This window comes from Flavobacterium pectinovorum (assembly GCF_022802975.1).
Lineage (GTDB): Bacteria > Bacteroidota > Bacteroidia > Flavobacteriales > Flavobacteriaceae > Flavobacterium > Flavobacterium pectinovorum_B.
The window spans coordinates 173,015-403,700 of record NZ_JAFEVZ010000002.1 but is presented as its reverse complement, the minus strand read 5'-3'; the positions used below and the strand labels follow the sequence as shown (position 1 = coordinate 403,700).

Here is a 230,686-nt window from a genome sequence, read left to right as displayed (position 1 = left end):
TAATTTCTCCAAACATTTTTAACTAAATTTGTACATCTAAAAAAACAATTTCTTTGAAAAAGAAAATCCATATAATACTGCTTTTTATAACGCTGAGTTTCTTTTTGAATCCGGGTTATACGTACGCATGCAATATGGGACATCACAAAGAAATTGCTTCTAAAGAAGAAAACAGCTGTTCTGAAAAATGCTGCGAAAAGAAAACTTCAAAACAGGAAAAACACAATTGTAACGGAAAATGCCGTCATTCTAACTGTACAACTACTGCATTACAATTTGTTATTTTAACTTCAAATGATCTTGATTTACAAAATGATGTTTTTAATTTTTCTTTAAAAAACACTATTCCATCTTATAGTGAATCCAACATTTCTTCTGGATTTACTTCTATTTGGCTCAAGCCAAAAATATAATTATCATATTTATGACAGCCCGTATTGGGTCTTTTTTGAAACGAAACTTTTTAATTAATTTTAAAGGAAAATAAAATCCTTACCTAAATATTATATACAATGAAAAAATCAATCATAGCTTTAGCAACAGTACTTATAACATTATTTAGTGCTAATAACATTCAGGCAAATACAGCAAAATTAAAATCAGGAGCAACAGAAATCGTTGATGCGAGTCAGCTTCAATCTGTTTATGATGCTTATTTTACTGTAAAAGATGCTTTAATAAAAAGTGATACCAAATTGACTTCGGCGAAAGCCAAAGACCTACTTACTGCAATTTCAGCAGTAAAAATGGACAAACTTAAAAGCAACGAACATACCGTTTGGATGAAAGTAGTTAAAAAAATTACTGCCGACGCCAAAAGTATTTCGACAACTACAGATCTTAAAAAACAGCGCGAAACCTTCAAATCGCTTTCTAAAAGCACTTACGATCTAATAAAAGTTTCAAGTCCAGACCAGCCAATTTACAAACAATATTGTCCAATGGCTGATGCTGACTGGTTAAGCAAAGAAAAAGCAGTTAAGAATCCGTATTACGGTTCTTCAATGTTAACTTGCGGAAACGTAGTAGAAACCATCAAATAAACATGACGCTCTACATCAAAAACATGGTGTGCGCCCGCTGTAAAATGGTTGTGGAGTCTGAGTTTGAAAAACTCGGACTTCAGACTATTTCTGTCGAATTAGGCGAAGTCGAACTGCAAGATGAAATCAACGAGCATCAGAAAGAAGTTTTACTTAAAAATCTTCAAACTTTAGGTTTTGATTTATTGGATGATAAAAAAACAAAAACCATCGAGAAGATAAAAAATCTTATTATCGATTTGGTGCATCATAAAAACAACGATCTTAAAATCAACTTATCTGATTACTTGGCAGAAAACCTCAGCCAAGATTATAATTCGCTGAGTAATTTATTTTCTGAAATTGAAAACATCACGATTGAAAAGTATTTTATCAGTCAAAAAATTGAGAAAGTAAAAGAATTATTGATTTATAATGAGCTTTCGTTAAGTGAAATTGCAGATATTCTAAACTACAGCAACGTAGCGCATTTAAGTAATCAATTCAAGAAAATTACAGGCTTTACTCCTACTTCTTTCAAACAACTGAAAGATAAAAACCGTATTCAGATCGAGAATTTGTAAAGAGTTAATTTAAACATCTAGTTTGTCATTTCGAGGAACGAGAAATCTCTACGAGTAGCTCCGCAACGAGAATCCAATCTTTGTCGAGTTACTTGTGAAGATTTCTCGTTCCTCGAAATGACCAAAATGCGAGTTCCTTCGACTTCGCTCAGGATGACAAAAGAAAAAACTTTACGCTTTTGCGAGAGATTATTATAAGATTAGTTAAAAACCTTTGCGAACCTTGCGTTTTTTTTATAAAACCCAACATCAAAAATCCTTGCGCCCTTTGCGGTTCAAACAGCATTTAGTAAATCTTACAAATCATTCCCAAAATTCTACAAACCGTTGTAAATCTTACTTCGGAAATTTGCATTGTAATACCTTAAAACAAAAAACAATGACTCATCAATATATAATTTCTGGAATGTCTTGCAACGGCTGCCGAACCAAAGTTGAGAAAACGCTAAATGAAGTGGAAGGAATTCATGCCGAAGTAACGTTAGATCCGCCATTGGCAACTATAAAAATGGAAAAGCATGTTCCAACGGAAAAATTTCAGAAAGTTTTAGCTACAGCCGGAAATTACACTATTGAAATAGACTCTCCTAAAAAAAACGAATCTGTTATAAAACCATGTTGTTCTGGTCATAAAAAAGAAGACCATTCAGCTCATTCTCATAAAAAAGAAAAAACGATAATTCCTCATAATGCGACTGGAGTTTTTTACTGCCCAATGCATTGCGAAGGTGATAAAACGTATAACAAACCCGGAGATTGTCCGGTTTGCGGAATGGATTTAGTCCCCATGCAGACATCTGAGTCTGAAGAAAACAAAACGTACACCGACTTATTAAAAAAAATGAAGATTGCAACATTGTTTACGCTTCCTGTTTTCATTATTTCAATGTCGGAAATGATTCCAGATAACCCACTTTTTAAAATCATGCCGATAGAAAAATGGAACTGGGTTCAGTTTCTATTTTCAATTCCGGTTTTGTTTTATGCGGGATGGATGTTTTTTGTCCGCGCCTGGAAATCAATTATAACCTGGAATTTAAACATGTTTACTTTAATTGGTATTGGAACCAGCGTGGCATTTTTATTCAGTATTGCGGGAATGTTTTTCCCAGATCTTTTTCCGTCCGAATTTAAATCGCATCACGGAACCATTCATTTGTATTTTGAAGCGGCAACGGTCATTATAACTTTGGTTTTATTAGGACAATTATTAGAAGCCAAAGCCCACGGACAAACCAATGGCGCAATAAAAGAATTATTGAAATTAGCCCCAACCGAAGCTACTTTAGTAGAAGATGGAACTGACAGAACCATCTCAATTCACGATATTAAAAAAGGCGATTTATTACGAGTAAAACCGGGAGAAAAAATTCCGGTTGACGGAAAAATAACTTCCGGCGAAAGCAGTATTGATGAAGCTATGATTACCGGAGAACCTATTCCGGTTGATAAAAAAGCGGGCGATACTGTAATTTCAGGAACGATAAACGGAACAAAATCATTTGTTATGATTGCCGAAAAAGTAGGTTCAGAGACTTTGCTTTCACAGATTATTCAAATGGTAAATGATGCCAGCCGTTCGAGAGCGCCCATTCAAAAACTGGCCGACCGTGTTGCCAAATATTTTGTTCCAACCGTTGTTGCCATTTCAATATTGACTTTTATTATCTGGGCAAAATTTGGCCCTGAACCGTCATATATCTACGGATTAATTAATGCGATTGCCGTTTTAATTATTGCTTGTCCTTGTGCACTCGGATTAGCAACTCCAATGTCGGTTATGGTTGGCGTTGGAAAAGGCGCACAACACGGAATTTTAATTAAAAATGCCGAAGCACTTGAAAACATGAATAAAATAGATGTTTTAATTACCGATAAAACCGGAACGATTACAGAAGGAAAACCAACTGTCGAGAAAATTTATGCCATCGATAATAACGAAGATTTTCTGTTGCAAAACATTGCTTCCCTAAATCAGCATAGCGAACATCCTTTAGCGCAGGCCGTTGTTAATTTTGCAAAAGACAAAAACCAATCTTTACTTGAAGTTCCCGATTTTGAAACTATTGCAGGAAAAGGAGTTTTAGGAACGGTTAGTAATGCAAAAATTGCTTTAGGAAATAAAAAACTAATGGAACAGATAAACGCCTCGGTTTCTGCTGATTTTGAAAACAAAATTACAGCCGAACAAAATCTGGGTAAAACGGTTTCATACATCGCCGTAAATAATATTGTGTCAGGTTACGTGACCATTACAGATGCCATAAAAATAAACAGTGCCAAAGCCATTAAAGATTTAATCGATCAGGGCATTGAAGTGATTATGTTAACAGGTGACAATAAAAATACAGCCAAAGCAGTGGCAGATCAGCTTCACTTGAGTTCCTTCAAAGCCGATTGTCTTCCAGAAGATAAACTGAGAGAAATTGAACGCTTGCAAGCCGAAGGAAAAGTGGTAGCAATGGCCGGCGATGGAATCAACGATGCTCCGGCTTTGGCTCAAGCCAATATTGGAATCGCAATGGGAACCGGAACCGATGTTGCGATTGAAAGTGCCAAAATAACACTGGTTAAAGGAGATTTAAACGGAATAGTTAAAGCTAAAAAACTAAGCTTTTCGGTTATGAAAAACATTAAGCAAAACCTGTTTTTTGCTTTTATTTACAATACTTTAGGAGTTCCAATTGCAGCAGGAATTTTATATCCGGTATTCGGAATTTTGCTTTCGCCGATGTTAGCCGCTTTGGCTATGAGTTTAAGCTCTGTTTCGGTAATTGTGAATGCTTTGCGATTGCGAAATTTAAACCTTTAAAAAATCAATATGAAACTACATACTATTTTAATTGTCTTTTTGATTGCTTTGAGTGCAAAGGCTCAAAAAGTAGTTCGTTATGATTTACACGTACGGGACACGATTGTCAATTTTTCGGGAAAAGAAAAACGTGCGTTAACTGTAAACGGACAAATTCCGATGCCAACATTGACTTTTACGGAAGGTGATATTGCCGAGATTTATGTGCATAACGATTTAAAAAATGAAGATACAGCGCTGCATTGGCACGGATTATTTCTTCCAAATAAAGAAGACGGTGTTCCGTACTTAACGCAAATGCCTATTAAGCCCGGAACAACGCACAAATATACTTTTCCAATTATTCAAAACGGAACGTATTGGTATCACAGCCATTCTGGATTGCAGGAACAAATTGGTTTGTACGGACTTTTCATTATCAATAAAAAGAAAGACGATTCGACTTTTAGAAAAGGTATTGACGATCTCCCGACTGTTCCTGTTATTTTAAGCGAATGGACAGATCTTAAACCAGAGAATATTCAGCGAATGCTTCATAATGCCAATGATTGGTTTGCCATAAAAAAAGGTACAACTCAAAGTTATGCCGAAGCGATTAAAAAAAGACAATTTTCAACCAAAGTCACTAACGAATGGAAGCGTATGAATGCTATGGACGTAAGTGATGTTTATTATGAAAAGTTTTTAATTAACGGAAAAAATGAAGACCAGCTTTCGCAATTTAAAGCCGGCGATAAAGTAAGATTACGAATTGCCAACGGAGGCGCTTCCAGTTATTTCTGGCTGACGTATGGAGGCGGAAAAATAACAGTTGTGGCCAGCGATGGAAACGACGTTGAACCTGTAGAAGTTGACCGTTTAATTATTGCGGTTTCTGAAACTTATGATATCGTAGTTACGATTCCTGAAAATAAAAAATCTTTTGCTTTTTTGGCTACAGCCGAAGACAGAACCGGATCTGCTGCTATATTTTTAGGAGAAGGAAATAAACAGCCTGTTCATCATCTTTCGAAATTAAAATACTTTGAGGGAATGAAAATGATGAACGATATGATGAAAATGAACGGCGAAATGAACGATATGGGCATGAATATGTCGCTCAATAAAATGGATATGAACGCCGTAATGTATCCTGAAATTTCCGGTGAAGAAGAATCTGCAAAAACAGAAGACCATTCGATGCACAATATGGAAGGTATGGAAATGACAAATGATTCTACCGCAACTTCTGAAATTGTAACATTGAATTACGGAATGTTGAAATCGCCAACCAAAACAACATTACCAAAAGACGCACCAATAAAAGAATTACGTTTTACATTATCCGGAAACATGAATCGTTATGTTTGGAGTTTAGACAATAAAGTGGTCTCTGAAACGGATAAAATTTTAATTAAAAAAGGAGAAAACGTTCGGATTGTTTTATATAATGGATCGATGATGCGTCACCCAATGCATTTGCACGGACATGATTTTAGGATTTTAAACGAGCATGGCGATTATGCTCCGCTAAAAAATGTAATTGATATTATGCCAATGGAAACCGACGTCATCGAATTTCAGGCCAATGCAGATGGAGACTGGTTTTTCCACTGTCATATTTTGTATCACATGATGGCAGGAATGGGAAGAATTTTTACTTATGAAAATTCAGCGCCAAATCCGTTGATTCATCATCCTGAAATGGCTTACAAAATGCTGAAAATGGACGACAGAATGTTTCATTTTATGGCCGAAAATGATTTTGCAACCAACGGAAATGATGGGGAAGCGATGTACAGCAACACACGCTGGAGCATCGGAACCGAATGGAGACTGGGTTATAATAACGAACATGGCTACGAAACCGAAACACATATTGGCCGATACATTGGTAAAAATCAATGGTTGATGCCTTTTATTGGTTTTGACTGGCGTTACCGAAAAATGGGAATGGACGAACAGGAACAAAATCTTTTTGGACAGAAAAACACCAAAGACAATCGTTCGGTTTTTAGCATCGGAGCCGAATATACTTTGCCAATGCTCGTAAAAGCTCAGCTTGAAATGTACACCGATGGAAATTTGAGAATACAGTTTGAGCGAAAAGACATTCCGCTTTCGAGACGTTTACGAATGAATTTAATGTGGAATACGGATAAAGAATATATGGCGGGATTAAAATATATCGTTGCCAGAAACTTCGGAATCACGACGCATTATGACAGCGATATGGGAATTGGGTTTGGGGTTAATTTAAATTATTGATTTATTTTTTTAACCATATAAGTGATATAAGTTTATTTTAAAAAGTTCCATTTTTATTCGTGTATAAAAGTAAAATGTTTGAATTATTTAATGGCATTGATTTTGAAAAGGCAAATAATTAACCAAAATCACTTTAAACTAAATTTATGTACGGAATCCTCTTGATTTTATTACTTACCTTGCCCTTACTATTTCAAATTATATTGAGAAGAAAAGCAATTTCAGAAAGCATTAAACTAAATTTATCGGAAGTTTGCCTGATTAGTTTTTTTTCGCAAATTCTGTTTTATTATTTTGCTTTCAAATTACTCGATTACAAACTGAGAATTCAATCTAATGGTCAATTTCATTGCGGAATGCCTTTTATAGGACTTGTAATAGTAGAATTCTTTTTTATAGTTGTTTTAATTATCATAATGGCAGTTCAGTTCTTCATCAGAAAATCATATCGCAATACTGAAAACAAAAATAAGAGTTATGAGTGATTCTTTAATAAATACCTGTTACGAATGCTAAAGTGAATTCTTTAAAAATCAATCTTTAATGCAAAATCTTTGTCCAGAATGTCCTTCAATTTTGTATAGATCCCCAAAATGTCAACATAATTTCAAAAACAACAGTTGTGAAAAATGTTATTGATTACAAAACTAAATCGTATTATATTTGAATCAAATCTTCAATCAAAAAAAAGAAAAATAATTAACAATTAAATGAAACAAAAATGAAAAAATTATTTACTGTTTTAGCCATCGCTTTATTCACAATTGGATTACAAGCACAAGACACAAAACCAGCTCCTAAAAAAGAAAAAGCTAAAAAAGAATCTTGCTGCAAAAAAACAGCTGATAAAAAAGACAAAAAATGTTGCGCTAAAAAATAATCGCAATCTAATTTTTACCAAAAAGGCTTCGAATATTCGAAGCCTTTTTTTATATTTTTTTTCGCCACAGATTAAAAGAATTAAAAAGAATTTCTTTTAAACGATCTCTATTTAACTTTGACAAAGTTCTTCGTCATTTTGTTCCTAAGCAACTCCAAAGAAAAAATCTTTTTAATCTGTGGCAAAAAACTTTAAAACTATTTAATTCTTACACTCCACTCAAAATCCATTTCAGAAACCTGAACACCTTCTTCATTTGTTCCTATAGATTTCATCCAGAACGTCTGCCCTTCGCCTGTTTCTATTGTTCTTTTAATAGCTTCTGCAATTAAATGTCCGTCGTTGCAGACAAATGTAATTCGTCCTGTAGCCTTTTTTGTGAAGTTCCCTTTGTTGTTGGCAACCAGCATCGAAATTTTCTTTCCGCTTTCCTGGATTTGTGAAATTACCAATGCCCCGGTTGTTAGTTCAGCCGCCATGGCCTGAACTGCAAAATACATCGAATTAAAAGGGTTTTGATTGATCCAGCGGTGTTTTACCGTTACCGTACAACTATTTTCATCAATAGCTTTAACACGTACCCCGCAAAAGTAAGCCGATGGTAATTTGAACAACACAAATTTATTGAGTTTAGAAACTGAAACTGCCATTTGATATATTTTTTATGTAAAAATACAAAAAAACTATGCGTGCACAATAAATTCATTAATCTTTCATAAGACCTCAACAAAACAAGGCATTACGAATGATTTTCAATTGACTATAGCTCAAATTCAAAATTCAAAATTGTTAAAATTTTGTTAACATTTGGTACTATGCAAAACAAGATACTGTCTTTTAGATATATATTTGCATAAGAAATTACTATATACTTTTAATCATGGAAACATCAACACCACTCATCATGGAAAAAACACCAGAAAAGAACACAGCAGCATTTACTCATTTGAGTACATTAAGTCAGTACATCATTCCGTTTGGAAATTATATTTTTCCACTTATCATCTGGACAAATTACAAAGACAAATCTGAATTTGCAGATCACCACGGAAAACAGGCTTTGAACTTTCAGTTAAGCTTATTGCTTTACACTTTGATTTTAGCACTTATTGCAATTCCGATTTTTATTACGGTTTTCTTGCAGAATCTTCCAATCGAAGCCATTATTAATGACGACGATTTTGTAATCAGAAATTTTAATTTTCAAGGAAATATTGGTCTTTTGAGTGTTGGAATTACGGCAGTCGTTCTTTTTGGATTGTTAAAATTTGTTGAATTCTTTTTAGTGATTTATGCTTCGATAAAAGCTTCAAACGGAGAATTATACAAATATCCGCTAACGATTCCTTTTATAAAGTAACACTTCGACTCCGCTCAGTGTGACTAAGAAGGTTAAAAAGTTATAGATTCCCGAGAGCCCTAGCCCTGATAGAAGCGGCATCCTTTTGTGGCGGGGTTCGCCACAAAAGATAAAGCGGATAGCAGGAAACAGCTCCTAAAAATCAATCAATCATCATCAATCAATCATCATCAATCATCAATCAAAAAACGAATTGTTCAATCTAAAAAAAATGAAATGAAATTATGAACATTGAAAACACAAAAGCACAGATGCGCAAAGGTGTTCTTGAGTTTTGCATCTTATCAGTACTAAAAGAAAAAGACGCATATACATCTGAAATACTAGACACTTTAAAAAACGCAAAATTATTAGTTGTGGAGGGAACTGTTTACCCTCTTTTAACCAGACTAAAAAACGACGGTTTACTCAATTACAGATGGGAAGAATCGACATCGGGGCCCCCAAGAAAATACTATGGATTAACCGAGATAGGACAAACATTTTTAAACGAATTAAGCGGCACCTGGACAGAATTGTCTGACGCCGTAAAACTAATCACCAATCAAAATCAATAAGTCATGAACAAAACAGTAAATATTAACTTAGGCGGTATGTTTTTTCACATCGATGAAGATGCATATTTAAAATTGACACGCTATTTTGACGCTATAAAAAGATCCTTAAACAACTCATCCGGACAAGATGAAATTATTAAAGATATTGAAATGCGTGTTTCTGAACTTTTAACAGAAAAACAAAAAAGCGAAAAACATGTTGTGGGACTGAAAGACGTTGACGAAGTGATCGCAGTTATGGGACAGCCGGAAGATTACAGAATTGAAGACGAAGAAACTACTAATCAGTCTTTTAATTATGCAACCAAAAAACACAAAAAATTATACCGTGACAAAGAAAAAGGAATGATTGGCGGTGTAGCAACAGGTTTAGGACATTATTTTGGAGTAGACGCTGTATGGGTTAAAATCGTATTCTTAATATTTGTTTTTGCAGGTTTTGGAACCGGAATCTTAGCCTATTTTGTATTATGGATTGTAACTCCTGAGGCAGTAACAACCTCAGAAAAACTGGAAATGACAGGAGAACCGGTTACGATTTCAAACATCGAAAAAAAAGTTCGTGAAGAAATTGACACATTATCTGATAAATTTAAAAATGCAGATTATGACAAAATGGGAAACCACGTAAAGTCAGGAGCTGAAAGAATAAGTAGTTCCTTTGGAGACTTTGTTATGACGGTTTTTAAAATCTTCGCTAAGTTTTTAGGAGTCATTTTGATTATGTCCGGAATCACTGTCTTAATATTATTATTGATTGGAGTATTTACATTAGGAACAAATGTTTTTCTTGATTTCCCTTGGGACAACTTTATTGAAGCCGGAAACTTTACTGAATATCCTATCTGGTCATTTGGCTTGTTAATGTTCTTTGCGGTTGGAATTCCGTTTTTCTTTATGACACTTTTGGGTTTCAAATTGTTGTCTCCAAACACAAAAACAATCGGAAACATTGCCAAATATACTTTATTGGCAATTTGGATTATTGCAGTTGCCATTGCGATCAGTATTGGAATCAAACAGGCTACTGAAATTTCATACGACAACAAAGCGGTAGAGAAAAAAGCAATCAACATTACTCCTACCGATACATTATATGTAAAGTTTAGATACAATGATTATTATGCTAAAGACTTAGATCACCATAGAGAATTTGAGTTTGTTCAGGATTCTGCAAACAATGCTTTAATATACTCCAATGATGTTCGTTTGCATGTATTACATACTGATGAAACGGCTCCTTATTTGCAAATAGAAAAAAGCGCCAGAGGAAACTCATTTACAAGTGCTAAAAAAAGAGCAGAAAAAATCAATTACAACATTGAGATTAAAGGAAATTATTTAATTTTGGATAATTATTTTCTTACAGACGTTAAAAATAAATTCAGAGGACAGGAAGTCGATGTGTATTTGTATTTACCAGAAGGCCAATTATTTAAACCAGATGCTTCCATACAGGATTATGATGACTCAGAAGATGATTTTTTCAACCTACACTTTAGCGGTAATTATAACTATAAAGTAGAGGGTTCAAAAATTAAATGCCTTAATTGTCCTCTAGATGAAAATAGCTATGAAGATGTAGAAGTAGGATATGGCATTGAAAATGATACAGTAAGTGGAGTTTCGGTTAAAATAAACGAAAAAGAAGTTTTGAACGCCAAAAAAAGTACCGGACGATTAACCACAGATCAAAACGGAGTTATAATAAAAATTAACTAAACCATGATAAAAATAATCATTCATATTACGAAATTCATTATTGCAGCTATTACTGCATTATTGTTTGCCTCATGTAACTTTAATTTGAATACTATTGAAGGCAGCGGAAATGTTACTACCGAAAAAAGGATAATTCAGGGTGATTTTAAAAATGTATCTGTAAGCAATGCTATCGATGTGGTAATCATACAGGCTGTTTCAACAGAAATTACAGTTGAGGCCGATGACAATCTGCAAAAAGACATTATTACAAAAGTAGAAGACGGAACATTGTACATTAAATGTAAATACAGTTCGTTTGGAGATGTTACTAAAAGAGTTATTGTAAAAATGCCGGTTATCAACAAACTGGAAGCATCAAGTGCATCTACTATACAAACCGAAAAAGTAATTCTGGGAGAAAATATAGAGCTGGAAGCATTCAGTGCTTCTACAATAGATGCGAATATAGAATTTGATAATATTATTTGTGATTCAGGAAGCGGAAGTACTATAAACATACAAGGCAAAGCATTAAAAATAAAAGCATCAGCATCGAGCGGATCCAGTATTAATGCTGAAAAACTTCTGGCTAATGAAGTTCATGCAGAAGCTTCAAGCGGAGCCAGTGTTGATGTACATCCAATCGTAAATTTAAAAGCGGAAGCTTCAAGCGGTGGAAGCGTTAATTATGACTCATCACCTAAAACAATCGAAAAAACTGAAAATTCAGGTGGAAGCGTTAGCAAAGGATAACCATATTATGTGTTAAATATAAAAGAAATCATTCATCAAAAGTGGATGATTTTTTTATATTTGTCAAAATCAAAATCTAGAATTAATGAAAAAAAATACAGCCCTACTCTTATTGTTATTAGTTACAACATTCACTTTTGCCCAAAAGAGAGAGAAAATAAAAGGTTCTAAAATTGTTACCACATCCATAAAAGAAGTTGGTGATTTTGATGCCCTGGAAGTTGATGATAATATTGAAGTCTATTTGGAAAGAGGAGAAAAAAATGAAATAAAAATTGAAGCCGATGATAATTTACACGATATTATCGGAATGGATTTAAGAGAAAAAACACTCCGTTTATATACTTCAAAAGAATCTTCTATTTTTAAAAAACTTACTGTTCGCGTTACTTATACAAAGTCATTAACAAAGATCATTACTAAAAACGAAGCAATAATTTATGCTATTCAGGAACTTCAACTGGATGATATTTCATTTAATAGTTTTGATTATTCTAAATTATTTTTGAATGTAAATGCAAAGAAATTCAGTTTAACAGCTGATGATAAATCTAAAACCGAACTGAATCTAAAATCTGATGACGGGTCTTTACAGTTAAGCAAAAATTCGAGTATAAAATCTTTAGTATCTGCAATTAAATTCAAATGTGATTTATACCAAAAAGCAAATGCCGCAATTGAAGGTGTGGCTGAAAAAGGGAATATTCGCATAGATAATAATTCAGTTTTTACAGGAACAAAATTCAATATAAAAGAAGCTAATTTTACTGCTGAAAACAATGCAACAGGCAGTGTACTGGCCGAAATTTCGATATCTCTGGCTATAGGAGACAAAGCAGAAGTTTCACTTTTAGGAAAACCAAAAATTGAACTTACCCGTTTTAGTGAAGAAGCTAAATTAATCAAGAGGGTTAAATAAAAGTTTCAGGTTTCAGGTTTCAGGTTTCAGGTTTCAGGTTTCAGGTTTCAGGTTTCAGGTTTCAGGTTTCAGGTTTCAGGTTTCAGGTTTCAGGTTTCAGGTTTCAGGTTTCAGGTTTCAGGTTTCAGGTTTCAGTATAAAAAAAATCCATTCGCGTTCACGAATGGATTTTTTTATGGCTTTCAAAACTTGAAACTTTTAAACTTGAAACCTGAAACCTGAAACTTGAAACCAAATCTTTACTCTTTAGCAGCTAAATAACGTTCTGCATCTAAGGCAGCCATACATCCTGTACCTGCAGCCGTAATTGCCTGACGATATACATGATCTGCTGCATCTCCTGCTACAAAAACACCTTCAACATTTGTTTTAGATGTCCCGGGAGTATTTACAATATAACCTGTTTCATCAAGAGTGATGTAATCTTTAAAGATATCTGTATTGGGTTTATGACCAATGGCTACGAAGAAACCTGTTGCAGGAATTTCAATTTCTTCATTACTGGTTTTATTTAAAGCTTTGATAGCATGAACTACATTTCCGTCACCTAAAACTTCAACCGTATCATGATTCAATAAAATCTCAATGTTTTCAGTTTTACGAACACGCTCTTCCATGATTTTTGAAGCTCTGAATTTTTCGCTTCTTACCAGCATCGTAACTTTTTTACACAATTTTGACAGATAGTGTGCTTCTTCACAAGCAGAATCTCCTGCTCCAACAATTACAACTTCCTGATTACGGTAGAAAAAACCGTCGCAAACTGCACAGGCAGAAACTCCACCACCCATTTGCAGATAATGCTGTTCTGATGGTAAACCTAAATATTTAGCTGAAGCTCCTGTAGAAATAATTACCGTTTCACAGTGCAGTTCTATTTTGTCATTAATCCAAACTTTATGAATATCTCCCGAAAAATCAACTTTTGTAGCCCAGCCGTCACGGATGTCTGCTCCAAAACGCTTAGATTGTTCCTGTAACTGAATCATCATTTCAGGACCTGTAACACCATCAACATAACCCGGAAAATTTTCTACTTCATTTGTTGTTGTCAACTGACCACCCGGTTGCATTCCCTGATATAAAACCGGATTCATATTTGCTCTGGCTGCATAAATAGCAGCAGTATAACCCGCCGGACCAGAACCTATAATTAGGCATTTAATTTTTTCGATTGTATCTGACATAATATTTATAGTTTTTTAAACAGCACAAAAATAAGTTTTTATTATTGGAAAACTAAATAAGAATAATCAGTTTTTATTATCATAAAATAGATAACTAAAAAACTTTCTTTTACACAAGAATGTGTATTGATTTATGGGATAATTTTATCTCATCCGATTCTTAAAACCCAACAACAGCTTTAATCACAAATTAAAGATTCCTTTTTTTGAAATATTTTAAAAAAATAAATTCCCCATAAAAACTGACTATAGCCATAAACAGCATCTTCAATAGGAATGGTAAGCATCCGAATTCCTAAAAATTCATTAGGATTATAATTGACAATTGGTGAATCTAATCCTGTTCCTGTCAATATTCCATTTACAGGAAAAAAACCGAACATGAGTACAAAAAACAATAAGGAAGCCTGACTAATCCAGGAAGCCCGGACAAAAAAATGAAGATAAACTAAAGTAAAAACGGTGACAATAGCAGTAACAAAGGTGTAAACTTTGTCTGGATTCAATAACGCTACTAGACAACAAACAATAACACTTGCAAATACGATGATATTATTAAACCCATCCGTCCAGGTCAGATTAAAAAATTTATCGCAACAGAAGTAGGTAAACAAACACGAAAAAGGAATGCAAATAAAAAAAAGCCATTCTTCAATAGGCAAACCGGCAATCATAATTCCTACAGTATAATCAAAATTGAACCACCAAACGCCATGCTTCGTAAACCATACATCCCACAAAATAAAAGGAATACCTACCACAACTGCTGCTTTTAGAAAAGCTCCAAAATGTTTGTGAAAAGCCAGCCTTTTATCAAAAGAAGCAATAAAACAGACAATAACTGTAAAAAAAAGAATCAATAAATACGTGTATGGTTTCATTGTTTTTTCTTTTTAAAATACTGCTTCGGAACATATAAAAAACCAAAACACTCACCAAAATGTTTTCCCAAATGCTTATGATGCTGTTTATGAGCCCTCCGCAACGCTAAAAAATAAGTATTATTAGTATTTCGCAATACTTTTAATCGTTGATGAATAAAAATATCATGCACAAAAAAATAAGCCATTCCATATAAAGAGACCGCTAAACCAATATAAAAAACATAATTAAAATCTGCAAGTGAACCAAAATACATTAACGCAATAGCGGGCGTTGCAAAAATCACAAAGAAATAATCATTTTTCTCCAACAATCCTTCGCTGCTATGATCGTGGTGATCTTTATGTAAAACCCATAAAAAACCGTGCATAATGTACTTATGAATACACCACGTTGCCCCTTCCATACAAATAAAAACAATTATGATAATTAAAAAATTCAACATTCAATTTACTTTTGATTAAACTTCTTTTCTAAAAATTGAAAACGATAATTAAAAATTTCATTTAGTTTATTTTTGACTAGTAAAACATGAGCAAAAGTTCCTAAAAAACCAAATGGTAATTCATAATCTACAGTGTCTTTCATCAATACTCCATCAGCATTTGGAATAAACTCATGATAATGGTTCCAAAGTTTATAAGGTCCTTTTTCCTGAAAATCAGTAAAACTTTTTTCAAAATTAACCTTTAGAATACGGGTCTTCCATTTTATAGGAATTCCTAATAAAGGGGAAACGGTATAATCAATTTCCATTCCTTCATAAATATTTCCGTCTGTATTTTTGGTAAGCACGACAAACCCCATGTTTTTTGGTGTAATTTTTGAAAGATTGTCAGGATTGGAAAAAAACTGCCAAGCGGTTGCTACATCACAACGAAGCTGCTGTTCTCTGTATAATTGGTATTTCATTTTATGTATTTAAAACCGTGTCTAACAATTTCATTAAAGGTAAAGAATTAATCTGTCCCTTATGCTTCTTCAGGAATTCCTCATCATCCTTTATATTTTTATTATATCCCAAAAAAGCAGGACATTTTTTTTGTACAGATAATCTAATCAATCGGATTTCGATATTATTACTATCTAATGCTACAGCCTGCGCAATAGTTGCTTTTCCTTTATTGAAAGTCCTTAATTTCGAAAATGGATTCACAACATGATTCGCCCGTATAGTCTGTAACGCACCCAAATAAACCAAATGAACATTTGTCGACAGCTCTTTCTCCAACTCATTTATCATTTCCAGACATAATTTTTTATCAGAAGCGGCTTGTACATAATGATTTCTAATATAATCTAAATCCACTGGCATACCAAAACTTTTGATAGTAAAAATGAAGAAAACAAAGTATAAGATAATCCCTTTCATTCTAAAACAGCAATTTTATAACGTACATAACTACGCATCATTAGGTTGATTTTTTGAGCGTTAGGAATACGAATTCGTTCTTGTAAAATATTTTCCGCAGCGGTATTTTTTATTTTACGGAATAACGAAAGATAATAACGATATGCTAAATAAACTCCAAATTTTGAAGTTGGAGGCAGCATTTTTATTCCTAATAAAGCTTCTTTAAATTCAATTTCAATTTCTTTTTCAATCATTTTTTTTACACGGTTATCAAAAACATTCATATCAATATTAGGAAAATACGTTCTTCCCAAAACCTTATAATCTTCGTTTAAATCCCGTAGAAAATTAACCTTCTGAAAAGCAGATCCCAACTTCATGGCAAATGGTTTCAGCTCTTGGTATTTTTCTTTATCACCATTTGTAAAAACCTGAAGACACATCAAACCTACTACTTCGGCCGAGCCATAAATATATTCTTTATATAAATCCGAATTGTAATCTACTTTTTCCAAGTCCATTTCCATACTATGCAAAAATTGATCAATTAAGATTTTATCAATCTGATATTTACAAACAGTATCCTGAAATGATTGTAAAATAGGATTGAGCGATATTCCCTCTTTCAAAGCAACATCTGTTTCATTTTTTAACCTATATAATAATGTTTTCTTATCAAAATCATGAAAACTATCTACTATTTCATCCGCTAACCTTACAAATCCATATATCGCATAAATTGCTGGCCGAATAGACGGCTTCAAAGCTAAAATCCCTAAAGAAAAGCTAGTACTATACTTTACAGTAGTCTTTTTACTTACCTCGTAAGACAAATCATCAAATAGTTTTTTCATTGGTATAGCATTTATAGTTAATCACCTCTTTGGCTACAATTTTTCCTGATATAATGGAGGGAGGTACTCCTGGCCCAGGAACTGTTAACTGTCCCGTATAAAATAAATTTTTGTTTTTTTTGTTTTTGATTTTAGGCTTCAAAACTGCTGTTTGCGAAAGCGTATTGGCCAGTCCGTAGGCATTTCCTCCATAGGCATTATAATCTTTAATAAAATCAGATACACAATAGCTTTTTTGAAACACTATTTTTGACTGCAGATTCTGAACCCCTGTATGTTTTTCAATGCGTTTAATCATTACTTTAAGATATTCCTCTCTTTTTGATTCCTCATCGTCAATTCCGATAGCCAAAGGCATTAACAAAAAAAGGTTTTCCCCTTCTGGTGGCGCCACATTTGGATCTGTTTTAGAAGGACAACAAGTATAAAATAATGGTTTTTCAGGCCATTTTTTATTACCATAAATGGCATCAATGTGTTCATCCAAATCATTCTCAAAAAACAAAGTATGATGTTTAAGATTAGGAATCTTTTCATTTAAACCTAAATAATAAATCAAACAGGAAGGTGCAAAAGTTCTGCTTTTCCAATAGGATTCAGAATAATTACGCTGTTCTTCTTTCAGGAGCGTTTCAGTATGATGATAGTCTGACGAAGCCACCACTGCATCAAATTGATATTTTTTTCCATTAATACATAACGAACTCACTTTCCCTTTTTCAGTATTTATTTTTTCTACTGAATGATTAAAATGAAAAACAACTCCCTGTGATTCTGCTATTTTTTGCATAGCTAAAACCAACTGATAAAAACCTCCCATCGGGTACCAGGTCCCCATTTTATAGCCGCCATAATTCATAAGGCTATACAAAGCTGGAATGTTTTTTGGTGAAGCACCCAAAAAAATAACAGGAAACTCCATTAAAATTCTTAATTTGGGATGTTTAAAATAGTTAGATACATACGTTCTGAAATTAGTCAGCAGATCCAATTTCAATGCACTTGAAGCAATTTTAGGCGACACGAATTCCATCCAGTTATGACAGGGCTTTTGAACAAAATCTTGCATTCCCACCTCATATTTATATTGAGCAGCATTCATAAAAAGATCTAATTTTTTACCAGCACCTTTTTCAAGACTTTCAAACAACACTTTCATTTCCTGAAAAGATTCCGGAACAGCCATCTTCATATCCGAAAAAATCATTTCGAACTGAGGATTTAGCCCCACTAACTCAAAAAAATCAGAAGTTTTACAATCAAAATCTCCAAAAAAACCTTCTATGATATCCGGCATCCAATACCAGCTAGGCCCCATATCGAAAACAAAACCATTATTAGTAGCAAATTGCCTGGCTCTACCCCCTGACTGATTGTGTTTCTCAAAAACATGAACTTCATTTCCTGCTTTGGCAAGATAAGCGGCAGCCGAAAGCCCCGAAATTCCCGCACCTATAACAGCTATAGTTTTTTTTGTTTCTGATTTTTGCATAATTTAATTAAAATATATAATTCTCCTACAAAGTGCGATTTACAATATATACGCCTACAATTATTTTTTTACTTCAAATAATTTTAATAGAAATTAAATCACCTGTAAATAAGCATTATAAGCAACTTCTAAAAACTTTGATGGATCTGAATTTTTATCATATAATGGCTTATGAAAGTGATCTAATTTTTGCAATAAGTAAATCAACTGCATCTTTTCATTTTTGTCCAAATCTCCTGTAACCACATTAGTAGCCTTTCTAATTTTGCCCATTTGTCGCTCCAAAACCATCAAACCTTTATCTACAATTGTAATTACTTTACTTCTTTTATCTATTTTAGAATCATCTTGTTTTACCCAGCCATTGTATATCAATCGATCTATAATTTTCATCCCTGTGGGTTTGTCCTGAATATTCTTTTTGATTAATTCCATTTTAGACATTGATCCAAAAGCCTTAAGATTAATTAAATAAATAAAATCTTCCTGAGTCGAAAAATCAGAACCAAAAATAGCCGCCTTAGAATAGGATTTTGCATACCTGTTCATGTGAACAATCAAAGTATTTATGACGCTTTCAGGACTCCTTCCAAAGTCTTTACCTTCCCATTCTGGTTCACTTTTTAATAAATCATTTTTTGCACATCGATTTATCCACTGTACAAAACCCTCCAAATCGTTAGTATATAATTGATTCATAAGATTTTCTCCCTCAAAATCCTGAACTAAGTCAACCACATCTTTCAGTAACTTATAATTCATAATAAAAATGTATTATTTTAATTTTTGGAAACCTTAGTACAAGATTCTTTTCATTACAAAATTTTCAAATACAATAATAGTGTAAAAATACACTAAAAATATATTTAAATGATATTTATTCCACAAATAAAGTATAAAAAGAAACCTTTGTGAATTTTCTAAAATTATTTTACAAAATCACTTTGAAAAGCAGAAATAAACCTTATATTTGCATCCGCTTACGGGGTGTAGCGTAGCCCGGTTATCGCGCCTGCTTTGGGAGCAGGAGGCCGCAGGTTCGAATCCTGCCACCCCGACAAAAGTCTTTTCAAAAAATGAAAGGACTTTTTTTTTGTTCTAGACTTAACTGAACTGCTGCTATCGCTTTCCAATTGAAATCGGAAGACCTCTGGTTCACACGAAAAAGTTTCAGGACTACACCCGACAAAATCTTTTCACGCACTTGAAATTTTTTTTTATTTAAAATAGCATTTCAATTTTTACAGAAAATTTTCCAAACATCGTCAAAGTCTTATCAAAATCTATATTAAACAGCATAATCTTCATTAATAATTACCTATTCAAAGCGAAATCAATTCTTTCCAACACCCACCAAATAAAGGTTAGAGAGCGTTTCATAAATGTTAACAAAATAGATTTTCAAAAACCATAAATAATTGTATTTTTACGGTTCAAAATTCAGAAAATAAATGGGCAAAATCATTGCTATTGCTAATCAAAAAGGAGGCGTTGGAAAGACTACTACATCAGTAAATCTTGCTGCCTCATTAGGTGTTTTAGAGAAAAAAGTATTATTAATCGACGCTGATCCTCAGGCTAATGCAACATCCGGCCTTGGAATTGACGTAGAATCTGTAGAATTAGGAACTTACCAAATTCTTGAACATACTGCAACTCCAAAGGAAGCCATTTTAAAATGTACTGCTCCAAACGTTGACGTGATACCTGCTCACATTGACCTTGTGGCTATCGAAATTGAACTGGTTGACAAAGAAAACCGTGAGTATATGCTTAAAAAAGCATTAGAAGAGGCAAAAGAAGAATATGATTTTATCATTATCGACTGCGCACCATCTCTGGGCTTGTTGACCTTAAATGCTTTAACGGCTGCAGATTCTGTAGTTATTCCAATTCAATGCGAATATTTTGCACTTGAGGGATTAGGAAAACTATTGAACACTATCAAAAGTATTCAAAAAATCCACAATCCTGATTTAGACATTGAAGGGTTATTACTAACCATGTACGATTCAAGGCTACGTTTATCAAATCAGGTTGTCGAAGAGGTTCAAAAACACTTTAACGATATGGTTTTTGAAACCGTTATTCAGCGAAATGTAAAATTAAGCGAAGCTCCAAGTTTTGGCGAAAGCATCATTAATTATGACGCAACCAGCAAAGGAGCTGTGAATTACATTAATTTAGCTCAGGAAATTATAAAGAAAAACAGCAAATAGTTTTTATGACAAAAGCAATTAAAAAACAAGCCTTAGGAAGAGGATTATCAGCATTATTAAAAGATCCGGAAAACGATATTACATCAGTTGAAGACAAAAATGCTGACAAGGTTGTTGGAAACATTATTGAGCTTGAAATAAGTGCTATCGAAATAAATCCATTTCAGCCCAGAAGTAATTTCAATGAGGAATCTTTACGTGAGTTAGCCACTTCTATCAAAGAACTTGGTGTAATTCAACCTATTACTGTTCGAAAATTAGACTTCAACAAATACCAGTTAATTTCAGGAGAGCGTCGTTTACGTGCTTCTACTTTGGTTGGTTTAACACATGTGCCGGCCTACATCCGTATTGCTAATGATAACGAATCATTGGTAATGGCTTTGGTTGAAAACATTCAGCGTCATGACTTAGACCCTATTGAGATTGCCCTTTCCTACCAGCGTTTGATGGATGAAATTCAGTTAACTCAGGAACAAATGAGCGAACGTGTTGGAAAAAAACGCTCTACTATTGCCAATTATTTGCGTCTTTTAAAATTAGACCCGATTATTCAAACCGGTATCCGTGATGGTTTTATCAGCATGGGACACGGCAGAGCCATAATCAATATTGAAGATTTAGACATTCAGACTGATATTTACCAAAAAATAGTAAGCCAAAACTTATCTGTTCGTGAAACAGAAACTTTGGTAAAAAACTATCATGAAAGTCTAAAACCAAAAGCTGAAGGAAAAGCAAAAGCTGATTCTTCATTTGTAGTTAAAGAAACGCAAAAGAATACTTTTAATGATTATTTTGGTGCAAAAGTTGATGTAAAAGTGGCGGGTAACGGAAAAGGGAAAATCACAATTCCGTTTAACTCAGAAGCCGACTTTAACAGAATTATAAAATTAATAAACGGATAGTGAATAAAATTGTCCCCATAAGTCTATTGTTCTTACTCTTAGGAACCGTCTCTCTTTTTGCCCAGGTAAAAGAAGAAACGGTTTTGGTCGCTAAAGACACTACTAAGTTGCAAGAAATAGATCCGCTTACACCAGCAAAAGCAGCCTTTTATTCGGCAATTTTACCCGGTTTAGGACAGGCATACAATAAAAGATACTGGAAAATTCCTTTAGTTTACGGTGCAATTGGCACCAGCTTGTATTTCTATATTGACAATAACAAAAAATACCATCAATATCGTGACGAATACAAACGAAGACTCGAAGGCTACAGCCCTGAATCCGGAGATTTCGATTTCCTGAGTGATGACAGACTTATTGCCGGCCAAAAATTTTATCAGCGTAATCGTGATTTGTCTGCTTTATTCGTCGTTGGATTCTATGTTTTAAACATTATTGATGCCAATGTTGATGCCGCTTTAATTCAGTTTAATGTCAATGAAAGATTATCGCTTCGTCCGGAAATTTACCCTTCGGATGTAACTTTTAAACCAAATGTTGGACTAACTTTTAATTACAACTTTTAAATAGCTTTTTACTTCTATTTAAATTAAAAATACAAAAAAATGAAAATTGCACTTTTAGGATACGGAAAAATGGGCCAGGTAATCGAAAGAATTGCTTTGGAAAGAGGTCATGAAATTGTCTTAAAAAAAGATGAATTCAATACTTATGACGGACTTTCAACAGCCGATGTTGCGATAGACTTCAGTGTTCCTACAGCAGCCGTAGCCAATATTTCAAGCTGTTTTCACGCCAATGTTCCCGTAGTTTCAGGAACAACAGGATGGTTGGAGCACTATGCCGAAATGGAAGCACTTTGCAACGAAAAACAAGGTGGTTTTATTTCGAGTTCAAACTTTAGCTTAGGTGTAAATATATTCTTTGAACTGAATGAATATTTAGCCAAAATCATGGCTCAGTTTGATTCATATAAAGTATCAATGGAAGAAATTCACCATACTCAAAAATTAGATGCACCAAGCGGAACCGCAATTTCTTTAGCAAAAGGAGTAATTGAAAATAGTGCTTACGCAAAATGGACAATGGACACCCCAAAGCCTAAAGAAATTTATATAGAAGCCAAAAGAATTGGTGATGTTCCGGGCACCCATACGGTAACTTATGATTCAACCGTTGACAGTATCGAATTAAAACACACTGCACATAATCGTGAAGGTTTTGCTTTAGGAGCCGTTATTGCCGCAGAATGGTTAGCCGGTAAAAAAGGAATCTACACAATGAAAGACGTTTTAAACCTGGAATCTTAAAAATCAAAAAAATAATATTCTGAAATTTCAGCACTAAAATATAATACTATGACACTTTATCTTTGGTTTGTTTTTTTCTTAGCCGTACAAATAATCCATTTTTTAGGAACCTGGAAATTATATCAGGCGGCAGGACGAAAATCCTGGGAAGCAGCAATTCCGGTTTACAATTCGATTGTTTTAATGAAAATGATCAGCCGCCCAACGTGGTGGACGATACTACTTTTCATTCCGATTATCAACCTGATTATGTTTCCTGTTGTCTGGGTTGAAACCTTGAGAACGTTTGGAAAAAAATCAACTTTAGATACCGTTTTAGGAATTTTCACTTTAGGTTTTTATGTTTATTATGTAAACTATACTCAAAAATTAGAGTACAATGCCGAAAGAAAATTAACACCGGAAAACAGAACAGCCGACACCGTAAGCTCGTTACTATTTGCCGTAATTGTGGCAACATTGGTACATACCTATATCATACAGCCATTTACGATTCCAACTTCATCTCTAGAAAAATCATTATTAATTGGTGATTTTCTTTTTGTAAGCAAAGTAAACTACGGCCCTCGTGTTCCTATGACTACTGTTGCATTACCAATGGTTCATGATTCTATCCCTTTAACAAAAAAGAAATCTTACTTAAGCTGGCCTCAATTACCTTATTTTAGGCTTCCTGCTTTAGAAAAGATCAAAAATAATGATATTGTTGTTTTTAACTGGCCGGTTGATACCGTACATTACTTTTTTGAACCAAAAGGAAGACCGGGAGTTATAAAACCAATCGATAAAAAATCGAATTATGTAAAACGTTGCGTAGGTATCCCTGGAAATTTATTAAGCATAAAAAACGGAATTGTTTTTATCAACAATAAAGAGCTTATTTTGCCTGAAAGAGCAAAACCGCAATACGAACACACTATTTACGCTGCAAAAGGTGTATCAAATGAACTTTTAAAAGCCGCAGGCTCTACTGAATTTTCAAGAACATACATCATAAAACCAAATAGCGATATGCAGCTTGAAGCGGTAAGGCCTTATATCACATATGCCAACCATAATCCTGATAATTCATACACCATCCAAACTGGTTTTAACGGGATCCCTTCAGATGTTATAACAAAAACAGGATTATATGCTCAGGAACAATATTTAGCTCAGACAAACGCTAATTTAACACTAAAAGCCGCTGCTGAATTAAGAAAAAATTCAACAATAGATTCAATCGTCAGATACATCGACAAAGAAAAAGGAGATCCTTTAATTTTTCCGCACGATGAAAAATGGACAATGGATGAATTTGGACCAATATTGATTCCTAAAGCTGGAGAAACCGTACAACTAAACAGCAACAACATAGCTTTATACAAAAGAATAATAAAGGTATATGAAGGAAACAAATTAGAAATCACCGGCAATGAAATTAAAATCAACGACCAGATAACTAATACTTATACCTTCAAACAAGATTATTACTGGATGATGGGAGACAATCGTCATCATTCAGAAGATAGCCGCTACTGGGGATTTGTTCCGGGAGACCATATTGTAGGTAAACCGGTTTTTATCTGGATGAGCTGGGACACCAACGGAAAAGGAATCAATAAAATCCGTTGGGACAGGGTTTTCACAACCGTTGATGGCGAAGGCCAGCCCCAATCGTATTTTAAATATTTCCTAATTGTTCTCGCCCTTTATTTTGTTGGCGAATTCTTTTGGAAAAAAAGAAAAGAAAACAAAGCATAAATAAAATAAGTTATTTTTGTTTCAGGTTTCAAGTTTCAAGTTCTTTGCGAACCTGAAACTTGAAACCTGAAACTTTTAACCTAAAATTAAAGAAATGAACTCCTTATTACTTCCTACCTATTTTCCGTCAATTAGCCATTTTGCAGTTATGGTTCAATCTGAAAATATCACTTTTGAAATGGAAGATAATTTTCAGAAACAGACTAACAGAAACCGCACATACATCTACAGTCCAAACGGAATCCAACTTTTAAATATTCCTGTAAAACACTCTAAAACGGCACATCAAAAAACAAAAGACGTTTTGATTGAAAATGAATTTGACTGGCAGAAACAACATTTTAAATCACTGGAAGCCGCTTACAGAAGCTCTCCTTTCTTTGAGTTTTTTGAAGATGATATTCTACCTCTATTTGAAAAAAAACACACCTATTTAATGGATTTAAATATGGAAGTGCTTGATATTGTTACCAAGTGTTTACGCATGAAATTAGAGTTTGGTAAAACAACTGAATATTTTCATGAAGCAGAAAACAGCTCTGATTTCAGATTTTTGGCAAACGGAAAAAAAGACACTAATTCATTCGAAAAATACCCTCAGGTTTTTGATGACAAACATGGCTTTATTAATAACCTAAGCGTTTTGGATTTGCTTTTCAACGAAGGAAAATTTGCAATGGATTATTTAAAAACTCAGAAGTTAGAATTAAGATAAAAGATTTTCTTTTTCAGAATTGGAATTTGGACCCGAGCGTTCAATATCATTAAGCTAAAGGACATATCGTCAGTTCGAGGTTTAATTTTTTTTTACAAAAAAGCAATATAAGATGACGTTTGTTTTGTCAGGCTGAGCGGAGTCGAAGCCCTAGTTAAACAAAAACGTCATAGGCAGTGTTTTGTTAAAAAATGCGATAGCTTTTTTTAAAACAAAATGTATCGAGAACCTTAGTATTAAAAAAGCTTCTCGATACAATTTTTAATCATAAAGCTATTGCATTATGATTAAAAATCACTCGAAGTGACGACTGAAAATTTCTTAACTTAATAACATTGACCGAGTGTTAGCGAACAGGCGAAGCAATTTAAAAATTGAAATTTATTTTTTATTCCATCGAAAGCCTTGTCATTATTGGATAATGGTCTGAGTTTTCAAAATCAGAAAAGCTTTCAAACTGCTTGACTTTCATTTTAGGATCAGTAAAAATATAATCAATTCTTGCCGGATAGTAGCGAAATTTATAGGTAGCACCAAAACCTTCTCCCGCTTCTTCAAAAGTATCCTTAAGCTTTCCTTTTATGTTTCGATAAACATACGAAAACGGACTATTATTCATATCTCCACAAATAATAATCGGATTTTTAGATTGTTTGATATGCTCTTTAAAAATCTCCGCCTGTTCCTGCTGCTGCCTAAATCCTTTACTGATTCTGCTATAAATCTGCTGTGATTTTCGTTGGTTTACATTATCAATATCATTAGAAATCTTATCAACGTCTGGTGATATTTTAATAGACTGCAAATGCATATTGTAAACCCTGATTACGTCTTTACCACGTTTTATATCCGCATAGACAACATTATTATCCGAATTAGGAAAAACAATATTTCCTTCATTTATAATAGGGAATTTTGAAAAAATAGCCTGTCCGGTTTTGATTTTCTTTCCATCAATAAAAATATAACGATGCGGATATACTTTTAAATCAAGATGGGCCGAATTTGAATATTCCTGAATACACAAAATATCAGGATCTTTTTCATCGATAAAAGCTTTTATATTTGATGGAATATCATCACGATCCAACCATTTAAAAACATTGAAAAGACGTACATTATAACTCATTACTGAGAAATCTTTTTCGCCTTTAATATATTCTTTACCGGAGAATTTATAAAATTTATTAATAAACGTAATTCCGGTTAACAACACTAAACCAGACAAAATAAGGCGTTTTTTAAACTGAATTGCCCAATACACAAAGAAGAATCCATTCATTACAAAAAAAGCCGGCATGAACAGTGTGAGCACCGATAAAAGCGGAAAACTTTTAGGAGCCAAAAAAGGCAAAACATAGACACTAAATGTTAGAACAGTTAGTACTATATTTAAAAAGAACATTATTTTATTAAACCACGAAAGGTTTTTCATGTTATTTTGCTAAAAGGATTATTTTCCAGCTTTAAATAGAAACTCTTTTTCTTCTTTTGTCAGGCAATCATAACCGGACTGGCTGATCTTGTCTAGAATTTCATCAATTTGCTGTTGCGTTTTGTCTTTCGTAACAATTCTTGACGTCACTTTTTCTGTAGGCTTTTGATAGTTTTTATGAACTTTTTTAAATGGGGTCGTTGGGGATTTTCTGAATAGATTGACAAAAAAATCTATTATTCTGGAAACAACAATACTTAAATCTGTTCCGTTTTGAAGCAGCTTTATAAATACAAACCCGAAAAAGGCTCCGGCTAAATGCGAGATATGCCCTCCGGTATTGTCCAAACGTAACTGCATCAGATCTAAAATCAGGATTACGCCGGTAATATGCCATAATTTTACATTTCCAATCAACAACAAACGAACATTCATTAATGGCTGATACGTTGTTGCTGCAACCAAAATTGCCATAATAGCACCGGAAGCCCCAACAATAGGAGCTGAAATATTGAGAAAATAAAAACTTAAACTAAAAATTAATCCTGCAAAAACAGCACCTAAAATATATAATCCCAAATATTGTTTTTGAGTAAAAAAGGTCAAAAACAACTGGCTGGCAAAATTCAGCACCATCATATTAAACAACAGATGCAAAAATGTAGAATGAAAAAATGCATACGTTAAAAATGTCCAGGGCTTAAACATAAAAACCTGCGGATCAGAAGACAATTCCAACCAATTGGGATAATCAAACCCACCTCCTGAATATTGATAAAAAAACACTAATGAAATCAAGAAACAAGCAATATTCCAATAAATTAAACGTAGCGAAATACCGCCTATTTTATATTGTAATTTCAAATCGTCCAGAATATTCATAAAAGCTTCTTTTTGGTTTTTATTATTAATTATTTAAAGTTAAAAATTAATTCCAACGATTACCATTAAACTGATTTTTTTTCCAATATAACATCATTAAAAAACCTGCAACTGCACCACCGACATGTGCAAAATGCGCAATTCCGGTACCTCCGCTGCCAAAAAGAGAACTTCCCCTTAAACCTAAGAACAAATCGACAAATAAAAGCCCCGGAACAAAATATTTTGCTTTAATAGGAATTGGAATAAACATCAGTGCCAACTCAGCATTAGGAAACATAAATGCAAAAGCAGTAAGCAAACCATAAACAGCACCAGACGCACCTAAAACGGCACCTCCATAAGCATGTATGAAATTATCAAACTGAGAAGCTGTTAATAATTCCTTCCATTTAACAGCTATATTGCCATCATTTAAAATTTGTAAAATATTTGCTTTTGGATATCCATTTTCAATCAGAATATTCAAACTCTCTTGATAATAATAGTAGTTTACAGCAAAATTAAGTAAAGCAGCACCTAAACCACATGAAATATAAAAGAATAAGAATTTTTTACCTCCCCAAAAATGTTCGAGCATAGAGCCAAAAGAATATAATGCGAACATATTAAATGCAATATGTAAAAGATTTGCATGCATAAACATGTGTGTTATTGGCTGCCAAACATTGAAATTTGGATTTTCCGGGAAAAACATTACCAGATAGTCATAAGATACTGGTACCAACTGAGAACCAATAAAAAAGATAATATTAATTATAAGCAGTTGTTTTACAACAGGAGTTATATTCATCATAAGGCAAACTTTTTATCTATATCTTCCACACGCATGGTAATGAAAGTAGGTTTTTGAAAAGGTGAAATATTTGGATCTTTACAGGCAAATAATCCGTTTACTAAATTATCCTGTTCTTTTTCGGTTAAATAAGATCCGGTTTTAACCGCTAAACTTTTGGCCATTGATTTGGCTATTGTATCATTCTGACTGTAACTGCTGGCCGGAATTCCGTCCTGCAAATCGCTTAACAGCTGATCGATTACTATAGAAACTTCACTTTCGGTAATATTTACCGGAATTCCTGAAATTACAATATGATCTTTTTTTGCCTCTTCAAATACAAACCCGGTTGTTTCCAGCGAAGGCTTTAATTCTTCTATCAATTCCATTTCTCCTGACGAGTAAAACAAATCCAACGGAAAAAGCAATTGCTGACTTGAAGCCTGATTCACCGTCATATTAAGTAAAAACTGCTCATATAAAATACGCTGATGGGCGCGCTGCTGATCCACAATAACCATTCCTGATTTTATTGGCGAAACAATATATTTTTTATGTATTTGATAGGTTTTCTGACTGGCCTGCTCTACTTCATCATCATTAAACAAAGAAGATGTCACTTCTTCGTTTTCGAATGTAAATGGCGAACTTTCAACACTTTCTACATTATCTAAATCCAATCCAACATATAAACTTTCCCAGCTTGCTGTTGGTTCTACTCTTTTAGAATATCCGGAATACGAATTTGATCCTGAACTAAAACCTGATCCCGATCCTGATCCCGAACCGGATTTTGAATAATGCTGATTGGTTTTATCATCTGTAAACGGATTAAAACTTCCATCTACCTGAATCGTTGGTGTTTCGGCTTCTACATCTTTATAATGATAAGGTGTATCTAAATTAGAATCTCTATCAAAATCTAAAACCGGAGCAACATTAAACTGCCCTAAACTGTGTTTTATCGAAGCTCTTAAAATAGCATATAAAGCGGATTCATCATCAAACTTGATTTCGGTTTTTGTTGGATGAATATTAATATCTATTGTATTTGGCGGAACCTGTAAATAAAGAAAATAACTTGGCTGTGAACCATCTTTTAAAAGTCCGTCGTAAGCAGCCATTACTGCATGATGCAAATAACCACTTTTTATAAAACGATCATTTACAAAGAAAAACTGCTCTCCTCTGCTCTTTTTTGCAAATTCTGGCTTACATACAAAACCCTGAACATTTATAATTTCGGTATCTTCATTAACCGGAACTAATTTCTCATTGGTTTTACCGGACATTATCCCCACTATACGCTGACGATAACCTGCAGCAGGCAAATTGTACATTTCGCTTCCGTTATGATAAAAAGTAAAATGAATATTGGGATGTGCCAAAGCAACACGCTGAAATTCATCCATAACATGACGAAATTCAACTGTATCAGATTTCAGGAAATTACGACGTGCGGGAATATTAAAAAATAAATTTTTAACCGCAAATGAAGTTCCTTTTGGCAAAACCGCCACTTCCTGCGAAACAAACTTACTTCCTTCAATAACAATATGTGTTCCCAGTTCATCCTGATCTTGCTTCGTTTTCATTTCCATGTGGGCAATCGCAGCAATAGACGCTAATGCTTCTCCACGAAACCCTTTAGTTGCAAGAGAAAACAAATCTTCGGCCTGACGAATTTTTGAAGTCGCATGACGTTCAAAACACAAACGGGCGTCAGTAACACTCATTCCCTTACCATTATCAATCACCTGAACCAATGATTTTCCAGCGTCTTTAATAATCAATTTAATATCTGTTGCATTTGCATCAACAGCATTTTCCAGCAATTCTTTCACGACTGAAGCTGGTCTTTGAACCACCTCTCCCGCAGCAATTTGATTGGCAACATGATCAGGAAGCAATTGAATTATACTCGACATTGAAAAATTTAAGATTGTAGATTAGTGATTTTTGATTTGAATCTAAACCAAGGTGTACAAATTTAATGAATTTATGCTTGGTTTTAGAAAATTCACAATCATAAAAAAAACAAAAACCTATACTATTTTACACAGTATAGGTTTTATTATTTTAAAACAATTGTGTTTTTATTCGTTCTCTATTTTTATAGGCGTTTCTTCAATTTGAAGAGCGCCTGAAGACAACAAAGGCTGATTAAATGGATGCGAAATAGAAGCCTGTTGGCGAATGTAAGCCATTTTTATGGCAGCAATTGCAGCTTCTGTTCCTTTGTTTCCGTGAATCCCTCCACTTCTGTCAATTGATTGCTGCATTGTATTATCTGTCAAAACACAAAAAATAACCGGAATATCTGTTTGAACATTCAAATCTTTGACACCTTGTGTAACACCTTCACATACAAAATCAAAATGTTTTGTTTGTCCCTGAATCACACATCCAATTACAATTACTGCATCGACATTTTGGGTTTGCAGCATTTTCTTTGCACCGTAAATCAACTCAAAACTGCCGGGAACGTTCCAGCGAATAATTTGCTGAGCGGGAACATCACAATCAATTAAGGCTTCAAAAGCTCCATTGTAAAGTCCTTCCGTTATGGTTTCATTCCACTCAGAAACAACAATCCCAAATCGAAAGTCTTTCGCATTTGGGATTGTGTTTTTATCGTATTCTGATAAATTTTTATTTTCAGTAGCCATTTGTACTATTTTAGATTTTTGATTTTTGATTCTTAATACAAATCTACAATCTTAAATCTAAAGTCTAAAATTTTTATTGCGCTAATCCAATCAAAGCATCAACAGAAGCAGCTTCCGGAGTTCCGTCAAAATTTTCTTTGATGTCTGTAAGATATTTTAGTGCTTCTTCTTTTTGACCTAAAGCCAAAGCCGTCTTACCAGCTTTCAACAAAAAACGTGGTGTTGTAAAATCGTTTTTATTAGATTCTGCAGCTTTTACATAATAACCAAGAGCATCTTTTTGATTGTTTTTTTGAGAATAAGCATCTCCGATAGCACCTTTTGCCAAAGCGCTTAAAATCAAATCATCAGATTTAAATTCTCCAAGATATTTAATTGCATCATCAAATTTACCAGTATTCAAATAAGCCATACCAGCATAATAGTTTGCTAAATTTCCTGCATCAGTTCCTGAATATTCATCAGCAATTTTCACAAATCCAAATTTACCTTCTGAACCATTCAAAGCTAATTTGTATAATGAATCACTTGCTACACCATCTACAGCTTTTTGAAAATTTTGCTGTGCAACAAACATTTCGTTAGCAGCTTCATCCTGTTTAGGTGCTTCAATAAATTTTTGGTAAGCCAAATATCCAATAGTTAATACAGCAATACCAGCAACTAAACCAATAATGATTTTTTGATTTTTAGCAACCCAGTCCTCAGTTTTTGAAGCAGTTTCATCTAATTTTGAAAAAACACCAGCAGTTGTACTGTCTTTTTCGTCAATTACTACCTGTGTTTCTTCAGTTACTTCTTTAACTTCCTTTTCTTTTGGTGCTTTATATCCTCTTTTATTGTAAGTAGCCATTTAAAATTAATTTAGTGAACGGCAAAAATAAAATTTTTATTGAAACTGAGGCAAAAAAAATCAAATTTATCACTATTTTAAAAAAAATATTTTCACCAACCCTAACGCCTTTCGTCTCAACACTAAAATAATTCATTCCGAAACACCTCAAAATCCTTTTATATCGATAATTTTCGATAATTTGCACCCTCAAATTTTTGCCATTCCAAAACAGCAGATTTTACCTTACAGTTCCTTAAAAATGCATTTAAACAAAATTTCTTTATTCAATTATAAAAATTTCTCCGAAGTTAATTTTGATTTCGATCACAAGATCAATTGTTTTGTCGGCAAAAACGGAATTGGCAAGACCAATGTTCTGGATGCTATTTACCATTTGGCTTATGGAAAAAGCTATTTTAATCCGCTTGCTGTACAAAATATCAAACATGGAGAAGAGTTTTTTGTAATTGATGCCGAACTGGAAAAAAACGAAAGAACAGAACAAATTGTCTGCAGTTTAAAAAAAGGACAAAAGAAAGTTTTAAAAAGAAACGGAAAGGCTTACGATAAATTCTCAGATCATATTGGGTTTATTCCGCTTGTAATTATTTCGCCTGCCGATCGCGATTTAATTGTAGAAGGGAGCGAAACGCGCCGTAAGTTTATGGACAGCGTGATTTCGCAATTAGACTCGACCTATCTGCATCAGCTTATTCAATATCAAAAAGTAATTGTGCAGCGAAATGCACTTTTAAAATATTTTGCACTGAACCATACTTTTGACAACGATACACTATCTATATATAATGAGCAACTGAACGAATTCGGAAAATCAATTTTTGAAAAACGAAAAGATTTTCTCGAAGAGTTTATACCTATATTTAATGTACACCATCAGGCCATAACGGGTTCTGAAGAATCTGTGCAATTGGTTTACGAAAGTCATTTATTCGAAAAAGACTTATTGACACTTCTTCAGGAAACTATCAATAAAGACAGAGCATTACATTATACCAGCTCTGGAACCCACAAAGATGATTTGTCTTTTGAAATTGATTCACATCCAATAAAAAAATTCGGTTCACAGGGACAACAGAAATCATTTTTGATTGCATTGAAACTGGCTCAATTTGAGTTTTTAAAGAAACAAAGCGGAGTAAAACCTATTCTGCTTTTTGATGATATTTTCGATAAACTGGATGAAAGCCGTGTTGCTAAAATCATAGAAATGGTAAACAGTGAAACTTTTGGCCAGCTTTTTATTTCTGATACACATCCGGAACGTACCGAAGCAATTGTAAAATCGACACATCAGAGTTATAAAATATTTAATTTGTAATTTTATAAAGAATTCAACAGTTAAAAAACAACTGCAATAAAAAACGGATTATGCTAACAAAAGAATCATTGCAATTTTTAGACGATTTAAAAAAGAACAATAACAGAGACTGGTTTCAGGACAATAAAAAACGTTACGAAATCTTCAAAAAAGATTACCATCAGCTGGTAAGTGATTTTCTGGATGCTATGAAACCGCTTGATTCATCATTGGAATTACTAGAAGTTAAAAACTGTACTTTTAGAATCAATCGTGATATTCGGTTTTCTAAAGACAAATCTCCATACAAAGCCCATTTAGGCGTTTGGCTTTCAGCAGGTGCAAAAGGCGCAAATCGTTCCGGTTATTATGTACATATCGAAAAGGGCGCCAGTTTTATTGCCGGAGGATTTTACTCACCAGAAGCGGAAGATTTAAAAAAAGTACGTAACGAAATTGCTTTTTTTCATGATGATCTGGAAGCTATTTTAGCCGATAAAAACTTCAAAAAAGAATTTGGAAGCTTAGACGTTAACGAAACCAATTCACTTAAAAATCCACCAAGAGGTTACGAAAAAGACCATCCTGCAATTGATTTTTTAAAATTGAAAAGCTTTACAGCAACTCAAAAATATGACATTTCTGAAGTGACACAGAAAGATTTCGTTTCTAAAATGAGTAAAAAACTCATCGCTCTGAAACCATTAAACGAATTCATAAACCGTGCTTTAGAAACTGAAGAATTTTAGTTTTATTTGCCACAGATTTCACAGATTCTCACAGATTAATTTTTCACAAAAGCAAAAATCCTTTTAATCTTTTTAATCTGTGGCAAAAAACAATACTTAAATGAAAAGGAAAATACTTTTTCTTGGAGAATCTTACCGTGCCGACGCCATCACTTGGATGAAAGGCCTAAAAGAATTTGGCGATTTTGAAATTATCACCTGGGAACTTCAAACTCCAAATAATTTAAGATTCAAACGTATTTTAGAATATCTCTTCGCTCCTCTTTCTATTCGAAAAACAATCCGAAAAGAGAAACCGGATATGGTGATTGCCGAAAGAACCACGAGTTATGGTTTTCTTGCGGCGTTATCCGGATCTAAAACCATCGCTATTGCCCAGCAAGGCAGAACCGATTTATGGCCTGAAACTTCTGTTTTATATCCTTTTAAGAAATTCATTCAGAAATATGCTTTCAAAAAAGCGCATCTAATTCATGCCTGGGGACCGGTTATGACCATTTCGATGAGAGAAATTGGCGTGGATATGAATAAAGTTTTGGTTCTTCCAAAAGGAATTGATTTATCGCTTTTTACGCCTTCAACCAGTAATTCAAATAAAATTGAAGCGATTGTAACACGTTCACTTCAGCCGGAGTACAGACATGATTCTATTTTAAAAGCATTTGGAATTTTACATCAAAAAGGAATTGATTTTTCATTGACTATTGTTGGTGACGGAACAAGACTGCAATTTCTGAAAGATTTAGCAAAAGAACTTCTGATTGAAAATAAAGTAATTTTTACAGGAAGAATTCCAAACACTGAACTTCCAAAATTATTACAACAATCAAACATCTACATCAGCATGCCTATTACCGAAGGCGTTTCGGCATCCTTATTTGAAGCGATGGCTAGTAATTGCTTTCCTGTAGTCTCTGACATTCCGGGAAATCAAAGCTGGATCACACATCGCGAAAATGGTCAATTAATTGAAATTGATAATATCGAAATGCTGGCGGAAGAATTAATCTGGTCTTTTGAAAATTTAGAATTAAGAAATCAGACTATCATTCGAAATAGAAAATTCGTAGAGGAAAATGCAAATTATGACATCAATATGAAGATTATTGCAGACAAATATTATGAATTACTGAATAGTACCCTGCAAAAAAGCATTTATAAAATTTAATAAGATATTACAGTGTTTTACTTTAGATTTGCTATCATTAAAATTTAATGAATGGAGGATTTAATAAATGAATCTTACGAATTTGAGCAAGTAGACAATAATCCTTTACATGCTAAATACGATTTCGTAAGCAAAGGCAAAAAGCAAATTCCTAAAAGAATAGCAATAGTAAAGTATCCACAACCAGGTTTAGAACAATATTACAACTTAGGTTTTGGCAATATTTCTATTGATGAAAACGGCATCGAGTCAATTTCCGCTATGTCGAGAGATAACAATAAGGATGATAAAGATAAAGTTTTGAAAACGGTTTTTACTTGTGCTTTAGATTTTTTGTCAACTTCTCCTGATTCAATTTTAACTTTTTTCGGCAACACTTCTGCAAAACACAGGTTATACAAAATGGGTTTAAACAACAATCTCACTTCCATCGAAAAGTATTTTATTATAAAAGGCGGCATTATTAACAATTTAAAAATTATCGAAACTTTAGAAAACGGAAAGCACCCAAATTCAATTATTAATATAGAAAAAATTGATTATCAAATATATGATCCAAAAAAAAGCGTACTTTATAATTTTATAACATTTCAAATTAAAGACAACTTTAAATAAATTCGCCTATCTTTGTATTATTAAAATGATGTTATTATGCAAAACATAATTAAAAATATTTTAGAAAAATCTGGAAAAAAAAGTACTGTATCTTATAAAAATAAGGAAAACAGAAAATCTTTTGATGAAACTTTTGGAAAAGAAAAAATGGAAATTGCCTCTAAATTTATCGGTAACAATTCAGTTGATTTTTCTAAAAAACTAGCTACAAAATAAAACTAAAATAATATTTATACAGAAAGCCTTCAAATTTGAAGGCTTTTTTATTTAAAACCAAACTGTAAATAACATACGACAACAAATCTGATTTTATAACAAAATCCTACCCAAATAAATTATAATCCTTACTTTTGAATTCAGAATTTTTCCGAAATTTCGGAACTTAAAAAGCTTTTTTATTTATGGAAGTCCAATCCAATTTTTCTTTAAAAAAACACAACACTTTTGGTATTGAAGTCAAAGCCAGACAATTTGTTGCAGTTCATTCTGTTGCTGAATTAAAAATGATTCTGGAAGAAAACAAAAACGAGAAAAAATTCATTTTAGGAGGCGGAAGCAATATGCTTTTAACTAAAGATATCGATGCTCTGGTTATTCATATTGATTTAAAAGGCAAAGAAATAATTAAAGAAGATGATGATTTTGTCTGGGTTGAAAGTCAGGCAGGCGAAGCATGGCACGATTTCGTACTTTGGACAATTGATAACAATTTTGGAGGATTAGAAAACATGTCACTGATTCCTGGAAATGTAGGCACAACTCCGGTTCAGAATATTGGTGCTTACGGAACCGAGATTAAAGATACTTTTGTTTCCTGCAAAGCCATGAATATTACTACTAAGGAAATAAAGATTTTTACCAATGTCGAATGCAGTTTTGGGTATCGCGAAAGCATTTTCAAGAATGAAGTAAAAGACCAGTTTATCATTACTTCGGTTGTTTATAAATTGACGAAACGCAATCATAAAATCAATACTTCTTACGGTGATATTTTGGCCGAACTGGCAAAAAACAACATTACAGACCCCACCTTAAAAGATGTAAGTAATGCGGTAATCACTATCAGACAAAGCAAATTACCTGACCCAAAAGAATTAGGAAACAGCGGAAGTTTCTTTAAAAATCCAATTTTATTGAAATCTGATTTCGAAAAAATTCATCAGAAATTTCCAGAAATGAAATATTACGAAGTTTCAGCAACCGAAGTAAAAGTTCCTGCTGGCTGGCTGATTGAACAGGCAGGTTTTAAAGGAAAACGTTTTGGTGATGCAGGCGTTCATAAAAATCAGGCCTTAGTTCTGGTGAATTACGGAAATGCTACCGGGCAGGAAATTTTGGCTGTTTCAAAGGAAGTCCAGAAAACGGTTTTTGAAATTTTTGGCATTCATATCGAAGCGGAAGTAAATGTTATTTAAACTGTAATCATTTTATCCTAAATGAAAAAACTCGACATCAGAGTAATCTTATTTCAATTAGCAGGAATGGTTTTCCTGATGCATGGCGTATTACAATTAAGATTTTACACTGTGGCTGAAGAGATTATTTGTGTGGTTACTTTTTTTCAGGATAAAAAATCAGAATGCTGGAACAGATTATTTCCAGGCATGAAAAACAATGTCAGTTTTTGGCCTGATGTCTATATCTGGATATTTATAGGTTTGTTAATTGGAATTTTACTTATTTCTTTCCTGAATTGGAAAAACAAACTATGTCCCTTAAATACAATTTTAGTTTCAACTATAATATACATTCTTTTAAGGCTGAAATTTTTCATAAAAAGTACCCTGTCACACTTACTATCTTCATTCGGCGATTTATTTTCTAATGATTTTAAAACGCAATGCTTAATTAATGGAGTTACTTTTACTTTTATCGGAATTATTATTTTATACACCAGTGTGAATCAAAATTTATTTAATTTTAGAAAAATACTCGTTACAAATTAATTTATCAAAATGTACACACCAGCCATTTATAAAAATGAAAATCCGGAATCGATCAGAACTTTTTTGAAAGAAAACAGTTTTGGGATTTTAATTAATCAAACTAACGGAAAATTATGCGCAACTCATATTCCGATAGAACTTGAAATGAATGCGGACGGAAAAGAAATCTTGCAGGGACATATTTCAAAACTAAATCCGCAAGCAGAAGGATTTGCAGAAAACGATCAGGTTCTGGCGGTATTTACCGGCCCTCATTCTTATATTTCTTCTTCCTGGTACGATCATGAAAATGTGCCAACATGGAATTACATAGCCGTACATGTTTACGGAAGAATTAAAATTGTGGATGAAGCCACTTCAATAGAACAGCTTAAAAAGCTGGTCGATAAATATGAAGCAAACTCAGAAAAACCTGTTCGTGTAGAAAATTTATCAGCAAAAACAATGCGGGAAGCTAGAGGGATTTTTGGCTTTGAAATAGAAATTGATGAAATTCAGGCAACTAAAAAACTATCACAAAACCGTGATGATTACAATTATAAAAACATAATTTCGGAGTTGGAGAAAACCGAAAACCCTCAGTCTATTGCTGTTGCAAAAGAAATGTCAAAATGCCAAAAGTAAATCGGTTTTAACCATTGAAAATTAGGAATTCATAAGTACATTTGCACTCGCAAGATTCAAAAATTAAAAGACATTAAAATCAGATGCTTATACTTTTACTTTACTTCTTTATTGCCGTTGTATTCATACAAATTTTTTACTACTTAGGAATTTTTGGAAAGTTCGCTTTCAGTAAACCTCAAACTATTACACCAAAAAAACTCCCAGTTTCAGTAATTGTTTGTGCAAAAAACGAAGAAGAAAATGTAAAAAAATACATTCCATTATTAGCAGAGCAAAATTATCCTGATTTTGAAATTGTTTTAATTGATGATGCGTCAAGTGATGAAACGTTAGAAGTTTTTGAACAATTTGAAAGCCAATATCCAAACGTTCGTCTTGTAAAAGTAAAAAACAACGAAGCTTTTTGGGGAAATAAAAAATATGCTTTAACATTAGGAATCAAAGCTTCAACAAAAGACTATTTATTATTTACAGACGCAGATTGTTATCCAACTTCAAAAGAATGGATTACTGCTATGACTTCGCAATTTACAATGAATAAAACAATTGTTTTAGGATACGGAGGTTATGAAAAAATTGAGCGTTCTTTACTAAATAAAATCATTCGTTTCGAAACAGTCCTTACGGCTGTACAATATTTTTCATGGGCAAAAACAGGGCTTCCGTACATGGGAGTCGGCAGAAACTTAGCCTATAAAAAAGAAGAGTTTTTTAATGTAAATGGCTTTATCGAACATATACAGGTACGTTCGGGGGATGATGATTTGTTTGTAAACCAGGCGGCAAACAAAACAAACACTGCAATTGCATACACACCGGAAAGCTTTACTTATTCAAAACCAAAAGAAACTTACAGAGACTGGTTTAGCCAAAAAAGAAGGCATGTTGCTACAGCCAATTATTATAAGTTTTTTGACAAAATTCAATTAAGTATTTTTTACAGCTCACAATTATTATTCTTTATTTTAGTTATCCTTTTATTGGCATTTCAATTTCAATGGATCGCTGTTTTGGCATTATTAGCTACACGATATACAGTTACCTGGATTGTAATTGGGTTCTCAGCCGGAAAATTAAAAGAAAACGATCTAAAAATCTGGTTTCCTGTTATTGAAATCGTGCTTATATTCACGCAAATCAATATCTTTATAACTAATATTTTTTCAAAACCGGTAAATTGGAAATAAATTCTAAAATAGAAAAAGCAAAAGAAGGCGACCAAATCGCCTTTACTTTTTTATTAGATTTTTATTGGAACGAAGTGTACGGTTTTATGCTAAAACGTACAGAAAATGAAACTACGGCTGAAGATATTACTATTGAAACGTTCTCAAAAGCTTTCGATAAAATTGCCACTTACAACCCGGAATTTAAATTCAATACCTGGTTAATCAGTATTGCAAAAAACGTATATATTGATTTATTGCGTAAAAAGAAAACGAATCTTTTTATTGAAATCACCGATAACGAAGATCAGCAGGCTTACAATATTGCCGATCCTACACCATCCGCAGAAGATGCATTAATTAAAGAGCAAAATTTATCCCGTTTGCTTTCGTGCATCAAAGAATTAAAACCACATTATCAGGAAGTCATCCAGTTACGTTACTTTCAGGAAATGACGTATCAGGAAATTGCGCTCAAAATAAATGAGCCTTTAAGCAATGTAAAAGTAAAACTGCTTCGCGCTAAAAAATTATTAGCAGAAATTATCGAACGCAACAGATAATTCACTATCTTTAAGTAAAGAATAAAACATCTATATCTTTATTCTTAAAAAAATAATTATTTCACATACCAAAAGTTCTTTGTTTTCGTTATTAGTCAAAACTAAAAACCTGTCATGCTTATGATTTAATGTTACTTAACCTTTTAAATCTAATTACTATGTCTAAATTAAGCCTTTACGAAACCAAATGGACTGATCTTGTTTTTGAAAACAAAAACAAAGAGTACGGCGCGTACCAATTACGTCAGGAAAGTTCCAAAAACTCAATTACCGCACTTTTTACAGCATTGCTATTGATTGCTACATTAGGAACCATGTCTATTGTGATCAACAAATTTAGAACTGTCGATACCATAATTGAACCACCCACAATTTTTGATGATCCAATAGTCCCAGTAAATATGGATCCAACTATTATACAACCAAAAACAGAAGAAGCAATAGCACCACCTTTACAAGAAAGTGCTCCGGCATCAACTGAAGTACAATTAGTAAATCCTGTTGTCGTTCCAACTCATGATGCCACACCAGAAGTTATTGCACCTAATACACACAATACCCCTACTGCAGACAACACTTCTACCGGAAACGGAACTGCAGTTAATGCATTACCAACAACCGGGGGCAGCGGAACCGGAACCGGAGATGGAGCTAATACAGCAGGAGATGGAAATTCACTTGTAAGCACAGCCATATTAGACAAAATGCCTGAATTTCCGGGCGGAATGGCTAAGTTCTACACTTATGTTGGAAACAACTTCAACAAACCAGAACTGGATGCAGAAAAAACGCTTAGAGTATATGTTTCTTTTGTTATCGAAAAAGACGGCTCAATGACTGATATTACAGTAAAAAATGATCCCGGTTACGGATTAGGCAAAGAAGCTATACGTGTTTTAAAATCATTAAAAACAAAATGGACTCCGGGAATATTAGACGGAAAAGCTGTTCGAACCGCATATAATCTTCCGATAACGATAAAAACAGAAATAGAATAACAAGACAAAAAAGCAGAATTTAGATTCTGCTTTTTTTATGAATCAAACTTTAATTATAAAAAATAATTCGACATCTTTTCTTAATATCTGAAAAAACAGATTCCTATATTTTTAATTACTTTTACAGCTGTTTAAAAACAATCAATTATAATAATATTAAAAACTAAAAAATGGGAATATTTTCAGCTATTCTTGGTAACGCAGGTTCTGTAAGCCAGGAAGATTTACTTAAAAAATACGGACAGCTTTTAACCGATAGCGAACAAATCGAAATGGGTTTTAAATTAATTCGTGACACCTTTATCTTTACTAACAAAAGATTGATTTTAGTTGACGTACAAGGCTTAACAGGCAGTAAGACCGAATACAAATCAATTTCATATAAAAGCATTACCCGATTTAGTGTTGAAACTGCAGGAACTTTTGAACTTGATGCCGAATTAAAAATCTGGGTTTCAAGCGAGCTGCAACCAAGCATTGTAAAACAATTCAACAAATCAGTAAATGTATATGAAGTGCAAAAAGTATTAGCACATCACGTTTTAGGATAATTTTGAAATAATAAACCCCGACAAATTCTAAAAACTTGTCGGGGTTTATTGCTAATCTAAAAATAATTATTTCTTTTTAGTAGTAGTTGTTTTTTTTGCGGTCGTTTTTTTTGTAGTTGTTGTTTTCTTCACTACCGGTGCTGTATTGTCTATTTTTTGCTGAACATACGCTTTATACACCCCATCTTTCTCAGCTCTCTTTTTTGCATCTTCAGCTCTTTGTTTTGAATCCGGATGCGAACTCATCATTCTTTCTAAAAATGACGCTTCTTTACCCTCGCTCATTTTGGCTAAGATTCTGAATGCAGATTCTTCAGCATTAACATTATAACCATTTTTTTTCATAAAATTATAAGCAAACAAATCAGCTTCAGCTTCTTGTTTTCGGCTGTGCTTGCTGTCAATCATAGCGCTCCCTATTTTTCCTAACTGACTATCCGTAACACTCGAAATTGTTGCAGACTGAGAAGAAACGCCATCAATTAAAGCTTCTTTTTGATAAGCCGCCCGCATAGCATCTCTTGAATCATTATTGGCAACGTGACCAATTTCATGACCAATTACAGCCAGCAATTCATTATCATCCATAATATCCATTAAGCCAGAATATACACGTACACTTCCATCAGCAGTCGCAAATGCATTTACTTCTTTTATTTTATAAACTTTATAGTTTAAAGTAAAGCCATCCCCAGAAGTATGTTTCCCAAAAACCCTGTTCAATCTTAAAGTGTACGGATCATTTGGACCAGCCACTTCATGTTCAGCATCTAATTTATCAACAGCTTCTTTAGATAATTTTGCCGCATCAGCGTTTGTTAAGGTAAAACTTGTAACTCCTTTTTGAAGTGCTCCCATAGCCTTTTCTCCTAAATTAATCTGTGCCTTCATTTGAGTCACATTAAAAGATGCAAACAGAATTCCTAAAAGTATAAATTTATTTTTCATTCTTATTTTAGATTTAAATTAACAGCACAAATATACTTATAACCAAAAATATAAATCCCTTAAATATTCATTTCTTTTTTAACCATTTAAATAGCAACTTCATCGTATTATTCAAATTAGCACATGATTTATCACACAAAATTAACAAATCATCGATAATTAACCAATAAAATCGACAAGATAGTAATTAGACAGTATCCTAACTTATACAACTTTACGTATATTTGTAGTTCAATTTTAATGTATGGAAACCGCAATAGAAAATATACCAACCGGAAAGCCTAAATGGTTAAAAGTTAAGCTTCCTATTGGACAAAAATATACCGAACTTCGTGGTTTGGTAGACAAATACAGCCTTAATACCATCTGTACTTCAGGAAGTTGCCCTAATATGGGCGAATGCTGGGGAGAAGGAACGGCTACTTTTATGATTTTAGGAAATGTATGCACACGTTCATGCGGTTTTTGTGGTGTAAAAACCGGAAGACCTGAAACTGTAGACTGGGACGAACCTGAAAAAGTGGCCCGCTCTATCAAAATAATGAATATTAAACACGCTGTAATTACAAGTGTTGACAGGGATGACTTAAAAGATGGCGGTTCTATTATCTGGATTGAAACCGTAAAGGCAATTCGCAGAATGAACCCAAATACCACGCTTGAAACATTAATTCCTGATTTTCAGGGAATCGAAAGAAACCTTGACCGAATTGTAGAAGCAAACCCGGAAGTCGTTTCTCACAATATGGAAACTGTTCGAAGACTGACCCGTGAAGTACGTATTCAGGCAAAATACGATCGTAGTTTAGAAGTTTTACGCTATTTAAAAGAAAAAGGAATCAACAGAACCAAATCCGGAATCATGTTAGGACTTGGCGAACAAGAAGAAGAAGTTTTTCAAACCATGAGAGACCTCCGTAATGCAAATGTTGATGTGGTAACCATTGGGCAATATTTACAGCCAAGTAAAAAACATTTACCGGTAAAAGAGTTTATTACTCCGGATCAATTTGCCAGGTATGAAAAATTTGGGGTTGAACTGGGATTCCGTCATGTAGAGAGCGGTCCTCTTGTTCGTTCGTCTTACAAAGCACAAAAACATATATTGTAAAAAGTTTATTCGGTTAATCGTTAAATTGTTTGACCGATTAAACAAATCAACAGAACAAAAAATTTGAAAACTAGAATTGCTATAAACGGTTTTGGAAGAATTGGCAGAAATTTATTTCGCTTACTTTTAAACCATCCTGAAATTGAAGTTGTTGCAATTAATGATATTGCAGATAACAAAACGATGTCGCATTTGATAAAATATGACAGTATTCATGGGGTTTTGCCTTTTGCAGTATCACATGATGAAAAAAGTATAATAGTTGATGAAAAACATTATTTGTTTTTTCATGAAAATAAGATTTCAAATTTAGACTGGAAAAGTCATAATATAGATTTTGTAATTGAATCAACGGGGAAATACAAAACCCACGAAGAATTAAATACACATATTGAAGCAGGGGCAAAAAAAGTGATTCTTTCTGCTCCGTCTGAAGTAGACACTATAAAAACCGTTGTTTTAGGTGTAAACGAAAGCATTTTAGACGGAAGCGAAAAGATTGTTTCGAACGCAAGCTGCACAACAAACAATGCTGCTCCGATGATTAAAATAATTGATGAATTGTGTGGTATTGAACAGGCTTACATTACCACAATTCACTCTTACACAACTGATCAGAGTTTACACGATCAACCGCATAAAGATTTAAGAAGAGCCAGAGGAGCCAGCCAGTCAATTGTTCCTACGACAACGGGAGCAGCTAAGGCGCTCACCAAAATCTTCCCTAATCTGCACCAAAAAATTGGAGGCTGTGGTATTCGTGTTCCGGTTCCGGATGGCTCTTTAACAGATATTACGTTTAATGTAAAACGTGCCGTAACTATTGAAGAAATCAATGATGCCTTTCAAAATGCATCAAAAACATATTTAAATAAAATACTGGATTATACAGAGGATCCAATCGTATCGGTTGACATTATAGGCAACACTCATTCATGTTTATTTGACGCCCAATTAACGTCTGTCATAGACAAAATGGTAAAAGTAGTAGGCTGGTATGATAATGAAATAGGCTACTCATCAAGATTAATTGACTTAATTCTGCTGATGAGAAAAACATAAGATTCATTATAAAAAGTATTACAATATGAAATACCTTTTTATTTTTATCAGTTTTTTTTACACCTCTTTATATTCGCAAACTAAAACGAATATAGACCGTAATTTGTATGGCAACAAATTAGCCGGCTCTGACAAAGCTGTTAGCATTATTGACAAATCCGCTTTTAGAAATTCTTATGAATATTTGAATTTTCAAAAAGCAATGTCTTTTAAAGCGCTAAAGAAATATGATTTAGCATCCAAAACACTAAAAAAAATAATTCAGCATCCGGACAATGTCAAAACATTCATAATCAAATCAGAGTGTTATTATCAACTTGGATTAATCGAAACACAATTAAAAAGAAATGATTCTGCCATTTTTTATTTTAACAAGGCCCTCGATTCAAATGCAAAAACTCAAAATTTAAAACAAAAAGCCAATATTATATTAGCCATAAGCCAGTATTATAAAAACAATAAAGAATACGAACGGGCTTACAGTTATTTGAATGAACATAATCAAATAGAACACAATATTTTAACTATAAAAAACAGCAAATCAAATTCTGATAAGTATAAAAAAATCAATCAAACGCATCTTTTACAAGAAGAAAGAAGAAAAAACGAAGAAACAGTTCAGGTTAAAACATATCGATATTCTAAATTAATCAGCATTCTAGCAATTGCACTTATTTCTATTTTATCCTTGTTGAGTCTGGCCCTTTACAAAAACAATGTTATTAGAAATCAAAACAACTTAGTTCTCAGGGAGAAAAACAAAGAGCTTATTCTGGCAAAAAACAAAGCAGAGGAGGCTTCAAGAGCCAGATCAGAGTTTTTATCTACAGTAAGCCATGAACTCCGGACCCCATTAAATGCAATTAATGGTATTACCCATTTATTACTTGAAGAAAGCCCAAAAGAATCTCAATTAAAATATTTAGATTCGTTAAAATTCTCCGGAAATTACCTCACTACATTTATTAATGAAATACTTGAAATCAACAAAATTGATTCGAGTAAAATTGAAATCGAAAGAATTAGCTTCGACTTAAAAGCTTTACTTAACAATATCCAAAATTCCTTAAAAGAATTAGCAACCGCAAATAACAATCATTTTCTATTGGAAATAGACGATGCAATTCCGGATAATCTAATTGGCGACACAACGAAGCTTTCACAAATAATTCTGAACTTAATCAACAATGCATTAAAATTCACTCAAAACGGAAAAGTCACAGTTATTGCTAAATTGCATGCTCTGGAAGATGAAATAGCAACAGTTTATTTTGAAATTACTGATACCGGAATCGGGATTCCGAAAGACAAACAGAAAAAAGTTTTTGAAAGCTTTTCGCAAGGTTCTGTAGAAGTAAATCGCAAATATGGCGGAACAGGCTTAGGGCTTACTATTGTAAAAAAACTCATTCACCTGTTAGGAGGTAAAATTCACTTAGAAAGCGAAGTTGGCAAAGGCTCTACGTTTAATTTTAAACTAAACTTTAACATCAGTAAAAAACCATCAGAAAAAATTCAGAACGTAAAACCTTACGATGATAATCAATTAAAAAACAAAGCCATTTTATTGATTGAAGATAATAAAATCAATCAAATGATTACCCGAAAAATGCTCGAAAACAAATCTATTTGCTGCGAAATCATTGACAATGGAGAAGAAGCAATCGAATTATTGAAAACAAAAAGTTTTGATTTAATTTTAATGGATGTTCATTTGCCTGGTATAAACGGCACAACAGCTACACAGTTAATTCGGGAATTCAATAAAACTACACCAATTATTGCCCTAACCGCCATTTCGCTAGACGAAAACAGAGAGCAGCTTTTATCTTTTGGAATGAATGATGTAATTACAAAACCTTTTGTCCCGGATATATTCTACAACACTATTGCTAAGTTTTTTGATTAAATTTCACTTAAAATCAACTTTTTACATACTCGAGAATAGACGCATTGAAATTTTGCTGATGATTGATAAAAGTACTTTTTATAGGAAGATAATACAATCGTGAAACCAAATCAGAGTCTTTCAGTCGCACAAAATCTTTTTCAGTAGTAATGATTTTTTTACCCTGAGCCTTATGCTGAATTTCATTTAAATCCGTTTCAGTAAAATGATGATGATCCGGAAATGTCAAACATTCATCCTTTTCATTTTTCAGAAAATCAAAAAACGGTTTAGGTTTTGCAATTCCGGCCAAAAGCACTTTTGGCTCTGATTTAATTTCGGTTACAGCTATTTTATTTTCTTTGTTGTAAATCGCATCATCATAATCTATAAAAGTAAAATAGATTTGCTGCGAACAATTTAATTTTAATTTCTCCCTAATCTTATTTTGTTCTTCATCGGATAAATTCTTCGGACATTTCGTTACCACAACAATATTCGCTCTATTTGCCCCGCTCCTGCTCTCACGCAAATTTCCGGTTGGCAGCATAAAATCATCTGCATATAAATCATCAAATGCAGTCAGTAAAATATAAAATCCTGCTTTTACTTTTCGGTGCTGATAAGCATCATCCAGTAAAATTATTTCCGGTTTTATTTTTTGAGAAAGTAATTGAGAAATTCCGTTTGTTCGATTTGCATCAACTGCGACCTGAATATTTGGAAATTTTTGGTAAAACTGAAAAGGTTCATCACCTAAAATTTCGGCATTTGAAGTTACATCAGCCAAAACAAAACCTTCGGACTTACGCTTATAACCACGACTTAAAGTAGCGACTCTGTAATTATCCGACAATAACCGTATTAAATATTCAATTTGAGGCGTTTTGCCGGTTCCGCCTACACTGAGATTTCCAACCGCAATAACAGGAATATCAAATGAAGTAGATTTTAAAATTCCTTTATCAAAAAGAAAATTACGAATTGAAGTAATAAGTCCATATAAAATGGCAAACGGGAAAAATATTTTTCGAAGTAAATTCATAAAGTTATTTATCAGAATAATGACCCATTGCGGAAATTACAAAAACGGTAACTATATCTTCTTCTACTTTATATATAATTCTGTCTTTAGAATTTATTTCTCTCGACCAAAAACCACTTAGTCCGTATTTTAATGCTTCCGGTTTCCCAACACCTTCATAAGGAGTTTCACTGAGTTCATCTAATATTTGAGTGATTTTTTTAATACTGCCTTGATTGCCTGCTTTAAAATGTTTCTTTAAATGTGCTTCAGCTAATTTTTCTATTTTAAGCCTAAACTTCCCCATACATTCTTTGGATCAACTTCTGTATACTTACCTCTTTTCTCTGAGTCCAATACCATTTTCACAAATTCAGGATCGTATGGACTTTCACTTTTTTTTGTTTTTTCAGAAGCCGTTTCAATAACTTCAATTCCTTCAACGCCTTTAAAAAAAGCGTCAAACATAGCCATGAATGCTTTGCCTGACTTGGTACGTTCGTTAATTTTTATTGTCGTCATAACTTTGGATTTAGAAATACAAATATACAAAAAAGTAATACCAGTAATATTGTGCTACTCGTATTACTTTTGTATAAAACAACATCAAAAAATTTAAAGTTTATTCGTTAATTTGTTTTGTGTTTCAAATCCAAACCTGAAACTTGAAACCTGAAACAAAATTCAAATGAAAATCAAAAATATAATAAACGTTCTAGAACAAATGGCTCCTTTGGCTTACGCCGAAGACTTTGATAACGTGGGACTTTTAGTGGGTGATGCAGAAACGGAAAGTTCCGGAGTTTTGGTCTGCCACGATGCTTTGGAAACTGTAATTGAAGAAGCGATTGCTAAAAACTGTAATCTGGTCGTTTGCTTTCATCCGATATTATTCTCCGGAATCAAAAAAATCACAGGTAAAAACTATGTCGAACGTGCCATTTTAAAAGCCATCAAAAATGACATCGCCATTTATGCCGTTCACACTGCGCTGGACAATCATTCGCAAGGAGTAAACAAAATATTTTGCGATGCTTTAGGTTTAATCAATACTAAGGTATTAATTCCGAAACAGAATTTCATTCAAAAATTAGTTACTTACACCACTCCTGATAATTCAGATAAAGTTCGAAATGCATTGTTTGAAGCCGGAGCCGGAACTATTGGAAACTATGAAAATTGCAGTTTTAATTCTGAAGGTTTTTTTACTTTTCAGGGAAATGAAGACAGCAATCCTGTAATTGGAGAAAAAGGAAAACTCCATACCGGAACCGAAATAAAAATTGAAGTTGTTTTTGAAAAACATTTACAATCCAGAGTTTTAAAAGCTCTTTTAACGAATCATATTTATGAAGAAGTAGCTTATGAAATTTATGATTTACAGAATTCACACCAAAATATCGGCCTGGGCATGATTGGCGAACTGGAATCAGAAATGGATGAGAAAGATTTTCTTCACTTTGTAAAAGACAAAATGATTGCTGATGGGATTCGTCATTCAGCCTTTACAGGAAAAAAAACAAAGAAAGTTGCTGTTCTTGGCGGCTCAGGAAGTTTTGCTATCAAAAATGCAATTCAGACCGGGGCTGATGCTTTTTTAACAGCCGATTTAAAATATCATCAATTTTATGAAGCCGAAAACAAGTTACTTTTAGCCGATATTGGTCATTTTGAGAGCGAACGCTATACAAAAAATTATATTGTTGATTATCTTAGGAAAAAAATCCTTAATTTTGCCATCATTTTATCAGAAGAAAATACAAATCCAGTTAAGTACTTATAGAATATGGCGAATACGAAAGAATTAAGTGTTGAGGACAAGTTAAGAGCAATATACGATTTACAGCTTATTGACTCGAGAATTGACGAAATCAGAAACGTAAGAGGAGAACTTCCATTAGAAGTTGAAGATTTAGAAGATGAAGTTGCAGGTTTAAGCACTCGTTCAGAAAAACTTAAAAGTGAACTTGAAGTAGTTGAGGATCTTATTAAAACTAAGAAAAATGCTATTGAAGAGCACAAAGAGGTTATCAAAAAATACACTAAACAACAAGAATCAGTTCGCAATAACAGAGAATTTAATTCTTTGACTAAAGAAGTTGAATTTCAGGAATTAGAAATTCAATTAGCTGAAAAGCAAATCAAAGAAATGAAAGCTTCTATCGAACACAAAAAAGAAGTTATCTCTAATTTAAAAGAAAAATTAGAAGCTAAAAGTTCTCATTTAAAACATAAAAAATCTGAGTTAGATGCTATCATGGCTGAAACTCAAAAAGAAGAAATCTTCTTAACTGAGAAATCTGCCGAGTATTCTGCACAAATCGAAGACAGATTATTGGCTGCTTACAACAGAATCAGAAGCAGTGTTCGTAACGGATTAGCGGTAGTATCAATCGAAAGAGGAGCTTCAGCAGGGTCTTTCTTCACAATTCCACCACAAACACAGGTAGAAATTGCTTCAAGAAAGAAAATTATCACTGATGAGCACTCTGGAAGAATCTTAGTTGACAGCTCACTTGCTGATGAAGAAAGAGAAAAAATGGAACAATTGTTCGCTAAAATCTAAATAAAATTGTCCCGATCTACATCGGGACTTTTTTTTACTATAAAATTTACTGGTTTTGGGACTTAAAAAAGGAATTCGTTTTATTACATTAAAATCGGTTGGGCAATACATTAACTTGCTGAGTTATGTTCGACCACAAAAAGCCATAGAACTTTCATACGCACTTTTCAGTCAGCCACGTGAAGGCAGATTACAAAAAGAAAAATTACCAAAAGTTTTAAAGAATACAGAAACAGAAACGTTTCACCACAACGAACACCATTTTCAAACCTATATCTGGAAAGGAAACGAAACCAAAATCCTGCTGGTTCACGGATGGGAAAGTAATGCTTCGCGTTGGAAAAAAACACTGCCGCATCTTCAAAAATCAGGAAGTACGATTATCGCCCTTGACGCTCCTGCACATGGACAAAGCAGCGGTAAGGAATTTAATGTTCCGCTTTATGCCGAGTTTATCAATAAAACGGTAGAAAAATACCAACCGGATATTATCATCGGACATTCTATTGGCGGAGCTGCCTGTGTGTATCATCAATATCTATTCCCTGATACCAGCATCAATAAAATGGTCATTTTGGGAGCACCTTCAGAACTAAAAACACTGATTGACAATTATGTATCGATGCTGAGTCTGAATACCAAAATGTTTTCACTTCTGGAAAATCGTTTTTTAACGCATTTCAATTTTAAACTCGAAGATTTCTCCGGGCAAAAATTCGCTTCTCAATTTAATATTCCCGGATTAATTGCGCACGATACAACAGATAAAATTGTCGCTTTTGAAGAAGGAAAAAAAATCGCAAGCAACTGGAAAAACAGCCAGTTTATAGAAACCAAAGGTTTAGGCCATGGCATGCACGATGATGAATTGTATGAAAAGGTAATTGAGTTTCTTTTTTCTTCAAAAGATTCAAAGTGATAAAGAAACAAAGGTTTTTTGTAGATTCTATATGAGTTTTTCCAAAAATCTAAGAAGTCTAAAATCTAAAGATCTAAGAAGTCTAAATTTTGCCTACTTTTGCAATATGGAAGAAAATCTAAAACGCCTTAACAAATTCATTGGAGAAACCGGTTATTGTTCTCGTCGAGAAGCAGACAAACTTATCGAAGAAGGACGTGTAACCATAAACGGTGCCGTACCTGAAATGGGAACCAAAGTTTCGCCTGATGACGAAGTGCGCATAGATGGAAAGTTAATCGTTGAGAAACACGAAAAAATGGTGTATCTGGCTTTCAACAAACCTACCGGAATTGAATGCACCACCAATCTTGAAGTCCGAAACAATATTGTCGATTACATCAATTATCCAAAACGTATTTTTCCGATTGGAAGGCTCGACAAAGCCAGCGAAGGACTGATTTTTATGACCAATGACGGCGATATTGTAAACAAGATTTTACGCGCCCGAAACAATCACGAAAAAGAATATACCGTAACGGTAAACAAACCTATTACGGAACGTTTTATACAACGCATGGGAAATGGTGTTCCAATTTTAGATACTGTTACCCGAAAATGTAAAGTAGAACAAATCAGTAAATACACTTTTAAGATTATTCTGACACAAGGTTTAAATCGTCAGATTAGAAGAATGTCTGAGTATTTAGGTTATGAAGTTACGGCATTAAAACGCATCCGGATCATCAATATTTCACTGGATGTTCCCGTGGGTCGTTACAGGGATTTAACCGATGCTGAAATCAAAGAATTAAATCAGTTAATCGAACCTTCCAGCAAAACCGAAGAAGCAAGTTTACCTAAAACCGAAGCTCCGAAGCGAAGAACAGAATTTATTTCAAAACACGATCCGAGGTTTAAAAAAAGAGGAGATTATTAATCCTTTTGCCATAACAATGACTTCGACATTCAAGTGATCGCTATTTTAATACTCTAAAGTTTTTCACGAAGTCTTTGTACTTATCGCTTAACGTAACTTTATGATTCCCTTTTAGAACAATCAAATTATCATTCACAATTATTTCCTGAATTTTTGAAGCGTTTACAATGTAATTTCGATGGGTCTGAAAAAATTTTGCCGGATCCAGCAGCTGAATGATTTTGGTTAAGGAGATCAAAATGACAAACTTTTCTGTTTCGGTTATAATATTACAGTAGCGGTCTTCGACTTCTATGTAGACAATATTCTTAATTTGTACTTTTTTTAAGGATTTATTTTTTTTGATAAACAGCGAATCATTACTTATTACTGCATTTTGATCTTCGCTGTGAAAAGCATTGCTTTGCCCGTAAAACTTTTCGACAGCCATCTCAAGGGCATATAAAATTTCAAGTTCATTGAATGGTTTCATCAAAAAGCTAAAAGGTTTGGTCAGTTTGGCTCTTTCAAATATCTGACGATCTTTTGAGCTGGTTAAAAAAACAAATGGTTTTACACTATTGGGAACAATATTGATTGTTTCTGCAAAGGTAATTCCGTCCGCTTTTCCATCTAAAAAAACATCGATAACCACGATGTCAATTGTGTTTTGGTAAAATAGTGTTAGCGCATCCTGGTACGTACGGGCAATTCCGGCGATGTTGTAATTGTTTTCGGTTAGTACTTTTACAAGTGCATCGCTTTCGGCCGGCGTATCTTCGACAATAAGTACATTTATATTATCCATGATTTTTAAACTTTGGTAATCCTATGATGATTTTAGTTCCAACACCTTCTTCACTTTCTATGTCGAGTGTTCCTTCGTTTTTGCGAATCAGGCTTTTGCACAACTGCATTCCTAACCCGGTTCCTATACTATCATCGTTTTGCTTTTTAGACAGCAAAATGGTTTCTTTTAATAATTCTCTTCTTGTTGCTTCGCTCATCCCTAATCCGGTGTCTTCGATGACCAGATAACAAAATTCTTCTGATGCAGGACGGCTGTAAATAGAAATCGTTCCGTTTTCTTTAGAGAATTTAATGGCATTGTCTAAAAAATTCCGAATGATGATTTTAAGCGAATCCAGATCAGCAAACACATAATCTGAAGTTGAAATACTGCTTTTAAAATCAATATTCTTGTTTAGCATCAACGGTTTGTAATTGTATTCTACATGCTTAACAATTGAAGTCAGATGCAAGGATTCCTGATAAAAATAGCTCTGCTGGGTCTGCAATAAAGCCCAATTGAGCAGGTTATCCAGCAAATTATAGGCACCACTGGCAATGGAGCTGTTTTTGTGGAGTAAAACATCGAGTTCTGTGTAGTTTTTACTTTCCAGATTATCTAAAAGCTTACTATTACTCACTTTCAGTGCATTTACAGAGGAACGCAAATCATGGCTGACAATAGAGAACAATTTATCTTTTGTAGCATTGAGTTCATCCAGTTCATTTTTCTGTGCTAAGATGATTTTATTGTTTCTGATTTTTTGTCTGTAAAAATAAACCCCGGTACCCAACAGTACAAACAATAAAACCGAAGAAATGAGAAACCCATTTCTTTCGGCTATTTTTGCTTTATTCTCTGCAGCGAGAACATTGACTTCTTTTTGTTTTTGCTTAATGGCAAATTTCTTTTCAACTTCTGCAATTTCCCAGACTTTATTTTGGTCGTTTAGGGAATCTTTCCAAGCTTCGTATTCTTTTCTGTATACCAATGCAGTCTGGAAATTTTTTCTATTTTCTTCTACTGCTGCCATATTTTTGGCTGCTGCTCTTTTTAAATCAAAGGATTTTACTTTTTTAGATAAGCTATAAGCCTTTTCAAAATAAGGTATTGCCTGATTATCTTTGTACTGAGTGTAATACAAATTCGCAATATTCATATAAGAACTTATAAGCATTAAACTGTCTTTTTCAACCTCTTGCAATTCGACACTTCTAAAAAAATACTTTTCAGCATCATCAAATTCCCTCAAGTGCAAATGGCATAATCCTATGTTAAGTAAAACTCCACTTTCTTTAAAATCATATAGGTCTTCACTAAGTTTTTCGATAGCATTAAAATGTGATAGTGCTATTTTAAATTCATTTTGCTCTAATGCAATTTCACCAAGTAAAAAATTGACTTTATAGTTAAATCTAAAGTCAGAAGAAATTAAATTAAATTCTTTTTTTGCCTCATTAAAAATTTTTTTCTCCAAGAAGCTGACTGCTCTAAAATAATGACAATAATTTTTTAACTCGGGAGCTTTTTTACTACTAAGCTGCTTTATTGAATAAACTAATGTTGAATCCCAGTTCTTTCCAAAAAAGAAAACTTGTGCTTTGTTAAAATTAATTTCTTGGTTATATTTTAAAACTTTCTTTTTTACTTCCGATTTAAGTAAATAGTCTACAGGTTTACCTTGTGAAAAAACAAAAATAGAATTCAATAAAAAAGATAAAGCAATAAAAAAACATTTTTGATTATTGTTCATTTCTATATTTATAATCTTCTAAGTTCTTACCACAGAAGTTTCAGTTCCTCTTGAAGTTTCAGGATCTATATCCCATAGAAAAGTCTGAATCGTTTTAACGCTCTTAAATGCATCTTCCCCATAAGGATCTTTTTCAGCTTTAAAACTTATCTCATAAATATCAAAGTCTTTACCTATAGCATCATCTATATCATAAGTTATAAAAAATTGTAACTGACGATTTCCTTCAAGATCTACATACCAATTTTGATAAATCATAAATTCTAATTTATCATTATTTAGTTCTGTATTGGTTGACACCAAAAAAACGGCTCTAACCTGAAGCGTTTCAGAATCTGTGAAAGTAGCCTGAACTATAGGAGAAAAAGGAATTTGTGTATTGTTTTCTGGAAAGCTTACAGGTTTTTGAGTTAGTTTATTTTTTGTTGCTTTTTTAATGCATTTACCCGGAGGGTAGATTTTTTCGATTGGAGAATTAAGAATAGTTTTTTCCATAGTAATAATTTTTTAGAGGTTAGGTTAATTAATATTTTTCATGAAACAGTACTAAATTAAGGCATATTTAACTGATATAACCAGTAAATTTCAGAATTCAAATATAACAAAGTATTTCTTAATAACTTTTTACAAATACGTTATTAAACGATGTTTTTAGTCTTTTAACGTTAAATAAATTACACAAATTCAACAAACAATCTTTTTTATAAAACAAATCCTACTCATTAGAATAGGATTTGTTTTTCTCTTTTATCTATTTTTCAAAAACTCATAATACAACGGTTTTGATAAAAAAGATTTTTCCTGATAAGAATGAATTTCGTATTCTCTTGCAGTTTCTTTTAGCTGACCGTCTAAATTGTTCTTTAAAAAATATTCTCTTCTTGATTCATCATTAAAATTCAAATCACTAAGAAACTTCGGCTCTACTCCTTTATTAACTGAAATATTATAATTGGTAATCAGATTTCCCCAATTGAAATAACTGCAAACCAAAATCGTTCCGTACAAGTACCAAATCATGTGATTAAAAAGATAAGCGTTTGTTTTTTGCCTGATAATTTTTTGAAAAGAAAACATTAAACCTACAATTGCTAAAGCTAAAAACAAATACACTCCCAGCCTTTTATAGGTTAACCCAAAAAAGGCAATATATTCGGTATTTTTTGTAAATGCACTTATAATTAAAACACAGTTTAACACAATCCAGATTTTGGCAAGTCTTTTGATCTGTGCAGCTTTTTCATCAAAATTGAATCCGCCTTTGAAATAAAATAGAATTACCCCGACAGCCATGACGATGGAGAAGATTACGGCATTTACACGTTCGTGTGTATCTGAGCTTAAATTCGTTTTTTCGACCACCTCAAAAAACTGCTCGTAATTATAGGTTCCGATGAAAATCAACAACATTAGATTTAGCAGTATGAGCGTAATTTCGCCGCTCTTTCTTTCAAAATCGACATCAAGGAAAGAAAATGTATTTCGGTTTTCGATCTCCTCAGTATTGCTAAAATCATTATCCAGTAAATGTTTTTTTTCATAACAAACTTCGGGAATCCAGTAATTCCAAAAGCTAAATGAAATGTAGAATCCTAAACCTGAAATAACGATAAGCTGCCAGATATCAATGTCTAAAGTATAATCTGTAAAGAGTGAAGAAAAATGATCGCTTCCGAAAGAATAGACAATAAAAAACAATCCTAAAAAAATGGTTGGAATAACAACAAAGGCTACCAGTTTTTTAGCAAAATTATTATGGATTTTCTTTTCGGGAAGCCATTGCGCAAACATAAAAATACGGCCTATTGATGTAATTCCGTTTAAAAAGATTAGCGGCATAACCTGAATGACTTTAAGTTCTCTTTCATGGGTTTTAAACTGTAAAAAGGTAATCGACAATGCCAAAGCCCAAAAAGAAGCAAAATCTCCATACCAGGCAAACGCCAGACAAGACAGTATAGAAGTAACAACTAATATTAAATGGGTTCTGTCTGTAAATTTGTCCTGAAAAAAATAACAGATGGCAGCGGTTAAGCCCAAACCGAAAAGCGCCAGATTAACCCCTAATGTCTCATTGTAAAAAAGCAGTGTAAAAATCAAACTGCTGGCCAGAATAAATTGATGTTTTTTCATGATTATAGAATTAATTGTTTGTTGTTTGTTGTTTGTTGTTTTAACCGAATAAATTAAAAAGTACTTTGTATTTCAAAGTTTTTAGATAAAAAATTTTAGCTTTTAGAATTTCATTAATTTTTCAAGATAATTGAGATGTTCTTTAAAGGCAGCACGCCCGAGATCTGTAACTTTATAGGAAGTTCTAGGTTTTTTACCTACAAATTCTTTTTTTACTTCAATATACTGCGCTTTTTCAAGGGCAGAGGAATGACTTGCTAAATTACCGTCTGTGATATTCAAAAGTGTTTTCATTTCTGTGAAATCAATCCACTCATTAACGATCAGAATAGACATTATACCTAATCTGACACGGCTTTCAAAATCTTTATTTAGTTTATCAATGATTCCCATTGGTCTATTTGTATTTTTTGAACATTATTAGTCCGTACAAAATGTGTAAAATACCAAAACCTATGATCCAAAAAACCAAACCATATCCTAAAAAGAACAGAGAAATAAAGCCTAAAACCAATTCGCAATATCCCAAATACTTGACATCCGAAAAGGTATATTTTTCTGCATTTACAAGAGCAAGTCCGTAAAAAATTAAAGTCGCAGGAGCAATTAAAACATATATTTGATGGTATAAAAGCGCCAGACAAAATATACCGCCTGCCACAAGTGGAATGGCTAAATTTAACAGCATCTTTTTTGTTGCCGATGTCCAAATCGGTAAATCATATTTTTTACTTTTTCTAATAGTAAAAAAGATTCCAAATGTAAGTGCAGACACCAAAATTATGAGAGCAATCCAAATTAACTCTGAAACTAAATTGACCGAGTACAATTTATGATAACCATCAAAATAGTCCAGACCATTTGCTTTAAACAATTGGTAAACGTACAATCCGCCGATAAGAGCAGACAATCCCGCAAAAACTCCTGAGAGCCCGCTTAAGGATATAAATCTTGAAGAGCGTTCCATCATAGAACGAATATGTGCTAAATCTTCCTGGTGCTTCTGATTCATAATTAAAGTACTTTGCATTACAAAGTTATTATTTATTTTGAATTGACAATATAAATACCTGATCTTTTTTTTCGATATTTAAAATTGACACATATTAAAGACAAATGACGCTTATTTAAGTGCATAAAAAAAATTAAAGTCAAATAACCCGTTGGGTGAAATTAAAAAGGAGTGTCAGACTGAGTCCGTTCGGCTTTCCTCAGGATATACTTAGTCGAAGCCCTTTCGTATTCAAAAGCCTTCGACTCCGCTCAGGATGACATCAATTTCCTAAGTTATAAATGATGTTTCACTCTCAATTTTTATACTTTTATAATCAAATCAATCTTTTTAATCAATTTCACCCAACGGGTTCAAATATCTTTTTATTAGAATTTTAAAATCTTTTAAAACCATCACTTATTACATCTGTGCTGTGTCAATTACTCTTTTACTTTTAAGGAAAGTAATTTATTCAATAGCTCACTTCCTCTTAAATTAGTTGCTATAATTATTCCATTAGGATCAATCAAATAAGTAGTTGGATAACTTTTAATATCATAACCCTGAATAACTGTTGATTTAATATTCATATTGATATTGGGCCAGATTAAATTTTTACTTTGGATAAATTCCTTGATTTTACCTCCAGTTCTATCATCAACAATTCCAATTATTTCTAATTGACTCCTATCATATTTTTCATAAGCCTCTTTTATATTAGGAAACTCTGCAATACATGGACCACAGGATGTCGACCAAAAGTCGATAAAAACATATTTCCCTTTAGTGGATTTTAAAGAAATATTTGAATCATTCAGGATGTTTAATCCTTTAATATTGGGTGCTACCATTTCTACTTGATTTGAAACAAGTAATGACTTTTCTTCCGGACGAGGTACTTTTTGCAATAATATCTTTTCTGAATTTTGAGATTTTGGAATGTATTGAAAATAATCACCTCCGAGTTCTACAAATTGAAAAGGTTTAATTTCTTTGTCTCTGCCGGGAGATGAAAAATAGGGTTTGTCTTCTAAAACATAAATAGATTGAAAATATGAGTATGATTCTCCAGAAATGAGATATGATTTGTTTTTGTATTTAAACCTGCCATATCTAAATTGAGGAAAACTAAATGATACTGCTTTTTTATCTCTAGATAATTCAACAAACATTAATTGTTTTTCTTTTTTAACAGATTCACCATTAAAAGCCTCCACATCTATTGATAATGAATTACTTACAACATCATCCTGCTTATAAACATTCGATAACAGAATTTTGAATACATCATCAGAAAAGTCATCATTATTCTGAGAATCAATAATACAAACCGAATTACCTTCTGAATTAACTCCAGTGGCAATAGAAATTGTGTTTTTTAACTCTTTTTCTGTTAATCGAATGGTGTCTTTTAAATTCCATTTTTGTCTCGCAGCTTCTTTAAAAAAATAGTCTTTAGGAAATACTCCTTTGCGATAATTTTGATAAAAGAACTGAAATCTATTTAAATGAAAACAATACTCAACAACATTACTTAAAGTATTTGGAATATTTTTCATTTTTGGAAATGCTGCCAATTCTAAACTGTCCATACTACTCTTAGGAGCAATTACGTGACTACTGTTTCCGTTTGGTCCAAATCCTTCAGCTTTCTCAAGGGATATCTCTATTGTATCTGAATTGTCAATACTTTTTTTAGCATCAATTCCAGGATTTCTCTTTAAACTTAATCCTTTTTTATTATTTGATATTTCCGCTGAATTTAAATTGTTTAATTTTTTTGTCTGAGCAAAAATTGGCAGATTAAAAATTAAAACAACAATAGAAACTGTAACTATTTTATTCATATATTGATATTTATTGTTTTTTATCGGTCATATGTAATTCGCATATCATCATTGGTTTTTGCGACCAATTTTCGGTCATGCTCATTTCATAGATATTTAGATTACTTTTTGTTTATAATGCTTTATATATGTTCTTCAATTATGGTTCTTCTCCATAATTAATGGAAAATCAATTTCCGGCAGCTACGGAATTCGCTAAATCTGCTAAATCAGCCAAATCTGCGGGAAGTAATTTAAAATTTATCCCGCAGATTTAGCAGATTTTTTTTATGTTTCACTAAGAAATTGTCTTTTTTGAAATCCATTATTTTAGGCGAAAAACCTCAATTATTAAACACTGATTATCATTTCTGGAAATATGAAATCGCCATTAACAAAGAGTTTGCTGCAAGCAAACACCAATAAGTAAAAGGCGATACCATATATGACCGCTAAAAAATAAATTTTACATATATGAAAAATTTTCTTCAGGCTTTGAATATCAGTGTTTCGTTATTTAATCGTTTATGTTTTATTCTTTTTTACACAAAAAAACAGGTTGTTTTTAATAAGTTTTTTATTATTTTAAATCTAATCATTTATAATAAACTCAATTAAATATTAAAAATTGCATTTAGATGATTTTCTATTGATTAAAATACAATCTGCCCATTTATCTAAACATAAACTACAAAAAAAGTCCTAAACTTTCGTTTAGGACTTTTAATAAGTTATCTCAAATTATTATTTTCTACTTCTAATTTTTCTCGCCAAAAGTGTATTTTGAAGTAACATCGCAATGGTCATTGGTCCTACTCCGCCCGGAACCGGTGTGATGAATGAAGCTTTTTTGCTTACACCGTCAAAATCAACGTCGCCTTTTATCACATATCCTTTTGGATTTGATGCATCATCTACACGAGTAATTCCAACGTCAATAATTACAACTCCGTCCTTAACCATATCACCCTTTAAAAATTCAGGAACCCCCAAAGCGGTAATGATAATATCGGCATTTTTAGTAAATTCTTCTAAGTTTTTAGTACGACTGTGCGTTAGGGTAACGGTCGAATCTCCAGGATTTCCTTTGCGGCTCATTAAGATACTCATCGGACGTCCTACGATATGGCTTCTTCCAATTACTACAGTATGTTTTCCTGCAGTTTCTACTTTGTAACGCTCTAACAACTGCATGATTCCGAATGGTGTTGCAGGAATAAATGTTTCCATTTCTAAAGCCATTCTTCCAAAGTTTGTCGGGTGAAACCCGTCAACATCTTTGTCAGGATCAATTGCCAAAAGAATTTTTTCTTCGTTGATATGTTTTGGCAAAGGCAACTGAACGATATATCCGTCAAGATTATCATCTTCGTTTAACTCCTTAATTTTTGCTAATAAATCTGCTTCGGTAATATCTTCAGGCAAAGCTACCAAAGTTGAATCGAAGCCAATTTGCTGACAGGATTTTACTTTACTTCCTACATAAGTTAAACTTGCCCCATTATTACCCACCAAAACAGCTGCTAAATGAGGTACTTTTCCTCCGGCTTCTTTTATGGATTGAACTTCGGCTGCAATTTCATTTTTAATGTCTTCAGATGTTTTTTTACCGTCTAGTATCTGCATTGTTTTTTGTTTCAGGTTTAAATTTATTTTGTTTCAGGTTTCAAGTTTCAGGTTTAGCGTTGAAACGAAACTCTTAAATATCTTAAGTGAAAAAGTTTCAAATTTCAGTCTCTAACTTGAAACCTGAAACTTGAAACTTTCAATTTTATTATCTCGGCATTCCGCCTGGCATTCCTTTCATGCCTCCCATCATTTTCATCAGGTTTTTTCCGCCCGGTCCCTGCATCATCTTCATCATCTTGCTCATTTGGTCAAACTGCTTCATTAGCTGATTTACCTGCTCGACTTTTGTTCCGGAACCTTTAGCGATTCTGGCTTTTCTTTTTACATCGATAATAGCCGGTTTGCTTCTTTCTCCAGGGGTCATAGAATGAATGATTGCTTCAATATGTTTGAAAGCATCGTCTTCAATCTCTACATCTTTCATGGCTTTTGAAGCTCCTGGTATCATTCCAACCAGGTCTTTCATATTACCCATTTTCTTAACCTGTTGAATCTGTGTAAGGAAATCATCAAAACCGAATTCGTTTTTAGCGATTTTCTTTTGAAGTTTTCTGGCTTCTTCTTCATCAAATTGTTCCTGAGCTCTTTCAACAAGCGACACAACGTCTCCCATTCCTAAGATACGCTCCGCCATACGTTCCGGGTAGAAAACATCTATAGCTTCCATTTTTTCTCCGGTACCAACAAACTTAATTGGCTTGTTTACAATCGATTTTATTGAAAGCGCTGCTCCACCACGAGTATCACCATCTAATTTAGTTAAGATAACTCCATCAAAATTCAAGATATCGTTGAAAGCTTTTGCAGTGTTTACAGCGTCTTGTCCTGTCATGGAGTCGACAACGAATAAGGTTTCCTGAGGCTGAATTGCTTTGTGAACACGGGCAATTTCATCCATCATTTCCTGATCTACTGCCAAACGTCCTGCTGTATCGACGATAACAACATTAAATCCGTTTGCTTTGGCATGTTTGATTGCGTTTTGAGCAATTTCTACAGGATTTTTATTTTCCGGTTCTGAGTAAACCTCAACACCTATTTGATCTCCCACAACATGCAACTGGTTAATCGCCGCAGGACGGTAGATATCACAGGCTACAAGAAGTGGTTTTTTATTTTTCTTTGTTTTTAAGAAGTTAGCTAATTTTCCTGAGAAAGTTGTTTTACCGGAACCTTGCAAACCAGACATCAAAATCACTGTTGGATTTCCGGAAAGATTTACACCCGCAACATCACCACCCATTAATTCGGTAAGTTCATCTTTAACCAGCTTTACCAATAATTGTCCTGGCTGAAGTGTAGTCAATACATCCTGTCCAATTGCTTTTTCTTTTACCCTTGCAGTAAAATCTTTGGCAATTTTAAAGTTAACATCGGCATCAAGCAATGCACGACGAACTTCTTTTAAGGTATCGGCAACGTTTACTTCTGTAATTTTACCGTGTCCCTTTAATATATGGAACGCTTTATCCAGCTTATCACTTAAATTATCAAACATAATTTTGTTTTCTTTTATTGAAGTGCAAATATAAACTAAAGTTCCAAAGTCACAAAGTTACCCACTTGTAAAATTTAGTGAATATCAATAAAAAAACCAGCCTAACTAACTGGTTTTTTGTTATACTTATTTTTTTGATCAAGCCATTTGCTGCAGTTAGTATTCATTTTTTTCAAAATAAAGATAGTTAGTCGTATTACTTACCTCCCGAAAGCGTATCAGAGAATTATTGAACTCAAACAATTTCCAGTTAAAGTCTAATTGGCGAAGTAAATTTGAACTGAAACTTATTTTAAATTCCTTTGTATCATATGTTGTTTTCACATCCCATTGTCCCGTTTCAGAAACTCCGTCTTTGATAGCAACTACAGATTTATCACTTTTAAAAACAAATGTATATCCATTGTACAGTGCTGTTTTGTCTGAAGCCTCAAAAACGAAAGGAATTTTCCAAGATCCTTTTGTTATTGTCTCAGTAAAATCGAGTGCAACAATATTATTTTCTGAACAATTATCAATTACATATTTAATTGCATTTTCGAATTCTGAATTATTCGTAATAGATTTTGTCTGATTATTATAATCGGTTACTGAAATAGGATAGTTTAGTGAAATATACTGACTGGCATTTAAATTTTTTATAAAATTAAAAAACGCCTGATCACTTGCAATAGATACAGAACTCCCTATCTGGTTGTAACTGTTGTAAATACTGATCGTTATTGGATAATTTATATTCAACCCGTTGATTTTGGATAAAAGATCAGGGTAAAGATTCCAATAGTCTATTAAGGAATCAAAATCGGATTGATTTGGAATCAGCTTTTCAATGTAATTATAGTAAACCATTGTAACCGGAAAATCTATCTTTACAATATCATCATCAGTAGTATTTGCATTGATATTATCCAATACTTTTTGATAATCTGCAGTCGTATTTATGGCAATGGCTACATTATTAACCTTAACAGTATAGGGCAGTTTTATAGTGCAATAGGTCGACCCGTCGATTATATTATCCTGTACCGTTTTTACCATCGCAACCCTTTGTAAATAAGACGTAAGAGGTGACGCATTGGTAACTGTCTGGGTATTATGACCCTGTTCATCCGTTTCGCTTTGACAAGAGAAAAAGAACAGAATAACCACAATAGATAAATATTTTTTTAAACGAAACATATTTATATTTTTACAAAGGTAATAATTTAACAATATTGTTTTCAGCAAATTGACCATCAGTTGTTACACAATTGATATATTTCTACATAAGTAATCCTTTTTTTACAAAGAAAAATTATATGTAAACAGAACAGAGATAAGGCAAAGCCAAACTTTAGAATAGTGAATAATTCACTCTGTCTATACGTTAATAAAAACAATTTACTTCGCTTTTACCCTACTTGAATTAAAAACAAATACTTTTGCAAAATCGAAATTGAAAGATATTACTGCTAATGCTAAACCTAAACCAACCAAATACTTGCGACGAAATTATCTTTTCGTCTTTTTTTAAAAGTCATATCAAAGCACTTCGGAATTTTCTTTTTTACAAATTTGGCAATAAAGATCAGGCTGAAGATATAGCTCAGGAAGCGTTTTTGAAACTTTGGCAAAACTGTGCTTCTGTACCGATTGAAAAAGCGAAATCATATATTTATACAATTGCAAATAACAGCACTTTAAATGAAATTGCGCATCAAAAAGTGATTTTGCGATATGAAAAAAACTTCGCCAATTTAGACAGAACCAATGAAAGTCCCGAGTTTATTTTAGAAGAAAAACAATTTCAGACCAAACTTTTAAAAGCTATTGAAAACCTAAATGAAAAACAGCGAGTAGCTTTTTTGATGCATCGAATTGACAAAAAAAAATATAGCGAAATTGCCGAAACTTTGAATATTAGCGTAAAAGCAGTAGAAAAACGTATTCATCTGGCTTTATTAAGCTTACGTAAAGAAATTGATCTATAAAAAGTAGGGTAAATCCAATCCCAATTGTTTAATGATATAATACCACTAATACAATGAAAAAAAATGATTTATTAGCAAGATGGCTCAATGATGATTTATCAGAAAAAGAATTAGCCGAATTTGAAGCAAGTCCGGATTTTGAAAAATACAAAAAAATAAAAGAATACACCGCTCATCTGGAAGTAGATGATTTGGACGAAAATGAAATGCTGTCGAACATACTTCAACAGAAAAAAGCAACTCCAAAAGTAGTTCCTTTATACAAAAAATGGATGTTCCGTGCTGCTGCCGTTTTTGTTTTGGCACTTGGAATTACTTTTGCGATGAAAAATCTTGTGTTACAAACCGAAACAGCAAATTTTGGAGAAAAAACTGCTTTTTCATTACCTGATAATTCTGAAGTTGTTCTGAATTCAGGTTCTGAGATTAATTTTAAGAAATTAAACTGGGACAGCAACAGAAATCTGAAACTGGATGGCGAGGCTTATTTCAAAGTATCAAAAGGCAAGCGTTTTGAAGTTGAAACCAATCTTGGAAAAGTTTCGGTTTTAGGAACTCAATTTAATGTAAAAGCCCGAAAAAACAGATTTGACGTAACCTGTTATGAAGGACGCGTAAAAGTAAATTATGCCAACAAACAAATCATATTGACACACGGACAAAGCGTGACTTTTGAAAACGGAAAACAATTCAATACCGCTATAGAATCATCAAAACCGGAATGGATTGACAACCAAATATGTTTTAATAAAGAAAATATCAAAAACCTTTTAGACGAAGTTCAAAGACAATATAACATTACAATCGAATTGAATGCGAAAGATACAACTTCGCTGTTTACAGGAAAATTACCTACTAAAGACTTAGATGTGGCCATACAAATTATTAGTACAACCTATCATTTAAAAGCAAAAAAAGTTTCAAAAAATAAAATAATTTTTGACGAAAAATAAATGTTGCTCCCCAAACAATTTCATTTTTCGCTTTTTTTGTTTTTCCTTGCCCTGAGCCTTTCTGCACAGGACAAAGGAAAAGCTATGCCATTAAAAAAAATCATAATCGAAATCGAGCAACAGCATCAGGTAAATTTTAATTATACCGAAGATACTGTTGAAGACCTGCAATTAACCCCTCCCAAGAAATCACTTTCTTTAGAACAAAAACTGCAATATCTTTCAATAAAAACCAATTTATCTTTTGAAAACCTCGGAAATAAATTCATTAATATTTATAAAAAACAAAATGAATCTGAAATAATCTGTGGATATGTTTTTTCTAATACAGATAAAAAACCTATTGAAGATGCCAATATTCATTTAAACAATAACACGGAGACTATAACTGACTCAAACGGATATTTTGAATTTAAAAAAAGTGCTAAAAATGTCTTCTCCATTAGTCATGTCGGATATATAACCAAAAAGATTTCAGCAGGTAATGCAGCTTCTAAAAACTGTCTCAGCGTCATCTTAGAATCAGAGGTTACAGAACTCGAAGAAATTAAGACCAATCCTATTCTGGCTTCGGGAATTTCTAAAAACGGCGACGGTTCTTTTGAGATTAAACCTAAAAAATTTGGTATCCTGCCCGGACTTATCGAACCTGATGCCTTGCAGACCATGCAGCAAATTCCGGGTGTAAACAGTCTGGACGAAAGTGTCTCGAGTATCAACGTACGTGGCGGTACACACGATCAGAATTTATTTTTATGGAATGGAATACGAATGTTTCAAACGGGACATTTTTTTGGTTTAATATCGGTTTTCAATCCTAATCTGGCACACACTATTTCTATCTATAAAAACGGAAGTTCTGCTTTTTACGGAGAAAGTGTTTCTAGCGTAGTGGCTATTTCTTCTACTCCTGAAACAGCAGAAAAAAACTCTTTTAGTGCCGGGATCAACATGATTAACGCCGATATTTATGCGAAATATAATCTTTCGAAAAAAAGTTATATTGAAATTTCAGCACGAAAATCAATTACTGATTTCACAGAAACCCCAACGTACAAGGAATATTTTAATAAAGTATTTCAAAACACCACCATTACTGATTTTTCTAAAAGTCAAAATATCGATTATCAAAGCGATAAAGAATTTGATTTCTATGATGCAACCTTTAAGTATGTCCAAAAAATAGGGTCTAAAGACCAGCTTATAGTTGACTTGATAACAATAAAAGATAATCTCAAAGTCTTTCAAAGCGCCTCGGTAAACAACACAAACAAATCTGAGGATAACATTTTGAGACAGCAAAACTATGGCGGAAATATATCATGGAAGAGAACCTGGAATAACTTCAATACAACTAAAATTAATGTCTATAACTCTTCTTATGAACTTTTAGGAGACCAAAAAACAACAAATGAAAACCAGATCGTTACTCAGGAAAACACGGTTGATAATAACGGAATTAATTTAGAAAACAATCATATAATCAATTCAAAAATCAACTTTAATAATGGATATCAGTTCAACGAAATTGGTGTTACTAATTTAGAGCAGGTTAGCAACCCTGATTTCTATCGTAAAACCAAAGATGTTTTAAGAACTCATTCTCTAATTTTAGAAGGAAAATATAATGATACGATTAACAGAGTAATTCTTAATGCCGGAATACGATTGAATTATATAGAAAAATTCAAAAAATATATTCCTGAACCCCGAATACAATTTAACTATGGCTTCAACAAAAATCTAACTTTAGAAGTCCTGGGAGAATTAAAAAGCCAAAATTTGCAACAGATTATTGATTTGCAAAAAGATTATTTCGGCATTGAAAAAAGACGCTGGATTATTTCGAATAATGAGTCAATTCCGATTCAGAGAAGCAGACAGATATCTTTAAATTTATTTTATAAAAAAAATGACTGGCTTTTGGATATCGAAAATTTTTATAAAAAAGTAACCGGAATTACAACTGCCAGTCAGGGTTTTCAGAACCAGTTAGAATTTGTACGCATAACCGGCGATTATGAAATTTTAGGAACAGAATTCCTGATTCAAAAAAAGATGAATCACTTTCTGACCTGGCTCAGTTACACCTACAATAACAATAATTACCACTTTACAAATTATGAATACCCAATTTTTCCAAACAACTTCGAGTTAACGCATACTATTTCGTGGGCTGCGATTTACGAAAAAAACAACTTTAAAATTGCCTTAGGAACAAAATGGTCTTCCGGCAGACCAACAACTGCTCCGGACATTTCCAAAATTGATCTTTCAGATCCAGTTCTTGTTTACAAAAAACCCAACAGTACTAATTTACAAATCTTTTCGCAGGTTAATCTTTCTTCAACTTACAAATGGGAAACTACAAGCGGTATTCAATATAAATTAGGAGTATCCATTCTTAACATTCTCAACAAAAAAAATGAAATCAGCGAATATTACAGAATAAGTTCGCTTTCGAATTCTATAGAGGAAGTTGAAACTTTCTCTTTGCAACGAACTCCAAATGTGAGTTTTAGAGTTTCTTTTTAATCCAAAACTTTTTGGGATAATAAAAGTTCCCCATTTTTTCATCTTTTTTTACAAAAACAACAATTCTTTGGTAGGGTAATCTTTATCATGGCTGTTTTATCATTAAATCTATTTAAAAACGAAAAAATGAAGAAAAAAATAATCCTGACAGTTTTAGCAATAACTGTTTTTGGAGTTTTTGGTTACTACTACACCTGGTATGGAGGTGCCAGAAATGTTTCAGCCGAAGAAGCTGCTTTTACAGTTTCCTCAAAAAGTATTATTGCTGAATTTGGTTCGAACATTGAAAAATCAAACACAAAATATCTCGAGAAAGCGATAGCTATCGCAGGAACTGTCAGCAAAATCAGCCCAAAACAGATCATTATAGACCATACAATTGTTTGTGATTTAAAAGAATCTAATCCTTCCATTAAAGAAGGCCAGCTTTTAACCCTAAAAGGAAGAGTTGTAGGATATGATGACTTAATGGGGGAATTAAAATTAGACCAGTGTTCGGTAGTAAATAATGATTAATAAAATTAAAATGAGAAATTTTTTAGGCTTTGTGCTTGTGTTTTTTTTAACGGGAAATCTATTTGCCCAGGACGATTTGCTAAGTCAGTTAGACACCATTAAATCAGATGAAAAACAAATTGAAATTGCAGCTTTTAAAGGCTTGCAGATTGCCAACATGCAATCTACAAAACTGCCAGCAAAAGGCGAATGGTACATGCTTGTTTCGCACCGTTTTGGCGATTTGTCTGAAGGATTTAACAATTTCTTTGGTTTAGATAATGCCCTGACAAAATTTGGAGGAATCTATGGTGTAACCAACTGGCTAAGTTTTGGAGCTACGCGACATACCTACAATAAAATCTATGAAATAACTGCCAAATATAAAATGGCTAATCAGGAAGTAAACGGATTTCCGGTTACGATTGTTGGGTACAATACATTAGACATCAACAGCGCTCTGGAAGAAGAAATGTATCCAAATTTACAATTTTCGGATCGTCTGGCTTTTACAACTCAATTATTGGTTTCCAGAAAGGTCAACGAAAAACTTTCTGTTGAATTGGGACTTATCAATGTCTACAAAAACTTATATGACGATGCGCTTGAACAGCAAAATGTATTTTCTGCAGCAGGAGGATTACGATACAAAATTGCCAAAAGAATGAGTGTGAACCTTGAATATGCTGCAAGAGTAATTACAGAAAAAAAGGCTATAGACCTGTATCATAATCCGCTTACGGTTGGTCTGGATATTGAAACCGGCGGACACGTTTTTCAGCTTGTATTCTCAAACAGCCAGCCTATGAACGATGTTGCTGTATTTTCTACCGCCTCAGGAGACTGGAATAAAGGGAAAGTCTATTTTGGTTTTAACATGTACAGATCTTTTTAAAAACAACAACTATTTAAGTTAAAAATATTATCTCCCTATGAAAAAGAGTATCCTAATACTACTATTTACCTGTGCAGCATTTACAGTTTCCTGCACACCGAGAACTTACGAAGATATTTCAGAAGAAACAGAAAAAAGTACTTCGCCAACTTATACGGCAAATATTGAAGCTGTAATAAAAACAAATTGCACAGGATGCCACTCCAATGGTGGACAATTTCCCACTTTAGAAACTTATGACCAGGTAAAAGATGCTACGCAAAATGGCAATTTAATCTGTAGAATTGACCAAACCCAATCTTGCGGAGGTGTTATGCCGCCAAGATCAGCCCCTTTGTCTAGAGCAACTATTGACATGATTATACTTTGGCAAAAAGAAGGATATAAAAATTAAAACTATATAAAATGAAAGAAATACTAATATCAGCATTGTTTTTATTGGCGGGAAATATGGCTTTTTCGCAAAAGATGGTAACCAGAACCGGGGAAGTGAAATTTGAAGCATCTATGCCTGCTTTTGAAGAAATAGCCGCAACAAATAAAACGACTTCCTGTATTCTTGAAAAAAGCACAGGTGACTTTGTGGCTTTGACTTTGATAAAATCATTCAAATTTAAAGCACCATTAATGGAAGAGCATTTTAATGAAAATTATATGGAATCTTCCCAATTTCCAAAAGCGACTTTTAAAGGGAAGATTTTGAATTTTGATGCCAAAAAATTATCTGCTTCAAAAACCATTTATGATTTAGAAGGCGATTTGACTATACACGGTGTTACCAAAAAGATAAAAACTAAAATCAGCCTTACTTTAAGCGGAGCAAAAATTCTGGCATCAAGTGCTATTTCAGTAAAACCACAGGATTACAAAATTGAAATTCCAAGTCTGGTAAAAGGAAAAATTGCCGAAAATGTAAAAGTTTCGATGAATTTTACTCTGGAAACGAATTAATCAAATAACTGTTTCTACCATGAAAAAACTAGTATTACTAAACCTCTTATTTTGCTTTTTTGTTGCTGCTGCACAAGAAAAAAACGTTTTTGATATTGCCAGAAGCGGAACTTTAACAGAGATTCAAAATCTGAACAAATCAAATCCTGATTTAATCAATTCTCTTAACGAAAATAAGACAAGCCCGTTGATTCTGGCCTGTTACAGAGGAAATATTGAAGTCGCCAAATTCCTGATAGAAAATGTAAAAGACATTAACTACAACTCTGATATGGGAACAGCACTGATGGCTGCAACTTACAAAAACCAACCCGAATTAGTAAAATTACTACTGGAAAAAAAAGCGAGTCCAAATACAGCTGATGCAAACGGAACTACGGCATTATCCCTTGCTGTACAATTCAAAAATGAACAGTTAGTCAAACTGCTTTTAAACTATAAAGCAGATAAAACCATTAAAGATAACAAAGGAAAAACAGCATTCGAATATGCTGTTTTTTCTCAAAATGAACCAATCATTAACCTTTTAAAATAATCAACTATGAAAAAAATTACTCTTTTAGCAATTTTAGCAATTAGTCTGAGCGGTTTTGCCCAGCAAAAATCTACCGGAAACATTACTTTGTCAACCAATACGACAGCCAATTTAACCTTAAACAATACCACCTCAAAAGCCACACTAACGCTTACCGGTCCTTCAGACAGATGGTTTGCGCTGCAATTTGGAAGTTTTGCAATTGGTGGCGGTATGGCGTCCGGACAAGATTTTGTATATTTCAACGGTACTAGTCTAGTTGATGGAAATCATGTTGGACGCCAATTTCCGAATACAGATGCCTCACAAAACTGGACAGTAACATCTAATACAGTAGCTTCCGGAATTAGAACGGTAATAGCAGAACGAAATTTATCAACCGGAGATGCAAACGATTATACCTTTAATTATGCTAACACTTCTATAGATTTTGCCTGGGCTAAAAATGGTTCTGCCGGTCAATCCTTAAACTATCATGGAGGAAATCGTGGGTATAATATAGATGTCCCTTTATCAGCTACTTTAGGAGTAGACGATTTTAGTTTAAAAGCATCTTCTATTTATCCAAATCCTTCAAACGGCAATTTTACTATTGAAACAAAAACCGGTTTAGATCAAATAACTGTATATTCTCTAATAGGAACACTAATTCAAACTATTGAAGTAAAAGATAAATCGAATACTGTTGAAGTATCATTGAAAAATTTACAAACGGGAATTTATTTAGTTGAACTGAAAAATGAAAACGATAAATCCTGGAAAAAAATAATTATTGAATAGTTGGAGAGCTGTTAAACAGCCAAAATTAATTGTTAGATAAAGCGTCAAAACTATTTACCCTCAAGAATAGTTTGGCGTTTTTTTTATGAATCTTAGAAATGTAATATTTCAATTCGAAATTATTAAGACAAAAAAAGAGGTTAGAAAAAATTCTAACCTCTATCAAAAAAAAATAAAAAAACCAAGTTATTAACTAATTGAAAAGTTAAATACTGTCTATCTGAAAATGAACCCCGAATATTAATTTATTCGAGGTTATTAAATTTTATATTATTTTAAGATTGCGTACTGGAAAGTAGGATAACCTCTTTCTCCAGCAGCATTTACACCTGCTGTAAATCTCACTTTATAAACATTTCCTGCCGAATCTTTAACAACATAGAAACGATCTGATCTCGCATTAAATGAAGAAACTGGGTTACCATTTGCATCTGTTGTTCCTGATGCTACAGTTCCTCTCCAGTTTGAACCAATATTTCTTTGATCATCTGTAAATTTAGTATTGTCAACATTTGCTAATGCGAAAGCATCATATGTAAAAGCTGTCGTAAGAACCTGATATGCTTTGGCACCACCTTTAACATTATTTAAAATGAAGTCTGCAAAATTATAAGGATTTGGACCTGCTGTATTAGTAAAACTTGTAAAAGTAATATCCCATTGTGTTTTTTGAGGCTCTACACTAACTGTTTTCTTATTTAATAAACTTAAGAAAGTAAAATTATATGCTGCATTTTTTGAAACAATGATTTCTTCGTGAGTAGTAGCTGCAATATCAGCATATTGAACTTTATAATCATTACCACTTCTTAAAATCCTAACTTTTTTCCATCCTCTGGCAGGTCCTGTACCTGTACCCTCTGATCCAACTTTAGGATCAACTGTCCCCGGATTACTTCCCATATTAATCACATATACTTTGTTATCAGCATCTGTTGCAGATATTTCTGCAATAGCCGTTTTAGTAAGATCTCCTGCAGGATCATCAATTTGAGTTAAACTTCCATAACCATCAACAAGCATAGTCGCATCTTCTGCCTGAACTTCGTCAATATTAGTACTGGTTGTTTGTTTAGCTGTCATCCTTACAGTGTGGTTTATTATCACTCTAAAATCTGTTCCAGAGTAGAATCCTAAATCCCAGGAAACTCTAGGAACAGCAGTCATTTTTCCACTGCTTAAATCAACAAAAACCTGATTCGGCTCTGTTGGCCCTCCAACTAACGGAGCTAATGCATTTCCTAAAGAAGCTGTCTCGTTAAAGTTTACCTGAATTGATTTATTGTCAGAAATTACAGAATTAATTGTTACACTTGTGATAGTGAAAACCACATTTTTAACTTCTCCTTCAATAGCTTCTTTCAATTTCTTGAAAGTAAAACTTACAGTTGAAACATTTTTTTCAAAAGGCACTACAACAGTGTTTGCTGCTACTGCCGGAGTAGTGCTAAAATCTGTACCATTTGCTACCGCAGTTTCGGAAACAGTCAAAGTTAATGATCCGGCTGATGCCGTTGGTAACGCGAACTTAATTTCGATTGGAGTTGTTTCAGCAGATAAATTTACTGAAGTAGCTGCAAAAGCAACCGCATTGACCTGCACTGCTTCATCATCACTATTACAAGCTGTGAAAGCAAGCAATACAAAAGAAATTATTAGAATAAAGTTTTTTTTCATGGTATTTGATTTATTAATTAAAATTTAGATTATACGTAAGTTTTAAGAAGTATGAACGGCCGTAACCTAACATATCGGAGGCTGTACCTCCGCCTCCGTGTACACCGCCACTTGCGTCACCTCCGCCTCCGTTTTGTACAGATTGCAGATTGGTAACATCAAAAAGGTTTCTGGCTCCGACTGTCACTTCAAATTGATTTTTAAAGAATGTTTTTCGAATAGAAGCATCCATCCAGCTAAAAGGTTTAAGTTCGTTTAAAAAGAAACCTTCTTTTCCATCACTGTCAGATCCTGCAACATATTGCTGCTGCTTTCCATTGTACTTGTAGAAGACAGCCAACAAAGTATTCCATTTTGTAATATTATAAGAGATACTTGAATTTAACCTGAACGAGTAGAAAAATTTATCATCAGATACTAAGTTTTGAGCCGCCAAATCAAGTCTTCTGGAAATTCCAACTACAGCAGCACCTAGCATTACATTCCAATTTTCATAAGTATATTGCTCTATTGTTGAAATGTTCCACATTTTATATCTGTTGATATTAACGTATTTAAAATGCCGTGGAGTTACCTGCATTGTAACCAGATCAATTCTATCATCAACATTCAGAAACGTAACTGCTAAGTTGTTCGAGAGTTGAGCACCAGAATCAAAAGTACAGGCTCTTTTTAAGCTCATTTCATAAGAAGTACTTGTTTCAGGAATTAAATCCGGATTTCCCTGCATGTTATGGTTTGAGTCTACAAAATAAGTATACAACTCATCAAAGTTTGGAGTACGGTACGATTTACCCAAAGAAGCTCTTGCCTCTAATCCTTTATCAAAAAGATATCTTAAACCCAAAGAACTTGCATATTGATTATCAAAAGCACTTTGAAATGAAAATCGAAGCCCTGGGCGAATTGAGAATTTATCATTTAGACTAATTTCTGCAACCGAATAAATATCGTAATTCTCAAGTGTCTTTCTAATATCTACACCCTGTTGATCATCATCTCTAAAAGCTCCCACTGAAGAATCATAAAAACCATTCTCGTTGGTAACTTCATAACCAAGCTGAAAGTCTACCTTTTCATTATCAAAGAAATTGCTAAGTGTACCTGTTGAATAAAACACCTCTTTTGATTGATAAGTGTCTCTTTCGTTATCTACCTCTTGTTTTGTATCTATGTGATAGACGAAATTTTCTAAATCACGCTTTTGTTTCTGTTGAGAAACCGACACATTATATTTTAACTTCGAGAAAAGATTTCCATTGGCATTCAAATGGTGGTAATAACGATTGGTTATATATCTTTTGTCTCTCGAAAAATACGTATCTGCAAATGGATAATTGTCTTGTATATTTACAACTGGATTGTAGTAATGAACATCTTCGCCATAATAGTCAAATTTGTAAAAAATTCTAAAAGCATCTTTTTGATAACCCAAAATGGCATTCCCTACCAATTGCTCCTTCGGAAGCTGTGTATATCCTCTAAGTCCATCATTTTTATCATAATCTTTTCCTTGCATATTTTCAAAATAACCCGCCATTGCATTACGATTTCCTCCAATATTTACAAACCAGTTTTCATTAAAATTATGCCCAATTTTAGCCGATTGTATATGACGTCCTTTATCAAAAAAACCAAACTCTTTACCTACTGTTTCTTCCTGAACAGTTGCACCAATCTGCCATTTATATCCACCGCCTTTTTTAGTAATAATATTTAAAATACCACTTACCGCATTGGCTCCATGAGTTACACCCATTGATCCTTCGATAATTTCGATTCGCTCAACATCATCAAGATTTACTTGAGTTAAATCGACATTTGTACCCATACCTGTATCACTTACTAAAGGTATATTATCAACCAAAATCTTAAAGTACTGGGCATCCAGTCCAAACATGGAAACCTTAGAACGTCCATCATTACCATTAGATGTCACGTTAATATTTAAATATTGATTTAATACATCAGCTAAATTATTTGCAGCCAGCTGTTTTATATTTTCTTTAGAAATCACACGTACATTAAAAACAGATTTTTTTACAGACTGTGGCCCTAATTGTCCGGTAACAACAACCTCAGATAATTTTTCTTGTGAAGCAATAGTATCTTTTTTCTGAGCAAACGAAATTTGACAAAAAACAAACAGCGTAAAAAGGGTAATTCTAATTTTCATTATTTTTATTCAGTCTTAATAATTCTGCAAATATAACATTATTTTTATTTGTTCTAAATAAAATTTATATATTTGCAAAAAAATTTAAAACAAATAAATTAAGTTATGATTACAAAAAGCCTCTATTTTTCTGCTGTTATGGCTTTAACTTGCAGCCTTGGTTTCAGTCAGGATAAAAAACAGCAAGACATCAAATCAATTAAATCCATGTGCGGATGTTATGAAGTAAAATTCAACTTTGCAGAAACTTTTCAGTATGCAAAAGATTCGGCAACTTACAAACCTTCGCAAACCAAACATGAATCTGCTTTGGAATGGGTAGAATTAGTAGAAGATACTCCAAACAAAATTGTCATGCAGCACTTATTAATTGTAAGCGACGATATGATCATCAAACACTGGAGACAGGACTGGCTGTTCGAAAACACCGATTTGTATTTGTTTGACAAAAACACTTCATGGAAGTATAAAAAACTGGATAAAAAAGACGTAAAAGGCCAATGGACTCAAAAAGTATATCAGGTAGATGATAGCCCGAGATATGAAGGAACTGCAACCTGGGTTCATGTTGACGGACAAGACTATTGGGCAAATATAACGGATGCGCCTCTGCCAAGAAGAGAGCATACAAAACGCAACGATTATAATGTTTTAAAAAGAAGAAACATCCATGAAATCACTTCTACAGGATGGAACCATGAGCAGGACAATGATAAATTGATTCGTGACGACAGCGGAAAAGATGTTTTGTTAGCACAGGAAAAAGGAATGGATGTGTACACTAAAGTTCCAGATATTAAATGTATTGCAGGTCAAAAATGGTGGAAGGAAAATAATGCACTTTGGAAAAATGTCCGTGATAAATGGCAGACACTTTTTGAAAGACACAAAGACTTAAACTTAGAAGCTAAAGTAGATAAAAAATCACTTTATTCTCTTTTGTTTGATTTGAAACCAACTGCGACAAAAGCAGAAACTGATGTAATTATCGACAAGTTCGTAAAATAATTTATTTTGTGTTAGTTAAAAAAGAGCCGATAGTTTTAGGACTATCGGCTCTTTTTATTTTTGCTTATTTCGAAAAATCATTAGAAACTTTTTACATTCTCTCCGGAACTTCAATTCCTAATAACGTAAAAGCTGATTTGATAACCTCAGCCACTTTTTTCGAAAGCTGTACTCTGAATATTTTTTTAGTCAGGTCTGTTTCTCCTAAAATATGTACCGATTGATAGAATGAATTATATTCTTTTACCAAATCATACGTATAATTTGCAATCAAAGCCGGGCTGTGGTTTTGTGCTGCATTTTGAATTACTTCAGGGAACAACTCAATTTGTTTTACCAACTCTTTTTCTTTTTCGTGAATCACTTCGACTCCGCTCAGTGTGAGATTGTAATCAAAATCAGCTTTGCGAATGATTGACTGGATTCTCGCATACGTATATTGAATAAACGGACCTGTATTACCCGCAAAATCAACCGATTCTTCAGGATTAAACAAAATACGCTTTTTTGGATCTACTTTTAAAATGTAATATTTCAAAGCGCCCAGACCAATTGTTTTGTACAATTTCGCTTTTTCTTCAGCAGAATAACTTTCAAGTTTTCCTAAATCTTCAGAAATTTGTTTGGCTGTATCGGTCATATCCTGCATCAAATCATCCGCATCTACCACAGTTCCTTCACGACTTTTCATTTTCCCGGACGGTAAATCAACCATTCCGTATGATAAATGATATAAGCTTGAAGCCCAGTCAAAACCTAACTTTTTAAGAATTAAAAATAATACTTTAAAGTGATAATCCTGCTCGTTTCCTACGGTGTAAACCATTCCGCCCACATCCGGCATATCTTTTACACGCTGAATGGCAGTTCCGATATCCTGCGTCATATAAACAGCAGTTCCGTCTGAACGCAAAACTATTTTACGATCTAAACCTTCATCTGTCAAATCGATCCATACTGAACCATCCGGATCTTTTTCAAAAACGCCTCTGTCAAGTCCTACCTGAACAACATCTTTTCCTAATAAATAGGTATTACTTTCGTAGTAATATTTATCAAAATCAACTCCAAGATTGGTGTATGTTACAGCAAAACCATCATAAACCCATTGGTTCATTTTTTTCCAAAGCGTGATTACTTTTTCGTCTCCGGCTTCCCATTTTTTCAGCATATCTTGCGCTTCGATAATAATAGGGGCTTGTTTTTTTGCTTCTTCTTCGGTTTTTCCGGTTGCTATTAATTCGTTGATTTCGGCTTTATAGGCTTTATCAAACTCCACATAATATTTACCAACCAATTTATCTCCTTTCAAATTTGAACTTTCAGGAGTTTCACCGTTTCCATACTTTTCCCAGGCCAGCATCGATTTGCAGATATGAATTCCACGGTCGTTGATGATTTGTGTTTTATATACTTTTTTACCCGAAGCTTTAATAATTTCAGCCACTGAATATCCTAACAAATTGTTACGAACATGACCTAAGTGTAAAGGTTTATTCGTGTTTGGCGAAGAATATTCTACCATTATCGCTTTATCTTCCGGGTTTGGTGTTACATAGCCAAAGTTGTTATTATCTTTTATTCCGTTAAAGAAATTCAGATAATAACCATCTGCAATCACAATATTCAAAAAGCCTGAAACTACGTTGTATCGCGACACCTCAGCAACATTATCAACCAGATAATCCCCTATTTTATTTCCTAATTCGACAGGATTACTTTTAATCACTTTCAATAAAGGAAAAATAACCATTGTAATATCGCCTTCAAACTCTTTTCGAGTAGTTTGTAATTCGATTTTATCAACAGTAACATCAAATAATGCCTGAATGGCGTTTTGTATAGAAGGAGTAAGAATTTGTGATAATGACATGTAAACTTATTTTAAAGTGAGCAAATATACTGCTTATTCATCAATTAGAGAAAACGAAAAACATATTAAATACCAGAAAACACTTCGAAATCTTCAAAAACCGACTCAGCATAATTGTTAAAATTATCAAAAAATTAAAACGTTAATCTCTTACAAAACAGAACATCCAATAAAATTTAAAATTTTTCCAATTAAAATCTTGTAACAAATCGTTGTTAAAAATGTCTTATTAGGTAATTTAAATACAATCATCATCAATCAAATCAAAATAATCATTTAACTAATTATGAAATTAAAATTTTTTCTGTTTGCATTACTGGGTGTAATTGCAACAGCTCAGGCCCAGAATACAGGAACAGTTTCCGGGAAAATTATTGAAAAATCAAATAATACCCCAATCGCTTACGCTACGGTTTCGATCAAAGACAACGGAAAAGTAGTCTCAGGAGCAAACACAGACGACAACGGAGATTTTACCATTAAAAACCTTGCCCTAAAAAGTTATACAATCGAAATTCAATACATTGGATTTAGAAAATATATTGGATCTGTAATTTTAAGTGACAATAAAAAAACGGCAACTGTTAATATTTCTCTTGAAGAAGAAGCAACACAGCTAAAAGGAGTAAACATTGTCGCTGAACGTTCTACAATTGAACAGAAAATTGACCGAAAAGTGATTAATGTTGGAAAAGATTTGACTACCGCAGGAGCTTCTGCATCTGATATCATGAACAATATTCCATCAGTAAATGTAGATCAGGACGGAAAACTTTCGCTTCGTGGAAACGAAAATGTACGTGTATTAATTGACGGACGCCCATCTAATATTGATCCGGCTCAATTATTAAAACAAATTCCATCAACTTCTATCAAAAAAATTGAATTGATTACCAATCCAAGTGCAAAATACAATCCGGAAGGAATGTCGGGAATCATCAATATTGTGTTGCACAAAAATACCAATACCGGTTTTAACGGAACTTATAGCGGCGGAATTACCTTCGGCCAAACTGCAAAATACAATCAGTCATTAGACTTGAATTACAAAACCGGGAAAGTAAATTTCTTTGGAAATGTGGGACAGAATTTTGGAACGTTTTTTAATGATGGTTTCATTAAGAGAGCAGATCAGGATATTACTCAAAACTTAGATATTTTGAATGACAATGATTCATACTTATATAAAATAGGTATGGATTATTTAATTAACGATCACAATACCATATCCTTTTATACCAACCAAAACAAATCGAATAATAAAGGTTTTGTAAATACTGATATTGATTACAATAATGTATCAAATTCTGATGTTTCGAACATTTTTCAAAAATCACGATATTGGGGACCGGATCAGGTTGGAACTTACAACCTTGCCTATAAACATATCTTTAAAAAAGAAGGTCATACTTTAGATTTTGAAGCCAATTACAGTGACAATAAAGAAACTCAATATGCTTCTTTTGATACCAAAACAACAAATCTTGATAATAGTACAAATAGTATTATTTATGATGATTTTACCAAAGGAACGCGACAATTAAGCACGCTAAACATCGATTATGTTAATCCATTCAATGAAAAAACAACATTTGAAGCGGGTGCCGAAGCAAGAATCACAAGAACAGATAATGATTACATTACTAAAAACCCCGGAGTTCCTGCAGCAGAGCGTATTTTGAATTATACGTACGACACTGATATCTATTCTGCTTATGTAACTTTTGCTCAAAAATTTACCAAATTCAGTTATCAGGTTGGGGCACGTTTTGAAAGTTATAAAGCTGCTGCCAATTCAAACTTTGGTAAAGACAAATTTGATGATGACTATATTACTTTATATCCATCGGCTTATTTAACGTACAACCTAAATGAAAAAAATGTTTTGCAATTAAGTTACAGCCGTCGTGTTGACCGCCCTAGTTTAGAGCAGACAAAACCTATTCGTGAGTTTTCTACCCCGTTGGTAACGTCATTGGGAAATTCTGATTTAAGACCTCAGTTTACCAATTCGGTTGAATTAAATTATACAAAAACCTTAGAAAAAGGAAGTTTTACTGCAGGCGTTTTTGTTAGAAGTATAAATGATCAGATCAGCAGAATCTTATATCCTGACGATGCTGATCCAAGTGGTGAAAAACAGATTATGACTTATGCGAATTACGATCATAATACTGCTTACGGTTTTGAAGTTTCGTTTAATTATAAAATCACAAAATGGTGGGATATTTCACCATCTATCGATTTCTCAAGTATTAATCAGGAAGGAATTGTGTTCAAATATGATGACACAAAAAACCCAAAAACATTCCCAGAAGAAAGAAAAGTTACGGTTGCGGCATTTAATGGCCGTATGAATTCAAACTTTAAAGTAAACAAACGTTTAAGCTTTTTAGTATTCGGTTTTTACAGAGGAGCTGTTGAAGGAATACAAAATGACAGCCATGAAATGTATAAAATAGATATGGGATCCCGCTACACATTGTTAGACAACAAAATGAATCTGAGCTTACGTTTTAACGATGTTTTCAATACTATGAAATATGCTTTTGACACCAATTACCCTTATCCACAGTCTGGACAATTCTCTTGGGAAAGCCAAACGATTTATTTAGGTTTAACGTATAATTTTGGAGGTGGAAAAATTAAAAACCTGCAACGTAAACAAAGAGAAGACAACACCAATAAAGGCGGTGGCGGAATGTTCTAATCCTTTCTTATTTAATCAGTTTTAAATAGTTTTAATAAACACTTGTAGAAAAAAGTCCTGAAGTTTGCCAACTTCAGGATTTTTTGATTATACCAATATTTTAAATTCGTTTTTAAACAAGGCTTCGGCTTCACTCAACATAACAAATACGCATAAAAAAACCTGTTTGAAGTAAACAGGTTTTATAATATTGTAAAATTCTATATTACCATTTTATAATAGCACTTGCCCAGGTAAATCCACTTCCGAAAGCGGCTAAAACAACGGTATCACCGGATTTTATTTTCCCCTGCTCCCAGGCTTCCGTCAAAGCGATTGGAATTGATGCTGCAGTTGTATTTCCGTACTTCTGAACATTATTATGTACCTGATCGTCTGATAATTTGAACTTATTCTGAATGAATTGCGAAATTCTCAAATTTGCCTGATGCGGAATCAGCATATCAATATCCGAAACCTGCAAACCATTTGCTTCTAAACCTTCATTGATAACTTCGGAGAAACGAACGACTGCGTTTTTAAATACAAATTGTCCATTCATATATGGGTAATAACTTTCGTCATTTGGATCATTATCCGCAATAATATCGGTTACCCAGCGTGCTCCCATTCCCGGTGCCTGCAAAGCCAGTTCTTCGGCATGCTGTCCTTCTGAATGTAAATGAGTTGATAAAATTCCTTTAGTCAAATCTTCTTCACGGCTTAAAACTGCCGCTCCTGCCCCGTCTCCAAAAATTACCGAAACTCCACGTCCACGTGTTGTCATATCTAATCCTGTAGAATGAACCTCAGAACCAATGACCAGAATATTTTTATACATTCCGGTTTTAATATATTGATCTGCAACAGATATTGCATACACAAAACCAGAACATTGGTTTCTGACATCTAAAGCTCCAACGGTTCTTAATCCTAAATCACGCTGTACTAAAACTCCGGGTCCTGGAAAATAATAATCAGGGCTCAATGTAGCAAAAACTACAAAATCAATATCTTCTTTGGCTACGCCGGAACGTTCAATTGCAATTTTAGCTGCTTTTACTCCCATTGAAGTGGTAGTATCTTCTCCACGAATAATATGCCTTCTCTCCTGAATTCCGGTTCGCTCCTGAATCCATTCATCATTGGTATCCATAATCTTAGACAAATCATCGTTTGTCACCACATTTGAAGGAACATAATATCCTAAGCCCGCTATTTTTGAATGATACATACTTTTTATTATTTATTAAAAAATTGGAATGCAAATTTAATATACTTTAAAACATCAGCATACAAATTACTACTTTTTTCGTAATTAACAATTTCATTTCCTTTTAAAATTCTAACAACTCTGTTGATTGTTTAAAAAAAATATTTTTGTTTAATAAATCAAATAATCGAGATGAAAACAGTAAAAATGTAACAAAATTACAATACTTTAGTCTTATCAAATACATCCACGATTGTTAACACAAAAATTAAAATTATGAAATTAAAAGTTACACTGCTTTTATTTTTAAGCTTTGGTTTTATTGCTTTTGCACAAGAAAACCTAACGTATCAAAAACCATCCAAATCAATTTTAGATCTGGCTGATTACGAAAGAGCGCCTACTGTATCAATGGATACAAAAAAGGAGTACATGCTTTTATCTTACAGAAGCACTTATAAATCTTTAGATGATTTAAATCAGGAAGAACTTCGTTTGGCTGGCTTAAGAATCAATCCACTTACCAACATTTCGAGTACTGTAACGTATATCAACAATTTCAAAATAAAAAAAATAAGCGGTAAAGAGGAAATACAGGTTTCCGGTTTACCTGAAAATCCTAAAATAAGCAATGCGCTTTGGTCTCCTAATGACAAGAAGATTTTGTTTTCGCATACCACAAACTCAGGTGTTGAACTTTGGGTATTAGATGTGGCAAATGCCAAAGCAACTAAACTTACCGATGCAACTGTAAATGCTAATCTTGGAAATCCTTTTAGCTGGTTTTTAGACAACGAAACCATTTTGACAAAAATGCTTCCTAAAAACAGACAGCCACTGCTTGACTCTAAAAAAGACTTACCAACTGGTCCGATTATTTCAAATGCTTCGGGAGAGAAATCTCAAAACAGAACGTATCCGGATATGCTGAAAAACAAAAATGATGAAGCTAATTTTGAAAATATTATTACCTCTGAATTATACAAAGTAAGCCTTAACGGAACTACTACCTTGTTTAAAGAAGCGGCAATGTACGCCGGAGAAAGAATTTCTCCTGATGGAAATTATATTATGCTAACCACTATTGAAAAGCCTTTTTCATACGTTGTCCCTTTAAACAGATTTCCGTCTAAAACAATAGTTTATGACAAAGATGGCAAAGAAATAAAAACGGTAAATGAAGTTCCGTTAAACGAAATAATCCCTAAAGGCTTTATGGCTGTCAGAAAAGGAAAAAGAGAAATGGCATGGCGAAATGACAAACCTGCCACCTTATCTTATGTTGTAGCTTTGGATGAAGGAGATCCTGCAAACAAAACAGATTTTAGAGATGAAATTTTTCTTTGGGATGCACCCTTTACAAATAATGCCGCAAGCCTTGCAAAAATACCTCAGCGTTTTGATGATATTATCTGGGGAAATGACAATACAGCCATAGTTTCTGACCAATGGTACGACACCAGAAATACAAAAACATATCTGATAAATCCCTCAGATCCTAATCAGCAGCCAAAAATAATTTCAGACAGGAATTCGCAGGATATCTATTCGGATCCCGGTGTTTTTGAAACCAGAAAAAATGCATACAACAAATATGTACTGGCCATCGAGAATGACAATGCTTACCGTATTGGTGAAGGCTATACAAAAGACGGACAATTTCCTTTTATTGATGAATTCAATCTAAAAACATTACAGACCAAACGTCTTTATACTTCAACTTATAAAGATAAAAAAGAAGACTTATTAGGAATTGAAGATTTTAAAACCGGGAAAGTTTTGGTACAGATCCAGTCAAAAAATGACTATCCAAATTATTATTTCAGAAACATTAAAAAACAAAACAGTCTGACCCCGATTACCACTTTTAAAAACCCGTTTGAAAGCATTAAAAATGTCAGTAAAGAAGTTATCAAATACAAACGTAAAGATGGTGTTGAATTATCAGGAACTTTATATTTACCTGCTGGATATGATAAAGTAAAAAAGGAAAAACTGCCTTTATTAATCTGGGCTTATCCGGCAGAATACAAAGATAAAAACAGTGCGGGGCAAACTAGTCAAAACCCAAATGAATTTACTTTTCCGTACTATGGTTCATTTGTGTATTGGGTAACAAAAGGATATGTAGTTTTGGACGATGCTGCTTTTCCTATAATTGGAGAAGGTACAACAGAACCAAATGACAATTTTATTACTCAATTAGTTGACAATGCTGAAGCCGCAATAAATGCTGTAGATGCTTTAGGATACATCAACCGCAAGAAAGTTGCAGTTGGCGGACATTCTTATGGCGCTTTTATGACAGCAAATTTATTAACACATTCCAATCTTTTTGCCTGTGGAATTGCCCGAAGCGGAGCTTATAACAGAACCTTAACTCCATTTGGTTTTCAGACAGAACAGCGTAATTACTGGGAAGTTCCGACTGTGTACAATACCATGTCTCCTTTTATGAATGCTGACAAAATGAAAACCCCTATTTTATTGGTTCATGGAGAAGCAGATAATAATCCGGGAACTTTTACTTTACAAACAGAACGTTATTTTCAGGCCTTAAAAGGACTAGGTGGTCCAGCAAGAATGGTAATTTTACCAAAGGAATCACACAGTTATGTTGCTAAAGAAAATATCCTGCATTTACTTTGGGAACAGGATCAGTTTCTGGAAAAATATTTAAAAAACTAATTAAAACATACAAGTTTTACTCATCAAAAAAGCCCCTGAAAATATTTTCAGGGGCTTTTTAACTTTTTTTCATTAACCTTTCAGCCATGCATTTTTAAGTTTTTCTTTTGAAGCATCAGTAGCTTTAAAAATTTCTGCCTCCTCATAAGGCAATTTTACAGTTCCTTTTATAGTCTGATTTGCACCAGCTCTTTTTATCTGAACCGTAATTGAATCGTTCTCTTTCCAGTTTTCACTTTCGCTAACTAAATCATAAATATTATCCAAATTATATGCTTTAGCATTTATAGACAAAATAACATCACCAGGCTTGAGATTTAAATTAGTAAAAAAAGGATTTAACTCAATATCCGGACGTACACTTATTTCTTTTGTTTTTGGATCAACTCCTACATACGGAACTTGCCCTTTTAAGAAAACGGAACCTGCTTTTTTCTCAGAAGCTTTTGACACACCCACTTTCGCTAAATACTGGTCATAAGGAATTGGAGTTGTTCCTGCAACATACGTTTTTAAAAATTCTCCAACTTCAGGATAAGTTAATTTCGTGATTTTATCAAAAAGTTCATTATCATTAAAAGGTTTTTCAACACCATATTCTTCAGACAATTTATGCATCAAATCAAGAATTCCTCTCTCTCCATTACTTTTTTCTCTGATGATAATATCGATACACATTCCAATTAAAGCTCCTTTTTCATACACATTTAAGTATTGATCTTTATAAGGCTGTTCTAAAACATTTTTACTCATTACAGTAAACGACATGGTATCGTTTAACCCTTTTGCATGTTCAATTTTATCAGAAATGCGGGTATAAAATTCAGCTTCATCAATCAATCCCTGATTAATCTGAAAAAGATTCGCAAAATACTCTGTCACACCTTCATACATCCATAAATGTTCAGACATTTTTGGTGCATTATAATCAAAATACTGAATTTCTTTGGAGTGAATCGTTAATGGCGTTACAATATGAAAAAATTCATGAGAAACTACATCCTTCATCGACTCTACCAATTGATCTTTTGGCATTGATTCCGGTAAAACAACTGTAGTTGCTGTTGGATGCTCTAAAGCTCCAAAACCATGAGCATCATCTTTTGCCATACTTGACAAATACAGTAAAACGGTATATTTTTTAGTAGCGTTTACTTTTCCTAAAAAGTTTTTTTGAGCCGTCATCATTGTTTTCATTTCCGGAGTAATGCTCTCTGCAGTAAATTTACCTGTTGGCGAATAAACAGCTATCAGGATATCCATTCCGTTAACATTAAATGTTGTATAATCCGGTTTAGAATACATAATTGGATTTTCTACTAAAACAGCATAACGGGACGTTGTAAAAACATCGCTTGTTTTACTTGCATCTTCATCAGTCATTGAAGTTGCTCCCCACAGCGTTTCAGGATGTGTAATCGTAACTTTATACGGAATATCTAATTTATCCTGAAAATACCCCACAAAACCATGGGTATTTACAAGGAAATTTACGCCGGCATTAATATTTGTTCCGGCTGGCGAAAATATATCATCATTACCAAAACCGGTTCCTTTTTCTGTATCAAAAGTATCTCCAACTAAATAAGTTACTGTTTTTAACTTTTTAGCATCCGAAATAGACCAGGAATTATCATCCAGTCTTTTTACTGTTAATGCATTTCCTTTGGCATCAAAAGCTTTAAAATTATCAGAATACTTTCCGTAATTATCCGTAGAATAAGTTCCCGGAACTGTTTTAGGAATGCTGTAAATTACTTCATCCGTTTTTATGTCTGGTGCCGTAACCGTTACCAAAACTTTGTCATCCTTTACGTCAGTAAGATTAATATTGACAGCTACATTATTTTTAGCTGCGCTTGTTGTACCCGTTTTACAGCCCCAGAATACAACGGCAAGAGCTAATGTGCAAATTATTTTTTTCATTTATTTAGCGTTTTTTTTATAAGTCTTACAAAATGCAAAACTGTTACAGCAAAGACAGAAATAAAAAAACTCCTGTAATTCAGGAGTTTTTGATTAGTCAAATTTATTTTTAATATAATATTTCCCATCCAAATCTTCATCAAAATCGTCTATTTTAACTGGTTTTGGTTTTGGTTTGTTTGCGACTGCCTTCTTTTTCCACATCTCAAATTTTTCAAGAGGCATTTTCTTTTTCATAATTTCCAGAACTTCTTTTTCTGACAATCCAAATTCTTTTTTTATAATTTCAAATGGATTCTTCTCTTCTAATGCCAACGAAACAAGTTTTTCAGTTTGTTCCCAATTCAATTCTTTGCGGTTACTCTTTTTCATCACGTGAAAATTAATTCAAATAGAGGGTTAATGATTAATAGATTGATTTTCAATTTAAGTATCAATATTAATAAAAAAAATAATTAGTTCATCAGATCGAGTATATTTTTTTTATTGATTTTAGCATTTTTTTACAGTATCTGAATTTTTAGAAACATCTTTATAAAATTTTCAATTTATCATTTATTCTTATACTATTTATGCATTCTTAAAAGCATTCCAAAAATCATTTTCGACAAGTTTCAAAAAAAAGAGAAAACAAATTTTCATCTGATTTTCTCTTTCCATTTTTTTAGACTGAAAATTATTGGTTCTTCGCCATAATTAATGGAAAATCAATTTTCGGCAGCTACAGAATTCGCTAAATCTGCCAAATCTGCGGGATAAATTTTAAATTACTTCCCGCAGATTTGGCGGATTTAGCAGATTTTTTTATGTTTCACTAAGAAATTGTCTTTTTTGAAATCCACTGTTTTAGACGAAGAGCCAAATTATTATTCGTCTCCGTGATTTTGCAATAAAGTTTTATAAATAAATCCTGCTACTATTGCACCTAAAATGGGTGCTGCCCAAAACAACCAAACCTGCGATAATGGTTCACCTCCTGCAAAAATTGCCTGAGATAAAGATCTTGCCGGATTTACTGAAGTATTTGTAATTGGAATACTGATTAAGTGAATTAATGTCAAAGCTAATCCGATGGCAACTCCGGCAAATTTTCCATTTGCAAATTTATCCGTAGCGCCTAATATTACTAGTAAAAAGAATAAAGTAAGTACAAATTCAGCTATAAAAGCAGATGCCAAAGAATATCCATCTGGTGAGAATGCTCCAAATCCATTCGATGCAAAAGCACCGGCTTTAGTATTATCTATTGCATTCCCGGCTTTTCCTGACCAGATAATAAATAAAGTACCGGCAGCAGCGAGCGCACCAATACATTGCGCTACGATATACGGAATCAAATCTTTTATTGAAAATCTTCCACCGGCCCACAACCCAAAAGATACTGCCGGGTTAAAGTGTCCTCCGGAAATATGCCCAACAGCATACGCCATTGTCAGTACAGTTAGACCAAATGCCAGTGAAACACCTGCAAATCCAATTCCTAACTCAGGTATTCCTGCCGCAAAAAGAGCACTTCCACAACCTCCAAAAACGAGCCAATACGTTCCAAAAAACTCTGCAAATAATTTTTTCATAATAAATAATTTTAATTAATGGTTAATAGTCAAAGCGTATATTGGTATGCCCATAAAATTAACAAGAGCTGTAACGGCATACGTAGCAATAAAATCCATTTTGGTAAACCAAAGCCTGCTTTTTTGTTTTGATACATGAAAATATTTGCCGGAAATACAGCAATCAATAAAGCTATAATTCCCCACGCAGCAAAAGGACTCAAAAAAGGAACAATCAGAAGAAAGCCTAAAATAATTTCGGCTGCTCCACTTAAAATATTTAATAATTTGGGGTTTGAAAAATAAGACGGAATGATTTTAAGATACATTCCCGGAGACCTGAAATGATTAATTCCGGCAACGATATAAAGAAAAGCCATTAAATACAAATGCCATGATAAATACATCATAATCAGAGTTTACCACGAATTTAATAATTTTTTAAAGACTTTTTACCAGAAAGTATGATTTCTTTTACAAATAAGTAAAATCAATTATTTCTTCTGAAATTAATATTCATGATAATGATTGCTAAAACAATCAGAACAATTCCAATCCATTGCAAAAAAATCACTTTTTCATTCAATAAAACAAATGCCATCATTACAGAAACAGGCAGTTCAAGTGCAGAAACAATGCTTCCTAAACCAATTCCTGTCAACGGAAAACCTGCATTCATAAGCATTGGAGGAATTATTGTTCCGAAAAGAGAAAGCACAATACCCCATTTTAAAAAAATTGAAAAATTAAACGGTGTATTTTGTGTAGCTAATGCAAACGAGAAAACAATAACAGCACCGCCTAAAAGCATATATAAACTTCGTTGTGCCGAAGATATTCCGACAGCCACACGATTTGCAGTAAACATAGTCGTGGTGAATGATGCCGCAGCAAGCACACCCCAGCCAATTCCCCTCCAGTCTAATGCGATATCGTTATTAAGAATATTAGTTGCCAATACAGTTCCGGCAAGAACAATAAAAACAGCTATTATTTTTTGAAGCGACGGAAGTTTCTTTTCTAAAATCATTTCAAGCAAAACACCCATCCATACAGTTTGCATCAGTAAAACAATACCAATAGAAACCGGAATATATCGTACCGCCAGGTAATAAAATAAACTGGTCATACCAAGCGAAGTTCCGGCCAGCATTAAATTAAAAATATTTCCGGAAGTAGCTTTTACGACCTTCTCTTTATGCTTTGTCTTTTGAAAAGCATTAATCAACAAAATACCTGAAATACCTAATATAAATTGAGAAGTAGTAACCTCTGCTGTAGTATAACCTTCAGTGTAAGCCATTTTTACAAAAGTAGCCAGCATACCATAACTTGCAGCACCCAAGGCAACCAGAAAAACTCCTTTCAGGACATTTTTTTGTGACATTTTTATTTTATTTTAAAAATTTTAGCCTGCAAAGATAACACTTAGTTTTTAGTTGATTGTTAAAAGCCGGAAAAGACAAAATTTTAACTTTAAGAATCTATCATATTTATTTCTGAAAAATTAAACCTTCCATCTCCTTCATTTAAAAAAATTCTTTATTTTGCACCAAAATCTAAAAAACAATGAAAAAATCAATTATTGCATTTATTGCAATTACCTTATTAACTGTCTCATGTGACAAAAAAGAAACAACTGACGGTTTACATCTTACAGGAAACATAAAAGGATTAAAAGAAGGAACTTTATACATCCAAAAATATAATGACACAGCTCTTGTAGCAATAGACAGTATCAAAATTGATGGCAATTCAGCCTTTGAAAGCAATATAAAATTAGAATCACCAGAAATGCTTTATTTATTCCTTGATCGTGGAGTAACGAATTCATTAGATAATAATATTATGTTTTTTGCTGAACCGGGTAATATAAATATCGATACAAATCTTGATAATTTTATAAATGGAGCAAAAATTACAGGTTCAAAAAATCATGAATTATATGAAGAATATCAAAAAGTAAATGTACGTTTTAGGGATGAGAACCTTTCATTAATTGAAGCAAAATTTAAGGCTTTAAAAAGGCAGGATCAAAAAGCAATTGACAGTATTATAGCAAAAGGCGATTCGAATATCAAACGAAAATATTTATTTGCTACCAACTTTGCTATTAACAACAAAGACCACGAAATAGCACCATATATAGCTTTAGCAGAGATTTACGATATCAATATCAAGTTTTTGGACACTATTCAAAAGTCTATGACACCTAAAGTAGCAACTTCATTATACGGCAAAAAGCTTACTAAGTATGTAAATACCATAAAAAAAACAGAGAAGAAATAATTTGAATCATAAAAAACAGAAAGGCCTGAAATATTTCAGGCCTTTCTGTTTTAAAAAATACCAGCGCAACCGCATTTTAATATGCTATAAAAAACAAAATCCTGTAAGCATTGAACTTACAGGATTCCTTTTTTGCCAGTTGGTCTACTAGGACTCGAACCTAGAAAGACTGCACCAAAAACAGTTGTGTTACCATTACACCATAGACCAGCAGTGCTATTGTTTAGCGGGTGCAAAATTAAAAATTTATTTAATTTATACAAATTTTTAAAAGATTTTTTTGCAATAAAAAAAGCCTCTCATTTCTGAGAGGCTTTTCTGTTGGTCTACTAGGACTCGAACCTAGAAAGACTGCACCAAAAACAGTTGTGTTACCATTACACCATAGACCAGCAGTGCTATTGTTTAGCGAGTGCAAATTTAAGCCTTTATTTAGTTTATACAAATTTTTTGATCAAAAAAAATCATTCTTTTCATTTTTTAAAACATCAAAACCTATAAAAAAATCAAAATCACTTCAAATACAACACATTACCTTCGCCAAATACTTTTGCAGAATTTTTTGTTAATGCTCGTTTCTTTACACAAAAAAACATTTTCTTTGTAAGATAGAAAACATACAAAATTTTAACACCTGAATATGGCACAATTCAATTTCAATAAATGGAATACAATTATTGGATGGTTTGCATTTGCAATCGCTTTAATTACCTATACACTAACTGTTGAACCTACCATGAGCTTCTGGGATTGTGGCGAATATATTGCCACAGCCGCCAAACTTGAAGTTGGCCACCCTCCCGGAGCACCTTTATATCAAATGATGGGAGCCTTTTTTGCCATGTTTGCAATCGACAACCAGCATGTTGCACTAATGGTAAATATGATGTCTGTTTTTTCAAGTGCTTTTACTATTTTATTCATGTTCTGGTCATCAACCATGATTTTAAAAAAAATTGTAGCCCGTTTTGCCGAAATCGATCAAAATAATTCCATTGTAATTTTAGGAAGCTCTTTTGTTGGTGCCTTAGCCTATACATTTTCTGATAGCTTTTGGTTTAATGCTGTTGAGGCCGAAGTTTATGCTATGGCTTCATTGCTAATTGCATTGCTTTTTTGGCTTGGATTGCGTTGGGAACAAGATATGGACAAACCAAAAGGAAACAAATGGCTATTGATTATTTCGCTTGTAGTAGGACTTTCGTTTGGAGTTCACTTTATGGCTCTGTTAACTATTCCTTCGATAGGCTTTTTATACTACTTTAAACATTACGAAAAAGTTACCATAAAAAACTTCATCATAGCCAATATTGTTGTTATTGGAATTTTACTATTCATTTTCAAACTGCTTCTGCCGCTAACCATGGCCTTCTTTGGTAAAACAGAAATATTCATGGTCAACAGTATGGGACTTCCTTTTAATTCAGGAACCATTTTTGTTGCTTTACTTTTTATTGCTTTCTTCTATTTCGGATTAAAATTCACCAAACAAAAAGGCTTAATTTTCTACAATACTATTATTCTTTGCATCTTATTTATTTTGATTGGTTTTTCTACCTGGATGATGCTGCCGGTTCGTGCAAATGCAAATACTGTTATCAACGAAAACAAACCATCTGATGCTACAGAAGTTTTAGCTTATTATAATCGTGAACAATATGGTGTAAATCCTTTGTTTTACGGCCCTCAATACACCGAAGTTTTTGCAGGACTGGATGAAAAAACGCCTTATCTGGACAAAGCGCCAAACTATGAAAGAGATTACAAAACCGGCAAATACGTCATTACCAATAATTATAAAAATGCACAGCAAAATTCTGATGACAATCAAAAAACGATTCTGCCTAGAATGTGGAGTCCTGAAGCCGGACATATTCAGAATTACATCAATTTCACAAATCCGCCTCAGTTCAAAATAAACCCTAATTATCCTTACGAAGATGATTTAGGAAAATACGGAATCGATGCCAATCAATTAAGTGAAGACGAATACAACAAAGCCATTGCACAATTGCGCAATGAAGTTGAAAAAACAGTTCATGAATTCAGACAGGCTTATGCTCAAAAACAAATTGACAATGAAGGCTATGTAAAATTCCTGAGAAGTTATGGAGATTATTTAATCATCGAAAAACCAACTACAGTTGATAATTTCAGTTTTATGTTTGAATATCAGTTTGGATATATGTACTGGAGATATTTAATGTGGAATTTCGTAGGCCGCCAAAGTGATGTTCAGGGAAAATACGACAATTTAGACGGTAACTGGATTAGCGGAATTAAGCCTTTAGACTCATTGCATTTGGGATCTCAGGACAATTTACCTTCAGATGTCTTAAACAACAAAGGAAGAAATGTATATTTCTTTTTACCTTTCATTTTAGGGCTCATAGGACTTATGTATCATGCTAATAAAGATCTTAAAAGTTTTTATGTTCTTTTAGTATTGTTTTTATTTACAGGAATTGCACTTAAAATTTACTTAAACGAAAGGCCTTTTGAACCTCGAGAAAGAGATTATGCCTTAGTTGGATCTTTTTATGTTTTTGCCATCTGGATAGGCTTAGGAGTCTATTCATTATACGAAACCATTCAGAAATACCTTGCTCCAAAAATTGCAGGTCCTGTTATTATTGCCGTAAGTCTATTAGCCGCACCGGTTTTAATGGCTTCTCAAAACTGGGATGATCACGACAGATCAAATAAATATACAGCCGTTGCAATGGCAAAAGCATATTTAACATCCTGTGATAAAAATGCCATCTTGTTTACTATCGGTGATAATGACACGTTCCCTTTATGGTATGCCCAGGAAATTGAAGGCATCAGAACCGATGTAAAAATAGTAAACACAAGTCTTTTCATGACCGATTGGTATATCGATCAAATGAAAGCCAAAGCTTATGAATCTGACCCATTACCAATATCATTTACCCATGATGAATATGTAGGTGACAAATTAGATTATGTGGCTCATATACCAAAAGTAGAAACCCGTTGGGATATTAATGATTTTATCAGCTTTATTAAAAACCCAAAATCAACTGTTACTTTACAAAACGGACAAATAATCCACTTTTATCCTACAAATAAAATTAGGGTTTCAATTGATAAAAATACAATCATCAAAAACAAAGTAGTTAATCCTAAATACAATGATTCTATCGTCTCATACATGGATATAGATGTCAAAGGAAATGCTATATACAAAAATCGTCTCATGATGCTGGATATCCTGGCAAATAACAACTGGAAAAGACCAATCTATTTCAGCGGAGGTGCTTTTGATGACGAAGATTATTTATGGCTTAAAGATTATCTTCAATTAGACGGAATGGTTTACAAATTGGTCCCAATCAAAAACACTCCTTCAAAAGACGGAGGACCAATGGATATGGGACAGATTGACGCTGACAAAATGTACGATATCGTAACAAAATGGGATTGGGGCAACAGCAACGGCAATATTTATCACGATCCTGAAACCAGAAGAAACAGCATCACTTATCGCACGAATCTTTCTCGTTTAATGAACGAGCTTATCGCCGAAGGCAAAATAGATAAAGCAAAAAACATCATTAATCTGGCTATTACAAAAATGCCATTAGATAAATTTGGCTATTATTCTTTAGTAGAACCTTTTACTGATGGTTATTACAAAGTTGGAGAAAAAGAAAAAGCACAGGATTTGCTTAATAAACTGGTTCAAAAATACAAAGAGAACCTTAATTATTACGCCACTTTAAGCGGAGCAGATCAGTCAGATTTAGCTATTGATATCATCACAGATATTGAACGCTACAGAAGTCTGCTTCAGGTTATGAAAACAAATAAAGACCTCGGTTTTTACGACAACCACAAAAAGACTTTCAATACTTATGTAAATGTTTTTGAACGTTTTGGAAGAGAAAAAGAATAATATACGAAAAATATAGTAATTAAAAAAATGCGGTGCTGTTAGTTAAATAGCACCGCATTTTTTAATTTTACATATTTCTAAATTGTTTCAAAATGAGCTTTTACTGGGTCAAAACAAATTCATTTATAAAAACGGTATTTTCTAAATATTGTTGGGACATCCCTAACAAGGAAAAGAAAATATACCTGACATTTGATGATGGACCAACTCCTGAAGTTACAGACTGGGTTTTATCAGAATTAAAGAAATTTGATGCAAAGGCAACTTTTTTTTGCATTGGAAAAAACATTAATGCTCATACTTCCTTATTTGAAAAATTAATCGCTGAAGGACATTCAATAGGAAACCATACCATGAACCATGCAAATGGGTGGAAAAGCCAAACAAACGATTATATCGAAAATGTAAAAAATTGTACTGCTGTATTAGCAGGAAAAAAACTGAGTAGTTTATTATTTCGTCCACCTTACGGTAAAATCAAAAAAGCACAATCAAAAATCTTACGAGGTTTGGGTTATAAAATAGTAATGTGGGATGTTTTAAGTGCCGATTTTGACCAAACTATCACTCCAGAAAAATGCCTGGAAAATGTGACCAAAAATGTAAAATCCGGAAGTGTAATTGTTTTTCATGACAGCATAAAAGCATCGCAAAATTTAAAATTTGCGTTACCAAAAACATTGAGCTTCCTAAAAGAAAATGGTTTTGTATTTGATGTTGTCAGCTAAACTGCACCTTATGAAGAAAAATCTTTATAAACCGAACTGTTCCTGAACAATTCCGATAATAGTATTAGCATCTAATTCTCCGGATTGCCTCCAGATCATTTGACCTTCTTTATAAATCATCAATGTAGGAAGCCCTTTAATTCGTAAAGCTTCTGCCAATTCCTGATTTTTATCCACATCAATTTTAATCACCTTGGCTTTATCACCAAGCGCAGCCGCAACATCCTTAATAACAGGATGCATAGAAACTGACGATTCATTCCAATCTGTGTAAAAATCAATTAACACAGGGACCTGAGCATTTATTAGTTCTCCAAATTTTGACATAAAACCAAAAATTAAATTTTTAAATCTACTAAAAAGAGATTACCATTATACAAATGTAGCATTTTTAACGAATTAAGCCACATTGTTACCCTTTTTTAGTTCGATAACTGTGATTTCCGGCATGATACCAACTCGCCCCGGATAGGCGTGAAAACCAAAGCCTCTGTTGACATAAACATACCGACCAGCGTTTTCATACAAACCGGCCCACTGCTTATAAATATATTGCGCCAGACTCCATTTAAAGTATCCTGGAATTTCAATTCCAAATTGCATTCCATGCGTATGACCGGACAAAGTCAAATGAAAGTTCTTGGGATGTTCTTTTATTTCATATTCCCAATGACTTGGATCATGGCTCATTAAAACCTTAAAATCATCCTGAGTAACATTTTGCGAAGCTTTATTCAAATCACCGGCTTTCTTGAAGTTTTTACCCCAGTTCTCTACACCTATCAAAGCAATTTTATCACTTCCTTTTTGAATATAAGTATGTTCGTTAAGCAACAACTTAAAACCCAGCTGGTGATACAGATTTTTAATCTCCTGAAAGTTTTCGTCTTTTTCTTTTTCAGATGGCCAGCTAACATATTCTCCATAATCATGATTCCCTAAAACCGAAAACTTACCGTATTTGTATTCTTTTATTCGATTAAAAGTATCGAGCCAGGGATGCATTTCTTTAGCATGTGTATTGACGATATCTCCGGTAAACAAAATCATATCTGAATCCTGCTCATTGATCAAATCTATAGCGTAATTTATTTTTTCAGGATTATCAAAACTACCACTATGCACATCAGAGATCTGCGTAATTTTAAACCCATCAAAAGCATCTGGCAAATCAGGAAAAAAAATAGTTTGTTTAATAACCTTATAATTATATTTTCCTTCAAAAATTCCGTAAATCAAAGATAAAAATGGAATTGCGGCCAGACCTAAAGCCAATTGACTGACAAATTTTCGTCTATCCGGCATCATTTCCTTTCTCGGCGCATTGTACATGCAATAATTTAAAATACTGGCTCCAATTCTAAAAATATCTTCACCAAACATTATCAAAGTAAGCACAATTTTTGGGACATAAACCATCAACATTAAGCCCATTGTAAACATGTTATATTTGGTTTGCCCAACAGAACGGTCAAATTGTGTAAAAGAATATATAATAAAAGCCAAAAGCAGTACACTTATAACCTGATAAGCAATTAAAACCCATCTTAATTTAATCAAAGTACGGAAGGCCTGATAAGAATAGAACTCAATAAATAAAAAAAGAGCACACAGAATTACAAAACGAAGAATCATTATTTACAGTTTTAAACAAAGTAACAAAGAATGAAAATTTTATCACTTTCTATTATCAAAAATTTAACTCAACAAATCACAAAAAGCTGATGAATTTCTCCATCAGCTTTTGCTACAAAATTTTTTAAAACCTTTTTATAATCCACAGCAAAGTTTGCTGAACAAACTTTTGAAGTTTATTTTTGAACTTTTGCAGCTTCCGGCTTAGCTGCATCTGTTTCTGCTTTTTTGTCTGCTTTTGCTTTTTTATGCCCTTTTTTGTCGTGTTTGACAGCTTTAACTTCTTTTGAAGCTGTTGCCTGAGCGGGAGTTGCCTGAGCATTTACCATTGCAGCTGTTCCTAAAAGAAATACCGCTAACATTACTAACTTTTTCATAATTGTAGATTTTTGATTTGTATTACTTCATTTATTTGATTCAAAGATAGAATCGCTAAATGAAGACAAAATGAAGATTAACCTTCTCAGAAAAAATTAACTTTTAATTATATTTTCACTTTTTACAAAAACAACAAAGTAAACACTGTCCCTTCATTTATAACAGAAGAAACTTTAATTTCAATATGATGAAAGACCGCTATACTTTTTGCAATTGCCAATCCTAAGCCCTGCCCTTCCTGATCAGCACTTACTCTTGCAAAGCGATTGAAGATTTGTTCGATTTGTGATTCACTTAATCCAATACCGGAATCTGCAATTGAAATAAAATATCGATCCTGTAACAAACCATCAGAAACTATAATTTCACCATCAGGCTTATTATACTTTACAGCATTTGTAACCAGGTTATAAATCAGGACATGAATTAATGTTTTATTCCCTCTAAACACAAAATCATGTTTTATTTTATTAAAAAACCGAATTCCCTTATCCTCAATCCGATCCTGAAGATCTTCCTGCAATTCACTTATTATTTCCTGAAAATTAATATTTTCGTTTGATTGGTATTGATTGTTTTCGATTCTTGAAATCAGCAACAAATTGTTTATGATTTTCTTCAGCATGTCCAAGGTTTTCAGAGAACCTGCAATTTTATCAATTGCATTATCATCCAATGAGCCGTTTTGTAAAAGATTTTCCAGCTTACTTTTCAATAAAGTAATGGGGGTTAAAAGCTCGTGCGAAACATTTGAGATAAACTGTTTTTCTTTTTTAAATACATCTGCAATCCGATCCATCATTTGATTCAATACCAAATCCAATTCTCTAAAATCTCTGGATTTTGCATTTATTGGTGTATGATCAAAAACTTCAGGCTCGTTTACCCTCTTTATTTTTGTATCAATAATTTTATAGAAAGGCTTAAGCAGATATTCAATATAAACCGTATCAGCCAAAAAAGTTACCAAAAGAATAATAACCAAAACGATTATAATAAAAAGCCTGATAATAAATGTGAGATCATTTACTTCGCTCAGACTACTTCCAATTTCCAGTTGATAGCCCTGATTTTCGTAAACAAAATGATATTGCAGAATTCTATATTCATTTTCTTCTCCTTCAATAATCCTGTATTCCTTTTTAAAAATTGTTTCTTTTTGACGAAACTTGACCGATACTTTTGAAAGAACTAAAAATTCACTGTGAAGTGTTGAAAATTGTGAATATGTTTCTGTTGAATCTCCTTTATTTTCAATAAAATCATTTATTTCCTGTTGATTTAAATGTTCAATGAATTTTTTCTTTTTTTCGATCAGTCCATTATTAATATGCCGATATACAACATTTTCAACCAAAATAGGCAGCATCAGCCATAAAATCAAAATCACCAACAATCGTGTCAGTGCATTAAAGATGGCTAATTGATGTTTTATCTTCACAAGAATTTATTTATTCGTTTATACGATAACCAACATTTCGAACCGTTTCAAACCAATCGATAGAAGTATGTTTATCAAGTTTTTTACGAAGGTTTCGAACATGAACATCTATAAAATTTGAATCCGAATTTATTTCTAATATATCTCCCCAAATATGTTCAGTCAATTGAAGCCGGGTAATAACCCGGTTTTTATTCAAAACCAAATATTGAAAAATATCAAATTCCTTTTTAGTCAGATTAATCGAAACTTCATTAAAACTAACCTTGTAATCCTGAAGCTGCAATAAAAATCCGTGAATACCTAAATTATTTAGTGTAAAACCGTGAATCCTGCGAATCACAGCAAACAGTCTGGCCGCCAATTCTGTAAGTGCAAAAGGTTTTGTCAGATAATCATCAGCACCAAGATGAAGCCCGTTGATTCGGTCATCTAATTCTCCTCGGGCCGTAAGTACAATTACTGCTATTTTTGATTTTGTTTTCCGAATGGCTTTCAAAACCTCAAAACCGTCACCATCCGGCAATCCCAAATCCAGCAGCATGGCATCATAATCGTTACTGCCAAATTCTTCCAGCGCATCTGCACAATTATTCGCAATTTTACAGATATAACCTGCACTGCAGAGAAAGTCACAAACTTCTTCGGCAATTTCTTTATTATCTTCAACAATCAAAACATTCATAGGAATAGTTTTTTAGTACAATTAAAATTAATCAATTATAAAAATCCAATCACGCATTATTAAAAAATTAACGAATAAAAAAAGCTGACAAATTTCTTTATCAGCTTTCTTCAACCGCATTCTCATAATCATTATTCCTGTTTTCCTCCTTTTACAATGTTTCGAAAAAAAACAGGAATACTGTTTATTTTTTCATTTTTGCTGTTTCAGCTTTTGGAGCTTCACTTTTTACTGATTTTGTTTTTTTATCAGATTTGTGTTTTGGATGTTTTGTTGCTTTTACTTCTTTTACAGGACCTACTTTAACGTCTTTTGCAGGAAATGCATGAACCATTGCACTTGTTCCTAAAACTGCCACTAATAACATTAATAAATTTCTCATGATTTCTAAATTTTAAATTAATTCCTTTTATTTTACAGATCAAAATTACCTTCACAAAATGAAGACCGCATGAAGATTGATTTCAAAATCATTTTATTACAAAAATTTTAACACAATTCTTTTTTAGTCCCTATTCATGAAATATTTCCAATGGTTCAAGCTTATAAAGCAGCGTTTGATATACCTTTTTCGAATAGTTCCTTTTTATTATCAAAATTCGCATCAATAAATTAAAAAAAGAGAACTATGAAAAAATTAATTATCCTTTTTGTAATCATTACCAGCTTAACTGCTTTTTCTTGCAGTAATGATAATGACGAAGCTAAACCATCCATTACCAGTACTAATCAATTGTACGGAAAATGGTATTATGTATCAGGGATATCTAAAACAAAAGCTGATGAAATCAAAACTGTAAGCCGTATTGCCGAAACAGTTAAAAGCTACAACTACGTCGAATTTAAAGATAGGGGAAGCTACGCACAAGGAACTCAAACAGGAACTATTGTTACAGAAAATTCTACTTCTACATGGGTTAAAAGTTGACAACACTATTACGCTAACCTCAGCCAAAGGAACTGTCTCCATCAGCATCACAAAACTCAGCGATACTGAATTAGTTATTGTTTATGGAAAAAACAGTGGCAGAGAAGGCGATACAGAAACCTACACAAAAGACATAAGCAAGGCAACGGATATGTCAAAAAAATAAGCTGATTCCATTATTTTAAATTAGTACAAACCGCTAACTTCAAATAAAGATGGTTAACGGTTTGTATCATTTTTTGAATCTTTATTTTGCTCTGATAAAACCTTAAATACTAATAATTTGAAATTCTTTTATATTTGTTATAAATTTAATTTTAATGAGAAACATTGTAATAATAGAAGACAACCAGGATCTAACACATGCCCTTACTTTTTCTATAGAATCTACAGGAAAATATAAAATTTTGAAATCTTACACTTCTGGAGAAGAAGCTGTAAAAGACATCGGCAATAATTTACCGGATTTTGTCATTATGGATATTGAACTGGAAGGTAAAATGAATGGCGTAACATGTACTTCGCTATTAAAAAAGAAATACCCTCAACTAGAAATTTTGATGCTCACCGTTTTTGATGACAGCGAACAGGTGTTTGATGCCTTAAGATCAGGAGCTTGCGGATACATGACCAAAAACACCAGTTTTTCGGACATAATTAACGCGCTGGACGAAGCTTCAGCCGGAGGCGCACCAATGAGTTTCAAAATAGCCCGAATGGTGCTGAATAGTTTTAAAACAAAAAATGACTCGCCACTCACCGTTCAGGAAAACAAAATATTAAATTTATTAGCCAAAGGCGCAAGTTACAAAACGGCGGCTATTCAACTCAATATTTCTACAGAAACGGTTAAGTTTCATATTAAAAATCTTTACATAAAACTGCAGGTCAACAATAAAGAAGATGCCATAGTATTGGCCAGAAAAAACAAATGGGTATAAATTGGCAGAACATTTTTAGACATTACGACACGGTTTCAAAACTTGAAAAAGTCAAAAAGAAAATTTACTTTTTTTTGACACTGGTTTTTATTATCTGCAACACTTATTATATTATTGGGGGTAAATACGCCAATACATTCGATTTATATCTTTACCTTTTTTCATTATTTTTTAACCTCGTAACTCTTGCCTGTGTTATTTATGCCAAAACCACAAAATATGCTATCATTGTTTCATCTACCAATGATATTATCAATACGTCTGTAGCAGTTTGGTTTACCGGAGGACCATATTCTTTTGATATTTATTGGTATTTCACACTTATTCTTGGCTTAATTGTTTTGGTCGAAACCAGAATGGGCATGATAGTGGCTTTTGCTGCTTTTGTAAATTTATCAGCCGTTTTTTATGCAGAAATCAAACATTTAGTTCCTTTTAAACAAGACTTTGACGCCATTGATTTCAATACCAAAATGACCAACCTCTTATTTGTCTTTATAATCCTGATTATCATCATATTTTTTGTCACCAAAAAAGATTTGTTTGAAGAAGAATTTATTCAGGAAAAGGAAGAAAACATCAATACTTTGGAATACGAGTTAGACAAAAGAATGCAGGAAATAGCCAAATTGAGAATAAATATAGCCAGAGATTTTCATGATGTGATGGGGAATAAACTGGCTTCTATATCCTCTATATCCCAAATGTTAAGTATCGGCAACAGCTTTTCGGAAGAGCAAATTAAAGCCGAAATCACAAGAATCAGCAATCTGAGCAATGAGGTTTACAGCGAAACAAAAGATTTTATATGGTCACTGAATATTGAGAAAAACAATCTTTTTGAAGTCTATATTTACATTAAAGATTTTGGCGAAAAGCTATTCAACAGTTCCGGTATTGATTTTATTAGTCATCCCATAAACGAGGAGTACGAACAAAAAACAATTTCTATGGCCGTCTGCTCCCAGCTTATTTTGATTATGAAAGAAGTAATGACCAATGCCTTAGTACACTCCAATGCACAAACGGTTTGTTTATCATTATTCTATAATAATAAAGATATCGTATTAGAATTTGAAGATAACGGTATTGGTTTTGACCCAAACACACTAACACGGGTCAATGGATTAAAAAACATCAAATCAAGAGCTACAGAATCAGGATTAGAACTCCAATTTACAAGCCAAAAAAACCAAGGAACAAAAATTTCTATCCTTTTTTAATAAAAAACACTCTTTTACAACAACCTACCCTTTTTTGGGGGTACAGTCTGAATAGTATCATTTTACTTTTGTTTTTCTAACTATTAAGAAAACAATATGCGGGAAAAATTACTATTTATTACAATTGCGTCCATAGGATTAAAGGTAAATTCTAAAACCCTATTACATCATTTTAGTTTTAATTTTCCAGACTACGGAAACGACACAAATACTTCAACTTTTGCATCCTTGAATGCGAACTATCCAAATGCAATCAACGGTTTTTACCATCCATCAAATGGTACGACCGTAAGTATAAATGCTGCCATTAGTGAAAGAAAACTATCATTTCGTGAAATTTTAAAATTCACTCAAAAGCATTTATAGACTTTTACAAAGACTTAAAACAATTATTATGAAAAAAATACTACTCTCAATTGCATTAGCCTTACCAATGTTAGGCTTCTCACAAGCTACAACAAGTGGACTCATAAGTTATTTTAACTTTGAAAACACATTGAACAGCAATTCGACCTCTCATAATTTTACTAACGGCACCAGTACAAACGTTACTTACAGCAATGGAAAATACGGACAAGGAGTTGTTTTTGGCGGTGCATCAGCATTAGTCAACGCTACTTTAACTGATGCTGCAACTTTGGGGGTAAATTCTACAATTGCATGGTGGGAATTCAGACCTATTGGAATTCCAAATAATTATTCTACCTCATTTGAGATGAGTGAAGCTTTATATTACAGAGCACAAAATGTTTCCAGCTGCAACAATGGTTCATACTCCAATAGATACGAGCTAGGAATTAACGCTGGCGGCTGGGCTTGTTTAACCTTGCAACAACAAAGCGCTATGGCAGGCTCCTGGCATCATCATGCAATTGTCAAACAGGCTGGCGTAATCAATTATTATCTTGATGGTGTACTAAACATTGGCGGATGGCTTCTGAATGACCAGGGAATAAATGGTACTACAAACAAATTCATTTTTGGTGGCGGTACAAACAATGGCGTTATTAACAATTCAAAATGTATGAACGGAACTTTAGACGAATTATACATTTACAACAGAGCTTTAACTGCATCAGAAATTTTGAATGTTAAAAATGCTACAAATGCAACGACAACAGGACCTGTAAGTAAAACCGGATTATTAGCATTTTACAACTTTGAAAATAACAATAACAACTTTGACAACACCCACAACCTAACTAACGGGACAGCAACCAACGCTACTTATGATAACGGAATGTATGGGCAAAGTGTTGCTTTTTCTGGTTCGCAAGCTTTGGTTAACACTACAATTTATTCTGCCTTAAATAGCGGAGAATATTCTGTTGCTTTTTGGGAAAAAAGGACTACACCTCCCAATATATACAGTACTTCTTTTGAGTTTTTTGGAGTCCATTATTTTAGAGCAGCAGGAAATCTGAGTTGTGGCTTCAAAAGTCCAACCAACACAGCCTGGAGCAACCTTATGATGGGAGCAACTGGAACATATTTGAATACCTGGACACACTATGCCTTTGTTTGGAGTACAGAAACAGATGGTTACAAAAGAATGAAGTGCTACATCAACGGACAACTGGTCGTTTCATCAAGTGGATATACCGCAGCTGCAACCATCGAACAATTCAACACCATATTCTCTGTTGGAGGCGGAACAAGTACAGACGGAAATCTTCATCCATCAAAATATTACACAGGCAATTTAGATGAATTTTACATTTATAACAGAGCCATCACAGATATTGAAATTATGAATATAATGGGGAACAGTTCCGGTGTTACACTCTCAAATCAGGACTTCGTATCTAAAAATTCAAACGTTTTTATCTATCCTAATCCAACATCAGATAATTTCACAATTGAAACCGAAAACGAGGTAAAATCTGTAGAAATTTTTTCATTGCCGGGACAAAAAATCGCTTCTTTTACAACAAAAAATATCAATGTTTCTAACTTAAAAAAAGGAATTTATTTAGTTCGTATTGAAGATAATGAAAACAACGTAACTACCCAAAAACTGATTATCAAATAAACTGAAATAGTTTTATGAAGAATCCGCACCTGAAGATTAATCTCTGATGCTGCGGTTTTTCGATTAAAAAACTGTTATTGTTGAAATAATTATTTGTATGGAAAAAATAAAAACCCTAATTGTTGACGATGAACCAAATGCGAGGTCTTTACTCCATAATTTTATCGAAGAATATTGCCCCGAAATTGAATTAATTGGCGAAGCCGAAAATGTAAAATCGGCAGTAAAAATCATCAACAATAACGATATTGATTTGGTATTCCTTGATGTCGAAATGCCAAATGAAAATGGATTTGCATTGTTCGAATACTTCAACAAACCCAATTTTGAAACCATTTTTTGTACCGCTTATTCACAATATGCGATCAGAGCCTTCGAAGTTTCGGCAGTCGATTATATCTTAAAACCCGTAAGTATTGCCAAGCTCAAAGAAGCTATTGAAAAAGTTGCTGAAAAACGAAATAGAAATACACAAACGAACAATATTGCCATTTTGAAAGAAAATTTATTAGAAAATCAGATCAGAAAAATTGGCATTCACATTGGGGACGGTATTGTTTTTATGGACATAAATGACATCTTTTATTTTGAAGCCGACAGTTCTTATACCACAATCCATCACAAAAAGGGCAAAGATCTGGTAGTAAAAAAAATCAAACATTTTGAAAACCTACTTTCATCCGACACTCGTTTTTTCAGGATACATCGCTCCTATTTTGTCAACATAACTTTGATTAAAAAATACAGCAAAAAAGACGGATTGTCAATTACGTATGATGATAAGATTTTATTACCTGTTTCCAGAGAAAAGAAAGAAGAATTTGAGGATTTTATGCAAATGAATAATATTGTATAAGATGAATTTCAAGAGAACAATTCTTTTGTTTTTGCTTTTAATGAGTACACTCTTTTATGCCCAAAAAACAAATGAATTAATTACTAAACTTAACAATCACACCAAAAAAGATACCCTAAGATGCTATTTTTTAGACCAGGTTATTGAGTCCGAAAGCAACCATACTATTTGGATAAAACATAACAATGAATTAAAAAAAATCACTCAGGAAAAAAGTCAATCAGAAACCAATCCGGCTTTAAAAAAAGCTTATCTAAAATATTTAAGCATTGCTTATAACAACGAAGGTGCTTTTCTTATTTATACAGAAGAATTTGAAAAAGCAATTCTGGTTTACAAAAAGTCTTTCCGTATTACAACCAAAATAAATTACACTTACGGAAGTGCTTTAGCTTTACAAAACATAGGAACTGCATTCGATTATTTAGGGAAATTAGACAGCACATTAGTCTACATGCAACAGGCATATTCCTGTGCAAAACACTCAAAAGACAAAACCAACCTTGCCTATATTTTGACCGATCTCGGATTTGTTTACAATAATTTAGGAAACAATTCACTTGCCATAAAACACAATCTTGAAGCTTTACCATTATTTGAAAAAACAAATAATTTAGAAGGATTAGAGCGTACCTATTTTGCCTTGGGAAGAATTTTTGACAGTCAAAAAGATTTCGAAACCAGCATTTCCTATTATGAAAAATGTTTAAAAATTGACAAACAAATCAAAAATCAGGAAAGATTAACTTTAGTACTTATTAATCTGGCAACGACAAATAACAATTTAGGCCGCCTCAAAAAAGCATTATACTTCAATAAACAAGCCTTTTTATTGGCTAAAAAAACAGATAATAGTGATTTAATTGCAGCAACATATAAAAATTTTGCTGACACCTACTTTAAAAAGAATGATTTGCAAAATTCCGAAATCAATTATCTAAAATCTGCCAAACTATATAAGAGTATAAATAGTCAAATAATGTTTTCTAAAATATGCATCTCCCTTTCCACAGTTTATTTAACAACAAATAAATTAGCTTTAGCTAAAGAATACGCTTCAAAAGGTTATTATTTAACAAAAAAAACGAATTCTCCCTCTGATGAAAAAAATGCTGCTGGAATTTTAAGTCAAATTTATTTCAAGCAAAATGATTTTAAAAATGCTTATCTATTCAAATCTATAGCAATTAACATCAGCGAAAAAATATATTTTGATGAAAGCAAAGACATCGCACTCAAAGCAACTTATCAATACGAAACCGAAAAAAAAGAAGCTACCATCAAAGAGTTGAACCAAAAAAAGAAAATCGCTGAACTGGAATCCAACAAAAAAAACATTCTTATCAACAGTATCATTATTTCGTTTTTGGCATTGACACTCATTGCATATTTCCTTTTTTCAAGGTATAGAGAAAATAAGAAAAACGAACTTTTGAAAACCCAGCTTATTGAGACCCAAAAACGACTGGAAGCCGAAAAAAAAGCCACCGATAGTGAACTCAAAGCCTTGAAAAGCCAAATGAACCCGCATTTTATATTCAACGCGCTCAACAGCATTCAGGAACAATTTATGTATGGTGACAAACTAAAGGCAAATGAACAGTTGAGCAATTTTACTTATTTGACCAGACAAATTCTGGAAGTTTCAGGTAAAAAACAAATCACCATTGCTGCCGAAATCGATATTTTAACCAAATATCTCGAACTCGAAAAAATGCGTTTTGCCAAAGACTTTGAATACACGATAACAACTTCCGAAATTATCGATGAAGATTATATAAAATTATCGCCAATGCTGCTTCAACCCTTTCTGGAAAACAGCATCAAACACGGATTGTTGCACAAAAAAGGACTGAAAATAATTACAATTAATTTTGATTTGAGTCTAAACGAAAAATACCTCATCTGCACCATCATCGACAACGGAATTGGTCGTCAAAAATCAACTGAAATTAAAGCAGGAAACCTCGAAAATCACAATTCTTTTTCCATAAAATCCATACAACAACGATTAGAATTACTGAATGACAATTTACAGCTACAGGAACTCATACTGTACACAGATATTAAAGAAACCGATGTTCTTGTGGGCACAAAAGTGGTGGTGAATATTCCTTTGGTTTAACTTCATAAACAAATCAAATTATACATATTCAATCCGATTATTATCAATACCGCAACCACCAATAATATTATTTTACAATTGAGTTTTTTAATAATTACTGACATAAAATTTAATTTTTGAGCAAAATAAAGATTCTTGAATCAAGAAATAATCGAAAAATATATGAAAGGGAAAATTTAGTTCACGAAATGAGGATTTGTTTGTTATTTTTACACCTTAAAATTTATTTCAATGTCACAAAAACGCCTTTACCTTCTTGATGCTTACGCCTTAATATTTCGCGGTTATTTTGCCTTTATAAAAAACCCAAGAATCAATTCGAAAGGAATGGATACTTCGGCTATTATGGGTTTCATGAATGCCTTGATGGACGTAATAAAACGTGAAAAACCCGATCATTTAGCCGTAGCTTTTGACAAAGGAGGAAGCACTTATAGATATGAAATGTATCAGGAATACAAGGCAAATCGTGACGAAACTCCCGAAGCGATTAAAATTGCAGTTCCTTACATTCAGGAATTACTGAAAGCGATGCATATTCCTATTATAGAAGTTGCCGGTTTTGAAGCCGATGATTTAATTGGAACCATTGCCAAACAAGCAGAAAAAGAAGATTTTAAAGTTTATATGGTAACTCCGGACAAGGATTTTGCCCAATTGGTTTCTGAAAATATTTTCATGTACAAACCCGCCCGAATGGGGAACGACATTGAAATTTGGGGAATTCCGGAAGTATTAGAAAGATTCGAAATCGATCGTCCTGAGCAAGTTATCGATTTCTTAGGAATGATGGGCGATGCCGCAGATAATATTCCCGGATTACCGGGTGTTGGCGAAAAAACAGCCAAAAAATTTCTGAAAGAATACGGATCAATGGAAAATCTATTGGCTAATACACACCAATTGAAAGGCGCCATAAAAGATAAAATTGAAGCCAATGCAGCACTAGGTTTGTTATCCAAAAAATTAGCAGCAATTCTATTGGATTGCCCTGTAACTTTCAATGCTGAAGACTACGAATTATCAAAACCTGATATTGAAAAAACAGACGAATTGTTTCAGGAATTAGAATTCCGTCAGATGAAAACACAGTTTGATAAACTTTACAGTGATAATACCAATGACAATAGCAATACCAATGAGGAAATAACAATTAAAAAAACTCCTGCTAAAAAATCCAATGAAGATCAATTCGATTTATTTGGTTTTTCAGATGAGGAAAGCAGCGAGGCAAAACCGAATTCATTTTATGCAACATTAGAAAACACAGAACATTTCTACCAGATTATTCAGGGAGATTTTGCCATAAAACTGCTTTTACAAAATCTGCTGAATCAAACTTCAGTTTGTTTTGATACTGAAACTACCGGAATTGATACCTTGAATGCTGAAATAGTTGGAATGTCTTTTGCTTATGAAAAAGGAAAAGCATTTTATGTTCCGTTTCCTGAAAATCAGGAAGAGGCACAAATATTAGCAGATAAATTCAAACCTTTTTTCGAGAATGAATCTATTGAAAAAATTGGTCAGAACGTTAAATATGATTTGAAAATTTTATCGAATTATGGCGTTCAAATCAAAGGAAAATTGTTTGACACGATGATTGCGCATTACTTGATTAATCCTGATATGCGCCATAATATGGATGTTTTGAGTGAAACTTATTTAAAATATTCACCAAAATCGATTGAAGATTTAATTGGTAAAAAAGGGAAGAATCAAAAATCAATGCGTGACGTAGCTTTAGAAGAAATCAAAGAATACGCCGCCGAAGATGCTGATATTACCTATCAGTTAAAACAAAATTTCAGCCCGATTCTCGATAAAGCCGAAACCAAAAAATTATTTGATGAAATTGAAATTCCGTTGATTCCTGTTTTGGCTGCAATGGAACTGGAAGGCATCAATCTGGATGTGCCCTATTTAGAATCAATGTCGGTTGAAATGGCTGCCGAAAGCAATGCTTTAGAACAAAAAATCTATGAAACTGCCGGAGAAAAATTCAATCTGGCATCTCCAAAACAATTAGGCGACATTTTATTTGATAAATTAAAAATTGGCGGAGCCAAACAAAAGAAAACCAAAACAGGCCAATACGCCACCGGAGAAGAAATATTAAGTTATTTAGCAAATGACAATCCAATCGTAAAAGACATTCTCGAATGGCGTCAAATGGTAAAATTGCAAAGTACTTATATTGATGCATTACCAAATCAGGTGGACAAAAAAACAGGGCGTGTTCACACGGATTATATGCAAACTGTTGCAGCAACCGGCCGCCTGAGTTCGAATAACCCCAACTTACAAAACATTCCAATTCGTACCGAAAGAGGACGATTGATTCGTAAGGCATTTATTGCCCGTGATGAAAATTACACCTTACTTTCTGCGGATTACTCGCAAATAGAATTAAGAATTATTGCCGCTTTATCTGGCGAGTCAACTATGATTTCTGCTTTTCAAAACAATGAAGACATTCACAAAAGCACTGCGGCAAAAGTATTCAACGTTCCTTTAGAAGAAGTAACCAAAGAACAACGCAGCAATGCTAAAACCGTGAATTTCGGAATTATCTATGGGGTTTCAGCCTTTGGTTTAAGCAATCAGACTTCACTTTCGCGAAAAGAAAGTGCTGAATTGATCGAGGCCTATTATGCCACTTATCCAAAACTAAAATCTTATATGTCTAATCAGGTAGATTTTGCCCGTGAAAATGGCTATGTACAAACAGTTTTAGGAAGAAGACGTTATCTTAAAGATATTAATTCAGCCAATATGATGGTCAAAAGCGGTGCCGAACGAAATGCTGTTAACGCTCCAATTCAGGGTTCAGCCGCCGATATCATCAAAATTGCGATGATTAACATTCATAAAAAATTGGTTTCAGAAAACTGGAAATCTAAAATGCTGCTACAGGTTCATGATGAGCTTGTATTTGATGTGCATAATGACGAATTAGAAAAAATCCAACCTATGATTAAACACGAAATGGAAAATGCCTTTAAAATGGATGTCCCGTTGGAAGTAGAAATTGGTTTGGGTAAAAATTGGCTGGAAGCACATTAAAATTAATTTATAAGAAAAACAGAAGCGTCCTGATTAATTTCAAGACGCTTTTTTTGGATCCTTTTAAAATTCAGATTTTGTATAAATCAAAAAAACCACCACATTTCTGTGATGGTTTTCGTTGAGCCGATAGAGGGACTCGAACCCACGACCTGCTGATTACAAATCAGCTGCTCTAGCCAGCTGAGCTACATCGGCCTATTTAACGGGTGCAAAGATAAAATTGTTTTTTATATTTCCAAAAATAATTTCACACCACTCTCTATAATTTAAAAAACCACCACATTTCTGTGATGGTTTTTGTTGAGCCGATAGAGGGACTCGAACCCACGACCTGCTGATTACAAATCAGCTGCTCTAGCCAGCTGAGCTACATCGGCCTCATTACGGGTGCAAATATAAAGCGGTTTTTCGTTTTCCCAAAATAAATTTGCACTTTTTTATACTTTTTTTCGCTTATAATGCGTTGATTTTTTCAATCAATTGATTTGCAGTTTGTTCTAATTCAACATTGATTTGTTTAAAGTGTGCTTTTTTATTTTCAACATTTTTTGCGTTCACTTTTGTAATCAAAGTATCAAAAGCAGTAATAGCCTCATCGATCAAAGCATTCGTTTCCGGAGTAGGATTTCCTGTTGTAGACATCTCAAACAAATAAACTGCCTCAATAATATCTCCTAATACGAAATTGATGTCTTTCTTTAAATTTTTAACGTTTGCCATTTTTATTATAATTTTAATTTGCGTCTGCAAAAGTACATATTATCTTTAGAATATCTGTTATGAAATGTAAATTTCTAAAATTGAAGCATTTCCACTCAAAACAAACACATTTACCTCAGCAGGAACCAAAATCGTATCGCCTTTTTTATACGATTGCTTAAAAGTATCGTATATGATTTCAAAACTTCCTTCAATACACATATAAACTGTAAATGTTTCTCCGGATTTTAAAACCTCTACATTATTTTCTAACGGAATAAAGTTAGTTGTAAAATAAGGACAATCTACTACGGTATTTGATGTATTAACTTTAGAGTCATATTTCTTCTGAGTATCTACTTTATTATAGTTGATTGCGTCAAGCGCAAGATCTACGTGAAGTTCTCTTGTATTTCCCTGAGCATCTTTGCGATCAAAATCATAAAGACGATAGGTAATATCTGATGTCTGCTGAATTTCGGCTATTACCAACCCTGCACCAATTGCATGAACAGTTCCGGTTTCTAAAAAGAATACATCTCCAGATTTTACTTTAACATCATCCAAAACAGAAACTAAAGATTTATCATTTAAGTGTTTCAAATATTCTTCTTTACTTGAATTTTCTTTGAAACCAACGATTATTCTCGCATCATCATCAGCCTGCATCACGTACCACATTTCGGTTTTACCAAAAGAATTATGACGTTCTTTTGCCAGTTCATCATTTGGATGAACCTGAATCGAAAGATCTTCTCTGGCATCTAAATATTTAAAAAGTAAAGGAAATTGTTTTCCAAAACGTTTATAAACTGCTGTTCCCAGAATTTCGTTTGGAGATTCTTCAATAACCTCCATTAACGATTTTCCTCTCAGCCCACCATTAGCCACAATACTAACATCACCCTCTACAGTTGATAACTCCCAGCTTTCACCGGTAATTTCCGAAATAATTGGTTTATTAAGAATCGTCTTCAGTTTTACTCCTCCCCAGATTCTCTCTTTTAAAATTGGTTCAAATTGCAAAGGATATGTCTTTTGTTTCATATTTTTTTGGGGCTAATATCTTTATTTATTCAATATGTGTGTAATACTATTTCTTTAATTTATAATACTAATTCTTTAATTGTCTCTAATGCTTTCGGAATATGACTTACAGCATTCATACTGTCAAAAATCAAGATCACGACTCCGTTTCTATCGATAACATACGTCACTCTTCCCGGTAAAAGTCCAAACAAATTATTACGGACTCCAAAAAGATGCCTCAGTTTCTTATCCTGATCTGACAATAATATAAAAGGCAGCTCATGTTTTTTAGCAAATTTGTGATGAGATTTCACACTATCACTGCTTATTCCAATTACTTCAGCTCCTAAATCCTTAAAATCCTCATATTGATCCCTAAAACTACAGGCCTCGGTAGTACAACCAGGCGTATTATCTTTAGGGTAAAAATAAATCACAAGTGGTTTTCGCCCCAAAACACTTTGGCTTTCAAAAACTTCTCCGTGACTATCTTTGGCAGTAAAATTCGGAACTATATCTCCTATTTTTAACGACATTCTTTACTCTCCTTTATAAGTTACAAAATTGCGATCCGTTTCATTCAAAACGATTTCTAAGTCAAAATCAGGCTGAACTCTTTTTCTAATTTTATTCCATATCACAACTGCAATATTTTCGGCAGTTGGATTCAAATCCTGAAATTCAGGAACGTCCAGATTCAGGTTTTTGTGATCAAACGGAATTTCTACTTCTTCGTGTATAATATCCGCTAATACTTTCACATCTAAAACAAAACCGGTTTCCGGGTCAATTTTTCCTGTAACACTTACTGTTAAACCATAATTATGACCGTGAAAATTAGGATTATTACATTTTCCAAAAACTGTATCGTTTTTTTCAAACGTCCAGTCTTTCCTATGCAATCGATGTGCAGCATTAAAATGTGCTTTCCTTGATATGGTTACTCTCATTAGGTTTTTGGTTAGTATCGTTAAATTTTATGGTCTTCTAAATAATGATAAAATTCATCAAAAATTATTTTGAACCAAACAGTATAAATTTCGGGCTGTTTTTCAATATCCTCTTTAATATCTTCAATTTTCATCCATTTCCAATCCTCAACCTCTTCCGGATTAATGACCGGTTTTTCATTATAATACCCAATCATTACGTGATCGAGCTCATGCTCTGTTAAGCCATTATCAAAAGGCGCTTTGTATATAAAATGAAACAGCTCTTTTAGTTCGGCACTGAAACCCATTTCTTCGAACAGTCTCCTGCTTCCGGCTTCTACATTTGTTTCCCCTTCACGTTGATGACTACAACAAGTATTTGTCCAGAGTAAAGGGGAATGGTATTTTTGATGAGCACGCTGCTGCAGCATAATTTCATTTTTACTATTTAAAATAAAAACTGAGAAAGCGCGGTGTAAAACTGCTTTTTCATGTGCTTCTAATTTTGGCATTAAGCCTATTTGCTCATCGTTTTGATTAACTAATATTACGTTTTCTTCTATCATAAGGCGTGTTGATATAACAAAAATACGAAAAAAGAATTGGCTGGAAAATCTCAGAAAAGATTGTGAAAAGTTTAACGGACAATAAACCTTGTATCTAACTCATCAACAACACAATATAACTCAACAAATATCAAAACTAACCTTAAAAACAAGACAATAAAACTGCATAACAATATTTTTCGTAAATAATACAAAGTTAAAACATACTTAAAAAAATCTCAATTGTAAAGTATAAGGTATTGCTATACAAAATCTAATTGTACATTTGAAATGATAAATTAAAGCACTAAAACAATGAAAACAAGAACACAATTCTTCAATCTTTGCTTTTTAATTCCACTTTTTATTCTTCAGGCATGCGGGCAATCCTCAAAAAAACAGAACACCAAAACTGCTGCTATGGAAAATAAAATTAACAAGCCCGGAAATCCTTATTATTCAAATACAGATACAACAAAACTAAAAATAACTGATGCCGAATGGAAGAAAGTACTACCGGAAGATGTTTACGCAGTAATGCGTGAGGCTGACACTGAAAGACCTTTCACAGGAAAATATTGGAATACCGATGAAAAGGGAACTTATTATTGTGCTTCCTGCGGAAATACACTCTTTAGATCGGGCGCCAAGTTTTCAAGCAATTGCGGATGGCCAAGTTTTTTTGAACAGGAAAACAAAAAAAGCATTGTTTTTGAAAATGATAATTCACTCGGAATGGAAAGAATTGAAGCACTTTGCGGGCGTTGTGGCGGACATTTGGGTCATTTATTTGATGATGGCCCGGCACCAACCGGAAAACGTTATTGTATGAATTCAATTGCCCTTGATTTTATTCCTGACTCTCAAAAATAATATCCTCAACTATGAAAAATACAATTTTAATTCTCCTCATCACATTATCATTTAATGGATTCTCACAAGGAAACAAAACCAAAAACACATCCAATCTTGAAACCATTACTCTTGGCGGTGGTTGTTACTGGTGTGTAGAAGCTGTTTATGAAAATTTAAACGGAGTCAAATCAGTAGTTTCAGGTTTTTCCGGAGGAAAAATTGCGAACCCCACTTATGAAGAAGTTTGCACAGGAACAACAGGACATGCCGAAGTGGTACAAATTACTTATGACAAAAACGTAACAGATATTAATGAAATTTTTAAAGTTTTCTTTACCGTTCATGATCCTACAACCCTGAACAGACAAGGAGCCGATGTAGGAACTCAATATCGTTCTGTCATTTTTTATAAAAACGAAGAACAAAAAAAAGCAGCACAAAACATTATAACAGAACTTAATAACGCAAAAGTTTACAATAGTCCAATTGTTACTAAAACAGAACCTTTTACCAAATTTTACAAAGCTGAAGATTATCATCAAAATTATTATGCAAAAAACAAAAATCAGCCATATTGCAAAATGGTCATTCAACCTAAATTAGAAAAATTTGAAAAAGTTTTTAAAACTAAATTAAAAAAGAAACCTTAAGCTCTTTATTATTTTCAATATTTCATCAATAAAAAAAGTCTGTACCATTTTTGATACAGACTTTTCTATTTATTTTTATGATTCTAAATTCTTAGTGAGTAACATCTAAAGAATAAAACTTCACATTTGCATACGCTCCTGTTTCATCTCCCTGAAGATTACACCCTACAGTAAAATAGTTATCAAATGAATTCCATAATTTATAATCACCACCTGAATATACTTTTTTCTCCCCATTTACACTAACTTCCATCTTTCCATCGGAAATTTCAATTTGAAAAGAAAATTTATCAAAACCTACCTTGTTTTTAAAAGTATAACCATCGTCATCAATCCATGAATCTTCTTTTAACACATCAATACCTGTAATAGATGGATCAGCAAGTCTTTTCGATCTTAATTTAACATATCCGTTATCCCAAAAAACTTTTAAGATTGACGGAGCAGATTTATCTTTTGCACCAATTTGATTAACCTGATCTTCTTTTAACCTTCCGCCTATCTGAGCAAATATAACACGTGGATTTTGATCATTTTTTTTAGAAATATCCCCCATTTTAATCGAAGCCTTTAATTTTCCTCCTTGTTTAAAAGACCAGCTTGCATCTCCACCAAACGAGTTTTGTTCTTTTAAATCTGTTTTATTAAAAGATCTTTTAGACTTAATTGAAGGATAAACATAAAAAACCAAAGACCTGTCTGACAAGTCATTAAACATAAATTTGGTAATTTCCATATTTTCAGAATAGTCCAAAAGTTTTGGTGCTTTATATGTTGTTACTGAACCTTCAGGAATGGTTAATTTCCACAAAGTTAAATCTATTTTTGGTGCTTTTTGAGCATGAATTAGAAAAGTAGTACTTGTTAATAGTAATAAAAGATAAGTTCTAATTTTTTTCATTTTTTTGCTGTTTTTGGGTTTTAATAATTGTAAAAATTGATTATCAAGAGAAATATTCACAGAAAAAATATCCTAAAAAAATAACTTTAAAATATTTTTTTATAATAAAAATCATAAGCAAACAATCATTTTGTAATCGATTGCATAAAATTAGATTTTTTTTTTAATTTCACTATATTTTTTTCTATATTTTTTTCTATTCCCTAAAAAAAACACTCTATAAATAAGAATTTATGATTAAAAATTAAAATTAAACAACCATCCCTAAGAAAAAAGAGAAAGAAACACTAAATCATTGAAGATTTAAAAAAAGAAAAAAATGTCTTTCAATAACTCAACAACTATTCTTTTGATAAAAATTCAGAATTACAAAGTAATTACATACAAAAAAAATACAGATTATATTTTTTTAATTCCTATAAAGAAAATTAAAAAAAAATAAACATAATAAATGTGTACTTTTTTTAAGATTCCCACACACTTAACCAAATATTAATTACATCAAAAAAACTACCCCAAGCAGTTAGAATCATCAAATAACTCTATTTTTTTTAGTTATTGATTTTGAATTGCAATGTTTAAAAAATCAGAAAAGATTATTTTAAAGACTCAGCGATCATCAAAGCACATTTTTCGCCATCAATTGCTGCAGAGATAATTCCTCCTGCGTAACCTGCACCCTCACCGCAAGGATACAATCCTTTGATTTGTAAATGCTCTAAAGTCTGAGGATCTCTTGGAATTCTGACCGGTGATGAAGTTCGGCTTTCCGGTGCATGCAAAATAGCTTCATTAGTTAAATAACCACGCATTGATTTTCCAAACTCTTTGAACCCCTCTCGCAAAATTTGAGATAAAAAACCAGGAAAAACCTGCCCCATTTCTACCGAAGTTGTTCCGGGAACATAAGACGTTTTTGGAATATCAGCAGAAACTTTATTCTGCGTAAAATCAATCATTCTCTGTGCCGGAACTTTTTGAGTTTGCCCAGCCAAATGCCATGCTTTTTGTTCGATACTTTTTTGAAATTCCATTCCGGCCAAAGCACCGAATTTTGCAAAAGGTTTAAAATCTTCTAATTTCAACTCAATTACAATCCCGGAATTTGCCGTTAGCTGATCTCGCTTAGAGGGCGACCAGCCATTTGTAACCACTTCGCCCGGACTTGTTGCACAAGGCGCAATTACACCTCCCGGACACATACAAAAAGAGTACATACCACGACCATTCACTTGTTTTACAATAGAATACGGCGCCGGAGGCAAATGCTCGCCGCGATAATCGCAGCTGTATTGAATACTATCTATTAATTCCTGCGAATGTTCTGCACGAACACCTAAAGCAAATGGTTTCGCTTCAATAAAAATTTTCTTCTTATCTAATAATTCAAAAATATCACGTGCTGAATGCCCCGTAGCCAAAATTAATTTATTAGTCAGAATCTTATCTCCATTTTGAGTTACGATTCCTTCAACTTCATTGTTTTTAACCAAAATATCTGTTACCCGGGTATCAAACAAAACCTGTCCTCCAAATTCAATAATTTTATTTCGGATATCTTCAATAATTTTAGGAAGTTTGTTTGTTCCGATATGCGGATGTGCTTCGACCAAAATATCTTCAGAAGCTCCAAAAGCGACTAAAAGTTCTAAGATTCTAGTGACATCGCCACGCTTTTTAGATCGGGTATATAATTTCCCATCAGAATAAGTTCCGGCTCCTCCTTCACCAAAACAATAATTAGAATCTTCGTTTACAATATGTTCTCTGTTTATTGCTTTTAAATCACGTCGTCGTCCGCGGACATCTTTCCCTCGTTCGAGTACAATTGGCTTTAAGCCTGACTCAATTAACTGCAAAGCGGCAAAAAGTCCGGCCGGACCCGCTCCAACCACAATAACTTCCTGAGCAGAAGAAACGTCTTTATATATAGGAAGATTAATTTTGGTTTCCTGAAAAGATTCTCCTTTTAAGTATATGATAACTTTCAAATTGATTTTAATTGCTTTTTGACGAGCATCAATCGAACGTTTTAAAATTGTAATATGTTGAATTTCCTGGGGAGAAACTTTAATTTGTTTAGACAAATAGTCTTTAAGCAACACTTCGTTTGCTGCAGTTTCCGGAGTCACCTGAAGTAAAAGTTCTCTTGGCATTGTATTTTTTTACGCGATTAGCTTTTCTATTTATGAAAAGAACATGCAAAAATAACATTTTAAAATGATATTTTATGTTTACTGTAAAATTGCCCTCAGATTGACAAAGACATAAACCGTTTTTGTACTGAAGCATCTTGCCCAAAATCTTCGAAATTAGTTTTTAGCCACAGATTATTTGGATTAAAAAGATTTCTTTTTTTTAAGAGCAGTTAGACACACTACAGTGCGTCTCTACGAAAAACCTAGACCCCTAACATCTCAGAACCTTGGAGCCTTTTTCAAATAGACTTTGTACCTTTGTATTTTTAAACCTTTGTATCTATAAAAAAATGTCCAGAAAAATAAAACTAATTTGGGATTTTCGTGGTCCGGCTTCGGCAAAAACTGCTGAACATCATGAAATTCATTTAAAAGAATATATCGCTATTGAAAAACTCCAGTTGAACATTACGGGTTTTAAAATCATAAACGACATGCAGGCTATTGCTTTTATGGTGGTAACTGATGAAAATATGATTCAGGTAAGAGATGCTTTGAAACCACATCGGGGAGAAGTTTATTCTGAGTAAGTTGTAAAATGAAAAATGTGAGATGAAAATATCAAAAAAATACATTTTACATCTCACATTAAACCTATAACTAGTTTGCTACTTCACTAATAAACTTAATACGCATCAGTCGCAATTCATCAATATCATAATCACCATCGAATTCTTTAAGTGCGTCTTCTATTTTATCAGATTCTGATTCCATGAAATAATCATGAATTTCCTCCTGTTGATCGTCGTCCAGCATATCATCGACCCAGTATTTGATATTTAACTTGGTTCCGGAATATACAATTTGTTCCATTTCTTTGATCAGAGCATCCATTGTTAACCCTTTTGCAGAGGCAATATCGCTTAAAGGCAGTTTTCTGTCTATATTCTGAATGATATACAATTTATTAGCAGAATTTACTCCGGTAGATTTTACAACTAAATCATCCGGGCGAATAATATCATTATCCTCTACATAACGGCTTATTAAAGTTACAAAATCGTTGCCATACTTTTTAGCCTTTCCTTCACCAACACCATGAATATTATATAACTCTGTTAAAGTAATCGGATATTTTAAAGCCATATCCTCCAGAGAAGGATCCTGAAAAACCACAAAAGGAGGAACTCCGAGTTTTTTGGCTACTTTTTTACGTAATTCACGTAACATCCCCATTAAAACTTCATCTGCCGTTCCTGATGATTTTCCAGCCGTAACAATGGCTTCATCTTCAGACTCACTGTATTCATGATCTTCAGACATCGTAAACGAAACAGGATTTTTAATAAAATCCAATCCGTTTTTGGTGATTTTAACCACCCCATAAGTTTCAATATCTTTAGATAAATACCCAGCCACTAAAACTTGTCGAAGCAAAGCCATCCAATACTTTTCGTCATGATCAGATCCTGAACCAAAAAATGACTGTGTATCTGTTTTATGTGCCTTAATGACAGCATTTATACGACCAATTAAAGTAAACACAATTTCTTTTGATTTGTAAATATGTTTGGTATCGCGAACAATTTCCAATAATTTAACAACCTGATCTTTGGCTTCAATTTTATTTTTAGGATTCCGTACATTATCATCCATGTCAGCTCCATCACCATCATCCGGAAATTCTTCACCAAAATAATGCAACAGAAACTTTCTTCTTGACATTGAAGTTTCAGCATAAGCCACAACTTCCTGCAATAATGCAAAACCAATCTCCTGTTCAGCTACCGGTTTCCCGGACATGAATTTTTCCAGCTTTTCTACATCCTTGTAAGAATAGTAAGCCAAACAATGTCCTTCTCCACCGTCACGTCCGGCACGGCCAGTTTCCTGATAATAACTCTCTAGTGATTTTGGAATATCGTGATGAATCACAAAACGAACGTCAGGTTTATCGATTCCCATTCCGAAAGCAATAGTTGCCACCACTACATCAACATCTTCCATCAAAAACATATCCTGATGTTTGGCACGGGTTTTTGCATCCAGACCTGCATGATATGGAACCGCACTGATTCCGTTTACTTGTAAAACTTCGGCAATCGATTCTACTTTTTTACGGCTTAAGCAATAAATAATTCCTGATTTGCCTTTATGCTGTTTAATAAACCGAATAATATCCGATTCTATATTTTTAGTTTTGGTACGAACTTCATAATATAAATTCGGTCTGTTGAATGATGCTTTAAAAGTATTAGCATCAGACATATCGAGATTTTTCAAAATATCTTCCTGAACTTTTGGAGTTGCAGTAGCGGTAAGTCCAATGATTGGCACTCTTCCTAATTGCTTGATGATATTTTTCAGATTTCTATATTCAGGCCTGAAATCATGCCCCCATTCTGAAATACAATGCGCTTCATCAATGGCTACAAATGAAATAGGCACACTTTGTAAAAAAGCCACATATTCTTCTTTTGTTAAAGATTCGGGAGCAACATATAAAAGTTTGGTTAAGCCGGATGTAATATCTTTTTTAACCTGCGCAATTTCTGTTTTTGTAAGAGAGGAATTCAGTACATGAGCAATTCCGTTTTCAGAAGAGAGGCTTCGAATGGCATCAACCTGATTCTTCATCAAAGCAATCAAAGGAGAAACAACAATCGCAGTTCCGTCCTTAATTAAAGCGGGCAATTGATAACAAAGAGACTTTCCACCGCCCGTAGGCATAATTACAAAAGTATTCTTCTCGTCTAAAATACTTGTAATAACTTGCTCCTGCAAGCCTTTAAATTGGCTAAAGCCGAAATACTTCTTTAATTCCTTATGTATTTCAATTTCGTTTGAATTCATTCTTTATATTAATGGTATTTTGTATAAATTTGCATCATAAAGATACGAATTTCTTTCACATTCACAAATTTTAACTTTCCTGTTTTGATTACAAAAGAAAATATTTTAGCTATAGCAAAAAAAACAATACTGTCTGAAAGTGAAGCAATTACAAAATTAATTGATTTTCTTGATGAAAATTTCTACGAAGCTACCCAACGCATATACAACACAAAAGGCAGATTGATTGTTACCGGAATTGGAAAAAGTGCCATCATTGCACAAAAAATGGTTGCAACTTTTAATTCAACAGGAACACCTTCAATGTTTCTTCATGCCTCTGAAGCCATTCACGGCGATTTAGGAATGATTCAAAATGAAGACATCATCATCTGTATTTCAAAAAGCGGAAATAGTCCTGAAATTAAGGCTTTAGTGCCTTTATTAAAACGTTTTGGAAATATTTTAATTGGAATGACAGGAAACATAACCTCCTTTTTAGCTAAAGGCTCTGATTATGTTCTAAATACTACTGTTGATATGGAAGCCTGTCCCATAAATCTTGCCCCAACCAACAGTACAACAGCTCAACTTGTAATGGGAGATGCTCTTGCAGTTTGCCTTATGGAAATGCGTGATTTTAAACCTGAAGATTTTGCAGTTTATCATCCGGGAGGAGCTCTGGGAAAAAAATTATTACTTCGTGTCAAAGATATGATTGAACATTCTTTAAAACCTACAGTTACGCCAGACACCTCTGTTAAAAAAGTAATTTTCGAAATTTCTGAAAAAAGACTGGGGGTTACAGCAGTAGTTGAAAACGACAAAATTGTTGGAATCATTACTGACGGAGACATTAGAAGAATGCTTAATGACCGGGACACAATTGCCAATTTAACTGCAAAAGATATTATGAGTAAAAACCCAAAACTGGTTTCGTCTGAAACGATGGCGGTTGATGCCTTAAATATTTTAGAAGATTTCTCCATAACTCAGTTAATCGTTACTGACAATGGAGAATACAAAGGCGTTTTACATTTACATGACATTTTAAAAGAAGGAATCGTATAATGGCAAAGAAAAACCTTGGCGAAATGTCATTTTTAGACCATCTTGAAGAATTAAGATGGCTTTTGGTAAGAAGTACAATTGCTATTCTTATTATGGCTTTTGTGACCTATTTTTTTAGTGATTATTTATTTGATGAAATAATTTTAGGCCCAACAAGACCTACATTTTTTACTTATGTATGGTTTTGCGATTTGTCACACCAATTAGGATTTGCAGACAGCATCTGCATTACTGAACTGAATTTCATTATTCAGAACACTGAAATGGAAGGTCAGGTGAATATTTTTGTATGGATGTGTATTTTGGTCGGTTTCATTTTAGGTTTCCCCTATATCTTATGGGAACTCTGGAAATTTATCAGTCCAGCTTTATACGAGAAAGAAAGAAAAAATGCGAAGGTGTTTATTTTCACTTCTTCTCTCCTGTTCTTTTTAGGTGTAATTTTTGGGTATTTTATTGTAATTCCAATGTCTGTCAATTTCGTTGCCACTTTCTCTGTGAGTGACGTAGTAAAAAACCAATTTACGCTTGACTCTTATATGGGAATGGTAAAAACCAGCGTTTTGGCAAGTGGTTTGTTCTTCGAACTGCCTATTATCATTTATTTTTTAACCAAATTAGGATTGGTAACTCCTGTTTTTTTAAGAAAATATTGGAAATATGCCGTAATTCTAATCTTGATTATTGCCGCAATCGTAACACCACCAGATGTGGTAAGCCAGACAATAGTAGCAATACCAATGTTGGTTATATACGAAGTAAGTATCCTGATTTCGAAGGTTGTTTATAAAAATAAAGAAAAAGAAAATGTCTGATATCATCCAAGAATTTAACGACTATCGTTCTAAAATGAACGAAAAATTACTCGCTGACAACAATAAAATTGTAAAGCGAATTTTTAATCTTGACACTAATGCTTATGCACCGGGTGCTTTGGATGTAAAGACAAAGGAACTTTTAGGCTTAGTAGCTTCTGCCGTTTTACGCTGTGATGATTGTGTAAAATATCATTTAGAGACAAGCTATAAAGAAGGAGTTACAAAAGAAGAAATGATGGAAGCAATGGGAATTGCAACTTTGGTTGGAGGAACAATCGTCATCCCGCATTTAAGAAGAGCTTACGAATTTTGGGAGGCTTTAGAAGAATCTAAGTAATTAGAAAATGTGTCAATTTGATAATTAGATATTTTTCTTGAAATGCTCTAATTATTTAATTCTGAAATACAAATTCTAAATTTTGAAAACGCAATAATTTGTTAATTGATTCATCAGATTGATTATTTTACATTTATTTTGCCTTTCAAACAAATTATAAAATTGATTTTGAGTTAGCCTATAATTATCTCATTTTCAAATTATCTAATTATAATTATCTAATTAAAAAATGAAGCTAAGAGCCGATAATTTAATCAAAACCTACAAAGGACGCAGTGTTGTAAAAGGAATTTCTGTTGAAGTAAATCAGGGAGAAATCGTGGGGCTTTTAGGACCAAATGGTGCCGGAAAAACAACTTCTTTTTACATGATTGTGGGATTGGTAAAACCGAACCAGGGAAATATTTATCTGGATGATTTGAATATTACCGATTATCCGATGTATAAACGTGCTCAGCAGGGAATTGGTTATCTGGCACAAGAAGCTTCTGTTTTTAGAAAATTAAGCATTGAAGATAATATCCTGAGTGTTCTGCAATTGACCAAACTTTCAAAAGAAGCTCAAATTGCTAAAATGGAAAGCTTAATTGAAGAATTCAGCTTAGAACATATTCGCACGAATAGAGGTGATTTACTTTCGGGGGGAGAACGCCGTCGGACCGAAATTGCGCGTGCATTAGCCACAGATCCAAAGTTCATTTTACTGGATGAACCTTTTGCAGGAGTTGACCCGGTTGCGGTTGAAGATATTCAGAGAATTGTAGCCCAGCTAAAAAATAAAAACATCGGAATCCTGATTACCGATCACAATGTTCAGGAAACACTGGCCATTACTGACAAAACGTATTTAATGTTTGAAGGCGGAATCCTAAAAGCAGGAGTACCGGAAGAATTAGTTGAAGATGAAATGGTTCGCCGCGTTTATCTTGGACAAAACTTCGAACTTCGCAAAAAGAAATTGGAGTTTTAAGAAAGTTATATGTGAATGGTAAAAAGTGAAATGTAAATTACTTTTTACCATTTTTTTATCTCACTTTTCACTTGCACTTTTTACATTTTACTTTTTACATTTCACTTTTTACATTTTACAAAAATTACTCAACAGTAATAAACTGCAATTGTTCTAAATCGCCATTATAAATATTGACATCCACTCTGTTTTTAATTCCTGACAAAGAAGCTTTTTCGGTAAACTGCCAAAAAAGCCAATCTTCATCAATTTTCTCTCTGTAAAAATTATAGTTGGCTATCCAAAATAAATATTCACTGAATTCTTCTTTCAGAAAGTCATCATAATAACGTTCTCCACTATAAATAATAGGCCGAACTCCATAATGCGTTTCAACTTTATTCAGCCATCTTTTCAATCCTTTTTTCAAACTGTCCAAAGGCTGATTTTTTGGCAGTTTTTCAATATCCAAAACAGGAGGTAAATCACCGCTTTTAAGTTTGACCGTTTTTATAAAAAGATTTGCCTGCTCAATTGAATTTTCATTAGGACGATAATAATGATAAGCCCCCCGCATTATTTTATGCTCTTTGGCACCTTCCCAATTTGTTTTGAATTTACTATCAACCTTATTATTTCCTGCCGTAGCACGAATAAAAACAAACTCTACCGGATATTTTTCTTCTAAAACACCTACCTCATCCCAATCGACTCTTCCCTGAAATTCAGAAACATCAATTCCAATTACTTTTCCTTTATGTTTTTCTAAAACCTGAATATTACGAACATCTGAAAGATGTTTATCAACCTCATCTTCGTCTAAAACTTTGTCCGATTTAAAGCCTAAATAATAAGATAATCCATCACGATAATGATAAATGATACCCACAAAAAGCAACACAAAAAACGAAAAAATGATGAACCGGAAACCTCTCCTGAAAATTGATTTTTTAGGTTTTGCTTTTCGGGAATAAGAAGTTCTTCTTGCCATTCGGATAAAACTACTTTTTCAAAAATTTATTATTTATGACTGATAACAATACATAAAAAATAATAATTACAGGAAGTGCACAAAATTGAAGCAACAAAAGCAAAACAAGAGAAATTACTAAAAATACAATTTGCAGTACATTATCCTTGAAAGTAAACTTTTTAATCTTTAAAGCAAATAGCGGAATTTCAGCATTCAAAATGTAAGCACTACACAAAACAATAACAAACAGAACCCAATGATTTGTCAAAATTTCGAATAGCATGAATGAATCTGAATAATCAATCACTAAAGGCAGGCTCAAAATAAAAAGCGCATTTGCCGGAGTGGGCAACCCAATAAAAGAATCCGTTTGGCGTGTATCAATATTAAAATTAGCCAATCGATAGCAAGATCCCAAGGTTACGATAAATCCTAAAAACGGAATAAAAGCCGAACCGATTACCTCATGAGGATTGGCACTTTTTACAAACAAACTGTACATTACATAACCCGGTACAACTCCACTGGTTACCATATCGGCCAAAGAATCCAACTGAAGCCCAAGCGGACTCGATACTTTAAAAAGTCTCGCAAAAAAACCATCAAAAAAATCAAAAAATATTCCTAAACAAACCATGTAAAAAGCCATTTCATAATTTTTTTCAGAAACAAAAACTAAGGCAACACAGCCACAAAAAAGATTGATTAGTGTAATTAAATTAGGAATATGTTTTTTAATGTTCATCTTTTATATTTTTGAAGATTTAAAGAGCAAATTTAGTATAATAAGTCAATCTTATCTGCGTTTTTAATAGAGTTTTTTAATCTAATGCCCGACTTTTATATTATTTATGAAAAGGAAGAAATAAGCTCGGTAAAAAATTATATTTTTGGTAAAAATTAAACAAGCTCAGGTTTGAAAAAATAAATACGTTGAAAAAAATCTTAGTATTTTTATTGTTTTGTAATTGCACTTCGCATTATGCACAAACCGTTCGGAAATATTCGAATGAGTTTATGAATATTGGTGTTGATGCAGCAGCTTTAGGAATGTCGAGTGCTGTTGTCGCTTCGACTAATGATGTCAATTCTGTTTACTGGAATCCTGCGGGATTGACACATCTTGAGGATCATCAAATTTCGCTGATGCATGCCAATTATTTTGCGAATATTGCACAATACGATTATATTGGATATGCAAGTCCAATTGACGACCGAAGTGCCTGGGGAATTTCGATGATTCGTTTTGGAGTTGATGACATCATGGACACCACACAATTAATCGACAATCAGGGCAATATTGACTACAACCGTATCAGCTTATTTTCTACTGCTGATTACGGCTTTACCTTTTCCTATGCCAGAAGATTACCTATCGAAGGATTTCAATACGGTGTAAATGCCAAAATTATTAGACGCGTAATTGGAAAATTTGCAAATTCCTGGGGTTTTGGTTTTGACTTCGGACTTCAGTTCGAAAAAAACGACTGGAAATTCGGATTGATGTTACGGGATATTACAACTACTTACAATGTATGGAATATTGACGAGGAAGAATACAAAAAAATATCAGATGCTATTCCGGGAGAAAATAATGAATTACCTGAAAGTACTGAAATTACGCTTCCAAAAGCTCAATTAGGAATTTCAAAAAAGTTTGAATTTCATAATGACACCAGCCTTTTGGTTGCCACAAATTTAAATATGCGTTTTGAACAGACGAACGATATTATCTCATCAAAAATGGTAAGCATTGATCCTGCAGTGGGATTTGAATTTGGTTATACCGAACTTGTTTTTTTAAGAGCTGGAGCAGGAAATTTTCAAAATGTAATGCAGTTAGACAATTCTGAAAAATTAAATTTCCAACCCAATATTGGTCTTGGTTTTAAGTATAAAGGAATTCAGGTCGATTACGCTCTTACTGATTTAGGGAACCAAAGTACCGCATTGTACTCGAATATTTTTTCGCTTAAAGTAGATTTAGGAATCTTTAGATAAGGATTTATTATTTAAAAAATCAAATATGAGAAGTTGTACGTTTCGAAAAATAATGTTTCTATTACTATTATACAATTTTAGTTTTGGCCAAAATTTACCATTATCAAAAGAAGCACATATAAGTATTTTAACATGTGGACTTGGTAACGAAACTTATTCTTTTTTCGGACATACTGCCATTCGTGTTGCTGATCCTGCAAACAATATTGATATTGTCTATAATTATGGGGCTTTTGATTTCAGAACACCTAATTTCGTGGCTAAATTTGCTAAAGGTGATTTACAATATTTTGTAATTGCACATTCTTATACTGATTTTTTAAATGAATATAATTACGAAAAAAGAAGCGTTTATGAACAAGAATTGCTTATTTCGCAAGAGACAAAACAAAAACTTTTTGACAACTTAAACACTACCCTGCTTTCAGAAGATCGTTACTATACTTATAAATTTATTGACAAAAACTGTACTTCAATGGTGGTTGACATCATTAATAAAACATTAAATAAAGAGGTAATCACCAAAAAAAGAGATACAGATAAAACATACAGAAGTATTTTATTCCCTTATTTTGAAGGTCATTTTTATGAAAAGTTGGGAACAAGTATCATTTTTGGAACAAAAGTAGATCAATTAGGCACTAAAATATTCCTGCCTTTTGAATTGAAAAACAGTTTAGACAAAACAACTTTTCAAAATCATGCTTTTGTAAGTAAAAGCAAAACAATATTGAGTTTTGAAAAAGAAACACCTGCTTCCTGGTGGAATAACGTTTACAGTTATCTCATTTTGCTTGGTTTTATTATCCTGGTAAACAAAAAATTTATAGATAAAATCTATTTATTTATTTTATCCTTAATGGGAATCTTTTTTGTCTCTATGGGATTTTATTCATTCCACCATGAATTGGCGATGAACTATAACGTTCTTTTATTTAGTCCGCTTTTATTGGCTTTAATTATTTTTTCAGCTATTAATAATAAAAGATGGACTTTTAAATTTGCTGTACTGCATTTGGTTTTATTACTTATTTACACACTTTTTATAATTAACAAAGCGCACTTTTTTATTATACTGCCAATGATAATTACAAGTGGAGTTATTTTAGTAAGGGTTGCTATTAGAAATAAAAAAAGAATTCCTATAATAATCTGAAAAATTATTGTCCTCTGTAGAACAAAACCGTTGTTATGGTTTTGAAAGTAATACTTAAGTCGAGAAATACACTTCTATGTTTGATATAGTATAAATCATACTGCAGTTTTATCAAACTTTCTTCTATTGATTCTCCGTATGAATAATTGACTTGTGCCCAACCCGTAAGTCCTGGTTTTATAACATGACGGGTTTCATAGAAAGGCATTACTTCTGCAATTTCTTTTACAAAAAATGGCCTTTCGGGTCTTGGTCCAATAACGGCCATATCTCCTTTTAAAACATTTATAAACTGAGGCAATTCATCAATTCTTGTTTTACGCATGAACTTTCCAAATGGCGTAATTCTCTTATCATTTGATGTTGCAAAAACAGCCCCATTAGTTTCAGAATTTTCAGTCATCGTCCTGAACTTGTAAATTTGAAATACCCTTCCGTTTTTGCCTACCCTTTCTTGTGTATAAAACAATGTTCCTTTATTCCAAAAGGTATTTGCAATAAAAATCAACGGAATAAAGAAGACACAGAAAAGCAAGCCTGTTAATGAAAAAATAAATTCAAGAAAACTTACCAGTAATAAATACAGTTTATTGTTATTACTGCGGCTAAATGGAAAAAAACGATAAAAATCCCTGGAAATATACTGAACAGGAATACGCTGTGTTTTGCTTTCGTACACCTGTGTATATTCTCTTATAATGTTTCCAGCCTCCAGCAAATGAAGTAAATGCTGGTACAAATCGGCTGTAATACCCTCCGTTTTTTGAGAGGCAATTACAATTTCTGAGATATTATTTTTACTCACAAAAGCTAACAAATTATCTTTTTCAATCTCTTTTATATACTTCAAAGAAAAATCTTCTCCGACTAAAGAATCCGAATTTACAAATCCAATAATTTTATAATGAGGATCAACATTTTCAAGTCCTAAAACAAGTTCATCAACCTGATGTTTATTACAAATCAAAATTACATTTTGTGAAAATCGTTGTGTTGCCAAAAAGTAAACATAAAAAAAACGCCAAATCAACAATGCCCCAAGAATAGTCAAATAAAAAATAAGAATAACCAACCGCTGTTTTGGAAGCTCCGGAGATAAAATTGGTGTAAACAAATACACTAATGAAGCTGTTGTTACAGTTAAAATAACACTTCTAAGTACCTGAAACTGGTTGCTGGCAATCTGAAGATTATACATTTCAAAGATCGCACCAAAACCACTCAGATACACAATGAATAAAACTGGTTTAAAATAATTTGCATTACCCAAATCGAAATACGGATAATAAAAAAGCTGGTCCATTAAATATAAAGCAAACAAAATAAAAGCAATATCAAAAAGTCTAAGCAGTACTTTTCTTTCTGAAATTTCAAAATGCATTTTTTTATTTTTTTGCATGTATCCTGTTTTTTTTTTATTTCAAGTTCTTTAATCTGAGGCAAATGTATTATAAAAAATAGAATTTAATCGCCTGAATTTTCTGCTTTTTCAGGAATTTTAACCTGTACTAAAAGAAGTGATAACGCATAAACAAAAGCAGGCGCAGCTGTTCGCATAGCAGCATGATTAATCGTCAGAAGCCAAAAAAAGTAAAACGATAAAAAATACAGATGCTGTCTATTATTAATATACAAAACAAAGGGAGTTATAAAAAGTATCAATAATCCCAAAACACCAAACAAACCGTGTTCACTTAACATACGAGATATTTCGTTATGTGAAGCAACTTCTCCCCCATTATGCTCTTTCCTTGCTTTTTTCCCCATACCAGCTCCTACGCCTGTAATGGGATTATCGATAAAAATTTTAAGTTCCTCACCCATAATTTTCTCTCTTCCTCCCAAACGATCTTTTTTTGTTCTTCCAATTGCATCCTTATTTGCATAGCGTTTATTAATCAGACCTGATGTTTGCAAAGAACTGTAAGTCCAAATTCCTCCAGCCATTAAAGCTGTAACTATAAAAACTAGAGTAAATTTACTTCTCCCTTTTGCGTTAGAAAAATAATACAATAAAAACAACAGGCAAATAATCATAACTATAGCTGTTATAACACCACCTCTAGAGAAAGTAACAATCGCCCTGTAGCTTATAAATAACAAAAGAATTCCGTTCAAAATCATCCTTTTTTTTGATTTTGAAAATAAAATCAATTGTGCAAAAAAGACAAACATTCCTAAACCCAAAATTGTAGAAACCTGATTAGGCCCAAAACCTCCTGATGTCTCAAAATTTGACTGTGTTCCGGTAACAACATCCTTAACACTTGGATTAAATAAAAATAAATAAACAGCGGTTGTTACAACCGGCAAGCCCATTGCAACGACAACATTTTGTAAATCAGAAAACAAAATTCTTCTTTTATACATGTATATCGCAGATATCGCAAGACAAACTGCCCCGGATAAATTAAAAACTAATAATTTTCGAATGTCTGAATTAAAATCAGCAGTGGATGAGGTTACTAATATACCTGGAATTAATAATAATAAAAACACCCAATATATAAATGCATTAATAGAAAAATTACTGTACACCATCCCTAAAAACATAAAAAAAATCACACTAACCTTAACAAATTCATTATTGAAGTTACCGCCTGTCATCCGCAAAAAAACCTCAACCCCCACCATATACGCTGTTACTAAAAGAACTTCATTATTTTTATTTTTAGTACTATAAACTACATAAAAACCAATTAAAGGAATTAATAGTGCATAAATTTTTGATAAAAACGGCACAACGAAAATTACCAACGCAATTACTGCATGGATTATAAGGAGATTAATATACGATAATCGAATGTTTTTCATTTGAATTCAAAATATTTTACACAAAAAATCAAAAATTCAACCACAAAATATATTGCTGAATAACGGATTCTTCACTAAAATCAGATAATATCTTTTGTTTTAAAGCCAATCCAGCTTCCTTTCTGTAATTATCGTTTTGGATAAATTCAGTAAGGGCAGTTGTAAATTGATTCACATCATTAGATTCTACAATCAAGCCTTCTTTATTAGAAATAATAATTTTTGGTATTTCACCAACATTAGTTGCCACAACCGGCATTTGACACAAACCATACTCCAATAGTGATAATGGCAATCCTTCTGATATCGAAGGCAAAACAGCAATATCGCACTGTTTTAATACAGTACTTACATCTTGTATCGTTCCGTAAAAAAAGATATTTTTTTCTAATTTTAAGTTTTTGATGCTGTTCTTAATTTGGTCCGAATAATCGTCTTCAAAGTCCTTTCCAAACAGATGAAATGTCCAGTCCGGGAATTTTTCTTTAATTATTTTTGCTGTCTCAATAAGCAATTTATGGTTTTTTTGCGGACGAAGATTGGCTACACAAATTATTCTTTTACCTGTAATCCCTTTTAATTCTATTTTTTCATTTGCCTGAAAAACATTTAAAATGAAATTTGGAAAATAAACAACTTTAGAACACCATAGATAAGATTCTGCCCATTTTTTTAATGATTCATTTACCGCGATAGTTCCGGTAAAAAAAAGAGATCCCCACTTTAGCCCCAAATTTTTTCTAGAAGTCAAATTCTGTGAAATTCCGTAATGGTCATGCCAAATAATTTTTAAACTTGGCAGAGTCAATTTTACTAAAACAGCAATAAAAAAAGAAGAACTATGGGCATGAATTATATCAACATTATTATCTTTTATAAACTTTCTTAGTTTAAAAACGGCCTTTACATCAATCCTTTTATGTTTTTCCAAAAATAAATACGGTACTTTTAAATCAATTTGATTTTTCAAAACACCTTCTTTTCTGGTTGCAACTAATGCTGAAAACTCGATTTTTTCAGCTAAAGCATTTGCATAATTCACAGCCATTCTCTCTGCTCCACCAGCTTCCAAAGAGTCTATTATTTGTACTATTCTCATTTTAGCAGCTTTTTAATTTCAGCTTCAAAATATCATTATGTGATAACTTTTTACTCTATTTTCAAATCATCCATTTATAAAGTCCAGAGATTTATTATCTACTCCACTTCTGACAAATATAAACGAAATTGTTACTTTATTTTTTACAATTTATTTGTTTTATAATAATGAAATAAAAAATATTACTTTTACCGAACAAACATCCTTTTATGCAACCTATCATTTCTTTTATAAAAACGGAAAAAGCATTTAGCTTTCTCTTTATATCTATTCTAATATTATCATTAAGAAATTTGTTTATACCTTTACAAGCAGACGAAATTACTTATTTTAAAATTTCTAGCAATATCTTATCCGGAAAATACTACCAAACGGATTATCCTTCTTCAGTAATACCAATAATTCCATTTTTAATGGCTTTTTTTAGTTTTAAAAGTGTCCCTCTTTTAGGGTTTGCTTTGCACAAAATGTTTCACATCATATTAACTGTTTTAGGCTTTCGATTTTGTTATTTAATTTTATCTAAACTTGACATAGACAAAAGAATAATTTACAGTATAATTTTATTAACAGCAATTTCTTCTAACTTTATTTCTTTTCTTCCTTCTCTATATCCTGAAGCTATTATTTTTTTTACATTCTGGGGCTTTTTATATTATTTCAATGAACCTAAAAACATCTCAAATTTCAAAAGACTTTTCTTTTTGTTCATCTTATTAGTTTTTACCCGATATGTATATGCTATTTTAGGATTACTTCTCCTTATTTATTATTATTCATTTATAAAAAAATCTAAAAAGGATTTTTGGAGACTTGTCTTAATATCTCTAATTATTGCTTCTCCATTGTTATTTTGGTTTAAATACATATACAATATAGAATCTCAAAATTTAAGTGAAATCAGTTACTTCAATCGATTTAAAGTTGGTGAAAATCCGCTTTGGTATAATATAAAATGTGGCTTAGGTTTAGAAAAACATTATGAAGTTAGTCGCATTAATGGGATACCTGCATTTATATCTTTATTTGTACCAGTCACAGGAGTAAGGAACTATCTTATTAGTTTCATATTACTTTTTGCTGTATTTTTTGGTCTTTTAAAAAAAATCAAAAACACAATCATTTTAAATTTATTTTTTGCTTTTACTTTGATCATTTTAGGTTTTATTTTGGCCGGGACAGGATTTAGCCGGTATTGGTTAGTATTATTACCTATAATTTATTTAAGTTATTATTTAATTTACAATAAGTACTTCTCAAATCCAAAGTATTTTGTTTTGGTTGCTCAAGTTATTGGCTTAGTTTTGTTTTTAAACGAAATTCGACTAACATTCTTAATCCTAAAAAAAATCCTCTAAGTATGTCGCAAAAATTAATTATTTATATGCCCGCTCTCAATGAGGAAAAAACAATTTTAAAAGTTATTAATTCTATACCAAAAACAATTGTAGGATTTGATACAATTGAAATCTTAGTAGTGAATGATGGCAGCACAGACCTAACGGTGACTGAAGCACAAAAAGGAGGTGCAACAGTTTTAAGTCATAATAAGAATAAAGGAGTTGGCGCAGCTTTTCAAACTGCTATTAATTATGCCTTACAAACAAAAACAGACGCAATTGTTAGTATAGATGCTGATGGGCAATTTGATGTTAACCAAATATCTCAAATGCTGACTCCCATTATAAATAATGAGGCTGATTTTTGCATTGGAGTGCGTTTCTCAAACGGAAAACCGGATAATATGCCTAAAATTAAATTTTGGGGAAATAAGAAAGTTAATCAAATTGTAAGTTTTGTTGGCAAAACTAAAATTCTTGATGCTTCCTGTGGCTTTAGAGCTTATTCTAATGATGCATTGTTGAGTTTAAATTTACATGGCAGTTTCACCTACACTCATGAAACTATACTTGATTTATTAGATAAAGGTTTTAAATTGAGCCAAGTACCTGTGAATGTAAAGTACTTTGAAGACCGTGTATCAAGAATTGCTAATAATTTATTTTTATATGGCTTTAAAACTTCATCCATAATTTTCAAATCCCTAAAAGATTATAAACCTTTGCAATTTTTTTTAAGCATCGCAGCTTTTATTTTGTTATTAGCACTATTTTTTGGTGGTTGGGCATTGATGCATTGGATCATGTATGACACCATTACGCCATATAAAAGTTTTGGTGTAATTGGATTATCTCTCTTAGGAATGAGCGCTATTGTTACTATTTTTGCTTTTATGGCCGATATGCTTGGTCGTATCAGGAAAAATCAGGAAAAAATATTATACCTTCTCAAAAAGACGCACTTTGAAAATCATTAGAAATAAAAAATTTAGGACTGAAATTCTACGTTATATTTATATCAGTATTTTTGGTTACTTATATATATTTCTTTCATTATATATTTTTGTAAACATAATGCATGTTAACAAATCCGTTTCGTTTATGTTAACTTATGCAATTTGGTATTCAATGCTTTATTTTGTCCAACTGAAACTCCTTTTCAAAACAAATCATAACAGAAAAAAGTTAATTAAATTTTGCATTAACCTACTTGTATTTTATATTGCTGCAAATTTCCTATACAACATTGGAATTTATTTCAACTTAGATTATCTTGTATCTACAGCTATAACTATCCTTATATTAATGCCTCTTCGATATATAGTATTAAAATATTATGTGTACAATTAAAGAAAATGTAAAATGAAAAAAATTGATTATTCTAAATTAAAGGCTAATCCTGAGAAAGAAGATTTTTCAGGTAAATACGAAGACACAAACTTTATATCAAAGTTTTTAGTAAACAATTATTTTAAATCAGTAGAAAAATTAGTAGCTAAAATTACACCCGTAAATTCAGCACACGAGATAGGTTGCGGAGAAGGAAGATCTACTATTAAGCTTAATGGAATGATCAGCAATTTAACTGCTTCAGAATTTGTCGAAAATTTAGTCCTAATTGCAAAAAAAAACAATCCAAGCTTAACTATCTTTCAAGAAAGTATTTATGAACTTCAATACGAAAATAACAGTGTCGATTTAGTTTTCTTATTAGAAGTTTTGGAACATTTAGATTACCCCAAATTAGCATTACAAGAATTAAAAAGAGTTTCTTCAAAATTTTTAATTTTAGGTGTCCCTCGTGAACCAATATGGCGTATTTTGAATATGTGCAGATTTAAATATATAAGCGATTTTGGAAATACTCCAGGACATTTAAACCATTGGTCTAAACATTCTATTATTAGATTAATTGAAAAAGAATATGGTAAGGTAATAGCCGTAGAATCACCCTTACCCTGGACAATTGTTTTAGCAAAAAAACACGATTGACAATTAAAAATAAAAACCCATTATTTCTTTAATATTTCTATCAAATTTTTCAATAGTAAACTGTTGAGACCATTTCATACTTTCTGAAGACGCTGTCCGAAAGCCTGATTCATTGTTTATAACTTTTATTATCTCGATAAAATCTATCTCTAAATTGTTTTGCAAAAAAACACCTCTATTTCCATAATCCAACATAGAAGGAACACAAGAAACTTTGGTTACAACCGGAACACAACCCCAAAACATAGCTTCAGCAATAGCTTTTGGCCAGCCTTCGCTTTTAGATGCTAAAATTACAAAATGGCATTTTTGATATGCTTTTTTTATAGTTTCTTTATTTTGGTTTCCGTGTAAAATCACATAATTCTCTAACTGATTCTTTTGAATGTAATTTTCCAAATTTTGTCTTTCAGAGCCTTCACCATATATTTCTAAAGTAATATTTTTTCCCTTTTTAATTAGTTTTTCAACCAATTTTACAGCATAGATTGGATTTTTACCTAAAACTAAACTTCCAACAAAAACAAAATGAATACCTAAATCTAAATTTGTTTTTTTAATTGTTTCCTTCTCTGATTCTGAATATGTAGCAGTAAAAAAAGGTTTAATGTTTATAGATTGATTATCCCATTCCCCATAAACCAAAACCTGCATATTTTTAGTAAAAAAAGTATTACTCAAAATGTACTTTTGCAATTTGTATGTCCAGGGCTGTTTACTTTTAGGATCCCAGTTTCCGGCATATTTTGCTGTTTTTATTTTATTTGGGAAGAATATTTGAACCAGACAACCAATTAATCCAACATTTCCCGGGCATCTCAAATGAATATGATCGGCACTTTTCATGGCCCAAAATATTCTCCAGAAAATTTTCGGCAATTTCAATAATGCCAAAACAATATTCTTAAAATCTATAAGATTGAAATTCGGAATAACTCTAAAATCAATTTTTTTATGATTATAGGGCAAATCAATTGCTGTTATCTCTTTATTTTCTAATGGTGCCACCACTACAAGCTCATCAACATATTTTAACCAAATATTCATTTCACGTACATAAGGTGCATAACCAAAATATTGATTTTCTTTTTGATTGTGAATGACGTGTGTGATAATTACGAATTTCATTAAACTAAATCTTTAATATTTTCATTTAATAGTATTAATTCACGATTTCCTTTTTCATTAAAAACGTAATTCTCATAATACATTTGATAATATTTCATAACATTTTTCGCCATTTCATTTTTTTTATCATCAGACAAAGAAAGTGCTTTATTTATTATTTCCGCAATCTCAGAAAGGTCACGATAAACCAAACAATTCAAATCATTTTCTAAAGAGGGATTAAGCCAATGAGGATAATTTAAAATTGGAATTACCCCAACAGACATCGCTTCTAAAACATTATGACACATGGGCATTGTCATTCCCGGAGCACAAAAAATAAAATCAGCAGATGAGAGATAATACCGCCATTTTTCTGTAGGAATTGCTCCTGATTGCCATTTCATTAAGGTAAATCTGTTCTTAAATTTACCTGACTCTAAGCCTTCTATTAATTCATCTCCCGTGATTTGAATTAATTTATCAGATCTTAAAACTGCTTTATAGATTTCCCATCTATTGTGTAAGCCAAAATTATCCTGAATGACATTTGTATTATAAATTTTCTCATCAAAATTACCACTCATTAAAATTCCAATTCGTTTTGGCAAAATTTCAGACTCTTTTTGCAAATAATTAGCAGGATGCATGATGTATGGCAATGCATTTTCCTGATAATCATCAGAAGAATATATTTTTCTGTAATTGTAATTAACTCTGAAATCAGCTTTTTTATGGTGACTGAAAATTTTAAGTTTTGTTGTTTTTGAAAATGGTTTTTCAAAATAAATATAATCGAGTTCATTAAACCATTTTGCCAAAAAAAACATTCTCAATAATGAAAATTTCACAACGATTGGTTCCTTATAAACTTCATGGATTCTAAAAAAAAGATTAAGATAAGTTCTAACTTTTGTGCGATGATTTAAGTTAATATAAATCACTGGTTCATTCTGATCATAAAATCGAACATACGAATAGTTTAACCTAAACTCTTTGATTTTTTTTAGAATCTTCTTTTTTAATATAAATATCATTTTTGTTTTGGCTCATTAAAAAGTAAACTACACCATCCTACAGTCCTGCCTATTGCTTCTGTAAAAGCTTGTTTTTTGTTGTTTCCTTTTATTATATTGGTAAAACGGATTAAAGTTAATAAAATCGTTATGGCATTCCACTTCAAACGATCTGTTATATTTGGATTTGAATTTTTAACACGCCAAACATACCATCCGTTTCGTACTACCATTTTTCCGTATTGATATTTATTGGGACGACCTGATTCAGCATGAAAATGAGAAAGTTTTGCAGCAGTATTTAAGTATAATTTTCCCGTTTTTGAAACTCTTATTGTAAAATCAGCATCTTCATATAAACCATATCCTTGAAAATAAACAGAAAATGAAAATTGCTCAAAAACTGATTTTCTAAACGACGAAACTCCTCCCATCAATTGTTCTACCTCATATACTTTATTTGTTGGAGGCAAAAAACCTACACTCCTGCCATGTGAAAATGAAGAAGAGAAACCAGGTGGGCAATCACTGTCCAAATTCAGTTTTTTTCTTAAAACAAACCTACTGCCATCTTTACGTTTCCATCCGTCAAAATAAAATTCATTTATTTTTGGGGAATAATTCTCTTCTACTTTTATCCATTCGATTTCATTAGAAATATATCCTCCTACACCTAAAGCTTCCGGATACAACTTATATGTACAAAGCAAATTTTTAAAATAATCTGGTTCTAAAACAGTATCGTCATCTAAAAAACAGACAATATCAATATCCTCAGCCACTTTCGAAATCCCAAAATTTCTTTGTTTGGTAAGACCTCTGTTTTCTTGATTTACCAAAGAATACTTTAAATGGTCAAATCGGTTTTCATTTAAAACAACTTCAGTCAGATTATTTGTCGAACCATCAATAATCAAAATTTCATCCGGATACAATGATTGTTTTTGAACCGAATCTAATAATTTCAATAACGGTTGCGGACGCATATAGGTACAAATAATTAACGAAAATTTCATCTCTGATTTTTTAGTTGATTTGCCCAGTATAAGCTTCTACTCCATTGCTTTTTAAAATTAAAGAAATAGCTGATTGGATTTTTTATTGGCTGCACTTTATAAAATTTAAAAAACAAAATCGTTTTATAACCCGATATTTGCTTTTCATTTAAATGTAATATCTTATACAGCATAACGGTTGGTGATGGTTTAGGCTGAATCTCATCATTTTGCCATCCCAAAACTGGCTTGGTTCTGAATCCGCCAATTGGTGCTTTTAAATGGATGATTTCCGGGTTTGGAAAATACAAAATGTCAATTCCTAAATTCCTTAATTGCATTCCAAAATCACTATCTTCTCCATAACCAAACTCAAAACCTTTTCTAAAAGAAACTAAATTTAACAAATCAGACTTCAAGAAACTATTGCCCGAACCAAAAATAGATGATTGAATCACTTCATTAACTTGTTTTTTTTCATTTAATCTCAAATAGGAATTACTGGCAACTTGGGTTCCGTATTTAATACAATTCTCTAATGTTTTAGCAATTAAATCACTGTTAAATCTATTATCATCATCATTTAAAAATACCCATTCGCTTTTTACTTCGGCTAAAGCCAAATTCCGGGCATTACATGCTCCTGCCTGATGTGTAAAAATATGTTTAATTTCAAAATTCCATGTTTCATTTGTAAGATAATCCAATTCCGAAACACTTTCAGGATTTGGGTTTTGCTCAACAATTATAACTTTTTCGGGAAAATGGGTCTGATTTGACAAATCTTTTAAAACATCATGCAAATATTGCTTTCTACCGATGGTAGGAATGATAACATCTATAGTTCCTGACTCAACTACTTTTTTTACTGACTCAACTTTAATATTATCTAATAAGTCGTTTTTTAACTTTCTTCGGGAATAAAGCAGTGAAAAAACAAAAGGCAAAATGAGAATTTTTCTTTCGTAAAAAAACAAATTCAAAAACAATAAAAATGACCAACGCGTTTTATAATGTTGTTTTACAAATCGAAATAAAATAAAATTACTGCTTTTATGAATTTTATTTAAATGAGGTATTCTCTTTAACAATTTTGGTTCTGAATAACACAAAAGACCTTTTGACATTGCGAGTTTTGCCAAAGAATGCAAAAAATAATCCAGATTGTCTGAAACACTTATGTTCTTTTTCAAAGCTAATAAAACACTAGCCTGAATTCCTCCAACGTAACTACTCATTTGCCAGGTAGGATAAGTAACTTTTTTATCGCTATTTATAAAAACAGATTCTTCTACATAGCCAATAGCATCTGATAAAAATGAATTTTTTAATGGATTATAAGAAGCCATTATCTTTTTATGATGAAAAATGGCTTCAAATTCAGAAAAATTCAAACTAGATTTTAAATCAATATAACACCAAATTACTAACTCTTCAGGAAAAGCAGTTGCAATTTCAAATAAAGTTGCTGCGATATTTTTACCCAAAAAAGGCAAATTTTTATTGTCATTACTAACGCTAATTACTTTATTGTTTTCATGATATACAATTATCATCTTTCTCTGTTTTTTTGGCTAATTACTTTTTTGTAAAATTCTATGTTCTGATTGGCTATTACATGTATATCAAAATATTTTTCTACTTTATTTCTCGCCGCTTGTGCTAATTTATGACACAAAATCTCATCCTCCAGACAATTATTAATTTTTTGCGCAAAATTCTCATGATTTGCCGGATACTCTAAAAAGCCATTTTTACCATCATCAATCATTTCCTGAGCCCATCCCACATTTGAGGCTACGATTGGTTTTTTCATTGCCATAGCTTCCAGCCACGAAACCGGAAAAGCCTCTGCAAAAGAAGGAAAAACACAAACTGTTGCCTGTTTAATTTTTTCTTTTATTTCGATATACGGAACGCTTCCCAAATACTCTGTCTGTTGCCCTGCCTTGTCTGAAAATAATTCCTGCATCATTTGCCAGGTAGAAGAATTTCCTGAAATAATATCCGGAACATCCCTCCCAATCAAAATTAATTTGGCTTCAGGATTATTTTCTATTACTTTATTGAAAATCAATGGCAATTCTAAAAGTCCTTTTTTTCGAATTAGACTTCCAAAATACAGTATCGTTTTCTGTTTCGGATGATCTTCATTATTTGCCTGAAATAAATTAATATCAATAGGGTTTGGAATGATTGTAAATTTCTTCTTCAAACCAAAAATCATATTTGTGGTATCCGCTGTAAACTGACTCACAGACAGTAATCCATCAGCATTTTGTAATGCTTTTTTTTCATGAAACTTATTAACCCTTTTTACCTTACGATTATCCAAATGACAAAAATAGGTGTCAGACCCGTTTAATCTTATAATTAACGGACATGATTTGGGTTTTATAAATGATGAAATACCGGTCCAGTCTGCTGCTTCAACCAAATCAATTTCATTATTAATATGTAGTTGATTGATTATTTTTTCGATTTTTTTTCTTGTCAAAAACCAGGATAAACCTTTAAACTTAATATTTTTTATTTGCTGAATATGAATTCCGTCATCATTAAATGCGCCATCTTCTTTTTGTCCATATACTAATATGCGCACCGAAACTCCTTTAGCTAAAAGCCCAATTGCTAAATTTTTAATACTTGTCCCGATTCCGCCTGAATTTCCTGTTTTCGAGTGTGGGTATTCCGGAGTTAAAAAAGCTATTTTCATTCTTATTTATTAAAAAAATCTTTTAAAATTTTCATTGTAAACATTTTGGCCCCCGCATCTGTCATGTGACCACAAGACGAAAAGTATTTATTTTCTACCACTACGTTTTCATAATTATGAATTTCGGGGTACGCTTTTTTCACTTTATCAAAATAGTTCATTCCCACTACATTCTCGCACATTGGCGTCATTACAGCAATAAAATTGATATTATTGTCTCTACAAATATTCTTGATTTCTTCGTAATATTTGTTACGTTTTAAAGGTTTTAGATTGAGAATATTATTTTTCATGTTACCATTTTGGTGTTTCGCTAATGGGTAATATCCTAAATTATCTAAAGCATTTGTTTTTTCTCCAGTTACAATTTTATAAGTTTCTCTAAATCCAATTTTACCATCATATTTTACATATCTGTAAAAAGGGATATAATACAATTCATTAAAATTTTCCTGAGTTTCGAAATGATTTTTTATTACAGCTGAATTGTGAATATAAGGTAAAAATTTGGCCGAAATCCCTTCTGATTCGTGGTCGTTTGAAAGATTTAAATCGGCTTCCAGAATTACATTTTTGATTGTATATTTTCTTTCAATCATCAATTTCAGCATCAGGGAAGCTTCAAACAAATGCCCTCCGCTCATTCCGTAATTAAATGTTTTTAATCCTTTATCCTCAAACATTTTTGAAACAAAATGATTATTAGCCCGGGAGGAACCCAAAATTACGACATCATAATTTTGCTGTTTTGAATTAAAAACTGTTTCAATTTTTCCTCTGTTTTTAGATTGTAAAAAAACACACGTATAAATTCCGTCTAAAACTATAGCAATTAGCAGAACTACAACAAGGATTTTGGCTATATAAATTAGAAAATGCTTCATTAAAACTGAAAATATATAAATTCTTTATAATCTGAAAAAGTACCAAAAGCCATAATAGCTATAATGGCCAAAGCTAATTTTAACAGGCTTCTTTTTCCTGAAATAGGTTCAATTTTAGTCCGGTTATTCCATTCTACCAAAACAAATAATCCAATCATAAGAAGTAATTCGTAACTGTATCGTTCGTTGTCTAAATATTGAAAACCAAAATCTTTACTGGTAAAAATTCGTTTTAAATACAAAACAGCATCTGTTATAGTTTTAGCTCTAAAAAATACCCACGCAATGCAAGTAATTAAAAAAGTCGAAAGAATACTAACCAATGTCTTCACAGAATTAAAGTTCCATGAAAGCGCTATTGTATCCATATTGTTTCGATTACTACTGCGCAAAAGTAACGGTAGAAAATAAACTGCGTTTATAAATCCCCAGGCTATGTATGTCCAATTGGCTCCATGCCAAAAACCGCTAACTACAAAAATGATAAAAGTGTTTCTAATTTTCATCCAAAGTCCGCCTTTACTTCCTCCTAAGGGAATGTACAAATAATCACGAAACCAGGATGAAAGTGAAATGTGCCAGCGACGCCAAAATTCGGCTATATCTCTTGAAAAGTAAGGATAATTGAAATTTCTCAATAAATCCAAACCAAATAATTTTGAAGTACCTAATGCAATATCCGAATATCCTGAAAAGTCACCATAGATTTGAAAAGCAAAATAAATGGCTCCCAGAATCAATGAAAAGGAATTCATAGAAGGATAATGATCGAAAATGGCATTAGCGTAAGTAGCACAAGTATCAGCAATGACTACTTTTTTAACCAATCCCCAAATAATTTGATAAATGCCTTCTTTGGCTTTTTCAAAATTAAACTCACGTTTTACTTTTACCTGAGGCAATAAATGAGTGGCTCTTTCGATTGGACCGGCTACCAGAAGCGGAAAGTAACTTACAAACAGTGAATAATCTACAAAATTATATTCGGCTTTAATTCGCTTATAATAGATATCAATTACATACGATAAACCGTGAAACGTATAAAATGAAATTCCGACTGGAAGAATTACATTCAGTAAAATTGGACTCGCCTGTAATCCAACTGAATTTAATAATTCTGAAAATGAAACGGAAAAAAAGTTATAGTATTTAAAGATTCCTAAAAACCCTAAATTGACTAAAATACTGAGCCAGAACCAAAACTTACGGCTTTTCTCAGATTTTCCTTTTTCTATCTGAATTCCGGTATAATAGTCTAAAAAAGTTGAAAACACCAATAAAAAAAGGAATCTCCAGTCCCAACATGAATAAAAATAGTAACTGGCAATAATTAATAAAGCATTTTGGCTGCTTTTTGTTTTATTGAATACAAACCAATACAAGAAAAAAACGATTGGCAAAAAAACAGCAAATGCTATGGAGTTAAAAAACATAAATTAATTTATATAAAAAAGCCAAAAGTACTAAAATCTTTGGCTTAGAATAGCTTCAATACTTTCCCAAATCCTGTTAGAAGCATTTTCCGGAGGATCCTGATTAATTATTTCGAACCAATTTTGGGCCTTGTTGACAATTTCATTTTTTTGTTCTAAACCAAATTTAATTTTGTTCGCTATTTCATCTGGAGAATTTAACCAAATAACCGCCTTTTCATCAGACATGGAACGAAAATGAACATAATTATAAATTTTAGAAACTGACCAGTTTTTGTCTATTTTATTTGGCACATCATAATTAAGAAATGCACATGGTTTTTTGAAACATGCATAATCAAACACCATTGACGAACCCAGATTAATTACCATTTCAGTATGATATATTGTATTAACCTGCAACGTATTATCTGCCTGAGTTGGCAAAATAGTATTCCATTCTTCTCCTGTTTTTTGCCATAAAGGAACTATTGGAGTAATAATGTCTTTATTTTTTTCTAAAACAAAATCATATCTATTTGAGAAATCTACAGGGCATCTTCTAAAAATAATTCCCAAAGAACTTCCCTGATTATTTAATTCACGAACCGCTTGGGCAACATTATTCAGATACTGAGGGTCGTCTGGACAAGTTGTAATATCATCACCGGAATAACAAATATATTTTTTGTTTAAATCGAGATGGTGCTGTTTGTAAAATTCCTCTTTTGGAATCAATTTGTTTTTATCAAAGTGAATTTCAAACTGTGGTGTTCCAGTAATAGAAATTTGATTTTCTTTGATATAAGGATAATAATGTAGTAATTCCCTTTTCATGTGTTCACTCCATACAAAATAAAAATCCGTTTCAACTACCATAGTAGCCTTTGGCAAATTATCCCATGAAAAAATAAATGTTGCTGTAGGAATCCCTATTTTTTTTGCTGCTAATAAAGGTGCAATTGCTAAAACCGGGCGTTGATTGGTACAAAAAACAAAATCAGGTTTTTCATCTTGAAGTATTTCTATGCAGTTATTGTAATATGGGGTACTACTTTCTAAGTTTTTAATTTTTTCACGAATTTTTTCTAATCCTTTAGGTGAAGAATGAGTCGCAATTAAAAATTTAGTTACCAGATTTTTCACGGCTGGCCTTATTTTTTTATATGTAAAAGGGAATCTATAGGTATTATAAACTGTATCTTTTTCAGTCTTAATACTCAAATTAAGTTCGATATGCTTTCTTGCATTTTTATAACTATCGGTTAATGGATTCGATTTCGCGCCTTTGATTTCGATTTCATCAAAACCCAATGTCGTCAAATCAAATGGTGTATTATTCCAATACTTAATACCAAAATTTTTGTCTAATCCAATTTTGTAAAAATTTGAAAAAGCAAAATTTCGAAGTCCGATACCATCAGGCAATAAAATAAAAATCTTATTATTGTTTTTCACTCTTATCTTAATAAAAATAAATATACTGTTTAAATGCTAGATAGCTTTTTTTGGTATAATATAATTAAATCTCTTTAATTTTCTCCTGACTCTTCTTATTTGAAATTTAACCTCAAATAAAAAATCATATATCATACCTTTTAAATAAAAAAGAATGTATCTAGATTCTAACATTACATCTTGATCATCAAAGCTTATCCATCGTTCCGGAAAATAATCAAAATCATTATGATGTTTGGCAAATGAACCTCGAAAATTTTTTATTGGTCTTACTATTTTAGTCTCTTTTTGTTCTCCTAGCCATGCTATCCACCATGAGAAAGTTGAATTACTAATAACAAAATCATCACATTTTGATCCTAAAGCCAATTGCTCAATAGCGGACAAATTTTCCAAAAAAAAACTATTTTTTAAAAATGAAAAATGATATTTACAATAATTAATATCATCGCTTGTAAAAATTAAATTTCTACTTTTCCAATCTGGAAAATTAGAAATAATGCTTTTTAAATAAAACTGGTGAGATAGTTGATAATAAAAAGGATGCTTTACAAAATCTCCCCTTCTAACAGATATTAATATTGTTTTTTTTTTAAAGAGATATTTATATTTTAAACAAAGTTCCTGATCAAATATTTTTTCAAACTGAAACAACTCTTTTACTAGATTTAATTTAAAATATTTTTCAGACTGTAGCCATCCGTCGATGTTGTAATTTTTATCCTCTAAATTCCAATCATAAAAACCATACCTTTCCTCTTTAAGTAATTCAAAATCAATATTTAAATTTTGCTTAAAAACAGGAAGTGGTTTTTCAAAATATTTTGAATAATCCCAATTAGGAAAAGAACATTCATGGCTAAATTTTTCGGCTAAACTCATTGTTGAAGCTATTTGAAATAGCTGATTTCCCAATTTTCCTTTATTACCTAATCTAGAAAATGTTATCATAATTATAAATCTTTAAACTGTTTTTGATGATTTAATTTCCATATTTTTTCTTTAAGAAGACATTCCAAAAAAAGTGTATTGCTATTTCCTTCTCCAAAATTATTATCTGAATATTGAATTTTGTGCAATTCTATTATGGAAAGTCCTTCATTTATGCCTTTTTCAGAATAATCGACATTAATAATATCTGCATGTACAGCCCTGTTTTGCTGGCGGGTTCCAATATTAATAATTGGAACTCCATAATAAGGTGCTTCGCGAATCCCGGCACTACTATTACCTATAATAAACTGACTGTTTTTCAATAATGTTAAAAAGTATTCAAATCGAATTGAGGGAAAAATTCTGAACCGGTCATTATACTTTAACTTTTTGTAGGCATCCATAATAAACTGGCTTCCTAAATCATTGTTTGGAAAAATAACCACATAATTATGATTGTCTTTCAATAAGCAATCTACAAAAGAATTTGCATGCTGCTGCATGAACTGAAATTCAGTAGTTACCGGATGAAACATTACAATGGCAAATTCCTGAAATGGAATTTCATAATACTCTTTTACGACATTTAATTCCGGTAATTGGCTGGAAAACATAATATCGATATCCGGAGATCCAATTATAAAAACCGATTCTTTTACTTCTCCCATTTGAATCAGCCTTTGTTCAGCTTCTTTATTTGATACAAAATGTATGTGGCTTAATTTACTCACACTGTGCCGAATTAACTCATCTACGGTTCCTGAAATTTCGCCACCTTCTATATGAGCAACCAAAATATTATTTAATGACCCAACAATTGCTCCTGCAAGTGTTTCTACACGATCACCATGAACCACTATCATATCAGGATTGATACTTTTACAATAACCCGACAAACCTTCAATAGTTTTAGCCAATGTTAAATCCATTGTGGTTTCGTGTGTATGATTCTCGAATGTAAATACATTTTTAAAATTACAACGTTCAATTTCTATCAATGTATAACCATAGATTTCCTGTAGATGCATCCCTGTTACAAAAACAAAAACTTCAAAATCAGGCTGTGCTTCCAGAACTTGAATTAATGATTTTATTTTTCCAAAATCTGCACGGGTTCCAGTAAGAAAAAGGATTTTTTTCATTGATTTAAAGCATTATTTTTTTAACTTTCTATAAATTTCCAGTCTCGTTTTTAAAATTAAAATATCATAGATTAATGTCTTGAAATAATTTTTTGTGTTTATGACAATAATTTTCTTGAAAAAAGATGCTACAATTACAACGACACTTTGGTATTTTTTTTTGTGTAATAAATACTCTGAAATTGTTTCATTTTTATACCTTAAGATATTTGATTTTCTACTCCTTTTTATAAAATAAAAAAAAGTTTCATTTAAATCTAAAATTTCAAACCCTTTATTAGCCACTCTTTCAGACCATTCTTTGTCTTCAATAGCAGATAGCCTTTCATCAAATTTAAATTGCTCCCATACTTTTTTATTTACAAGAGCACAGGCTGTCATTAATCCATAATGTAAAGGTTGAAAAACGATGAAATTATTTTTAACGGCCCTCTTATAATTCTCTATACTATTTATGTATCTGATTCCAGCAATTTTTTCTTTGGATTTTAAAGCAGTAATGGAATTTTTAAAAAAACTTTGACCTATTGGAATTGCATGTGAGCTAAGTAGCAAAACGTAATCTGATTTAGCTGTTTCAATACCAAGATTAGTTGCCCCGCCATAACTAAAGTCTTTTATATAAACTACTTTACATTTATATTTTTCAGCTATACTTACACTATCATCTGTTGAATAATTATCAACAATTATAATCTCTGTGTAATCCTCAGAATAAACTTTTGTAACGATAGATAAAACATTTTCAAGCGCTTTTGCCTCGTTTCTATTTCTAATTACTATCGATATCATAGATTTTTATTAAGTATTATTTAAAATCAGAAAAATCTAATTGCTCATCATTACTAATATCTCTCACTGCAATTTTATCTATCAAATCATTAAAATGCTCGGCCAGAATTTTACCTGTTCCCGGTCGTTTTACCCAGATATTTTCTTTAGATAATTTTTCTCCTTTTTTAATTGGCTTTATAGCACAAACTGTTGCAAAAGCAAAATCAATTGTAACTTGTTCTTCCAAAGCCGGTCTTTTGGTTCCGCCGCGCATCAGAGCTATTTCTGCACTTGAAACAATTAATTCCTGACAGGCTTTTTCATCCATACTACATACAATATCCGGACCTGAACGCTGCATGTGGTCTGTAAAATGTCGTTCCAAAATACTTGCACCAAGAGCTACTGCTCCTAAACAGGCATTATTATTCAAAGTGTGATCAGACAATCCAAACACTTTATCCCGAAAAGCTTCATGCATCTCTATCATGGCACCAAAACGAACCAAATGAATTGGTGTTGGATATAAATTTGTTGTATGCAATAAAGCAACAGGAATATTATGTCCATCAAAAATAGCAACCGCTTTTTTAATACTTTCAATCGTATTCATTCCTGTACTTAAAATAACAGGCTTCCCAAAAGAAGCTATATGTTCTAATAGTGGATAATTATTGCATTCACCAGAACCAATTTTATAAGCAGGTATATCAAATTCTTTCAAACGGTCTGCAGCGGCACGCGAAAATGGCGTAGAAATAAAAATCATTCCTTTACTTTCTACATAATTTTTAAGTTCAAATTCATCCGCTTCATTCAAAGAACAGCGTTCCATGATTTCGTAGATAGAAACATTAGCATTACCCGGAATCACTTTTTTTGCTGCTCCGCTCATTTCATCTTCTACAATGTGAGTTTGATGTTTGACTACCTCAACGCCAGCTCGTTTTGCTGCATCAACCATTTCTTTGGCTACTTGTAAAGAACCTTCATGATTAATTCCGATTTCGGCAATAACTAAAGGTGGGAAATCCACTCCAACTTTTCTTCCTGCAATTTCTATGAATGGGTTCATAAAATATGTTATGATTTATATTTTTATATGTTTATTGAAAAAATATTCTGCGTAATCAAAATCTTCCTGCGTGTCTATGTCAACTTTGGCAAAAATAGAATCTACCAGAAAAGGGAAGGCATTTTCAGAAATTATTTTATCTTCTAAAATCAATTTACCCTTACTAATATAAAGCAATCCGTTTTCATAAAAAAGTGGCTCTAAATCCTGACTGCGCTGACCTATTTCATAATTAAAGGGAATGAATTTTTGATTCTCTATTTTGCCAAATTTTTGATGATTCTGGCTTACAGTAAATAAACTATCATGCTTTTTTTCCTGATAATAATTGAAAGATTCTTTTAGCAAACTTTGCGGTCTTAACGGATTTGTAGGTTGCAAAAGAATAACATTTTCTATTGTATCATCGATCTGTTGCAATACATTTTTCAAAGCAGAAACTGTAGGTTCCAGATCTCCTGATAGTGATTTTGGTCTGTCAATTACTTTTGCTCCATATTGCGATGCTACATTTTTTATTTCATCATCATCAGTTGATACGTAAATTTCATTAATTATATCGCTATTTGCCTTAGCGTATAAAATACTATGAGCAATCAATGGAATTCCTCCAAGCAATTTTATATTTTTTTGAGGCAATCTTTTAGAGCCTCCACGAGCCGGAATAATAGCTATGGTTTTCATCTATTTCAATCTGTCTTTTGCATTTTCAATAATTTTATTCATACCTGAATTCCAGCTTTGAGTTGAATATAAATTATCCGGAATTACAGTTTCTTTTATTTCTTTTTGATTAAGAAATTCTAAAACAGCATCTTCCCATTCTTGCTGAAAATGCGAATTTTCTATTAACCTTCCTAACTTTCCATATTGCAAAACTTCCGGAACACCTCCTATTGCCGAAGCAATACAATAACATCCTGAATGCATCGCTTCTATTAAACTCATACCAAAACCTTCATGCCAGAGTGTGGGAAATAAATAACAATCGGACATTTGATAGTATTTAGGCAATTCATTATTTGAAATTTTTCCCAAAAAATGAACTCCTTCAATTTGTATATTTCGTGTGGCTCCAACAACCAGCAAAGCTGTATCTTTATTTTGTAAATGAATCTTTTTCCAAACTTCCAATATAAAGTCTAACCCTTTTTTTGGAAGATCTTTAGAACACCAAATAAATACTTTTTTATCTTTTAAATCTAATTCGTTTTTAAAACGCAATTTTTCCTCCAAAGAAATTTTATGAAACTTTTCAGTATCAATTCCATTATGCAGTATTGAAAATTTACAGGGCAAAATCGTATAACAATCCTTATGTACCTTATAACTGTCGTGCGTAAGTAAAATCATTTCGTCTATACTTTCAAAAAACCATCTGCCATGAAAATTTTCTAAAAAAGGTGGAAATCCATGATAAAAAAATTGAATTTGGCAATTTCCCCTCAAACCATTTTTAATCAAAAATTTCTGTAATGGCTTGATTATTCCAAAATTATCAACAATCTGGATAATATATTTTTCATTCGGCTTGACTACCCGCCTAAGTGCTTTTAAATATCCTGTATATGTTTTTTTAAAGAACTTTCTTTTTATTTTATCAACTATATTTTCAGAAACAAGTTGATATTTTACAGTATCAAAATGACGCTCTGGCTTATGGCAAATTACACAATCTATTTGGTGATTATTTTTTAAATAATTGTAATACATTGTAGTCCAACTGCCTATTTTAGAATAGGGCAGCGGAAATTGTGATATAAGGATTACTTTTTCCATTTAGTTTTTGAAAATTAACGCGTCTTTTTTATTTTAAAACTTATACTTTTTAGATCATTACTGACTTTATAGGTATAAGGAAATTGATGATAAAATGAAATAATATGTAAAAGCAGTTTATCATTAATTTCTTTTAAACTATAATATTTTGGCACTTTTTTACCTATTCTATTTTTGAATTTGTACTTTAAAGAATTTTGAAAATCATCTTCGACAAAACGAACTGATAAAATGCTGTTTTGAAATCGTGGAAGCTCAACAAACAAAAAATGTTCGATTACTTCTGTCTTATTACTCAAAACCAACTCATTATCAAACCCCTCCAATGCATTAAAGTCCGACTCTGAAATTACTTCTCCCCAAATTTCTGAATTTACATTCTCAATTTCACTTTCAGAATTATATTTTAAATGACAGTGATTTATTTCTACTATTCGGGATAATTGCAATTCTGTATTTAATTGTAAAGTTTCCCTGTTTCTGTAATTTGTATGCCATTGATGCAGCATCAGGACTTTTTGATCATAAAATACTAATTCACATCCTGTCTTTCTTATCCGATTATGAATTTCAGTATCCTCAGCTCCCCAAAAATGAAAAAATTCATCAAATCCCTGTATCTTTTTTAGCCACTGAACCGGAAAAAGTGTCATTCCTGTAGCCTCTTTAGTACTTAAAAATTTAATATTATAGTCATCATAATTGACACTCTCCTTCTTATTTTCATCATCTGACATGTAACCTACCTGAAAATAAGTGGCTTTGTCAGGATTGCATTCTTTTTCTAAAATTGATGTGAATTCTGGATGAAAAATCATATCTACATCAGCTGTAAAACAATATTCAGAATCAAGAGCTTTCAAAACATAATTAAATGCTTTGCTTTTATTCCATGGCTGATGAGCAGTATTTAAATAATAATATTGAATAAATAAATATTCTTTTGTCAAACTCAATACCTCATGAGCAATAGACAACTCAGATCCGTAATCGACAAAAACAACCCTAAAATTCTGCTTTTTTTGAGAAGCCAATGAATCGAGAGATCGCTTGATACGACTAATCTCTCTGTTTCGGTATGCATATAAAATAGTTATCATCTCAAAAATTTATAGCTTTACTTAGCTGGTATAAAAATCCTGTTATAATTAAAAATTAAACTCTCAGAAATATTTTTAATACTTTAAAAAGTACCCTTTTATTTGTTCCGTAATATTTTAAAAAATGATACAAAAACTCTAAAAACTGTACTTTTAATCTCTCTTTGTGGGAATTATATTTTGTTTCTCCCTTACTGGTCAATCCGTTTAAATCATATATGGCAAACGGAACGTTTAAATGAATAAAATTAATTTTTGCCTTAAATAAAACAAAATGCATTTTCCAGTCTGAAATATATTTTAAATTTTCATCAAAAAAATTATTCTTAAAAACCGAGCTATGATAAATTACCGCCTGTTGGCATATTGTATTTGTAAATGCAAACTTTTCATCTATTTGTAGCGGATATTCAACCTTTTTTTTAGTTTCATTATCCTGATCCAAATATATCGGCGCATAATACACCGCTTTTTGATTTAAATTTAAAACAATGTTTTTTAGTATTTCATCATTCAATAATACATCTCCACTATTCAAAAACAATAAATATTCTCCTGTCGCTTTTACTATCCCCTTGTTCATGGCATTATAGATACCGTTATCGGGTTCACTTATCCAATAATTTAAATTCTGATCCTGATTTTGTAGATATTCAGCACTGCCGTCAGTAGATCCTCCATCAATAACAATGTATTCAAATTCCCTGTAAGTTTGATTAATTACACTTTCTACAGTTTTTTTTAACCCTTGGCTATCGTTGTAATTGATTGTAACAATTGATAGTTTCAACATTTATTCTGTAATTTTAAATTCTTGTTTTATTCTGTCAAAAATTATCATAGGCGGATAACCAAACACAGATTCTTTCTTTTTATTAATTTTCAAATAAAAAAGTTTATCATACATTCTCTGCAAGAGTTTCAGATGCAATTTGTGAATGATATCATCCTGTTTTTTTATTCGTTCAACCTTTTTTCTTTCCTCATTTGATAAAACATTATTAACCTCATTTTTTATTTTATCGCTTGCCTCTTTAAAATATGCCTCTTTATAATCTAAAGACAATTGGTTTTTTGATCTCATTCTAAAACCTGCCAGTAAAGCATTTGTAACAAATAGTTTTTCATGTCTAAAAAAACGAATCCACAATTCCAGATCACTTGCATATTTCATTTCAGTATCCAATTTTGCTCCGGAGATATTCCACAAAGACCGTCTCCAAAAAACAGATTCCTGTTGAATCCAATGAAAATTTCCTAAATAATAATTCAGCTTAGACCATCTTTTGACTTTACTGACAGCTATTGTCCTTCCCATTTCATCTAAAGTAGACGGAACTCCCTGCAGCCAGTTTACACCTTTCAGGTTAAATATTTCTGCTACTGTAAAAAAAGCTTTTGGATGATACAAATCGTCTGAATTGATCCAGGCCATAATTTCACCGGTAGATTTGTCAAAGCCTTTTTGGACTGCTTCATAAAGACCGTTATCCGGTTCACTTATCCAATAGGCCAATTGGTTTTCATATTTTTTAATTATAGCAATTGAATTGTCTGTACTGCCCCCATCAATAACAATGTATTCTAAATTAGGATAATTTTGAGATAAAACCGATTGAATGGTTTGTTCTAAATATTCTCCTCCGTTAAAATTTGGTGTTACGATTGATATTTTGGGATAATTCATTTTAATTAATTCCTTTAATGATACGTATCAATTTTTGGTATTTTGAACAAAAAATACGTTTTAAAATTCAAAATCTCCAGGGGTAAATTCAAATTTTTTTATAAATATCATCCAAAAAGAAATCTATATTTAGTTTTTTTTCAAATGCCATCCGTGCATTGTTACTGTAATATTGATAATTTGTGATAATTTTCTCTATTGCAATGGGGATTTCAATTGGACTATTTACAGTTATGCCTATATTATGATCTTCAACAATTTTCTCTAAACCTTCTAATTTTGAAACTATTATTGGTAAACCATATTTTATGTATTGGTATAATTTGCCCGAAGCAGCACCAATTGAATTAAAATTCTCATCTATATTATCTGTTTTATAGATAACTAAACCAATATGGGCTGAATTAAAAATCTTATGCAATTCTGAAAATGCTACCGGATCTAATGATAAACAGAGATTATCTTTTCCTGCAACTCTAACATTTTCCAGATAGGACTGACCAATTCTATCATTCTTTATTCTATTATGAAATATAATTTTTGTCTTGCTTTTAAAATTATAATCTCCTGCTGCTTGTGCAATTTCATAACTGCATACTTCATCGCAAATCATACCTGCCGATAAAACTATTGTAGTTTCAGAATCTAAATTAAATTTTTTATAGAAAAAATCACTTTTTTGTATTTTATCATTTACTGAACTTTTTCTGGTAGAATTTGGCAATAATAAAAAACGGTCATGCTCAATATTATTAATTTTCTTATAAGCTTGCCATCTAAATGTATCTTGAATAAGAGTAAAAAGAACTTTTGATTTTAAATATTCTCTTTCATTTTTCTTAATGAGTTTATTTAGCCATTCTTTATTGCCCTTTAAATCATATAATAACTCTAATGACAGATTTATTATTTTCTCCGATTTCATTCTACTTTTTTTATGTACAAAAAGCCCCAGAGTATCAACGCAAAATGTCAAATCAAAAGATTTCTCTTGTTTCTTTTGTATTTGTTTAGAAAAGTTACTTATATCAAGGTATGATTTTAGTTGTTCTAAATTGTATAAAATCTGATCACATCTTTCTACCGAAATCAAATGCCAATTTTTAACTTTTACCAGAATCCTTGCAAAAGTGTGTATCATTTTCTTTTGTAAAAAATTACCTTTTGAAGGAATTCTACAAACCGTAACTTTTTCCTGATCGAAAGTTTCTATAATTGACAAATCGAACTCATCATCATCCCTTAGATAAACAAAAACCTCATTATTTTTTTCAGCAAAATATTCAATTATCGATATTAGTGTAGGTGCAACACCTAGCCAACCATCCCAGAATATTATTCCAATTTTTTTTGACATTAATTCTTTAGATTATTGCAGATACTACTTTATCAATATCTTCATCGCTTAACCCTAAACCACTTGGGATATAAAATCCATTTCGGGCTAATTTTTCGGCAACAGGATAAGTTTCATTTTCGAACAATCCCATTTTTTTAAAAACCGGTTGCTCGTGCATACACCAAAAAAAAGGACGTGTCCCTATTTTTGCCTCTGCCAGTTTTTTTACCATTGCTTCTTGCTGCTCTTCACTATCGGCTACCAAACCAAAAACCCAATAAATATTTTCAGCATAATCTGTTTTCTCTAATGGAAGTTGAAAGCCTGCCAGTTTTTTTAGCTTTTGACTGTAAGAGGTACCTATTTCTCTTTTTCTTTGAATATGATACTCTATTTTTTCCAATTGGGCTACTCCTAAAGCAGCTTGCAGATTAGTCATCCTGTAATTCCAGCCAAGTTCATGATGAATAAATCGTCTCCCTTTAGGTTCGAATGCTAAATTGCGGAGTTTTTTGCACTGTTCAACAAGATTTTCATCGTTACAAACCAGCATTCCTCCTTCTCCTGTTGTGATATGCTTATTTGGGTAAAAACTAAAAATACTGATATCTCCAAAACTACCACACATTTTACCTTTATAGGTTTGTCCGTGCATTTCGGCTGCATCTTCAATCAATTTTAAATTATACTTCTCACATAATGCCAAAACGGGATCCATATCGACTGGTAACCCGTAAATGTGCACGACAAGTATTGCTTTAGTTTTAGAAGTAATTTTTGCTTCGATTTGGCTTACATCCATGTTCCAGGTAACCGGGTCACTATCAACCAAAACGGGTGTTGCTCCCGCTGTTACAACAGATTGTGCCGGAGAAATAATAGTAAAAGAGGGCATTATAACCTCATCACCTGTTCCTATGCCTAACCCTTTTACCGCAATATCTAAGGCCGCAGATCCATTGGCTACAGCTATTCCGTGCCTCCTATTTACATATTGGGCAAATTGGGTTTCAAATCGGGAAATAAAAGGTCCTTCTGATGAAATCCAGCCTGTTTCAATACATTCCGAAACATATTTCAATTCATTTCCGGACAATAAAGGAGTATTTACTGGTATCATTTATTTTTTTCTTAAAATTAAGCAAACCCCCCAAGTTGTATCTGAAGGCTTACTTTTTGTTAAAAATTCTTCTGATTTAACAATTTCAAAACCAGTCAATCTTGCCAATAATTCTAATTCAGGAATAGAAAAATGACGCATTGGATGTAATTCTTTTAAAACCTGAGTCTGCAAGGTTTGCTTATCCTGAATATGAACTTCAAAATTTACATCGACCACATTAGTTTGAGTATGAATCGTAGATTCTGCTATACGTACAACCGAAATAGATTCGTCTTCCAGTCTTCGAATTCTGGTTTCAGGTTTTAAACTGTATACTGCGGGCGTGTACCAAAAATCGAACAAAAATATTCCTTTCGGTTTTAAATGTTTATGAACCAGTTGCAAACAATCAATCAAAGAGTCATTATTGGTTAAATAACTGATTACATGAAAAATAGAAATCACAGCATCAAATTGCTGATTCAATTCAAAATCTGTTATATCAGCCTGAATAGGTTCAAAATTAGGAATTTCTTTTTGCAAGGATTCCTGCACCATACTTTGGCTTCGTTCAATGCCAGTTATACTAAATCCGTTTTGGGATAAAAAATAAGCATGGGAACCACTTCCTGAACCCAATTCTAATATGTCTTTGACAGAGGGGTTCAACTCTTTTAAAGTCTGGGTAATATAATTGGTTTCCTCTTTATAGTTTTTATCTTTATAAAGCAGATCGTAATACTTACTGTAATTCAGAAAATTTGCCATTTTATTTTATTTTCAACTCGCTATCATCCACCGGAGTAAATCTAATTTTATCTCTATCTCCACAATAGGGGCCTTGTTTAACCTCAATCATTTCCGACTTCTCAAGCATCTGAAATCCATGACCGCCATCAGAAAGTAAGATTACATCTCCTTTTTCTAAAACTGCACTTTGTATATAATTTTGCTCATTGTCATAAAAATCAACCCGGACTTTGCCGCTTTTTATAAGAAGTACCTCTTGTGTCAAATGTACTTCACGAGGTACCAAATTATGACGGTGTGGCGCAATGACATAACCTTCGGGTCTGTTCATATAGCCCAGTTGTTGCGAATCATTATCATTGGTAAAAAACTCAATTCCTTCTTTTTTGTATTCCGATCGAATGATGATGGCGAGTAAAAGATTATTATGTTGAATATTTTCTATCATTTTATAATTTTTTTCCAAATAACAAAAATAATCGGTGGTATAAACAATTTTATTATTCTTTTTATTTTCTTGATTACTAATTCTTTTTTTTCTTTACCATAATAATCTCCTTTTCCAGAATATCCTAATTTAAATGCTTTAATTACTTTATCAATTTCTTCGACTTCAATCGTGAAAAAATTAGGAGCTGAAAATATCATTGGAGGAGTAATATTCATATTTGCATGTGTTGCCTCCATAGACTCGATATGATTAGTCATCGAAGGATTGGGATAAAGTGTTAACCATCCTTTTAAAACACAAACTGCCTGCCAGCGTATCGCCCACGAATCTACTTTTCCTTGTTTTTGCGAATTTAACATATTCATAAAATTATACGATCCGTAAACATTAAAAATATGCTTTTTAGCTACATCCTTCTCCAATTGTTTTACCAATTCGTCAACATTTGGATTAAAATCTTGCCATCTGTCTTTCCAAGTTGCCCATCCCCAACAATCCGGCAATGGGACAAAAAAATAATCTGGAAATTTTTTTCCACATCCAAAAAAATTGCATGCTCCAATTTGACCAACTTTCAAATTATTCTTATATCGATCTAATGAATCATTCATGTATGCCAAAAAATAAGGCGATACAATTAAATCATCCTCCAAAACAATAACCTTTCCATGATTATTTACAACTTCGGTAACCCCTTCAATAATCGAATTGGCTAAGCCTTTATTTTTTGGTTGAATTTTAATTATTACTTCCTTAAATCTGTTTTCTACAATAACTAAGTCTCTAACTTCTTCTATTTTCAACAAATCCTCATCAGCCGCATTTATTTTTGCACCGTCACAGTAAACATAAAGAATGCTATCCTTAGCCTCTTGATTTTGGGCAAGGGAATTCAATACTTGCTGAGTATGCCATGGACGATTATATGTAAAAAGGACTATTGGAGAATGGCTAGTCATTTATTTTATATATTGAAGTATTATATGTCCTATACATTAACGAATAATTATATTGACTCAAATATGAATAAATTTCGCTTTCCCTTATAATACAATCAATCGAAGTTCTTAATTCCTCTATCAAAATGTATTTAGGCTTGTATTTAACCCAATTATTTGATTTTAAAACATCTAAATCTAACCCCTCAACATCAATACTAAAAAAATCAATCTCTTGAGAACCTTCAATATGTTCTTCTAAAATTTTAGCCAATGGATATGTTCTGATTTCCTTCCTATCAATAATATAAAATTGACCTTCATTAATACCATCCTTTAGTTTTGCTTCCTCACAATTAAAAGTATTAAGAGCAGGTTCATTAAAAATATAATATGTCAAAATTTGTTCTTGTTTTGAAATTCCAATTTCTAAATTAATATCTCTGGGACGCATTTTCTCAAACTCCTTCATTATTCCAGGCATTGGATCGATATTAATACCTCTCCAACCTTTTTTATAAAACAGATAAGTATTTGAAAATCGTTTAGGATGATGTGCTCCAATATCCAAATAAAAACCATCCTTTTTGCCTTCAAAAATCCTTGTCAAAAGAATATCTTCTCCTTCTTGAGAATAAGCTTTATAAGAAAAATCACTAGTATTTGTTTTGTTTTTATTGTAGAAATATTTCTTTATAATTCTTTTGATAATTCCCATATACCTTTTATTAAAAATGGAGTATTTAATTCACTTACTCTCCCTGTACCATAAAAATCCCCATTTTCAATATCAATTATTGCTATGGGTTCTCTTAGCCAATCTGATTCAACTCCATCAACTTCAATTCTACCTTTTATAATGATATTACCATCATTTAATGGAAATTCATTTATTTTACAACTAACTCTTAATAAATCTTGTCTATTTCCGGTAAAACATATATCCTGAAAATCACTATACAAATAAGTTAATATATCTTCATACTGATTATGTAAAGAAAACCCAAGGTTAATTCTTTTAGATTCTTCATTAACCTTTAATATAAAAACCAAATTTATTGAATCCCCAGTAAGTATTTTATCAATTCGATTGCCATATTTATTTTCAATAAAAAAATCATAAAATAAAGTTTTACCATTTCCGCTTCTATCTTCTATTTCAAATATTTTTTTTGAATTAAAGCTATCAAAATTTATTAAATACGAATTCAAAGCACCTTCAATTCCTCCATCAAAAACAACCTTTCCATGTTCCATAACTATCCCCCTCGTACACAAACTCTTAACCGCCGCCATATTATGACTCACAAACAAAACAGTTCTCCCTTCACCTTTAGAAATATCCTGCATCTTTCCAATAGCTTTTTTTTGAAACTCAGCATCACCCACAGCCAAAACCTCATCTATAACCAAGATTTCAGGCTCTAAAAAAGCAGCTACAGCAAAGGCGAGACGAACAGTCATTCCTGAACTGTATCTTTTTACGGGTGTATCAATATAACGTTCACATCCTGAAAATTCTATAATCTCATCTAATTTTGAGGCGATTTCTTTTTTTGTCATTCCCAAAATAGCCCCGTTTAAGAAAATATTTTCCCGACCGGTCATTTCTCCGTTGAATCCTGTACCAACTTCTAAAAGAGAAGCTATACGTCCTCTTGATTTAATAGTTCCTGTTGTTGGAGCTGTAACTTTGGATAAAATTTTTAAGAGTGTCGATTTTCCTGCTCCGTTTTTACCAATAATACCCAATACTTCTCCACGCTCCACTTCAAAATTTATATCCTGTAAAGCCCAGACATAATCTGAATTCCCTTTCGTAGATCGGTCATTGGTATCTCCTATCTTTAAATATGGATTTTCCTTGCCCCGAATCTGATGCCACCAACGGTTCAGGTCATGGCTCAAAGTTCCGGTACCGACTTGCCCTAAACGGTATTGTTTAGAAATATTTTCGGCTTTTAATATAATATCTTTCAATTTAAACTTGGATTACAATAAAAAAATGTTAATTGGAATATATAGAAATTATTTTTTGATATTGCAATTATCTTATACAGTATCAATAAAACTCTTCTCTGTCTTATTAAAAATTAAAAGACCAATAAAAAATACAGCAATCGTAACTAATAAAGTATAGCTTAATCCTAAAACTGAAATTTCTCCGGTATTTAAAAGCATATAACGAGAAGTCTCAATGATATATGCCAACGGGTTATACTCAACCAGCCAACCAAATTTAGGCAATTTATCTTTAATCAATGCCATTGGATACATTACTGCGGAGAGATACATTAATAATTGGATACCGAAAGTAACTAAATAACTAAAATCACGGTATTTAGTTACCATAGACGAGATTAGCATTCCTAATCCTAACCCTAAAATCCCCATAACAGCGATCAAAACCGGAAAAAATAAAACATAAATATTCAAAACCAGATTATATCCTTTAAAATAATAAAAAATATAAAATACGATAAAAATCAAAAATTGAATTCCGAATTTTATCAGATTTGAAATTACCACTGACAGTGGTGTTATTATTCTGGGAAAGTAAACTTTGCCAAAAATACTGGCATTGGCCTTAAAAGTATCCGAAGTTCCATTAAGACATGCTGTAAAATAATTCCAAACTGTAATTCCGGCCAAATTAAATAAAAACGGAGGTATTGTGCCTGTATTGATTCCTGCAACATTATTAAAAATAATGGTAAAGGTAACCGATGTAAATAAAGGCTGAATTAAGTACCAAAGCGGACCTAATACGGTTTGTTTATAAACTGTAATGACGTCTCGTTTTACAAACAGAAATAACAAATCCCTGTATTGCCAGATTTCTTTAAAATTTAAAGAAAAAAAATTATTTTTTGGTGTTATTTCAAACAGCCAATCTTTATTATCAGTATTATTCATTTTTTAAATTAACAGGATTTTTACCTGTTCAGAAAAAGATTAAAAAGTAAAAAGGTGTTTTATAAAACACCTTTTTTGTATATAATTAAAATCTGACTTTTATTTGTCTAAAACTTCAAAAGTAGAATTCATACTCTTAAATTCAGGAACAATTTTTTTCATTTTACTTACTATATCATCGTTACTGTAAAAATTCGCAATTGCTATGAGCTCTTCAATTTCAGCATGCAAGTTTTCATATTCATCCTGAATTTCCTGAGCTATCATAATTTTATTATGATAAGTAGGCAACGTTTTCGAAGTATCGTTTAGTAATTCTTCATATAATTTTTCTCCTGGCCTAAGACCAACAATTTTTATTTTTATCTCTTTATCGGGAATAAATCCGGCTAACTTTATCATTTTTTTAGCTAAATCAATAATCCTTACCGGTTTTCCCATGTCAAAGATATAAATTTCGCCACCATTCCCCATAGCTCCTGCCTCCAGAACTAGCTGACAAGCTTCCGGAATGGTCATAAAGTAACGAATAATATCCTGATGGGTTATGGTAACGGGACCTCCCTCTGCAATTTGCTTTGTAAATAATGGAACAACAGAACCATTAGAGCCTAAAACATTCCCAAAACGAGTTGTTATAAATTTTGTAACACCTTCGTCCTTTTCTCTTTTATTTTTCAAAAACAAAGATTGGACATATTTCTCTGCAATACGTTTACTGGCTCCCATAACATTACTAGGATTTACTGCTTTATCAGTAGAAACCATTACAAATTTTTTCACATTATATTTACAGGACAAATCAGCTAAATTTTTTGTCCCTTTAACGTTTGTAAGGATTGCTTGTGAAGGATTCTGTTCCATTAACGGAACATGTTTGTAAGCTGCGGCATGAAAAACTACCTGTGGCCTAAAATCCGCAAATACTTTTTCTAAAGCTTTTTTGCTTTTAACATCTGCAATAACAGCTCGTATTTTAGTTTGAGAGTCTAATGCCAGTGTTTCTAAACATAAATTATGCAAAGGTGTTTCTGCATGGTCTAAAACTATTATTGTTTTGGGATTAAATCCTAAAACCTGTCTTACTATTTCACTTCCAATAGAACCTGCAGCACCTGTAATTAGTATGACTTTATCTTTTAATTGCTTCGATATAGATTTACTGTCCAAAACAATTGGTTTCCTTTCCAGTAAATCCTCAATTTGGATATTCTTTACTTTTTGAGAAATTTCCTTTTGGTTTTCCCAGTCAGAAATTAACGGTACTGTATATACTCTATAATTAAATTCTAAACATTGATCCACAATAATTAACTGTTCGTCTTTAGACAAACTCTTATCTGCGATAATTACCCCTTCAGCAGCAACAGATCGCATTAATGCCGGTAATTTTTTCTTTTGAATCAATATAGGTAAATCCAACATACGTTTAGAAGCGTTTTGGCTGTTTTTATCTACAAAACCAACAATCTTAAATCTTGAAGGAGTTTCGAATTTTAAGGCATTGGCAACTGAAATAGCGTTAGCATCAGTACCATAAATAACTGTCCTTATTAATTTAGAATCTGTCTTCTCTGAAAAATAAATTTCAAAAGTTTGTTTTACAACTACTCTATATAAAAATAATCCACAAAAAGACAGTACTACATTTATAAAAAGTCCCGTATTTAAAAATGCTTTATGTCCTGAATATAATTCAAACACCAAATTGAAAATCAGAAAGGAAATCAAAACTGACATTTGAGAAAACAGGAGCTTTATAGCATCAATATAAGATGAGTGTCTTATTATTCCTGAATAAGTTCTAAACAACCAAAAGAAAAATATATTAACAAGTATAAGACCTGATACAAAATAAAACTGATGTGATGTTACAATATACCCCAGAGCAGTACCTTCAAATAACATATAAGTAAAGGTAAACGAAAAGATAAGAACCATTATATCAATGGCAACGATAATCCACCTTGGCAAATAACTAAGATTGTTAATATTTGCTTTAAGGTTTCTTGGTGAAAAACTGTTATGCAACAAATCAGACATTTTGGTTGGTTTATCTGTATTCAAATTAGTTGTATTTAGTATTGAAAACTCTGCATACTTACAAAAGTACTAATTAAACAATTTAAAAAATTATTTCTTTAAAAATTAAAACCGGGCTCCTTTGTTCTTTTGTTTTAAAAATTCGATTAGATAAGCGCCATATCCAGATTTCACAAGAGGCAGCGCAAGTTCTTCAAGCTGTTGATCCGAAATAAAACCTTGTCTCCAGGCAATTTCTTCTATACAACCCACTTTTAATCCCTGTCTTTCTTCTAAAACCTGTACAAATTGTCCTGCCTGCATTAAGCTATTAAAAGTTCCTGTATCCAGCCAGGCTGTCCCTCTGCTTAAAATACCTACTTTTAACAACCCTTTTTCTAAATAAACTTTATTTACATCTGTAATTTCATACTCGCCCCGGGCACTTGGCTGAATATTTTTAGCTATTTCTACTACTGAATTATCATAAAAATATAATCCGGGAACTGCATAACTTGATTTTGGTTCTAAAGGTTTTTCTTCAATAGAAATAGCATTCAGGTTTTCATCAAATTCTACGACTCCATAACGTTCCGGGTCTGAAACGTGATAAGCAAACACAACACCGCCATTGGGTTTTGTATTCGACTTTAAAAGCTCCTGCATATTCGAACCGAAAAATATGTTATCCCCTAATATTAAAGCTACATCATCATTGCCAATAAATTCCTCCCCTATTACAAAAGCCTGAGCCAAACCATTAGGGACAGCTTGTTCTGCATAACTAAATCTGCATCCCAAACTAGAACCATCTCCTAATAACTTTTTAAAATTTGGCAAATCATGAGGTGTCGAAATAATCAATATTTCATTTATTCCTGACATCATCAATATCGATAATGGATAATAAATCATTGGCTTATCATAAACAGGCATCATTTGCTTACTCATAGCAAGAGTCAAAGGATGCAATCTTGTTCCTGAACCTCCGGCTAATATAATTCCTTTCATAAATATATTTTTTAGATTTTATAATTGAGATATGAAATATTCTCCTTCAATCTTAAATCATTTACACAAACATTTTTTTAAACTTTCTTTATAATCTGGAACATCTAAATTATAAATTGTTTTTATTTTTTTCTTATCTAATAATGAAAATTTCGGACGTTTGGCCGGAGTTGGATAAGATACCGAAGGAATTCCTTCAATATTACAACTATATCCTCCAAGTTCTTTTATGCTCAACGCAAATTCATACCAGCTTATTTCTCCTTCATTTGAATAATTATATATTCCGGGTATCCAATTTGAAGTTTCTAAAATACACAGCATAGCTTGTGCTAAATCTGCTGCATAAGTTGGAGATCCTGTTTGATCATTCACTACATTAATTGATTCTCTTTCCTGCATCAATCGCTGCATTGTTTTTACAAAATTATTTCCAAATTTACTATAAACCCAAGAGGTTCTGATAATAATCGAATCTGGATTTTCTTTTAAACAAGCAACTTCACCAGCAAGTTTACTGGCACCATAAATATTTATCGGATTTGTTTTTGCTTCTTCATTTAAGGCAATTGATGAAGTTCCGTCAAAAACATAATCTGTAGAAATATGGATTAATTTTACATCATTATCTTTTGCATGTTTTGCAATCAACCCTACTGCCAAATGATTTATAGTAAACGCAAGATCTTTCTCTGATTCTGCCTTATCAACAGCTGTATAAGCGCCACAATTTAAAATTATATCCGGCTGTATTTTATTTAATTGTGTTTTTAGTAAATCTAAATTATCTAAAGTAATTTGAGTTCTGTCTGCAAAATACCATTCATATTGTGAATAATCAGACGAAAGTTCTGAAAGTTCAGACCCTAATTGTCCGTTAGCTCCTGTTACTAATATTTTCTTCATTAAAACAAACTGTTACAATTTTCAATAAAAGGCAAAATCTGATCTTTTTCAGACACAATTGCATCATTTAAATCCATTCCCCAATCAATATTTAAAGATGGATCATCAAATTTAATTCCGCCTTCTGAAGCTTTATTATAAAACTGATCACATTTATACATTACCGAAGCCGTTTCGCTAATAACCGAAAAACCATGAGCAAAACCTTGTGGCACCAGCAATTGTTTTTTATTTTCTGCCGAAAGCAAAATACTAAATGATTTTCCGTAAGTTGGCGAATCTTTTCTTAAATCTACTGCAACATCTATAATTTCTCCTTCTAAAACGCGAACCAGTTTGGTTTGTGCAAAAGGAGGATTTTGATAGTGTAATCCTCTTAATGTTCCTTTTTTAGAAAAAGACTGATTATCCTGAACGAATTCAATATCTATTTCTAAATCTTCAAATTTTGTTTTACTGTACGACTCAAAAAAATAACCTCTCTCATCGCCAAAAACAGTCGGTTCAACGATAAGTAAATCTTTTATAAATGTTTCTTCAATTTTCATATTAAGTATTATAATTTTTTAAAGAAGGCATGAATAACTTCTTTAATTCTATCTTTTTCATCTTCTCCCAAGCCAGAACCGGAAGGCAGACACAACCCTTTTTCGAATAAATTTTCGGCAACATTGCTACCATAATAAGGATAATCAGAAAAAACAGGTTGCAAATGCATTGGTTTCCAAATCGGGCGGGATTCTATATTTTTACTTTCAAAAGCCAATCTTAAATTTTCCCTGCTTATGTTTTTATTTGTATTCGCTTCAACTAAAACTGTACTTAACCAATGGTTCGAAAAAAAATCATTATTTCCAGTCTGAAACAATTTTATCTCTTCAATATCTTTAAAAACCTCATTGTAAAAACGATTCATTTCTCTTCTGGAATCAATATTTTTATCTAAAATTTTCATTTGTCCAAGTCCAATTCCGGCACAAATATTACTCATTCTGTAATTATAGCCTATTTCGCTATGTTGGTAGTGCACCGCTTTTTCTTTAGCCTGAGTCGCATAAAAAATAGCTTTTTCTTTTATTTTTTTTGAATTCGAAACTAAAGCTCCCCCACTAGAGGTCGTAATAATTTTATTCCCATTAAAAGAGAAAATACCAAAAGTTCCAAAAGTCCCACATTTTTTTTCTTTGTAAGAACTTCCTAAAGCTTCTGCACTATCTTCAATAACCGGAATTTCGTATCGCTCTGCAACTGCATGAATTTCATCTACTTTATACGGATTACCATACAAATGAACAGCAATAATAGCTTTAGGTTTTTTACCTTTTTTTATTCTTTCCTCTATTGCAACCTCAAGACTTTGAGGGCATATATTCCATGTTTCAGGTTCGCTGTCTACAAAAACAGGAATTGCTCCCTGATATAAAATAGGATTTGCTGATGCCGAAAATGTTAAACTTTGACAAACAACCTCATCACCCGCTCCAATTCCTAGTAAAATTAACGCTAAGTGAATTGCAGATGTACCTGAATTTAAAGCCGTAACATGAGATTCTACTTCAAGGTAATTTTCCAGAACATTTTCAAAATCATTTACGTTAGGCCCTCCTGAAGTGATCCAATTATCATCAAGTGCTTTCTGAATGTATTCTTGTTCAAACCCGCTTTGTTGCGAAAGGGATAAAAAAATTCTTTTATTATTCATTAATTTTCCAATAATCTGAAGCATACCGTACATCATCATCGCTAACAGCTGTCAGAGGCAAAGTAGAAAATGACATCAATTTTGAGTCTGTTTCTAAAGATTCAACAGCATTTGCATAACCTGCAGGAATATGTACTATTTTACTTTCGGAAGCACTTACAATTATAGTTTCAATATGTAAATCTTTCGAAGGATTATCCCAGTTATCAATTTTTACAAAATGAATTTTAAAAGATCCGTTTATACAATAAAAGTTTTTAGCATCTAATTTGTGCCCCTGCCAGGCTCTTATTGGATTTTCATCAGAATTACTAATGATATAAAATCGCTCTATATCCTTAAAACTAAAATCATTTACATAAGAAATTCTTCCTCTGTGATCTGAAAAAATCCCGCCTTCAATTACTTTAGCTCCCATTAATTTAATTTTAAATTCTGTTTTTTCAGTAAATAAAATTTCGATAAATAAATTAAAAACAAAGGGGCGATAACTATTGCGAATATTAATCCATCCTGAATTTTTTGATATAAAAATACCACTAAAAAAGATGCTATTATTTGTGCAAAGGCATAGAATAGGGCAACTAATCTGTGCTGAATTTTATATTCGTTGCTTAAAATCTGATATAAGTGTAAACGATGAGGCTCAAAAATATTTTGTTTCAGACACAAACGATGCAAAATAGTACAAACACCATCTGTTCCATAAACGGCAAAAAGTAAAATCCATATTACTGAATTTGTTATTAAAATAAGTTTCAAAATAAAATAAATAACCCAAAAAGCAATCGCTATACTGCCAACATCTCCTGCAAAACACTTCGCCCTTTTTCTATAATTAAAGAAAAGAAAAACCAAACTGGCCATCATCGCATATTTTATAAAACTGCTATCTGTAAATAACTGAATATTATTGTTTACATACAACAATGAACCCATAATAACCAAAGTGTATAAACCTGTAATACCGTTTATACCATCCATAAAATTATAAATATTCAAGAAACCAATAGCTGCAATATAAATCACCACAATTATAAAAAAGGAAATTTCATGAAAAACTCCTAAATCATAAAGCACTAAAGTAATTGCCAGAAAATGAATTGAAACCCTTATTTTATTGGATAAACTCTGTATATCATCCCAAAAACTCACTAAACTCACTAAGGTGATTCCTGTAAAGAAAAAATAGTTATTTTGAATATGCTGCGCGAAATAGAGCAAAGCCGAAAACCAAAAAACAATACCCCCTCCACGCAAAGTAATCTCAGTATGAGAACTTCTTTCGTTGGGTTTGTCTATAATATTAAAACGATTTGCTACTTTAAAATAGAGTAGCATTAAAATCATTAAAATTATTCCAAGTATTGTGTATTGCATTTGTTTGGTACTTTTCTTTGTTTTTTAAAATAGATTCCGTTTAAACACTTCTAAAAATCTATTATCGTATTTTCTTTGTTTTAAATATTAACCTATTTTATCAAAATAATGCTTAAATGAATTGTAAACATTCTTTGGCATAACTCTTATAATAGATTTAAAAAAAACATTTATTAGTAACACAAAAAAGTTAATATATTTATTTTTAAATAATAAAAAATAAAACGTATTCTCTGCTTTAACAATGTTAAATCCTGATCTTTCAGAAAAAGACCTAATTCTATACTTTAACAATCTCTCTGCCATATTTTCAAATTCGACATCTTTAAGTCTAGTCAATTTAAACCATAAATACCAATCTTCATAAAGATAAACATCCGTATAACCCCCTACTGATTGAACAAGAGATTTTCTAAAAACCACACTCGGATGATTAAAAGGATTTTTGTACCGCATTGTTTTTCTAATATCTGCATCAAAAACAGGAACATTTCTACTTTTGGCAATTTCAACAGAATTATCATCTATTAAGCATACGTTTGTACCTAAAACAGCTAGTTTGTCATTAGAAATAAACTTTTGTAATTGCAAATAAAAACGATCTTCCAGGCATATATCATCAGAATCCATCCTAAAAATAATTTCATTACTACATTTATCTATTCCTTTATTTAATGATTTTGGCAATCCTAAATTATTCTCATTTATGACAATGACAATGTTTAATTTAGGATACTTGTAAACAATTTCGTTTAAATCAAAATTTAAAATTCCATCTTTAACAATTATTATTTCTGATGGTAATAAACTTTGATTGTCAATAGAGTTTAAACATTCTTCAAATTGCCATAATTTTGTTTTAATATAAACAGATATTAATACCGAAAAATTAGTCATATCAATAATTAGGGGTAAGCAAATAATTATAAATTAAAATCTCTATAATGAAACAGTACAATAACTAACTAAGTTTTGCACATAAAATTCTTTCAGTAATTTGAAAAAAAAGTGCAACTCTATATTTTATTTGGAATAAAACGGTATTATTACTTTTTCTACCTAAAAACGAGGTATTTAAAGAATGCCTCCTATAAAAAACTAATTTATCTTCAATAAATTTAACGTTATCTAAATTTTCTGCAAGTATTCCAATCCAAGTATCATGCAAAATTAATTTTTCAGGAAAAGGCAATGCTTTAATTAAAACATCCTTTTTGAATGCCATACAACAACCATGATAAACTGGTTTTTTTATATTTAGAAATATTCCTCGAGGCAGTTTTAATTTATTAAAAAAGGATTCCTTAACAATGTTATCATCTTCATCAATTACTTTACAATCACTCATAACTAAAGAATTTGATTTTAAATAAAACATCATTATTTCAACTTTATCATCGGCCCATATATCATCCTGATCTGCTAAAAAAATAAAATCTCCTTTTGCATTTTTTAGAGCATTTTCAAAATTTAAAGAAACTAAGTAATGAGAACGTAGTTTATTTTTTTTCTTTAGATTTCTTTCATGAGCTAAAAATAAAATTCTTGAATCATTAAGACTATTAATAATTTGCACTGTATTATCACTTGAACCATCATCTGAAATTACAATTTCGTCTTCCGGCCCTAATTGTCTTAAGATTGAAATCAATTGTCTTTCTATATACTTACCACCATTGTAAGTAGCCATACAAACTGAAATCATCAAGCAAAATTTTGGTTAATTAAACTTTTAATCTTTTGAAATGAATTTTCCCATGTAAATTTTTGAATATTTTCATAGCCATTTGTTGCAATTTCAAATCTTAATTTGTCATTTTCAATAAGTCTTATCATATTAAAGGCTAAATCTTCATAATTCTTAATAGTTGAAACCAATGCTGTCTTTTCATGTTTAGCCATAATAGAATACCCTGCATTATCCGTACAAATTACAGCACAGCCACACTGCATAGCCTCACCTACTGTTAATCCCCATCCTTCTGTATGACTTGTCCCTAAATACATTGCCGCTTCATTATAAATTTTTCTCAATGTTTCTTTATCAGGTAGTTGATAATAAACATACCAATTAGGTAAATCCGTTGGCTTTTTTGAAGTTCCAAACAAAATTACCTTTAATTCAGGTATTTTAGATTTTACTATTTCAAAAGCTTTTAAACCGTCTTTCGATCCTTTAGAAGGGAGTTTATGGTACAACATAATTGCGGTAAATTTATTTCTTAATTTAATTGGTTTATCTAAACCAAAGTAATTAAAATCGAAACCATTTTCAATCAATGTTGTATTTAATTGTAAACTATCTCCCATATCCTTTAACCATTGAGAAATAACTATACGATTAAAATCAAAATACCATGTTTTAAGAGCTTCTTCTTTACCCCAATGCCAATATTCAAAATCTTGTATCAAATAATATTTTGATTTATTTGACACTTTTTTATAGGTATTCAGTGAAACTGCGGTTTCCATACTTGTTGCAAAAACAACATCTCCCTCAACGTATTTTTCATTTAAATCCCAAGTATATTTAATCGAAATCCCTTTATGTAAATCGAACCATTTGTAAGGAAAATATTTCTTTGATAATTTAAAATAAAAATATCTTAAAATAGAATAACACTGTCCATAGAAAGACATCTTATTAAAAAGACAAGACGCTCCATAAATGATTGAAACCTCGTAACCACAGTTAAAAAACCTATTTGCATATTCATAAACAACTTTGTGTCCCCCTATCGGTTTTTTTCCATGCCCAGGTAATAAAAAAACAATCTTTTTCATTTACGACTTAATAGTAACTCTCTGATGAATATTGGTTCATATTAGAAATTCTTTTATCATAATTCATAATTCCAAAAGTCAGATTATCATAAAAATTAGGCAAAGGTGTGTTTGTCAGTATTATTTTACTGAAGAATAAAATATAAAAAATAAAATTTAATGCATAACTATGTAATTTTCTAGTTTTATATTCGGATAAAATTTGTGGAAAAAGGATACATAAACTTAGTACGAAAAGCGCACCAAATCTTGATCTAAAAACAAGTATTTCTGTAAAATATAAATTAGCAACACAATAAAGCAAAAACATATTAACAAATAATATATTGTAATTATTTTTAGATACAATTTTATCATAATTCTTATAAATTAAAATAAAAGGAACAAAAATATAAAGAAAAGCAAGTGTTATTCCGGAAGATTCAGACTCTAAATAAATTGTTGCTTTAGCTAAATAAATACCTCCAAGAATTTCACTTAATAAACCTGCGATCAATGCTATATATTTTATTTGTAGAAAATACAAAACACATCCAATAAAAAAAACCAAAAAAAAGATTTTTTTTGATGATCTATGTAGAAAAGAATATAATGGCATAAAAAAAATTGCTGTACTATGAAATGACAATCCTATTAAATTCACAAAAAAATAAGGAAAGAACTTTCTCTCTTCTAAAAATTTCAATGAAAACAAAAACAATAAAATTGACTTTATATTTCTAACAAGGTTGATTTCAAACTCGCTTCCAAATACAAAAAAAACGGCTAACGAATAAACTAAATATTCATTCGAATATCTTTTTAAAACTATTAATAATAATGTAATATCAATTATAGTATTTACAAAAACAAAAAAATGATAATTACTAGAAAATAATTTTATTATTGAAGAAAAAAAAATAAATCCTGGTTCAAAAAAAGACCAATTTAAAAAATCATTAGCCGTTAGGTTTAATATACTCGGTATGTCCTTATAAAACAAATAATAAGAAGTAAAATCACTACCAACAAAACCTCTAAAACCAAAAAACCAAAAAAATAAACAAACTGATATTACCCTAATATAGTCCTTATTTATTCTTGTTAACTTTACATCTAAGAATCCGAGAAAAAGAAATAAAAAAAGAACTACAACATATGGAATAGTGTAATAATAACTTGTATCATCCATAACTAGACAGTTTTATTGTTTTTTAATTTCTCATACCAATTCAATAAACCAGGAAAAAAAACATACAAATGTGTTACAAAAAAGGCACTAATTGCTTTAAAAAAAGAATAATGCCTATTTAAAAAATAAAATCTTTGGAAAGGATTATCTCCAAGCGGTGAATAAAAATTTTTAAATCTGGAGAATAACGCTTTTTTACTATCATAACATATTTGAATACTATCATGTAACTCACAAGTGCCTACATATCTTTTTGTAAGAACAACCATGAATTTGTTTTTAATCGCTCTAAGTCCATAATCATAATCTCCTATTGAATGATGAAACAATGGATCTAACATTCCTATTTTGTCATAAATAACTTTTGGAACTAATACTAAATTACCATTTAATAATTCTATTTTTTGTAAAGTCCCATCTGGTATTAAAGTTAAAGCCTGTCCTTTTAATTTCCCTCCATAAGTAGAAACATTATAAAATTCTGATCTAAACGCACCACTTATTATAGATTGATGATTTTTCTCTTTACTAGAACTTATGAGCTCTTCAAGTGCAAAATCAAAAATATACGAATCATTATTTAATAAAATATATGCATCGTAATCAAACTTTGAAGCTTCAGACCAAACTTTGACCATACCACGGCACCAAAAATAGCTTCCATCTCCCTCAATAACTTTAACGTTTGGAAATAATGTCTTTAAAACATTCCCTGTTCCATCAGTGGACCCATCATCCAAAATATAAATATCATAATTTATATCGGGAGTATTTTTTGCAGCTTTTTCAAAATTTTCAAGACACCTAATAGTTAAAAGTTTTCTATTAAAAACCGTCATCAAAACAGCAACCCTAATCATTTCCATTGTTTTACAGAATTAAAATAGAAAGATTTAAAATATTGTGTGACAAATAAAAAAGAAGATGTCAATTTATTTGAATAGCTCTCACCAGTTGAACCCGAAAAACCTTCGATAATGATTGGAAATTTTAAAACCGAAAAATTATTATTATCTTTTTTCCAGTCGATAATTGAATTCATCAAAATATTTTCAAAAAAAATTGTTTTAGAATCGTTAATATTTTTTTTTGAATCTAAAAATCTATTTAAAAAGAATCTGTTTGATATAAAAAAATTCGAATAACAAAATTTCATATTCCATGTTATATTAGAAAAAACAATGTTTTCTAATCTTGAGGAATTTAATTTTAAAGACTTTATGATTTTTACAATATTCTTAATCTGCAGTCTTCCTGTAATTTTTATAATGTAATCCGCATTTTTTAAAAAAGTAGATTTTTCTAAAGCATGCTCAATAATTAATGCTTCTCCATATCCTTTTCCTAAAGATTTATCATAATTATTGCCATCAAAAGTCAAATATTCAACACGCTTATCATCAACATCAAACCCTTTCTCGTACAAAGTATTTTCAACAATAACAATATTAAAATCTGTTTCTTCTAAATAAAATTTCAAAGCGTTACTATATTGTTTTATCCTTTCATCTGCATCTTGCAACTTAGTAAACGACATTCCTTTAGGATTTACGCATGCCGTCAACAAGATTATTACATTCTTACTTTTCATATTAGAAATATTATGATTTATGTGAAATCACGTTACTAATATTTTTTATTCCCAATATATTGATATCTCTTTTTCTTAATTCAAACAACAAAAGACAAAAAATTAAAATTTCAGTTCCTAATGCAGTTAATCCAGTTCCTATAACACCAAAAAAATATGTGAAAGGAAAAACAAATAATAAACTAAAAAATCCTCCAATTGCAACTATTTTCAACAACACTTTTTTTAAATCAAACGTTATCAATATATTGATAGCTATAATACCATTAATTGTAGCAAACATTGGTAAAAAACTTGTTATTCTTAAGACTTTGATTGAATCAAAATAATCTGGTAAGCCAAATAATAATTTAACAATGAATGGCGAAAGAATAAGTAAAAGAACACCCCCAATAGAAGTTGCCACCAAAACTAATTTTAAAATTTTATCAATAAATTCTAATGCTTTTTCTTTAGAATCAACAAAATAAACATTTACCCTAGGAAAAACCACCTGAGTTACAGCAGACAACAAAGAGATTATAGCTTTAATTATTTTGTCAGCTGCCGAATAAACCCCAACAATAGAGTCATTTGTCAAAAATCCTAAAACTACTAAGTTTGTTGTTGTATATAAATTTGTTGCTACTCCTGAAATAAAAATTGGCCAGCTATTTTTGATTTCTAAAACAATACCTCTAAAGTCTGGCTTTAATAAATAAACCATTTTTTTAAAAAAAACCAAACCCATACCAAATATTGCTGTTAAAAACATTCCCCCAACTTGAATCTGAAGTGCTAATAAGTAGTCGTTTTTACTATGAATCAGCAAGAACACTAATACTAATACTATTATTCTTGGAATGACATTTAAAACAGTAATAACCCCCATTTTTTCAATTCCTAAAAAAAACCAATTTGGAAAAAAAACAGATGAAAAAACACCTAAAAAAGCTGTATACAGAAGAGAGGAAATAGAGTTAAGTTTAGGTACACAGGATATAATCAAAAAAAGAACTACAAAACTAATAAAAGAGAAAAAGAATTTAGAATATATAGTGTTCCAAAATATTTTACTAATTTCAAATTTATCGTGTTGAACCTTAGCTATAGACTGAGTACTTGAAACATTAAAACCAAAATCTATTATTAGTGAAAAATAAACGATTACAGCTTGTGCAAAATTTATTTTTCCAAAATTTTCGGTCCCTAAATTATGAGCTAAATATGGCAGTAAAAATAATGGAATGATATAATTTGCATTTTGGAGCAAAAACAAATATGAAAAATTTTTTTTTAAAACATTATCCATTAAACTCTTTTATTTTTTCATATTTTCTAAATTCTTTTTTGTCAAGCATTTGTAAACTTAATGTAAAATTTGAAATCACTGCAAATTCTTAAGCAACCTGTTTATTATTAAAAATGCAACTGTTAAAAAACCTGCAAAAAAACCACCCATAACCAAACCTTTTAACTTTCCAAAATAATCTTTCGACAAAGGCAAAATTGGTTTATCAATTATTTGAATTAACGGAGTTTCTTTACGCAAAGTAACTTTAGCTAATTCAAACTGCTTAATCAATTCTGTTAAAATTGCAGTATTGGCTTGAACATCTACTTCCCTCTTAGCTGAAGGAACTCTTCGAACATTTAATGCAGGATTCAAATTAAAAGTATTGTCATTAGCAACAGCAACTCCTTTAATTGCGCCATTAAGTTCTCTTCTTATTGAATCTGTTTGTCTTTCCAAAATCGCCATATTCATACGGGCTTTTTTACTTTTAGTATCTACATAAAAATCAGACACTTCCCTTGCCAATGCTTCACAAAAGAATTTTGCAAACAGCTCATTTGTTGAAGAAACATCTATGCTAATAATCGAAATTTTTTTGTCTTTTTGAGCCACCGATAGTCCTTTTTTAGACAAATCTTCATACATTTTACCCAAAATACTATCCTGAACTCGCGTATATAATTTTCTATTGATATTAGGCAAAAACGCTAAACTTGCAAATTTTGGATTATCGTTCCATTTTTCACGCCAACGATTATTTTGAATATACATTTCAGCTAAAGAAATAACCTTCCCGTTTACTGTAACAGGAGATAATAATGTTTTCTCTACCATTGCTCTAGACTTAAACAATTCAGTTAAATTAGAACCTGTAAAAATACTTCCTCCTCCTCCTCCTAAATCAATACCAAATGTACTTGCTAATCCCAAAGCACCACCTAATCCTCCACTTTTTTCATCTTCTAAAGCAAAAGATAATGTAGCAGTATAAATTGGTTTTTTAATAAATGAATAAGTAAGCCCCAAAGAAGCTCCAATTATACCTGCCACTAAAATAATTTTCCATTGAGAAAGTAAATAACTCCACCATTCTTTCACTTTCTGAAATAATTCTTTTAATGTAATCTCTTCATTATTAACAGACTTGTTATCCATATAATATTATTTAAACGCTGTTACAATTAATAATGCTAAACTGGTAATGACACTTCCTATACTTACCCATTCTCCCGTTGACATTTTTTTAGTTTCCGGTTTTTCAGGAACAACTATTTGAGAATCCGGAGTAACTTTAGGATATGATCTGAAAAACAAAAAGGAACCTGTTACTGAAGCTTTTCCATTAGGATAAATGATATATGCTTTTTTCTTCCAGCCTTTACTATCAACCCCTCCAACTGCATTTATATAATATTTAAAGCTTTTTCCGCTTCTATAAGGAATTTCAGAATTAAGCAATACGTTTCCTGTAACTTTAACTCCTTCATTTAATGTAGAAACTTCTATTTCATCATCAGGAAATAAAGTAACATTTGAATAATGCTCTTTATCTTTTACAATTTTTTTCCAATCCAAAGGAATTGTTGCATATTTTAATTCCTCTTTAAGTTTTTTAACCAGATCTTCTTTCAATGTGTCGTTTTTAGACAAATTCAAGTCAACTCTTTTTATGTCGTCAATCTGTTCTTGTTTAATAGGCCTTTTAATTTTCATTCCCTCTAAGTTAGCAACAGATGTTAAGCCACCTGCCCTCATCACTATATTGTAAACAGACTCTTTTTTATTAGCCAATACATATTTTCCAGGATAGGCAACAGCTCCACTAATGTTTACCATTTGTGGTTTTTCATATACAGCCATTCTTCGAATATTAATAACATCAAATGGTTTTAAGACAAAGTTTTTTACCTGTTCATTATTATCAGCTGTAATTTCTAATTCTACTAATTCTATACGTTTTGGATTAGCATCATCAATTTCATCCGATTTTATCATTCTGGCAATTTCTACTCTTTTTGAAGCAGAACCTGTCAAACCTCCAACCTGAACCACTAAATCATTCAATGTCAGATTATCATAATAATCATACTCTCCCGGATTTTTCACTTCGCCATCAATAGTAACTTTATATTCTTCTCTAAAATCTAAAATAGAATATACTGTTACTTCATCTTCTCTTTTTAGTTCAATATCAGCATTTAAATCTCCTGATAAAGCGCTTGCTAAATCAATATTTACTATTTCTGTTGTCAAATCAGATTTTAAACGAATTATTCGGGCTCTTTTCGTATAAGCATCTTCTTTAAGACCTTCTGCTCTTGTAATAAGGTTTGAAATTCTCATCCCTTCATTAAAAGAATAATAATTGGGCCTAAAAACGGCTCCTTCTATTTTTATACGGTTTTCAAATCGGTTTAAAATTTTAGTAATCTTGAAAACATCACCAGATTGAGGGACATAAGTAGAAAATTCACTTTGATTAATATCATGAACTTTAAATTCTTTGCCTGTTTTTTGCAAAACATTCACTGAAGCAGTATAAGCAAAATCATTAAATCCTGAAGCAAAATTTAATAGATCTGTGAATTTTTCTCCTTTTTTCATCTCGAAAACTCCAGGTCTTTTAACTTGCCCTTCAACTGTAACCCTTTGTGAATAAACCGGAATTCGTATCACATCATTTTCTTTTAAAGACACATTATCAGACTGATCACCTTTAACTAAAAAACGATAAATATCTATGTTTTTATAAACTTTATTATTTCTAATTAATTCAATATTTCTGTAACTGCCATTTTTCCCCGGTCCCCCTGCTAAATGTAAAGCATTATATACTGTCGCCAAAGATGAAATCGAATAATTACCAGGCTGTTTTCCTCCGACAATAGTAATTTTAATAGTTCTAATTCGGCTTAAACTAACACTTACCTGAGATTGTCCGGATCTTACAGTACTGTAAACTTTTGCGATTGCCGCTTTTATTTTTTGAGTTGCTGCTTCAATTGATATTCCCGAAACTGAAATTTGTCCAACATACTGAATAGTAATTTTTCCTTCTACACTCACAGGGATGCTTGCATTATATTCCTGTACTCCGTAAACACTTACCTGAAGTTCATCGCCCGGCCCTAAAACATAATTCATTGGAGTAGCAAGATTCGAATCAGGTTCGAAATTCAATGTTGGATTATCAAACAATTCAGAACCAAATATTAAAGCATTTGCAGAATCCTTAACTTTATTATTTACAATTTTATCCTGTGCACGCCCAGACTCTTTTTTGTTTGCTATACTATTTTCACTGTTTTTTTTATTTAAAGCATTTACTGCTCCTTCATTTATTCTTCTCTTTAATTTTGCAAATTCTGCCCCACTCATCCCTTTTGATAAAGCCATAGATTCAGCTTGTTCAATAGTCATGTTATTGGTTTGCAGTTGAGTTCGTATTTTAGCAATATCATTATCAGATAAATAGTCTACTTTTAAAGTACTCAAATCACTTGATTTCATTAAATCCTGAGCATTTACTTGAAAAGAAAGTAAAAAAGTAAAAAAAAATAAAAGTACAACGGTTATATTTTTCATATTTAATGATATTTTGATTTTAATAAAAAATTCAAATCAGTATAGAATTTTTTAAGAATATTGCTTTTTATAATAATCTTTATAAGCCCCAGAAGTTACATTTTTCAACCATTCTTCATTGTTTAAATACCAATTAATGGTTTTTTCTAAACCTTCTTCAAAAGTTACTGAGGGTTTCCAACCTAATTCTTTATTAATTTTAGAAGCGTCAATCGCATAGCGCAAATCATGTCCCGGTCTGTCTTTTACATAAGTAATTAACTTCTCAGAAGTTCCAGAATCTCTTCCTAACTTTTCATCCATAATCTGGCATAATAATTTGACCAAATCAATATTTTTCCATTCATTAAAACCTCCAATATTATACGTTTCATGGTTTTTCCCTTCATGAAACACCAGATCAATTGCAATAGCATGATCTTCTACAAAAAGCCAGTCACGAGTATAATTACCATCACCATAAACAGGTAATGGCTTATTATTGATAATATTATTGATGAAAAGTGGAATTAGTTTTTCAGGAAAATGATATGATCCATAATTATTAGAACAGTTTGTTAAAACATAAGGCAGTCCGTAAGTTTCGCCATAAGCTCTTACAAAATGGTCTGAACTTGCTTTTGAAGCGGAATAAGGCGAGTTGGGATCATACGGAGTAGTTTCTGTAAAAAGGCCTTCAGTTCCTAAAGAACCATAAACTTCATCTGTACTGATATGATAAAATCTCTTTCCTTCAAAATTATCTTTCCATTGTTTTTTCGCTGCATTAAGCAAATTCATAGTTCCAATAACGTTTGTTTTTACAAATGCCAATGGATCTTCTATTGATCTGTCAACATGAGATTCTGCTGCTAAGTGCAATACACCATCAAAATTGTGGTTTAAAAAGAGTTCATTAATAAAAGTTTCATCAACAATATCTCCTTTTACAAAATTATAATTGGGTAGATTTTCAATGTCTTTAATGTTTTCCAGATTCCCTGCATAAGTTAAAGCATCCAGATTGTAAATTTGATATTCAGGATATTTATTTACAAAACGTCTTACTACATGTGAACCGATAAAACCAGCACCACCAGTTATAAGGATTTTTTTCATTTTATTAATTTAATAATTCTGAGTTTTGTTTTTCCAATGCGCTATATATGTCTTTTACGTCCTGAGAACTCTCTTTTTGCAAAATTAAATTAGCCGTAGCTGTATAAACAAAAATCGTGTTTTTTAATCCTAAAAAAGTAGTGTATTTATCACAACCGATAACCATATTGCCGTTTTTATCTATTGGATGTCCTTTTGAAACCAAATAATCATAAACTGATTCAAAGGAACCTAAATCTGACCATGAAAATGATGCAGGAACAACTTTAATTTTCTTACTGCGTTCCATAACAGCATAATCAATACTGATAGATGGAATTTCCAAAGATGCATCTAAATCTAAAAAACCCTCTTTGCTTGACTCCCAAACTATCTTAGACTTTTCATAAACTTCAGGCTGAAATTGTTTCAATTCATCGAGAAGAACACTTGCTTTAAAACAAAACATTCCGCTATTCCATAAGAAATTACCTTTTGCAATAAAATCTTTAGCCGTTGTCTCGTTTGGTTTTTCTCTAAATGAAATAACCTTATCTCCTTTTGATTCTATATAACCATAACCTGTTTCTGGTTTGGTTGGAATGATTCCAAAAGTTACAATAAAACCTTCCCTGGCTTTTGAAATTGCCAGATTTATAGCATTATTATAATCTTCCATTTTATCAATAATATGATCAGATGGTGTTATAATCAATATATCTTCCGGATCTGAAGCAAAAGCGGCAAATGCAATCGCAGCAGCCGTGTTTCTTGGGGTAGCTTCAACGATATTAATATATGAAGTTTTAGATTTCTCCATTACCACACCACTTAAATGATGGTTATCAACATTTCCAACTACCATCACATTATTTGCCAGATGACTATTTCGTTCAACAGTCATTTCAAACAAAGATTTTCCTTCAAATATCTCCAAATATTGCTTAGGCTGACTTTTACGAGAAAGCGGCCATAATCTACTACCTACACCTCCAGTTAAAATAACATGTGTAATTGAATTGTTTTCGTTCATTTTTTTCTAAATAAAAAAAGAGTTTAAAAACTATAATCTATTATCAGCTATAGTTCCTAAAACTCCTTTTACATCATATATTAAACTATTTGCTTTTTGAATTTCTACAAAATCTAACTTTAAAAATTCAGAATGCGCTACTCCTAAAACTATTGCATCAAATTTTTCTTTTGGAACAATATTTATAGTTGTTAATCCATATTCTTTTTTAACCTCTTCAATATTTGCTATAGGATCATATATTGTAACTGAAATTCCGTATTCTTTTAACGCTCTTACGACATCTACGATTTTAGTATTGCGAACATCCGGACAGTTTTCTTTAAAGGTAATTCCAAGCATCAAAAGTTCTGCATTGTTTACCGAAACACCTTTTTTTATCATTAGTTTTACTACCTGAGATGCTATATACTCGCCCATGCTATCGTTTAAACGGCGTCCGGCCAAAATTATTTCAGGATGATATCCAAATTCTTGTGCTCTTTGTGCCAGATAATAAGGATCAACACCTATACAATGCCCGCCTACTAAACCTGGTTTAAAAGGCAGGAAATTCCATTTTGTTCCAGCAGCTGCTAATACTTCCTGAGTATCTATATTCATTAAATTGAATATTTTAGCAAGCTCGTTTACAAAAGCAATATTAATATCCCGTTGTGAGTTTTCAATTACTTTAGCCGCTTCAGCAACTTTTATTGTAGGTGCTAAATATGTTCCCGCGGTAATAACCGATTTATAAAGTGCATCTACTTTTAAGCCTATTTCAGAGGTAGAGCCAGAGGTAATTTTCAGAATTTTATCTACAGTATGCTCTTTATCTCCGGGATTAATTCTTTCTGGTGAATATCCTGCAAAAAAGTCTACATTAAATTCTAATCCTGATATTTTTTCTAAAACCGGAACGCATTTCTCCTCTGTTACACCAGGATAAACTGTAGATTCATAAATTACAATGTCACCTTGTTTTAGTATCTTACCCACTGCCTCACTCGCTTTATACAACGGAGTTAAATCTGGTCTATTATTTCTGTCAACAGGGGTTGGAACAGTAATTATAAAATAATTACAATTGGCAATATTTTTTATATCTGAAGTACAATAAAGACCTTTTTTTTCATTTACTGTATCAATTAATACGTCTTGTAAAACAGCGTCTTCAACTTCTAATGTCGTATCGATTCCCTGCTTTAAACTTACAACTCTTGATTCATTAATATCAAACCCTACTACAGGATATTTTGTAGCAAATAAACGAGCCAAAGGCAAACCTACATAACCTAATCCAATAACGGCTATTTTCACGTTATTATTCATATTTTTCCTTAATTTCGTTTGTAACATTGCACGGCTTCGCAATCCAAAGTCACATTTATGACATGAATATCGAAGAATTCAATTTCAGCAAATATAGCACAATAAGTCAATTTTATCAACCCTTAAAAAATCTTATAATTAACCTAAAAAATTAACTTTAAAAACCTATAAGTCAGCAAACAAAAAAGAATCTGACCAAAAAAAAAGCTAAAAATCACTAAATTTAATGATTTTCGCTTTCTTTAATTTTATCTCAATCGTAAATCTCAATAACCTTTTTAAACAAAGAAGTGATCGTTTTTTTTTATTTAAAATTACAAAACATCTTTTTTATATTTTATTTTTAAAACACACCCTAAAGATTCTAAAACCAAAATATAATGAGTATTTGTTACCTCTTGAACAATTGCATCCTGACTATTAAAAACTCCAGTTTCTAGTTTTATCTTATCTCCTTTTTTATATGGCTCTACAGAAATATCCAAAATTTTGGTATCTGAAAGGCTTTTTTTAATCGTTGCAATTTCTTCATTTCGAACGATTGCCGCTTTTCCTAACCAAAATAAATAACGTATTGTCCCTGCAACCTGAAATACTGAATTCCTATCTTTATCTGATAATTGAACAAAAACATAAGAATTAAAAAGAGGAACTTCAACTTTTTTCTTTCTGTCAGACCATTGTTTTACCTGAGTAATTAAAGGACAATAGCATTCAATTCCTATTTCATTTAACTTTTCGGCAACTTTTTTTTCCCATTTAGGTTTCGTATAAACAACATACCAATTCATGTGATTTATTTTTTAAGAACCTATTGCATTGTAAATAAAACCAATTGATTTTAATTCTTTGGCATTTAATATATTTCTTCCATCAAAAACAAAAGCCGGCTTTTGCATACCATCATATATTTTTTGCCAATCGTATTTTGTAAATTCATCCCATTCTGTAAGTATTGCAATAGCATGTGCGTCTTTACATGCCTCATAAGGATTTTCAAATGTTAAAACAGCATCCTCATTTTCTGAAGACTTTCTCGTTTCTAAATAATCTAAATCACTTAAAATTTTATTTTTTGACACCTTTGGATCATAAACTGAGATTTTTGCCTGCTCATTAATCAAATCATCTGCTACATATATTGCCGCAGATTCACGAGTATCATTTGTATCTTTTTTAAATGCCCATCCTAAAAAAGTTATTTTTTTATCGGCTACTGTGTTATACAAAATCTGAACAATTTTATTTGAAAATCTTCTCTTTTGATAATCATTCATAATGATTACCTGCTCCCAGTAATCAGCAACTTCATTTAATCCGTAAGATTTTGCAATGTAAACCAAATTCAGAATATCCTTTTGAAAACAAGAACCTCCAAATCCTACAGAAGCCTTTAAAAACTTAGAACCAATACGACTGTCCATTCCAATAGCGCGAGCCACCTCATTTACATCTGCACCCGTTTTCTCACACAATTCAGACATTGCATTAATCGATGATATACGTTGCGCTAAAAAAGCATTTGCTGTAAGTTTAGATAATTCAGACGACCAAACATTTGTTGTTAGAATTTTATCTTTACTCACCCAATTAGCATAAACATTAACTAAAGCATTAATTGCAGCTTGTCCCTCCGGTGTTGAATCTCCTCCAATAAGAATTCTATCTGGATTTAATAAATCTGTAACCGCAGTTCCTTCAGCTAAAAATTCAGGATTAGAAAGAATCTGAAACTGAACTCCGTTTCCGGTATTATCCAAAATACTTTTTATAGCTTCGGCAGTACGTACAGGTAAAGTCGATTTTTCTACTACTATTTTATGGCTTTTAGAAACTTTTGCTATTTGTCTGGCACACAATTCTATATATTTCAGATCAGCAGCCATTCCTTTACCTTTTCCATAAGTCTTGGTTGGTGTATTCACAGAGATAAAAATAACATCTGCCTCATCAATAGCCTTATCTACATCGGTCGAAAAGAAAAGATTTCTACCTCTCGCCTCAGCTACAATTTCAGAAAGACCAGGCTCATAAATTGGAATATTATCTGTATTTGGATCATTCCAGTCTTTAATTCTTTGTTCATTCAAATCAACAACAGTTACTTGAATATGTGGACATTTTTGTGCAATTACTGCCATCGTTGGACCTCCTACATAACCTGCACCGATGCAACAAATTTTTGTGATTTTCATATTTTCTTTATATGCTTCCTTTTTATTTTAAATTATTCCAGTACCAATATACTGCCTCTTTCAACCCTTCATCAAGTGAATATTGAGGATTATATCCCAACATTGTTTTTGCTTTTTCTATACTTGCTAATGAATGTGGAATATCTCCAATTCTTGTTTCACCATAAACAATAGGCACATCTGCTATTTTTGAATCAAATTCGGTTAAATACTTTTTCAAATATTGAACTAAATCATTCAAAGTATTTCTATCTCCAAATGCTGTATTATAAACAGTATTAGTAGCTTCAGCATTATTAGACGAAATTGCCAGAGCATTCATCTGAATTACATTATCAATATAAGTAAAATCTCGTGAGTAATTTCCGTTACCATTAATCACCGGACTTTCGTAATTCATTAATTGCATTACAAATTTAGGAATTACTGCTGCGTAAGCACCTTTAGGATCTTGTCTTCTTCCAAAAACATTAAAATAACGCAAACCAATAGTTTCTAATCCATACGTTTTACTAAAAATTTCAGCATATAATTCATTTACATATTTAGTTATTGCATAAGGAGATAATGGTTTTCCTATTACTTCTTCTACCTTAGGCAAGCCTTGTGAATCACCATACGTAGAAGAGCTTGCTGCATAAATAAATCGCTTTACTTTTGCATCACGTGATGCAACCAGCATATTTAAAAATCCTGAAACATTAACCTCATTAGTTGTAATCGGATCATTTATTGATCTTGGCACAGAACCTAATGCTGCCTGATGCAATACATAATCTACTCCATTAACAGCCAAATTACAATCAGATATACTTCGAATATCACCTTCAATTAATTTGAAATTCGGATTTGTTATAAAACCGTTTAGATTGTGATGGTGACCCGTTGAAAAATTATCTAAGCAAATTACTTTTTGCCCCGAATTTAAAAAATATTCGCACAAGTTAGAACCTATAAAACCAGCTCCCCCCGTTATTAAAATAGTATTTTGAATGTTTGCTTTCATCTATTTTAAAATATTATTTTTTAAATGTTTTTAAAATATTATTTAGAAAACTTACTTTCTTTTCTTCATCATGATAACCATTTGAATACGCCCCATAACTGCCATAATACCCATAACCATATGTCGATCCGTATTTAGCCTTATTTTCAAAACCATTCAAAACAATACTAACGTTACTTAACTCACCTCTTTTGACACGATTATTCAATAATGTAATCATTTCTTTTTTCGAATAATTTTGCCTTACAACATAAAGTGTAACATCACTAAACTGAACCAATTCTAATGCATCAGCAACAAGGCCAACCGGCGGTGTATCTAGAATAATATAATCATACGTTTTTTTCAGTTCATCAATAAACTCTCCCATAACTTCGCTTATAATTAATTCTGAAGGATTAGGAGGAATAGGCCCCGAAAGAATAACATCCAGATACGGAATTTGAGTCTTATTCACAATTTCTGCCAGGCTCTTTTGTTTAATTAAATAGTTAACAACTCCATATTGGTTCACCAGATTGAATTCGTCTGCCAATCTTGGTTTTCTTAAATCCATTCCAATTATAACCGTCTTTTTTTCACTCAAAGCAAAAACTGTTGCAATATTTATAGAACAAAATGTTTTTCCTTCACCACTAATAGACGAAGTAATCATTAACGTTTTGGCACCGTCAAGCTGCTTTTTTTTGTACAAAAATTGTAATGACGAGCGAATTCCTCTAAAAGCTTCCGATAATGCAGATTTTGGTTTTTGGAAAACTGCCAAACTTGTATCTTCTCTATTTACCCCCACAATACCAATTAATGGTATTTGCGATTGTTTACTAATATCCTCAGTATTTTGAATTGTATTGTTAATAAAGAAAAGTAAAAAAACGATGATTAAAGGAATTAAAAAACCTAAAAATAATGCCAATACATAATTTACAGATGTTTTCGGACCAATAAGTCCTCCTCCAATATCTTTTGCAGTATCTATAAAATGAATATCTGACAAATTAGATGCTTTTACTATATCTGCCTCATTTCTCTTTTGAAGAAATGTACTATAGATATTATCACTTAAATCGTATTTTCTTTTAATTTTCAGTAACTCTTGCTGTTCTTCAGGAAGTCTTTTGATGGTACTCTCACTTTCGCCAATTTTATTACTGATTAAGGCTAAATCATATTGCAAAGATGATTTAGCTGTTGCTATATTTTCCAGCAAAACATTCTTTATAGCAATCATTTGATTATCAAAATCTTTAAAAATCTTATCGCTCTTTACGGCATAAGACATTTCAGATCTTTGTGTTGACAGGGCAATAAGTTTTGAAATGTTAGTAACTATATTAGGATCTTCAATTCCGGCAACGGACGGAGCAGGCAGCTTAGAATAGTCTACACTATTATTAAGATAAGCTTTTAAGGAATTATAGTAAGCTATTTTACGTGTTATTCCATCTTTTTCGACATCAAATTCTAAAATTTTATCTGAAATTTTTTCGCCGCCCTGTTCTATTGTATATATATTTTTATCTTTTCTGAAAGTCTTAAGCTCATTACCTGTTTCTTTCAGTTGAGACTCCATTGCTACAAGTGTACTGTCAATAAAATTTATCGTATTGGTTGCAAACTGATTCTTACCATCTAACTGAATCTTAATCAACATCCTAACAGTAGAATTCAAATATTCTACCATCCTTGCTTTATTTGTCCCCTGTAATGATAATGCCAAAATTGAGCCGGATTTTTGATCAGCATCTACTCCTATTCCGCGGTAACGGGAAACAGTACTGTTAAAATCATTAAATCTGACAAAATATTCTTTTCCTTTATAAATACCGGGATTATCTACTATTTCAAGTTTCCAATTTAAAAATGGCAACACAACCCTCTCTCCAACTTTGTATCTTTTAACAAACTCTACAGGCTGAACAGCTGTATTACTATAAGTATTATCCGAATAGGTAAGCAATGAAACTGAGTTATTTTCAAATGGAACTCTAATTTCATATTCATTTGGGCTTAAAAACTTAACACTAATTAATGTCCGGGCTAATTGTGGTTTTGTTTTATCGATATTAACATAAAAAGGGACAGCACCATACACATCAAGCATATTATACTTGCCTTTTTCAAGATAGTCTATATAATACTGCAACTTATCTACTACCAATTCATTATGAGACCTAGACTGCAGAATAGTCGAAATACCACTTACCTGATCTGAAATACCTCCCCAATTAAAAACCAGACTTGTATTGGAAGTAAAAAAAGGATTACTTTCTTCTTTAATTGAAATTAAAGTCTGCATTGCATAAATCTTTTCCTTACGAATATTAACCTGGTAAGCAATGGTAAAAGCAATAATCAAACTCACCAAAAATAATTTCCAATACCCAGCTATTTTCAGCAAAAAACCTTTAAAATCAAAGCTTGGATGATTTTCAAAAATGGAAAAATCTTTTATATCTAACATCTTTTGTATTTCGTTTTAATTTTTCAATAATAAATAAACGGTTGTCGCCAAAGATAATAAAGTTATAATTGTACCTACAGATTGTATTCCTGTCTGACCGGTACCCCAGGTTTTTTGTTTTAGTGGCTTTACATAAATATAATCATTAGGCTGTAAGTAATAGTAAGGAGATTTCATCACATTTACATCTGTAAGATCGATATCATTCATTTGTACTCCTGTAGGTGTCTGGCGTATTATAGTTACCGCTTTTCTATTACCCACAGTAGTGATATCTCCTGAATTTGCAATAGCCTCCATGATGTTCACATGCTCCTGAAATAATGTTTTAGTACCTGTAGATCCCACTTCACCGTTTATTGTATATCTGAAACCTGCTAATTTTACGGTTACAAATATATTTGCCTCTGCCTTAAAGTATTCTTCCAATAATTTTTTTTCAATTCTAACACGTACTTCTTCAAGTGTGTATCCAATTACATTCATTTCTCCTAAAATTGGCATTCTAATATTTCCATGATCATCCACATTAAATCCATTGAAATATAATCCCGTTTCAGATTTTCCAGTACTGCTGTTAACCTCCTCTGAAGGCTTAAAAATAGCTATTAACTTAGAATCTATTGCTTTGATATCTATACTTAAAACATCGTTAACTTGTAACCTGTAAGGCTTTGATTCAACCGCAGAAACTGTAGTTCCATTAGTAGATGTTCCTTTATCCTGTAAATACACTAAATCTTTTACAGGAATACATGATGTAAAAAACGTACTAATTAATAATAAATAAAAACAGTTTTTTGTCATTTTTAAAATTTTATAAGCAAATATAACCATTCCTGTAATCTTCAGGAAATCTCGCTTAATTCGCATTTATTTAATTGTTTTTGAATGTTTTTTCAAAAGGTACACGATGCAAAATACTTCGACCTAATGTTACTTCATCAGCGTATTCTAATTCATCTCCTACTGAAATTCCTCTTGCTATTGTAGAAATTATAATTTCAGAATTGGAAATTTGTTTGTAAATATAAAAATTTGTCGTATCACCTTCCATAGTAGAACTTAAGGCAAAAATAATCTCAACAACTTTACCCAACTTTACTTTTTCAACTAAACTTAATATATTCAACTGACTTGGACCAACTCCCTCTATTGGAGAAATTTTCCCTCCTAAAACATGGTAAATCCCTTTATACTGCCCGGTATTTTCTATAGCCATCACATCCCTGATATCCTCTACAACGCAAATAGTCTGATGGTTTCTTGATTGATTAGCACAAATTTCGCACACTTTTGTATCCGAAATATTATGACAATTTTCGCAAAACTTTATATCCTCACGCATGTTTAAAAGCGCCTGAGACAAAAAACCTGTTTGCTCCTTGGGCTGTTTTAATAAATGAAGCACTAAACGTAATGCTGTTCTTTTACCAATTCCAGGCAACTGAGACATTTCGTTTACAGCTTTTTCTATTAATTTTGATGAAAATTCCATGAAGACAAAAATAACATTTTTAATGGTTTTCAGGCTTTTGAAAGTACTAAAACAAAAAATCTTAAATCCTCTAAACCTCTCGCAAAACAACTTTTCCAGCCCAGATAGCAGCGGTATCCTTTTACTGGCTTCTTTAGACAGAAAAAGATAAAGCGGATAGCTGGATTAGCTCCTTAAAAAACTAATATTGATTAGTTGCTAATAAAACCAGCGTACAAGCAACTTCTGCCTTAATATTATTCAATTCCAATAATTGATATAACTCAGGATTCTCAGCACCAGGATTAAAAACTACTCGTTTAGGCTGTGCCTCGATGATATAATTATAATAATCTCGCTGACGAACCGGATTTAAATATAAAGTTACTGTATCTATATTTTTGACAGGAATGGCTTTAGTATGAATTTTCACACCTGCTACTTCGCCTGCATTTTGACCTATTGCCAAAACTGTATGTCCTTTTTGAGTAAGCATATTTATTGCTTTAAAAGCATAACGTTCCGGTTTTGTAGTTGCACCAAGAACTAAAGTTTTTTTATTTTTCATTATTTCTGAATATCCCACAAAAGTAATCAAAAAAGAGCGGATTTCCTGCTCGTTATTCATTTAGAGTCATAAAGGCGAAAAAACAATATCCTAACATCATTTTAGAGTAAAATATTAAAATTTAATTACTTTTACCTTATCAACCCAAACACATTATGGATTTATTCATTTACTTATTTGCCGCTCTTTTCTCTGTTTTAAATCCAATTGGTACTGTACCTATATTTGTAGGACTAACCCATGACGACTCAGATAGTGAAAGATCCAGAATTTCATTGTGGACCGCTATTAATGTTTTTATTATTTTGATCGTTTCTTTTTTTATCGGGCAATATGTGCTGACTTTTTTTGGGATTAGTATTGATGCGCTTCGAATTGCCGGTGGTTTGGTAATTTTAAATTCAGGATTTTCATTGTTATCCGGAAAAATAAGCAAGAAAAGAGGAATCAACAAAAAGATTGAAAATGATGCACAAAAAAGAAACGACATTGCATTAACCCCTTTAGCAATTCCGATGCTGGCCGGGCCGGGGTCTATCTCTTTATTAATTGCTTTTTACCAGGAACATCATGAAGTAGGAGAAATAATAATTTCAAGTTTAGCTATTTTAGCAATTGCAATTACAATTTTCATCATTTTAAAAAGCGCACATTACTTAGCCCGTATTTTAGGAGCTTCAGGCATTGTTGCTATTTCCAGAATTATTGGCTTCATTGTAATTGCAATAGGAATTCAGTATATCGTGAGTTCTATAATCAATATCGTAAAAGGGAATTTGATGTAAATTCTTTGAACATTAAAACACAAAATCCAAATCCCACACTGTAATTATTCAGTTTTTGGAATTTGGATTTTTTATTAATTCTTTTAAAAAAAATTAATTCTTTGGCAGGAAAACTTCAGCCATCATACATCTTGCACTTCCTCCACCACAAGCTTCAATAGTATCTAAACTTGAGCTTAAAATTTCTGCATGATTTTCTAATTGCTTAATTTGTTTTTCCGTTAAGCTTTGATGTGCCGATGTACTCATAACAATATATTTTTTATCATTTGACCCTCGAACTTCCAACATATTACCTGCAAAATTATTCACTTGTGCTTCTGTAATTAAAATAATTTCTTTTTGGTCAGCTTTTAGATTTTCTAAAACCATTTTGCGTTCTTTTTTATCATCGATGCTATCTGCACAAATAACCGCAAAAGTTTCACCTATACACATCATTACATTAGTATGATAGATTAGTTTTCGTTCTCCGTCAACTGTTTGAAAAGCTTCAAAAATTACCGGAGCATAGTCAAAATCTTCGCAGAATTCAATAAACAATTCTTCATCCGCACGAGGCGACAAAGCACAATATGCTTTTCCGTTTGCTCTGTCTAAAAGCAAACTTCCTGTCCCTTCAAGAAAAATACCATCTTCTTCTGCAGAAGTATAATCCATAATATTGCTAATCTCAAAACCTTTTTCTTCAAGAGTATCCAAAATATCCTCACGACGTTCCTGACGACGGTTTTCAGCAAACATAGGATACAAGGCCACATCTCCATTTTCATGAAAAGAAACCCAGTTGTTTGGAAAAACACTATCTGGCGTATCAGTTTCTAAAGTATCTTCTACAACGGTAACATCAACCCCAACAGTTCTTAACTTCTCTACGAAAACATCAAATTCCTGTTGCGCTTTTACATTTACTGTACTTGGCAAAAGTCCGTCTAATACTTTCTGATAATAGTTATTTACTGCCGTTTGTTCATTCATTCTGAATGCAACCGGACGAATCATTACGATTGAATTTGTAGTTTGTTTCATTTTCTATTTTTGTTTTTTTTGTTTCAGGTTTCAAGTTTCAGATTTTACGTCGCTACAAACTTGGAACCTGAAACCTGAAACAAATTTTAGTCTCTAATTAAAGGCAATGTTGAACATCTTAGCAATCCTTCCTGTTTTGCTATTTCTGCATATGGAATCTCTTCAACTGTAAAACCATTAGCACGTAACCAATTATTTAATCTCGTGAAATTCTTTTCGGAAACGACAATATTTTCATCGATTGAAAACACATTCGAAAACATATTATACATTTCATTTCTTTCGATATGAAATAAATTTTCCTTTCCAAAAAGATTAACTAAATACAAATAATCTGCTTCTTCACGAAAACCTCTTTTATAAATAATACCCTTATTTTTTCCAACAGGCTGAAAACAGCAATCTAAATGTAAAGCATTGTCACGGGCTTCTAATTTTGATTTTACCAAATCAAATTCTTTAACAATTTTAGTTGGAAACAAATTTTTAATATAATTTACTCCCTGCATATTAGTCCTTGCCGTAATATAATCTTTATAATCGCTCCCTTTATAGGTTCCAATAAAAATATGATCATTCCAAAGCATAACATCTCCGCCTTCAATATGAACTTCTTCAGGTGGACGAACCACTTTTAAAGGATTTATTTGATCAATTACGTATTGAATTGCTTCAAGTTCACGCTCCCTATCCGGCAAAATATTTGATTTAACAAAGATATCATCAATTACAAAACCAATATCTCTGGCAAAAATCTGATTGTAATTTTTAATCATTTCCGGACGATAAACAGCTACATTATACTTTTGAAAAATAGCATTGAAGGCATCCATTTCAGCAATCATATCTTTTTCTACAGGATATGTTCCGGCTTTAATATGTTCCAATGATTTAGGATCATAGGCTTCTTCTAACAAAGGAGTTGGTCCATTATGAACAGCAGAACCCAAAACTACAGCGCGTAACCTTGATGTTTCGTTCTTTACATTTAATTGCAACATAAATATTAGATTTTGTTGCAAATATAAAAAAAGCTTCACAGTTAAGTGAAGCTTTCATTTTATTTATTTGATTTAAAATCTCTCAAAGGATGACCAGTATAAATCTGTCTTGGTCTTCCAATTGGTTCTTTATTTTCTCTCATTTCTTTCCATTGTGCTATCCAGCCAGGCAACCTTCCAATAGCAAACATTACTGTAAACATATCTGTTGGAATACCTAAAGCTCTGTAAATAATTCCAGAATAGAAATCTACATTTGGATATAAATTTCTTGATTTGAAGTAATCATCTTCAAGGGCAGCAGCTTCTAATTTTTTTGCAATCTCCAAAATTGGATCTTCAACACCTAAAGTTTCCAAAACTTCTTTAGCAGCCTTTTTAATTATTTTTGCTCTTGGATCAAAATTTTTGTAAACTCTGTGTCCGAATCCCATTAAACGGAAAGGATCATTTTTATCTTTCGCTTTCGCTAAGAATTTATCAGTATCTCCACCATCTTTATTGATTTCTTCCAGCATTTCTAACACTGCTTGGTTTGCACCTCCGTGAAGAGGTCCCCAAAGAGCAGAAACTCCTGCAGATACTGAAGCAAACAAACCAGCATGAGAAGACCCTACCATTCTTACTGTAGAAGTAGAACAATTTTGCTCATGATCTGCATGAAGAATAAATAATTTATCTAAAGCATTAACAATAACCGGATTTGCTGAATAAGGGCCTGTAGGTAATTTGAACATTAATTGCATAAAACTTTCTACATATCCTTTTGTATTGTCATAGTAATTCAAAGGATAGCCCATTGACTTTCTATATGTCCATGTAGCAATTACAAGAAATTTAGCCATTGTTTTACAAATAGCCTCGTACATTTCTTTTTCGTTATCAACATTTACCGCTTTTGGATTAAATGCTGTTAAAGCACTTGTTAAAGCAGATAAAACACCCATCGGGTGAGCTGTTTTTGGAAAACCATCGATGATATTTTTCATTTCTTCGTTTACCAAAGAATGTTTTTTAATACCATTTTCAAATTCTTCTAATTGTGCAGCAGTAGGCAACTCACCAAAAATCAAAAGATAAGAAACCTCTAAAAAACTTGCTTTCTCTGCAAGATCTTCGATGGAATACCCTCTGTAACGTAAAATTCCAAGTTCTCCATCCAGAAAAGTGATTCCACTTTTGCATGAACCAGAGTTTTTATAACCAGGATCAATAGTAATAATACCAGTTAAGTCACGTAATTTGTTAATATCGATAGCCGATTCATTTTCGCTTCCTGTTATTACCGGAAGTTCAATTTTCTTACCATCTACTTCTAATGTAGCTATTTTTGACATAATATATGGGAAATAATTCTTTAAAATAATAATTTATCAAATCTAAGGAATTTAAGACTAATTAAAAAAAGAATAATACTATGAATTTGTTAAAACTCCAAAAAAAAACCATTCGTTTACACGAATGGCTTGATTCTACAATATAACTCTTACAATTATTTGATTTTAAAAGCATTTAACCCCGGAAAATAAGCGGTACTCCCTAATTCTTCTTCAATTCTCAACAATTGATTGTATTTTGCCATACGATCAGAACGAGAAGCAGAACCTGTTTTTATTTGCCCACAGTTTAAAGCTACAGCTAAGTCAGCAATTGTATTATCTTCAGTTTCACCAGAACGGTGAGACATTACTGAAGTATAACCAGCATTTTTAGCCATATTCACAGCAGCAATAGTTTCTGTCAAAGTACCAATTTGATTAACTTTTACTAAAATTGAATTCGCAATACCTTTTTCAATTCCTGTTGACAAACGAGCAACGTTAGTTACGAATAAATCATCACCTACTAATTGTACTTTATCTCCAATTTTTTCAGTTAAGTATTTCCACCCGTTCCAGTCATCTTCATACATACCATCTTCGATAGAGATAATTGGATACTTAGAAGCAAGCTCAGCTAAATAATCAGCTTGCTCTTCAGAAGTTCTGATTTTTCCAGTTTCACCTTCAAATTTAGTATAATCGTATTTACCGTCTACATAAAACTCAGAAGCAGCACAATCAAGAGCGATCATAATTTCGTCTCCAAAAGTATAACCCGCTTTTTCAACCGCTAATTTGATAGTATCCAACGCATCTTCAGTACCACCTGCTAAATTTGGAGCAAAACCACCTTCATCACCTACAGCTGTGCTTAAACCTCTGTCATGTAAAACTTTCTTCAAGCTGTGAAAAATTTCAGTTCCCATTTGCATAGAATGTGTAAAAGAAGTTGCCTTTACAGGGAAAATCATAAATTCTTGAAATGCAATCGGAGCATCAGAGTGAGAACCACCATTGATGATATTCATCATTGGCACTGGCAATGTGTTAGCAGAAACCCCACCAACGTATCTGTATAATGGCAATCCTAGCTCATTTGCAGCCGCTTTTGCAGCCGCCAAAGAAACGCCAAGAATCGCGTTAGCACCTAATTTTGATTTATTTGGAGTTCCGTCTAAATCGATCATCAATTGATCAATCGTGTTTTGTTCGAAAACAGACGTTCCAACTAATTCTTCAGCAATAACAGTATTTACATTATTCACTGCATTCAAAACTCCTTTTCCAAGATAAGCTTTACCTCCATCACGTAATTCAACAGCTTCGTGCTCTCCAGTTGAAGCTCCAGACGGAACCGCTGCTCTACCTAAAACACCATTTTCAGTTACTACATCAACTTCAATAGTAGGATTACCTCTGGAATCAAGAATTTGTCTTGCGTGAACTTTAATTATAATACTCATTATTTTTGTTTTTTTATTAGTAAATTATATTTTTTTTTCGAAATTATAAAAAAATTTAATAGTAAAAACGTATTTTAACTATTAAACCCCTTTATTTATTAACTACATCGTTTTAGATGAAGCTCCTTTTATATTCTCAACAAACTGATCGAATAAATATGACGAATCGTGTGGTCCAGGGCTAGCTTCTGGATGGTATTGTACTGAGAAACAGTTTTTGTTTTTCATTCTCATTCCAGCTACTGTACCGTCATTCAAATGCAAATGGGTAATCTCTAAATCTGGATGATTATCCAAAGCTTCTTTGTTTACTGCAAAACCGTGATTTTGAGAAGTAATTTCACCTTTTCCAGTAATAAGATTTTTTACCGGGTGATTGATTCCTCTGTGACCGTTGAACATTTTATAAGTCTGAACTCCGTTTGCCAAAGCAATAACTTGATGACCCAAACAAATTCCAAACAAAGGTTTGTCATTTGCCAAAATTTCTTTCGCCACCTCAATAGCTCCAAAAAGAGGATCAGGATCACCCGGACCATTTGACAAGAAATAACCATCTGGATTAAATTCTGACAAGTCTTTATATGTAGAATTATATGGGTAAACTTTTATGTAACAATCTCTTTTTGCAAGATTTCTAAGGATGTTCTTTTTTATACCAAGATCTAAAGCTGAAATTTTATAAGTAGCATTTTCGTCTCCAAAAAAATAAGGCTCAGTAGTCGAAACCTTTGATGCCAACTCTAAACCTTCCATGTTTGGCACATTAGCCAATTCTTTTTTCAAATCTTCAATCGAAGTACCATCCGTACAAATAACAGAATTCATCGCTCCATTATCACGTATATAACTTACTAGTGCACGTGTATCAACATCCGAAATACAGATTAAATTTTGTTTTACAAAATAATCTTCTAAACTTCCGTAAGCATCTTCTCTTGAATAATTAAAGCTAAAGTTTTTACAAACCAGACCAGCAATTTTGATACTATCGGATTCAATTTCTAAATCATTAACACCGTAATTCCCAATATGCGTATTGGTTGCTACCATAATTTGACCAAAGTAAGAAGGATCTGTAAAAATCTCCTGATATCCTGTCATTCCAGTATTAAAACAAACTTCACCAAAAGTCTTACCGCTAATACCGATAGATTTTCCGTGAAAGACAGTCCCATCGCTTAGTAATAAAATGGCGCTTTGTCGTGTAGTATATTTCATTCTTAAATTTGTATTGTTTTTTTAATCGTATTCTGAAACCGTTTTTAATCAATTTCATTTGTAGTTAAATATTCCGCAAATTTACTTCTTTAAAAGAGTGTCTCCAAGATTTTTTAAAAATTTCATTCATAAAAATAAAACCTCGCACAGTAAATAAGTTAAATTTGAAATTTATATAAAAAAATCAAAAAAAAAGGATAAACTAAAAATTAGTCTATCCTTGATTTTTATAGAATCATTACTTTCATAATTATTCAGAAGCTTCAGTTGTCGATTCTGATTCAGCTGCAGGAGCTTCTGGAGTAGTCTCCTCAGCTTTTTTAGCTTTACCACCACGACGGCTTTTTGCTTTTTTAACTTCTTTTTTACCTCCATTGTAAAGTTCATTGAAATCCACAAGTTCGATCATTGCCATATCAGCATTATCTCCCAAACGATTTCCAACTTTAATGATACGAGTGTATCCACCTGGACGGTCACCAACTTTAGCAGCTACGTCTCTGAACAAGTCAGTTACAGCATATTTACTACGTAAGTAAGCAAAAACAATACGACGATTGTGAGTCGTATCTTCTTTTGATTTTGTGATTAAAGGCTCAACAAATTGTTTAAGCGCTTTAGCCTTAGCAACAGTAGTATTAATACGTTTGTGCTCGATAAGAGAACAAGCCATATTAGCCAACATAGCTTTTCTATGTCCAGTCTGTCTGCTTAAGTGATTGAATTTTTTTCCGTGTCTCATTGCTATTTTAAATTTAATCCCGCAAGCGGGATTGAATTATTCTTTATCTAATTTGTATTTAGCTAAATCCATCCCGAAAGTTAAATTTTTAACCGCTACAAGTTCATCTAGCTCTGTTAAAGATTTTTTACCAAAATTACGGAATTTCATTAAGTCATTTTTATTGAACGATACTAAATCACCAAGTGTATCAACTTCAGCCGCTTTCAAGCAATTTAATGCTCTAACAGATAAATCCATATCAACAAGCTTAGTTTTAAGCAATTGTCTCATATGCAATGACTCTTCATCATACGATTCTGTTTGTGCAATTTCGTCAGCCTCGAGTGTAATTCTTTCGTCAGAAAATAACATGAAGTGGTGAATTAAAACTTTAGCAGCTTCAGTAAGAGCGTCTTTTGGATTAATAGAACCATCAGTTTTAATTTCAAAAACTAATTTTTCGTAATCTGTTTTTTGCTCTACACGAAAGTTTTCAATTGCATATTTTACATTTTTTACCGGAGTAAAAATTGAATCTGTAAAAATAGTACCAATTGCCGCATTTTGTTTTTTGTTCTCCTCAGCAGGAACATATCCTCTACCTTTTTCGATTGTTAAATCGAAGTTCAATTTGATCTTTGAATCTAAATTACAGATAACAAGGTCTGGATTCAGTACTTGAAAACCTGAAATAAATTTTTGAAAATCACCTGCCGTTAATTGATCTTTACCTGAAACAGAAATAGTAACTGCTTCATTATCTATATCTTCAATTTGACGTTTGAAACGCACTTGCTTCAGATTAAGTATAATTTCGGTAACATCCTCAACAACACCTGAAATAGTAGAAAACTCATGATCTACACCCTCGATACGAACAGATGTAATTGCATAACCTTCTAATGCTGAAAGCAAAACTCTTCTAAGTGCATTACCAACTGTCAATCCATAACCAGGTTCTAAAGGTCTAAATTCGAATTTACCTTCAAAATCGGTTGAATCGATCATGATAACTTTATCGGGCTTTTGAAAATTAAATATTGCCATAAATTTCGACTAAGTCAATTATTATTTGTTGTACAACTCTACGATTAATTGTTCTTTAATGTTTTCTGGAATTTGAAGTCTTGCAGGTACAGAAACAAAAGTTCCTTCTTTAAGATCATTATTCCAAGTAATCCATTCATAAACATGACTTGAATTTGATAAAGAACGTTCGATTGCCTCTAAAGATTTAGATTTCTCACGAACAGCAACTTTATCACCAGGCTTAAGGTGGTAAGAAGGAATGTTTACAACTTCTCCGTTTACAGTAATATGTCTATGAGAAACTAATTGTCTAGCACCTCTACGAGATGGAGCAATTCCCATTCTAAAAACAACATTATCTAATCTTGCTTCACACAATTGTAAAAGAACCTCACCAGTAACACCTTTAGTAGCTGATGCTTTTTTGAATAAACCTCTGAATTGTTTTTCTAAAATTCCATAAGAATATTTAGCTTTTTGCTTTTCCATTAACTGAACAGCATACTCAGATTTTTTACCTCTTTTTTTAGCCATCCCGTGTTGTCCAGGTGGGTAATTTCTTTTTTCGAAAGATTTATCATCTCCGAAGATTGCTTCGCCAAATTTACGAGCAATTCTAGTTTTAGGACCAGTATATCTTGCCATTTCAAAAAATTAATTTAAGGTAGAGATTATGAATTCAGGTCATATCCTTCGATAATCGTTTATTCTACCTTGTTATACTTAAATAAATTATTATACTCTACGTCTCTTTGGAGGACGACAACCGTTGTGAGGCATTGGAGTAACATCGATAATCTCAGTAACTTCAATTCCTCCGTTATGAATAGAACGGATAGCAGACTCACGTCCGTTACCTGGTCCCTTAACATAAACCTTAACTTTTTTAAGTCCTGCCTCAAGAGCTACTTTACTACAATCTTCTGCTGCCATTTGAGCTGCGTACGGAGTGTTCTTTTTAGAACCTCTGAAACCCATTTTACCAGCTGAAGACCAAGAAATAACTTCACCTTTCTTGTTTGTCAAAGAAATAATGATGTTGTTGAAAGTGGCAGAAATATGAGCTTCACCCGTTGATTCAACGATAACTTTACGTTTTTTTGCAGTTGCTTTAGCCATATTACTTATTATTTAGTTGCTTTTTTCTTGTTAGCAACAGTTTTTCTTTTACCTTTTCTAGTTCTAGAGTTGTTTTTAGTTCTTTGTCCTCTTAACGGAAGACCAGATCTATGACGGATACCTCTGTAACATCCAATATCCATTAAACGTTTGATGTTTAAAGAAACCTCAGAACGTAATTCTCCTTCAATTTTGAACGCTCCAACAGCTTCACGAATTGCTCCGATCTCGTCATCATTCCAATCTTGAACTTTTTTATCTTGGCTAACCTGAGCTTTTTCTAAAATCTCAATAGCTCTACTTTTTCCTAATCCGAAGATATAGGTAAGTGCAATAACACCTCTTTTGTTTTTTGGGATATCTACCCCTGCTATTCTTGCCATAATTATCCTTGTCTTTGTTTAAATCTAGGATTCTTTTTGTTTATTACGTACAGTCTCCCTTTTCTACGCACGATAATGCACTCGGCACTTCTCTTTTTTACTGATGCTCTAACTTTCATAGTGAATTTGCTTTAGGCTTTAGGCTTTAGGCTTTAGGCATAAGTTTATTGCTTAATGCTTATTGCCTATTGCTTACAGCTTTTTAATATCGATAAGTAATTCTTGCTTTTGACAAATCATAAGGGCTCATTTCTAGTTTCACTTTATCACCAGGTAATAATTTGATATAATGCATTCGCATTTTTCCAGAAATATGAGCAATTACAATGTGTCCATTTTCTAACTCTACACGGAACATCGCATTTGATAATGCTTCAATGATTGATCCGTCTTGTTCTATTGCTGATTGTTTTGCCATAAATATATTAAGCTACTGCTTTTCTATTCTTACCAGTCTTCATTAAACCATCATAATGTTTATTTAACAAGTATGAATTGATTTGCTGAATAGTATCTATTGCAACACCAACCATAATTATTAAAGAGGTACCTCCAAAAAACATTGCCCAAGATTGTTGTACATCCATAACACTTACAACAATAGCTGGGAACACAGCAATTAAAGCAAGAAATAAAGATCCTGGGAAAGTTATTAAAGACATCACTTTATCTAAAAAATCCGAAGTTTCAGCTCCCGGTCTAATCCCTGGAATAAAACCCCCGCTTCTTTTTAAATCATCAGCCATCTTGTTAGTAGGTACAGTAATTGCAGTATAAAAGAATGTAAATACAATAATTAAAGTTGCAAAAACAAAATTATACCAAAAACCGAACATATCACTAAATGTTCCAACGATAGATTGTGACGTGTCTGATTTAGACAATCCAGCTACAGCAGCAGGAATAAACATAATTGCCTGAGCAAAAATGATTGGCATTACCCCTGAAGCATTAAGCTTAAGCGGAATCCATTGTCTATTACCACCTGCCAAATCTTGCTCATAATCTCCTGTTGTTGTACGACGAGCATATTGAACTGGGATTCTACGTACTGCCATTGTAAGCAATACACAAGCAATAATTACCAATAGCCAAACAATAATCTCAATAGCCATTAACATTAAACCTCCTGTATTATTAGTAACCACAGATTTAAATTCTTGTATAAAAGCTTGTGGTAAACGAGCTAATATACCAACCATGATTAATAATGAAATTCCATTTCCAATACCTTTATCTGTAATTTTTTCTCCAAGCCACATAGCAAAAATAGTACCTGTAACTAAGATAATAACAGCCGAAAATAAGAATTCCGGAGAATTAAACCCAAGTAAAAAAGCATTACCCGGTAGTGTTCTGTATAAATTATAGATATAAGTCGGACCTTGAACCAATGTAATAGCAATAGTTAACCAACGTGTAATTTGATTAATCTTTTTTCTACCACTTTCTCCATCATTTTGAAGTTTTTGCAAATAAGGAATCGCAATTCCCATTAACTGAACAACAATAGATGCAGAAATGTAAGGCATGATACCTAAAGCAAAAACTGAAGCTTTAGAGAAAGCACCTCCGGTAAACATATCTAGAATAGATCCTAGACCCTTTTCTGTTTGTCCTGCTAAACCAGTCAATTGAGTTGCGTCAATCCCAGGAAGCGTAACGTGTGCACCAAAACGATATACTAAAAGTAAACCCAATGTCATTAGGATTCTGTTTTTTAGTTCTTCGATTTTCCAAACATTACTTATTGATTCAATAAATTTCTTCATACAATAGAAAAATTATATTGTTACAGCCTCTCCACCAGCAGCTTCGATTGCAGCTTTTGCAGTAGCAGTAAATTTGTGAGCAGTTACTTTTAATTTTGCTTTCAACTCTCCTCTACCTAAAATCTTAACGATTTCATTTTTGGTAGCTAGACGGTTTGCTACGAAATCTGTCATTGAAACAGAATCAGTAATTACACCATTGTCTACTAATAATTGAAGCGTATCTAAATTAACACCTTCGTATTCTTTACGATTGATGTTTGTGAAACCAAACTTAGGCACACGTCTTTGAAGTGGCATTTGCCCTCCCTCAAAACCAATCTTTTTAGAATAACCAGAACGAGATTTTGCTCCCTTGTGACCTCTTGCAGAAGTACCACCTTTTCCAGAACCTTCTCCTCTACCTAATCTTTTATTTTGATTGTGTGTTGACCCTTCAGCTGGTTGTAAGTTACTTAAATTCATAACAGTATTTGTTATTTAGCTTCTTCTACAGAAACTAAGTGTTTAACTTTGTTTATCATCCCAAGGATAGCAGGGTTTGAATCATGCTCTACAACTTGTCCCATTTTACGTAGACCCAAAGCTTCCAAACCTCTCTTTTGAGAAAGAGGGCAGTTGATTTTGCTTCTTACTTGTTTTACTAATAATTTAGCCATAATTTCCTTGAATTAACCTTTAAAAACTTTTTCTAAAGAAACACCTCTTTGTTTTGCAACTGTGTAAGCGCTTCTCATTTGTAATAAAGCATCAAAAGTTGCTTTAACCACGTTATGAGGATTTGATGATCCTTGAGATTTAGATAATACATCATGAATACCTACTGATTCAAGAACTGAACGAACAGCTCCACCAGCAATAACTCCTGTACCATGAGACGCAGGAATCAAGAACACACGTGCACCACCAAATTTACCTTTTTGTTCGTGAGGAACAGATTGTCCATTCAAAGGAATTTTTACTAAATTTTTCTTAGCATCTTCTACTGCTTTCGCAATTGCTTCAGAAACGTCTTTAGATTTCCCTAAACCGTGACCCACTACTCCGTTTTCATCACCTACAACTACAATAGCAGAAAAACCAAAAGCTCTACCTCCTTTTGTAACTTTAGTAACACGATTAACACTTACCAGACGATCTTTAAGTTCAAGACCACTTGGTTTTACCAATTCTACATTTTTGTATTTAGACATAATATATTAGAATTTAAGTCCAGCCGCTCTTGCGCCTTCTGCTAATGATTTAATACGACCGTGATATAAATATCCACCTCTGTCAAAAGTGATGGTATCAATCCCGGCTTTTAACGCTTTCTCAGCAACTAGTTTTCCAACAGCAGCAGCGATTTCAACGTTAGTACCTTTTCCTATTTCTTTTTCTCTTGAAGATGCAGCTAATAAAGTAACTCCATTTACATCATCAATAAGTTGAGCGTAAATTTCTTTGTTACTTCTAAACACAGATAGTCTTGGATTAGTAGCAGTACCACTAATTGATTTTCTAATTCTGAATCTAATTCTCTGTCTTCTATCAGATTTTGTTAATGACATAATCTTATTTTTTAAGCTGATTTACCTGCTTTTCTTCTTAATACTTCACCCACAAATTTAACACCTTTTCCTTTGTAAGGCTCAGGCTTACGAAAACCTCTGATTTTCGCAGCAACCTGTCCTAAAAGTTGTTTATCAAATGATGTTAATTTTACGATAGGGTTTTTTCCTTTTTCAGATATTGTTTCTACCACTACCTCAGGAGCAACTTCTAAAACAATATTGTGAGAATATCCAAGAGCTAAATCTAACTTTTGACCTTGGTTTGAAGCTCTATAACCAACTCCAACTAATTCAAGTTCTTTTGTAAAACCTTCAGATACACCAACAATCATATTACTGATTAATGATCTGTACAATCCGTGTTTTGCTCTTTGGTTTTTATGATCAGACGATCTTTCTACTAAAGCTTGATCGCCTTCAACCGTTACAGTTACGTCCGAAAACTCCTGAGTTAGTTGACCTTTTTTTCCTTTTACTGTAATAATACCTTCTTTAACTTCTACAGTTACTCCAGCAGGGATTACAATTGGGCTTTTACCTATTCTTGACATCTTATTTAGTCTTTAAAATTAGTATACGTAACAAATTACTTCACCACCTACATTTAATTGCTTAGCTTGTTTTCCTGTCATCAAACCTTTTGATGTAGAAACAATAGCAATTCCTAATCCGTTAAGGATTCTTGGCAATTTGGCAGCACCTGCGTATTTACGTAAACCAGGTTTACTAATTCTTTGGATATCTTTAATTACAGGCTCTTTAGTATCTTTATCATACTTCAAAGCAATTTTGATTGAACCCTGAACAGAGTTGTCTTCAAATTTGTAACTTAAGATATAACCTTGATCAAATAAGATCTTAGTTATTTCTTTTTTTAGATTAGAAGCTGGAATTTCAACAACTTTGTGGTTTGCAGCCACAGCATTACGAACTCTAGTCAAATAATCTGCAATAGGATCTGTATACATATGTATTTGATTGCGATTATGGTTTTCGGGAGACACTCATCTCCCGAACCTTTAATCAATTAAAAATATTTTCTGGTTTGCAAAAGTAATAACTTATTGCGAGATTACCAAGATGCTTTTTTAACACCAGGAATCAATCCATTATTAGCCATCTCACGGAAAGTTACACGTGAAATACCAAACTGACGAATATAACCTCTTGGTCTACCTGTTAATTTACAACGATTATGCAAACGAACCGGTGAAGCATTTTTAGGTAATTTTTGTAAGCCTTCATAATCTCCAGCTTCTAACAAAGCTTTTCTTTTTTCAGCATACTTAGCTACCGTTTTCTCTCTTTTCACCTCACGGGCTTTCATTGATTCTTTAGCCATATCTTAATTCTTTTTAAAAGGTAAACCTAATTCAGCCAATAATGACTTTGCCTCTTTATCTGTTTTTGCAGTTGTAACAAAAGTAATATCCATTCCTGAAATTTTATTTACTTTGTCAATATCAATTTCCGGAAAAATGATTTGCTCTAAAACTCCAAGATTATAGTTACCTCTTCCGTCGAAACCAGTAGCTTTAATACCACTAAAATCTCTAACACGTGGCAAAGCAGAAGTAACAAGTCTATCTAAAAACTCATACATTCTTTCTCCACGCAAAGTAACTTTTGCTCCAATAGGCATCCCTTTTCTTAATTTAAAAGACGCAACGTCTTTCTTAGAAATTGTAGATACTGCTTTTTGTCCAGTGATCTTTGTCAACTCATCAACTGCATAGTCAATAAGTTTTTTATCAGATACAGCTGCACCAACTCCACGGCTCAAAACGATTTTTTCAAGTTTTGGAACTTGCATAACGTTTGTATATCCGAACTCTTCTTTAAGAGCAGAGATTACTCTACTCTTATATTCTTCTTTTAGTCTAGGTGTATATGCCATTACTATAGTACTTGATTAGATTTTTTTGAAAATCTTACTTTCTTATCTCCTTCTACTCTAACACCCACTCTAGTTGTCTCCTTAGTTTTAGGATCAATTAGAGAAATGTTAGAAATTTGAATAGAAGCTTCTTTCTTAACGATACCACCTTGAGGGTTTTTAGCACTTGGTTTTGTATGTTTTGAAACCATGTTTACACCTTCAACTATCGCTTTATTTTTCTCACGGTAAACACGTAAAACTTTACCTTCAGCACCTTTATGGTCTCCAGCAATAACTCTTACGATATCTCCTGATTTTATTTTTAGCTTTATCATCTTAAAACGAATTAAAGCACTTCTGGTGCTAATGATACAATTTTCATGAATTGTTTTTCACGAAGTTCTCTTGCTACCGGACCAAAAACACGTGTTCCTCTCATTTCCCCTGCAGCATTCAAAAGAACACATGCATTATCATCGAAACGGATATAAGAACCATCAGCTCTTCTCACTTCTTTTTTGGTACGCACAACAACTGCAGTTGAAACAGCTCCTTTTTTCACGTTTCCGTTTGGAGTTGCATCTTTAATAGATACTACAATCTTGTCACCAACAGAGGCATACCTTCTTTTGGTACCTCCTAAAACACGGATAGTTAAAACTTCCTTAGCCCCCGTGTTATCTGCTACTTTTAGTCTTGATTCCTGTTGTACCATAATTATTTAGCTCTTTCTAAGATTTCAACTAATCTCCAACATTTTGTTTTACTTAAAGGACGCGTTTCGCTAATTCTTACAGTATCTCCAATGTTACAGTCGTTTGTTTCGTCGTGTGCAACATATTTCTTAGTTTTCAACACGAACTTACCGTATAATGGGTGTTTTACTTTTCTTACTTCAGCAATAACAATAGATTTATCCATTTTATTTGAAGTAACAACACCTATTCTTTCTTTTCTTAAATTTCTTTTTTCTTCCATCTTTCAGCAGAATACAATTATTGTAACTCTCTTTTAGTTAACTCTGTAGCCAATCTTGCAACTGTTCTTCTAACGCTTCTAATCTGAAGTGGGTTAGCAATTGGAGAAATAGCGTGAGCCATTTTTAGGTCAGCATATACTTTCTTAGTTTGACTAAGCTTTTCTTGCAACTCCGCTGCAGAAAGATCTTTTATTTCTGATTGTTTCATAATAAATATTAATTATGCTTCGAAATCTCTAGCAACGACGAACTTAGTTTTAACTGGAAGCTTTTGAGCTGCAAGACGTAACGCCTCTTTTGCAACTGACAAAGGAACTCCTCCAACTTCAAACATAATTCTTCCTGGTTTAACAACAGCAGCCCAATACTCAACTGCTCCTTTACCTTTACCCATACGTACTTCAAGAGGCTTCTTAGTGATAGGTTTGTCTGGAAATATTTTAATCCATAATTGTCCCTCTCTCTTCATATAACGAGTCGCAGCGATACGCGCAGCTTCGATTTGACGAGAAGTTAAGAACATTCCATCTTCATGTACAGATTTAATACCAAACATTCCATTAGAAAGTTCATGCCCTCTTTGAGAGTTACCTTTCATCTTACCTTTTTGTACCTTACGGTATTTTGTTCTTTTAGGCTGTAACATTTTTCTTTAGTTTAAAAATTTACTTTCTTTTACGAGCATCTGGTTTACCACCTTTGTTAAAAGGTTTTCTATCTCCTCTTGGAGAATCTCCACCTTTACCACCACCAGTTCCAGATTGTTTTTTATCCATTCCTGCAAGTGGAGAAAGATCTCTCTTCCCGTAAACCTCACCTTTCATGATCCATACTTTGATACCCATTCTACCGTAAGTAGTGTGAGCTTCAGCCAAAGCATAATCAATATCAGCTCTGAAAGTTGATAGAGGAATTCTACCTTCTTTGAAACCTTCTGAACGCGCCATCTCAGCACCATTCAAACGACCAGAAATCAAAACTTTGATACCTTCAGCGTTCATACGCATAGAAGCAGCAATAGCCATTTTGATTGCACGTCTGTAAGAAATACGGCTTTCGATTTGACGAGCGATGCTTGTCGCCACAAGATAAGCATCTAACTCAGGTCTTTTAATTTCAAAGATGTTGATTTGAACCTCTTTGTCAGTAACTTTCTTAAGTTCTTCTTTTAACTTGTCTACCTCTTGTCCTCCTTTTCCGATAATGATACCAGGTCTAGCAGTAGTGATAGTAACGGTTACAAGTTTCAAAGTTCTCTCGATGATTACTTTTGATACACTAGCTTTTGATAAACGAGCGTGGATATACTTTCTGATTTTGTGATCTTCGGCTAATTTATCACCGTAATCATTTCCACCATACCAGTTTGAGTCCCATCCTCTGATGATACCAAGTCTATTTCCAATTGGATTTGTCTTTTGTCCCATGCTGCTTAAGAATTGCTTTGTGTGTTATTGATAGCTCCAAGCACGATTGTTACGTGGTTAGAACGTTTTCTTATTCTGTGTGCACGACCTTGTGGAGCTGGACGAAGTCTTTTTAACATCATTCCTCCATCTACTCTGATCTCTTTAACAAATAATCCAGCTTCTTCTAAATTACCTTCACTATTTTTTTGCTCCCAGTTATTGATTGCAGACAACAATAGTTTTTCTAATTTTCTTGAAGCTTCTTTAGAACTGAATCTTAAAATGTTAAGTGCTCTTTCTACCTTCTGACCTCTTACCAAGTCCGCTACTAAGCGCATTTTTCTAGGTGAAGTAGGGCAGTTATTCAATTTCGCGAAAGCAATAGACTTATTAGCCTCTTTTCTCGCATCTGCTGTTTCTCTTTTACGAACTCCCATTGCTTCTTATTTTTTACCTTTATTTTTTGCTCCAGCATGACCTCTAAAAGATCTAGTTGGTGAAAACTCTCCTAATTTGTGACCTACCATGTTTTCTGTTACGTAAACTGGTACAAATTGACGACCGTTATGAACTGCGATAGTTTGTCCAACGAAATCCGGAGTAATCATTGAAGCTCTAGACCAAGTCTTAACAACTGCATTTTTACCACTTTCTACGTTTTCCTGAACTTTCTTGTCTAATTTATAATGAACGAAAGGTCCTTTTTTTAATGAACGTGCCATATCTTATTATTTCTTTCTACGTTCTACGATATACTTGTTACTCGGGTTTTTCTTAGAACGAGTTCTGTAACCTTTAGCTGGCAATCCGTTTCTTGAACGTGGGTGCCCTCCAGAAGAACGTCCTTCACCACCTCCCATAGGGTGATCAACTGGGTTCATCGCTACTGGTCTAGTTCTAGGTCTTCTTCCTAACCATCTTGTTCTACCTGCTTTTCCAGATACAACCAATTGGTGATCAGAATTAGAAACAGCTCCAATTGTAGCCGAACAAGTTAACAAGATCAATCTTGTTTCACCAGATGGCATTTTAATTGTTGCATATTTCCCGTCTCTTGCCATTAACTGAGCAAAAGTTCCAGCTGAACGAGCAATAACAGCTCCTTGTCCTGGACGTAACTCAATACAAGATATAACAGTTCCAAGAGGAATTCTGCTTAAAGGTAATGTATTACCGATTTCAGGTTGAGATTCTGGACCAGAAACTAATTTCTGACCAACTTTCAATCCGTTTTGCGCGATAATATAAGTTTTCTCTCCATCAGCATAAGCTAATAAAGCGATAAATGCAGTACGATTTGGATCATATTCAATTGATTTCACTGTAGCCGGAATTCCGTCTTTAGTTCTTTTGAAATCAATAATACGATATCTCTGCTTGTGACCACCACCCGTATAACGCATGGTCATCTTTCCTTGACTATTTCTACCTCCAGAGTTTTTTATCGGCGCTATCAAAGAGCGTTCCGGCTTATCAGTTGTAATGGCGTCATAACCATTCACAACTCTAAATCGCTGACCTGGGGTAATAGGTTTTAATTTTCTTACTGACATTTTTCTATCTTAGATATTGTTGTAAAAATCAATTGTTTCTCCTTCTTGTACTTGAACAATTGCTTTTTTAATTGCATTTGTCTTTCCACTGATTAAACCACTTTTAGTGTATTTAGTAGATCTGTCTGGTCTTACATTCATTGTATTAACCGAAACAATAGTTACCCCATAAGCAGCTTCAACAGCTTTCTTAATCTGAACTTTGTTCGCTTTTTTGTCAACAACAAATCCAAAACGGTTTAGAACTTCACTTTCTTTGGTTACTTTTTCCGTTACTATAGGTCTGATAATAATGCTCATATTCCTATTATTTACTTAAATTTTCTTCAATTAACTCTAAAGAACCTTCCAAAAGCACTAAATTATTAGCGTTAAGTATTGCGTAAGTGCTTAATTCTGAGCTAGTTACGACATTTGAAGCCTTTAAATTGCGTGACGACAAATATACATTTTTATTTGACTCACCCAACACGAATAGAGATTTTTTATTTTCTAACCCTAAAGCTTTCAAAACGTTAATGAAATTTTTAGTGTTTGGAGCTTCAAAATTAAAGTCTTCAAGAACGATAACATTTGACTCTTTTGCCTTGATAGAGAAAGCAGATTTTCTTGCCAATCTTTTCAAGCCTTTATTCAATTTGAATGAATAACTTCTTGGCCTTGGTCCGAAAATTGTTCCACCACCTTTAAACAATGGATTTTTGATACTTCCCGCACGAGCCGTACCTGTTCCTTTTTGTTTTTTAATCTTACGTGTACTTCCTGTCACTTCAGCTCTTTCTTTAGCTTTGTGAGTCCCTTGTCTTTGATTAGCAAGATATTGCTTAACATCAAGGTATACAGCGTGATTATTTGGTTCAATTGCGAATACTGAATCAGAAAGTTGAACTTTTCTTCCAGTATCTTTTCCGTTGAAATCTAATACTTTTACTTCCATTACTTCTGAATGATTACGTAAGAGTTTTTATGTCCAGGAACACATCCTTTAATAACAAGTAAGTTCTTTTCAGCAACTACTTTTAAAACTCTAAGGTTTTGAACTTTTACATTATCTCCTCCCATTCTTCCAGCCATACGCATTCCTTTGAATACTCTAGATGGATAAGAAGAAGCTCCTACAGAACCTGGCGCTCTTAAACGGTTGTGTTGACCGTGAGTTGCTTGCCCAACACCACCAAATCCGTGACGTTTAACAACCCCTTGAAAACCTTTACCTTTAGACACACCTTGTACATCTACAAATTCTCCTTCAGCAAAAATAGAAACATCGATAAGATCTCCTAATTTTTGTTCAGTTGCAAAATCCTGAAATTCAACGACTTTTTTCTTAGCAACAGTTCCAGCCTTTTTAAAGTGACCTAAAGCCGCTTTTGTGGAATGTTTCTCGTTTTTGTCATCGAAACCAAGTTGCAACGCTTCATACCCGTCAACCTCATTGGTTCTGACTTGGGTAACAACACACGGCCCAGCCTCGATTACAGTACAAGGAATGTTTTTCCCGTTTTCATCGAAAATACTAGTCATGCCGATTTTTTTACCAATTAACCCAGACATAAATATTAATTATTAATTACTAAAATTCCCTTCAATTTGAAAATAACAGAAATTTCCAAACAGGGAGTGCAAAAGTAGACATTAAAATTCAATTTACCAAACGGTTACAAAAATTAAATCGCTCATTATCAAAATCCAAGCACAAAACCCACAACAAAAGACTCATTATCTACACAAAAAATCAAACCTTATCTATCAAGCAAAATCAATTTTACATTTAACAATTACTTAAACTAACCACAACAAAAAAAGCCATCAGCACCCTAAAACAAAGACACTTACACATTTTAACTTCAAACCCAATCTCAAAAAATTAAATCAAGAATCACAAATACCCAACAAAAAAAGCGAGACATCACTGCCTCGCTTTTTATATGTAAAAAAAATATAAAAATTATACTTTAATCTCAACTTCAACCCCACTTGGCAATTCAAGCTTCATTAAAGCATCAATAGTTTTTGATGAAGATGAATAAATATCAATCAATCTCTTGTATGACATTACTTCAAATTGCTCTCTCGCTTTTTTGTTAACATGCGGAGAACGCAACACAGTGAAAAGTTTTTTGTGAGTTGGCAACGGAATTGGACCTGTTACAACTGCTCCAGTAGTCTTTACTGTTTTTACGATCTTTTCAGCAGATTTATCTACCAACATGTGATCGTAAGATTTTAGTTTTATTCTAATTTTTTGACTCATTTTCTTAAGAATTAAGCGTTACCTTTTGCTTTTTTAATTACCGCTTCTGAAATATTAGAAGGCGTCTCTGCATAGTGAGAAAACTCCATTGTTGAAGTTGCTCTACCTGAAGATAATGTTCTTAATGTTGTAACATAACCAAACATTTCAGATAAAGGCACATCAGCCTTGATAGTTTTAGCTCCATTTCTATCACCCATATCATTAACCTGACCTCTACGACGGTTCAAGTCACCTACAATATCACCCATGTTTTCCTCAGGAGTAATAACTTCGATTTTCATGATTGGCTCAAGAATAACAGCCCCAGCAGCACGTCCAGATTCTTTATAACCCATTCTTGCAGCTAACTCAAAAGATAATGCATCAGAATCCACAGGGTGGAAAGATCCATCAGTTAAAGTTACTTTCAAACTATCCACAGCATATCCTGCTAATGGACCCGTTTTCATAGCTTCTCTAAATCCTTTTTCTACAGCAGGGATATATTCTTTAGGAACGTTACCACCTTTTACAGCATTAATAAACTGCAATCCAACCGGAACCTTACCATCAACTTCGTCAGCAGGCTCGATTGTAAATACGATATCACCGAATTTACCACGACCTCCAGATTGTTTCTTATAAGTTTCTCTATGTTGAGCAGATTTTGTAAACGCTTCTTTATACTCAACCTGAGGCTCACCTTGATTCACTTCAACTTTGAATTCACGTTTCATACGATCTACCAAGATATCCAAGTGAAGCTCACCCATACCAGAAATAATAGTTTGCCCAGAAGCTTCATCAGTTCTAACGGTAAATGTCGGATCCTCTTCAGCTAATTTAGCCAAAGCCATACCCATTTTATCAACGTCAGCTTTTGTTTTTGGCTCAATAGCAATACCAATCACAGGATCAGGAAATTTCATAGATTCCAAGATAATTGGATTCTTTTCATCACACAAAGTATCTCCTGTTTTAATATCTTTAAATCCTACAGCAGCTCCAATATCTCCAGCCTCAATAAATTCGATTGGATTTTGTTTATTAGCGTGCATTTGGTAAATACGAGAAATTCTCTCTTTGTTACCAGAACGAGTATTTAAAACATAAGAACCCGCATCTAAACGTCCAGAATAAGCACGGAAGAAAGCTAAACGACCTACAAATGGATCAGTAGCGATTTTAAATGCCAAAGCAGCGAATGGCTCCTTAACATCTGGCTTACGCAAGATTTTAGTTTGATCTTCTTCTAATAAATCAGCATCATCAGGATGAATTCCTTCGATACCTTCTTTATCTAATGGAGACGGCAAATACTTACAAACAGCATCCAACATAAACTGAACACCTTTGTTTTTGAAAGATGAACCAGCAAGCATTGGAATAATTGCCATATCAATAGTAGCGGCTCTTAATGCATTATTGATTTCTTCCTCTGTAATAGAGTTTTCATCTTCCATGTATTTATCCAAAAGATTCTCGTCGTAAGTAGCAATCTCCTCAATAAGAATAGAACGATATTGTCTAACCTCATCTACCATATCAGCAGGAATATCAACGATATCAAAAGTAGCTCCTTGAGTTTCGTCATGCCAAACAATTGCTTGGTTTTTAACTAAATCAACAATACCTTTAAAATCAGCTTCATCTCCAATAGGCAAAGTAATTGCAACCGCATTCGATTTCAACATATCTTTAACCTGTCCGCATACTCCTAAGAAGTTAGCACCCTGACGGTCCATTTTATTTACAAATCCCATACGAGGAACTCTATATTGATCAGCAAGTCTCCAGTTAGTTTCTGATTGAGGCTCAACACCATCAACAGCACTAAATAAGAAAACCAAACCATCAAGCACACGTAAAGAACGGTTTACCTCTACAGTAAAGTCAACGTGTCCAGGAGTATCAATAATATTAAAGTGGTATGGCAATGATTCTGGCAACGCTTTACCTTGTTCAGTTGGAAAATTCCAAGTACAAGTTGTAGCAGCAGAAGTAATTGTAATACCTCTTTCCTGCTCTTGCGCCATCCAGTCCATTGTTGCAGCACCATCGTGCACCTCACCAATTTTGTGTGACTTTCCAGTATAAAAAAGAATACGCTCAGTTGTTGTTGTTTTACCAGCATCAATGTGAGCAGCAATTCCGATATTTCTTGTATATTTTAAATCTCTAGCCATTTCTTACGAATTAAAATCTAAAGTGAGAGAATGCTTTATTAGCTTCTGCCATTTTGTGAGTATCCATTCTTTTCTTAACCGCAGCACCTTCTTCTTTAGCAGCAGCTAAACATTCTGACGCTAAACGTTGTGCCATAGATTTTTCATTTCTTCTTCTTGAATAAAGTATTAACCACTTCATTGCCATAGAAATTTTTCTGTCTGGACGAATCTGCATTGGGATTTGGAATGTAGCTCCACCAACTCTACGACTACGTACTTCTACGTGAGGCATAACGTTTGTTAAAGCATCTTTCCAGATCTCTAATGAAGTTTTCTCATCATTTTGCTTTTTAGATTCAATGATATCAATTGCATCATAAAATACTTTGAAAGCTGTAGATTTCTTACCATCCCACATTAAGTTGTTCACAAAACGTGTTACTAATTGGTCGTTAAACCTTGGATCCGGTAAAAGTGGTCTTTTCTTTGCCGCTCTTTTTCTCATGTCTTTTTCTTAAAAGTTTTTAAATTACTTTTTTGCTTCTTTTGGGCGTTTAGCACCGTACTTAGATCTTCTTTGCGTTCTTCCTGCAACACCTGACGTATCAAGCGCTCCACGAACGATATGATATCTAACACCTGGTAAATCTTTTACCCTTCCACCTCGCACTAATACTATCGAGTGCTCTTGTAGATTATGTCCTTCTCCAGGGATGTAAGCATTCACTTCATTACCATTTGTCAAACGTACACGCGCAACTTTACGCATTGCAGAGTTTGGTTTTTTTGGTGTAGTAGTGTAAACACGCGTACAAACCCCTCTTCTTTGAGGACAAGAATCTAAAGCAACCGATTTACTCTTCTTAGTGATCTGAGTTCTTCCTGTTCTTACTAATTGTTGAATTGTTGGCATAATTAATACTAAAAATTATTATGTTTATTAAATTCCCGCTTTTTACGGGGTTGCAAATGTATAAAATATTTTTCACTATACAAACGTTAAATCATTAATTTTCAACAACATTATTTATGCTTATGTTTTTACAAACAAACAATAGATATTTGCAATACTTTTAATAAATGAAACAATTGCCCTTGAAACAGTTATTCCAAATAATCGCCCTCTGCTTAATAAGCCTCTATACACATGCTCAAAATTTTAATTTAAAAATAATCGGCACAAACAAAACAGAAAACACAATTATTGACTCATTAAATTATATCCAAAAACACTCAAATATTAAATCGGTTCTTAATGAATCTAATATAACCATAGAAAAGCTTCAAAAAAAAGGCTTTCTAGACACCAAAACACTTGAAAACCAAAAAAAAAACGACACAACATACACACACAAACTCTCACTTGGAAACCAAATAAAATACACCTATATATATATAGGTAGAAATAATTCATTTTTTAATTCCTCAGAAACAAAAAATGACACCTTAATTATTCCCTATGAAGAAACAGAAAACTACATAAATCAAAAAATTATTGATGCAGAAAAACAAGGTTTTGCTTTAAGCAAAATAAAATTAGAAAATATTCGAAGAAAGAATTTGATAATTTATGCCGACTTAAATTTTAATTCCGAAAAAAAAAGAAGCCTTAATTCCATTATAATAAATTACACAAATAACAATCGTAAGGATTATTTTCCAAAAGGACACCTAAAACAGCTCAACAAAAAATACATCAATAAAACTTTTAACCAAAAAGTAATTAAAGAACTTCATGAAGACATAAATAATTTTGAACTTGTAAATCAAACAAAGTATCCTGAAATATTATTCACAAATGACTCAACAAAAGCTTATGTATATCTTGAAAAAAGAAAAGCAAACACTTTTGACGGATACATTGGATTTTCAAACGATGAAAACAAAAAGCTAAACCTAAATGGCTATCTCGACATAACCTTACAAAACACACTTAAAGCCGGAGAACAATTTTCTTTATACTGGAAAAGCGACGGAAACCAACAAAGAACCTTTAATACAAAATTAGAAATACCATACATATTCAAATCCCCGCTTGGAATTAAAGCGCAATTAAACATTTTCAAACAAGACAGCACTTTTCAAAACACAAAAACAGCAATCGACTTAGGTTATTATATAAACTACAATTCAAAACTATATTTAGGCTACCAATCTACCGAATCAAGCGACATTCAAAACACAAACAATTCAAGCATAAGTGACTTTAAAAATTCTTTTATAACAACAACATTTGATTACATAAAAACAGATGCTGTTAATTATTTGTTACCCAAAAAAGCCAATATTAACTTAACATTTGGATTTGGAAAAAGAAATACAAATAACCAACCCGAAACCGTCAATTCAAGCAATCAATTTTACACAAACTTAAACCTCTCGTACAATTTCGAACTTAACGAGAGAAATTTCATTAACATAAATTCACATAATTTCTATCTTAAGAGTAAAAATTACATGACCAACGAATTATTTCGTTTTGGAGGAACAAACTCAATCAGAGGTTTTTTAGAAAATAGCTTACAAGCAAACCTTCTTTCTTCAATTCTTACAGAATACAGATATATAGTTTCTAAGAATTTATATGTGAATTCAATTCTTGACTACGGAATTTATCAAGACCTGACAAGAAGTGTGAATAAAAACAAAATTAACAAATTAACAGGAATTGGAATTGGAACAAGCACACAAACAAACAATGGATTATTAAAGATTAACCTTACAAATAGCTTGGTAAATGGACAGAATTTAAAATTATATAACACTATCATAAACATATGTTATAATGTTAAATTTTGATGTTTACCGAAAAAACATTTTTATTTATTAGGATAGTTAACAAATTATTAAGAGTTTTGCGATACTAATTCAAAATATTTAAAAATGAAACTAAAGTTCAATGGATTTTTAGTGCTCTTATTAGCACTAGTTGCGCAAATCACATTTGCACAAGAAAGAGCTGTTTCTGGAACAGTTTCCGACAATGCAGGAATGCCTTTACCAGGTGTTAGTGTATTAGTAAAAGGAACTAAATCAGGAACACAAACAGACTTTGATGGGAAATTTTCTGTTAAAGCATCACCAAATCAGGTTTTGGTATTTAGCTACATTGGGATGAAAACCCAGGAAGTTGCTGCAAGTTCTTCTGTATTAAACATTAAACTATCTGACTCAGATGCTCAGCAACTTGAATCTGTTGTAGTAACTGCTTTTGGTATTAAACGTAATCCAAAAAAACTAGGGTATTCAGTTAGCTCTGTTAAAGCAGAAGAAATTACACAAAATTCAGAACCAGATTTATCAAGAGCACTTGCTGGAAAAGTAGCCGGGGTTAACATCAATACTTCAACAGGTGTTGCCGGTGCTGCCAACCAAATTACAATCAGAGGGGTCAACTCTTTGACAGGAAACACAGATCCGTTAATTATTGTAGATGGTATAGCTTACAGTAACGTATCGGTAACCAGTACGAGCCAAATTACTGGTGGTGGTGGTTACGAATCTGCCCTTTCTTCTTTAGATCCAAATGACATCGCATCGATAAACGTACTTAAAAGTACTGCTGCAGCTGCTCTTTACGGATCTAGAGCAATGAATGGAGTTATTGTTGTAACTACAAAATCTGGAAACACAAAATCCAATCAATCAGAAAAACTAAGCGTAAATGTTGGATTGGGTACTTATTTTGAAACTATAGCGAATTTACCAGATTACCAAAACACTTATGGAGCTGGATCAAACTTCCAGTACTCTAATGCTAATGGTTCTTGGGGACCACGATTTGACTCTTTAGCAACCATTCCTACATGGGCTTCTTTACTATCTGCATTCCCTGACCAATTTGGTTCAACAGTTCCTTACGTAGCTAAACCAAACAACGTAAAAGACCTTTTTAGAACTGGTACAGTATTAGACAAAACAATAGGTTTTAATTATGCAGGATCTGATGGAACTTTTAATGCTACCATTTCAGACTTACGCCAAGATGGTTATATCCCATACAACGTTTACGACAGAACATCTATGTCAGCAGGAGGAAATTTCAAATTAAGCAAAAAATTCACCGTAGGAGCAAACTTATCTTACTCAAAAACAAAACAAGTTGGTGCTTTTTTTGGAGAAAATCAATTTGACGGTGCATCTTCTTCATTTGCCAGAACTTTGTTCTTAGCAAGAAACTGGGATTTAAATTTACCTTATGTACATCCAGTTACAGGAGCTTCAGTTACACCAAACGGAACTCAGTTTGATCACCCTCTTTGGTCTTGGGAACACGATCAAATTACTACTCACACAGAAAGAGTCGTTACGGGTATTAATTTAAATTACGTATTCAACGACAACATTTCTGCTTCCTACAGAGCAGGTTTAAATAAGTACACATTAAACAGACTACAAGTTCGTGATCTTGGATCAAGAGCAAACAATGGTCTGGGGGATTTACTAAGTGATAACTTTACCAACCAAGATATAGAATCAACTTTTTTACTGAACTTCAACTACAAACTTAGCGAAGATTTTGATCTTACTGCTATTTTAGGAAACAACGTTCTACAAAATGAAGACTCAAGAATAACCAATCAAGGAAAAGAATTCTTAGTACCGGACATTTTTACTTTCCAAAATGTTAGAAACATTGCAAATTTAGGAGACGATAGAACAACAAAAAGAAATATAGGTGTTTTTGCGGATGTAACTTTATCGTTCAGAGAATATTTATTTTTGAATGCAACAGCTAGAAATGACTGGAGTTCTTCTTTACCAAAAAACAACAACTCATACTTTTATCCTTCTGTGAGTGCTTCTGCTATTATTACCGAAGCTTTTGACATCAAAAGCGACGTGTTAACATTCGCTAAATTAAGAGCAAGTTTTGCAAAAGTAGGTAGAGATGTTCCCGCTGAATTCTTGAAGATTGCTTACAATATAAACCCATCTTACAATAATCTTCCCCAAATTGGTAACAATACAGATTTAGGAGATCAAAGCGTAAAACCTGAATTCTCAGAAGAATTTGAGGTAGGAACAGATTTAGAATTTTTCAACAAACGCATTGTTGTAGATTTAAGTTTGTATAGCAAAACAACTAAAGATTTGATTACTCCTGTTACCGTGCCTTCTTCTACAGGATTCCAAGAATTAAACACAAATGCAGGTTCTATCAGAAACAAAGGTATAGAACTTGGATTGACTTTAGTTCCTGTAAAAACAAACAGTTTCAAGTGGTCATTAGTAACTCAGTTTACTAAAAATGATAACGAAGTCTTGAATTTAAATGCTGGTCAGGATAGAATTATTAATAATATTAATGCCGTTTCAGCTGCTATTCCAGGCGAAGCATTCGGAGTATTTTACGGAACAAAATTTGCACGTGACGCTAACGGAAACTTCTTAATTAACCAAGCAAATGGCGCTGTCATTATTGACCCAACTCCAGGTATCATAGGAGATCCAAACGCTAAGTTCAGAGTAAGTTTTGCTAATACTTTTGTTTACAAAGCATGGAGTTTAAGAACTCAATTTGACTGGAAACAAGGTGGTGACGTTTCTTCTTCTACCATCTCAACCTTATTAGGTAGAGGGGTAACGAAAGATACTGAAAACAGAGAAAGAACCGTTATCATTCCAGGTTACTATGGAGACAATGCTACTGGTACGCCAATTTTAGACGGTAATGGAAATCAAATTCCTAACACAAAACAACTATCAGTGTTTGAACTTTATTTTACACCATCTGGAGCCGGAAGTACTTTTGGAATTAATGCAGTTGACGAAGCTGAAGTTTACGATGGTACTACTTTCAGATTAAGAGAAGTAAATCTTACGTATGATGTTCCGTCAAAATACTTAGAAAAAACACCTTTTGGTAAAATAAGTTTTAGTGCTTTAGGTAGCAACTTATGGTACTATGCACCAAACGTACCTAAATACACTAACTTTGACCCAGAAACAACCAGTTACGGAAAATCTACCCTACAAGGTATCGAAACATCTGCTGCACCAACAGCAAAAAGATGGGGATTCAAGATTAATTTAACATTTTAACACAAAAGACATGAAATTATATAACCATATAAAAAATAATAAAACAGCAATCGTTTTATTATCACTCACTACCATATTTAGTAGTTGTAGCGATTATTTGGATGTTGATAAAGATACTGACGATCCTACTATAGCCCCTTTGAATTATCTTTTAACCAATATTGAAACAAGTATTGGTGAGATTGGAGATTTCAACAATGGCCCAGGAAGTGTAATAGCCACCTATACACACCAAATGACATCCCGAGAAGATCAAGACCAATATAGTTTAAAAGCAGATAACATCCCTTTAAATAATGATTGGAACAGTATTTACTTAACCCTTACAGACATCCAAACTTTAATCACCCAAGCTACTGAGAGCGGTGATTTAACATACGTTGGAATTGGCCAAATACAAAAAGCCTTTGTTATGGCCTATGCTGTAGACCTATGGGGTGATGTACCTTTTACAGAAGCTACACAATTGACAACCGGTATCATAGCACCAAAATTTGACAATCAAAAAGAGATATATGCTACTGTTTTCAAACTAATTGATGAAGCAAAGATTAATATAAAAAGTAATGCTGGAACTAAAAAACCAGGAACCGATGATTTAATTTACAAAGGAGATCTTAACAAATGGATTCGATTTGCAAATACCTTCAAATTAAAATTATACAATCAAACCAGACTTACTTCTGATTTTGATCAGGCAGGTTTTAATGCTTTAGTTGCAGAAAATAATTTCTTTCAAGGAATTGGAGATGATTTTCAGATTGATAGATTTAATGTAAATTCTCCTACAATTGAAAGAAACAGATTGTTTACAGAATCTTATGAAAGTACACAATTTGGAGCTTACCAAAGTCCATGGATGTACGAAATTTTAAAAGGTGTAAACCCTAACATCCATACTGGTAATCCTGACCCAAGGATGAAGTACTATTATTTCAACCAAACAAAAGCAGGTGCAACACTTCCTCCTGACGCTATATCAGGAAACCCAAATGCAGATTACTGGGATAAAGAAACTGGATTCTACACTATCCGATTCGGAAGTACAGGACCTAACAGAGACAAAAGTCAGGAAAGATCATATACGTACCCAGGGATTTTCCCGGCAGGAGGACGTTATGACGATGGACAGGGAGCAGATGTGACCACTTTATCTACAAGATCAGGCACAGGTATTGCACCTCATAGAATTTTGACTTATGATGAGTTCTTATATATTCAGGCTGAGTTAATTCAAGTTGGTAAATTACCAGGAAATGCTTCAACTAAACTTAGAGAGGCAATATTGGCAAGTTTTATTAAAGTTGACCAGGTTGTTAAGGGTAATCAATCACTTCAAACAGTTCCTCCTTTAACAACAACAGCTGGAACTCCAGCGGTTACAACAGGAATCGCTGCAGTTACAACATTTATAGACAAAGTAATAACTGAATATGGTGCTGCATCAGCAAATAAACAGTTAGAAATCATTATGACACAAAAATGGGTAGCTACTTTTGGAGATCCTACAGATCAATATACTGATTACAGAAGAACAGGCTATCCAATTTTAGCCGATCCAAACAGTACAACTAAAGAGTATCAATTAAATAACGGAGATGCTTTTCCTTTAGATGACTCTCAAACTGTAGTAAGTAATCCTTTTCAAGTTTCATTCTACTGGCCACAACCCGAATTAAACACAAATTCAAGTGCACCAGTACAGAAAAACCCAGCAACTTACAAAATCTTTTGGGATAATTAATCATTAAAAACTGATAAAATGAAAAACATAAAAATATTATTCACATCACTGCTATTTGTATTTATAGCAGTGTCATGTGAAAACGACGGAGGTGATTCAGTTCTTAATTTAACTGAAGGTACTGCTCCAGACATACGAAAAGATGCAACAACAGATCAAGGTGTAAACATCATAGCACTTCAAAACGGTCAAGACATAAATTTAGGATTAAATTTAGAAATAGGAACCGGTAATGTTGCCTCTATGGACGTCGTAGCTTTCTTCACACAAAGTGGGGTACTTAAAAAAGCTGTTTTACAAACTGGCATCACTACTTTTCCAGCTAAATTAACTTACAAAAAAGCTGATTTAGTGAAGGCGTTCCCAACTTTTACAAGTTTCGGTCTTAATGATAAACTTTTAATCACAACTGAAATTACTCAAAAAAATGGTACCGTTACTAAGATGTACTCAGATGCAGGAGCTCCTTTATTCGGTGCTGATATAGCAAACTCTACTTTATGGGTACCTTCTCAAACCTATGTTGCCCTTTGTCCATTATCAGATGCATCACTTTTTAGCGGAAGTTATAAAGTAGTAGAAGACGGATGGGAAGATTATTTCCCAAATAACATTATACAATTAGATTACAACGCTGCTGATGGAACTTACGTTTTTAGAATTCCAGTGCCAGCAAGTTCTCCTACTTATTATATAGTAACTGTTGATCCGGCTACCAATAAAACTACAGTAACCACAAATAAACTAATTAATTACGGCAGTGCAACAATGTACTTAGCAAAAGGCACAGGAACTGTAGGATCTTGTTCTGGCGAAATTAACTTATCAATAGGCTACTTCACACCTACAAACTCTGGAACATACGGAACATATAATTTAAAACTTCAAAAAGTTAATTAATTTAATTTCTTGTTCATTCATATCAAAACCACTCCATTCATTTGGGGTGGTTTTTTTTTATATAAAACATTATACTTACATTTGCGCTATGGAAAAAGAACATCAAATATTTGGAATCAGAGCCATTATAGAAGCAATTCAGGCAGGAAAAGAAGTAGACAAAGTATTCATACAAAAAGAAATTTCGGGTGAGTTAATGAAGGATTTAATGAAGGTAATGAAACGTGCTAACATTAACTTCTCCTACGTTCCTGTTGAAAAACTGAATCGCTTAACACCAAATAATCACCAGGGAGCTGTTGCTACCATATCTCCTATCGGATTTATTGAATTAGAACATCTGGTTGAATCGACTATTGAATCCGGTTCTAAACCCCTATTTTTAATATTAGACCAGATTTCTGATGCAAGAAATTTTGGTGCCATTATCAGAACTGCAGAATGTACCGGTGTAAACGGAATCATTGTTCAAAAAGCAGGTTCGGCACCTGTAAACGGAGATACCGTAAAAACTTCAGCCGGAGCCGTTTTTAATGTCCCTATTTGTAAAGTTGAACATATTAAAGATGCTATTTTCTACCTTCAGGGATCAGGGATTAAAACTGTTGCCGCAACTGAAAAAACGGAATCGAATATTTATGATCTGCAATTAAATGAACCCCTGGCGATCATTATGGGATCTGAAGACAGAGGAATTAACCCTTCTGTTTTAAAAATTGTAGATGAGAAAGCAAAACTTCCTATGTTTGGAACAATTGGATCATTGAATGTTTCTGTTGCCTGTGGTGCTTTTTTATACGAAACTGTTCGTCAAAGAAGTTAAATAATAGCCTACATTATAAAGAATAAAAAACACTTCTAAATCGAAGTGTTTTTTTATGAAACATATTCAATAAACTGTTTTATCTTCTGATTTCGTTATAATGTAGTGTACCGAAACATCAGAATTAAAATAAGTTGAAATATTTTCAGGCTCTTCTTCAGGGATTTCAGTATTTACAAAATTTCCGTTTTCATCAAAGTGTTTCATAAAAGCATCTTCTTCCGGATTAAAATCCGGTTTTTGCCAATCATAAACAATGGGCTTGGCATATTCTGGTGTTTTATAAAATAACGATATTATAAAACCTGTAATAAAACCAGCTAAATGACCTTCCCAGGAAATCGATTGATCAACATCAGGAAAAACATACCAAATCATTCCTCCATACAATAAAATTACAGAAAGTGAGAGTGCCACCAGACGATAATAACCGGTTTGAATACCTTTAAAAAATATAAAACTTACCAAAACATAAATTAATCCGCTTGCCCCAATATGATAATTCTGACGCCCGATGATCCAGGTTATTAATCCTGAAAACAGAATACCGAAAACAATAACACCCAAAGTTTGTTTGGGATAAAAATATTGCATCGCCGCCAGTAAAACCAAAAGCGGAATAGAATTATTATATAAATGCCCTAAGTTTTCGTGAATAAAAGGGCTGAACAAAATCCCCTGAAGACCAGAGAAATCCCTCGGGTAAATTCCGTGTTGATAGAAATCGAAATCAAAGCGAATTTGAATCCAATATATGACCCACAAAAAAAGCACAAAAAACAACGGAAGCGCCAGTACGTAATTTGAAAATTTAAAATGATTGTCGTTCATATTCTTACATCGATTTGATAGATTGTCATCAAAAAACTATCCAAAAACAATTTACTGTTAATTTGTCAGCTAACCGAAAATATCCTGCAAAAGTCGAGGCCTAGCCCTGATAGAAGTGGAAATCCTTTTGTGCCGGTGTTCGGCACAAAAGATTGAAACGGATAGCAGGAAATAGCTCCTGAAAAAATTAAAAATAGTAATTTTACAAAATGGAAGCACCTTTAGCCGAACGCATACGACCGCAAAAATTAGAAGACTATATAAGTCAAAGTCATTTGGTTGGACCAAACGGATCTTTGACGCAACAAATTTCAAAGGGAATTATACCTTCCTTAATCTTTTGGGGGCCTCCAGGAACCGGAAAAACGACTCTGGCTCAAATTATCGCTCAGGAATCGAAACGCCCTTTTTATATTTTGAGCGCAATAAACTCTGGCGTGAAAGACATTCGCGATGTGATTGAAAAAGCGAAACAAAATGGAGGTTTATTTACGGCCAGAAATCCTATTTTATTTATTGATGAGATTCACCGATTTAGTAAATCACAACAAGATTCGCTTTTAGCTGCAGTCGAAAAAGGTATTATCACGCTAATTGGCGCAACGACCGAAAACCCAAGTTTTGAGGTAATTCCTGCATTATTGTCACGCTCTCAAGTGTATATTTTGAATGCTTTTACGAAAGAAGATCTGGAGACTTTGCTACATCGTGCGATGAAAATCGATTCTTATCTGGCGACCAAAAATATTGTTCTGAAAGAAACTGAAGCTTTATTAAGACTTTCCGGCGGTGATGGAAGAAAATTATTAAATATTTTTGAATTGGTGGTAAATGCTTCAGCCAGTGATGAAATTATCATTACAAACGATCGTGTTTTTGAACTGGTTCAGCAAAATACGGTTTTGTATGATAAAAGTGGCGAACAGCATTATGATATCGTTTCGGCTTTTATAAAATCGATTCGTGGAAGTGACCCTAATGGGGCTGTTTATTGGCTGGCCAGAATGATCGAAGGCGGCGAAGATGTAAAGTTTATTGCCCGACGAATGTTGATTTTATCAAGTGAAGATATTGGAAATGCCAACCCTACGGCTTTTATTATGGCGAATAATACTTTTCAGGCAGTTTCTACTATTGGCTATCCGGAAAGCAGAATTATTTTAAGCCAGTGTGCGATTTATCTGGCTACTTCGCCTAAAAGTAATGCCTCTTACATGGCCATTGGAAATGCACAGCAATTGGTCAAACAAACCGGTGATTTGCCGGTTCCGATTCATTTGCGCAATGCTCCAACAAAACTGATGAAAGAATTGGGTTATGGTGAAGATTATAAATACTCACATGATTATGCCAATAACTTTACCGAACAGGAATTTTTGCCTGATGCTATAAAAGAAACGGTTCTTTATAATCCAGGTCAGAATTCGAGAGAGAATAGTAACCGTGAATTTTTAAAGAACCGTTGGAAAGATAAATATGGATATTAGATTTTCCTATTTATTGTTTATTGTTTATTGTTTATTGTTTATTGTTTTACAAAATAGATATTCAAATTTCTTTATCTAAAACTTAACTGTAACTTTTTCAGAAACTAATTTGTCGTTTTGATAATATTCAAAAAACCACTGATTGTCTTTTGCATTTAAAGTTCCCTGAACACCATCTTTTATTGCTATAAAAGAATCAGGACGAGACGTTTTAAGCAATTTCATAACCACTTTTGGTGTTTTATCTATTAATTGATAACCTGTATCTGTTGGTTGTGCATAAAGTAAATTTGGATCAGAAACATCTGCAACTGGTACAGAAATTTGTGTAGAAACAGGAGCTACAGCAACTACCGGAACAGCAACTGTACTATTTGAAGCAACGCCAGAAGTTGCAATGGTTTTTCCACTATATTTATAATGCAGCCCATTTACAGATACAAAAGCCAGATCTAATGATTCTCTGTAAGCTACATCAAACTCTTTCTCTTTGCTTTTTCCTGTTTCAGAAGTATAAACGATTTTTCCGTAGCAATCTTTAAACTCTAAAAAAAGTTTTGTTACTAAAAAAGCATTATCTTTTTTCACATCAACATATAACAAATCACAACGATTAATTAATTCTGCCGGAAGCTGGTCGTTTTCATAATAAGCTTCAAAACCTGCTTTTATTAAATTTGCTTTTGTCATCGTTGACAATCGATAAGGATTTATCCCCTTTGTGAAATCAAAATCAATAGGCACAATAACGGCTTTGTAATCATTAATAGATTGCGAAAAACCTAAAGCAGACATGAAAAGCGTTATTAAAAAAAGTCTAATTTTCATAGTTATAAATATTTTTTAAGTTCTAATAAATGGTTTATTTGTTTAATATTTTGCGGAGCTTCAATGTTTTTATCATTAAAAAAAATCGCATCTAAACCCGCATCCAGAGCACCATTAACATCGGCATCCAGACAATCGCCAATCATAATACAATTTTCCTTTGAAGCGTTTGCAGAATTGATTGCGTAATCAAAGATAATACTATTTGGCTTTTTTACGCCTGCCAGTTCAGAATTTGTAATTGTGCTAAAATAATCACGCAAAGCTGCATTCTTTATTTTCTTTTCCTGAACACTGGCAAAACCATTTGTTATGATGTGCAATTTGTACTTTGATTTTAAATAGTCTAAAATTTCAATTGCACCTTCAAACAAATGATTATTATCTGTTAAAAATTCGATATAATCATTTGCAATCTGATCAATATCTTCATCAGAAACGACAATCCCCAAAGCATCAAAAGAGAACTTTAATCTGTTATAACGCAGTTCCTGATGCGTAATTTTGTCATGTTGATATAATTTCCAGCAAGCCTGATTTACAGGAATGTATTTTTCTATAAAATCCTGACATTTAATTTCCGGAAATTTACTTTTAAAAATCCGGTCAAAAGCCATTTCTGAGTTCCGGTCAAAATCCCAAAGCGTATGGTCTAAATCAAAGAATATATCGGTAATATTTGTATGCATAATTTATAAAATTCCTTCATCTACAAAACTATAATATTTTGTTTCAGTAATAATCAAATGATCTAAAACTTTAACATCTAAACTATCTCCTGCCATCTTCAATTTTTTGGTAATGTGTTTATCGGCATCACTGGGAATCAAAGCCCCCGAAGGATGATTATGGCATAAAATCAAGCCTGTAGCCCCTGACTCAAGCGCTAATTTAAAAACCAGACGAACATCGACAATAGTTCCTGAAATTCCTCCTTTACTTAATTGAGACTTTAAAATCACTTTATTTGAATTATTCAGAAAAAGCACCCAAAACTCTTCATGCGGGAGCTCACCAATAATAGGCTGCATAATTTCGAAAACCATTTTACTGGATGTGATTTTGGTCAATTCAACCGAATCCTCTGCCCTGCGTCTTCTTCCTAGCTCTAATGCAGCAATTATAGTAATGGCCTTTGCCTCCCCTATTCCTTTAAAATCTATCAATTGCGAAATAGACATTTTTCCTAACGAATTCAGAGTGTCAACACTGGCCAAAATTCTTTTGCTCAAATCAACTGCCGATTCATTCCGACTACCGGAACCAATTAAAATAGCAATTAATTCGGCATCGCTTAAGACACTTTTACCTTTCAGCATTAATTTTTCGCGAGGTCTGTCGTCTTCAGACCAATGTGTAATTGGAAAATGAGTTGCTTCCATTTGTTAAATATTAATGCTTTTACTCATACAGATACTATTTTTCAGGCCTACGTAAGGCTCATAGTTGTCAATTATTTCAAATCCAACTTTTTGATATAACGTAATTGCTTCAATTTGTTTATACAGCGTTTCTAAAATCAAAACTTCGAAACCGTGGTCAATTGCCTTATTTTCTACTTCACTAATAATTAGCTGAGCTAAGCCAAGGCCTCTTGCTTCTGGTAAAACAAACATTCTTTTGAGTTCGGCAGTAGTGCCATTGTACTTTTTAAAACAGCCGCAACCAACCGCTTTATTATCTAAATATACAATAACCACATTTGGATTAAATTCTATAATATTATTACCCCAATAATCTGTTTTTAATTCGGGATAGCGTTCCCACAAAAAAGTATCAAAGGTGTTGTATAAAAATATGAAATCAGGATTTTCGCTTGTTGTATGGACAACTTTAATTTTTTCAGGCATATAGTTTTATCAATATTTTCAAAAATAAGAAAAATCATTCATTAAAACTCATTTGTTATTTCGATAATCACTAATTTTAAAACAAAAAAAATGAAATCTATCTCCAGCGTTTTAATCGTATTATTATTTATTTCTTGTAACAAAAAAGAAAGTAACAAATTAGCTTTTACTAATACTCAGCAAACTGCTGTAAAAACTTTTGAAGAAAAATTGTCTGAAGCGGCCATCTCCATACTTGATCCTTCGATAGATTATGATCCGGCTTATTTCTCCATAAAATATCCAAACGGAGATATCCCAGCAAATAAAGGCGTTTGCACAGATGTTGTGATTCGTACCTATCGAAAATTAAACATTGATTTACAAAAAGAAGTCCATGAAGACATGTCCGCAAACTTTTCTAAATATCCAAATTTAAAAAAGTGGGGAATGACAAAAACAGATACCAATATCGATCATAGAAGAGTTCCTAATCTGGAAGTTTTCTTTGAAAGAAAAGGCACAAAATTACCTGTTTCTGATGATGCAAAAGATTATAAAACCGGAGAAATTGTAACCTGGATGATTAACGGAAAATTACCTCATATTGGAATTATCACAAACAAAAAATCAGAAGACGGAAAACGTAACCTAATTGTTCATAACGTTGGCGGCGGTCAGGTTTTAGAAGATTGTCTGTTTGAATATAAAGTTGTGGGGCATTATAGTTACACCAATTTAAATTAGAGAATTAGAAAATGTGTCAATTAGATAATTTAAAAAATGCCAATTGCTTAAAAGCAATCGGCAAATTATCTAATTTTCAAATTGACTAATTATCTAATTAATCAACCCCTTTACCTCATCAAAATTCAAACCTCCATAATTACCTGAGCTCATCAAAAGCAAGGCTGAATTATCCAGATTTAAATTGAATAAATACTCTTTGAATTCAGAAGGATTGGTGTAAATAATCAAATCTTCTCTATTGAAAGAATTAGCGATTTGTTCGTAAGTTACTTCTTCCAATTGCTTAATTTTTACAGCATCCGGTGAATAAAATACAACGGCAACATCTGCATATTCCAACGCCCCTTCATATTCTTTTAGGAATTCTGCATTTAAACTGCTATACGTATGCAATTCTAAACAGGCTACCAAAGTTCTGTCCGGATATTGTTCTTTTACGGCTTTTGTAGTCGCTGCTACTTTACTTGGTGAATGTGCAAAATCTTTATAGGCAACTTTTCCTTTTCCTTCAGCGATTTTTTCTAATCGTTTTGATGCTCCTTTGAAACTCGCAATTGCTTCGTAAAAGTCGGCTTCATCAACACCCATATTCTGACAGATCCATTTTGCTCCTGCAAGATTATTTAAATTATGCGCCCCAAAAACTTCGATTGGCATATTGCCTTCCGGTGTTTTTAATAAAGTAACACCATCACTTACCGAATATTCCGGAGTATGATAAGCAAGTTTACGAATTGGGTTTGCTGCAGCTTCTGAAACGCGTTTTACTTCAGGGTCATTTTCATTGTAAACTAAAATTCCGCCATTGGTAATTTTTCCAATGAAAATTTCAAACTGTTCTACATAATTTTCATACGTTGGAAACACATTAATATGATCCCATGCAATTCCTGAAATTAAAGCAATATTTGGCTGATACAAATGAAACTTTGGACGTCGATCAATTGGAGATGACAAATACTCATCACCTTCGAGAACCATAAAATCATTTTCTTCAGTTAGGTGCACCATAGTGTCAAAACCTTCCAACTGTGCTCCCACCATATAATCAACTGCAATATTGTGGTAGTGCATCACGTGCAAAATCATCGAAGTTATGGTTGTTTTTCCGTGAGAACCTCCAATTACAACGCGGGTTTTATTTTTTGACTGTTCGTATAAAAATTCCGGATACGAATAAATTTTCAATCCTAATTCCTGAGCTTTAAGCAATTCGGGATTATCAGCTTTGGCATGCATTCCTAATATTACTGCTTCAATATCTGCAGTAATTTTTTCAGGAAACCATCCCATTTCTGATGGAAGAATTCCTTTTTTTTCTAATCTTGATTTTGAAGGTTCAAAAATAGCATCATCGCTTCCTGTAACCTGATATCCTTTGTTATGCAATGCCAATGCCAGATTATGCATGGCACTTCCGCCTATGGCGATAAAATGTGTTTTCATTTAAATTCCAAATTTTATAAATTCCAATTTTGGTTAGAATCTCTTTTGAAGTTATTTATGCTTCAAATTTTCGTTTTAATTCCTGCGCTTTTTTAGGCTCTTTT

231 protein-coding genes and 5 tRNA genes (1 of these 236 only partly in view) are annotated in these 230,686 nt (G+C 32.6%); 80 read left to right on the top strand and 156 right to left on the bottom strand.

Going from position 1 to position 230,686, the window contains the following annotated elements; translation table 11 throughout:
• Positions 1 to 53 precede the first annotated feature (53 nt).
• From FLV_RS04465 to FLV_RS04440, 6 genes are all read left to right on the top strand, one after another.
• Complete coding sequence (locus FLV_RS04465; protein WP_243231116.1) at positions 54 to 413, top strand: hypothetical protein; 360 nt, start codon at positions 54 to 56, stop codon at positions 411 to 413.
• A 99-nt stretch (positions 414 to 512) separates the two neighbouring features.
• Positions 513 to 1,043, top strand: coding sequence for a DUF3347 domain-containing protein (locus FLV_RS04460; protein ID WP_243231114.1), 531 nt, complete (start codon positions 513 to 515; stop codon positions 1,041 to 1,043).
• A 2-nt stretch (positions 1,044 to 1,045) separates the two neighbouring features.
• Positions 1,046 to 1,606 (top strand): helix-turn-helix domain-containing protein, encoded by a 561-nt coding sequence (locus tag FLV_RS04455; RefSeq protein WP_243231112.1) that lies wholly within the window; start codon positions 1,046 to 1,048, stop codon positions 1,604 to 1,606.
• A 379-nt stretch (positions 1,607 to 1,985) separates the two neighbouring features.
• Positions 1,986 to 4,418 carry a heavy metal translocating P-type ATPase gene (locus tag FLV_RS04450; RefSeq protein WP_243231109.1) on the top strand — a complete coding sequence of 811 codons (2,433 nt, stop codon included), beginning with the start codon at positions 1,986 to 1,988 and terminating at the stop codon, positions 4,416 to 4,418.
• Positions 4,419 to 4,427: 9 nt separating this feature from the next.
• The gene (locus tag FLV_RS04445) at positions 4,428 to 6,665 is read left to right on the top strand and encodes a multicopper oxidase family protein (RefSeq protein ID WP_243231103.1); all 2,238 of its coding nucleotides are present in this window, start codon (positions 4,428 to 4,430) and stop codon (positions 6,663 to 6,665) included.
• 721 nt (positions 6,666 to 7,386) lie between these two features.
• Positions 7,387 to 7,545 carry a hypothetical protein gene (locus FLV_RS04440; protein WP_243231094.1) on the top strand — a complete coding sequence of 53 codons (159 nt, stop codon included), beginning with the start codon at positions 7,387 to 7,389 and terminating at the stop codon, positions 7,543 to 7,545.
• Positions 7,546 to 7,742: 197 nt separating this feature from the next.
• Here the strand turns inward: FLV_RS04440 and FLV_RS04435 are convergent, their stop codons facing one another.
• Positions 7,743 to 8,195, bottom strand: coding sequence for a DUF4442 domain-containing protein (locus tag FLV_RS04435; protein WP_243231091.1), 453 nt, complete (start codon positions 8,193 to 8,195; stop codon positions 7,743 to 7,745).
• A gap of 254 nt (positions 8,196 to 8,449) precedes the next feature.
• Here FLV_RS04435 and FLV_RS04430 point away from each other — a divergent pair, with 254 nt between their 5' ends.
• The 5 genes from FLV_RS04430 to FLV_RS04410 all read left to right on the top strand — a co-directional run bounded on the left by FLV_RS04430 (position 8,450) and on the right by FLV_RS04410 (position 12,838).
• On the top strand, positions 8,450 to 8,905 hold the full coding sequence (locus FLV_RS04430) for a DUF4870 domain-containing protein (protein WP_243231087.1): 456 nt from the start codon (positions 8,450 to 8,452) through the stop codon (positions 8,903 to 8,905).
• A 224-nt stretch (positions 8,906 to 9,129) separates the two neighbouring features.
• Complete coding sequence (locus FLV_RS04425; RefSeq protein WP_017498072.1) at positions 9,130 to 9,462, top strand: PadR family transcriptional regulator; 333 nt, start codon at positions 9,130 to 9,132, stop codon at positions 9,460 to 9,462.
• A 3-nt stretch (positions 9,463 to 9,465) separates the two neighbouring features.
• Positions 9,466 to 11,184: a PspC domain-containing protein gene (locus tag FLV_RS04420; protein ID WP_243231085.1), complete on the top strand. Its 1,719-nt coding sequence runs from the start codon at positions 9,466 to 9,468 to the stop codon at positions 11,182 to 11,184.
• A 3-nt stretch (positions 11,185 to 11,187) separates the two neighbouring features.
• On the top strand, positions 11,188 to 11,919 hold the full coding sequence (locus FLV_RS04415; protein WP_243231083.1) for a head GIN domain-containing protein: 732 nt from the start codon (positions 11,188 to 11,190) through the stop codon (positions 11,917 to 11,919).
• 85 nt (positions 11,920 to 12,004) lie between these two features.
• The gene (locus FLV_RS04410) at positions 12,005 to 12,838 is read left to right on the top strand and encodes a GIN domain-containing protein (RefSeq protein ID WP_243231081.1); all 834 of its coding nucleotides are present in this window, start codon (positions 12,005 to 12,007) and stop codon (positions 12,836 to 12,838) included.
• A 239-nt stretch (positions 12,839 to 13,077) separates the two neighbouring features.
• On the opposite strand, the gene trxB is transcribed toward FLV_RS04410, so the two are convergent.
• The 8 genes from trxB to FLV_RS04370 all read right to left on the bottom strand — a co-directional run bounded on the left by trxB (position 13,078) and on the right by FLV_RS04370 (position 19,369).
• Positions 13,078 to 14,025: a thioredoxin-disulfide reductase gene (trxB, locus tag FLV_RS04405; RefSeq protein WP_243231079.1), complete on the bottom strand. Its 948-nt coding sequence runs from the start codon at positions 14,023 to 14,025 to the stop codon at positions 13,078 to 13,080.
• 179 nt (positions 14,026 to 14,204) lie between these two features.
• Entirely contained in the window at positions 14,205 to 14,906 is a 702-nt protein-coding gene (locus FLV_RS04400; protein WP_243231077.1) for a lycopene cyclase domain-containing protein, read from the bottom strand.
• Entirely contained in the window at positions 14,903 to 15,352 is a 450-nt protein-coding gene (locus FLV_RS04395; protein WP_243231073.1) for a sterol desaturase family protein, read from the bottom strand. The genes FLV_RS04400 and FLV_RS04395 overlap by 4 nt, the downstream gene beginning before the upstream one ends.
• A 5-nt stretch (positions 15,353 to 15,357) precedes the next feature.
• The gene (locus FLV_RS04390) at positions 15,358 to 15,819 is read right to left on the bottom strand and encodes an SRPBCC family protein (protein ID WP_243231066.1); all 462 of its coding nucleotides are present in this window, start codon (positions 15,817 to 15,819) and stop codon (positions 15,358 to 15,360) included.
• A 1-nt stretch (position 15,820) separates the two neighbouring features.
• Positions 15,821 to 16,222, bottom strand: a complete 402-nt coding sequence (locus tag FLV_RS04385; protein ID WP_243231065.1) for a hypothetical protein — start codon at positions 16,220 to 16,222, stop codon at positions 15,821 to 15,823.
• A gap of 53 nt (positions 16,223 to 16,275) precedes the next feature.
• Entirely contained in the window at positions 16,276 to 17,115 is an 840-nt protein-coding gene (locus FLV_RS04380) for a phytoene/squalene synthase family protein (RefSeq protein ID WP_243231064.1), read from the bottom strand.
• Positions 17,099 to 18,607, bottom strand: coding sequence for a phytoene desaturase family protein (locus FLV_RS04375; RefSeq protein WP_243231063.1), 1,509 nt, complete (start codon positions 18,605 to 18,607; stop codon positions 17,099 to 17,101). Before FLV_RS04375 ends, FLV_RS04380 begins: the two co-directional genes overlap by 17 nt.
• Before the next feature lie 93 nt (positions 18,608 to 18,700).
• Complete coding sequence (locus FLV_RS04370) at positions 18,701 to 19,369, bottom strand: MarR family winged helix-turn-helix transcriptional regulator (RefSeq protein ID WP_243231062.1); 669 nt, start codon at positions 19,367 to 19,369, stop codon at positions 18,701 to 18,703.
• A 221-nt stretch (positions 19,370 to 19,590) separates the two neighbouring features.
• On the opposite strand from FLV_RS04370, the gene FLV_RS04365 reads away from it, so the two are divergent.
• The 7 genes from FLV_RS04365 (at position 19,591) to FLV_RS04335 (ending at position 25,502) form a co-directional block, all read left to right on the top strand.
• Positions 19,591 to 19,665: transfer RNA gene (locus tag FLV_RS04365), tRNA-Pro, on the top strand.
• A gap of 393 nt (positions 19,666 to 20,058) precedes the next feature.
• On the top strand, positions 20,059 to 20,826 hold the full coding sequence (locus tag FLV_RS04360) for a ParA family protein (RefSeq protein ID WP_110347876.1): 768 nt from the start codon (positions 20,059 to 20,061) through the stop codon (positions 20,824 to 20,826).
• 5 nt (positions 20,827 to 20,831) lie between these two features.
• Entirely contained in the window at positions 20,832 to 21,734 is a 903-nt protein-coding gene (locus FLV_RS04355) for a ParB/RepB/Spo0J family partition protein (RefSeq protein ID WP_243231061.1), read from the top strand.
• Complete coding sequence (locus FLV_RS04350) at positions 21,734 to 22,300, top strand: DUF5683 domain-containing protein (protein ID WP_243231060.1); 567 nt, start codon at positions 21,734 to 21,736, stop codon at positions 22,298 to 22,300. The genes FLV_RS04355 and FLV_RS04350 overlap by 1 nt, the downstream gene beginning before the upstream one ends.
• A gap of 39 nt (positions 22,301 to 22,339) precedes the next feature.
• A complete protein-coding gene (dapB, locus tag FLV_RS04345) occupies positions 22,340 to 23,044 on the top strand; it encodes a 4-hydroxy-tetrahydrodipicolinate reductase (RefSeq protein ID WP_243231058.1) in 705 nt (234 codons plus the stop codon).
• A 48-nt stretch (positions 23,045 to 23,092) separates the two neighbouring features.
• Entirely contained in the window at positions 23,093 to 24,787 is a 1,695-nt protein-coding gene (lepB, locus tag FLV_RS04340) for a signal peptidase I (RefSeq protein ID WP_243231055.1), read from the top strand.
• Positions 24,788 to 24,881: 94 nt separating this feature from the next.
• Positions 24,882 to 25,502, top strand: a complete 621-nt coding sequence (locus FLV_RS04335; RefSeq protein WP_243231053.1) for a WbqC family protein — start codon at positions 24,882 to 24,884, stop codon at positions 25,500 to 25,502.
• Between the two features lie 388 nt (positions 25,503 to 25,890).
• Here FLV_RS04335 and FLV_RS04330 read toward each other — a convergent pair whose 3' ends face one another.
• From FLV_RS04330 to FLV_RS04305, 6 genes are all read right to left on the bottom strand, one after another.
• Positions 25,891 to 26,937 carry an endonuclease/exonuclease/phosphatase family protein gene (locus FLV_RS04330; protein ID WP_243231051.1) on the bottom strand — a complete coding sequence of 349 codons (1,047 nt, stop codon included), beginning with the start codon at positions 26,935 to 26,937 and terminating at the stop codon, positions 25,891 to 25,893.
• 18 nt (positions 26,938 to 26,955) lie between these two features.
• Positions 26,956 to 27,819: a rhomboid family intramembrane serine protease gene (locus FLV_RS04325; protein WP_243231049.1), complete on the bottom strand. Its 864-nt coding sequence runs from the start codon at positions 27,817 to 27,819 to the stop codon at positions 26,956 to 26,958.
• Positions 27,820 to 27,865: 46 nt separating this feature from the next.
• Positions 27,866 to 28,615 carry a rhomboid family intramembrane serine protease gene (locus FLV_RS04320; protein ID WP_243231047.1) on the bottom strand — a complete coding sequence of 250 codons (750 nt, stop codon included), beginning with the start codon at positions 28,613 to 28,615 and terminating at the stop codon, positions 27,866 to 27,868.
• Positions 28,612 to 30,525: a DNA mismatch repair endonuclease MutL gene (gene mutL / locus FLV_RS04315; RefSeq protein WP_243231045.1), complete on the bottom strand. Its 1,914-nt coding sequence runs from the start codon at positions 30,523 to 30,525 to the stop codon at positions 28,612 to 28,614. The genes FLV_RS04320 and mutL overlap by 4 nt, the downstream gene beginning before the upstream one ends.
• A gap of 168 nt (positions 30,526 to 30,693) precedes the next feature.
• The gene (ribH, locus tag FLV_RS04310) at positions 30,694 to 31,266 is read right to left on the bottom strand and encodes a 6,7-dimethyl-8-ribityllumazine synthase (RefSeq protein WP_243231043.1); all 573 of its coding nucleotides are present in this window, start codon (positions 31,264 to 31,266) and stop codon (positions 30,694 to 30,696) included.
• 73 nt (positions 31,267 to 31,339) lie between these two features.
• Positions 31,340 to 32,119, bottom strand: coding sequence for a tetratricopeptide repeat protein (locus FLV_RS04305; RefSeq protein ID WP_243231041.1), 780 nt, complete (start codon positions 32,117 to 32,119; stop codon positions 31,340 to 31,342).
• A gap of 241 nt (positions 32,120 to 32,360) precedes the next feature.
• Between FLV_RS04305 and recF the strand changes: the two genes are divergently transcribed.
• From recF to FLV_RS04245, 12 genes are all read left to right on the top strand, one after another.
• Positions 32,361 to 33,440: a DNA replication/repair protein RecF gene (gene recF / locus FLV_RS04300; protein ID WP_243231040.1), complete on the top strand. Its 1,080-nt coding sequence runs from the start codon at positions 32,361 to 32,363 to the stop codon at positions 33,438 to 33,440.
• A 50-nt stretch (positions 33,441 to 33,490) separates the two neighbouring features.
• On the top strand, positions 33,491 to 34,168 hold the full coding sequence (locus FLV_RS04295) for a DUF2461 domain-containing protein (RefSeq protein ID WP_243231038.1): 678 nt from the start codon (positions 33,491 to 33,493) through the stop codon (positions 34,166 to 34,168).
• 100 nt (positions 34,169 to 34,268) lie between these two features.
• Positions 34,269 to 35,336, top strand: coding sequence for a glycosyltransferase (locus FLV_RS04290; RefSeq protein ID WP_243231036.1), 1,068 nt, complete (start codon positions 34,269 to 34,271; stop codon positions 35,334 to 35,336).
• Positions 35,337 to 35,387: 51 nt separating this feature from the next.
• Positions 35,388 to 35,951, top strand: a complete 564-nt coding sequence (locus FLV_RS04285) for a DUF6934 family protein (RefSeq protein WP_243231034.1) — start codon at positions 35,388 to 35,390, stop codon at positions 35,949 to 35,951.
• 36 nt (positions 35,952 to 35,987) lie between these two features.
• Positions 35,988 to 36,167, top strand: coding sequence for a hypothetical protein (locus FLV_RS04280; RefSeq protein ID WP_243231033.1), 180 nt, complete (start codon positions 35,988 to 35,990; stop codon positions 36,165 to 36,167).
• A gap of 185 nt (positions 36,168 to 36,352) precedes the next feature.
• Positions 36,353 to 37,366, top strand: coding sequence for a UDP-N-acetylmuramate dehydrogenase (gene murB, locus FLV_RS04275; protein WP_243231032.1), 1,014 nt, complete (start codon positions 36,353 to 36,355; stop codon positions 37,364 to 37,366).
• 21 nt (positions 37,367 to 37,387) lie between these two features.
• Positions 37,388 to 37,897 carry a hypothetical protein gene (locus tag FLV_RS04270; protein ID WP_243231030.1) on the top strand — a complete coding sequence of 170 codons (510 nt, stop codon included), beginning with the start codon at positions 37,388 to 37,390 and terminating at the stop codon, positions 37,895 to 37,897.
• A gap of 9 nt (positions 37,898 to 37,906) precedes the next feature.
• Entirely contained in the window at positions 37,907 to 38,521 is a 615-nt protein-coding gene (locus FLV_RS04265; RefSeq protein ID WP_243231029.1) for an FMN-binding negative transcriptional regulator, read from the top strand.
• 83 nt (positions 38,522 to 38,604) lie between these two features.
• The gene (locus tag FLV_RS04260; protein WP_243231028.1) at positions 38,605 to 39,711 is read left to right on the top strand and encodes a glycosyltransferase; all 1,107 of its coding nucleotides are present in this window, start codon (positions 38,605 to 38,607) and stop codon (positions 39,709 to 39,711) included.
• Positions 39,702 to 40,253, top strand: a complete 552-nt coding sequence (locus tag FLV_RS04255) for an RNA polymerase sigma factor (RefSeq protein WP_243231027.1) — start codon at positions 39,702 to 39,704, stop codon at positions 40,251 to 40,253. Before FLV_RS04260 ends, FLV_RS04255 begins: the two co-directional genes overlap by 10 nt.
• Before the next feature lie 158 nt (positions 40,254 to 40,411).
• A complete protein-coding gene (locus FLV_RS04250) occupies positions 40,412 to 41,251 on the top strand; it encodes an energy transducer TonB (protein WP_243231026.1) in 840 nt (279 codons plus the stop codon).
• Between the two features lie 170 nt (positions 41,252 to 41,421).
• On the top strand, positions 41,422 to 41,802 hold the full coding sequence (locus FLV_RS04245; protein ID WP_243231017.1) for a PH domain-containing protein: 381 nt from the start codon (positions 41,422 to 41,424) through the stop codon (positions 41,800 to 41,802).
• 66 nt (positions 41,803 to 41,868) lie between these two features.
• Here FLV_RS04245 and FLV_RS04240 read toward each other — a convergent pair whose 3' ends face one another.
• Positions 41,869 to 42,750, bottom strand: coding sequence for a M48 family metalloprotease (locus tag FLV_RS04240; RefSeq protein ID WP_243231016.1), 882 nt, complete (start codon positions 42,748 to 42,750; stop codon positions 41,869 to 41,871).
• Between the two features lie 244 nt (positions 42,751 to 42,994).
• On the opposite strand from FLV_RS04240, the gene lipA reads away from it, so the two are divergent.
• The 3 genes from lipA (at position 42,995) to FLV_RS04225 (ending at position 46,832) form a co-directional block, all read left to right on the top strand.
• Positions 42,995 to 43,861 (top strand): lipoyl synthase, encoded by an 867-nt coding sequence (lipA, locus tag FLV_RS04235; protein WP_243231014.1) that lies wholly within the window; start codon positions 42,995 to 42,997, stop codon positions 43,859 to 43,861.
• 63 nt (positions 43,862 to 43,924) lie between these two features.
• On the top strand, positions 43,925 to 44,923 hold the full coding sequence (gap, locus tag FLV_RS04230) for a type I glyceraldehyde-3-phosphate dehydrogenase (protein ID WP_243231010.1): 999 nt from the start codon (positions 43,925 to 43,927) through the stop codon (positions 44,921 to 44,923).
• Positions 44,924 to 44,948: 25 nt separating this feature from the next.
• Entirely contained in the window at positions 44,949 to 46,832 is a 1,884-nt protein-coding gene (locus FLV_RS04225) for an ATP-binding protein (RefSeq protein WP_243231001.1), read from the top strand.
• Between the two features lie 13 nt (positions 46,833 to 46,845).
• On the opposite strand, the gene lpxK is transcribed toward FLV_RS04225, so the two are convergent.
• Genes lpxK through FLV_RS04210 form a run of 3 tightly spaced genes read right to left on the bottom strand, consistent with a single transcriptional unit; the run spans position 46,846 to position 48,357 of the window.
• Entirely contained in the window at positions 46,846 to 47,856 is a 1,011-nt protein-coding gene (gene lpxK / locus FLV_RS04220; protein ID WP_243230999.1) for a tetraacyldisaccharide 4'-kinase, read from the bottom strand.
• Between the two features lie 4 nt (positions 47,857 to 47,860).
• A complete protein-coding gene (locus FLV_RS04215) occupies positions 47,861 to 48,142 on the bottom strand; it encodes a Txe/YoeB family addiction module toxin (RefSeq protein ID WP_243230998.1) in 282 nt (93 codons plus the stop codon).
• Positions 48,118 to 48,357 carry a DUF2683 family protein gene (locus FLV_RS04210; RefSeq protein ID WP_243230996.1) on the bottom strand — a complete coding sequence of 80 codons (240 nt, stop codon included), beginning with the start codon at positions 48,355 to 48,357 and terminating at the stop codon, positions 48,118 to 48,120. Before FLV_RS04210 ends, FLV_RS04215 begins: the two co-directional genes overlap by 25 nt.
• Before the next feature lie 166 nt (positions 48,358 to 48,523).
• Here FLV_RS04210 and FLV_RS04205 point away from each other — a divergent pair, with 166 nt between their 5' ends.
• The 4 genes from FLV_RS04205 (at position 48,524) to rluF (ending at position 52,239) form a co-directional block, all read left to right on the top strand.
• A complete protein-coding gene (locus FLV_RS04205; protein ID WP_243230995.1) occupies positions 48,524 to 49,618 on the top strand; it encodes a Nif3-like dinuclear metal center hexameric protein in 1,095 nt (364 codons plus the stop codon).
• A gap of 3 nt (positions 49,619 to 49,621) precedes the next feature.
• Entirely contained in the window at positions 49,622 to 50,401 is a 780-nt protein-coding gene (locus FLV_RS04200; RefSeq protein WP_243230993.1) for a zinc ribbon domain-containing protein, read from the top strand.
• A 55-nt stretch (positions 50,402 to 50,456) separates the two neighbouring features.
• Positions 50,457 to 51,320: an alpha/beta fold hydrolase gene (locus tag FLV_RS04195; RefSeq protein WP_243230992.1), complete on the top strand. Its 864-nt coding sequence runs from the start codon at positions 50,457 to 50,459 to the stop codon at positions 51,318 to 51,320.
• Positions 51,321 to 51,426: 106 nt separating this feature from the next.
• Positions 51,427 to 52,239 carry a 23S rRNA pseudouridine(2604) synthase RluF gene (gene rluF, locus FLV_RS04190; protein WP_243230991.1) on the top strand — a complete coding sequence of 271 codons (813 nt, stop codon included), beginning with the start codon at positions 51,427 to 51,429 and terminating at the stop codon, positions 52,237 to 52,239.
• 40 nt (positions 52,240 to 52,279) lie between these two features.
• Here the strand turns inward: rluF and FLV_RS04185 are convergent, their stop codons facing one another.
• The 10 genes from FLV_RS04185 to FLV_RS04140 form a co-directional block, all read right to left on the bottom strand.
• Entirely contained in the window at positions 52,280 to 53,026 is a 747-nt protein-coding gene (locus tag FLV_RS04185) for a LytR/AlgR family response regulator transcription factor (RefSeq protein ID WP_243230985.1), read from the bottom strand.
• Positions 53,019 to 54,485, bottom strand: a complete 1,467-nt coding sequence (locus FLV_RS04180) for an ATP-binding protein (RefSeq protein ID WP_243230984.1) — start codon at positions 54,483 to 54,485, stop codon at positions 53,019 to 53,021. Before FLV_RS04180 ends, FLV_RS04185 begins: the two co-directional genes overlap by 8 nt.
• A gap of 294 nt (positions 54,486 to 54,779) precedes the next feature.
• A complete protein-coding gene (locus tag FLV_RS04175; protein WP_243230983.1) occupies positions 54,780 to 55,256 on the bottom strand; it encodes a hypothetical protein in 477 nt (158 codons plus the stop codon).
• Positions 55,257 to 55,508: 252 nt separating this feature from the next.
• On the bottom strand, positions 55,509 to 56,894 hold the full coding sequence (locus FLV_RS04170) for a DUF4173 domain-containing protein (RefSeq protein ID WP_243230982.1): 1,386 nt from the start codon (positions 56,892 to 56,894) through the stop codon (positions 55,509 to 55,511).
• 102 nt (positions 56,895 to 56,996) lie between these two features.
• Complete coding sequence (locus FLV_RS04165; RefSeq protein WP_163400223.1) at positions 56,997 to 57,287, bottom strand: winged helix-turn-helix domain-containing protein; 291 nt, start codon at positions 57,285 to 57,287, stop codon at positions 56,997 to 56,999.
• Positions 57,288 to 57,291: 4 nt separating this feature from the next.
• On the bottom strand, positions 57,292 to 57,906 hold the full coding sequence (locus FLV_RS04160; RefSeq protein WP_243230981.1) for a hypothetical protein: 615 nt from the start codon (positions 57,904 to 57,906) through the stop codon (positions 57,292 to 57,294).
• Positions 57,907 to 58,328: 422 nt separating this feature from the next.
• Entirely contained in the window at positions 58,329 to 59,735 is a 1,407-nt protein-coding gene (locus FLV_RS04155) for a TlpA family protein disulfide reductase (protein ID WP_243230980.1), read from the bottom strand.
• A 723-nt stretch (positions 59,736 to 60,458) separates the two neighbouring features.
• On the bottom strand, positions 60,459 to 61,340 hold the full coding sequence (locus FLV_RS04150; RefSeq protein WP_243230977.1) for a bifunctional 5,10-methylenetetrahydrofolate dehydrogenase/5,10-methenyltetrahydrofolate cyclohydrolase: 882 nt from the start codon (positions 61,338 to 61,340) through the stop codon (positions 60,459 to 60,461).
• 148 nt (positions 61,341 to 61,488) lie between these two features.
• On the bottom strand, positions 61,489 to 62,841 hold the full coding sequence (ffh, locus tag FLV_RS04145; protein WP_110347836.1) for a signal recognition particle protein: 1,353 nt from the start codon (positions 62,839 to 62,841) through the stop codon (positions 61,489 to 61,491).
• 156 nt (positions 62,842 to 62,997) lie between these two features.
• Positions 62,998 to 64,020: a hypothetical protein gene (locus tag FLV_RS04140; protein WP_243230976.1), complete on the bottom strand. Its 1,023-nt coding sequence runs from the start codon at positions 64,018 to 64,020 to the stop codon at positions 62,998 to 63,000.
• A gap of 275 nt (positions 64,021 to 64,295) precedes the next feature.
• Between FLV_RS04140 and FLV_RS04135 the strand changes: the two genes are divergently transcribed.
• The 9 genes from FLV_RS04135 (at position 64,296) to FLV_RS04095 (ending at position 71,955) form a co-directional block, all read left to right on the top strand.
• Complete coding sequence (locus FLV_RS04135; RefSeq protein WP_243230975.1) at positions 64,296 to 64,811, top strand: RNA polymerase sigma factor; 516 nt, start codon at positions 64,296 to 64,298, stop codon at positions 64,809 to 64,811.
• Between the two features lie 53 nt (positions 64,812 to 64,864).
• Positions 64,865 to 65,764, top strand: a complete 900-nt coding sequence (locus FLV_RS04130) for a FecR family protein (RefSeq protein WP_243230974.1) — start codon at positions 64,865 to 64,867, stop codon at positions 65,762 to 65,764.
• Entirely contained in the window at positions 65,765 to 68,299 is a 2,535-nt protein-coding gene (locus FLV_RS04125; protein WP_243230972.1) for a TonB-dependent receptor, read from the top strand.
• 126 nt (positions 68,300 to 68,425) lie between these two features.
• Positions 68,426 to 68,815, top strand: coding sequence for an OB-fold putative lipoprotein (locus FLV_RS04120; RefSeq protein ID WP_243230970.1), 390 nt, complete (start codon positions 68,426 to 68,428; stop codon positions 68,813 to 68,815).
• A 10-nt stretch (positions 68,816 to 68,825) separates the two neighbouring features.
• Complete coding sequence (locus tag FLV_RS04115; RefSeq protein WP_243230968.1) at positions 68,826 to 69,689, top strand: DUF5777 family beta-barrel protein; 864 nt, start codon at positions 68,826 to 68,828, stop codon at positions 69,687 to 69,689.
• Positions 69,690 to 69,726: 37 nt separating this feature from the next.
• Entirely contained in the window at positions 69,727 to 70,083 is a 357-nt protein-coding gene (locus FLV_RS04110; protein ID WP_243230966.1) for a c-type cytochrome, read from the top strand.
• An 11-nt stretch (positions 70,084 to 70,094) separates the two neighbouring features.
• The gene (locus tag FLV_RS04105) at positions 70,095 to 70,640 is read left to right on the top strand and encodes a YceI family protein (protein WP_243230965.1); all 546 of its coding nucleotides are present in this window, start codon (positions 70,095 to 70,097) and stop codon (positions 70,638 to 70,640) included.
• Between the two features lie 19 nt (positions 70,641 to 70,659).
• Entirely contained in the window at positions 70,660 to 71,175 is a 516-nt protein-coding gene (locus FLV_RS04100) for an ankyrin repeat domain-containing protein (protein WP_243230963.1), read from the top strand.
• Positions 71,176 to 71,181: 6 nt separating this feature from the next.
• A complete protein-coding gene (locus FLV_RS04095; RefSeq protein WP_243230961.1) occupies positions 71,182 to 71,955 on the top strand; it encodes a T9SS type A sorting domain-containing protein in 774 nt (257 codons plus the stop codon).
• Positions 71,956 to 72,225: 270 nt separating this feature from the next.
• Here the strand turns inward: FLV_RS04095 and FLV_RS04090 are convergent, their stop codons facing one another.
• Together FLV_RS04090 and FLV_RS04085 are read right to left on the bottom strand one after the other, a co-directional pair.
• On the bottom strand, positions 72,226 to 73,632 hold the full coding sequence (locus tag FLV_RS04090) for an HmuY family protein (protein WP_243230954.1): 1,407 nt from the start codon (positions 73,630 to 73,632) through the stop codon (positions 72,226 to 72,228).
• A gap of 13 nt (positions 73,633 to 73,645) precedes the next feature.
• A complete protein-coding gene (locus tag FLV_RS04085) occupies positions 73,646 to 75,808 on the bottom strand; it encodes a TonB-dependent receptor plug domain-containing protein (protein ID WP_243230953.1) in 2,163 nt (720 codons plus the stop codon).
• A gap of 105 nt (positions 75,809 to 75,913) precedes the next feature.
• On the opposite strand from FLV_RS04085, the gene FLV_RS04080 reads away from it, so the two are divergent.
• Positions 75,914 to 76,816 carry a DUF6607 family protein gene (locus tag FLV_RS04080; protein ID WP_243230948.1) on the top strand — a complete coding sequence of 301 codons (903 nt, stop codon included), beginning with the start codon at positions 75,914 to 75,916 and terminating at the stop codon, positions 76,814 to 76,816.
• 91 nt (positions 76,817 to 76,907) lie between these two features.
• Here FLV_RS04080 and argS read toward each other — a convergent pair whose 3' ends face one another.
• Entirely contained in the window at positions 76,908 to 78,689 is a 1,782-nt protein-coding gene (gene argS / locus FLV_RS04075) for an arginine--tRNA ligase (protein ID WP_243230947.1), read from the bottom strand.
• 286 nt (positions 78,690 to 78,975) lie between these two features.
• Here argS and FLV_RS04070 point away from each other — a divergent pair, with 286 nt between their 5' ends.
• Entirely contained in the window at positions 78,976 to 81,399 is a 2,424-nt protein-coding gene (locus tag FLV_RS04070; RefSeq protein WP_243230944.1) for a TonB-dependent receptor domain-containing protein, read from the top strand.
• Positions 81,400 to 81,604: 205 nt separating this feature from the next.
• On the opposite strand, the gene FLV_RS04065 is transcribed toward FLV_RS04070, so the two are convergent.
• The gene (locus FLV_RS04065) at positions 81,605 to 82,612 is read right to left on the bottom strand and encodes a 3-oxoacyl-ACP synthase III family protein (RefSeq protein WP_243230942.1); all 1,008 of its coding nucleotides are present in this window, start codon (positions 82,610 to 82,612) and stop codon (positions 81,605 to 81,607) included.
• 255 nt (positions 82,613 to 82,867) lie between these two features.
• Between FLV_RS04065 and FLV_RS04060 the strand changes: the two genes are divergently transcribed.
• Positions 82,868 to 85,279 carry a prolyl oligopeptidase family serine peptidase gene (locus tag FLV_RS04060; protein ID WP_243230941.1) on the top strand — a complete coding sequence of 804 codons (2,412 nt, stop codon included), beginning with the start codon at positions 82,868 to 82,870 and terminating at the stop codon, positions 85,277 to 85,279.
• A gap of 72 nt (positions 85,280 to 85,351) precedes the next feature.
• Here the strand turns inward: FLV_RS04060 and FLV_RS04055 are convergent, their stop codons facing one another.
• The 5 genes from FLV_RS04055 to FLV_RS04035 all read right to left on the bottom strand — a co-directional run bounded on the left by FLV_RS04055 (position 85,352) and on the right by FLV_RS04035 (position 90,145).
• Positions 85,352 to 87,205, bottom strand: coding sequence for a peptidase M61 (locus tag FLV_RS04055; RefSeq protein ID WP_243230940.1), 1,854 nt, complete (start codon positions 87,203 to 87,205; stop codon positions 85,352 to 85,354).
• A 93-nt stretch (positions 87,206 to 87,298) separates the two neighbouring features.
• Entirely contained in the window at positions 87,299 to 87,577 is a 279-nt protein-coding gene (locus FLV_RS04050) for a DUF2805 domain-containing protein (RefSeq protein WP_243230939.1), read from the bottom strand.
• A 494-nt stretch (positions 87,578 to 88,071) separates the two neighbouring features.
• Complete coding sequence (aqpZ, locus tag FLV_RS04045) at positions 88,072 to 88,779, bottom strand: aquaporin Z (protein WP_243230938.1); 708 nt, start codon at positions 88,777 to 88,779, stop codon at positions 88,072 to 88,074.
• A 29-nt stretch (positions 88,780 to 88,808) separates the two neighbouring features.
• Positions 88,809 to 89,165, bottom strand: a complete 357-nt coding sequence (locus FLV_RS04040) for a DoxX family protein (RefSeq protein ID WP_243231385.1) — start codon at positions 89,163 to 89,165, stop codon at positions 88,809 to 88,811.
• Between the two features lie 83 nt (positions 89,166 to 89,248).
• On the bottom strand, positions 89,249 to 90,145 hold the full coding sequence (locus tag FLV_RS04035) for an EamA family transporter (RefSeq protein WP_243230936.1): 897 nt from the start codon (positions 90,143 to 90,145) through the stop codon (positions 89,249 to 89,251).
• A gap of 182 nt (positions 90,146 to 90,327) precedes the next feature.
• Between FLV_RS04035 and FLV_RS04030 the strand changes: the two genes are divergently transcribed.
• On the top strand, positions 90,328 to 91,047 hold the full coding sequence (locus FLV_RS04030) for a DUF4369 domain-containing protein (RefSeq protein ID WP_243230934.1): 720 nt from the start codon (positions 90,328 to 90,330) through the stop codon (positions 91,045 to 91,047).
• Positions 91,048 to 91,186: 139 nt separating this feature from the next.
• Here FLV_RS04030 and FLV_RS04025 read toward each other — a convergent pair.
• Together FLV_RS04025 and FLV_RS04020 are read right to left on the bottom strand one after the other, a co-directional pair.
• Positions 91,187 to 91,257: transfer RNA gene (locus tag FLV_RS04025), tRNA-Gln, on the bottom strand.
• A 111-nt stretch (positions 91,258 to 91,368) separates the two neighbouring features.
• Positions 91,369 to 91,439, bottom strand: a tRNA-Gln gene (locus FLV_RS04020).
• A gap of 248 nt (positions 91,440 to 91,687) precedes the next feature.
• Here FLV_RS04020 and FLV_RS04015 point away from each other — a divergent pair.
• The gene (locus FLV_RS04015; RefSeq protein ID WP_243230932.1) at positions 91,688 to 94,966 is read left to right on the top strand and encodes a DUF2723 domain-containing protein; all 3,279 of its coding nucleotides are present in this window, start codon (positions 91,688 to 91,690) and stop codon (positions 94,964 to 94,966) included.
• Positions 94,967 to 95,058: 92 nt separating this feature from the next.
• Complete coding sequence (locus FLV_RS04010) at positions 95,059 to 95,694, top strand: polysaccharide deacetylase family protein (protein WP_243230931.1); 636 nt, start codon at positions 95,059 to 95,061, stop codon at positions 95,692 to 95,694.
• Positions 95,695 to 95,718: 24 nt separating this feature from the next.
• Here the strand turns inward: FLV_RS04010 and FLV_RS04005 are convergent, their stop codons facing one another.
• The 6 genes from FLV_RS04005 to FLV_RS03980 form a co-directional block, all read right to left on the bottom strand.
• Entirely contained in the window at positions 95,719 to 96,021 is a 303-nt protein-coding gene (locus FLV_RS04005; protein ID WP_243230929.1) for a thioredoxin family protein, read from the bottom strand.
• A gap of 72 nt (positions 96,022 to 96,093) precedes the next feature.
• Positions 96,094 to 97,329: a metallophosphoesterase gene (locus FLV_RS04000; RefSeq protein ID WP_243230927.1), complete on the bottom strand. Its 1,236-nt coding sequence runs from the start codon at positions 97,327 to 97,329 to the stop codon at positions 96,094 to 96,096.
• A 176-nt stretch (positions 97,330 to 97,505) separates the two neighbouring features.
• Positions 97,506 to 97,706 (bottom strand): hypothetical protein, encoded by a 201-nt coding sequence (locus FLV_RS03995; RefSeq protein ID WP_243230926.1) that lies wholly within the window; start codon positions 97,704 to 97,706, stop codon positions 97,506 to 97,508.
• Between the two features lie 122 nt (positions 97,707 to 97,828).
• Positions 97,829 to 99,148 carry a sensor histidine kinase gene (locus tag FLV_RS03990; protein ID WP_243230925.1) on the bottom strand — a complete coding sequence of 440 codons (1,320 nt, stop codon included), beginning with the start codon at positions 99,146 to 99,148 and terminating at the stop codon, positions 97,829 to 97,831.
• 10 nt (positions 99,149 to 99,158) lie between these two features.
• A complete protein-coding gene (locus tag FLV_RS03985) occupies positions 99,159 to 99,833 on the bottom strand; it encodes a response regulator transcription factor (protein WP_243230924.1) in 675 nt (224 codons plus the stop codon).
• 184 nt (positions 99,834 to 100,017) lie between these two features.
• The gene (locus FLV_RS03980; RefSeq protein WP_243230923.1) at positions 100,018 to 100,215 is read right to left on the bottom strand and encodes a hypothetical protein; all 198 of its coding nucleotides are present in this window, start codon (positions 100,213 to 100,215) and stop codon (positions 100,018 to 100,020) included.
• 246 nt (positions 100,216 to 100,461) lie between these two features.
• Here FLV_RS03980 and FLV_RS03975 point away from each other — a divergent pair, with 246 nt between their 5' ends.
• From FLV_RS03975 to polA, 8 genes are all read left to right on the top strand, one after another.
• On the top strand, positions 100,462 to 100,761 hold the full coding sequence (locus tag FLV_RS03975) for a hypothetical protein (protein ID WP_243230922.1): 300 nt from the start codon (positions 100,462 to 100,464) through the stop codon (positions 100,759 to 100,761).
• A 320-nt stretch (positions 100,762 to 101,081) separates the two neighbouring features.
• Positions 101,082 to 101,702: a response regulator gene (locus FLV_RS03970; protein ID WP_243230921.1), complete on the top strand. Its 621-nt coding sequence runs from the start codon at positions 101,082 to 101,084 to the stop codon at positions 101,700 to 101,702.
• Entirely contained in the window at positions 101,693 to 102,925 is a 1,233-nt protein-coding gene (locus FLV_RS03965; protein WP_243230920.1) for a sensor histidine kinase, read from the top strand. Before FLV_RS03970 ends, FLV_RS03965 begins: the two co-directional genes overlap by 10 nt.
• A 96-nt stretch (positions 102,926 to 103,021) precedes the next feature.
• The gene (locus tag FLV_RS03960; RefSeq protein WP_243230919.1) at positions 103,022 to 103,291 is read left to right on the top strand and encodes a hypothetical protein; all 270 of its coding nucleotides are present in this window, start codon (positions 103,022 to 103,024) and stop codon (positions 103,289 to 103,291) included.
• Positions 103,292 to 103,319: 28 nt separating this feature from the next.
• Positions 103,320 to 104,957, top strand: coding sequence for a LamG-like jellyroll fold domain-containing protein (locus FLV_RS03955; RefSeq protein ID WP_243230917.1), 1,638 nt, complete (start codon positions 103,320 to 103,322; stop codon positions 104,955 to 104,957).
• Between the two features lie 97 nt (positions 104,958 to 105,054).
• The gene (locus tag FLV_RS03950) at positions 105,055 to 105,813 is read left to right on the top strand and encodes a LytR/AlgR family response regulator transcription factor (RefSeq protein WP_243230915.1); all 759 of its coding nucleotides are present in this window, start codon (positions 105,055 to 105,057) and stop codon (positions 105,811 to 105,813) included.
• Between the two features lies 1 nt (position 105,814).
• Entirely contained in the window at positions 105,815 to 107,938 is a 2,124-nt protein-coding gene (locus FLV_RS03945; protein WP_243230913.1) for a tetratricopeptide repeat protein, read from the top strand.
• Between the two features lie 231 nt (positions 107,939 to 108,169).
• A complete protein-coding gene (polA, locus tag FLV_RS03940) occupies positions 108,170 to 111,004 on the top strand; it encodes a DNA polymerase I (RefSeq protein WP_243230912.1) in 2,835 nt (944 codons plus the stop codon).
• Positions 111,005 to 111,128: 124 nt separating this feature from the next.
• Here the strand turns inward: polA and FLV_RS03935 are convergent.
• The 7 genes from FLV_RS03935 to idi all read right to left on the bottom strand — a co-directional run bounded on the left by FLV_RS03935 (position 111,129) and on the right by idi (position 114,233).
• Positions 111,129 to 111,202, bottom strand: a tRNA-Thr gene (locus FLV_RS03935).
• A 108-nt stretch (positions 111,203 to 111,310) separates the two neighbouring features.
• Positions 111,311 to 111,384: transfer RNA gene (locus tag FLV_RS03930), tRNA-Thr, on the bottom strand.
• Positions 111,385 to 111,460: 76 nt separating this feature from the next.
• Positions 111,461 to 111,727, bottom strand: coding sequence for a hypothetical protein (locus tag FLV_RS03925; protein WP_243230908.1), 267 nt, complete (start codon positions 111,725 to 111,727; stop codon positions 111,461 to 111,463).
• 57 nt (positions 111,728 to 111,784) lie between these two features.
• Positions 111,785 to 112,753: a type I phosphomannose isomerase catalytic subunit gene (locus tag FLV_RS03920; RefSeq protein WP_243230907.1), complete on the bottom strand. Its 969-nt coding sequence runs from the start codon at positions 112,751 to 112,753 to the stop codon at positions 111,785 to 111,787.
• Positions 112,754 to 112,812: 59 nt separating this feature from the next.
• Positions 112,813 to 113,271, bottom strand: coding sequence for a peroxiredoxin (locus tag FLV_RS03915; protein WP_243230905.1), 459 nt, complete (start codon positions 113,269 to 113,271; stop codon positions 112,813 to 112,815).
• A gap of 3 nt (positions 113,272 to 113,274) precedes the next feature.
• Positions 113,275 to 113,685, bottom strand: a complete 411-nt coding sequence (locus FLV_RS03910; protein WP_243230903.1) for a 6-carboxytetrahydropterin synthase — start codon at positions 113,683 to 113,685, stop codon at positions 113,275 to 113,277.
• A gap of 20 nt (positions 113,686 to 113,705) precedes the next feature.
• Positions 113,706 to 114,233, bottom strand: a complete 528-nt coding sequence (gene idi, locus FLV_RS03905; RefSeq protein WP_243230902.1) for an isopentenyl-diphosphate Delta-isomerase — start codon at positions 114,231 to 114,233, stop codon at positions 113,706 to 113,708.
• A gap of 294 nt (positions 114,234 to 114,527) precedes the next feature.
• Between idi and msrB the strand changes: the two genes are divergently transcribed.
• Both msrB and msrA read left to right on the top strand, forming a co-directional pair.
• The gene (gene msrB, locus FLV_RS03900; protein ID WP_243230900.1) at positions 114,528 to 115,085 is read left to right on the top strand and encodes a peptide-methionine (R)-S-oxide reductase MsrB; all 558 of its coding nucleotides are present in this window, start codon (positions 114,528 to 114,530) and stop codon (positions 115,083 to 115,085) included.
• An 11-nt stretch (positions 115,086 to 115,096) separates the two neighbouring features.
• Positions 115,097 to 115,717: a peptide-methionine (S)-S-oxide reductase MsrA gene (gene msrA / locus FLV_RS03895; protein WP_243230897.1), complete on the top strand. Its 621-nt coding sequence runs from the start codon at positions 115,097 to 115,099 to the stop codon at positions 115,715 to 115,717.
• 91 nt (positions 115,718 to 115,808) lie between these two features.
• Here msrA and FLV_RS03890 read toward each other — a convergent pair whose 3' ends face one another.
• Positions 115,809 to 116,618 carry a polysaccharide lyase family 7 protein gene (locus FLV_RS03890; protein WP_243230895.1) on the bottom strand — a complete coding sequence of 270 codons (810 nt, stop codon included), beginning with the start codon at positions 116,616 to 116,618 and terminating at the stop codon, positions 115,809 to 115,811.
• A 596-nt stretch (positions 116,619 to 117,214) separates the two neighbouring features.
• On the bottom strand, positions 117,215 to 118,774 hold the full coding sequence (locus FLV_RS03885) for an NAD(P)/FAD-dependent oxidoreductase (protein WP_243230894.1): 1,560 nt from the start codon (positions 118,772 to 118,774) through the stop codon (positions 117,215 to 117,217).
• 332 nt (positions 118,775 to 119,106) lie between these two features.
• Here FLV_RS03885 and FLV_RS03880 point away from each other — a divergent pair, with 332 nt between their 5' ends.
• A complete protein-coding gene (locus FLV_RS03880) occupies positions 119,107 to 119,346 on the top strand; it encodes a hypothetical protein (RefSeq protein WP_243230893.1) in 240 nt (79 codons plus the stop codon).
• A gap of 70 nt (positions 119,347 to 119,416) precedes the next feature.
• On the opposite strand, the gene recQ is transcribed toward FLV_RS03880, so the two are convergent.
• Positions 119,417 to 121,609 carry a DNA helicase RecQ gene (gene recQ / locus FLV_RS03875; RefSeq protein ID WP_243230892.1) on the bottom strand — a complete coding sequence of 731 codons (2,193 nt, stop codon included), beginning with the start codon at positions 121,607 to 121,609 and terminating at the stop codon, positions 119,417 to 119,419.
• Between the two features lie 84 nt (positions 121,610 to 121,693).
• Between recQ and FLV_RS03870 the strand changes: the two genes are divergently transcribed.
• The 4 genes from FLV_RS03870 (at position 121,694) to lptB (ending at position 124,784) form a co-directional block, all read left to right on the top strand.
• A complete protein-coding gene (locus FLV_RS03870; protein WP_243230891.1) occupies positions 121,694 to 122,659 on the top strand; it encodes an SIS domain-containing protein in 966 nt (321 codons plus the stop codon).
• Positions 122,659 to 123,474 carry a twin-arginine translocase subunit TatC gene (gene tatC / locus FLV_RS03865; protein WP_243230890.1) on the top strand — a complete coding sequence of 272 codons (816 nt, stop codon included), beginning with the start codon at positions 122,659 to 122,661 and terminating at the stop codon, positions 123,472 to 123,474. The genes FLV_RS03870 and tatC overlap by 1 nt, the downstream gene beginning before the upstream one ends.
• Positions 123,467 to 123,814 carry a carboxymuconolactone decarboxylase family protein gene (locus FLV_RS03860; RefSeq protein ID WP_243230887.1) on the top strand — a complete coding sequence of 116 codons (348 nt, stop codon included), beginning with the start codon at positions 123,467 to 123,469 and terminating at the stop codon, positions 123,812 to 123,814. The genes tatC and FLV_RS03860 overlap by 8 nt, the downstream gene beginning before the upstream one ends.
• A gap of 229 nt (positions 123,815 to 124,043) precedes the next feature.
• Positions 124,044 to 124,784: an LPS export ABC transporter ATP-binding protein gene (lptB, locus tag FLV_RS03855; protein WP_012022391.1), complete on the top strand. Its 741-nt coding sequence runs from the start codon at positions 124,044 to 124,046 to the stop codon at positions 124,782 to 124,784.
• A 124-nt stretch (positions 124,785 to 124,908) separates the two neighbouring features.
• Here the strand turns inward: lptB and FLV_RS03850 are convergent, their stop codons facing one another.
• Positions 124,909 to 125,754, bottom strand: coding sequence for a glycoside hydrolase family 25 protein (locus FLV_RS03850; RefSeq protein WP_243230886.1), 846 nt, complete (start codon positions 125,752 to 125,754; stop codon positions 124,909 to 124,911).
• Positions 125,755 to 125,764: 10 nt separating this feature from the next.
• The gene (locus FLV_RS03845; protein ID WP_243230885.1) at positions 125,765 to 126,481 is read right to left on the bottom strand and encodes a CDP-alcohol phosphatidyltransferase family protein; all 717 of its coding nucleotides are present in this window, start codon (positions 126,479 to 126,481) and stop codon (positions 125,765 to 125,767) included.
• Positions 126,482 to 126,753: 272 nt separating this feature from the next.
• On the opposite strand from FLV_RS03845, the gene FLV_RS03840 reads away from it, so the two are divergent.
• Both FLV_RS03840 and FLV_RS03835 read left to right on the top strand, forming a co-directional pair.
• A complete protein-coding gene (locus FLV_RS03840) occupies positions 126,754 to 127,737 on the top strand; it encodes a PorV/PorQ family protein (RefSeq protein ID WP_317235666.1) in 984 nt (327 codons plus the stop codon).
• A 52-nt stretch (positions 127,738 to 127,789) separates the two neighbouring features.
• The gene (locus FLV_RS03835) at positions 127,790 to 128,893 is read left to right on the top strand and encodes a DUF4105 domain-containing protein (protein WP_317235665.1); all 1,104 of its coding nucleotides are present in this window, start codon (positions 127,790 to 127,792) and stop codon (positions 128,891 to 128,893) included.
• Positions 128,894 to 128,897: 4 nt separating this feature from the next.
• Here FLV_RS03835 and FLV_RS03830 read toward each other — a convergent pair whose 3' ends face one another.
• The 3 genes from FLV_RS03830 to FLV_RS03820 form a co-directional block, all read right to left on the bottom strand.
• Entirely contained in the window at positions 128,898 to 130,292 is a 1,395-nt protein-coding gene (locus FLV_RS03830) for a sugar transferase (RefSeq protein ID WP_243230882.1), read from the bottom strand.
• Positions 130,293 to 130,357: 65 nt separating this feature from the next.
• Positions 130,358 to 131,707, bottom strand: a complete 1,350-nt coding sequence (locus FLV_RS03825) for an O-antigen ligase family protein (protein WP_243230880.1) — start codon at positions 131,705 to 131,707, stop codon at positions 130,358 to 130,360.
• Between the two features lie 28 nt (positions 131,708 to 131,735).
• Positions 131,736 to 132,806 (bottom strand): glycosyltransferase family 4 protein, encoded by a 1,071-nt coding sequence (locus FLV_RS03820; RefSeq protein ID WP_243230876.1) that lies wholly within the window; start codon positions 132,804 to 132,806, stop codon positions 131,736 to 131,738.
• Positions 132,807 to 133,015: 209 nt separating this feature from the next.
• On the opposite strand from FLV_RS03820, the gene FLV_RS03815 reads away from it, so the two are divergent.
• From FLV_RS03815 to FLV_RS03805, 3 genes are all read left to right on the top strand, one after another.
• Entirely contained in the window at positions 133,016 to 134,164 is a 1,149-nt protein-coding gene (locus FLV_RS03815; RefSeq protein ID WP_243230875.1) for a hypothetical protein, read from the top strand.
• Positions 134,165 to 134,166: 2 nt separating this feature from the next.
• Complete coding sequence (locus tag FLV_RS03810) at positions 134,167 to 135,123, top strand: glycosyltransferase family 2 protein (RefSeq protein ID WP_243230874.1); 957 nt, start codon at positions 134,167 to 134,169, stop codon at positions 135,121 to 135,123.
• A gap of 385 nt (positions 135,124 to 135,508) precedes the next feature.
• Positions 135,509 to 136,138: a class I SAM-dependent methyltransferase gene (locus FLV_RS03805; RefSeq protein WP_243230873.1), complete on the top strand. Its 630-nt coding sequence runs from the start codon at positions 135,509 to 135,511 to the stop codon at positions 136,136 to 136,138.
• Between the two features lie 3 nt (positions 136,139 to 136,141).
• Here FLV_RS03805 and FLV_RS03800 read toward each other — a convergent pair whose 3' ends face one another.
• The 51 genes from FLV_RS03800 to FLV_RS03550 all read right to left on the bottom strand — a co-directional run bounded on the left by FLV_RS03800 (position 136,142) and on the right by FLV_RS03550 (position 190,274).
• Positions 136,142 to 137,266 carry a glycosyltransferase gene (locus FLV_RS03800; protein WP_243230872.1) on the bottom strand — a complete coding sequence of 375 codons (1,125 nt, stop codon included), beginning with the start codon at positions 137,264 to 137,266 and terminating at the stop codon, positions 136,142 to 136,144.
• Positions 137,266 to 138,282: a glycosyltransferase gene (locus tag FLV_RS03795; RefSeq protein WP_243230871.1), complete on the bottom strand. Its 1,017-nt coding sequence runs from the start codon at positions 138,280 to 138,282 to the stop codon at positions 137,266 to 137,268. The genes FLV_RS03800 and FLV_RS03795 overlap by 1 nt, the downstream gene beginning before the upstream one ends.
• Positions 138,279 to 139,277 carry a glycosyltransferase family 2 protein gene (locus FLV_RS03790; RefSeq protein ID WP_243230870.1) on the bottom strand — a complete coding sequence of 333 codons (999 nt, stop codon included), beginning with the start codon at positions 139,275 to 139,277 and terminating at the stop codon, positions 138,279 to 138,281. The genes FLV_RS03795 and FLV_RS03790 overlap by 4 nt, the downstream gene beginning before the upstream one ends.
• Positions 139,274 to 140,812, bottom strand: coding sequence for a glycosyltransferase family 2 protein (locus FLV_RS03785; protein WP_243230869.1), 1,539 nt, complete (start codon positions 140,810 to 140,812; stop codon positions 139,274 to 139,276). Before FLV_RS03785 ends, FLV_RS03790 begins: the two co-directional genes overlap by 4 nt.
• Positions 140,809 to 141,972, bottom strand: coding sequence for a glycosyltransferase family 4 protein (locus FLV_RS03780; protein WP_243230867.1), 1,164 nt, complete (start codon positions 141,970 to 141,972; stop codon positions 140,809 to 140,811). Before FLV_RS03780 ends, FLV_RS03785 begins: the two co-directional genes overlap by 4 nt.
• A gap of 2 nt (positions 141,973 to 141,974) precedes the next feature.
• Positions 141,975 to 142,856 carry a hypothetical protein gene (locus tag FLV_RS03775; protein ID WP_243230865.1) on the bottom strand — a complete coding sequence of 294 codons (882 nt, stop codon included), beginning with the start codon at positions 142,854 to 142,856 and terminating at the stop codon, positions 141,975 to 141,977.
• Complete coding sequence (locus FLV_RS03770) at positions 142,856 to 144,289, bottom strand: MBOAT family O-acyltransferase (RefSeq protein WP_243230862.1); 1,434 nt, start codon at positions 144,287 to 144,289, stop codon at positions 142,856 to 142,858. The genes FLV_RS03775 and FLV_RS03770 overlap by 1 nt, the downstream gene beginning before the upstream one ends.
• A 30-nt stretch (positions 144,290 to 144,319) precedes the next feature.
• Positions 144,320 to 145,726 carry a UDP-glycosyltransferase gene (locus FLV_RS03765; RefSeq protein WP_243230860.1) on the bottom strand — a complete coding sequence of 469 codons (1,407 nt, stop codon included), beginning with the start codon at positions 145,724 to 145,726 and terminating at the stop codon, positions 144,320 to 144,322.
• 36 nt (positions 145,727 to 145,762) lie between these two features.
• On the bottom strand, positions 145,763 to 146,677 hold the full coding sequence (locus tag FLV_RS03760; RefSeq protein WP_243230858.1) for an alpha-1,2-fucosyltransferase: 915 nt from the start codon (positions 146,675 to 146,677) through the stop codon (positions 145,763 to 145,765).
• Positions 146,678 to 146,679: 2 nt separating this feature from the next.
• Complete coding sequence (neuC, locus tag FLV_RS03755) at positions 146,680 to 147,801, bottom strand: UDP-N-acetylglucosamine 2-epimerase (RefSeq protein WP_243230855.1); 1,122 nt, start codon at positions 147,799 to 147,801, stop codon at positions 146,680 to 146,682.
• A gap of 12 nt (positions 147,802 to 147,813) precedes the next feature.
• On the bottom strand, positions 147,814 to 148,593 hold the full coding sequence (locus tag FLV_RS03750; protein ID WP_243230851.1) for a glycosyltransferase family 2 protein: 780 nt from the start codon (positions 148,591 to 148,593) through the stop codon (positions 147,814 to 147,816).
• Between the two features lie 16 nt (positions 148,594 to 148,609).
• The gene (neuB, locus tag FLV_RS03745) at positions 148,610 to 149,650 is read right to left on the bottom strand and encodes an N-acetylneuraminate synthase (RefSeq protein WP_243230850.1); all 1,041 of its coding nucleotides are present in this window, start codon (positions 149,648 to 149,650) and stop codon (positions 148,610 to 148,612) included.
• Positions 149,651 to 149,665: 15 nt separating this feature from the next.
• Positions 149,666 to 150,334 (bottom strand): cytidylyltransferase domain-containing protein, encoded by a 669-nt coding sequence (locus FLV_RS03740; RefSeq protein ID WP_243230849.1) that lies wholly within the window; start codon positions 150,332 to 150,334, stop codon positions 149,666 to 149,668.
• On the bottom strand, positions 150,335 to 151,429 hold the full coding sequence (locus FLV_RS03735; protein ID WP_243230848.1) for a glycosyltransferase family 4 protein: 1,095 nt from the start codon (positions 151,427 to 151,429) through the stop codon (positions 150,335 to 150,337).
• A 14-nt stretch (positions 151,430 to 151,443) separates the two neighbouring features.
• The gene (locus tag FLV_RS03730; RefSeq protein WP_243230846.1) at positions 151,444 to 152,529 is read right to left on the bottom strand and encodes a glycosyltransferase family 2 protein; all 1,086 of its coding nucleotides are present in this window, start codon (positions 152,527 to 152,529) and stop codon (positions 151,444 to 151,446) included.
• Between the two features lie 55 nt (positions 152,530 to 152,584).
• Positions 152,585 to 153,322 carry a glycosyltransferase family 2 protein gene (locus FLV_RS03725; protein ID WP_243230844.1) on the bottom strand — a complete coding sequence of 246 codons (738 nt, stop codon included), beginning with the start codon at positions 153,320 to 153,322 and terminating at the stop codon, positions 152,585 to 152,587.
• Positions 153,323 to 154,216: a glycosyltransferase family 2 protein gene (locus FLV_RS03720; RefSeq protein ID WP_243230841.1), complete on the bottom strand. Its 894-nt coding sequence runs from the start codon at positions 154,214 to 154,216 to the stop codon at positions 153,323 to 153,325.
• Between the two features lie 88 nt (positions 154,217 to 154,304).
• Positions 154,305 to 155,573, bottom strand: a complete 1,269-nt coding sequence (locus FLV_RS03715) for a hypothetical protein (RefSeq protein ID WP_243230840.1) — start codon at positions 155,571 to 155,573, stop codon at positions 154,305 to 154,307.
• A 7-nt stretch (positions 155,574 to 155,580) separates the two neighbouring features.
• Positions 155,581 to 156,675 carry a DegT/DnrJ/EryC1/StrS family aminotransferase gene (locus tag FLV_RS03710; RefSeq protein ID WP_243230838.1) on the bottom strand — a complete coding sequence of 365 codons (1,095 nt, stop codon included), beginning with the start codon at positions 156,673 to 156,675 and terminating at the stop codon, positions 155,581 to 155,583.
• The gene (locus FLV_RS03705; protein WP_243230836.1) at positions 156,676 to 157,425 is read right to left on the bottom strand and encodes a class I SAM-dependent DNA methyltransferase; all 750 of its coding nucleotides are present in this window, start codon (positions 157,423 to 157,425) and stop codon (positions 156,676 to 156,678) included. It abuts the gene before it with no gap.
• A 1-nt stretch (position 157,426) separates the two neighbouring features.
• Positions 157,427 to 157,855 carry a hypothetical protein gene (locus tag FLV_RS03700; RefSeq protein WP_243230834.1) on the bottom strand — a complete coding sequence of 143 codons (429 nt, stop codon included), beginning with the start codon at positions 157,853 to 157,855 and terminating at the stop codon, positions 157,427 to 157,429.
• Positions 157,852 to 158,817 (bottom strand): glycosyltransferase family 2 protein, encoded by a 966-nt coding sequence (locus FLV_RS03695; protein WP_243230833.1) that lies wholly within the window; start codon positions 158,815 to 158,817, stop codon positions 157,852 to 157,854. The genes FLV_RS03700 and FLV_RS03695 overlap by 4 nt, the downstream gene beginning before the upstream one ends.
• A complete protein-coding gene (locus FLV_RS03690) occupies positions 158,810 to 159,514 on the bottom strand; it encodes an FkbM family methyltransferase (protein ID WP_243230832.1) in 705 nt (234 codons plus the stop codon). The genes FLV_RS03695 and FLV_RS03690 overlap by 8 nt, the downstream gene beginning before the upstream one ends.
• Positions 159,490 to 160,776, bottom strand: coding sequence for a polysaccharide ABC transporter ATP-binding protein (locus tag FLV_RS03685; RefSeq protein ID WP_243230831.1), 1,287 nt, complete (start codon positions 160,774 to 160,776; stop codon positions 159,490 to 159,492). The genes FLV_RS03690 and FLV_RS03685 overlap by 25 nt, the downstream gene beginning before the upstream one ends.
• Before the next feature lie 72 nt (positions 160,777 to 160,848).
• Positions 160,849 to 161,712, bottom strand: coding sequence for an ABC transporter permease (locus FLV_RS03680; RefSeq protein WP_243230825.1), 864 nt, complete (start codon positions 161,710 to 161,712; stop codon positions 160,849 to 160,851).
• 99 nt (positions 161,713 to 161,811) lie between these two features.
• Positions 161,812 to 163,779, bottom strand: coding sequence for a polysaccharide biosynthesis protein (locus tag FLV_RS03675; protein ID WP_243230823.1), 1,968 nt, complete (start codon positions 163,777 to 163,779; stop codon positions 161,812 to 161,814).
• A gap of 81 nt (positions 163,780 to 163,860) precedes the next feature.
• The gene (gene rfbA / locus FLV_RS03670; RefSeq protein ID WP_243230821.1) at positions 163,861 to 164,745 is read right to left on the bottom strand and encodes a glucose-1-phosphate thymidylyltransferase RfbA; all 885 of its coding nucleotides are present in this window, start codon (positions 164,743 to 164,745) and stop codon (positions 163,861 to 163,863) included.
• A gap of 57 nt (positions 164,746 to 164,802) precedes the next feature.
• Positions 164,803 to 165,651: a dTDP-4-dehydrorhamnose reductase gene (rfbD, locus tag FLV_RS03665; RefSeq protein WP_243230819.1), complete on the bottom strand. Its 849-nt coding sequence runs from the start codon at positions 165,649 to 165,651 to the stop codon at positions 164,803 to 164,805.
• Entirely contained in the window at positions 165,651 to 166,199 is a 549-nt protein-coding gene (gene rfbC, locus FLV_RS03660) for a dTDP-4-dehydrorhamnose 3,5-epimerase (protein ID WP_243230817.1), read from the bottom strand. Before rfbC ends, rfbD begins: the two co-directional genes overlap by 1 nt.
• An 8-nt stretch (positions 166,200 to 166,207) precedes the next feature.
• Complete coding sequence (locus FLV_RS03655; protein ID WP_243230816.1) at positions 166,208 to 167,353, bottom strand: DegT/DnrJ/EryC1/StrS family aminotransferase; 1,146 nt, start codon at positions 167,351 to 167,353, stop codon at positions 166,208 to 166,210.
• Positions 167,346 to 167,771, bottom strand: coding sequence for a WxcM-like domain-containing protein (locus FLV_RS03650; RefSeq protein ID WP_243230810.1), 426 nt, complete (start codon positions 167,769 to 167,771; stop codon positions 167,346 to 167,348). Before FLV_RS03650 ends, FLV_RS03655 begins: the two co-directional genes overlap by 8 nt.
• Complete coding sequence (locus FLV_RS03645) at positions 167,771 to 168,733, bottom strand: MraY family glycosyltransferase (RefSeq protein ID WP_243230808.1); 963 nt, start codon at positions 168,731 to 168,733, stop codon at positions 167,771 to 167,773. The genes FLV_RS03650 and FLV_RS03645 overlap by 1 nt, the downstream gene beginning before the upstream one ends.
• Before the next feature lie 87 nt (positions 168,734 to 168,820).
• Positions 168,821 to 169,630: a glycosyltransferase gene (locus FLV_RS03640; protein ID WP_243230806.1), complete on the bottom strand. Its 810-nt coding sequence runs from the start codon at positions 169,628 to 169,630 to the stop codon at positions 168,821 to 168,823.
• Between the two features lie 64 nt (positions 169,631 to 169,694).
• On the bottom strand, positions 169,695 to 170,438 hold the full coding sequence (locus FLV_RS03635) for a glycosyltransferase family 2 protein (protein ID WP_243230805.1): 744 nt from the start codon (positions 170,436 to 170,438) through the stop codon (positions 169,695 to 169,697).
• Entirely contained in the window at positions 170,438 to 171,517 is a 1,080-nt protein-coding gene (locus FLV_RS03630; protein ID WP_243230802.1) for a glycosyltransferase family 4 protein, read from the bottom strand. Before FLV_RS03630 ends, FLV_RS03635 begins: the two co-directional genes overlap by 1 nt.
• A gap of 7 nt (positions 171,518 to 171,524) precedes the next feature.
• Positions 171,525 to 172,688, bottom strand: coding sequence for an EpsG family protein (locus FLV_RS03625; RefSeq protein ID WP_243230799.1), 1,164 nt, complete (start codon positions 172,686 to 172,688; stop codon positions 171,525 to 171,527).
• Between the two features lie 2 nt (positions 172,689 to 172,690).
• Positions 172,691 to 173,554: a glycosyltransferase family 2 protein gene (locus FLV_RS03620; RefSeq protein WP_243230797.1), complete on the bottom strand. Its 864-nt coding sequence runs from the start codon at positions 173,552 to 173,554 to the stop codon at positions 172,691 to 172,693.
• Positions 173,545 to 174,279 carry a hypothetical protein gene (locus FLV_RS03615; RefSeq protein WP_243230796.1) on the bottom strand — a complete coding sequence of 245 codons (735 nt, stop codon included), beginning with the start codon at positions 174,277 to 174,279 and terminating at the stop codon, positions 173,545 to 173,547. The genes FLV_RS03620 and FLV_RS03615 overlap by 10 nt, the downstream gene beginning before the upstream one ends.
• Before the next feature lie 10 nt (positions 174,280 to 174,289).
• Entirely contained in the window at positions 174,290 to 175,570 is a 1,281-nt protein-coding gene (locus FLV_RS03610; protein WP_243230795.1) for a flippase, read from the bottom strand.
• Positions 175,571 to 175,645: 75 nt separating this feature from the next.
• Complete coding sequence (locus FLV_RS03605; protein ID WP_243230794.1) at positions 175,646 to 176,710, bottom strand: Wzz/FepE/Etk N-terminal domain-containing protein; 1,065 nt, start codon at positions 176,708 to 176,710, stop codon at positions 175,646 to 175,648.
• A 6-nt stretch (positions 176,711 to 176,716) separates the two neighbouring features.
• Positions 176,717 to 179,140, bottom strand: a complete 2,424-nt coding sequence (locus tag FLV_RS03600) for an SLBB domain-containing protein (protein WP_243230793.1) — start codon at positions 179,138 to 179,140, stop codon at positions 176,717 to 176,719.
• A 51-nt stretch (positions 179,141 to 179,191) separates the two neighbouring features.
• Positions 179,192 to 180,238 carry a dTDP-glucose 4,6-dehydratase gene (rfbB, locus tag FLV_RS03595; protein WP_243230792.1) on the bottom strand — a complete coding sequence of 349 codons (1,047 nt, stop codon included), beginning with the start codon at positions 180,236 to 180,238 and terminating at the stop codon, positions 179,192 to 179,194.
• 4 nt (positions 180,239 to 180,242) lie between these two features.
• A complete protein-coding gene (locus FLV_RS03590) occupies positions 180,243 to 181,250 on the bottom strand; it encodes a mannose-1-phosphate guanylyltransferase (RefSeq protein WP_243230790.1) in 1,008 nt (335 codons plus the stop codon).
• A gap of 30 nt (positions 181,251 to 181,280) precedes the next feature.
• Complete coding sequence (locus tag FLV_RS03585; RefSeq protein ID WP_243230787.1) at positions 181,281 to 182,564, bottom strand: nucleotide sugar dehydrogenase; 1,284 nt, start codon at positions 182,562 to 182,564, stop codon at positions 181,281 to 181,283.
• A 314-nt stretch (positions 182,565 to 182,878) separates the two neighbouring features.
• Entirely contained in the window at positions 182,879 to 183,355 is a 477-nt protein-coding gene (locus FLV_RS03580) for a UpxY family transcription antiterminator (protein ID WP_243230784.1), read from the bottom strand.
• A gap of 12 nt (positions 183,356 to 183,367) precedes the next feature.
• A complete protein-coding gene (locus FLV_RS03575; RefSeq protein WP_243230783.1) occupies positions 183,368 to 184,759 on the bottom strand; it encodes a UDP-glucose 6-dehydrogenase in 1,392 nt (463 codons plus the stop codon).
• A gap of 22 nt (positions 184,760 to 184,781) precedes the next feature.
• Positions 184,782 to 185,765, bottom strand: a complete 984-nt coding sequence (locus FLV_RS03570) for an SDR family oxidoreductase (RefSeq protein WP_243230782.1) — start codon at positions 185,763 to 185,765, stop codon at positions 184,782 to 184,784.
• A 13-nt stretch (positions 185,766 to 185,778) separates the two neighbouring features.
• Positions 185,779 to 188,229, bottom strand: coding sequence for an exopolysaccharide transport family protein (locus FLV_RS03565; protein ID WP_243230780.1), 2,451 nt, complete (start codon positions 188,227 to 188,229; stop codon positions 185,779 to 185,781).
• A 15-nt stretch (positions 188,230 to 188,244) separates the two neighbouring features.
• Complete coding sequence (locus FLV_RS03560) at positions 188,245 to 189,036, bottom strand: polysaccharide biosynthesis/export family protein (RefSeq protein ID WP_243230777.1); 792 nt, start codon at positions 189,034 to 189,036, stop codon at positions 188,245 to 188,247.
• A gap of 70 nt (positions 189,037 to 189,106) precedes the next feature.
• Positions 189,107 to 189,727, bottom strand: coding sequence for a recombination mediator RecR (gene recR / locus FLV_RS03555; RefSeq protein ID WP_243230772.1), 621 nt, complete (start codon positions 189,725 to 189,727; stop codon positions 189,107 to 189,109).
• 181 nt (positions 189,728 to 189,908) lie between these two features.
• Complete coding sequence (locus tag FLV_RS03550) at positions 189,909 to 190,274, bottom strand: CoA-binding protein (RefSeq protein WP_243231383.1); 366 nt, start codon at positions 190,272 to 190,274, stop codon at positions 189,909 to 189,911.
• A gap of 155 nt (positions 190,275 to 190,429) precedes the next feature.
• Between FLV_RS03550 and FLV_RS03545 the strand changes: the two genes are divergently transcribed.
• A complete protein-coding gene (locus tag FLV_RS03545) occupies positions 190,430 to 191,059 on the top strand; it encodes a MarC family NAAT transporter (protein ID WP_243230768.1) in 630 nt (209 codons plus the stop codon).
• Positions 191,060 to 191,152: 93 nt separating this feature from the next.
• Here the strand turns inward: FLV_RS03545 and ctlX are convergent, their stop codons facing one another.
• From ctlX to rpsL, 37 genes are all read right to left on the bottom strand, one after another.
• A complete protein-coding gene (gene ctlX, locus FLV_RS03540; RefSeq protein WP_243230766.1) occupies positions 191,153 to 192,088 on the bottom strand; it encodes a citrulline utilization hydrolase CtlX in 936 nt (311 codons plus the stop codon).
• Positions 192,089 to 192,174: 86 nt separating this feature from the next.
• Positions 192,175 to 193,089 (bottom strand): dimethylarginine dimethylaminohydrolase family protein, encoded by a 915-nt coding sequence (locus tag FLV_RS03535; protein WP_243230762.1) that lies wholly within the window; start codon positions 193,087 to 193,089, stop codon positions 192,175 to 192,177.
• A gap of 59 nt (positions 193,090 to 193,148) precedes the next feature.
• Complete coding sequence (locus FLV_RS03530; protein ID WP_243230760.1) at positions 193,149 to 194,426, bottom strand: citrate synthase; 1,278 nt, start codon at positions 194,424 to 194,426, stop codon at positions 193,149 to 193,151.
• Between the two features lie 155 nt (positions 194,427 to 194,581).
• On the bottom strand, positions 194,582 to 195,874 hold the full coding sequence (gene eno / locus FLV_RS03525; RefSeq protein WP_243230758.1) for a phosphopyruvate hydratase: 1,293 nt from the start codon (positions 195,872 to 195,874) through the stop codon (positions 194,582 to 194,584).
• Between the two features lie 102 nt (positions 195,875 to 195,976).
• A complete protein-coding gene (gene carA / locus FLV_RS03520) occupies positions 195,977 to 197,095 on the bottom strand; it encodes a glutamine-hydrolyzing carbamoyl-phosphate synthase small subunit (RefSeq protein ID WP_243230756.1) in 1,119 nt (372 codons plus the stop codon).
• 250 nt (positions 197,096 to 197,345) lie between these two features.
• The gene (gene rplQ, locus FLV_RS03515) at positions 197,346 to 197,837 is read right to left on the bottom strand and encodes a 50S ribosomal protein L17 (RefSeq protein WP_029272056.1); all 492 of its coding nucleotides are present in this window, start codon (positions 197,835 to 197,837) and stop codon (positions 197,346 to 197,348) included.
• 36 nt (positions 197,838 to 197,873) lie between these two features.
• The gene (locus FLV_RS03510) at positions 197,874 to 198,866 is read right to left on the bottom strand and encodes a DNA-directed RNA polymerase subunit alpha (RefSeq protein ID WP_026109818.1); all 993 of its coding nucleotides are present in this window, start codon (positions 198,864 to 198,866) and stop codon (positions 197,874 to 197,876) included.
• A gap of 21 nt (positions 198,867 to 198,887) precedes the next feature.
• Complete coding sequence (gene rpsD, locus FLV_RS03505) at positions 198,888 to 199,493, bottom strand: 30S ribosomal protein S4 (protein WP_007803679.1); 606 nt, start codon at positions 199,491 to 199,493, stop codon at positions 198,888 to 198,890.
• A 90-nt stretch (positions 199,494 to 199,583) separates the two neighbouring features.
• Complete coding sequence (gene rpsK / locus FLV_RS03500) at positions 199,584 to 199,967, bottom strand: 30S ribosomal protein S11 (RefSeq protein WP_007803677.1); 384 nt, start codon at positions 199,965 to 199,967, stop codon at positions 199,584 to 199,586.
• 8 nt (positions 199,968 to 199,975) lie between these two features.
• Positions 199,976 to 200,350 carry a 30S ribosomal protein S13 gene (gene rpsM, locus FLV_RS03495; RefSeq protein ID WP_089055322.1) on the bottom strand — a complete coding sequence of 125 codons (375 nt, stop codon included), beginning with the start codon at positions 200,348 to 200,350 and terminating at the stop codon, positions 199,976 to 199,978.
• 2 nt (positions 200,351 to 200,352) lie between these two features.
• Positions 200,353 to 200,469, bottom strand: coding sequence for a type B 50S ribosomal protein L36 (ykgO, locus tag FLV_RS03490; RefSeq protein ID WP_002987490.1), 117 nt, complete (start codon positions 200,467 to 200,469; stop codon positions 200,353 to 200,355).
• Positions 200,470 to 200,552: 83 nt separating this feature from the next.
• Positions 200,553 to 200,768 carry a translation initiation factor IF-1 gene (gene infA, locus FLV_RS03485; protein ID WP_007136545.1) on the bottom strand — a complete coding sequence of 72 codons (216 nt, stop codon included), beginning with the start codon at positions 200,766 to 200,768 and terminating at the stop codon, positions 200,553 to 200,555.
• A gap of 7 nt (positions 200,769 to 200,775) precedes the next feature.
• On the bottom strand, positions 200,776 to 202,122 hold the full coding sequence (gene secY / locus FLV_RS03480; protein ID WP_243230754.1) for a preprotein translocase subunit SecY: 1,347 nt from the start codon (positions 202,120 to 202,122) through the stop codon (positions 200,776 to 200,778).
• 12 nt (positions 202,123 to 202,134) lie between these two features.
• Positions 202,135 to 202,587: a 50S ribosomal protein L15 gene (rplO, locus tag FLV_RS03475; protein ID WP_017495009.1), complete on the bottom strand. Its 453-nt coding sequence runs from the start codon at positions 202,585 to 202,587 to the stop codon at positions 202,135 to 202,137.
• 11 nt (positions 202,588 to 202,598) lie between these two features.
• Entirely contained in the window at positions 202,599 to 202,781 is a 183-nt protein-coding gene (gene rpmD, locus FLV_RS03470) for a 50S ribosomal protein L30 (RefSeq protein ID WP_017495010.1), read from the bottom strand.
• Between the two features lie 12 nt (positions 202,782 to 202,793).
• Positions 202,794 to 203,318 (bottom strand): 30S ribosomal protein S5, encoded by a 525-nt coding sequence (gene rpsE / locus FLV_RS03465; RefSeq protein WP_085950271.1) that lies wholly within the window; start codon positions 203,316 to 203,318, stop codon positions 202,794 to 202,796.
• Positions 203,319 to 203,321: 3 nt separating this feature from the next.
• Positions 203,322 to 203,672 (bottom strand): 50S ribosomal protein L18, encoded by a 351-nt coding sequence (rplR, locus tag FLV_RS03460; protein WP_042565878.1) that lies wholly within the window; start codon positions 203,670 to 203,672, stop codon positions 203,322 to 203,324.
• 11 nt (positions 203,673 to 203,683) lie between these two features.
• Complete coding sequence (gene rplF, locus FLV_RS03455) at positions 203,684 to 204,226, bottom strand: 50S ribosomal protein L6 (RefSeq protein ID WP_243230752.1); 543 nt, start codon at positions 204,224 to 204,226, stop codon at positions 203,684 to 203,686.
• An 18-nt stretch (positions 204,227 to 204,244) separates the two neighbouring features.
• A complete protein-coding gene (gene rpsH / locus FLV_RS03450; RefSeq protein WP_017495014.1) occupies positions 204,245 to 204,643 on the bottom strand; it encodes a 30S ribosomal protein S8 in 399 nt (132 codons plus the stop codon).
• 104 nt (positions 204,644 to 204,747) lie between these two features.
• A complete protein-coding gene (gene rpsN / locus FLV_RS03445; protein WP_031456037.1) occupies positions 204,748 to 205,017 on the bottom strand; it encodes a 30S ribosomal protein S14 in 270 nt (89 codons plus the stop codon).
• A 3-nt stretch (positions 205,018 to 205,020) separates the two neighbouring features.
• Positions 205,021 to 205,572 (bottom strand): 50S ribosomal protein L5, encoded by a 552-nt coding sequence (gene rplE / locus FLV_RS03440; protein WP_007803652.1) that lies wholly within the window; start codon positions 205,570 to 205,572, stop codon positions 205,021 to 205,023.
• 2 nt (positions 205,573 to 205,574) lie between these two features.
• A complete protein-coding gene (rplX, locus tag FLV_RS03435; protein WP_059114055.1) occupies positions 205,575 to 205,889 on the bottom strand; it encodes a 50S ribosomal protein L24 in 315 nt (104 codons plus the stop codon).
• A gap of 11 nt (positions 205,890 to 205,900) precedes the next feature.
• Complete coding sequence (gene rplN / locus FLV_RS03430) at positions 205,901 to 206,269, bottom strand: 50S ribosomal protein L14 (RefSeq protein ID WP_007803649.1); 369 nt, start codon at positions 206,267 to 206,269, stop codon at positions 205,901 to 205,903.
• Positions 206,270 to 206,271: 2 nt separating this feature from the next.
• Entirely contained in the window at positions 206,272 to 206,532 is a 261-nt protein-coding gene (gene rpsQ / locus FLV_RS03425; protein WP_007803646.1) for a 30S ribosomal protein S17, read from the bottom strand.
• A gap of 17 nt (positions 206,533 to 206,549) precedes the next feature.
• Complete coding sequence (rpmC, locus tag FLV_RS03420) at positions 206,550 to 206,741, bottom strand: 50S ribosomal protein L29 (protein WP_008464297.1); 192 nt, start codon at positions 206,739 to 206,741, stop codon at positions 206,550 to 206,552.
• Between the two features lie 12 nt (positions 206,742 to 206,753).
• Positions 206,754 to 207,179, bottom strand: a complete 426-nt coding sequence (gene rplP / locus FLV_RS03415) for a 50S ribosomal protein L16 (protein WP_017495016.1) — start codon at positions 207,177 to 207,179, stop codon at positions 206,754 to 206,756.
• A 19-nt stretch (positions 207,180 to 207,198) separates the two neighbouring features.
• Entirely contained in the window at positions 207,199 to 207,960 is a 762-nt protein-coding gene (rpsC, locus tag FLV_RS03410) for a 30S ribosomal protein S3 (RefSeq protein WP_007803635.1), read from the bottom strand.
• 5 nt (positions 207,961 to 207,965) lie between these two features.
• On the bottom strand, positions 207,966 to 208,379 hold the full coding sequence (gene rplV, locus FLV_RS03405; protein ID WP_007803631.1) for a 50S ribosomal protein L22: 414 nt from the start codon (positions 208,377 to 208,379) through the stop codon (positions 207,966 to 207,968).
• Positions 208,380 to 208,385: 6 nt separating this feature from the next.
• Positions 208,386 to 208,664: a 30S ribosomal protein S19 gene (gene rpsS, locus FLV_RS03400; RefSeq protein WP_008464288.1), complete on the bottom strand. Its 279-nt coding sequence runs from the start codon at positions 208,662 to 208,664 to the stop codon at positions 208,386 to 208,388.
• 6 nt (positions 208,665 to 208,670) lie between these two features.
• Entirely contained in the window at positions 208,671 to 209,495 is an 825-nt protein-coding gene (rplB, locus tag FLV_RS03395) for a 50S ribosomal protein L2 (protein ID WP_008464287.1), read from the bottom strand.
• Between the two features lie 9 nt (positions 209,496 to 209,504).
• Positions 209,505 to 209,795 carry a 50S ribosomal protein L23 gene (gene rplW, locus FLV_RS03390; protein ID WP_012022489.1) on the bottom strand — a complete coding sequence of 97 codons (291 nt, stop codon included), beginning with the start codon at positions 209,793 to 209,795 and terminating at the stop codon, positions 209,505 to 209,507.
• 7 nt (positions 209,796 to 209,802) lie between these two features.
• The gene (gene rplD / locus FLV_RS03385) at positions 209,803 to 210,432 is read right to left on the bottom strand and encodes a 50S ribosomal protein L4 (RefSeq protein WP_031456040.1); all 630 of its coding nucleotides are present in this window, start codon (positions 210,430 to 210,432) and stop codon (positions 209,803 to 209,805) included.
• Entirely contained in the window at positions 210,432 to 211,049 is a 618-nt protein-coding gene (rplC, locus tag FLV_RS03380) for a 50S ribosomal protein L3 (RefSeq protein WP_243230751.1), read from the bottom strand. Before rplC ends, rplD begins: the two co-directional genes overlap by 1 nt.
• Before the next feature lie 394 nt (positions 211,050 to 211,443).
• Positions 211,444 to 211,749: a 30S ribosomal protein S10 gene (rpsJ, locus tag FLV_RS03375; protein ID WP_007803605.1), complete on the bottom strand. Its 306-nt coding sequence runs from the start codon at positions 211,747 to 211,749 to the stop codon at positions 211,444 to 211,446.
• A gap of 11 nt (positions 211,750 to 211,760) precedes the next feature.
• Positions 211,761 to 213,917 (bottom strand): elongation factor G, encoded by a 2,157-nt coding sequence (gene fusA / locus FLV_RS03370; protein WP_243230749.1) that lies wholly within the window; start codon positions 213,915 to 213,917, stop codon positions 211,761 to 211,763.
• 10 nt (positions 213,918 to 213,927) lie between these two features.
• The gene (gene rpsG, locus FLV_RS03365) at positions 213,928 to 214,404 is read right to left on the bottom strand and encodes a 30S ribosomal protein S7 (RefSeq protein ID WP_017495022.1); all 477 of its coding nucleotides are present in this window, start codon (positions 214,402 to 214,404) and stop codon (positions 213,928 to 213,930) included.
• Between the two features lie 24 nt (positions 214,405 to 214,428).
• The gene (gene rpsL, locus FLV_RS03360; RefSeq protein ID WP_007136570.1) at positions 214,429 to 214,812 is read right to left on the bottom strand and encodes a 30S ribosomal protein S12; all 384 of its coding nucleotides are present in this window, start codon (positions 214,810 to 214,812) and stop codon (positions 214,429 to 214,431) included.
• Between the two features lie 167 nt (positions 214,813 to 214,979).
• Between rpsL and FLV_RS03355 the strand changes: the two genes are divergently transcribed.
• The 5 genes from FLV_RS03355 to rlmB all read left to right on the top strand — a co-directional run bounded on the left by FLV_RS03355 (position 214,980) and on the right by rlmB (position 223,411).
• Complete coding sequence (locus tag FLV_RS03355; protein ID WP_243230746.1) at positions 214,980 to 216,698, top strand: hypothetical protein; 1,719 nt, start codon at positions 214,980 to 214,982, stop codon at positions 216,696 to 216,698.
• A gap of 84 nt (positions 216,699 to 216,782) precedes the next feature.
• Positions 216,783 to 219,944, top strand: a complete 3,162-nt coding sequence (locus FLV_RS03350) for a SusC/RagA family TonB-linked outer membrane protein (protein WP_243230744.1) — start codon at positions 216,783 to 216,785, stop codon at positions 219,942 to 219,944.
• A 10-nt stretch (positions 219,945 to 219,954) separates the two neighbouring features.
• The gene (locus FLV_RS03345) at positions 219,955 to 221,688 is read left to right on the top strand and encodes a SusD/RagB family nutrient-binding outer membrane lipoprotein (protein WP_243230742.1); all 1,734 of its coding nucleotides are present in this window, start codon (positions 219,955 to 219,957) and stop codon (positions 221,686 to 221,688) included.
• Positions 221,689 to 221,706: 18 nt separating this feature from the next.
• The gene (locus tag FLV_RS03340; RefSeq protein ID WP_243230741.1) at positions 221,707 to 222,588 is read left to right on the top strand and encodes a hypothetical protein; all 882 of its coding nucleotides are present in this window, start codon (positions 221,707 to 221,709) and stop codon (positions 222,586 to 222,588) included.
• 88 nt (positions 222,589 to 222,676) lie between these two features.
• Positions 222,677 to 223,411 (top strand): 23S rRNA (guanosine(2251)-2'-O)-methyltransferase RlmB, encoded by a 735-nt coding sequence (rlmB, locus tag FLV_RS03335; protein ID WP_243230740.1) that lies wholly within the window; start codon positions 222,677 to 222,679, stop codon positions 223,409 to 223,411.
• Positions 223,412 to 223,477: 66 nt separating this feature from the next.
• On the opposite strand, the gene FLV_RS03330 is transcribed toward rlmB, so the two are convergent.
• Positions 223,478 to 224,242 carry a rhomboid family intramembrane serine protease gene (locus tag FLV_RS03330; RefSeq protein ID WP_243230734.1) on the bottom strand — a complete coding sequence of 255 codons (765 nt, stop codon included), beginning with the start codon at positions 224,240 to 224,242 and terminating at the stop codon, positions 223,478 to 223,480.
• Between the two features lie 209 nt (positions 224,243 to 224,451).
• On the opposite strand from FLV_RS03330, the gene FLV_RS03325 reads away from it, so the two are divergent.
• Positions 224,452 to 225,729, top strand: a complete 1,278-nt coding sequence (locus FLV_RS03325; RefSeq protein ID WP_243230732.1) for a replication-associated recombination protein A — start codon at positions 224,452 to 224,454, stop codon at positions 225,727 to 225,729.
• A gap of 75 nt (positions 225,730 to 225,804) precedes the next feature.
• On the opposite strand, the gene FLV_RS03320 is transcribed toward FLV_RS03325, so the two are convergent.
• The 4 genes from FLV_RS03320 to FLV_RS03305 are packed head-to-tail and all read right to left on the bottom strand — an operon-like array spanning position 225,805 to position 228,407.
• Positions 225,805 to 226,557, bottom strand: a complete 753-nt coding sequence (locus tag FLV_RS03320) for a hypothetical protein (RefSeq protein ID WP_243230731.1) — start codon at positions 226,555 to 226,557, stop codon at positions 225,805 to 225,807.
• A 2-nt stretch (positions 226,558 to 226,559) separates the two neighbouring features.
• A complete protein-coding gene (locus FLV_RS03315) occupies positions 226,560 to 227,246 on the bottom strand; it encodes a YjjG family noncanonical pyrimidine nucleotidase (protein ID WP_243230729.1) in 687 nt (228 codons plus the stop codon).
• 3 nt (positions 227,247 to 227,249) lie between these two features.
• Positions 227,250 to 227,939, bottom strand: coding sequence for a RadC family protein (gene radC / locus FLV_RS03310; RefSeq protein WP_243230726.1), 690 nt, complete (start codon positions 227,937 to 227,939; stop codon positions 227,250 to 227,252).
• A 3-nt stretch (positions 227,940 to 227,942) separates the two neighbouring features.
• A complete protein-coding gene (locus FLV_RS03305; protein WP_243230725.1) occupies positions 227,943 to 228,407 on the bottom strand; it encodes a GNAT family N-acetyltransferase in 465 nt (154 codons plus the stop codon).
• 90 nt (positions 228,408 to 228,497) lie between these two features.
• On the opposite strand from FLV_RS03305, the gene FLV_RS03300 reads away from it, so the two are divergent.
• Positions 228,498 to 229,133: a DUF1287 domain-containing protein gene (locus FLV_RS03300; RefSeq protein WP_243230724.1), complete on the top strand. Its 636-nt coding sequence runs from the start codon at positions 228,498 to 228,500 to the stop codon at positions 229,131 to 229,133.
• 93 nt (positions 229,134 to 229,226) lie between these two features.
• Here FLV_RS03300 and FLV_RS03295 read toward each other — a convergent pair whose 3' ends face one another.
• Complete coding sequence (locus FLV_RS03295) at positions 229,227 to 230,582, bottom strand: UDP-N-acetylmuramate--L-alanine ligase (protein ID WP_243230723.1); 1,356 nt, start codon at positions 230,580 to 230,582, stop codon at positions 229,227 to 229,229.
• 55 nt (positions 230,583 to 230,637) lie between these two features.
• A protein-coding gene (locus tag FLV_RS03290; RefSeq protein WP_243230721.1) for a tetratricopeptide repeat protein crosses the window boundary here: on the bottom strand, positions 230,638 to 230,686 show its final stretch. Its footprint extends 638 nt past the window's final position; only the last 49 of its 687 coding nucleotides appear in the window; its start codon lies beyond the right edge, outside the window; the stop codon is at positions 230,638 to 230,640.

Excerpts from the sequence above, each read along its gene's own strand:
- FLV_RS04460 (WP_243231114.1), top strand. The coding sequence starts at position 513 with ATGAAAAAATCAATCATAGCTTTAGCAACAGTACTTATAACATTATTT.
- FLV_RS04455 (WP_243231112.1), top strand. The coding sequence starts at position 1,046 with ATGACGCTCTACATCAAAAACATGGTGTGCGCCCGCTGTAAAATGGTT.
- FLV_RS04450 (WP_243231109.1), top strand. The coding sequence starts at position 1,986 with ATGACTCATCAATATATAATTTCTGGAATGTCTTGCAACGGCTGCCGA.
- FLV_RS04445 (WP_243231103.1), top strand. The coding sequence starts at position 4,428 with ATGAAACTACATACTATTTTAATTGTCTTTTTGATTGCTTTGAGTGCA.
- FLV_RS04440 (WP_243231094.1), top strand. The coding sequence starts at position 7,387 with ATGAAAAAATTATTTACTGTTTTAGCCATCGCTTTATTCACAATTGGA.
- FLV_RS04435 (WP_243231091.1), bottom strand. The coding sequence starts at position 8,195 with ATGGCAGTTTCAGTTTCTAAACTCAATAAATTTGTGTTGTTCAAATTA.
- FLV_RS04430 (WP_243231087.1), top strand. The coding sequence starts at position 8,450 with ATGGAAAAAACACCAGAAAAGAACACAGCAGCATTTACTCATTTGAGT.
- FLV_RS04425 (WP_017498072.1), top strand. The coding sequence starts at position 9,130 with ATGAACATTGAAAACACAAAAGCACAGATGCGCAAAGGTGTTCTTGAG.
- FLV_RS04420 (WP_243231085.1), top strand. The coding sequence starts at position 9,466 with ATGAACAAAACAGTAAATATTAACTTAGGCGGTATGTTTTTTCACATC.
- FLV_RS04415 (WP_243231083.1), top strand. The coding sequence starts at position 11,188 with ATGATAAAAATAATCATTCATATTACGAAATTCATTATTGCAGCTATT.
- FLV_RS04410 (WP_243231081.1), top strand. The coding sequence starts at position 12,005 with ATGAAAAAAAATACAGCCCTACTCTTATTGTTATTAGTTACAACATTC.
- trxB (WP_243231079.1), bottom strand. The coding sequence starts at position 14,025 with ATGTCAGATACAATCGAAAAAATTAAATGCCTAATTATAGGTTCTGGT.
- FLV_RS04400 (WP_243231077.1), bottom strand. The coding sequence starts at position 14,906 with ATGAAACCATACACGTATTTATTGATTCTTTTTTTTACAGTTATTGTC.
- FLV_RS04395 (WP_243231073.1), bottom strand. The coding sequence starts at position 15,352 with ATGTTGAATTTTTTAATTATCATAATTGTTTTTATTTGTATGGAAGGG.
- FLV_RS04390 (WP_243231066.1), bottom strand. The coding sequence starts at position 15,819 with ATGAAATACCAATTATACAGAGAACAGCAGCTTCGTTGTGATGTAGCA.
- FLV_RS04385 (WP_243231065.1), bottom strand. The coding sequence starts at position 16,222 with ATGCCAGTGGATTTAGATTATATTAGAAATCATTATGTACAAGCCGCT.
- FLV_RS04380 (WP_243231064.1), bottom strand. The coding sequence starts at position 17,115 with ATGAAAAAACTATTTGATGATTTGTCTTACGAGGTAAGTAAAAAGACT.
- FLV_RS04375 (WP_243231063.1), bottom strand. The coding sequence starts at position 18,607 with ATGCAAAAATCAGAAACAAAAAAAACTATAGCTGTTATAGGTGCGGGA.
- FLV_RS04370 (WP_243231062.1), bottom strand. The coding sequence starts at position 19,369 with ATGAATTATAAGTTACTGAAAGATGTGGTTGACTTAGTTCAGGATTTT.
- FLV_RS04360 (WP_110347876.1), top strand. The coding sequence starts at position 20,059 with ATGGGCAAAATCATTGCTATTGCTAATCAAAAAGGAGGCGTTGGAAAG.
- FLV_RS04355 (WP_243231061.1), top strand. The coding sequence starts at position 20,832 with ATGACAAAAGCAATTAAAAAACAAGCCTTAGGAAGAGGATTATCAGCA.
- dapB (WP_243231058.1), top strand. The coding sequence starts at position 22,340 with ATGAAAATTGCACTTTTAGGATACGGAAAAATGGGCCAGGTAATCGAA.
- lepB (WP_243231055.1), top strand. The coding sequence starts at position 23,093 with ATGACACTTTATCTTTGGTTTGTTTTTTTCTTAGCCGTACAAATAATC.
- FLV_RS04335 (WP_243231053.1), top strand. The coding sequence starts at position 24,882 with ATGAACTCCTTATTACTTCCTACCTATTTTCCGTCAATTAGCCATTTT.
- FLV_RS04330 (WP_243231051.1), bottom strand. The coding sequence starts at position 26,937 with ATGAAAAACCTTTCGTGGTTTAATAAAATAATGTTCTTTTTAAATATA.
- FLV_RS04325 (WP_243231049.1), bottom strand. The coding sequence starts at position 27,819 with ATGAATATTCTGGACGATTTGAAATTACAATATAAAATAGGCGGTATT.
- FLV_RS04320 (WP_243231047.1), bottom strand. The coding sequence starts at position 28,615 with ATGATGAATATAACTCCTGTTGTAAAACAACTGCTTATAATTAATATT.
- mutL (WP_243231045.1), bottom strand. The coding sequence starts at position 30,525 with ATGTCGAGTATAATTCAATTGCTTCCTGATCATGTTGCCAATCAAATT.
- ribH (WP_243231043.1), bottom strand. The coding sequence starts at position 31,266 with ATGGCTACTGAAAATAAAAATTTATCAGAATACGATAAAAACACAATC.
- FLV_RS04305 (WP_243231041.1), bottom strand. The coding sequence starts at position 32,119 with ATGGCTACTTACAATAAAAGAGGATATAAAGCACCAAAAGAAAAGGAA.
- recF (WP_243231040.1), top strand. The coding sequence starts at position 32,361 with ATGCATTTAAACAAAATTTCTTTATTCAATTATAAAAATTTCTCCGAA.
- FLV_RS04295 (WP_243231038.1), top strand. The coding sequence starts at position 33,491 with ATGCTAACAAAAGAATCATTGCAATTTTTAGACGATTTAAAAAAGAAC.
- FLV_RS04290 (WP_243231036.1), top strand. The coding sequence starts at position 34,269 with ATGAAAAGGAAAATACTTTTTCTTGGAGAATCTTACCGTGCCGACGCC.
- FLV_RS04285 (WP_243231034.1), top strand. The coding sequence starts at position 35,388 with ATGGAGGATTTAATAAATGAATCTTACGAATTTGAGCAAGTAGACAAT.
- FLV_RS04280 (WP_243231033.1), top strand. The coding sequence starts at position 35,988 with ATGCAAAACATAATTAAAAATATTTTAGAAAAATCTGGAAAAAAAAGT.
- murB (WP_243231032.1), top strand. The coding sequence starts at position 36,353 with ATGGAAGTCCAATCCAATTTTTCTTTAAAAAAACACAACACTTTTGGT.
- FLV_RS04270 (WP_243231030.1), top strand. The coding sequence starts at position 37,388 with ATGAAAAAACTCGACATCAGAGTAATCTTATTTCAATTAGCAGGAATG.
- FLV_RS04265 (WP_243231029.1), top strand. The coding sequence starts at position 37,907 with ATGTACACACCAGCCATTTATAAAAATGAAAATCCGGAATCGATCAGA.
- FLV_RS04260 (WP_243231028.1), top strand. The coding sequence starts at position 38,605 with ATGCTTATACTTTTACTTTACTTCTTTATTGCCGTTGTATTCATACAA.
- FLV_RS04250 (WP_243231026.1), top strand. The coding sequence starts at position 40,412 with ATGTCTAAATTAAGCCTTTACGAAACCAAATGGACTGATCTTGTTTTT.
- FLV_RS04245 (WP_243231017.1), top strand. The coding sequence starts at position 41,422 with ATGGGAATATTTTCAGCTATTCTTGGTAACGCAGGTTCTGTAAGCCAG.
- FLV_RS04240 (WP_243231016.1), bottom strand. The coding sequence starts at position 42,750 with ATGAAAAATAAATTTATACTTTTAGGAATTCTGTTTGCATCTTTTAAT.
- lipA (WP_243231014.1), top strand. The coding sequence starts at position 42,995 with ATGGAAACCGCAATAGAAAATATACCAACCGGAAAGCCTAAATGGTTA.
- FLV_RS04225 (WP_243231001.1), top strand. The coding sequence starts at position 44,949 with ATGAAATACCTTTTTATTTTTATCAGTTTTTTTTACACCTCTTTATAT.
- lpxK (WP_243230999.1), bottom strand. The coding sequence starts at position 47,856 with ATGAATTTACTTCGAAAAATATTTTTCCCGTTTGCCATTTTATATGGA.
- FLV_RS04215 (WP_243230998.1), bottom strand. The coding sequence starts at position 48,142 with ATGGGGAAGTTTAGGCTTAAAATAGAAAAATTAGCTGAAGCACATTTA.
- FLV_RS04210 (WP_243230996.1), bottom strand. The coding sequence starts at position 48,357 with ATGACGACAATAAAAATTAACGAACGTACCAAGTCAGGCAAAGCATTC.
- FLV_RS04205 (WP_243230995.1), top strand. The coding sequence starts at position 48,524 with ATGAAAATCAAAAATATAATAAACGTTCTAGAACAAATGGCTCCTTTG.
- FLV_RS04200 (WP_243230993.1), top strand. The coding sequence starts at position 49,622 with ATGGCGAATACGAAAGAATTAAGTGTTGAGGACAAGTTAAGAGCAATA.
- rluF (WP_243230991.1), top strand. The coding sequence starts at position 51,427 with ATGGAAGAAAATCTAAAACGCCTTAACAAATTCATTGGAGAAACCGGT.
- FLV_RS04185 (WP_243230985.1), bottom strand. The coding sequence starts at position 53,026 with ATGGATAATATAAATGTACTTATTGTCGAAGATACGCCGGCCGAAAGC.
- FLV_RS04175 (WP_243230983.1), bottom strand. The coding sequence starts at position 55,256 with ATGGAAAAAACTATTCTTAATTCTCCAATCGAAAAAATCTACCCTCCG.
- FLV_RS04170 (WP_243230982.1), bottom strand. The coding sequence starts at position 56,894 with ATGAAAAAACATCAATTTATTCTGGCCAGCAGTTTGATTTTTACACTG.
- FLV_RS04165 (WP_163400223.1), bottom strand. The coding sequence starts at position 57,287 with ATGGGAATCATTGATAAACTAAATAAAGATTTTGAAAGCCGTGTCAGA.
- FLV_RS04160 (WP_243230981.1), bottom strand. The coding sequence starts at position 57,906 with ATGAATCAGAAGCACCAGGAAGATTTAGCACATATTCGTTCTATGATG.
- FLV_RS04155 (WP_243230980.1), bottom strand. The coding sequence starts at position 59,735 with ATGAATAAAATAGTTACAGTTTCTATTGTTGTTTTAATTTTTAATCTG.
- FLV_RS04150 (WP_243230977.1), bottom strand. The coding sequence starts at position 61,340 with ATGCAGATACTAGACGGTAAAAAAACATCTGAAGACATTAAAAATGAA.
- ffh (WP_110347836.1), bottom strand. The coding sequence starts at position 62,841 with ATGTTTGATAATTTAAGTGATAAGCTGGATAAAGCGTTCCATATATTA.
- FLV_RS04140 (WP_243230976.1), bottom strand. The coding sequence starts at position 64,020 with ATGTTTCGTTTAAAAAAATATTTATCTATTGTGGTTATTCTGTTCTTT.
- FLV_RS04135 (WP_243230975.1), top strand. The coding sequence starts at position 64,296 with ATGCTAAACCTAAACCAACCAAATACTTGCGACGAAATTATCTTTTCG.
- FLV_RS04130 (WP_243230974.1), top strand. The coding sequence starts at position 64,865 with ATGAAAAAAAATGATTTATTAGCAAGATGGCTCAATGATGATTTATCA.
- FLV_RS04125 (WP_243230972.1), top strand. The coding sequence starts at position 65,765 with ATGTTGCTCCCCAAACAATTTCATTTTTCGCTTTTTTTGTTTTTCCTT.
- FLV_RS04120 (WP_243230970.1), top strand. The coding sequence starts at position 68,426 with ATGAAGAAAAAAATAATCCTGACAGTTTTAGCAATAACTGTTTTTGGA.
- FLV_RS04115 (WP_243230968.1), top strand. The coding sequence starts at position 68,826 with ATGAGAAATTTTTTAGGCTTTGTGCTTGTGTTTTTTTTAACGGGAAAT.
- FLV_RS04110 (WP_243230966.1), top strand. The coding sequence starts at position 69,727 with ATGAAAAAGAGTATCCTAATACTACTATTTACCTGTGCAGCATTTACA.
- FLV_RS04105 (WP_243230965.1), top strand. The coding sequence starts at position 70,095 with ATGAAAGAAATACTAATATCAGCATTGTTTTTATTGGCGGGAAATATG.
- FLV_RS04100 (WP_243230963.1), top strand. The coding sequence starts at position 70,660 with ATGAAAAAACTAGTATTACTAAACCTCTTATTTTGCTTTTTTGTTGCT.
- FLV_RS04095 (WP_243230961.1), top strand. The coding sequence starts at position 71,182 with ATGAAAAAAATTACTCTTTTAGCAATTTTAGCAATTAGTCTGAGCGGT.
- FLV_RS04090 (WP_243230954.1), bottom strand. The coding sequence starts at position 73,632 with ATGAAAAAAAACTTTATTCTAATAATTTCTTTTGTATTGCTTGCTTTC.
- FLV_RS04085 (WP_243230953.1), bottom strand. The coding sequence starts at position 75,808 with ATGAAAATTAGAATTACCCTTTTTACGCTGTTTGTTTTTTGTCAAATT.
- FLV_RS04080 (WP_243230948.1), top strand. The coding sequence starts at position 75,914 with ATGATTACAAAAAGCCTCTATTTTTCTGCTGTTATGGCTTTAACTTGC.
- argS (WP_243230947.1), bottom strand. The coding sequence starts at position 78,689 with ATGTCATTATCACAAATTCTTACTCCTTCTATACAAAACGCCATTCAG.
- FLV_RS04070 (WP_243230944.1), top strand. The coding sequence starts at position 78,976 with ATGAAATTAAAATTTTTTCTGTTTGCATTACTGGGTGTAATTGCAACA.
- FLV_RS04065 (WP_243230942.1), bottom strand. The coding sequence starts at position 82,612 with ATGTATCATTCAAAAATAGCGGGCTTAGGATATTATGTTCCTTCAAAT.
- FLV_RS04060 (WP_243230941.1), top strand. The coding sequence starts at position 82,868 with ATGAAATTAAAAGTTACACTGCTTTTATTTTTAAGCTTTGGTTTTATT.
- FLV_RS04055 (WP_243230940.1), bottom strand. The coding sequence starts at position 87,205 with ATGAAAAAAATAATTTGCACATTAGCTCTTGCCGTTGTATTCTGGGGC.
- FLV_RS04050 (WP_243230939.1), bottom strand. The coding sequence starts at position 87,577 with ATGAAAAAGAGTAACCGCAAAGAATTGAATTGGGAACAAACTGAAAAA.
- aqpZ (WP_243230938.1), bottom strand. The coding sequence starts at position 88,779 with ATGAAAAAATTATTTGCAGAGTTTTTTGGAACGTATTGGCTCGTTTTT.
- FLV_RS04040 (WP_243231385.1), bottom strand. The coding sequence starts at position 89,165 with ATGTATTTATCATGGCATTTGTATTTAATGGCTTTTCTTTATATCGTT.
- FLV_RS04035 (WP_243230936.1), bottom strand. The coding sequence starts at position 90,145 with ATGTCACAAAAAAATGTCCTGAAAGGAGTTTTTCTGGTTGCCTTGGGT.
- FLV_RS04030 (WP_243230934.1), top strand. The coding sequence starts at position 90,328 with ATGAAAAAATCAATTATTGCATTTATTGCAATTACCTTATTAACTGTC.
- FLV_RS04015 (WP_243230932.1), top strand. The coding sequence starts at position 91,688 with ATGGCACAATTCAATTTCAATAAATGGAATACAATTATTGGATGGTTT.
- FLV_RS04010 (WP_243230931.1), top strand. The coding sequence starts at position 95,059 with ATGAGCTTTTACTGGGTCAAAACAAATTCATTTATAAAAACGGTATTT.
- FLV_RS04005 (WP_243230929.1), bottom strand. The coding sequence starts at position 96,021 with ATGTCAAAATTTGGAGAACTAATAAATGCTCAGGTCCCTGTGTTAATT.
- FLV_RS04000 (WP_243230927.1), bottom strand. The coding sequence starts at position 97,329 with ATGATTCTTCGTTTTGTAATTCTGTGTGCTCTTTTTTTATTTATTGAG.
- FLV_RS03995 (WP_243230926.1), bottom strand. The coding sequence starts at position 97,706 with ATGAAAAAGTTAGTAATGTTAGCGGTATTTCTTTTAGGAACAGCTGCA.
- FLV_RS03985 (WP_243230924.1), bottom strand. The coding sequence starts at position 99,833 with ATGAATGTTTTGATTGTTGAAGATAATAAAGAAATTGCCGAAGAAGTT.
- FLV_RS03980 (WP_243230923.1), bottom strand. The coding sequence starts at position 100,215 with ATGAGAAATTTATTAATGTTATTAGTGGCAGTTTTAGGAACAAGTGCA.
- FLV_RS03975 (WP_243230922.1), top strand. The coding sequence starts at position 100,462 with ATGAAAAAATTAATTATCCTTTTTGTAATCATTACCAGCTTAACTGCT.
- FLV_RS03970 (WP_243230921.1), top strand. The coding sequence starts at position 101,082 with ATGAGAAACATTGTAATAATAGAAGACAACCAGGATCTAACACATGCC.
- FLV_RS03965 (WP_243230920.1), top strand. The coding sequence starts at position 101,693 with ATGGGTATAAATTGGCAGAACATTTTTAGACATTACGACACGGTTTCA.
- FLV_RS03960 (WP_243230919.1), top strand. The coding sequence starts at position 103,022 with ATGCGGGAAAAATTACTATTTATTACAATTGCGTCCATAGGATTAAAG.
- FLV_RS03955 (WP_243230917.1), top strand. The coding sequence starts at position 103,320 with ATGAAAAAAATACTACTCTCAATTGCATTAGCCTTACCAATGTTAGGC.
- FLV_RS03950 (WP_243230915.1), top strand. The coding sequence starts at position 105,055 with ATGGAAAAAATAAAAACCCTAATTGTTGACGATGAACCAAATGCGAGG.
- FLV_RS03945 (WP_243230913.1), top strand. The coding sequence starts at position 105,815 with ATGAATTTCAAGAGAACAATTCTTTTGTTTTTGCTTTTAATGAGTACA.
- polA (WP_243230912.1), top strand. The coding sequence starts at position 108,170 with ATGTCACAAAAACGCCTTTACCTTCTTGATGCTTACGCCTTAATATTT.
- FLV_RS03925 (WP_243230908.1), bottom strand. The coding sequence starts at position 111,727 with ATGGCAAACGTTAAAAATTTAAAGAAAGACATCAATTTCGTATTAGGA.
- FLV_RS03920 (WP_243230907.1), bottom strand. The coding sequence starts at position 112,753 with ATGAAACAAAAGACATATCCTTTGCAATTTGAACCAATTTTAAAAGAG.
- FLV_RS03915 (WP_243230905.1), bottom strand. The coding sequence starts at position 113,271 with ATGTCGTTAAAAATAGGAGATATAGTTCCGAATTTTACTGCCAAAGAT.
- FLV_RS03910 (WP_243230903.1), bottom strand. The coding sequence starts at position 113,685 with ATGAGAGTAACCATATCAAGGAAAGCACATTTTAATGCTGCACATCGA.
- idi (WP_243230902.1), bottom strand. The coding sequence starts at position 114,233 with ATGATAGAAGAAAACGTAATATTAGTTAATCAAAACGATGAGCAAATA.
- msrB (WP_243230900.1), top strand. The coding sequence starts at position 114,528 with ATGAAAACAAGAACACAATTCTTCAATCTTTGCTTTTTAATTCCACTT.
- msrA (WP_243230897.1), top strand. The coding sequence starts at position 115,097 with ATGAAAAATACAATTTTAATTCTCCTCATCACATTATCATTTAATGGA.
- FLV_RS03890 (WP_243230895.1), bottom strand. The coding sequence starts at position 116,618 with ATGAAAAAAATTAGAACTTATCTTTTATTACTATTAACAAGTACTACT.
- FLV_RS03885 (WP_243230894.1), bottom strand. The coding sequence starts at position 118,774 with ATGCCAAGAGAACTTTTACTTCAGGTGACTCCGGAAACTGCAGCAAAC.
- FLV_RS03880 (WP_243230893.1), top strand. The coding sequence starts at position 119,107 with ATGTCCAGAAAAATAAAACTAATTTGGGATTTTCGTGGTCCGGCTTCG.
- recQ (WP_243230892.1), bottom strand. The coding sequence starts at position 121,609 with ATGAATTCAAACGAAATTGAAATACATAAGGAATTAAAGAAGTATTTC.
- tatC (WP_243230890.1), top strand. The coding sequence starts at position 122,659 with ATGGCAAAGAAAAACCTTGGCGAAATGTCATTTTTAGACCATCTTGAA.
- FLV_RS03860 (WP_243230887.1), top strand. The coding sequence starts at position 123,467 with ATGTCTGATATCATCCAAGAATTTAACGACTATCGTTCTAAAATGAAC.
- lptB (WP_012022391.1), top strand. The coding sequence starts at position 124,044 with ATGAAGCTAAGAGCCGATAATTTAATCAAAACCTACAAAGGACGCAGT.
- FLV_RS03850 (WP_243230886.1), bottom strand. The coding sequence starts at position 125,754 with ATGGCAAGAAGAACTTCTTATTCCCGAAAAGCAAAACCTAAAAAATCA.
- FLV_RS03845 (WP_243230885.1), bottom strand. The coding sequence starts at position 126,481 with ATGAACATTAAAAAACATATTCCTAATTTAATTACACTAATCAATCTT.
- FLV_RS03840 (WP_317235666.1), top strand. The coding sequence starts at position 126,754 with ATGAATATTGGTGTTGATGCAGCAGCTTTAGGAATGTCGAGTGCTGTT.
- FLV_RS03835 (WP_317235665.1), top strand. The coding sequence starts at position 127,790 with ATGTTTCTATTACTATTATACAATTTTAGTTTTGGCCAAAATTTACCA.
- FLV_RS03830 (WP_243230882.1), bottom strand. The coding sequence starts at position 130,292 with ATGCAAAAAAATAAAAAAATGCATTTTGAAATTTCAGAAAGAAAAGTA.
- FLV_RS03825 (WP_243230880.1), bottom strand. The coding sequence starts at position 131,707 with ATGAAAAACATTCGATTATCGTATATTAATCTCCTTATAATCCATGCA.
- FLV_RS03820 (WP_243230876.1), bottom strand. The coding sequence starts at position 132,806 with ATGAGAATAGTACAAATAATAGACTCTTTGGAAGCTGGTGGAGCAGAG.
- FLV_RS03815 (WP_243230875.1), top strand. The coding sequence starts at position 133,016 with ATGCAACCTATCATTTCTTTTATAAAAACGGAAAAAGCATTTAGCTTT.
- FLV_RS03810 (WP_243230874.1), top strand. The coding sequence starts at position 134,167 with ATGTCGCAAAAATTAATTATTTATATGCCCGCTCTCAATGAGGAAAAA.
- FLV_RS03805 (WP_243230873.1), top strand. The coding sequence starts at position 135,509 with ATGAAAAAAATTGATTATTCTAAATTAAAGGCTAATCCTGAGAAAGAA.
- FLV_RS03800 (WP_243230872.1), bottom strand. The coding sequence starts at position 137,266 with ATGAAATTCGTAATTATCACACACGTCATTCACAATCAAAAAGAAAAT.
- FLV_RS03795 (WP_243230871.1), bottom strand. The coding sequence starts at position 138,282 with ATGATATTTATATTAAAAAAGAAGATTCTAAAAAAAATCAAAGAGTTT.
- FLV_RS03790 (WP_243230870.1), bottom strand. The coding sequence starts at position 139,277 with ATGAAATTTTCGTTAATTATTTGTACCTATATGCGTCCGCAACCGTTA.
- FLV_RS03785 (WP_243230869.1), bottom strand. The coding sequence starts at position 140,812 with ATGATAATTGTATATCATGAAAACAATAAAGTAATTAGCGTTAGTAAT.
- FLV_RS03780 (WP_243230867.1), bottom strand. The coding sequence starts at position 141,972 with ATGAAAATAGCTTTTTTAACTCCGGAATACCCACACTCGAAAACAGGA.
- FLV_RS03775 (WP_243230865.1), bottom strand. The coding sequence starts at position 142,856 with ATGAAGCATTTTCTAATTTATATAGCCAAAATCCTTGTTGTAGTTCTG.
- FLV_RS03770 (WP_243230862.1), bottom strand. The coding sequence starts at position 144,289 with ATGTTTTTTAACTCCATAGCATTTGCTGTTTTTTTGCCAATCGTTTTT.
- FLV_RS03760 (WP_243230858.1), bottom strand. The coding sequence starts at position 146,677 with ATGATAACATTTTCTAGATTAGGTAATAAAGGAAAATTGGGAAATCAG.
- neuC (WP_243230855.1), bottom strand. The coding sequence starts at position 147,801 with ATGAAAAAAATCCTTTTTCTTACTGGAACCCGTGCAGATTTTGGAAAA.
- FLV_RS03750 (WP_243230851.1), bottom strand. The coding sequence starts at position 148,593 with ATGATATCGATAGTAATTAGAAATAGAAACGAGGCAAAAGCGCTTGAA.
- neuB (WP_243230850.1), bottom strand. The coding sequence starts at position 149,650 with ATGAACCCATTCATAGAAATTGCAGGAAGAAAAGTTGGAGTGGATTTC.
- FLV_RS03740 (WP_243230849.1), bottom strand. The coding sequence starts at position 150,334 with ATGAAAACCATAGCTATTATTCCGGCTCGTGGAGGCTCTAAAAGATTG.
- FLV_RS03735 (WP_243230848.1), bottom strand. The coding sequence starts at position 151,429 with ATGGAAAAAGTAATCCTTATATCACAATTTCCGCTGCCCTATTCTAAA.
- FLV_RS03730 (WP_243230846.1), bottom strand. The coding sequence starts at position 152,529 with ATGATAACTATTTTATATGCATACCGAAACAGAGAGATTAGTCGTATC.
- FLV_RS03725 (WP_243230844.1), bottom strand. The coding sequence starts at position 153,322 with ATGTTGAAACTATCAATTGTTACAATCAATTACAACGATAGCCAAGGG.
- FLV_RS03720 (WP_243230841.1), bottom strand. The coding sequence starts at position 154,216 with ATGAATTATCCCAAAATATCAATCGTAACACCAAATTTTAACGGAGGA.
- FLV_RS03715 (WP_243230840.1), bottom strand. The coding sequence starts at position 155,573 with ATGTCAAAAAAAATTGGAATAATATTCTGGGATGGTTGGCTAGGTGTT.
- FLV_RS03710 (WP_243230838.1), bottom strand. The coding sequence starts at position 156,675 with ATGATACCAGTAAATACTCCTTTATTGTCCGGAAATGAATTGAAATAT.
- FLV_RS03705 (WP_243230836.1), bottom strand. The coding sequence starts at position 157,425 with ATGGCAAATTTTCTGAATTACAGTAAGTATTACGATCTGCTTTATAAA.
- FLV_RS03700 (WP_243230834.1), bottom strand. The coding sequence starts at position 157,855 with ATGATAGAAAATATTCAACATAATAATCTTTTACTCGCCATCATCATT.
- FLV_RS03695 (WP_243230833.1), bottom strand. The coding sequence starts at position 158,817 with ATGACTAGCCATTCTCCAATAGTCCTTTTTACATATAATCGTCCATGG.
- FLV_RS03690 (WP_243230832.1), bottom strand. The coding sequence starts at position 159,514 with ATGGGAATTATCAAAAGAATTATAAAGAAATATTTCTACAATAAAAAC.
- FLV_RS03680 (WP_243230825.1), bottom strand. The coding sequence starts at position 161,712 with ATGAATAATACTGATAATAAAGATTGGCTGTTTGAAATAACACCAAAA.
- rfbA (WP_243230821.1), bottom strand. The coding sequence starts at position 164,745 with ATGAAAGGAATTATATTAGCCGGAGGTTCAGGAACAAGATTGCATCCT.
- rfbD (WP_243230819.1), bottom strand. The coding sequence starts at position 165,651 with ATGAAGAAAATATTAGTAACAGGAGCTAACGGACAATTAGGGTCTGAA.
- rfbC (WP_243230817.1), bottom strand. The coding sequence starts at position 166,199 with ATGAAAATTGAAGAAACATTTATAAAAGATTTACTTATCGTTGAACCG.
- FLV_RS03655 (WP_243230816.1), bottom strand. The coding sequence starts at position 167,353 with ATGAATAATAAAAGAATTTTTTTATCCCTTTCGCAACAAAGCGGGTTT.
- FLV_RS03650 (WP_243230810.1), bottom strand. The coding sequence starts at position 167,771 with ATGGGAGCTAAAGTAATTGAAGGCGGGATTTTTTCAGATCACAGAGGA.
- FLV_RS03645 (WP_243230808.1), bottom strand. The coding sequence starts at position 168,733 with ATGCAATACACAATACTTGGAATAATTTTAATGATTTTAATGCTACTC.
- FLV_RS03640 (WP_243230806.1), bottom strand. The coding sequence starts at position 169,630 with ATGACTAATTTTTCGGTATTAATATCTGTTTATATTAAAACAAAATTA.
- FLV_RS03635 (WP_243230805.1), bottom strand. The coding sequence starts at position 170,438 with ATGATTTCAGTTTGTATGGCTACTTACAATGGTGGTAAGTATATAGAA.
- FLV_RS03630 (WP_243230802.1), bottom strand. The coding sequence starts at position 171,517 with ATGAAAAAGATTGTTTTTTTATTACCTGGGCATGGAAAAAAACCGATA.
- FLV_RS03625 (WP_243230799.1), bottom strand. The coding sequence starts at position 172,688 with ATGGATGATACAAGTTATTATTACACTATTCCATATGTTGTAGTTCTT.
- FLV_RS03620 (WP_243230797.1), bottom strand. The coding sequence starts at position 173,554 with ATGGAAATGATTAGGGTTGCTGTTTTGATGACGGTTTTTAATAGAAAA.
- FLV_RS03615 (WP_243230796.1), bottom strand. The coding sequence starts at position 174,279 with ATGAAAAGTAAGAATGTAATAATCTTGTTGACGGCATGCGTAAATCCT.
- FLV_RS03610 (WP_243230795.1), bottom strand. The coding sequence starts at position 175,570 with ATGGATAATGTTTTAAAAAAAAATTTTTCATATTTGTTTTTGCTCCAA.
- FLV_RS03605 (WP_243230794.1), bottom strand. The coding sequence starts at position 176,710 with ATGGATAACAAGTCTGTTAATAATGAAGAGATTACATTAAAAGAATTA.
- FLV_RS03600 (WP_243230793.1), bottom strand. The coding sequence starts at position 179,140 with ATGAAAAATATAACCGTTGTACTTTTATTTTTTTTTACTTTTTTACTT.
- rfbB (WP_243230792.1), bottom strand. The coding sequence starts at position 180,238 with ATGAAAAAAATCCTTATAACTGGTGGTGCTGGTTTTATCGGTTCACAT.
- FLV_RS03590 (WP_243230790.1), bottom strand. The coding sequence starts at position 181,250 with ATGAACGAAAACAATTCAATTACACATGTTATTTTAACTGGAGGTGTA.
- FLV_RS03585 (WP_243230787.1), bottom strand. The coding sequence starts at position 182,564 with ATGAATAATAACGTGAAAATAGCCGTTATTGGATTAGGTTATGTAGGT.
- FLV_RS03580 (WP_243230784.1), bottom strand. The coding sequence starts at position 183,355 with ATGAATTGGTATGTTGTTTATACGAAACCTAAATGGGAAAAAAAAGTT.
- FLV_RS03575 (WP_243230783.1), bottom strand. The coding sequence starts at position 184,759 with ATGAAAATCACAAAAATTTGTTGCATCGGTGCAGGTTATGTAGGAGGT.
- FLV_RS03570 (WP_243230782.1), bottom strand. The coding sequence starts at position 185,765 with ATGAAAGCAAACATTCAAAATACTATTTTAATAACGGGGGGAGCTGGT.
- FLV_RS03565 (WP_243230780.1), bottom strand. The coding sequence starts at position 188,229 with ATGTTAGATATAAAAGATTTTTCCATTTTTGAAAATCATCCAAGCTTT.
- FLV_RS03560 (WP_243230777.1), bottom strand. The coding sequence starts at position 189,036 with ATGACAAAAAACTGTTTTTATTTATTATTAATTAGTACGTTTTTTACA.
- recR (WP_243230772.1), bottom strand. The coding sequence starts at position 189,727 with ATGGAATTTTCATCAAAATTAATAGAAAAAGCTGTAAACGAAATGTCT.
- FLV_RS03550 (WP_243231383.1), bottom strand. The coding sequence starts at position 190,274 with ATGAAAAATAAAAAAACTTTAGTTCTTGGTGCAACTACAAAACCGGAA.
- FLV_RS03545 (WP_243230768.1), top strand. The coding sequence starts at position 190,430 with ATGGATTTATTCATTTACTTATTTGCCGCTCTTTTCTCTGTTTTAAAT.
- ctlX (WP_243230766.1), bottom strand. The coding sequence starts at position 192,088 with ATGAAACAAACTACAAATTCAATCGTAATGATTCGTCCGGTTGCATTC.
- FLV_RS03535 (WP_243230762.1), bottom strand. The coding sequence starts at position 193,089 with ATGTTGCAATTAAATGTAAAGAACGAAACATCAAGGTTACGCGCTGTA.
- FLV_RS03530 (WP_243230760.1), bottom strand. The coding sequence starts at position 194,426 with ATGTCAAAAATAGCTACATTAGAAGTAGATGGTAAGAAAATTGAACTT.
- eno (WP_243230758.1), bottom strand. The coding sequence starts at position 195,874 with ATGAGTATTATAATTAAAGTTCACGCAAGACAAATTCTTGATTCCAGA.
- carA (WP_243230756.1), bottom strand. The coding sequence starts at position 197,095 with ATGAAATATACTACACGACAAAGCGCCATTTTATTACTAAGCGATGGG.
- rplQ (WP_029272056.1), bottom strand. The coding sequence starts at position 197,837 with ATGAGACACGGAAAAAAATTCAATCACTTAAGCAGACAGACTGGACAT.
- FLV_RS03510 (WP_026109818.1), bottom strand. The coding sequence starts at position 198,866 with ATGGCAATATTTAATTTTCAAAAGCCCGATAAAGTTATCATGATCGAT.
- rpsD (WP_007803679.1), bottom strand. The coding sequence starts at position 199,493 with ATGGCAAGATATACTGGTCCTAAAACTAGAATTGCTCGTAAATTTGGC.
- rpsK (WP_007803677.1), bottom strand. The coding sequence starts at position 199,967 with ATGGCTAAAGCAACTGCAAAAAAACGTAAAGTTATCGTTGAATCAACG.
- rpsM (WP_089055322.1), bottom strand. The coding sequence starts at position 200,350 with ATGGCAAGAATAGCAGGGGTAGATATCCCAAAAAACAAAAGAGGTGTT.
- ykgO (WP_002987490.1), bottom strand. The coding sequence starts at position 200,469 with ATGAAAGTTAGAGCATCAGTAAAAAAGAGAAGTGCCGAGTGCATTATC.
- infA (WP_007136545.1), bottom strand. The coding sequence starts at position 200,768 with ATGGCAAAACAATCAGCAATAGAACAAGACGGATCAATCATTGAAGCA.
- secY (WP_243230754.1), bottom strand. The coding sequence starts at position 202,122 with ATGAAGAAATTTATTGAATCAATAAGTAATGTTTGGAAAATCGAAGAA.
- rplO (WP_017495009.1), bottom strand. The coding sequence starts at position 202,587 with ATGAATTTAAGTAACTTACAACCAGCTGAAGGGTCAACACACAATCAA.
- rpmD (WP_017495010.1), bottom strand. The coding sequence starts at position 202,781 with ATGGCTAAATTATTAGTAAAACAAGTAAGAAGCAAAATCAACTGCCCT.
- rplR (WP_042565878.1), bottom strand. The coding sequence starts at position 203,672 with ATGTCATTAACAAAATCTGATAGAAGACAGAGAATTAGATTCAGAATT.
- rplF (WP_243230752.1), bottom strand. The coding sequence starts at position 204,226 with ATGTCAAGAATAGGTAAAAGCCCAATTGTAATCCCTGCTGGAGTAACT.
- rpsH (WP_017495014.1), bottom strand. The coding sequence starts at position 204,643 with ATGTATACAGATCCTATTGCAGATTATTTGACTAGAGTTCGTAATGCT.
- rpsN (WP_031456037.1), bottom strand. The coding sequence starts at position 205,017 with ATGGCTAAAGAATCAATGAAAGCCCGTGAGGTGAAAAGAGAGAAAACG.
- rplE (WP_007803652.1), bottom strand. The coding sequence starts at position 205,572 with ATGGCATATACACCTAGACTAAAAGAAGAATATAAGAGTAGAGTAATC.
- rplX (WP_059114055.1), bottom strand. The coding sequence starts at position 205,889 with ATGATAAAGCTAAAAATAAAATCAGGAGATATCGTAAGAGTTATTGCT.
- rplN (WP_007803649.1), bottom strand. The coding sequence starts at position 206,269 with ATGGTACAACAGGAATCAAGACTAAAAGTAGCAGATAACACGGGGGCT.
- rpsQ (WP_007803646.1), bottom strand. The coding sequence starts at position 206,532 with ATGGAAGAAAAAAGAAATTTAAGAAAAGAAAGAATAGGTGTTGTTACT.
- rpmC (WP_008464297.1), bottom strand. The coding sequence starts at position 206,741 with ATGAAACAATCAGAAATAAAAGATCTTTCTGCAGCGGAGTTGCAAGAA.
- rplP (WP_017495016.1), bottom strand. The coding sequence starts at position 207,179 with ATGTTACAGCCTAAAAGAACAAAATACCGTAAGGTACAAAAAGGTAAG.
- rpsC (WP_007803635.1), bottom strand. The coding sequence starts at position 207,960 with ATGGGACAAAAGACAAATCCAATTGGAAATAGACTTGGTATCATCAGA.
- rplV (WP_007803631.1), bottom strand. The coding sequence starts at position 208,379 with ATGGGAGTTCGTAAAAGAGAAACAGCAGATGCGAGAAAAGAGGCTAAT.
- rpsS (WP_008464288.1), bottom strand. The coding sequence starts at position 208,664 with ATGGCACGTTCATTAAAAAAAGGACCTTTCGTTCATTATAAATTAGAC.
- rplB (WP_008464287.1), bottom strand. The coding sequence starts at position 209,495 with ATGTCAGTAAGAAAATTAAAACCTATTACCCCAGGTCAGCGATTTAGA.
- rplW (WP_012022489.1), bottom strand. The coding sequence starts at position 209,795 with ATGAGCATTATTATCAGACCTATAGTAACGGAAAAAGTAACCAAAGAA.
- rplD (WP_031456040.1), bottom strand. The coding sequence starts at position 210,432 with ATGGAAGTAAAAGTATTAGATTTCAACGGAAAAGATACTGGAAGAAAA.
- rplC (WP_243230751.1), bottom strand. The coding sequence starts at position 211,049 with ATGTCTGGGTTAATTGGTAAAAAAATCGGCATGACTAGTATTTTCGAT.
- rpsJ (WP_007803605.1), bottom strand. The coding sequence starts at position 211,749 with ATGAGTCAAAAAATTAGAATAAAACTAAAATCTTACGATCACATGTTG.
- fusA (WP_243230749.1), bottom strand. The coding sequence starts at position 213,917 with ATGGCTAGAGATTTAAAATATACAAGAAATATCGGAATTGCTGCTCAC.
- rpsG (WP_017495022.1), bottom strand. The coding sequence starts at position 214,404 with ATGAGAAAAAGAGCGGCAAAGAAAAGACCACTTTTACCGGATCCAAGG.
- rpsL (WP_007136570.1), bottom strand. The coding sequence starts at position 214,812 with ATGCCAACAATTCAACAATTAGTAAGAACAGGAAGAACTCAGATCACT.
- FLV_RS03355 (WP_243230746.1), top strand. The coding sequence starts at position 214,980 with ATGAAACAATTGCCCTTGAAACAGTTATTCCAAATAATCGCCCTCTGC.
- FLV_RS03350 (WP_243230744.1), top strand. The coding sequence starts at position 216,783 with ATGAAACTAAAGTTCAATGGATTTTTAGTGCTCTTATTAGCACTAGTT.
- FLV_RS03345 (WP_243230742.1), top strand. The coding sequence starts at position 219,955 with ATGAAATTATATAACCATATAAAAAATAATAAAACAGCAATCGTTTTA.
- FLV_RS03340 (WP_243230741.1), top strand. The coding sequence starts at position 221,707 with ATGAAAAACATAAAAATATTATTCACATCACTGCTATTTGTATTTATA.
- rlmB (WP_243230740.1), top strand. The coding sequence starts at position 222,677 with ATGGAAAAAGAACATCAAATATTTGGAATCAGAGCCATTATAGAAGCA.
- FLV_RS03330 (WP_243230734.1), bottom strand. The coding sequence starts at position 224,242 with ATGAACGACAATCATTTTAAATTTTCAAATTACGTACTGGCGCTTCCG.
- FLV_RS03325 (WP_243230732.1), top strand. The coding sequence starts at position 224,452 with ATGGAAGCACCTTTAGCCGAACGCATACGACCGCAAAAATTAGAAGAC.
- FLV_RS03320 (WP_243230731.1), bottom strand. The coding sequence starts at position 226,557 with ATGAAAATTAGACTTTTTTTAATAACGCTTTTCATGTCTGCTTTAGGT.
- FLV_RS03315 (WP_243230729.1), bottom strand. The coding sequence starts at position 227,246 with ATGCATACAAATATTACCGATATATTCTTTGATTTAGACCATACGCTT.
- radC (WP_243230726.1), bottom strand. The coding sequence starts at position 227,939 with ATGGAAGCAACTCATTTTCCAATTACACATTGGTCTGAAGACGACAGA.
- FLV_RS03305 (WP_243230725.1), bottom strand. The coding sequence starts at position 228,407 with ATGCCTGAAAAAATTAAAGTTGTCCATACAACAAGCGAAAATCCTGAT.
- FLV_RS03300 (WP_243230724.1), top strand. The coding sequence starts at position 228,498 with ATGAAATCTATCTCCAGCGTTTTAATCGTATTATTATTTATTTCTTGT.
- FLV_RS03295 (WP_243230723.1), bottom strand. The coding sequence starts at position 230,582 with ATGAAAACACATTTTATCGCCATAGGCGGAAGTGCCATGCATAATCTG.